Consider the following 172,580-nt stretch of genomic DNA (forward strand, 5'->3'; position numbering starts at 1 on the left):
GGCGGCCTGGTGTGCCACCTGCTGCCCCAGGACGGAAAGGCGCAGCTCTCCATCCCTCTGGCCGCTCCCCACTGCGGGCGGCTGGTGTGCGACGTGACCCAGGCCAGGGTGTGGGACCTGCTGGGTCTGTTTCCCCTGCCCATTCCCGGCAAGGCCCAGGGCGCCCTGCTGTCCCTGCCCCTGCCCACGGAGGTCCTCCCGCCGGAGGAGCTGGAGGCCCCCCGCTCCGGCGGCGTGGTGCTGCGTCCCCGGCCCGGCGGCGGCCCCGGCGAGGACTACGACCTGCGGGAGTACCGGGCGGGCGACTCCCTGCGGTCCATCCACTGGAAGCTGTCCTCCAAAAAGGACGAGCTGGTGGTGCGGGAGACCCTGGAGCCCCGCCAGGCGGAGGTCATCCTCACCTACGACCACTTCGGCACGCCGGAGGAGCTGGACCGGACCTTTGACGAGCTGGCCGCCCTCTCCCGGCTGCTGCTGGACAAGGGCAGGGCCCACCATATCCAGTGGGCCGCCCCGGCCAGCGGCCAGGTGGAGGACCGGACGGTGGACGGCGAGCAGGCCCTGACGGCCTGCCTGGACCTGGCCTTCTCCCTGAACGCGCCCTCTGAGGGCCGGTCCATTCTGGACGAGGGGCTGCGGCTGTCTCCCTCCGCCGGACCACCCCTCCACTTCCACGTGTCCCCCCGGGACGGGAAAGGAGGCCGGACATGAAGCGCCGCAAAAATCGGCCCAAGCGGCCGCCCTTCCGGCCCACCCCCGCCTCCGTCGTGGGGGACGGCATTCTGCTTTTCCTGGCCCTGTTCGGGGTCTCCTTCACCTTCCTCACCGCCTTCTCCGCAGGGGTAGACGCCCCTCTGGTGCTGGCGGGCTGCGGAGTGTGCACGGCGGTGAGCCTGCTCACTTGGTCCCTGCCCCGCCGCTGGTGGATCCTCCCTCTGGCGGGCACCGCCGCCCTGTGGGGCTGGGGACTGTGGAAGCTGTGGGATTACCTGGTGCTGGGTGAGATCACCCTGCGGTGCGCGGTGGTCAACACCTTCTGCACCAGCCTGAGCCTGGACGACTACATCCAGCCCATCGCCCAGCTGCCCGACGAGACCTGGGCCCTGTGCGCCGCTCTGCTGGTGCTGGTGGCCCTGCTCCCCCTGAGCCTGCTGCTGGGCCTCACCATCCAGCGGGCCCGCTCCTTCTGGCTCACCTTCTGGGTGACCCTCCCCTTCCCGCTGGCTCCCGTCTGCATTTCCGTCACTCCCGGCTGGCTGCCTCTGATGGCGCTGGTGCTGGTGTGGTGCACCATGGGCCTCACCTCCCTGGTAAGGCGGCAGGATGCCAGGGGCGCCGCCCGGCTTACCCTGGCGGTCCTCCCCGCCGGTGCCCTGCTGCTGGCCGGGCTCACCGCCGCCATGCCCCAGGAGGACTACCAGCGGCCCCGGTGGGCGGACACCGCCCTCAACGACATCACCAATTGGGCCGCCCGGCAGGATTTCGCCCTGTTTCAGGGCAGCGGCCCCTTCGGCCTGTTCGGCAGCGGCGGCTCCCTGTCCAGCGCCAACGGAGAGGTGGACCTGTCCCACGCAGGACCTCTGGGCTTCTCCGGACGGACGGTGCTGGAGGTGGAGACCGACCTGCGGGGCCGCATCTACCTGCGGGGCTTTTCCTGCGCCGCGTATAACGGCGGCAGCTGGGCGCCTTTGGATCAGGATATCTACGACTCGGAGATCCAGTGGGGTGGGGACGACCTGTCCGGCGCTGTATCCTCCCTTTACCGCCCTTCCCTGCACGGCTACCAGCCCATGAACTTCCCCGCCCTGGCCGACCGGGAGGAGTTCCCCGATAAGGAATACGCCAAGGTCACCGTCCGCAACGTGGGCGCCGACCCCGGGTATGTGTACGTCCCCTACCAGATCCTGTCCCAGCCTGACGAGCTGGGAGGCGCGGCCTTTGTGAACGACTCCTACATCGCCCGGATGGAGGACGTGTGGACCCACACGGTGTACGTCCAGCCCGACTGCGACCCCATGGACGAGGCGGAGCTGCCCGGAGACGCGGAGGGTCCGGAGAAAAATTACCGCATCTTCGTGCAGCGGAACTATCTGGACATTCCGGAGGAGAGCATGGACGCCCTGGCTCTGGCCATGCAGGAGATCGCTTTGGAAACATATTACGGCTCGGACAAACCCGCCTATCAGGAATATCGGGATCTGGTGGAGAAGGGCTATGTCATCGGTATGGATTTCACCCGGGCCCTCCCTCTGGCGCTGGCCAACGTGGTAGCCGCCTACCTGGAGGATGCGGCGGAATACAATCCCGACACCCCCGTCACCCCGGAGGGAGAGGATTTTGTCTCCTACTTCCTCACCGAGAGCCACGAGGGCTACTGCATGCACTTCGCCTCCGCCGCCACCCTGTTGCTGCGGTACCTGGGCATTCCCGCCCGGTACGTGGTGGGCTACGTGGCGGACGTACCCGCCTCCGGCAAGGTGAAGGTCCCCGACTCCGCCGCCCACGCCTGGGTGGAGATCTACCTGGACGGCTACGGCTGGGAGCCCATCGAGGTCACTCCCGCCTACTCCGGCGGCACCCCGGGCCAGAGCTCCACGGCGGCGGCCGCGCCTACCCCTACCGCTACTCCCACGCCCACTGCCACCGCCGCACCCACGGCCAGCGCCGCGCCCACCCCCACGCCCAGTCAGGGTCCCGGAACCGCTTCGGAGGACGGAGCGGCTCTGGACCTGCGGGTGGTGGTCATCCCCCTGATCGTGGTGCTGGTCATCCTGGCACTCCCCGCCAACCGGGCCTTTGGCCGGTCCCGGCGGGAGAAGAAATTCAAACAGGAGAACACCAACCGGGCGGTCATCGCCGCCTACCTCCAGCTCAAGCGGCTGGAGAAGTGGGGCGGTGAGGTACCGGAGGAGATCTTCGAGCTGGCCAAGAAGGCCAAATTCAGTCCCCACACTCTGACGGAGGAGGAGCGGGAACAGGCGGTGTCCGCCGCCCGTACCGCCGCCGCCCAGGTGGACAAGGCCCTGCCCTGGCACAGGAAATTCTGGTGCCGGTACATTCTGGGTCTTATCTGATCAAAAAAGAAGCTCCCGGAGCGCTGATGCGCTCCGGGAGCTTTTTTGTTATTCCGCTCTGCTCTCGCAGAACCGCTGGAGGAGGGCTGCCACCTCCGAGCGGGTGGCGGTGCCGGTGGGATCCAGCAGGCCGCCGTTCTTACCGGAAATCAGGCCTGTGCTTACTGCCCAGGTCATGCTTTCCACCGCCCAGTCAGAGGTCTGGGCTCCATCCGGATAGCCGGACAGGTCGCCCTCAGCCTTGGTGGTATCGCCCAGATAGCGGGCGTAGCGGTACAGGATCGCCGCCAGCTGCTCTCTGGTGATGTCGTCCTCCGGCCCAAACATTCCGTTTCCGTAGCCTTCCACGATGCCCTGAGCAGCCGCCCAGCGCACCGCCTGGGCATACCAGGCGTCCTCAGCCACGTCGGTAAAGACGGTGCCCGTGCCGGCGGGAGAGCCCTCCAGCCGCCAAAGGACGGTGGTGATCATGCCGCGGGTCAGGTGCTGATCCGGCGCGAACAGGGTATCGCTGATACCGGTCATCAGTTCCCGGACATAGACGTAGGAAACAGAGTCGTAGAACCAATCCTCCTCGCCTACATCGGTGAAGGGAAGCTCCACCGGCACAGGCGCAAAGCTGACCGCCACGGTCACCTTGCCCTCCGGCATGGTAAAGCGGTAGGTGTCGCCCTCCGCCGTCAGGTTCAGGCGCTTGCCGCTGCCGTCAGTGACGGTGATGGCGTCCAGGGTGTAGCCCTGGTCGGGCTTGACGGTAAGGGTGACGGTCTGACCCGCCTCCGCCGTGGTGGAGTCCGCTGTGATGGTGCCGTTCTCCACAGTCTCGGGCAGCTCCACGGGGTACTTCTTCGTGACCACGCCGCCGCCACCGCCGCCGCTGGGTCCGGTGGGTTCGCCGCCGGTGGCCGGGATCACCCGGTACACGGTCTCGTGGCACTGTTCACATACGGCCATCTCCAGGCCGTCCTCCGTCTCGGTGGCAGGTGTCACCACGGTGAACTGGCCCAGGATATGATCGCACAGCTCCATGACCACGTAGGTGGAGCAGTGGTTGGTGGTGAAGCTCACCTGGCCGTCCTGGTACTGGCAGGGGCCGACCCACATCTTTCCGTCAGGACCGGCCCAGCAGGCCTGGAAGCTGCTGTGCTCCCACTTCCGGGTGTACGGCAGCGTAACCTGGATGCTGCCCACGCTGTTGCGCTCCTCCGGCAGCAGGTCGCCGCCCAATTCATCCCGGATGGTGATGTCCACGACGATGGAGGTGTCGTCCTCCACATAGTCCCGGACCAGCTCCGCCACCGCTTCATCCAGACTGCTGCCGCTCAGCTGGGCCTCGGAATCCAGAATGGCGATGTTGATTCGGATCTCGGCGTCCAGCTGCTCATCCAGACCGGCCAGGATGTCCTTGATGGCCGCAGCGTCAATGTGCATACTGGCGGAACCGTTGTCGATGGTCACTTCCTGCTCTTCCTTGGGCTCCTCCACCCAGGTCTCCGACCGGGCGGCATCGCAGTACAGACAGTGGTAGACCCGGGTGGTCACACCGTCCGCAGTGGTCTCCTCAGGCTCGTCGCTGAAGGTATGGCCGGTGGCCGGGACCCAGCTGTCCACATAGCTGTCGCCGCAGGCCGCGCAGATGTGGGTGGTATAGCCCTTGGCGGTACAGGTGGGATCGGTCACCTGCTCTTCATAGGTGTGGCCGGTGGCGGGCACCGTCTCCTGCTTCACAAGGATCGCGCCGCAGGCCGAGCAGTGGCTGCCGGCCGTCAGGCCCTCCGTGGTGCAGTCTGCCGCCACCGCCGGATCCTCCACAACGGTGTGTCCGACGGCTTCGCCCACCGCCATGGAGTAGCTGTCGCCGCAGCGGGAGCAGGTGTAGATATCCAGCTGGGAGTTCTCACAGCCGGCCTCAATGGTGTCGGTCAGCTGATAGTCGTGGCCCAAAGCCGGGATGGAGCGCTCCTCCACCAGCAGGCCGCAGGCGCTGCACTTGCGGGCCTGGGTACCGGCGCCGGTGCAGGAGGCCTCCTGGATGGTGATCCACTCGCCCAGCTCGGTGTGGCCGGTAGCGGGGATCAGCTCGGTCTTGGTGGCGCCGCAGCTCCGGCAGGTATACACCCGGCTGCCGGCGGTCACACAGGTGGCCTTCTCGTCTGTAACGCCCTCGTCCCACTCGTGGGTGTGGATCACGGGGACATCCTTGCTCCAGCGGGCGGTCAGGACCAGATCCTCCGCCGGCATGGTGGCCGGAAGCTCGGGATACCAGCCGTTGAACATATAACCGGTCCGCGTGGGAGCGGCGGGGGCCTGAATGGCCGCGCCGTAGTCGGCGGTAATGGGCTCCACAGTGGTGGCGCCCTCGCCGGTCACGAAGGTGATGGTATACTGCTTCACTGTCCACTTGGCGTACAGCGTGAAGCTTCCGGCAGGCATGGTGGTGAACACGTAGGGCTCGCCGGTGCAGGCGGCGTCAGTGTACCAGCCGCCGAAGGTGTACCCTGTGCGGGTAGGCTCCGCGGGGGCGGACACCGGCTGGCCGTAGTCGGCTGCGATGCTCTCCACCGCGCTGCCGCCCTGGCTGTCAAACTGAATGGTGTACTGGCCCGCCTGCCACTTGGCGTACAGCGTCAGGTTCTCCGCAGGCATGGTGGTAAAGGTGTAGGGCGTGCCGCTGTAATCCGGCTCAGCATACCAGCCCACGAAGGCGTACCCCTCCCGGGCGGGAGCGGCGGGAGCCTGAACGGCCGCGCCGTAGTCGGCGGTAATGGGCTCCACAGCGGTGGCGCCCTCGCCGGTCACGAAGGTGATGGTGTACTGCTTTACCGTCCACTTGGCGTACAGCTCCAGGTCGGTCTCCGGCACAACGGTGAACACATAGGGCTCGCCGGTGCAGCTCTCCTCGGTGTACCAGCCGCCGAATTCAAAGCCGGTGCGGGTGGGCTCGGCAGGGGCGGACAGGCTGTCGCCCGCCAGGCCCTGAAGCACGGTGGAATTGCCGCTGCCGTCGTTCCAGTGGCAGGTCACGGAGATCACCTGGGCAGTCAGGGGCAGGGTGGCGGCAGTGTCGTCGCTTCCATCCGTCAGCGTGCTGCCGGCGGGGACCTCCAGGTAGCCGTCCTCAACCTGGGAGGCGGCCATCACCTTATCACAGAAGGTCCCGGTGGTATCGGCCTGCCAATCGCCCAGGACCAGCAGGCGGTTGCCGTCCAGCTCCACCAGCATGTCGTCGAACTGCTTCAGGATGTCCTTGAGCTGCGCCAGCTTCTCGTCGTACCCGGAAACCAGGCTGTTGGAGATGATCAGGCTGTACATCATCGGGTCGGAGGCGTTCTGATACAGCTTGTCCGCCTGGGTGTAGATCTCACCCACCACGGTCCGGATGCCGCCGTAGCTGCTGCACAGGAAGGCCAACTGCTCGGCTTCCCCTGCAACAGGCGCAAACTGGTCGTGGTACGCCTCCAGCTGGCCGATCAGGCCAGTGTCGCCGCTGCCGGTGACATAGCTGCCGCCCATGGCGGCGATGGCGTCCTTCATGTTGGTGATGATCGGGCCAACACCAAAGAGGCTGATGAGCAGCGCGTTGTTGGGATCGCTCTCCAGCGCCACGATCTGCTCATAAGTATCCCGCAGCAGGTTCTTGGCCGTCTGGCTCTGCCCATACAGCTGGCTCTCCAGATCGGCAAACTGCCGGACCTGGGCCAGCGTGCCCTGAGCCACGGCCAGAGGCAGATTGACGATCTGCTCCATCTCCCGGCCGCTGAAGCTCAGCTGACCCTGGAACCGGATGGTGCAGTTCTGCGCACCGCCGTCAGCGGGCAGGGCGGCACGGAAGGTGCCGTCGGCCTGCTGGGTAAATTCGGCGGACTGGCTGCCGTTTTCCAGCAGGACGGGGACCCAGCGGCTGGCAAAGGCCAGCTCCGCCATCTCAGGCACCGTGACGGTGACTTCCAGCATTCCGTCGCGGAAGGCATAGCTGGTCTCCACCTGGCTGCTCTGGAATTTGGGGATCACGATCCGCTCGCGGCGGACGGTGAGCATCTGACCCAGCTCTTCCACAGCCTCAGGCAGATCGCCCTCCCGCAGCTGGGCGGAGAAGTCCTGCTCCGGCAGCGTCAGGCTGGTGCCGGGCACCAGCAGCGTATCGTCGCTGTACAGGTCGTTGGCCAGGCCCAGGAGCACGGCGGAGTGAAGCTGGATCTGACCGCCGCCCAGCTGGCTGCCGCGGGAACCGTTGTTGATGCCGTAGATACCGGCCAGCACACTGTCGTACACGGTCAGGTTGCCGTTGTTGTGCACATCGGCGCCGCTGCCGTTGTAGATCACCGTGCCGTTTTTCTCCACACTGTCGCCCCGGCAGAGCATGTTGCGCAGCACCGTGGTGCCGCCGTCCACCAGCAGGGCGGGCTGGCCCTGATCGGAGCCGGCCGTCAGCGTGCCGTTTTGGATGGTAACGGTCTGGCCCGCCCCCGGCATGCTGGTGATCACCGGCTCACCGGCCAAGCCGGTGATCACGGCGCCGCCCAGATCCAGGGTGATGGGCTTGTCGATGACAACGGAGGTGGTAAAGTCTCCCCCTGTCCAGGTGACGGTGCTGCCGGCCTCGGCTTCGTCGATCAGCTTCTGAAGGGCAGAATCCTTCACCCAAACCGCCGTCAGCACCAGGTTGGTGTCGGGCATCGGCGTGCTGAAGTCGTAAGGCTGACCGTCCAGCGTCCAGCCCTGGAAGAAGTAGCCGCTCTTGACCGGAGCCTGGGGCTCAGGCACCAGGGTGCCGTAGTCCACCATCAGGTCCGCAAGCTCTGTGCCGCCGTCGGTCTCGAAGCTCACCCGGTACTGGTTGAGCACCCACTTGGCATACAGATCCAGGTTCTCCGCCGGCATGGTCTCAAAGACGTACCGCTCGCCGGACAGGTCCTCCTGGGTAAACCAGCCCAGGAAGGAGTGTCCCTTCAGGACGGGATAGTCCGGCTCCTTCACAGCCGTGCCGAACGCGCCGGAAATGGGCTCCACCGCGCTGCCGCCGTTGCTGTGGAAGGTAATGGTGACGCTGTTGACGGTCCACTTGGCGTACAAAGTGACGTTCCCGGCAGGCATCGTGGTAAAGGTATAGAGGTTCTCACAGGCTTCCTCGGTGTACCAGCCGGCGAAGGTGTAGCCGGCCCGGGTGGGCTCGTCGGGGGCGGACACCGCACTGCCGTAGTCGGCAACGATGGGCTCCACCGCGCTGCCCTCGCCGGTCACGAAGGTGATGGTATACTGGTTGACCGTCCACTTGGCATACAGGGTGGCGCTCTCCGCCGGCATGGCGGTCAGCTCCACTGCCTCGCCGGTGCAGTCCGGCTCCCTGTACCAGCCGCCGAAGGTGTAGCCGGTCTTTTCCGGGGCGGGCAGGGTGACGGGACTGCCGTAGCTGCCGGTAATGGGCTCCACGGCCGGTCCGCCAGCGCCGGTATCAAAGGTGAGGGTAACGCTGTTGGCCGTCCATTTGGCGTACAGCGTCAAGCCGTCCAGGGGCATGGTGGTAAAGACGTAGGGTTCCCCGGTGCAGTCCGGGTCGGTATACCAGCCGCCGAAGGTGCAGCCGGCCCGGGTGGGCTCGTCGGGGGCGGACACCGCGCTGCCGTAGTCGGCGGTGATGGGCTCCACCGCGCTGCCCTCGCCGGTCTCAAAGGTAATGGTGTAGCGGTTGGCTGTCCACTTGGCATAGAGGGTCAGGTTTTCCGCCGGCATGGTGGTGAATTCCACCGGCTGGCCGGACAATCCGCTGTCCCGATACCAGCCGCCGAAGGTATAGCCCGCGCGGGTCACGGTGGGCAGGGTGATGGGCGCGCCGTAGTCAGCCACGATGGAGGCAGCGTCGCTGCCGCCGTTGCTGTTGAATTGCAGGGTGTACTGGCCCGCCTGCCAGCCGGCATACAGGGTCAGGTCCTCCGCCGGCATGGTGGTGAAGGTATACACATTCTGGCAAGCCTCGTCGGTGAACCAGCCGGTGAAGGTGTAGCCCTCCCGGGTGGGATCGTCAGGCTTAGTCACGGCGGTGCCGTACTCCTGGGTGATGGGCGCGACCTGGGTGGCGCCCTCGCCGGTCACAAAGGTGATGGTAGATTGCTGCACCGTCCACTTGGGATAGACGGTAAGGGCCTGGGCGGGCATCACGGCATCCTCGCCCACCGCAGTCTCCAGGGTCTCGTCCAGATACCAGCCGCCGAAGGTGTAGCCCTCCTTCACGGGGGTGAAGGTGTTCAGCGTCTCCATCAGGGAGGCACCGAAGAGCACCTGCGCCGTATCCTCGCCGGCAGTCAGGGTAAACGCGGCCCGGTCGAAGTAGACCTTCAGCACGGTGGTGCTGTCGCCCGTCACTGTGGCGGTGAGCACGTTGTCCGCATGGTCCGCATCAAACAGGAAGCCGCTCAGATCAGGCATTCCCTCCGCCTCGGGCAGGGTCAGCTGTCCCTCCTGGACCAGCTGGATCTCCTGCCCGGCGTAGGCGGGCACGGTGACGGTGCCCAGGGAGGTGTAGGTGCCGCCGGTCAGGTCCGCGCCATAGAGCTCCAAGGTGTAGCTCACGGAGCCGGCCTCCCACACAGCGGTAAGCGCCGCGCCTTCCGCAGGCACAGTGTAGAGGTCCTTCAGGTCGTAGACATGCTCCCCGTCCGTCCAGCCGGTGTGGGTCCAGCCCGACGCCGTCAGGGTGGGCAGCGTGATCTGGGCCCCGGCGGGATAGCAGAGCGTCTGAACAGCCGGCTGGCCGTGGTCGCTGGTGAGCTCCACAGCGGCGTAGGTCATCTGACCGCTGCCCTGGGCGGACAGATACTGCTTGCCGTCCGCCTCATGGAGGGCATAGACCGCAGACGCATTGGCGGCAATGCCGGCCAGCAGGTTCTCCGCATAGGTCTTGCCGTTGTCCTGGGTCTTGTTCTGCTGGGCCAGGTTGACCTTACGCTGGGTGTTGGTGACGCTGAAGAAGCCGTTGACGGCCTGGAGCGCGGAATACAGCTCGTTGCCGTCGCTCTTCAGCACACTCATGGCGTCGTTCACGGCGCTGCCGTCAGCGGCGGTGACGCCGTCGCCGTCCAGGAACTCCCACAGGTACCGGCCGCTCTTGTTGAAGATGTACTTTCCGCTCAGGTAGTAGATGCTGGTCACGCTGTCCCAGGCGGCGGAGCTGGAGTAGGTGTACTCTCCGTTTCCGTTGTCCGCCTTGATGGCTTTCTGCACGGTGGTGGCGGTGTCCAGCAGGCTTTCGCCATTGGCGCCCCACCAGGCCTGCAGTTCCGCCAGTCCCGCGCCGGAATCGCACAGGCGCTTCAGCTCGGACACCTTGGCCTGGGCGGAGGTCACGATCGTCAGGTCCGCCGTCAGATGGTTATACCGGTCTTTGACGTACTTCTCCGCATAGGCATAATAGCCCGTTTTGGAGGCGGCCCCGTCCGTGGTAGAGGACTTGGCCCAGTAGAAGCCGTAATTGTCATGGGCGCCCTGGAACTTGACGCCGTTTTCGTCGCCGGTCAGCTTTTCCGCTTCGGCGGCGTAGCTGGTGTAGTTCTCATTAAAGCCCGCCAGGGAAAGGGGCGAATCCACATGCTCCGCATCCCGCTGGGTAAACGCCGCCTTCACCATCGAGGGCTCCAAATTGGCTTTCAGGGTGCTGATGGCAGACACCGCGGCATCCAGGTCCAGCATGCTGCACAGGGTGGTGAGGTAGCTCCGCATGTCGGCGGCCGCCTTGGTGCTGTACTCCGGGTCCTTCAGCCGGTCCAGCTTCTCCTGCCGCAGCGCGCTGGCGGCAACCTCCGCCGCCCAGTTCACAGACAGGGTATAGGCTCCCTCCGGCAGGTCGAGGACCGCTGTGCCGTCGGTAAATTCCGCCGTCTGAGCCTCCCCCTCCGCCGGAGTCATGGTAACGCTGACGGGGATCCAGCGGTAGCCGAAGGCCTTGTCCCCGCCCACGGTGACAGGCTCCGGCGCAGTGACCGTAAGCTGTCCGTCCGCCTGGGCGGTAACCAGCTCCGCGGCCGTCTCCAGGGCGGACTGATTCACCACGGTCAGCGCCTTGGTGCTGGTGTTAATCTTGAGCTGGGTATAGTTCGCGGCATCATCCGCGCTCCGGAAGGCGCCAATGCCGTCCAGGGTCATATTCTCCGTAGCGGGGATGCCGATCCGGATCTGGGTCACCGTGCCGGATACGCTTCCCGATCCCACGGCATTGTTGTAGGTGGCCAGGTTGGTGACGTACTTCCAGGCGCCGCCCACATTGACGTAAGCACTATGGGCGCTGTAGCTGCTGGCCGCCACCATGTTGTACGCCTTCCAGTTGGTGGTGCCGGAAATGCTCACGGGGGTGTCCAGCGTGCGGATGATATTCCCGGTCCCGGTGGAGGTCACCTTCATCTTGCCGTTTTCATAGGAAATGGTAATATTGTCCGGGTTGTCCGTGGACCATTTCGCCACCTCTTCCGGGTCACTCAGGTCAAAGTAGAAGTAAGGCGTGGCGGACTGCTCGAAAAAGTTTCCGGTAAAGCTCAGGTCGTTGACCGCCGTACCGTCGGACAGAGCCTGGGTATAGATTGCATCGCTGTCCATGGCCACGGCGTGCTCCTCCAGGCCCACCACGGTGTCGGCGTCCTGGAAGTCCTTCACGCTGGCTACATCGCCGGACAGGTAGCCGTCCTCCGCGGTAATGGTGCCGCCAGGCATGCTGCCGGTCACCTTGTTGTTGACAGCATACTCGCCGTACAGCTCACTGCTCCGGATGGTCAGGTCGGCCCCGTCGATCAGGTCCACGGCGCTGGACACATAGGTCTCCAGAGCCTGGCCGGTAAGCGCCGCGCCCTCCACCAGCACGCTGTCCAGAGTCACGCTGCCGCCCTCCGCCCGGACAGCGGCGGGATATTCGCCCTCCAGCGTGGTGAGCAGACCGGTGCCGCTGGTGGGCAGGTCGTCCGCGCTGGAGCTGATGGTGCCGTTGCAGATGGTCACATTGCCGCCCTGCACGTTGATGGCAGGCTGTCCGCCCACGGCAGTCAATGCGGCTCCGCCCAGGTCCAGCGTCAGGTCCTTATCAATGATCACGCTGTCCGTCAGATCTCCGCCGGTCCAGTACACCGTGCCGCCGGGCTGGGCCTCGTCGATCTCTTTTTGCAGCAGGTAGGGCAACACGGTAACTGTGAGGCGCTTCTCATAGTTCTGGTTCACCCCGGCCCGGAGGATCACATCCACCTTTTTGGCCTGGGTCAGACCATCCACCGTGCTGGCCGTGGCGGTAATGGTACCGTCTCCGTTATCGGTCACACGCAGCAGGTCGGGATCGGAGCTGGTAACCGTATAGTTCTTGCCGCCGGGGACGCTGCTGTTTTCCAGCCAATGGGAGTACGCCTGCGTGATCCCCGTGGTGTAATTCAGCGTCATGGACTGGCCCTGGTTCACGGTGCTCCGGCCGGAAGTGAGGGAGAATTGGCTGATAAAATGGTAGTAATACGCGGTGTCATTTCCCGTCAGGTCGCTGATCACCGCGCCAATGGTCCAGATGTTATAGGCGCTGTCCCACAGGTTGGGGAAGTCAAAGGTGATCCGGCCGCCGTTGCCCACCATGCGCTCCGGCACCTCGTCGCCGCCATAGCCCATCAGCTCACCCATGGTGAAGAAGTTGCCTTCCTCCCCTTCGTTCCGGGTGCCATAGAGCTGCAGCTGCACCGAACCCACAAAGTCGGGATCGTCAATGTCCACATAAGTACCGACGGGATCGGTGGTGAAGCCCATCTCGGTGACCTTGGCAGGGGTAATGTGGATCACGACCGGGAAATAGAAGCTGCTGCGCTGGTTGCCGCTTTCATCGTCTCCCGTACCCAGGCTGGCGGTGAGCTTGCCGATGACCATGGTGCCGTCGGCAAGCAGCGCGCCGCTGCTGTCGGTGCCGTCCCAGTAGAAGCGATAGGACAGATAGTCGCTGTGATCGCGCATAACGCTGGAGCCGCTGTCATAGTAGGACTTGTTGTAGTTTTCGCCGGTAATGGTGTTGTACACCGTGCCGGTGTCCACATACTGCTCCAGATTCTGATAGTCGTCCAGATTCTCCTTCGTGGTGCCCTCTTTCACGCCGTAGATGGTCATGGTCAGGTCCTTGGCGTTTCTCAGCAGGGACACGTCACAGAACAGGTCCTTATATACGCTCTCCTCCGCAGGATTGAACAGGTTCAGAGAGGGACGATAGTCATATGCGTACTCCGCCAGCTCCCTCTGATCCGCTTCGGTGTTGCTCGGCATGCCCAGAGGATCGGCCATCTCCATAATAATGAAATCATCCACAAGATCCCGCTTGGCGGTGGAAAAACCGTTGGAGGGATAAATGGGATTGTCCTCCAGCACGTCCATCCAGGTGCCTTCGTCCAGAATGGGAGCCTGCTCCCAGTCCCCGTAGAAGGCCAGGAAGGGGATGCTCAGGTCGGCGCCGTCGTCGCCGTCGGCGTCCAGCATCTGCACAAAGCCGTCCACATAGATGCCGTTGGGGTACTGCTCCAGGTAGCTCCGGTCGGCGTCGCCCAGGGTCAGGGTGACGGTAACAGTGGTGCTGCCGTTGGCAGGAACCGTAACGGTCCCATCGGCCACGTCATTGCCGGCATAGGACACGGTAACGCCGGTGAGCTCATAGGGCTCGTTGGACATGAAGTCCTCGGTGATGGTCTCAGTGGTGTACTTCTGCTGGGCCTCGTCCCAGTGGTAGGTCTGGTACTCCACCTGCTGATCCTTCAGGATCTTCTCCGTCAGGGCCGTGGTATCCAGGGTGTAGTGCTCGGCCTCACCGCTCAGGCTGTTGATGGTGAAGGTCATGGTATACACGCCGGTCTTACCGTCGTCGTCGCCCAGATCCAGCTTGGCAGAGTGGGCGCCCTCCACGGTGAGGAAGGCCTCGCCGGCAACAGCATTGGCAATGCTGGCCAGGCCCGCGCCCTGCTTCCGGGGCGAGTAGAAGGTGTCGTTGTTGGGGTCGGTGATGGGAGAGGCAGTGCTCATCATCAGGTTGGTGATCAGGTCGCTGAGCTTGCCGGGGTCCACCTGGCCGTCGGTGTTGATGTAGGCGGCAAACTTCTCCTGATTTTCATTGATGTACTGCTTTGCCAGAGCGGCCAGGCCGGCCATGTTGGGGGAGGCCATGGAGGTACCGCTCATATTGCCGTAGGTGCCGTTGTCCCGGGTGGAATAAATGTTGCCGCCGGGGGTGGTGATCTCCGGCTTCAGCTTCAGATCGCTGGTGACGCCCCAGGACGAGAAATCGGACATCTGGCCCGCACCCACGTTGGCCTCAGTGGAAATGGCCTTGGAAATGGTGATCGTGCCGGTTTTCTGGCTCTCCAGGAAATCACCGTCGGCTTTGGAAATGAACACGGAGGGGATCTTTACATCCAGATTTTCCGCCATGTTGGACAGAGAGCCCTCGGAATGGTCGGCCACGATCAGGCCGATGGCCCCCGCGTCCTGGGCCCGCTGAACGGTCTCGGTAAAGGTCTCGCCCCGGCGGACCACCACGAACTTGCCGGCGATGCCGCTGCTCTCGGCATACTGCTCAAAGTCGCCGGCGGTACCTGTGAGCATGGAGGTGCCGTCGGTGAGAATGGCGAACTGCTGATCCACCTCTTCCTGTCCCTCGGGGATCAGCTTCAGAATATTGCGGCTGTCCACGCTGGCATTGTTGGTAAAGGCGATCTTGCGGTCCCCCACCCACAGGAACTGGCCGCTGTAAGTGGTGTTAGCCACAGAGGCCACCGCCAGGGATTCATCGTAGCTGGCGGGAGAACCCACGATGCCGTTGTCCGGGTTGGAAGCCAGGCTCATGTCCCCATAGCGGTTGCCGTAGGCGGCGGTATACTCGTTGCCGGCAGAAGCGCACACCACCACACCGGCGGCGGAAAGGGTGGCAAACACCTCCGCCGTATTCTGCTCGGCGGCGGAGCTGCTGCTGGAGAAGCCGGCGGGAGAGCCCAGGCTCAGGTTGATCACATCGGCGCCCAGCAGAGCGGCGTCCTCCATAGCGGCCAGAATGTCAGACCACTGACCGGCCCGGTCCTTGCCGAAGGCCTTCATGATGATCAGCTGGGCTGCGGGAGCGGCGCCGGAGAAGGTGACCTTCCCCTCACCGTCCACCATGTAGCCGGCGGCAATGCCCGCCACATGGGTGCCGTGGTCGCCCTGGCTGTCGCCGGTATGGTCCGCAGGGAGCTTGCCGTCGTCGGCATAGTTGAAGGCAAACGGCACCTTCAGGCTCTTGTAGACGCTGTTTGCATCGGCGCCGGTCAGGCCGTTGATGCTCAGATTCTGCATGATGCCGGCCAGCACGGCTTTGGTGAGCCCGGCATTCTCCTCCGTCACCAGGCCGCCGGCATTCTGGAAGGCCTCGTGATCCAGGTCCAGGCCGGTGTCGATGACGGCGATGACGGTCCCCTCGCCCTTGTACTGGCTGCTGACGGCATTGACGCCGGTGGTCTCGTTGGAGCCGGACATGTTGGGACTTACCTCAGGGGCGTTGGTGGGGACCAGCTCATACGTCGGATCGATATAGACGCTGGCCACTCCATCCGCCTGGGCAATGGCATCCATGTCCAGGTAGTTGACCTCCGCGGCAATGCCGTTGAAGGCCAGATCATAGGTGTATTTTACATCCAGGTCCACCCCGGTCTCCGCGGCAATGGACTGGGCGGCAATCTGCTGCTCGTCCTCAGCGGAGAGAAGACCCAGTCCCGACTCGGCCGCTTCCTGAATGAGCGTTAGGCTGGACGGGTCGGCCTCCAAAGCCGACTGGCCTTCCAGCTCAATGATCACTCTGACCTTGGGATTGGTCTCTTCCAGCAGGTCCTCCAGCTTCACTTCGCCGGAGCGGAGCTGGCTTTTTTCCTCCTCAGTGAGCTGGTCTCCATAGCGGGCGATGTAGTTCTCCACCCGCTCCTGGTAGGGCAGCTCCTCTTCCTCTGTCGAGGCCGGCGACGCGCCCCCAGGCAAACTGACATCTGCGGCCCACGCAGTGGCCGGCAGCATGCCGGTCAGGATGCACAGCATCAGCAGCAGGGAAAGCGCGCGTCTCCACGTTTTGCTCATATGCGTGTTCTCCTTCTTTCCTCTGTAAAAAAGCGGCCAGGCCCGCTGCCCGCAGAATGTGGACAGCAGGCCTGGCCTTATAAATATCCGGTGGCCTTACGATCGGCCAACTGCTTTCATTACGGAGCGGTGTTCTCCAGCTCCAGGATCAGGGTAAAGGCGAAGTTGGTCCCGGCGCTTCCCAGGGTAATCTTGGGTGCAGTGGCCTCGTCGCTGAAGGTGCTCAGGCTCAGCTCGCCCAGGCCGTTGTCAAGAATGAAATCCGCCAGGGCCTGGCACAGTTCAGCGTTACCGGTGGCAGCGGTCAGGCCGCTCAGAGAATCCTTGTTCAGGGTGGCGCTGCCGATCTGAACGGTGGCACCCGCGGGGATACGGTCGATCACTGCCTTCATGGCGCTGCGCAGCTGCGCAATATACTGGTTGTCGTCGTAGTTGCTCACCAGCTCCAGCAGGGTGGGATTGGTGAGCGCGGTGGCCGCGTTGGACAGCTTAACGTCCCAGATGCCCTCCAGCGTCTTGGCCTTGGACACCTTTTCCAGCATGCCGGTCATGCTGTTGCCGGTCAGGACGCCGTCGATCTGCCCGTCGATGGCAGCCTGCATGGCGGCTTCCGCTTCGGCCTTGAACTCAGTGGGCTTGCTGCCCTGGGCACGCAGATAGTCGCAGATGGCGGCCAGCGCATAGCCCTGGATGGGATCGGCAGGATCCAGCTCCACGCCGATGTCGGCGCCGCTGGCCTCGATCAGACTCACAAAGTTCTCCGGATTCACATTGTTGCAGATGCCGGTCTCTCCGTCGCCGAACAGGATCAGCTTCACATAGCCTTCCGCATCATAGATGCCGGCTGCCTCAAGGGCCTTCTTCTGGTCCTCAGACATGTCATCATACATGGCGGCCAGCTGTGCGCGCAGAGTGTCGTCGGCAAACACACCGGCGTCATCGCCGATGACCGCGATCAGAGCGTACAGGTCGCTGTTGTCGGGGGCAGCGGCGGTATCCTCTTCCCAGTAGCGCTGGAACAGGAAGCTGTCCCGGATGGCCGCGCCGGAGAGGTTGTTGGTGGTGACCCAGCTGTCCACGGCACCCTCCAGCATGGCGCTGGCCTCGTCCTCGGTCTTGCCCAGCTGAGTGAGCAGGCTCTTATAGCTGTCCAGGCTGACGCCGGCCAGAGCCTCGTTCAGAAGGGTATCCAGCCGGGTCTGAACGGCGGGATTGTCCAGGGCGGCGTTCACCAGGTCATCAACAGACTGGGTGTATGCGTCCTGCATCTCGGAGGAGATGGTGGCCTTCAGATAGTAGCCATTGTCCGGATCCAGCTTGTAGGAGAGGTAGTCGCTCTGAGCGTCCAGCACAAACTTCACCGTGTAATCGGTGGGGAAGGCGCCCTCGCCGGTATAAGAAGCCTCAATGCCGGCCACCGGTGCAAAGGCGGCCTTCACACTGGTCTGGGCATCAAAGTGGTTGGTGTAGTCCGCGCTGTCGGCAGAGTTGAGCAGGTTGCGGGCGATCTGGGCCGCCGCCTGCATTGCGTCGTTTTTGGTGATGGCGCCCACGTTCAGGGGCATGCTGCTGCCGTTTTCAAAGGTGAGGGTCAGGCCGGTAATGCAGTCGCCGCCGTTGTAGTTGCGGAAGGTCTCCTTGAACTCCTGCATGGCCTGAGCCAGGTAGGACTGCGCGGCCTCCTGGATCTCACCCACCATCTGGTCCAGCTGATCCGTGGTCAGCTCAATGCCCAGCTGCTCGGCCACAGCCTTGATGATCTCCTTCAGATCCGTGGGCGTGACATCGCCGCTCAACACAGGGGTGACCAGGGACACAGAGTAGCGCACCACGTTGAGCACGGTGTTCTCCGTCAGGTCGGCCTGAGCGGTCAGGGTAACGGTGCGGGCTCCCTCCTCCATGGAGGTCATGTTTTCCGTCGTCAGGGAGATGTTCAGGGTGTCCTCAATGGCCAGCCCCGCGCCCTCAGCGGTATCCTTCGCGCTCCCCAGCACGGAGTTGACGGTGTCCACATACCCATTGGCCCAATCGGCCGCCGCGGTCACCGCACGGACGATGTAATCCTCGTTCATGCTCCACTGGGCGTATACGGTCATGTTGGAGGACACGGTCAGCGCATAGTCGGCAGCATAGGAAGTGCCGCTGCCGTCCGCCGCGGTGTTCCAGCCGGTAAAGTTATAGCCAGGACGGGTGAGGCCGCTCAGCTTGTAGGTGCTGCCGCTGGACACTTTTACTTGCACCACAGAGGCGCCCTCATAGTTGGGGTCCATGGTCAGGGTGTATTGGGTGGCCCCGCCGCCGCCGGTGCTGCCACCACCGCCGCCGGTGTTGCCGCCGGTTTCCTCGGTGGTCAGCAGGGACAGACGATAGATCACAGCGGCCACTTCCGCACGGCTGGCGTAGTCCTTGGGCTTGAAGCTGCCGTCCCCGGTGCCCTGCACCAGGCCATAGGCCACACAGCGCTCCACAGCCTCCTTGGCATAGCTGCTGATCTGGTCTGCGTCGGGGAACTCGATGGGATCAGCGTCCTTCTTAAAGGTCTTCTTCTCGCTGGTCTCCAGGTAGCTGATAAACCGGGCCATGGTCACGCACATGTCCTCCCGGGTGATCTCCTTCTCCGGGCTGAACTTGTTGCCGCCAACGCCGTTTACTATGCCGTTCTCCACAGCCCAGTCCACCGCAGCGGTGTACCAGGTGTTGGCCGGCACGTCATCAAAAGGCGCCTTCTCCCCATCCCCAGTCTTGCCCGCTACCCGCGATACGGCGGTCACGAACATGGCACGGGTCATGGTAAGCTCCGGGGAAAAAGTCGTCCCGCTGGTGCCCTGGAAATATTCCTTTTCCGCGACATAGTCCACGTAGGAATAGTACCAGCTGTCTGCCTTGACATCGTCAAACTGCTCTGCGCCTGCGGCGAAAGCACTGATCGGCAGCAAGGTAAACAGCATGGTGAGCGTCAGCATCAGGCTAAGCACCCGAGCTTTCATTGTTCGCATCTCTTCACATCCTTTTCATTTTCTCTGCCGGAACCGCGGCGGCAAATCGGAATTCAAATACAGGCGGAGACGCGCTCACCACCCGCTCCTTGCCCCCCGCAAATCCCTTAGTACGTAATGTTGTAGCACTAAGCATTATGAGTTTCAACATTTTCCAACCCAATAAAAAGATGTAATTTATGGTGGTTAAAAAAGGAAACGGCGCCAAATATACGGCGCCGTTTCCTTTTGGGCTTATTTTATTGTGCTAAACTGAAAAAGTCCTCAATTCGGTTGGATTTATCAAAGATATTGTTGTACAGCAGGATCTGGTAGCCGGAGATGGCCTCCGCCAGATCGGCGGGCAGAGCCTCGTTCTCCCCGTACCAGTTGCCGTCGGCATCCCGCACGCCCACGGTGTTGATGACCGGGGCCACCTCCCACAGGTCCAGCAGGTATTTCTGATAGCCGGTCATGGGCAGGTTGGCGGTATCCATCAGCAGAGCGGACAGGTAGTTGAGGGAGAGCTCCACGCCCTCCGCCTCCGGGATGTCGTAGTTGGCCCACAGCAGGAAGGGGGTCATCTGCTTTTTCTGGGCCAGGCCGGTGGGCGGGTCGATGCCCAGCACGTCGGTGTAGAAGTTGGTGGCCACCTGAGGCTGGTGGTCGCCGAACATCAGGATCATGGTGGGCTCATCCACCTGGGAGAAGTAGGCGATCAACTCTTCAAAGGCCTGGTCGCTCTGGTAGACTAGGGATAAGTACTGATTCACCGTCTGGAACCGGCCCTCCAGCTCCCCGGTGAGCCACACCTCCCGGGGCAGGTTGTCCCAGGACATCTGGTAGCCGGAGTGGTTCTGCATGGTGACGTTGAAGAGGAACAGGGGCGTCCCCTCCTCCTTCTCCTCATACATGCGGATCAGGTTTTCATAGTTGCACCGGTCGGTGACGTATCCCGTCTTGGAGTCCCCCCGCATGTACTCCCGGTCCTGGAAGTCGCTCTCGAAGTACACCTCGTCAAAGCCGAAGTTGCTGTACACCGACGGCCGGTTCCAGCCGGAGGAGCGGTAGGGGTGGGCGGCGATGGTGTGATAGCCCAGATCGGACATCTGGCTCACCAGAGTGGGGTCCCCGTCGGAGACGTACATCTGATAGGGCACCGTGCCGGCGGGGAGATAGGCGGTGGTGTTGCCGGTGAGGAACTCATACTCCGAGTTGGCGGTGGTGCCGCCGAACACGGAGGAGTAGGCGTAGCCCTTGATGGTGTTCTCGGTGAGGGAGCGGATGAAGGGCATGGCGTCCTGGTTGGTCTCCACGTCCGGCAGGACGGAGAGGTCGGAGAAGGACTCGTTCATGATGACAATGACATTCACCGGGCGGGTGGTGCCGTCCGGGTCCACCACTGTGACGGAGGTCCCATCGGAGGAAGTGCCCTCCGTCAGGTGCTCCAGGCTCTCCTGGGAGTAGCCCTCCGGTTTCTCCACCCGCATGTACTTGAGGCACACGGTGAAGTTGAGGGCCAGGCCGTTGCCTCTCGTGGTCCACATGGAGGGCTCAATGCCCTGGTTTTCCACAAAGCCGGTGCCGAAGAACACCGCCAGCACCACCCCGGCCACCCCCACCGTCGGCAGAAACCGCCGCCAGGTGAAGGGGATGCGGTCCTCCTTGGGCAGCAGGGACATGGCCAGCAGGGCCAGCAGCAGAATGAGCAGAGAGGTGAGCTGCATCTGGTCCAGGGAGTAGTCGTAGTTCCCCGCCACATTCACCGCCGTACCCAGGGTGAGGAAGTCCCCGGGAAATAGGGTACGGCCCCGGAAGGAGATCAGGTAGTGGTTGGCCAGGCCGAAGCCCCAGGCGATGCCCAGAGCCCACTTGGCCGCCGACACCCGGCGGCCCCGGGCGAAGTAGAAGATGGCCTCCAGCAGATAGTACCAGATCAGGTTGAGGCCGATCTGCACCGCGGAAAAGTCGTGCCAGGGGTCGTTATAGTTCAGGTACTCCACCAGGGTGAAGGCCAGCAGGGGTGCCACCACCAGCAGTCCCCGGCCCACCCAGCGGTATTTCGTCTCCGACAAAGCCAGCTTGGGCCAGCGGAGCCTGCGTTTTTCCTTTGCCTCAATGAAATTTGCCATGTTCTTACGCTGCCTTTACGGAAAGTTGATGATTGCTATTTTAACACAAAAGTAGGAAAACGCAATGCGTTTTCCTACTTTTAATGAAATCTTCAGATGGAATGTACCGAAAGAGGCGGGCCGTCCAGGGCGATGACCCGGTCACACAGGTCCACCACTTCCCTCTCGTGGCTGGACAGCAGCACCGGCACGCCCAGCTCCCGGATGCGCGCCAGCATGCGCCCGGCCCGGGGTGCGTCCACACCGGTGAAGGGCTCGTCCAGCAGCAGCAGGCCGCCTCCCAGGGCCAGGGCACGGGCCAGAGCCAGCCGCCGTCCCATGCCGCCGGACAGGGCGGCGGGGTAGCTGTTCTCCTCCCCCTCCAGCTCCGCCAGAGCCAGCCAGCGGGCCACCTCTCCCCGGCGGTCCCTGGGGAGCACGTCGGAGATATGCTCTCCCACTGTCCGCCAGGGCAGCAGCCGGTCCTCCTGGAAGAGGATCACCGGATTGGGCGGCACATGTACCGTCCCCCCTTCCACACCCTGAAGCCCGGCCAGCACCCGCAGCAGGGTGGTCTTGCCGCAGCCGGAGGGACCGGACAGAGCGGTGAGGCCGCTGTCCGGTATGTTCAGGGAGAACCGGTCCAGCACCAGCTTGTCCCCAAAACGGACGGTAATATCTTGCACGGATATCACGGTTCTCCCCCTCCCATCCGCCGGAACAGGCTCCCCAGAGCCCGCTCCAGCACGAAGCTGAGGACCACCACCGTCACCGTCCAGGCGAACAGGTCAGGGGTCTCCATGGTGATCTTGGCCCGGTACAGCCGGGTGCCGATGGCCAGCTTGGGCAGGCAGAGCACCTCGGCGGCCACCCCCGCCTTCCAGGCCAGACCCAGGGCGGTGGCGCAGCCGCTGGCGAAGTAGGGCAGCACCGAGGGGACGTAAATGAGCCGGAGGGTTTTCCACCGGCCGAACCGATAAGCCCCAGCCATTTCCAGCAGTTTGGGGTCGGTTTGAGAAATACCCTTGCCCACGTTGCCCCACAGCACGGGGAGCACCATAAGGCCGGAGACGATGGCGGGCACCGACCCGGTGGTGGGGGCCCACAGCAGCACCAGCACGATGAAGGAGGCCACCGGCACCGCCCGCACCACCTTGACGGCAGGGGTGAGCACCCAGTCCGCCGGGGCAAAGGCGGCGGTAGCCACCGCCGCCGCGGTGCCGATGACGGCGCCCAGGGCGAACCCGGCAAAGATGCGGCCCAGGCTCATGGCCGCCGCCTGCCAGAAGGCGGGCTCAGCCGCCAGAGCCGCCAGCCGCCCGGCCACCTCCCCGGGACCGGGGAGAAGCAGGGAGCCGTAGCCCTGGGTGCGCCAGTCCATGAAAACCGCCCCAAGCTGCCAAACCCCCAGCCAGAAGGCCAGGGGTATGACAACACGCAGGATTTTGTTTTTATTCCGCGATGTAGTAGAAGGCGTCATCGGGGATGGAACCTCCAATGGAAGCGGGGTCGGCGGCGAAGAGCACCTCGTAGTAGCTGGAGATGGACTTCATTTCCTCACCCGCGGTGAAGATCATGTTGGCCTGGGGAATGGCAGCCTGGGCGATGGCGGCCTTGGGCACGATGCCGTACTGCTCAATGAGGGCGGCGCCCTCCTCGGGGTTCTCCTTAATATAGTTGATGGAGGCCTCATACTCGCTGAGGAAGGCCTTGACCGCCTCGGGGTTCTCCTGGGCAAACTCAGTGCGCACCACCACACAGCCCATGGTGAAGGTGCCGCTGGCTCCGGACTCGGTCCAGGCGTCGCTCAGGTCGATGGCGTCCCGCACGTCGGCGTTCTGCATCAGCACGGTGGTGGCGGCGGGGACGGGGAGCATGCACAGGTCGATCTCACCGGAGGCCATGAGGGAGGTGACCTCCTCGCTGGTCTTCCACTGGATGTCCACGTCGTTATCCGGGTCCAGGCCGTTCTGAGTCAGCAGGTAGTCCAGCACATACTCGGTGTTGGTGCCCTGGTTGATGGCGTAGATGGTCTTGCCCGCCAGGTCGGCCATGGAGTTGACGGTGTCGCCGTTCTCCAGGATGTGGAGCACGCCCAGGGTGTTCAGGGCCAGCAGCTGCACCTTGCCGGTCTTGTTGTACAGGTTGGCGGCCACGTTGGTGGGCAGGGCGGCGATATCCAGCTCCCCGTTGTTCAGCTTGGGCAGGATGTCGTTGGCCGGGTCGGAGCCCAGGGTGACGGTGTACTGGTTGACGGTCTCGCCGGCCTCATTGTCGGCCAGCAGCTTGGCGGCGCCCATGCCGGTGGGGCCGTTGAGCAGGCCCAGGTTGATGGCGGTGCCCTCCAGGTCGGGCGTCTCCGTCTCGGGAGCCTGGCTCTCGGCCACGGGAGTGGTCTCGGCAGGCGGCGCGCTCTCCTCCACATTCTCCTTGGGGCCGCAGGCGGTGAGGCCCAGGGCCAGCGCCAGGGCCAGAGTGAGAGAAAACAGCTTCTTCATGGTATCCTTCTTCCTTTCTACAGGTGTTCCAGGATCTTCTGATCCAAAATGTGAATGGTCCGTCCCCGGTGGGAGATGGCGCCCTGGTCCCGGAGCTCGTCCAGAGCCCGGTAGAGGGAAGCCCGGCTGACACCCAGCCGTCCGGCCAGGCCGGTGACCGAGCAGTCCAGCTTCACCCCGCCGTCCTCCTCATGGGCCAGCAGGTACTGGGCCAGCTTCCGCCCGGCGGTGCCGGCGGTGAGGGCGTCGATCTTGCCGGAGAGAAACCAGATCCGCTGGGAGAGATAGGTCACATAGTTGCGCCCCACCTGAGGCCAGCGCTCCATCCACTCCTCAATGAGCTCCTGGGGCAGCAGCAGCAGGCTGCACCGGCTGCGGGCCGTCAGGGTGGTGGCGTAGTCGGGCCGCTGGTGGAAGAGGGCCGCCGCGCCGAACAGGTCACCCTGCCGCAGCACGCTCATAATGAGAGTCCCCTTGTTCACCTGCACCGTCCCCTCCAGCACCACCCCCAGGCAGCGCCGGAAGTGGCTGGGGTCGTAGATGACCTCTCCCTTCTCCGCCTGCTGCCGGATGGCCCGGCTGTCGGACAGCACGGCCTCCGCCGCCTCCTCCGGTACGTCCCGGAACAGGAAGGTCCGGGCCAGCAGACCCGTCAGGGCCGCCCTGTCCTCCGTCATGGTCTCCCTCCGTCTCTCATTTTTGTCTCAGATGATACAGTTAGTCTACCATGGTTTTGGAAAAAGTCAAGCGCCATTTTCCAGTCTCCTCCATACAATGAAGGTAAAAGGAGGTGACCATCCATGTCAAATCGCTGCTGTGACCGGGAGCAGGCGCTGATCCGTGCCCGCCGGAGAGCGGAGGAGCTGCTGGGCCGGGACCTGGAGGAGGATCTGCCCCAGTGTGAGGAGCCCATGAAGCGGTACATACATCCCATTCCCTGCTGCTGCCCGCCCTGCCCTCCCGCCGGACCGGCGGACCTGGACGGAGTGCTGGAGGCACTGGCCCGTCAGAACCAGCTGCTGCTGGACATTCTCAGCTCGGTAAACGCCCTGAGCGCCGCCGTGCTCAGCATCCAGTCCCGCATGTGAGAAAAGCCCGCGGCTGCCGCGGGCTTTTTTCTGACATTCTTCTGAAGATAAGCAACTTTCTCTTGTCAGGTGGCGTCTAATTGGGTATACTGGGAACTGACTGTTGACATAACAATTTCCCGCAGATATGAGAAGAGAAAGGGGCGCCTCCCATGGCCCAGAGAGGGAGAACAACCAGAAGCACCGGCAGCCGGGTGGCCGGCTCTGCCAGAAGACCTGCCCGGAAGAAAAAGCGTGCCCGCTCCCCGCTGGGGCGGCTGGCCCGCATCCTGTACTGCATGCTGGTGGCGCTGTCCGCCGTCATTGTGGTGACCTACGCCGGGGTGCGCATCGCCGCCCGGCCGCCTGAGATCAAGGACGACCCGCCCGCCGCCGCGGACAACTCGCCGTCGGGTGACCAGGAGACGGAGGATTCTCCCGCCATTTCGGAGGACCCGGGTCCCCAGCGGAAGGAGTACACCTACACCTTCCTGCTGGTGGCCACCGACCAGTCCAGCGGCAACACCGACACCATGATGGTGCTCACCTATGACACGGTGAACCAGAAGGCCGGTCTGGTCTCTCTCCCCCGTGACACCATGATCAACGGGGTGAAGGAGTCCGACGGCAGCCACTTCTACAAGCTGAACAGCACCTACGCCTACAACGGCATCGAGGGTCTGAAGAAAGAGGTATCCCAGATCCTGGGCATCCCCATCGACTTCTATGTAAAGGTGAACACCCGGGGCTTTGTAAAGCTGGTGGACGCCATCGGCGGCGTGGACTTCAACGTGCCGGTGAACATGAACTACGAGGACCCCACCCAGGACCTGTATATCCACTTCAACAAGGGAATGCAGTGGCTGTCCGGCTCCGACGCGCTGAAGGTGGCCCGCTGCCGCCAGAACTCCTATTATGACGAAGCTTCCGGCAAGTGGAAGACCTACGACGCCTACTCCAACGCCGACATCGGCCGGACGGAGACCCAGCGGAACCTGCTGACGGCGGTGCTGAAAAAAGCCCTGTCCCAGCCCCAGAACTTTGCCACCTACTATGATATCTTTTTGGAGAACGTCCAGACCGACCTGGTCATGAGCGACCTGCTCTTTTTTGCGGAAAAGGCCCTGTACTTCGACTTCTCCAACGGCCTTTCCACCGCGGTGCTGCCCGGTGACGGCACGGTGACCTACCACGGCTGGACCTACTGCTATCAGCTCTATCCCGACCAGGTGCTGGAGCTGGTGAACACCCAGGGCATCAACCCCTACACCACCGACCTCACCGCCGACATGCTGAACATCGCCCAAAAATATTGACAGAGCAAGAGCCCTGACGCCTGGCGTCAGGGCTCTCAGCGTGTCGAGAAAACTCGACACGCTTCTCAAAAATGCAAGCATTTTTTCGAGGGGATACAGCCCGCTGCGTCGCACGCGCAAAGCGCGTACGCTTGCGGGCTGAGAAGTGTTTTTTCCGAGGCACATGTCCCCGGAAAAAACAGATTTTTATTCTATTCCGCCGCCTGCGGGCGGCGGAACTCTGCCGAGGTCTTTGTCCGATGCAAGAGCGGAGCCCTCTCTTGCGTTGCGTTTGCCTTTTTCGACAGCCTGCTCTTTTCACGGATATGCGTTCCAGTAGCTCTTCCCCGCCTCCAGGGAGATGCCCCGGGCGGCAAAGAGCTCTTCGATGGTGCAGAAATAATATCCCTGCTCATGGAGGGTGTCCACAATGGCCAGAGCGGCCTCCACCGATTCGGGAAAAATGTCGTGCATCAGGATGATGCCGCCGTCCCTGGCGCTGCTCACCACCTCCTGGATCACCCGCTCCGTGTTCTGGTCCTTCCAGTCCTCCGGGTCGATGGACCAGAGGATGATGGGACACCCCGCCCAGGCCTTCACGCTGTCGTCCAGGATGCCGTAGGGCGGCCGGAGGAGGAAGTCGTTGTGGTCCAGGGTGGCCTTGAGCACCTGCCGGGTCTTTTCCACCTGGGCGTCGAAGTCCGCCCGGTTCAGGTCGGTGAGCTGGACGTGGTCGTAGGTGTGGATGCCGATCTGGTGTCCCTCCCGGTCCATCCGCCGCACCACATCCCGGTTGTCCTCCACCTGGGCGCCAATGAGAAAGAAGGTGGCTTTCACCCCCCGCTCCGCCAGACCGTCCAGCAGGGCGGTGGTGGTGGACCGCCGGGGTCCGTCGTCAAAGGTGAGGGCAATGAGCTTCTGCCCGCCGCTCTCCATCTCCTCCACCTCACCTACCAGGGGCGCGTCCGCCGTTATGCTGCCGTCATCCCGCCCGTACCAGGCCAGAGCCGTCGCCCCGGCCAGAGCAAAAAGCAGCAGCAGGGTCCAGCCGGACCACCGCTGCCGCCTCCAGTTTCCGTTCATATCCCGCCCGCCGCCTTTCCGGAGGTTTTTCGCCTCCTCAGTATGCGTTCCGGGCGGGTTTTTTATTCTCCCCGCGGGTCGGGGTCGCCCTCCAGCAGCTCCATATACTGGTAATAGGGCAGCAAAAATTCATAATCGGCCACCAGGGCGTCCGCCAGGTCGTGGGACCACAGCAGGTCGCAGTGCTCCTCCTCATGGCTGAGGGAAAAGCTCTTTTTGGCGTACCAGGGAGCCAGCAGCGGAGAGGGCGCCGCCTTGGGCCGCTTGTACTCCGGACCCTCCAGCACGAACCGGTCCTGCCGGTTCAGGCGCCGGGTCAGCTTCTCCATGGGAGCCGGGTCCCGGTCCATTCTGGCCCGGAACTTGGCCATGGTCAGGGGCGGCGCCTGCCAGAAGCCCATGCCGCAGGACCAGCTGTCCGGGGTGAGCTCGAACCAGAACACCGGGGCGAAGGCGCCGTCCTCATGGGGGCGGTGGAGGCTCAGCCACAAATGGTCCTTGTAGGGTCCCCGGCCGAAGAGCCGGCGGGCGTCCCGGTAGATGCGGGACACCTTGCACACCATAGGCAGGTCGGGGTGCTTGTCGTGAAAGCGGTCGTACACCTCGGCGCTGAGGGCTTTCATGGGGGCCAGCAGGTGGGTCCGATACTCCTCCTTGTGGGCCTCGAACCAGGACCGCTCGTTGTTGAACCGGATGCCCCACAGAAAATCCACCGTGGCGCCGGAAAAACCTTGAAACATTATCTTTTTCTCCTTTGTCAAAGCTATGCCCCCCGGCCAAGCCGGGGGGCATAGGGCTGGGTGTTGTCAGGCCGCCGGGCTCTCCTCCACCGGCTCCATGCCCGGTCCGGCGGTAGCGGTGGGCGCGGGAGTGGGAGTGGCACTGGGCTCAGCGCTGGGTGTAGTCGTAGGCGTGGCAGTGGGTGTGGCCGACGGCGTCGCCGAGGGGGTGGCAGAAGGCGTGGCCGTAGGCGTGGGGCTGGGCGTGGGCGTCACCGGGGTCTCGGTCATCAGACCGGTCTCGGGATTGATGCCCAGCCGGGCGGCGTCGGCGGGGTTATAGTAGTACACCGCGTTGGAAGCCTTGTAGGTGTTGCGGTAGAGGAAGATGGTGTCCACCGTCTTGCCGTTTTTGTCCACCAGCTTCTGGTACACGTCCACGGTATAGCCGTTGTAGCGGTTGTAGTTGGGGTCACGCTGGGGCGCGCTGCCCACGGGGATGCTCTCGTCGGGCTTATAGGTGTTCTTGTAGGCCACCTTGGAGACCACCACGCTGTAAGGCTCGCCGTGGATGCCGGTGGTGTCGGTGCCGTAGATGGTCACATGGAGGTTGTGGCTCTTGTCCTGATAGGCCTCGATCTTGATGGGGTAGTCGGTGTTGTTCTTGAAGCGGAAGTCCAGCTGATCGCTCCACACGGTGGCGTCGGTGCCGATGACCGGCATATAGCCGCCGTTGAAGGCGTGCTTGTTCCGCTCCACGATCTCCAGATTGGCCTTCAGGGTCACCCAGTACAGGGTGGAGGACAGCTGGCAGATGCCGCCGGCGGTGGCGTCCACGCTCTGGCCGTTCTGGTAGGTGCCCGCCTTCTTGTAGCCGCTGGACAGGGTGTAGGGCCCGCAGTGGTCGTTGTAGGAGAACACCTCACCGGGCAGCAGAATGGTGCCGTTGACCCGGCTGGCGGCCAGGTCGATGTTGTACCAGCGCTCGGCAGGGCTGGAGCACTTGGTGGAGCCGGAGCCCAGCACGTCCTTGAACAGGCTGTTCTTCAGGTCCTCCGTGGAGATCTTGGGCTCGGTGAGGGTGACGGGCACGGTCACGTCGGTCCCCTCCTCCGCCTCGTTCACCAGGCGGCGGGCCTCCTCCACGTCAAAGTCCACTCCGGTGACGGAGGGGACGATCTCATAGGTGTCGGCGTCCAGATAGGCGTCGGCCGCCGGCACGCAGATCTCGCTCTGAATGGCGGCAAAGTCGGGCTCCACCGGCGGAGCGGTGGTGACCTGGGCCTCCACAGGGCCATAGGCCGCAGGCTCGTCATTGGACAGCAGATGTCCCATCCGCTCCTCCAGAGCGGCGGTAAGTGCCTCGGTGTCAATGGTGCGGCCGGTAACGCCCTTATGGAACACCAGCTCGTTGTTTTCAAAGGTCCAGGTGGTCTGGGACTCCTGGTCGGCGCACTCCTGGATGGCCTGCTCCACCGCCCTGGGAGTGCCGTTGAGACCGACAGAGACGGAATAGCGGGCTCCGGAGGTCAGCGCGGCCAGATACCGTCCGCCCCGCAGGAAAAAGCTGCCGCTCTGGTCGGAAGCGGCGGCGCCCACCGCGTCCTCGGTATGGACGGTAAAGTCGGTGCCGGGCACGGTGTAGGTCCGGCCCTCACAGGTGAACTCCACCGACTGTCCGGCCAGGGTCTCCGCCATGCCTTTCTCTATGGTGTCTACCGCCTGCTCCCGGGTCTGGCCGCCCACATCGACACCGCCGATGGTGGTATTGGGCCAGAACGTTCCGCCCCCGGCATAGGCGCACAGGCCCGCATAGCCCGCCAGCAGCGCCAGCAGGACCACGATGACCACAATCAAAACGACCTTGCCCTTGCCCGGCTTTCCTCCGCCGGAGGGCTGTACGCGTTTACCTTCTACATATCCCATGATTCTCACTCCAACGATCTCCCCTGCCCGGCAGGAGAGACGATCTATCTTCAGGGGTCGAAACCACCCCTTTCATGTCTCAACATTATAGTAACTCCCAAGGGGAAATGCAATTACAGAACGGTTACACCGGGAAACCGCTTTACAGTCCGGGTGTTTCGCAGTATCATAAAGTCACGTTCATCTTTCATCTTTTTTAAAGAAGTTATCCAGCGAATCTTTAACACTTCTGTGATACAATAGCAATCGTTAAATCATTTGGGAATGTGAGGGACATGGCCCATGGCAAATTATCAAAATCGAAATACGCCCAATTCCCAGGACCTGGTGTACTGGATCATCACCGCGCTCCTGCTGGTTACCATCTGGCCCATCGGCCTGTTTCTGCTGCTGCGCAAGGTGCTGGGCGGGAAAAAACGGCGGCAGTATAACGCCTGGCAGCCGCCCCGGCAGGCGGCTCCCGGCACCCAGGGGATGCCCGGCATGAACCGGAACCGGCAGGGCAAGCCCATCGACCTGAACAAGGGCAAGGGCATGATGGTGGCCGGCATCGTCCTGGCGGCCATTTTCGGCATCACCCTGATCAGCGGCTTCCCCACCGTGGCGCTGGGCACCAGTCTGGTGAATGCCCTGGCGGCCATGTCGCCGGTCATCGGCCTCTTCCTGGGCAGTCTGGCCCTGGCCTGGGCGGGCGGCCGGCGGAACAAGCAGGCCAAGCGGTTCCGCAAATATGTAGCCCTTATTGGCAAGCGGGAGAGCGTCTCCATCACCACTCTGGCTCAGGCCATGCCCACCACCTTCCGCAAGGCTTGTGCCGATCTTCAGGATATGCTGGACGACGGCATTTTAGAAACAGGCTATCTGGACATGTCCACCGGCCGGCTGATCCTCAGCGACGAGGGGCTCCAGGACAAGCCGGAGCCGCCCAAGCAGGAGCAGGAGGAGGCCAAGCCGGAGGAGGCTCCCCTGGACATGAACGACGACAACGCGGTACTCAGCGAGATCAAGCGCCTCAACGACGACATCGACGACGAGGTCATGAGCCGGAAGATCGACCGCATCGGGGAGATCACCGGCAAGATCTTCGCCTATCAGAAGCAGCATCCCAACCGTGCCGGGCAGCTGCGCAGCTTTTTGAACTACTACCTCCCCACCACCCTGAAGATCCTCAAGGCCTACGCCCGGATGGAGGAGCAGGGCATTGAGGGAGAGAACATCCGCTCGGCCAAGGAACGCATCGAGGGCATGATGGACAAGGTGGTGGACGGGTTTGAGAAGCAGCTGGATAAGCTCTTCCAGGACGACGCCATGGATATCGCCACCGACGTGCAGGTGCTGGAGCAGATGCTGGAAAAGGACGGCCTGTCGGGAGACGGCGGCATGACCCTGGGCGGCTGAGCCCAGGGCCATGGTTCACAATTCGTTTACATAACCTTTAAATTCTATCCACCCTTTCCCAGCGAAAGGGTGGTATCTTATAGTCACAGCCAAGCTGAACGAAATAAAAGCGGGCGCCGGGAACGTGCGGAAGGAGAAATGCCATCCGTGGCGCGTTCAGAACACCGGGCAGCTTTTGTGACTGCCCCCCGGCTGTGGGGGCAGACCAGAAACAACACGGGGCCACGTGTTACAATATAAATCAAAAGGGTCCGGGACTTTGAGAAGTCCCGGACCCTTTTCCTTGTTCAATAATCTTAGCCCTTGACGATGGCGGCGGTATCCATGGCGATCATGAGCTCCTCGTCGGTGGGGATGAGCAGCACCTTCACCTTGGAATCGGGAGCGGAGATGACGGTCTCCTTGCCCCGGACCTTGTTGGCCTCGGCGTCCATCTTCACGCCCATGAACTCCAGGCCGGAGGCGGCGTTGTAGCGGGTGATGGCGTCGTTCTCGCCCACGCCGGCGGTGAACACGATGGCGTCCACACCGCCCATGGCGGCGGCGTAAGCGCCGATGAGCTTCTTCACGCTGTACTGGAAGGCCTCCAGAGCCAGGGAAGCGCGCTGATTGCCGTCGTTGCCGGCGTTCTCAACGTCGCGGAAGTCGGAGGACACGCCGGAGATGCCCAGCACGCCGGACTTCTTGTTGAGGATGTTCATCATTTCCTTCATGTCGTACCCGTGCTTGTTCATCAGGTACTCCAGGATGCCGGCGTCCAGGTCGCCGGAGCGGGTGCCCATGGGCAGACCGGCCAGGGGGGTGAAGCCCATGGAGGTGTCCACGCTCTTGCCGCAGTCCACGGCGGCCACGGAGGAGCCGTTGCCCAGGTGGCAGGTGATGATCTTCAGCTCTTCAATGGGCTTGCCCAGCATAGCGGCGGCACGGGCGGACACATAGCGGTGAGAGGTGCCGTGGAAGCCGTAGCGGCGGACCTTGTCCTGCTCATAGTACTCGTAGGGCAGAGCGTAGATATAGCTCTTGGCGGGCATGGTCTGATGGAAGGCGGTGTCGAACACAGCCACCATGGGCACGCCGGGCATGACCTGCTGGCAGGCCTTGATGCCGGTGATGTTGGCGGGGTTGTGGAGAGGAGCCAGGGGGATGCACTCCTCGATGGCGGCCATGACCTCGTCGGTGATCAGCACGGAGGAGGCAAACTTCTCGCCGCCGTGGACCACGCGGTGACCCACCGCGTCGATCTCGGAGGCGCTCTTGATCACGCCGTGCTCGCTGTCCAGCAGGGCGTTCAGCACGGACTGAATGGCCTCAGCATGGGTGGGCATGGGGATCTCAAACTCATACTTGGCGTCCTTAGCGGGGATCTTGTGGGTCAGGCGGCCGTCGATGCCGATCCGCTCGCACAGGCCCTTGGCCAGCACTTCCCGGGTCTCGGGGTCCATCAGCTGATATTTCAGGGAAGAACTGCCGGCGTTGATGACCAGAACTTTCATTGGGTCCATCTCTCCTTACTTGTTACTTGTTAACCGTCGCTTGTGCGTTCTTTCGTTGTGTAGTAAAATAAACTCGCATGTCTATCTTATTCTATCCCTTTTTTCCAGAAAGGACAACCCGCATTTTGTTAGAAAGCAGGATTTTTTTCCTCTTTCTGTTTGGAGGAACGGCTATGAGGGTCGCCGGTATCGTGGCGGAGTACAATCCATTTCATCTGGGGCACGCCTGGCACCTGTCCCGCACCCGGGCGCTTCTGGGTCCGGACAGTGCGGCAGTGTGCGTCATGAGCGGTCACTGGGTCCAGCGGGGCGACTGCGCCATAGCGGACAAGTGGGCCAGGACCGCCCTGGCTCTGGCGGGGGGCGCCGACCTGGTGATCGAGCTGCCCACCCCCTGGGCCATGGCCTCGGCGGAGTCCTTTGCCCGGGGTGCGGTGGGCCTGCTGGCCGCCACGGGAGTGGTGGATACCCTGTCCTTCGGCAGTGAGGACGGGGACCTCTCCCCGCTCCAGGCCGCCGCCGCCGCGCTGGACGCCCCCGACTACCCCCAAAAGCTGAGAGCCGCCCTGGACCGTGGCCTCTCCTTCCCCGCCGCCCGGCAGGAGGCGGCAGGCTTCCTCTGCCTGTCCACCCCCAACAACAACCTGGGGGTGGAATACCTGCGCTCTCTCAACGCCCTGGGCAGCTCCATCACCCCCATGACGGTGGAGCGCCGGGGTGCAGGCCACGACAGCACGGGGCATCTGGACGGCTTCGCCTCCGCCTCCCATATCCGCGCTCTGCTGCGGGATGACAGCACGGCGGAGGCCGCTCCCCTTTTGCCCGCCGGCTCCCTGGATATTTTGGGAGAGCCCGCTTCCCTCGTCTGGGCGGAGCGGGCGGTGCTGGCCCGGCTGCGCACCATGTGGGAGGGCGACTGGGCTGCGCTCCCGGACAGCGGAGCGGCGGAGGGGCTCCCCGCCCGGCTGGTGCGGGCGGCAAGAGAAGCCACCACCCTGGAGGCGTTCTACACCCTGGCCAAAACCAAACGCTACACCCACGCCCGGCTGCGGCGGCTGGCGGTGGGCGCTTTTCTGGGGCTGAAAAAAGAGGACCGCCCAACGGCGGTCCCCTATGTGCGGGTGCTGGGTCTCAATGAACGAGGTCAGGGTCTGTTAAAGCAGATGAAGAAAAGCTGTTCCCTTCCCATCCTGACCAAGCCCGCCCAGGCCAGGGACCTGGACGGTCCGGCCCGGGCGCTCTTTGAGGCGGAGATCCAGTACACCGACCTCTTTGGCCTGTGCTTCCCCACCCCCAGGCCCTGCGGTCTGGAGTACACCACCAGCCCGGTGTTCAGCGCTTCCGCTGACGGCGGACAAAGATCCCGAAGGCCGCAATGAGGACGATCAGCAGGAGCAGAGGCCACAGGATGACCAGGGCGTACCGGATGTTCTGGACCCACACGTTGGCCCGGTCCAGCAGGGTGATGGAGGGTCTGGAATAGAGGGTGAATTCCAGCTCTCCCTCCGGCAGGCCGTCAAAGCGGGCGGTGTAGCTTCTCTCTCCCGCCTCCTCCAGGTGGAGGGTGGAATCGATGATGTAGGGGGACTTCTCCGGCGTGGAGATCTCCACATCCAGGGTGCCGAAGTGGGCCCAGTGCTGAGCCGGGGAGAGCAGATAGGTAAAGGTGTGGGTCCAATCGGTGGTGCCGTCCCGGACGCTGTAGCTGAGGCTGGGGTAGCTCACCGCCACCTCCCGGCTCCCGCCGGCGGGGAACTCCACCGTGTACACCAGGGCGGTGCGCGCCCGATCCGGGTCGTCGGTCTCAACCGCCTGCTGGGTGAAGGTCAGGCTCTGGCCGTCGGCGGTGACGGAGACCTCATTCGGATCCAGGCCCTCTCCCACCTGGCCTTTCCGCTCCTCCAGGTAGAAGGCCATGGGCACGGTGAGGGCTTCACCCGTGGGGTTTTCCATCTGGTAGACGGCGGTGACCTGAGCGGCCAGCTGTCCGTAGTCCCCCTCCCCGTCGATGCGGAAGGTGAGGGTCTCGGCGGACACGGTAACGGGGCAGTTCTCGTCCACCTCCAGGGCGGAGCCCCCCACCCCGTCCAGTCGGGTGGGCGCGGAGTTGGCGGCGGCGGGCGTGAGCAGCGCCAGCAGCAGCGCCAAAGTGCAAAAGACAGTGCGTTTCATCGGGCATCCTCCTTTCCTTTTGGTCCTTTTATTATATCAAAGGTTGGGAAAGGGAAAAACAACAGAGCAGTTACAAAAACGGCGGACGCCTGTGGGCGTCCGCCGTTTTCTCATTCGATATGCACGTGGTTGTGGATGTGCTCCGAGCAGTAGCAGTAGTAGCCGTTGCACTTGGAGCAGTAACGGAACTCCTCGTCGGGGTAGTCGGTGTCGGTCTTGCCGCAGACGGCGCACTTGTGGATGTAGCCCTTCTGCTGCTGGGCCTGCTTGGTGGCCTTCTTGAAGTTGATGGTCTGGGCTGAGTGCCGGTACTGCACCCGGCCGAAGCGGGCCATGATGTCCGACCAGAAGAAGAGCAGATAGTTGACCACCGCCACCAGGGGCAGCAGGCAGAGGAACCAGGCGCCGCCGGCGATATACCGGGCACTCTGGATGATATACAGCGCCGCGTCCAGCCAGGCCAGCCACTTCACCTTCACCGGGATGACGAAGAAGAACAGCACCTGCAGGTCGGGGTACAGGGTGGCGAAGGCGAAGAACATGGACATATTCACATAGAACATGTCGATGGCGTAGCCCACACCCCAGAGGTCCAGCACAAAGCCGGAGGCCAGGGTGAGCAGGAAGCCCATGGCGTAAAAGACGGTGAACTTGGTGGTGCCCCACTCCCGCTCCAGGGTGCTGCCGATGAACCAGTAGAAGTACAGGGAAAGCAGGAAAAAGATGGCGTTGCCGGAATCCAGGGGGAGGGCCACGAAGGTGATCAGCCGCCACACCTGACCCTGGAGGATGCCATGGGTGGAGAACATCAGCAGCAGGGACAGATAGCCGTTGCTGAAGATATCCAGCAGGTAGACCACCGCCTGAAGGATGACAATATATTTCATCAGTCCCGGGATACCCAGCCTGGGATGCTTGTAGCAGAAGCGGTCCAGCCAGGTGTCAACAGATCGTCTCAAACAGAATTACCTCCCGATCCAACACAGTGTTTGTTATCATATCAGCTTTTCGGCAAGAATTTCCGAATAAATTGTAAACTTTAAATTTATTTCAGGATTTTCCGCAGCTTCTCCTTCATGCCGGGGGTGAGGACCTTGGCCGCCGCCCGATAGTGGAGGGGCGGGAGGGCCAGGAACTTTTTTTCCACCGCCGGGAAGGGCAATGTGGAAAAAGCGGCGAAGAAGGCGCCCCGCTTGGGGTTGGCCTTCAGGGGGCTCTTGAGCCGGGGATTGCCGGTCACCGCCTCCTCCAGAGGCCGGTCGGTCTGACCGAACCGGGCGGACAGGGCGTCGTACACCACCTGGCCTCTGGCGCTGTTCACCAGCACCATGGACACGCCCTTGTCCCGCTCCACCGGCAGCTCCAGCTTGGGGTCCAGACCCCAGTAGTCGGCCAGGGTGAAGTCAGCGGGGCGGCTGACGGAGGTATACTTGCACAGGGCGCAGGCCGGCCGCAGGAAGAGCTGCATGCCGAAGCCCCGGCCGTAGGGGGTGCGGTTGAAGTCCTCGGTATAGACCTCCCCGCTGGCAAAGGTCACCGTCAGCCAGGGGTGGGACCAGCCGTGGGACTTGTCCTTAAAGCGCACCGAAGTGACCTTGGAGCCGTGATCTGCCTCCAGGCTGTCCAGCCAGGCCCGGAACACCGCCGGGGAGGGCACCCCGTGGCACACCAGGTCGCAGGTCAGCAGGTTCTCATAGTTCTTGCCCAAAAAGTGCTTCAGGCCGTCCACCTGGCAGGGCACGCCGGAGAAGAGCACCGGCGTACCGGCGTCCAGCAGCTCCTTCACCTGATGGAAGCTGTCTCCCAGGTCGCTCTGGACGTACTTGGAGCCCCGCATGGGCGCCAGCTCCTCCTCGGTCCGGGCGCAGACGTGGCGGGCGGTCATATCCTCGTCCAGCACCGTGCCGAACACGGCGCCGCCCTGCTCCAGCACATGATGGGCCAGCAGGGAGAAGAAGCCGCCGGAGGAGCTCTTCACCCGCTCGTCCTCGTCGGAGTTCCACACCGCGTGGGCGCAGGCGGGGGCGGGGCCGGGCACCGGGGGATGGAGCATGGGACAGGTGGCCTCGCACTTGCGGCAGAGGATGCAGCTCTCCCCCACCACCGGCCGCAGGAAGCCCTCGTGGTCGGCTTTCATCTCAATGGCGTGTACCGGACAGACGGCGGCGCAGGCGGTACAGCCCGTGCAGTCCTCCGCCTTGCACAGCACCGGTCCCACGGGGGCGGCGGAGACTTCCTCCTCCGCCGGCAGGGCGGTCCCCTCCAGGGCGGCCTTCAGGTAGGCCAGGGAGTCCGCCCGGGCCTCCTCCAGGCGGGCATACACCTGGCCGTAGTCCATCTCCGCCTCCAGAGGCGCGGTGGTGTCCAGGCCGATGATCCGGTCAGCGCACCCCAGCCGGGACAGCAGGCTGTAAATGCGGGAGAAGGTGGGCTCGCTGCGCTCCTTGGGGGACATGGAGGTAAAGAAGTTCTTCTTGAATTGCAGGGAGAAGGCGGCGCCGTGGAAGGAGTTGGTCACCACCGCGGCGGCGTCCCGGAATAGGGCCAGGAACTCCCGGGGACCCGCGTCAAAGACCAGCTCAGAGGCCCCGTCGATCTTCCGCCGGGCGCCTGCCAGCTGGACGATGGGCCAGCCGGTCTTCTGGGACAGGGCCAGGGCGTAGGGGGCGGCCTCTCCGGGGTCGGAGACGAAGTAGCACAGAATATAGGGATTCTTCCGCCGGTCGGGGTTGGCCAGCTTGCCCCAGTCCTCCCCGTTCAGCAGCAGGGTGGGGTCCAGCACCACCCGGGCGTCCCGCCCCGCCGCCTCCTGCAGCACCACCTGTCCCCGCTTCTCCCGGACGGAGAGGGCGGAAAAGGGTGCCAGGAAGCGCCTGAGCTCAGCGGCCTTGTCCTCCGGCAGACGGGGCACCCCCAGGCTGGGAGCGTAGGCGATCCGCCGGCCTTCCCCGCCGAAGTCCAGCAGGAAGGCCGGGTCGAACTGCTTGTCCGCAAAGATGAAGGGGTTCCAGATCTGGTCGCTGCCCGCCACATACACATCATACCGGGGCGGTTCAGCCCGCAGCTGGTCCACACTGGTGTACCGCCGGGCGGAGAGAGCCATCTCCTCCGCCACAAAGGCCTCGAACCGGTCGAAGCGGCGCTTGAAGGCGGCGTAGTGGAGGGCGGTATGGGCGTCGGAGGCCATGCCCCGCACGGAGCCGCTCTTTTTAAAGAGCTGGTTGGTGCGGGTGGTGTGGGGCAGACGGTAATCGATGATCTCACAGTCGTGGCCCAGGCTCTGAATGGCCTTCATGGTGGCCAGTGCCTGGAGCTGTGCCCCATAGTGATGGGCAAAATGGAAGGTAATAAGTCCGGCGCGCATACGATTCACTCCCAAAACGTACAAATCAATCCAAGTTAGTATATCCCGGGCCGCTTCCTCTTGTCAATGCCGGGGAGCTCCAGACACCCTAGACACTCCTCCTCTTTTGTCGGAAAACTGAACAGCTCCCGTAATTTGTCTATGGTGTTGCAGGGCCGACCACTGTATGATAGAATTAATTTACTGTGAACTTCATTCTCTCCGGGAAAGGAGCGAATATGCCGATGAGCATACCGGCCCGACTGCGGGCTTTTGGGATCACCAAGGCGCTGGACTGCCTGGAACGGGACCCGGACAGCAATCTGCCCAGGCTGATGGAATGGGTGGATAAGTATGCGGGGGAAAAGCTCTCCCCACCCTACCGCGACCTGCTCCACCGGGCCATGACCGACCCAGACAACAACTGGAATCAGCTGATCCGCAGCTTGTATACCGATGTGGACAGCCAGGTGCTGAAAAAGATCTTCGAGAACTTTATTATCCACGGCGGCCTGCTGGACTGGCCCCGCAGGAATCGGGAGGAGCCCTTCGGTCCGGAAGGGGCTCCCTGGTCGGTGATCATCGACCCCTCCTTCCCCTGCGCCATGGACTGCGCCGGCTGCGGCGCCTCCATCTTCGGGGTGCGTCCCTCCATGGAGTTCGACAGTCTGGACGAGGAGATCGACGCCCGCAAGGCCAAGGGCTGTCACCTGTTCATCTTCAGCGGCGGCGACCCCCTGGCCCGCCAGGAGGAGAGCATCGCCCTGTGCAACAAGCACACCGACTGCGTCTTTGCCGCCTTTACGCCCCCCGCGGCCATCACCCCCGACCTGTGCGCCGACCTGCTGCGGGTTGGCAACCTCTTCCCCGCTATCCAGGTGGATGTGGATCCCCAGGACGCACAGCGGGCCGCCGAACTGCTGCGGGCTTCCCGGCTTCCCTTCGGCGTGGCCTGCCGGTGCACGGCGGAAAACTGGCAGCGGGTGGCCACTGAAGAATATTATGACCGCATCATCGACGCGGGCGCCAAATTCTGCTGGTTCTTCACCTGCCCGGCCTACGGCGGTCCCGCCTCTCCCACCCAGGAGCAGCTGCTGGACCTCCACAACCGGATCCAGGCGTTCCGCAAGACCAAGCCCCTGCTAACTTTGGATTTCTGGGACGGGCCCAGTCCTTCTGAGGCCGCTCCCCAAGGAGGAACAATATGAGTATCGTAAAAGACATGTCTCTGGCCCCGTCCGGCCGCCGCAAGATCAGCTGGGTGCGGGACTTCATGCCCGCCCTGGGCGGCATCGAGGCCCGCTTTGAGCAGGAGAAGCCTTTCGCCGGTCTGCGGGTGGCGGTGTCCGTCCACCTGGAGGCCAAGACCGCCAATCTGGGCTATGTGCTGGCCAAGGGCGGCGCGGAGGTGCGGCTCACCGGCTCCAACCCCCTGTCCACTCAGGACGACGTGGCCGCCGGCCTGGCCGACCTGGGCGTGGAGACCTTCGGCATCCACGGCGCCTTCGGCGAGGACTATGAGAACCTGCTGATCGAGACTCTGAAATTCAAGCCCCACCTGGTGGTGGACGACGGCGGCGACCTGATCCACCTGCTGGGCGGCAAGTGCGCCGACCTGGGCGAGAACCTCATCGGCGGCTGTGAGGAGACCACCACCGGCATCCTGCGGCTGAAGGCCCGGGAGCGGGAGGGCATCCTGCCCTGCGCCATGATGGCGGTAAACGACGCCAAGGCCAAGCACTACTATGACAACAAGTACGGCACCGGCCAGAGCGTGTGGGACGCCATCATGCACACCTCCAACCTGGTGGTGGCGGGCAAGACGGTTGTGGTGGCCGGCTACGGCTGGTGCGGCAAGGGCGTGGCTATGCGTGCCGCCGGCATGGGCGCCAACGTCATCGTCACCGAGATCGACCCCTTCAAGGCTCTGGACGCCACCATGAACGGCTTCCGGGTCATGCCCATGGACGAGGCCGCCAAGTACGGCGACATCTTCGTCACCGTCACCGGCTGCAAGGACGTCATTACCCCCCGCCACTTCGCGGTGATGAAAAACAACGCCATCCTCACCAACGCCGGCCACTTCGACTGCGAGGTGGACGTGAAGGGTCTGGCTGAGATGGCCGTCAAGCGTGAGCTCCGCCGGGACAACATCGAGGGCTTCACCCTGCCTGACGGCCGGGTGCTCAACGTCATCGGCGAGGGCCGCCTGGTCAACCTGGCCGCCGGCAACGGCCACCCCGCCGAGATCATGGACATGTCCTTCTCCGTCCAGGCCCTGGCTCTGGAGTGGCTGGTCAAGCACAAGGACAGCCTGGAGAAGAAGCTCTACCAGGTGCCCGCCGAGATCGACGACGAGATCGGCCGGGTAAAGCTGGCCGCCATGGGTCTGGCTATCGACACCCTCACCCCCGATCAGGTGAACTACCTCAACGGCTGGAAGGCCTGATAGAATAGGTTTTTCTAACTCTATACAAATTCGTCTATTTGTCTATTGAAAAAGTGGGAAAAATCCATTAGAATAGCCACAGTCAATTGAATATGCCTTATCGAGAGCGGTGGAGGGAACGGCCCGATGAAACCCGGCAACCTGCAGGTGCTGCAAGGTGCCAAATCCGGCGAGGTAATCGAAAGATGAGGATGGATGAGCTTTACGCGCTCCGCCGTCCGGCGGAGCGCGTTTTTGCTCCAGTTTAGAAAGGAAGGTATAACTATGGCACACCGTCTGTTCACCTCGGAGTCCGTTACCGAGGGTCATCCCGACAAAGTATGCGACCAGATCTCTGACGCCGTCCTGGACGACATCCTGGCCGCCGACCCCACGGCCCACGTGGCCTGCGAGACCTTCACCACCACCGGCATCGTGACGGTGATGGGTGAGATCACCACCAAGCACTACACCGACATTCCCGCCATCGTCCGCCGCACCGTGCAGCGCATCGGCTACACCGATCCCGCCTACGGCTTCGACTACCGCTCCTGCGCCGTCATGACCGCCATTGACGAGCAGTCCCCCGACATCGCCATGGGCGTCAACCAGTCCTTCGAGCACCAGGAGGGCGGCACCGACGAGGCCGACCTCATCGGCGCCGGCGACCAGGGCATGATGTTCGGCTACGCCTGCGACGAGACCGCCGAGCTGATGCCCGCTCCCATCTCCATGGCCCACAAGCTGTCCCGCCAGCTCACCGACGTGCGCAAGGCCGGCAAGCTGAAGTGGCTCCGCCCCGACGGCAAGAGCCAGGTCACCGTGGAGTATGACGACGACGGCAAGGTGCTCTCCTGCCCCGCCATCGTGGTGTCCACCCAGCACGACCCCGACATCGCCCTGAAGGACCTGCGTGAGGCCGTGGTGGAGGAGATCATCAAGCCCATCATCCCCGCCCAGTACATCACCAAGGATACCAAGTTCTACGTCAACCCCACCGGCCGCTTCGTGGTGGGCGGCCCTGTGGGCGACACCGGCCTCACCGGCCGTAAGATCATCGTGGACACCTACGGCGGCTCTGCCGCTCACGGCGGCGGCTGCTTCTCCGGCAAGGACCCCACCAAGGTGGACCGCTCCGCCGCCTACATGGCCCGCTACATCGCCAAGAACCTGGTGGCCGCCGGCCTGTGCCGCAAGTGCCAGATCGAGCTGGCCTACGCCATCGGCGTGGCTCACCCCGTCAGCGTGCTGGTGGACACCTACGGCACCGGCGTCCTCAGCGAGGAGAAGCTGTCCGAGATCGTCAACAAGCACTTCGACATGCGTCCCGCCAAGATTATTGAGAAGCTGGACCTGCGCCGTCCCATCTACGAGCAGACCGCCGCTTACGGTCACTTCGGCCGCACCGACATCGATCTGCCCTGGGAGCACACCGACATGGTGGACACCCTCAAGAGAAATCTGAAACAGCAAAAAAACAGCCCCAGAAAAACCGGCGCCTGTTTTGAAATGAAAATGCTTGGCCGTGTGCCGCTTCCAGCGGCACGGCCCATATGCGCATAAACTTCATGCGCCACAAGCCTTTGCCTGTTTTCGTGGTGCACTCTTGGCGCATGAAGTTTTTTGCCCGAACAGATAGAAATGTTCATATTTCCATGGTACATTGATAAAAAACCATGGGAGGTCTGCCATGATGCGAGGGAAAAAAATCGCCGTTCTGTGCACCAGCCTGCTGGTGTTCTGTCTGGCAGGCGCCGCTGTTTTGGGTTTCTCCAAACCGCTGGATGACCAGATCACAGTGGGTGGGCTGTCCGGTGCCGCCGCAGGCTGTGAATACATCCTGGTAAAGGCAGAAAATTCCTATTATGAATTGCAGGGCACGGACGCTTTCGCGGAGCTGTTCGATTTTGACGCCTGGCAGCAGCAGGATAAGGCGCCCTCGGAAGAGCCGATCCTAACCCTTCGGTTTGCCGAATCATGGATCCTCGAATTTGCTTCCGACGGAACCGCAGCGGCCTACAACGGCTACGCTTCCGCCCAGGAGCAGTCGGAAGCCTATTACTCCGTCCCGCCACAGACCGCGGAGGAACTGCTGGCCTATATCCAACAGTATGGGGAGCCCCATGAACTTGGGGATGGCACCATCAGTTCCTCCACGTTCCATGATTGAGCGGGATATGAATCAAAAACGGGCAGGCAGGTACTGCACAGTACCTGTCTGCCCGTCTCTTTTATCTCCGCAGCAGCAGAGGCTGGAGCTGCTCCCCACGGAGGGCGGCGTCGATGGTGTCGCACACCTGGGAGAAGTCGGCCACCAGGGAGGTGGGCTTCTCCGCCGGGTCGTCCTGGCCGAAGGGGACGAAGTAGACGTGCTTCTTGTCCAGCAGGGTACCGATGTTTTTGGCGGAGGCCGCCAGGCCGTCATTGGTGGCCATGCAGATCACCACCGGAGCGCCGTTGCGCAGGTGGGCCTTGGCCGCCATGGTCACCGTGGTGTCGGTGATGCCGTTTGCCAGCTTAGCCAGGGTATTGCCGGTGCAGGGACAGATGACCAGCACATCCAGCAGGTGCTTGGGGCCGATGGGCTCGGCCTTGGGGATGGAGTCAATGACCCGCTTGTCGCAGATGCGCTCCATCTCCCGCATGTACTCATGGGCCGGTCCGAACCGGCTGTCGGTGGCGGCACTGGTCTCGGAAACAATGGGGGTCACGTCCCCATAGCGGGCGTGGACCTTTTCCAGGGCCGTCATAGCCTGATGATACGTACAAAAGGACCCGCAGAAGGCGAATCCCACCCGAATGGGTTCCATAGCTACACTCCCAACTCATTCAAAATATGACAAATGGTATTGCGCAGGTAGGCCGCCGCCGTGGCCGGAGCCACCTTGCCGGGGAGAGACAGGGCCTGGATGGCCTTCACCCCCAGAGCTTTGGCGGCGGCAAAATCCACACCGCCGGGAAGGGAGGCCAGGTCGATGACCACGCACTCCGGCTTGAGCTCCTTCAGCTCCTCTTCTCCCAGCACCTGCACAGGCACGGTGTTGACCACCAGGTCGTACCCGCACAGCCAGCCCTTCAGCTCCCCGGTGTGCTCGGTGCCGAACCCGAAGCCCTCCGCCCAGGTCAGGTCGGCGTACTTCCGGGCGGCCACACTGACCTTGGCCCCCAGCCCCGCCAGCCGGGGCGCCAGGGCTCTGCCCAGCCGTCCGTAGCCGATGACCAGAGCCCGGCTGCCGTGGAGGGTGACGGGCATCTCCTCCAGGGCGATCTGGATGGCCCCTTCGGCGGTGGGCACCGCGTTGGCCACCGCCAGCTCCTCCCGGGCAAAATAGTCGTGGAGGACCAGTCCCCGGTCCCGGGCCATGGCCTGGGTGCCCGGGTCCACCCGGCCGGCGCAGATCACCTGGCCCGGCCGCAGGGCGGCAAAGACCCCCTCCAGGGGGATCTCCTGTTCCGCCAGAGGGGCGTTCAGCTTTCCGCTCGAAGCCGCCACCGGCAGAGGGAGCACCACGCAGTCGGCCAGCGCCGCCCCGGAAAGCTCCCGCTCCTCCTTCACGCCCTCAACCGCCGGACCCAGGCCCAGGGTATGTACGGTGTGTCCGTCCTCCGCCAGCAGGCCCGCCAGCCGCGCCTGCCGCCGGTCCCCGCCGATGATCCAGATATCCAATTCATGCCGCACGGTATCCGCCTCCTTTCCTGCCGCATCCCATCTTATGTAAGTCCGGGGAAAGGGTGAAACGAGAAAGTGACGGTTGACTTTTCGGAAAACGTACCATATACTGAGGTTGGAAATAAACCCATAAGTTCATATGGTCGGATGACGGGACCGGGAGAGCGCGGCACAGGCCGCCGCCGAAGGGGCAGCGCAGTGATCTCTCAGGCAGAAGGACCGGTCCCTGACGAGACTCTGGAAAGCGGGCTGCGGCCCGCGCCGACGGGGGCAAAACTCTCAGGTACCAGGACAGAGGCGCATGGCGTAATTGCCATGCGCTTTTTTGCTGTTCAAAAAGGAGGTAATGGAGATGGAACAGAAGACCCCGCTTTACGACCGCCATGTGGCGGCGGGAGGCAAGATCGTCCCCTTCGCCGGGTGGCTGCTGCCGGTGCAGTACTCCGGCGTCATCGCCGAGCACAAGGCGGTGCGCTCCGCCTGCGGCCTGTTCGACGTGTCCCACATGGGAGAGCTGGTGCTCCGGGGAACCGACGCCCTGGCTAACGTGAACCATCTGATGACCAACGACTTTTCCGGCATGTACGAGGGTCAGGCCCGCTACTCCCCCATGTGCTATGACGATGGCGGCGTGGTGGACGACCTGATCGTGTACAAGGTGAGCGACACGGTGTACTTCATTGTGGTCAACGCCGCCAACAAGGACAAGGACGCCGCCTGGATTTCCGAACATCTCACCGGGGACTGCACCATGGAGGATTGGTCGGACAGGGTGGCCCAGCTGGCCCTCCAGGGTCCCAGGGCGGAGGAGATCCTCCGCACCCTGACATCCGATATCCCGGAAAAAAACTACTCCGCCGTGCTGAAGGGCACCGTAAAGGGCTTCCCCTGCATGGTCTCCCGGACGGGCTACACCGGAGAGGACGGCTTCGAGCTGTACTGCGCCCCGGTGGACGCCCCCGCCCTGTGGGACGCCCTGCTGGAGGCGGGTCAGCCCTTCGGCCTGGTCCCCTGCGGTCTGGGCGCCCGGGACACCCTGCGGCTGGAGGCCGCCATGCCCCTCTACGGCCACGAGCTCTCCCCCACCATCAACCCCTACGAGGCGGTGCTGGGTATTTTCGTCAAGCTGGATAAGCCCGACTTCATCGGCAAGGCCGCCCTGGAGAACGCCCGTCCCGTGTCCCGCCGCCGGGTGGGGCTGAAGATCACCGGCCGGGGCATCGCCCGGGAGGAGTGCCCGGTGTACGACGGAGAGAAGCAGATCGGCGTAGTCACCTCGGGCACCCACTGCCCCTGGCTGGGCCAGGCGGTAGCCATGGCCAGGGTGGACGTGGCTTACAAGGAGCCGGGCACCGTGGTGCAGGTGGACGTCCGGGGCCGGAGGATCGAGGCAGAGGTCATCAAAACCCCGTTCTATAAGAGAGGGTAAACTTCTTTCATTACAATACAGGAGGTAATCGTTATGAACATCCCCAATGAACTGCAGTATACCAGATCTCACGAGTGGCTGCTGACCGAGGACGGCGTGGCCACCGTCGGCCTCACCGACTTTGCCCAGGACGCTCTGGGCGACATCGTGTTCGTCAACCTGCCCCAGCCCGGGGACGAGGTGAACGCCGGGGAGGCCTTTGGTGACGTGGAGTCCGTGAAGGCGGTGTCCGACGTGATCTCTCCGGTATCCGGCGTGGTGATGGAGGTCAACGAGGAGCTGGTGGACAATCCCGCCCTGGTGAACGAGGACCCCTACGGTGCCTGGCTCATTAAGGTGGAGCAGATCACCGGCGAGGAGGAGCTGCTGGACGCCGGGGCCTATGAGGCCCACTGCGCCGAGGAGGGATGACCATGGGCGGCTACCTGCCTGCCGCCCCGGAGGAGCGGAGGCGGCAGTATGAGGCCCTGGGGCTGTCCGGCCCCCGGGACCTGTATCGGGACGTGCCCGACGAAGTGTACATCGACTGCCCTCTGGACCTGCCGGAGCCCAAAAGCGAGCTGGAGGTCCGCCGGGCTCTGGAGACCCTGGCGGCCCAGAACGTCCGTTTTTCCACCATTCTCCGGGGTGCCGGGGCCTATGACCACTATATCCCCGCCGCGGTGAGCCGCATCGCCTCCAAGGAGGAGTTCGTCACCGCCTACACCCCCTATCAGGCGGAGATCAGCCAGGGCGTGCTGCAATCCATCTTCGAGTTCCAGACCATGATCTGCGAACTCACCGGCATGGACGCATCCAACGCCTCGGTGTATGACGGGGCCTCCGCCGCGGCGGAAGGCGTGGCTATGTGCCGGGACCGGAAGCGGACCAAGGCTATCGTGTCCGGCGCCGCCCATCCCGACGTCATCGCCACCATCAAAACCTACTGCTTCGGCGCGGGCACCGAGGTGGTGGTGGCCCCTGTGAAGGACGGCCGCACCGACCTCACCGGTCTGGTGGATGACCAGACCGCCTGCGTGTACATCCAGCAGCCCAACTTCTACGGCCTGCTGGAGGACGGGGCCGCCCTGGCCCAGATAGCCCACGAGGGCGGAGCCAAGCTCATTGCCGGGGTGAATCCCATCACCCTGGGCGTGCTGGAGCCTCCCGCCGCCTGGGGCGCCGACATCGCCGTGGGCGAAGGCCAGCCTCTCGGTCTGCCCCTGTCCTGGGGCGGACCCTACCTGGGCTTTATGGCCACCACCCATGCCATGATGCGCAAGCTGCCCGGCCGCATCGTGGGCGAGACCACCGATAAGGACGGCAACCGGGCTTTCGTGCTCACCATGCAGGCCAGAGAGCAGCACATCCGCCGGGAGAAGGCCTCCTCCAACATCTGCTCCAACGAGGCCCTGTGCGCCCTCACCGCCTCGGTGTATCTGTCCATGATGGGACCCAATGGCCTGCGCCAGGTGGGCGAGCAGTGCTACGCCAAGGCCCACTATCTGGCCGACGAGCTGTGTAAGCTGCCCGGCGTACGCCTCCGCTTCCCCGGTCCCTTCTTCCATGAGTTCGTCACCGACCTGCCCAACCCCAACGGGGTGCTCTCCGGCCTGGAGGCCAAGGGCATCCTGGGCGGCCTGCCCCTGAAGGACGGGCTGCTGTGGTGCGTCACGGAGAAGCAGACCAAGGCAGAGCTGGATCAGACGGTAGCCATCGTAAAGGAGGTGCTGGGCATATGGAACTGATCTTTGAGCGCAGCCGCCCCGGCCGGGGCACCGACCTGCTGCCCCCTCTGGACGTGCCGGAGTGCCCGGTGCCGGAGGAATTCGCCCGGAAGAAAGCCCCACGCCTGCCGGAGATCGGGGAGAGCGACCTCTCCCGCCACTATCAGGCCCTGGCCCGCCGGGCCTTCGGCGTGTGCGACGGCTTCTATCCCCTGGGCTCCTGCACCATGAAGTATAACCCCAAGCTGGGTGAGGACATGGCCGCCCTCCCCGGCTTTACCGGCGTCCATCCCCTCCAGCCCGCCCACACCATCAAGGGCTGCCAGCTGGTGATGGCTCAGACGGAATACGCCCTGGCCCACATCACCGGCATGGATCGGGTGACCCTCCAGCCCGCCGCCGGCGCCCACGGAGAGTTTACCGGATTGCTGCTCATTAAGGCCTACCACGTCCACCGTGGGGATACGGCCCGCACCGTGATCCTGGTGCCCGACTCCGCCCACGGCACCAACCCGGCCTCCGCCGCCATGGCGGGCTTTACCGTCCGCAACATCCCCTCCACGGCGGAGGGTCTGGTGGATCTGGAGGCTCTACGGACCGCCTGCGGTCCGGACACGGCGGGTCTCATGCTCACCAATCCCAACACCGTGGGTCTCTTTGAGCGGGACATTTTGGAGATCACCAAGATCGTCCATGAGGCCGGCGGTCTGGTGTACTACGACGGCGCCAACCTGAACGCCATCATGGGCGTGGCCCGGCCGGGCGACATGGGCTTCGACGTATGCCACCTGAACCTGCACAAGACCTTCGCCACTCCCCACGGCGGCGGCGGTCCTGGCAGCGGTCCGGTGGGCTGCAAGGAATTTTTGGCTCCCTTCATGCCCGGCTCCGCCCTGTGCGGCAACGGCGGGGAGCACTCCATCGGCCAGGTCCGCGCCTTCCACGCCAACTTCCTGGTGGTGGTGAAGGCCCTGGCCTACCTGATGCGGCTGGGCAATTCCCGGGTGGCGGAGGCCGCTCAGGGCGCCGTGCTCAACGCCAACTACCTCAAGCACAAGCTGGAGGAGGCGGGCTACACCGCCGCCTTCCCCGGGCTGTGCATGCATGAATTCGTGCTCACCCTGGAGGGGCTGAAGAAGGAGACGGGGGTATCCGCCCTGGACGTGGCCAAGGCCATGCTGGACGACGGCATCCATCCGCCCACCATGTACTTCCCCTTGATCGTCCATGAGGCGCTGATGTTTGAGCCCACCGAGACTGAGGCACCCGAGACCCTGGACCGGGCGGCAGAGGTGCTGGCCGACATTCTCCGCCGGGCCAAGGAGGACCCGGAGGCCCTCCACGCCGCTCCCCACTCCACTGTGGTGGGCCGCCCGGACGAGACCGCCGCCGCCCGCCATCCGGTGGTGCGGTATGCTTTCCCGGAGGGCTGAGCATGCACGATTTACTGATTATCGGAGGAGGGCCCGGCGGCTGCGCCGCGGCCCCCCGGGCCGCTAAGGGCGGTCTGTCCGTGGCTCTGTTTGAGCCCCGTCAGGTGGGCGGCACCTGCCTGAACCGGGGGTGCATCCCCACCAAGGCCCTGCTCCACGGAGCGGGGCCGGGCTGCGACTGGGCCAGGCTGGCGGAGGAAAAGGAAACGGTGGTAAATACCCTCCGCTCCGGCATGGAAAAGCAGCTGAAAGCCGCCAAGGTAGAGGTCGTTCCCGCCCAAGCTGTCATCACCGGCCCCAACACCGTCAGGACCCCGGACGGCACGGTGTGGGAGGGCAGGTCCATCCTGGTTGCCGTGGGCTCCTTCCCTGCCCCCCTCCCCATTCCTGGGGTGGACCTGCCCGGCATAGTGAACAGCGACGGCTTACTGGACGATATCCGCCCCCGGGACCACCTGCTGATCATCGGCGGCGGCGTCATCGGGGTGGAGCTGGCCTGGGTGTGGGCCAGTGCCGGGTGCAGGGTCACCATTGTGGAGGCTCTGGACCGGCTGATCGCCAATCTGGACCGGGAGCTGTCCCAGAGCCTGACCATGGAGCTGAAAAAGGCGGGGGTGACGGTGTACACCGGGGCTTCCGTGTCTGAGATCACCCCCGGCCCCGCCGTCCGCTTTACCCACAAGGGGGCGGAGCAGACTGTGGAGGCCGACACGGTGCTGTTGGCCGCCGGGCGGAAACCCGCCACCAACGGCCTGTTCGAGGGGATCTCCCCCGCCATGGACCGGGGCTTTTTGAAGGTAGACGACCGGTTCCGCACCTCCATTCCCTCCATTTACGCCATCGGGGACGCCATCGGCGGGGCCATGCTGGCCCACAAGGCGGAAGCGGAGGGAGACTGTGTGGCCGACCTGCTGCTGGGCAAAACGCCCCGCCGGGGCACCTCCCCCATCCCCTCCTGCGTGTACACCGACCCGGAGCTGGCCCAGGTGGGTCTGACCCTGGACGAGGCCAAGGCCCAGGGCATCCCGGCGGTAAGCGGCAAGTGCGTCATGGGTGCCAACGGCCGCACCCTCATTGAGGGGGGCAAGCGGGGCTTCATCAAGCTGGTATTCCACAAGGAGAGCCACGCCCTGCTGGGCGCGCAGCTGTGCTGCTACCGGGCCTCCGACCTGATTGCCGAGCTCACCCTGGCGGTCACCCTGGGCCTGACGGCGGAGCAGCTCCTGCTGCCGGTGCGGCCCCACCCCACCTTTGCCGAGGTAATTACGGCGGCGGCGGAGGCCGGGCTGGAAGCGCTGGAACGATAAGTGCAATTTGTAAGTTTTTTGCAAATTATTTTCTTTCGTTTTTATTAAATTTGCACAATTCATCGACAGAAATCTCCAACTATGGTATGATGACACTGCCTGAAAAAAAGGAAAGGAGCTGTACGTATGCACAAGCAAAAGTTCGGCAAGTTCCTGTCCGTGGTGCTGAGTATCGCCATGGTGCTCTCCCTGTCCGTCACCGCTCTGGCGGCAGAGGGAGAGACCCATCTGACCATCATCGGCACTTCGGACACCCACGGCAACATCTGGGGCTACTCCTATGAGGATATGAAGGAGAGCACCGGAGACGGCCTGGCCCGGGTGGCCACCTATGTCAGCCAGGTGCGTGCTGAGAACCCCAACACCATCCTGGTGGACGCGGGCGACACCATCCAGGGCACCATCATGACCGACGACCTGTACTCCAAGGACACCAAGGACCATCCGGTGCCCGCGGCCCTGAACTACATGGGGTATGACGCCTGGGTGCTGGGCAACCATGAGTTCAACTTCGGGGTGGACACTCTGAAGTCCATCATCGCCCAGGCCGACATGCCGGTGCTGGCCGCCAACATCAAGAATGCCGACGGCAGCTACTTCACCGGCGCGGGCTACACCATCGTGGAGCGGGGCGGCGTGAAGGTGGCCATCATCGGTGTGGACACCCCCAACATTCCCCGGTGGGACGGCACCAAGCAGGGCGTGTCTGATCTGACCTTTGAGCCCATGGCCGACGCCGTGGCCGCCTGCATCAAGGAGATCGGCGACAAGGCCGACGTCATCATGGTCTCCGCTCACGCCGGTCTGTCCGCCGAGTACTCCACCGACGGCGCCGACGCCGCCCAGACCATTCTGGACAAGTGCCCCGAGGTGGACGTGCTCCAGCTGGGCCACACCCACACCACCTACATCAACAACGACGGCGCTATCCCCGTGGGCGAGACCAAGAACAACGCCGGCGAGGTGGTGCGTTATGACCTGACCCTCAATACCGACAAGGAGATCACCGCCGCCACGGTGGAGACCGTCTCCATGAAGGACGTGGAGCCCGACCAGGGTCTGCGGGACGTGGCCGCCATCAAGGCCGCCCAGGAAAAGACCGTGTCCTTCATCCAGGACAACGTGCTGGGCCATGCCGCCGCCGACTTCCAGCCCGTCAATGAGATCAATGGCCTGCCCGAAGGCCGTCTCCAGGACACCGCCGTCATCGACCTGATCGGCACCGTCCAGCTGGAGAATTCCGGCGCCGACGTCACCGCCGTGGCCCTGTTCAAGGACACCAGCGACCTGAAGAAGGGCGATCTCAACTACGGCAACATGTTCGACATCTACAAGTATCCCAACGTGCTGTACACCGTGAAGGTGACCGGCGCGGAGATGAAGGCCTACATGGAGTGGGCCGCCGAGTGCTGGAACCAGTGGCAGCCCGGCGATATCAACATCTCCTTCAACCCGGACAAGGCGGGCTATCTCCACGACCACTTTATCGGCCTGAACTACGAGGTCAACCTGTCCAAGCCCGCCGGTCAGCGGATCGAGAATGTGACCTTCAAGGGTCAGCCTCTCACCGACGACATGACCCTCACCCTGTGCGTCAACGACTACCGCTACACCGGCCTGAAGAACGAGGGCATCATCTCCGGCGAGAAGGAGTGGGAGTCCTCCGCCTCGGTCCGGGACATGCTGGTGGCCTATCTGGCTGAGCACGATCCCCTGGAGCCCAAGGTGGACAACAACTGGAAGATCACCGGCGTGGACCTGCAGAAGGACAACCCGGAGCGGGCCGCCTACATCGAGAAGATCAACTCCGGTGAGCTGGCCACCCCCTACAACAAGAGCATCAACCTGAATGAGGCCAACAACGTGGTGGTCAACGGCGTGCTGTACTCCGCCGACAGCGCGGTGAGCAGCGGCCTGGGCGACACGGTGTTCTACCGCCTGCGCGACCTGGCCGTGGCCTTCAAGGGCACCACCGCCGCCTTCAACGCGGAGTGGAAGGACGGCGTGGTCCTCACCAAGGGCGGTGAATACACCGCCGCGCCTCTGGCTCCCCGGGCCGACGGCACCGCCATCGACTACGCCACCCTGACCGTTATGGTGGACGGCGCGCCGGTGGAGGTCTCCGGCCTGCTCATCGGCGGCAACTACTATTTCTCCGCCGAGACCATCAACACCCTGCTGGGCATCAGCGCCGTTGAGACCGACGGCGTGCTCACCCTCACCGCCGACAAGGCCGACGCCGGAAACGGCAACGCCGGCTGAGACCGGACACCAATTGCACAGATCGCCGGGCGGCGGGGGATTTTCCCCCGCCGCGCCTTTTCTTACCAAGTCTTTACCCCGCCTTTATTCCGCTCCTACCTTCCCATGGTATATTGAATACCGTTCTATTCTCTTTGAAAGAAACGATTGGAAGGAGTCTGTTCACACCCATGGGAAACCGAAACCGTTGTAAACTCTTGTCCGCGGCCCTGGCCGCGGCCCTTACGCTCTCTCTGTCCTCCGCGGCTCTGGCGGCGGAACCGGCGGAGAAGCATGTCAGCATCCTGGCCACCTCAGACCTGCACAGCAACATCTGGGGCTACTCTTACGAGGACAATGCCGAAACCACCAACAATGGCATGGCCCGCATTTACACCTATGTCCAGCAGGTGCGGGCGGAGGAGGGCGTCACCTCCTTCCTGGTGGACGGAGGCGACACCATTCAGGGCACCATCCTCTCCGACGACCTGTACAACAAGGAGGAGGGTGAGCACCCCGTTATCACCGCCATGAACTTTATGGGCTATGACGCTATGACCCTGGGCAACCACGAGTTCAATTTCGGTCTGGAGCTGGTGGACCGCATCCAATCCCAGGCCGACTTCCCCCTGCTGGCCGCCAACGTGACGGTGAAGGACACCGGCGAGCAGTTCGTGGGGGACTACACCATTGTGGAGCGGGACGGCATCAAGCTGGCCATCATCGGCGTCACCAACCCCAACATCCCCATCTGGGACGACGAGAAGGTGGCCAGCCTGGATTTTGAGGCTCTGTCCGACGCGGTGGGCCGCTGCATCGACCAGATCGGCGATCAGGCGGACATCATCATGGTCTCCTGCCACACCGGCCTGGTGGCGGAGTTTGACGAGGAAAACGGCACCGACGCCGCCCAGACCATCCTGGACGACCACCCGGAGGTGGACGTGCTCCAGGTGGGCCACTTCCACACCGTGGTCAACCAGAAGCAGGGTGACGCCGTGGTAGGCGGCGTGCGCAACGGCGGCCGGGACGTGGCCCGGTTCGACGTGACCCTGGACGGGGACAACAACGTGGTGGATACCGCCGTCACCATCGTGGACATGGCGGATTACCAGCCCTCCGCCCAGCTCCGGGAGCTGCCCATCGTGGCTCAGGCCCATCAGCGCACCATCGACTTCATCAACGGCGGCGGCAGCGGGGACGAGAACCAGGGCGGCGGCGTCCTGGGCTCCACCACCGCCAAGTTCCAGCCTGAGGATGAGATCAGCGGCCTGCCCGCCGGCCGTCTGATGGATACCGCCGTGATGGACCTGATCAACAAGGTCCAGCTGGAGAATTCCGGGGCCGACGTGTCCGCCGCCGCCCTGTTCAAGAACACCAGCGACCTGCCTCAGGGCGAGATCAACTACGGCAACATCTTCAATATCTATAAATTCGACAACACCCTCTACCGGGTCACCGTTACCGGCGCGGAGCTGAAGGCCTACATGGAGTGGTCCGCCGCCTGCTACAACCAGTGGCAGCCCGGGGACATCAACATCTCCTTTGACCCGGAGTACCCCGACTACCTCTACGACATGTTCGCCGGCGTGGACTACGAGATCGACCTGAGCCAGCCCAAAGGCCAGCGCATCCGCAACGTCATGTTCCACGGCCAGCCCCTCCAGGACGACCAGGAGCTCACCCTGGCTGTAAACAACTACCGCTATTCCTCCGCCCTGAAAAGCGAAAATATCATCTCCGGCACCCGGGACTGGGAATCCCCCAACTCCATCCGTGATATGCTGGTGGCCTACTTCGCCGAGCACTCCCCCGTGGCTCCCGAGGTGGACAACAACTGGAAGATCGTAGGCGTGGACCTGAGCGAAAGCGATCCCCGCCGCCAGGAGATCATCGACCTGGTGAACGCCGGCCGTCTGGACACCCCCTATGACAAGAGCTATAACCTGAATGACTACGAGGCCATTCTGGCCTCCGCCCGTCCCGCCGGCAACGTCAGCGTCAACGGCACCCTGTCTCAGGCCGACAGCGCGGTGAGCGGCGGCACCACCTTCTACCGCCTGCGCGACCTGGCCGTGGCCTTCAAGGGCACTACCGCCGCCTTCAACGCGGAGTGGAAGGACGGCGTGGTCCTCACCAAGGGCGGTACATACACCGCCGAACCTCTGGCTCCCCGGGCCGACGGCACCGCCATCGACTACGCCACCCTGACCGTTATGGTGGACGGCGCGCCGGTGGAGGTCTCCGGCCTGCTCATCGGCGGCAACTACTATTTCTCCGCCGAGACCATCAACACCCTGCTGGGCATCAGCGCCGTTGAGACCGACGGTGTGCTTACCCTCACCGCCGACAAGGCCGACCCCGGCAACGGCAACGCCGGCTGATCCAAACCCACAGCAGAAAAGACCAGCTCCTCACGGAGCTGGTCTTTTTTATTTTCCCTCTTGACAAGTTTCCTTGTCAATGCTATCCTACATTTGACAAGGATAATTGTCATTCTGACAGAGATAGTTGTCAAGCAGGAGGCGATAGCATGCCACTCTATAACCGGCTGAAAGAGCACCGGGCCCGGCTTGGGGTCAACCAGCAGGAGCTGGGCCGCATGGCGGGGGTATCCCGGCAGACCATCAGCCAGATCGAGCGGGGAGACTACTCCCCCTCTGTCACCCTGGCCCTGAAGCTGGCGAAGCTGTGCGGCGTCACCGTGGAGGATATTTTCTGCTATGAGGAGGATGAATGAGATGAAGGATCAGGTTGCCCGGGAAAACCGCAAGGCTCTGCCCAGGTTTTTTGGTACCCTGCTGCTCTTTGCTCTGCTGGGCGGCATCGGCGGCTTTTTCGTCAGTATCGCCGGGTTCTCCGGCCTGGCCGGCTGGGCGGCGGAGGGTCTGACGGGAGTGCTGGGGGCGGTGGTGCCCTGGGGCATTCCGATATGCTCGGTGATCCTGCTGGGCATCGGCCTGGGGCTGTACCGCTCCGCCAAAGGCCGGTATGAACGGTGGGACGGCGAGGATGAAGCTCTGGCGGAGGGCATTGAGGTCACCCTCAGCTATGTGCTCCTTTTCACCACCCTGGCCACCGTGGCGGACTTTTTCTTTCTGTCGGCGGTCTTTCTCTGCGACGCCGTCATGGTGACCACCGTTCTGTTCCTGGTCTCCATCGTCCTGATCGTCCTGCTCCAGCAGAAGGCCATCGACCTGACCCGGCGGATGAACCCGGAGAAACAGGGCAGCGTGTACGACGTCAAATTCCAGAAAAAGTGGATGGACAGCTGCGACGAGGCGGAAAAAGCCCAGATGGGCCAGGCGGCCTATCAGGCCTTCCGGATAGCTACCGGCACCTGTCTGGTGCTGTGGGTGGTACTCACGGTGCTGAATTTCTCCTTTGACATCGGCCTGCTCCCCGTCCTGATGGTGCTGATCCTCTTCGGGGTGCTCCAGGTCACCTACTGCCTGACCTGCATCAAGCTCAGCCGCTCCAAATAAAAAAACGGCCGGTCCCTTTTGGGACCGGCCGTTTTCTCTCATTATACCCGATAGCGCTTCTGCTTGATGTAGGTGCAGTGGAGCAGCTCGTGGGCCTTGTGGCCGCCGGGCTGACCCAGGTAGGAGTGATACACCGTCTGGACCACAGGGTTCTTGTGGCTGCGGCGGTACTCCATCCCCTCGTCCTGCTTGTACAGGGCGGCAGCGCGGAGGGCCTTGATGTCGGTAAAGTTACGCACGTCGGCGTGCTGGATGGGCTGGCCGCCGCCGTTGATGCAGCCGCCGGGGCAGGCCATGAACTCCACAAAGTCATAGTGGAGGGAGCCGTCCCGGATGCCGTCCAGCACCAGCTTCACGTTGTGCAGGCCGGAGGCCACGCACACCCGCACGGTGCGGTCGGGCAGCTCATAGCTGGCCTCCTTGACGCCTTCCATGCCGCGGACCTCATGGTACTCCAGAGGCGCCATGCCGTCGCCGGTGAGCTCCTCCACCACGGTGCGCAGGGCGGCCTCCATCACGCCGCCGGAGGCGCCGAAGATGGTGGCGGCACCGGTGGAGATGCCCAGCATCTCGTCAAACTCCCCGTCGGGCAGGTGGTCAAACAGCATGCCCGCCTGGGTGATCATGCGGCCCAGCTCACGGGTGGTGAGGGACACGTCCACCGGCATGCAGCCGTTAGGCAGCCGCTGCTCCTCACGGCGGACCTCGTACTTCTTGGCGGTACAGGGCATGATGGACACCACAAAGATGTCGTCAGGGTCAATGCCCATGGTCTCGGCGTAGTAGGTCTTGACCAGGGAGCCGAACATCTGCTGGGGAGACTTGCAGGTGGAGACGTTGGCGATCATGTCGGGAGCGTGCTGCTCCATGTACCGGATCCAGCCGGGAGAGCAGGAGGTAATGAGGGGCAGCTTGCCGCCGCCGTTCAGGCGGCTGAGGAACTCGGTGCCCTCCTCCATGATGGTGAAGTCGGCGGCGGTGTCCACGTCGAACACCTTGTCAAAGCCCAGGCGGCGGAGGGCGGTGACCATCTTGCCCTCCACGTTGGTGCCGATGGGCATACCGAAGCACTCACCCAGGGTAACCCGGATGGAGGGAGCAGGACCCACCACCACGTGCTTCTTGGGATCGGCCAGGGCGGCCAGTACCTTGCCGGTATCGTCCTTCTCGCTGAGGGCGCCGGTGGGGCAGGCCACGATGCACTGGCCGCAGGAGACGCAGTCCACCTCGTTCAGGTCACGGTCAAAGGCGCAGCCGATGTGGGTGGCAAAGCCGCGGTCGTTGCAGCCGATGACGCCCACCTCCTGGGTGGCACGGCACACGGCGGTGCAGCGGCGGCAGAGGACACACTTGGAGTTGTCCCGCACCAGGTGGGGCGCAGAGTCCTCGATCTGGGGGTACATGTTGTCGCTGGCGTAGCGCACGGCGTCGATGCCCAGGTCGCTGGCCAGCTGACGCAGCTCACACTGGCTGTTGCGGGCGCAGGTGAGGCAGTCCATCCGGTGGTTGGACAGAATGAGCTCCAGGGTGAGCTGGCGGGACTTGCGGACCCGCTCGGTATTGGTGAATACCTCCATGCCCTCGGCCACGGGGTAGACGCAGGAGGCCACCAGGCTCTTGGCGCCCTTCACCTCCACCACGCAGATACGGCAGGCGCCGATCTCGTTGATGCCCTTAAGGAAGCACAGGGACGGGATATTGAAGCCCGCGGAGCGAGCCGCCTCCAGCACCGTGGTCCCGGCGGGAACGGTGACGGGGATGTTGTTGATGCGCAGAGATACCATCTTTTCGTCCATGTCCGTTCCCTCCCTTACTGCTTGCTGATGGCGTCAAAGCGGCAGTGGTCCATACAGGCGCCGCACTTGATGCACTTGGACTGGTTGATGATATGGGGAGCACGCACCGCGCCGGAGATAGCGCCGGTGGGACAGCCCTGGGCGCAGCGGGTGCAGCCCTTACACTTGGTGGGATCCACCACGTACTGAATGAGGGCCTTACACACACCGGCGGGGCAGCGCTTCTCATACACATGAGCCTCATACTCGTCCCGGAAGTGCTTCAGGGTGGAGAGCACCGGGTTGGGGGCGGTCTGGCCCAGGCCGCACAGGGCGGACTGCTTGATGTGGTTGCACAGCTCCTCGATGGTGTCCAGGTCCTCCGGCTCGCCGTTGCCCTCGGTGATCTTGGTCAGCAGGCCCAGCAGCCGCTTGGTGCCGATGCGGCAGGGGGCGCACTTGCCGCAGGACTCGTCCACGATGAACTCCAGGAAGAACTTGGCGATGTCCACCATGCAGTTGTCCTCGTCCATGACAATGAGGCCGCCGGAGCCCATCATGGAGCCAATGGCGCCCAGGGACTCGTAGTCGATGGGGGTGTCAATGAGGCTGGCGGGGATGCAGCCGCCGGAGGGACCGCCGGTCTGGGCGGCCTTGAACTTCTTGCCGCCGGGGACGCCGCCGCCGATGTCCTCCACCACGGTGCGCAGGGTGGTGCCCATGGGGATCTCCACCAGGCCGGTGTTGGTGATCTTGCCGCCCAGAGCGAACACCTTGGTGCCCTTGGACTTCTCGGTGCCGATGGCGGCGAACTTGTCGGCGCCGTTGTTGAAGATCCAGGTGATGTTGGCGTAGGTCTCCACGTTGTTGAGCAGGGTGGGCCGGTCAAACAGGCCCTTCACCGCCGGGAAGGGCGGGCGGTTCTTGGGCTCGCCCCGGTGACCTTCGATGGAACGCATGAGGGCGGTCTCCTCGCCGCAGACGAAGGCGCCGGCGCCCAGCCGCAGTTCCAGGTCGAAGTCGAAGCCGGACTCGAAGATGTTCTTGCCCAGCAGGCCGTACTCCTTGGCCTGGCCGATGGCGGTCTCCAGCCGCTTGACGGCGATGGGGTACTCCGCCCGGACGTAGATGTAGCCCTGGTGGGCGCCCACGGCGTAACCGGCAATGGTCATGGCCTCAATGACGCTGAAGGGGTCGCCCTCCAGCACGGAGCGGTCCATGAAGGCGCCGGGGTCGCCCTCGTCGGCGTTGCAGCAGACGTACTTGATGCCGTCGGGGCTCACCGCGTCGGCGGTGAACTGCCACTTCATGCCGGTGGGGAAGCCGGCGCCGCCGCGGCCCCGGAGGCCGGAGGCCTTCACGGTGTCGATGACCTGCTGGGGCGCAACGCCCTCGGTGAGGATGGTGCCCAGGGCCTCGTAGCCGCCCACGCCGATGTACTCGTCAATGCTCTCGGGGTTGATGATACCGCAGTTGCGCAGGGCAATGCGGAACTGATGCTTATAGAAGTTGGTCTCCGCCAGGGAGGTGGCGGGGCCCTGGCCGCCGCCGTTCTTGTTCAGCAGGCGCTGAACGATGCGGCCCTTGACGATGTGCTCGGAGACGATCTCCTCCACGTCGTCCACGGTGACATGGGTGTAGCAGGCACCCTCGGGGTAGATAGTGACGATGGGTCCCAGGGCGCACAGGCCGAAGCACCCGGTGCGTACCACCTTGGCCTCCTTGTCCATGCCCTGGGCCACCAGCTGCTTCTCAAATTCCTCAATGATCTTGGGGCTCTCCGAGGAGGAGCAGCCGGTGCCGGTACACACCAGAATGTGGGAACGAACCAAGCTCATCTCACTGCCCTCCCCTTATTCCGCCGCGCCGATGGTGTACTCTTCCACCACCCGGCCGTTCACCAGATGCTCGCTGACGATGGAGGCTACCTTGTCGGGGGTCATCTTCACGTAGGTGACCTTCTCCTGACCGGGCACATAGACCTCCACGATGGGCTCCAGCCGGCACACGCCGATACAGCCGGTCTGGGATACCGTTACGTTCTTCAGCTCCCGCTTGTTGACTTCCTCCAAGAAGGCGTTGAGCACCGGACGGGCGCCCGCCGCGATGCCGCAGGTGGCCATACCCACCACTACCCGGATGCGGTCGTCGCCGGAGTCACGCAAATCGATCTGCTTCTCCATCCGCTCCCGGATGGCACGCAGTTCCGCCAGACTTTTCATGCTTTCATCCCCTTATTATCTCGTAACAGCGCTTCCTGTTCCTGTAAGTAATCCCGGACCCAGAGGATCACCTCCGGCTCCGCCAGAGAGATGCCGTCTCCCAGCTCCTCCCGCAGCTGCCTGGTGGCCAGCCCGATCTGGGCCGCTCCCACCCGATGGGTGTAGTTCAGTTCCACCTCCGGCGCGCCCTGGAGCAGCAGGGTGATGCTCCCCGGCATATCCCCCACCGGGGGACAGTCGATGTGGTCCGCCCGAAAGACGGCCTTCACCGTGGTGCCCACACCCAGGGTGCTCTCAATGGACAGCGTCCCGCCGGTCTGCTCCGCCGCCATGCGCAGCAGAGGCAGCCCCAGCCCCATTTTCCGGGTGGTGCGGGTGGTGGTGAAGGGGTCGCTCACCCGGGCCAGCAGCTCGGGGCTCATGCCCTTTCCGTCGTCGGTGATGGTGAGGGTGATATTTCCCTCCTCCTCTACCAGCTCCACGCCCAGATGCTTTGCCTGGGCGGTGATGGAGTTCTGGGCAATATCCAGGGTATAGAGGGCAATCTCCTTCATAAGTTCACCTTATTTGTACATATCGAGGATCGGACCCACCTGATCGGGGGTGAGCCGGCCATAGACATCGTTATTGACCATCATGACCGGAGCCAGTCCGCAGGCGCCCACGCAGCGGCAGGAGTCCAGAGAGAACTTGCCGTCGGGGGTGATGGCGCCGGGGGCGATGCCCAGCTTCTGCTCCACGGCGTTGAGGATGGCCGCCGCGCCCTTGACGTAGCAGGCAGTACCCAGACAGATGGAGATCTGATACTTTCCCTTGGGGTTCAGGGTAAACTGGGCGTAGAACGAAGCCACTCCGTACACCTCGGACAGGGGAATGTCCAGACCCTGAGCCACCATGATCTGTACTTCCTCCGGCAGATAGCCAAAAATCTCCTGGGCGGCCTGAAGCACCGGCATGGTGGCGCCGGGCTGTCCCTTGTGCTCGGCGATCACCTTCTGCAGGCGCTCCTCCTGCTCAGGCGTGCCCCGGTAGGGAACGACGGTCTTGCAGTTTGGCATGGATGCGTCCTTCCTTTCTGAACTTTATCGTTTACTAATCAAACTTTTTCTTCTTACAATATCTGCTGCATCGGCCACAGGGCCGATGCAGCAGAAGTTGTCTGTTCCATTTGTGAGGATTCTCTTTCCTGCACCTAAATGAGACTGGATGTTCTAACATTTTAGTTGCCTAAAGTATATCATTTTCCCTTTTCCTTGTAAAGAAAAACTTAGTCTATTAAACTGTTTTTACTTTCTCCCGGACAGCCAGGCCAGCACAGCTTCCGGGGTGGGTTCGGGCAGGTCCATGCTGTGCTCAGCCCCCCACACCTGCTCCAGATAATGGGCGTCGGAGTTGGTAACAAAGCGCAGGCCGGCCAGGTCGGGCCGCTGGGTAAAATCCGGCGGACAGCGGTGGGACAGCTCGGCCAGAGGGAACCCCAGAGACGGGTCCCACAGACCCAGCACCCCCAGCAGGGAAAAGGACGGCCGGTCGATATGGGCGGGGAAGGCGAAGCCGCCGTAGGATGCCACCAGGGCGGGCACCTCCTCCAGGGAGATGTCGGTGCTGGCCGCCAGCATCCGCTCCTCCTCTCCCAGGATAGTATCCTCCGCGTCCATGTAGATCTGCCGGCCGAAGATCTCCGGATCGTTGGAAAAAGGCGGCAGGTGCTCAGCCACACAGGCGCTGAACTGCTCCGCGTGCTCCGGGTTGGGAAACAGGCAGACCACATGGATATCCTCCTGGGTGCACAGCTCCATCCCCGCCAGAGCCAGCAGACCCCGCTCCCTGGCTGCCTGACAGAAGGCGGCACAGTTGCCGCAGGTGTTGTGGTCGGTAAGGGCTACGATATCCAGCCCCGCCAGGGCGCACATGGCCGCCAGGTCGGCAGGGGTCATCTCGTCGCTGCCGCAGGGCGACAGGCAGGAATGGAGGTGGAGATCATAATAAAACTTCACAGATACCGCCCCTCCTTTCCGGTCAGTCCGGTCATTTCAGGCAGCCTCCCAGGCGGCAGGCGGCGGTATAGGTGTCCTCTCCGGTGCCCAGCAGGGTCACTTCCTTCTCCTCCGCCCGGCGGAGCAGATCGGCGTCGGGCTCCACCCCTTCGGTGAGCACCACACAGGCCACGTCGGCCATCAGGGCCACCGCCGCCACGTTCTGGTTGGACATAATCGTCAGCCAGGCGCAGTCCTGGCCGGCCCGGCCCATCACCCAGCTCAGCAGGTCCCCGGCGTAGCCCCCCGTCACCGGTCGGTCCGGGTCCGCCATGTGGAAAACCTTCCAGCCCAGCGCGTCCTTCAGCTGTGTTACCGTCATGTTCCGTTCCTCCTCTTATGGTATGAAACAGGCCGCCATGACACGTCTCCGGTCAGGCGGCCTGTGGCTTATCTTCTGGATGTATCGGTCTGGCACCGCCGGAAGGGTGGCGGCAGATAGTCGTCCGCCTCTTCCTTGCCCGCCATGGTGCGCATCCGCTCCCGGACCTTGAAGATGCAGTCGTCCACGGACGCCCGGCCCAGCACCACGTCCTCCGCAAAGGCGTGGCAGGAGGGCGCTCCGCAGGAGCCGCAGTGGAGCCCCGGCAGGTGGGACTCTAGCTCCTGGATCCGCCGCTGCTTGCTGATGGCCATCTCCCGATCGTGGTCCAGCACGAAGGTGGGCAGGTATTGCAGCTGCTTATCCCGCCGGACAATGTCCCGTTCGGCTCCCTCCAGGGTGAACCGGTTGCGGGACACGGGCTGACCCTTCATCAGGCCCTTCATCCGCATCTTGGCGCCGTAGGGGTTTTCTACCGTGAAGCAGCCCCCCACGCACCCCTGGGTGCAGGCGGACAGCTCCAGAAAGTCGGCCTCGGGCAGGCGGCCGTCCTCGATCTCCTCCAGCATCTGGATCACGTTCTCGATGCCGTCCACCGCTACGCAGCGCTCGCCCAGACGGGCGGTGCTCTCACCGCCGCAGGAGGCCCAGCCCAGGCCCATGATGCCGGCGGAGGCCATGGGCTCCACCTCCTCCAGCTCCCGCATGGGACCCAGCAGCCGCAGGTAGATATCCCGGATGGCAAAGGCCCCGTCCAGCACCGGCTGGCTCAGGCCCTCGGACACCCGGGCGGCGGTCACCTTGGAGGAGCAGGGCACGATGGCGAACACGCCGATGCGCTCCGGAGGCAGGCCGGTCTCCTCCGCCGCCTCCCGACGGGCCAGGATGGCCGCCAGCTCCATGGGCAGGATGGTGTCCGCCACATGGTCCATCAGCTTGGGGAAGCGCATGCGGATGAGCCGCAGCACCGTGGGGCAGGAGGACGAGATCCGGGGCGTCACCGCCGGAGGTCCCTGCTTGATGGACTGCCGCTCGTAGTCGGAGAGCATCTCGGCGGCCTTGGCCACCTCATACACCTTGTCAAAGCCGATCTTCAGCAGGGCGTTGAGCACCACGTCCACGTTGTCCAGGTGGTGGAACTGGCCGTACAGCGCCGGCTCCGGCAGAGCCACGCAGTATTCGTACTCCTTCAGAATGTCCATGCTGTCGCCCACCGACTTGATGGCCTTGTGGGGACAGACCCGAATGCAGTTGCCGCAGTCGATGCAGCGGTCGGGCAGAATGGTGGCCTTGCGGCCCCGGACCCGGATGGCCTCGGTGGGACAGCACTTGATGCAGGAGGTACAGCCCCGGCAGCGCTTATGATCCATGACCACGGAATGTCTCATTGCCATGTGCCGCACCTCCCTTCCTTGCCTGAATATGCGCTCACTGCGGAATCTTGATACGCACCGTTACGGTGGTTCCCTTCCCCAGTTCGGTCTCAATGGTCATTTCATCAGAATAGCGCTTGATATTGGGCAGGCCCATACCGGCGCCGAAGCCCAGCTCCCGGGCGGTCTGCCCGGCGGTGGAAAAGCCCTCCTGCATGGCCTGGGCCACGTCGGGGATACCGGGACCGGTATCCTGCATGCGGATCACGATCTGATCGGTATCCACCTCCACCTCGGCCTGACCGCCGTCGGCGTGGATGACCATGTTGATCTCGCCTTCATACATGCAGATAGACGCCCGGCGGATCACATCCTGAGGCAGTCCCAGCTTCTTCAGGGTCAGCTTCATCTTGCTGGAAGCCTCTCCCGCTTCGATGAGGTCGCCGCCCTCCACAGGGTATACCAGTTTAATCGTCTCCATCGCAGTTCCCTCGCAATCCATTGTAGTAAAGCAGGCCGCAGGCCTCGTACATCCGCTTGGGGCTGGTCATCACCACGATGTCCCGCTCCCTGGCCAGATCCACGATGCTCTGCCCGGGCACCTTGCCCCGGACGAAGATGATGCACTTCATCTCCAGCATGTCCGCCGTGCGGACCACCTGGGGGTTCACCAGTCCCGTCAGCAGCAGCGCCTGATTCTTCACATAGGCCAGCACATCGCTCATAAAGTCGCTGCCGCAGGCGGAGATTACCTCCCGGTCCAGGTGCTCCTCCCCCCATAAAACCTCGGCGTTCAAAATTCGTTTGATTTCGGACAGCCGCATCAGTCTCTCTCCTCTCCCCCCATGGGGAAACTAAACTCTCAATTCAAAAGCATTGTATCATAAATGTCCTTTCAGTGCAAAGGGTTCGTTGAAACATTCACAAAGTTTTTCCCCCACAGCCTCCGCTTTTGGTCATTCCACGCTATTGACAGTTCTATACTTTGTTGGCTATAATGGTCTTTATCCAAGTAAAGTGTGTTCGTCCCACGTGGATACACAAAATAGAAACGAGGAGGCCATCATCATGGGAACCCAGCGCGTGTACAATTTTTCCGCAGGTCCGTCTATGCTCCCCCTGGAGGTTCTGGAGCGTGCCGGTGCAGAGATCACCAACTATCAGGGATCCGGCATGTCCGTTATGGAGATGAGCCATCGATCTAAAGTGTTCCAGAAGATCTTTGACGACACCCAGGCCAAGTTCCGCAAGCTGCTGAACGTGCCTGAAGGATATAAGGTCCTCTTCCTGCAGGGCGGCGCCTCCACCCAGTTCTCCATGGCGCCCCTGAACCTCATCGGCAAGACCGGCAAGGCCGACTACGTCGTCACCGGCAACTTCTCCAACATCGCCTACAAGGAGGCCAAGAAGTACGGCCAGATCAACCTGGCCGCCTCTTCCGCCGACAAGAACCACACCTACATCCCCACCCAGGATCAGATCACCCTGGATCCTGAGGCCAGCTATTTCTACTACTGCGCCAACAACACCATCTACGGCACCGAGTGGCAGTATGTGCCTGAGACCAACGGCGTGCCCATCGTGTGCGACATGTCCTCCGACATCCTGTCCCGCCCGGTGGACGTGAGCAAGTACGGCATCATCTTCGCCGGCGCCCAGAAGAACATGGCGCCCGCCGGCCTCACCGTGGTCATCATCAAGGAGGAGCTGGCCGGCAACGAGCTGCCCTACACTCCGCTGATGATGAACTACAAGACCATGATCGACAAGGATTCCATGTACAACACCCCGCCCTGCTGGTGCATCTACATGCTGGGTCTGGTGCTGGACTGGCTGGAAGAGCAGGGCGGCATTCCGGGCATGGAGGCCATCAAGCACGGCAAGGCCCAGATGCTGTATGATGTCATTGACAATTCCAAGCTGTTCACCTGCGCCGTGGAGCCCGGCTCCCGGTCCGACATGAACGTGGTCTTCCGCACCGGTAATGACGAGCTGGACGCCAAGTTCGTCAAGGAGAGCGTGGAGGCCGGCTTTACCAATCTGAAGGGCCACCGCTCCGTGGGCGGCATGCGCGCCTCCATCTACAACGCCATGCCCACCGAGGGCGTGGAGAAGCTGTGCGACTTCATCAAGGCTTTCGATAAGAACAACTAACAATACGCAACTGCCGGCTGACCCCCGGGGCCCCGCAAAGCGGGGCGCGGCTTATGCCGCGTACAAGCATTTTGGCCCTTGGCCAAAATCTTGCCGCAGGGCGGATTCACTCCGCCCAAGGAAGTCAAATCCGGGGCCCCCGCAAAAGGCCTGCCTTTTGTGGGGCAAAGCTGTGCGACTTCATCAAGGCTTTCGATAAGAACAATTAAATATCGGGGTCCCCGGCAAAGCCCAGTGAAACGGGTTTGCCGGGGAGAGGACGAGTACCGGAATGATTGAGTTTTCGCCGCCAGGCGGAAACGAAAGATATGGAGGTTACGAGGACGATGTTTCGTATCAAAACTCTGAATAAAATTTCCCCTGCGGGACTGTCCGTGCTGGACCAGACCCGCTATTCCATCAGCAGCGACGTGGAGAACGAGGACGGCATTCTGGTCCGCTCCGCCGACATGCATGAGTATCAGTTCCCCGACGCCCTGCGGGCCATCGCCCGGGCGGGCGCGGGCACCAACAATATCCCCACCGACCGCTGCTCCGAGGCTGGCATCGTGGTGTTCAACACCCCCGGCGCCAACGCCAACGCGGTAAAGGAGCTGGCGGTGTGCGGCCTGCTGCTGGCCTCCCGGAAGATCACCGAGGGCAACGCCTGGGTCAAGGCCCAGCTGGCCGAGGGCGCCGATGTGGAGAAAGTGGTGGAAAAGGGCAAGAGCCAGTTCGTAGGCCCGGAGCTGTCCGGCAAGATGCTGGGCGTCATCGGCCTGGGCGCCATCGGCGTGCAGGTGGCCAACATCGCCACCAAGCTGGGCATGACCGTGTTCGGCTACGATCCCTTCCTCAGCGTGGACGCCGCTCTGTCCCTGTCCCGCCTGGTGCACCGGGCCATGGACCTGGACACCATCTATAAGAACTGCGACTACATCACCATTCACGTACCCCAGACCCCCGAGACCAAGGGTATGATCAACGAGGGCGCCATCCACATGATGAAGGGCGGCGTACGCATCCTGAACCTGGCCCGCGGCGGCCTGGTGAACGACGACGACATGCTGGCCGCTCTGGAGTCCGGCAAGGTGGCCGCCTACGTCACCGACTTCCCCAACAACAAGATCCTCCAGGGCAAGAACGTCATCGCCATCCCCCACCTGGGCGCCTCCACCCCCGAGAGCGAGGAGAACTGCGCCGTTATGGCCGCTCAGCAGCTGCGTGACTACCTGGAGAACGGCAACATCAAGAACTCCGTCAACCTGCCCACCCTGGTGCAGGAGTGGAGCGGCGTGTCCCGGCTGTGCATCATCCACCGGAACGTGCCCGGCGCCATCGCCAACATCACCGGCATTCTGTCCAAGGACGGGGTCAACGTGGAGAACATGACCAACAAGTCCAAGAAGGACTACGCCTACACCATCGTGGATGTGGGCAGCCGGGTAGGCGACAACGTGGCCGACGAGATCCGTGCCCTGGACGGCGTGCTCCGCGTCCGCCTGCTGAATCATTAAACCAAAACAAATTAAAAAGGGACGCCGCTTATGCGGCGTCCCTTTTGTTATGCGGTTGATTACGCAGCAGCGGGAAGCTGCTCGGCCAGGAACCCATCGAAGTTCATCAGCAGCTGGGCGAACTCAGCGCGGCTCAGCTGGCTGGTGGGCATCAGCTCATGGTTCTGGTTGCCGGTCATCAGCCCGGCGTAGTAGCAGAAGGTCATGCCCATCAGGTCGGGCTCGGGGATCTTGTCGTAGTCGGGCACCTTGTCCTTCATGGAGCCGTCGTCGGCGGGAGCCTCAATGCCCTTCCAGGCGGAGTAGTCGGCAAAGATGCGGGCCACCTCGGAACGGGTAGCGGCACGGTCGCCCTCGAAGGTGCTGCCGGCCACATACAGGCCCTGCTCAGCAGCCCAGTTGATGCAGTCAGCGTACCACTGACCCTCGGTACCGGCAACGGTGGTCTCCTTCACGGCGGGCTTGCCCTCCATGTTGTAGAGCATCTGGTACACGCTGGCCACGGTGACGTTGGCGGCGGGGCTGAAGCTGGAGCCGTTGGTGGTGCTCATCAGGCCCTCGGCGGTGACGTAGCGGACAGCCTCGGCATACCAGGCGTTGAAGTCGGTGTCGGCGTATAGCACCTTGATGCGGCCGGCGGGAGCGGCGTAGCCGGTGACCTCGCCGTTCTCAAAGGACTGGACATAGTTGGCCAGGACCATGTAGTCCTCCATCACGTAGTCCAGCACGTTGACGGCGCCGTCAAACATAGCGAAGCCGTCGCCCAGGTCCCGCAGGGTGTAGTTGTAGCCCGCCAGGTTGTAGGAAGCGGTCAGATCCAGAGCCTCATACTCGCCGGTCTCGTTGTTGAGCACCTGCACGTCCTTCACACGGTACTCGCCGGTGGGGCCGCCGGTCCACACGCCCTTTTCGTCCTTCTGGACGGTGGAGGGGATGGAGGTGTCAATGGTGTACTTCAGGCCGGAGACGTGGAGGAAGCCGCCGTTTTCAGCGGGAGCGTCCTTGGCGCCCCACTCCAGGGCATCCAGGATCTGCTGGCCGGTAACGGTCTGCAGGCAGGCCACGTTGCCGAAGGTGTGGATCTGCTTGCAGGTCAGGTAGGAGATATCGCCGGTGATGGCCTCGTTGCGCACGCCGCCGCCGTTCATGATGGCCACGTCCACATCCAGGTCCATGTTGTCAAACAGGTAGTACAGAGCGTCGGCGGCAAAGTCGCCGGTGTTGGTCTCCTGGCTGCGCACCAGACGGGTGCCGTCGGCAGCGTAGTTGTCCAGGGTGTCGGAGATGTGGCCGATGACCTCGCCCAGCTGGTTGTCCACCTCGGTGACCCAGGCGTCCTCAATGGCCTTCACATCCGCGTCGGGGGTGAGGTCCGCCAGGTCCTCGCCGGTGAGCAGCTCGGTGGTGATGGTGCCGTCAGCGGCAATGGTCATCTTGCCCACAGCGTTCAGATAGGAGCCGGTCTGGCTCAGCACCACGGTATCGCCGGACTTGTCGGTCACTTCCTTCATCTCCACGGTGGAGTGGGAGTGGCCGTCGATAAAGGCGTCCAGGCCGGTGGTGTTGGCGATCACTTCTTCAGAGGTCCAGGGCTCGGAAGCGGGGTCGTCGCCCAGGTGGCCCAGACCGATCACATAGTCGGCCTCCTTGGAGGCGGCGTCAATGGCCTTCTGCACCGCGGCATACAGGGCGGAACCGTCTTCGCCGCCGGCGATGCCGTAGATGTAGTCGCCGTTTTCATCCTGGAAATAGGCAGGAGTGGACTTGGTGAAGGACTCAGGAGTGGTGACGCCCACAAAAGCCACCTTCACACCATCCACCTCAAAGACCTTGTAGCTGTCCAGCACCGGATCGCCGGCCACGCCGTCCTTCTCATGATAGAAGTTGCAGGACAGATAGGGGAACTCAGCCCACTCGATGGCCTGCATGCACCCCGCCATGCCGTAGTCAAACTCATGGTTGCCCAGAGTGGCCGCGTCATAGCCGGCGGCGTTCATCAGCTTCAGGATGGTCTCGCCCTTGTCCAGGGAGCCGTAGGCCGTGCCCTGGATATGGTCGCCGGCATCCACCAGCAGAGCGTTGTCATAGCTGTCCTTCAGGGCAGCCACCTTGGAATAGGTCAGGCCGTTCTCATTGCCCTCCCCCACGTTGTTGTCGATGTAAGTATGTACGTCATTGGTATACAGAACCACGACGCCGTCTTCGTTCCCGGTCTCCTCAGCCGCGGAAGCGGGCAGCGCCAGAGCGCACACCATCGCTGCTGCCAGCAGCAGAGACAGGAACTTGCCTGCCTTTTTCTTCATCCTTCATACCGCCTTTCCTTAGCATATTTTGGGTCTGATTGACTCGTGTTAATGGTAACAAATTGTAACCAAAATTACAAGCGCTTCCAAAGAAAAGATGGTGTAAATTTGTATAGATTCTGCAAAGAAAAACAGAGGGAGCCGCCTATTTTTGTAGCGGCTCCCTCACATTTCCAGATTTTATTTTTCCGCCCAGTTTCCGGTGGCCTCCGCCTTCAGGTAGGCGTTGATGAACCCGTCCAGATCGCCGTCCATGACGCCGTTGACGTTGCTGGTCTCATAGCCGGTCCGGTTGTCCTTCACCAGCTGGTAGGGCATGAACACGTAAGAGCGGATCTGGCTGCCCCACTCGATCTTCAGCTGCACGCCCTTGATGTCGGAGATCTTCTCCGCGTGCTGCTGCATCTTCAGCTCCACCAGCTTGGCCCGCAGCATCCGCAGACAGGTGTCCTTGTTCTGGAACTGGCTGCGCTCGGTCTGGCAGGACACCACGATGCCGGTGGCGTGGTGGATCAGTCGGACGGCGGAGGAGGTCTTGTTGATGTGCTGACCGCCGGCGCCGGAGGAACGGAACACCTGCATCTCGTAGTCCTCGGGCCGGATCTCCACGTCGGCGTCCTCGGGCAGGTCGGGCATGACCTCGATGGCGGCAAAGGAGGTCTGCCGCCGGGCGTTGGCGTCAAAGGGAGACACACGCACCAGCCGGTGCACGCCGTGCTCGCTGCGCAGATGGCCGTAAGCGTTCTCACCTTCAATGAGGATGGTGGCGCTCTTCAGGCCGGCCTCGTCCCCGTCCAGATAGTCCAGGGTCTTGCAGGTAAAGCCGTGGCGCTCCGCCCAGCGGGTGTACATCCGGAAGAGCATCTGGGCCCAGTCCTGAGCCTCGGTGCCGCCGGCGCCGGCGTGGAAGGTCAGAATGGCGTTGGAGTTGTCATACTCCCCGGTAAAGAGCGTGGACAGCTTGGCCTCTTCAATGGCGGACTCCAGCTTGGCAAAGCCCTCTTCCACCTCGGGCACCAAACTCTCGTCCTCCATCTCGTTGCCCAGCTCGCACAGGGTCATCAGATCCTCCCACTGGGTCTTGCGCTTCTCCTGGCCCTCGATCTTGTCCCGCAGGTTCTTCACCCGCTGCTGGACCTTCTGGGCCTTCTCCAGGTTGTCCCAGAAGCCGTCGGAGGCGCTCTCCGACTCCAGCATCTCAGCCTCCTGACGGGCAGCGTCCAGGCCCAGGGCCTGATCCAGATCGTCCAGCTCCGGCCGCAGGTTATTGAGCTTCACCTTATATTCGTCGAACTGTAACATGTATTTCCACACTCATTTCCATAAAATAGCCCTACTATTATATCCAACAGCGGCAGGAATGTAAAGTGCGGGCATCAAAAAACCGCCGGTCGGCGGCGGTTTTTTATCGGTCGCTGGCTGACCAGCTCTGGTCGGCACAGAAGATCAGATCATCCACGTCTCCCTTGGGGTCGGTATGGGGAACCGTTTCGTCATAATGGCAGCCTCTCATAGGGGGTCCTCCTTCCTGCGTGATGTACACATCAGTATATGTCAACGCCCCCGGGAGATGTGCACGATTCCCGTCGCTGAAAAAATGAAAATTTTATCTTGACAAGAGCAGCCCTATGTGGTATTCTAGTTGAGCACTTACGAGACTGGATGCCCTCCACGCCGGAGTGGCGGAATTGGCAGACGCCCGGGACTTAAAATCCCGTGGGAGTAATCCCGTGCCGGTTCGATCCCGGTCTCCGGCACCATATCGCGGGATAGAGCAGCTTGGTAGCTCGTCGGGCTCATAACCCGGAGGTCGGAGGTTCAAATCCTCCTCCCGCAACCATAACTGGACACCAATTTTGATACAATGGGTATCGAAGCGGGTGTCCAGTTTCTTTTTGTAAAAGCCCCTGTTTGCAAGGGTTTTCCTATACGATTTAACGAAAGCAGGCTCTACGGTAACCGAGAAATGGTCACCGTGGAGCCTTTTCAGTTTTCCCCCGCTAAATCTTTTAACGAAAGGTCTGTGGGGTGTGCACTTTGAGCCAAGGGGTGTGCACTTTTTCATTATCCCTTCAGTTTCTTTTTTCTTCAAATCAAGAACAATCCGTCAGTAACAATTAACTCCGGATTCTTGAAAAAATGAGGATGTTCGCATATAATATATTATATATGGTTATGTCGAACAGAACGACGCAGCGTATGAAAGGTCAGCTCTCTATACGGGAAGCTTCCTGCAAATAGGGCATATCAGAGCGCCGCGTCAATTAGTATATATCGCAGGGGTGCGTTCCGGGAACAGAACGCTTCGGGCGCTCCCGGGCAATTCCTGAGGATGCGAAAAAGCCGTCCGTCCCGCGAGTAAAATAAGCCGGAGGTGAACACCATGCCAAAATAGAAATGGAATCTGAACACCATCTACATATCCGAGCGCTTGCAGGAGAGTCTGCGGCCCATCTCCCGCTGTGCCCTGACTGCGGTGATCGCGTCCATGGGCTACGGCAAGACCACGGCGGTAAACTGGTATTTGGAAGAGCGAGCCAGAGCAGAAGCGCCGCAGATCATCCGTGTCAGCGTGTACTCCGACAACCTCGCTATCTTCTGGAAGAGTGTGCAGGACGCTTTTGCCCGGGCGGGCTTTGACTTCCTGCGGGACTACGCCTGTCCCACGGATACTGCCGGAGGGGGACTGCTGGCAGACGATCTCTGCCGCGAGCTGGCGGGGGAAACACCCTGCTACCTGTTCATCGACGATTTCCACCTGCTGACGGACAATCGCGTCTCTCGTTTTCTCTGCACCCTTGCAAACCGCCTGCCCGGCAATGTGCATCTGATCGTTGCCAGCCGGGATCGTTTCCTGCCCGCCGCGGAGGTCGTCCGGTTGGGAAACAGGGTATATCAAATCGGCACGGAGCAGCTGCGGCTGAACCACACGGAGCTTGCCATTTATGCCCACCGCTGCGGAGTCGGCCTCTCCGATGCACAGGTGGATTCTCTGCTCTATTCCAGTGAGGGCTGGTTTTCTGCTGTCTATCTGAATCTTCGGACGCTTTCCGAGCGCGGTGCGCTGCCCGACCGTAACTCCGACATTTACGCCACCTTCACCGCCGCCATGATCGACCCGCTGCCGGAAAAGCAGCGGGAATTTCTGGCAGTCATGGGTCTTGCCGATGAATTCACTGTGGAGATGGCCCGTTTTGTCACCGAGGACGCTGACGCGGAAAAACTGTTGGCGGTGCTGACCGCCAAGAACGCCTTCGTAACCTGCCTGCCGGACGGCGTGACCTATCGCTTTCACCACATGATGAAGGAGTGTGCCGAGCGCACCTTCCTGACACTGACGAAAGAGAAGCAGGTGCGCTGCCGTGAATGTTTCGGCGCATGGTATGAGGAGCATCAGCAGTACATACGAGCCTTGACCGCCTATCGGAAAAGCGGGGATTACGACTCCCTGCTGCGTGTTGTGGAAAAGGACGCAGGCATTCTGCTTTCCTCGCTGAACCCGCAGACGGTACTTGACACCATTGCGGAGTGTCCCGTTTACACCCTGAAAGCGCATCCTCTGGCGCTCCTTGTGCTGATGCGCAGCATGTTCAACTGGCGGAATATCCCCAAAATGCTGGAATTGAAGGAGCTTTTGCTGACCGCCATACGGGAGCAGCCCGAGATGTCCCCACAGGAGCGGGGCAACCTGCTGGGCGAGTGCGACCTGATCATGAGCTTCCTCTGCTACAACGACATCAGCGCCATGAGCCGTCTGCACCGCAGCGCCAGCAGCCAGATGTCCCGCCTTGCCATCAGCATACAGAAAAGCGGCGGCTGGACCTTTAACTCGCCGTCAGTTTTGATGATGTACTATCGCGCGCCCGGCGAGCTGCAAAGCGAGCTTGCAGAGATGGACGAGTGTATGCCCCATTACTATAAGATCACCGATGGCCACGGACAGGGTGCGGAAACCATCATGCGGGCAGAGGCATCCTTCATGCAGGGCCGTTTCACGGACGCGCATATCGAGCTGGAAAGCGCCTATGCCCAGATCGAGGGCAACGGGCAGGAGAACATGGCCCTGTGCTGTGATTTTCTGGCACGGCGGCTCTCCCTGCATATGGATATGGAGCAGCGCTATTCCTTCGAGGAACGCCGCGCGGCTCTGCTGGGCAAGCACAATGCCACATGGCTGAACATCTGGAGCGCCACAAGCGCCTATTATCACGCTCTGCTGGGCGAAACGGATAAAATTCCTTCTGTTTTTGCGGAGCATCAGCTCTCCACAATACATTTTCTGGCGCCGGGCAAGCCTATGATGGAACTGATCGAAAATCAGGTGTACCTCACGCAGGGTTCTTACGCCAAGGTCATCGGCCGCAGCGAGGGTCAGCTGGCCGTGTGCGAAGCTATGCACTACGCGTTGGTGGCACTGCACGTCCGCATTCAGGTGGCTGCGGCATACGAGTTGCTGGGCAAGCACCGGGAGGCCCGCGATCTGCTGGCCCAAGCTCTTGCCGACGGGTCGCCGGACGGTTTTGTCATGCCTTTCGTGGAAAATTACCGCTATCTGAAGCCCCTGCTCACGCAGGAAATGCAGGGCGGCCTTGTGCAAAAGATCGTGGAACTGGGTGAAGCAGCGGAACAGCGCAAAAACCACACTGGCCGGCCCATGGCTTTCGCCGCCCTGACGGAGCGGGAATATGAGCTCGTGCTTCTGATGGCGGAGCGCCTGACGAACCGCGAGATCGCGGGAAAGCTGTTTCTCTCCGAGGGCAGCGTCAAGCAGTACATCAACCAGATCTACTCCAAGCTGCATATCGAGGGCGATGCCCGAAGCAAAAGAGCGCGGCTGCTGGCGCTCCTTTCGCAAAAAACCTAACCTTTGGTTAATATTTTTTTCTTAACATCCACCATACAATCATTGTATGGTGGATGTTTTTATCTATGGAACCACTGAGGAAGGAGGGATACATTTGGGCCGAAGGTATCTTACAGCCGTCGCGCCGCTGCCGGACTACATTTTACAGGTGGATTTCGTGTCTGGGGCTCGTCTGCTGCTGGACATGAAGCCGTATCTCGATAAGATTCGGTTTCTCCCGCTTGCTGACCCGAAGGTTTGGGCCAGCGCTGTTACAAACGGCATCTTCGTCCGCTTCGGCAATGTGGAGCTGAGCCATGACGAGCTTCTCTCTATGGCGGAGCGGGAACACACCACCGAATAAATAGCCTCTCGGAATCTTGAGCAGCATTCCCGGCGAACCCAGAGGCGGACTATGGGAGGAGGCGGTCAGGCACAAAAAGCAAGGCGGCAGCCAAAATGGGCAATGTCCAACAGCACATCCGGCAGTCCTGCCGGATCGTCATAGTGGCTGCGCAGCTGCTCAACCACGATATTCTGGCAGGCCGCATGGCCGCCCGGATAAATCGGTAACGTTGAAATCGACCCCGTTCGCAAAAGTCATTTGGGCGTGAAACGCCTCACGTTTGAGGCCCTTTATCAAGTGCTTTTTGCGAAAAAAACGGGTGCTTTCAACAAAAACGGAACCTCCAAACCCAGTGTTTTCAATGGGTCGGAGATTTCGAAAGGCTATCATATAAAAAAGGAGGAACACCATGAAAAAACGAATATTCAGCAGCCTGCTTGCTCTCGTTATGGTACTGAGCCTGCTGCCCGCAACGGCCCTTGCGGTCGATGCCCGCTGTACCATCTGCGGGAAGGATGACGGCACGCACACGGCAACCTGCCGCTTCAACTGCCCCAATAGCTGCGACGTGAGCTACAACGGCACAGCGTATACCCACAGCAACACAAACTGCCCCTATAACGACAGCGATCTGTACTGCACGGAGTGCGGCTATTTGACGTACAACGCGGAGGAAGATGATTATTTCCACGCAGACGGATGCACCATCGGCTATCCGGATGAGAAGGAGGAGACCGGGGAAGACAATCCGCCCGCTCCCATTGCTCAGCGGTACATCGTCGACGGCGTTACATATTTCGGAGCGGACAGTAAGTACTTTGATAACAGCACCAGGCTGTTTATCCAGGATATGTTGTCCGCGAAAAACGATGTACTGGACGGAAAGTCTACGGCAGCGCTGTGGCAGTATCTGGCCTACTGCATCCAGGATGTCCAGGGCAGAGGCACAAACACCGGGAAATTCAAAACCCAGTTCGACAACGTGATTCCCTACGGACTGGCCTATAATACTGGCAGCACCGGCACTTATTCCGCCAATAGATCCAATGGAGACAACAGCTATAATGTCCGCTCCAGCGGACTTGTCTACGCGAACTCCATGTCCGCGGCGGCAGATGCCATGGAAGATCGGATGTTCTCCTGGTATCGGAATTCCGGCGGCGGCAGAAAAGACAAATATCGTGATAATCCCAGTGATGGCGCCATCAGGAAAAATGAGACGCTGTGGGACGACACCGAGCAAGGCGACGTCTACTGGATGGTGACCGGTGCGTACAAGACCAGCGGCACCAATAAAAAGGGCCACTATCAGGCGCTCGGTGCACTGTTCAGCGATTTTTCCGTCACCACGATCCTGCCAGAGGATAGCGGCGAATTCTATCAGTCTACCGAAATCGAGGATACGCCGGACAGTACCACCTACGCCTCCAGCGTGAAAAACATGACCGATGCACAGGTCAGCGCCCAGCAGGAGATCTCGAACACCACCTCCTCGACAGCCACCAGCGAGATCAACGGCAGCAAATCCTATGGCTTTGAGGAGAGCATCAATCTGGGCTACGAGGTCACGGCGCTGAACAGCAAGTTTAGTGTCGGGATCGGCTTTACCGCTTCCCAGACGATCGAAAACGGCTGGTCGGAGGAAAAGTCCTGCTCCGATGAGCAGACCACTACCTATAATGTGTCTGTGGAGCTTCCCCCCTACACCAATGTCATGATGAAGCAGACCTCCGGCAAGACGACTACGACCACGAACTACAACTGCCCCGTGGCGCTGAACTTCACCGTGACCATCGTGGAGTATACCCTGGATCCCAGCAGCAACAACGCAGCCTGCCAGACCCAGGTGCTGGCCACCTTCGGGGCCAACGCAAGGAAGGATCTCAATCAGCGCGGCGTGATCGAGTACACGCTGACCGATCCTAACGGCATCCGTTGGAGCGATCTGTACAATGCCCATAGTGAGTTGTGGAGCCTCGTTGAAAACAAGCTGACGGCCACCGCCCCCATGGCCTCTACCGGCGCGAAATTTACGGCCGTGTATAAGACCGTGAACAATGAAGTCAGCGGTCTTGCGCCGATCTACGCCCTCAGCACCGTCAAAACCGCAAAGGACATCATGGAGTACAATCTCTCCTCCGGCGAGTATCTGTATGTGGATCCCATCGAGCTGGAAGGTCTGAACGCCAAGAATGCGGCCTATTACGGCTTCAACCAGGATAAAGGCCACTGGACTCTGGTAGATGAGAACGGGGACCCGCTGACGGACAGTTCTGTCGCCAAGCTGGAGACCAATCCTGTGTCGGGTCATACCAAATTGATCGCCGGAGAGACTTCCGGTACCGTCTATTTGAAGTACATGATCAATGAGGATTGTTACGCAACGGCGGAACGTCCTACGGCCTGTACGAGAAATAGAGATTTGGCTTCCACAGCCACGATCGAGGTCAATGTCTCGGAGATTCCGTTTGACAAGGGAAGCATCCGGGTCAGCGGCACACTGAGCGGCATCGTCGGCGATCCTGCGAAGGCCATTGAGGGTACCGATGGTCTGACGGTCACCGTGGAAGACGGCACCGGTAAAGAAATCAGCCGCCCCGTTGTGTGGGAGGCCAAGGAACTGGCATCCAAGGGAATCAAGGTTGAGGACAACCAGATCTCCTTCACCAAGGAAGGCACCTTCCACGTCCGGGCAAAGACGGGAACTGTCTACTCTGAGTGGGTTGAAGTCACTGCATTGCCCGCCCGGGAACTGACTACGATCCAGATCCCGGAAACAGCCACCCTTGACTATAAGATTGCGACGATGCTGAACCTGGCTGATCTGACGATCAGCTATAAGGATCAGTACGGTGCGGACTGGGCTTCCATCCCCACCTTGACTTGGACCTGCAATGACGAAGGCGCTGCTATTGACGACAATGGTGTGCTTACGGTACCTTCCGCCGGTGTCTATACGGTAACCGCATCGGCCGAGGATATCACTTCCAATACCTTGACCATCACTGTTACGGACAGCAGCGCGACGATCGAATCCATGACCCCCACCACCAAGAGCCTCACCGCTTCCGGCGGCGATGTGGAATTTACGATCACGGGTACAAACCTGTCTGACGGTATTGTTGTAAAAGCAACGGACGAGATTACTGCTACCACGAGCGGAACCGACACGGAGCAAAAGGCCGTGCTGACTTTCCCCACCAACGATAGCACGACTGACGCTGTCACCTATACTGTCACCAACAGTCTGGATGATACCGTGACCGCGAGCGTAACGGTTGCCAAAAAGTCTTCTGGCAGCAGCAGTAGCGGCGGCGGCGGTTCCTCCGGCGGTGGCAGCGGTGTCAGCACCTATGCCATCACCATCGCAGAGACTGAGAACGGCAACATGACCGCTTCTGCCAGGACTGCAGCCAAGGACGATACCGTCACCCTGACGGTCACCCCCGACAAGGGCTACACCCTGGAGACCATCACTGTCACCGACAAGAACGGCAACAAGCTGAAGCTCACTGAGAAGGACGGCAAGTACACCTTCACCATGCCCGCCTCCAAGGTCACCGTGAAGGCCACCTTCATGGAGGACAACTCCATGCTGAACTTCTTCGTGGATGTCCCCGCCGACGCCTACTACTATGACGCGGTGCTGTGGGCTGCTGAAAAGGGCATTACCGGCGGCGTCGATGCTACCCATTTCGCACCCAACGCCACCTGCACCCGTGCCCAGGCCGTCACCTTCCTGTGGCGTGCTGCCGGCAGCCCCGCTCCCAAGAGCAGTGTGAATCCCTTCACCGATGTGGCTGAGGGCAGCTACTACTACGATGCGGTCCTGTGGGCCGTTGAGAATGGCATCACCAAGGGCACCAGCGACACCACCTTTACCCCCAACGCGAAATGCACCCGCGCTCAGATCGTCACCTTCCTGTGGCGTTCTCAGAAGTCTCCCGCCTCTGACAGCGTGAATCCCTTCACCGATGTGGCGGCTGACGCCTACTACAACACCGCAGTTCTGTGGGCTGCTGAAAACGGCATCACCGGCGGCACCAGTGCTACCACCTTCAGCCCCAACAACGACTGCACCCGCGCCCAGATCGTGACCTTCCTCTGGAGGGCGCTGACTGAGTAATCAAGGGCAATAAATAAGCAACACACCAACAAGGCGGTGGAAGAAATCAAATTCTTCCACCGCCTTGCTATATTTGGCATTCACTGCTTCAGAGCGTAGTTTTGATTTCCGTGCCGTTCTGGAAAACAAATGTGATTTGTCCATCCTTGTGAACGATGGCCTTTTCAACCATCACCGTCCAGATGGTGTCGTTCCAGTCGTGCATCACTTCCGGCTGTTTCTTGAGGGTGCGGATATAAAGTGCCATTTTCTTGTCCTGGTGACTTCGGGCAGTGCGTAGGCTTTGCAACCGCTCCAGTTCCGCAGCCGCCGTCTCATACCGTTTGACGAGAGCTTCGTACTTTTTGAGGTAGGCTTCCTGGGACTGCGCCGTGGATGCGTTTTCCTTGACTGCCGCCTTGACCAGTTCGGCAACCACCTGGGTTTCTTCAAGCTGCCGTTCAATGTCGGCATCCAGTGTTCCGAAATCCATCAGCCGCTCACGCCATGCTTCGCATTGCTTTATGATCTGCACCCGATCCTGCATCATCAGATTATAGGCTTTTATGAAAAGCCGTTGTATGGTTTCGGTGTCCAGTGCGGGGGTGTGGCAGCGTTCCTCGTTTGCGAATTTGCCATTGCACTGCCAAATAGTGCGGCGGTACTGGTCGGTGGAGTGCCAGACCTTGGGGCCGAAAAAGGCGCCGCAGTCCTCGCAGACCAGTTTGGCTGAAAAAACGCTCTTTCCACTGTAGGCTTTGCCCAGGGTCTTCCGTCTGGCGAACTCTGCCTGCACCTGCTCCCATTCGTCCGGCTCAATGATGGCGGGATGGCTACCCGTCACATAATACTGCGGAACTTCACCCTCGTTGGGCTTCATTTTCTTTTCCAGAAAATCCACCGTAAACTTCTTCTGGAGCAGTGCATCACCCTTGTATTTTTCGTTCTGAAGGATACTGGTGACCGTAGTCTTGCTCCATTTTGCTTTGCCACCCGGTGACGGGATGCCCAACTCCTCCAGGTACTTGCAAATGCCCGCCTGGGTCTTGCCCTCAAGGAACAGCCCATAAATCAGCTTTACGACCCTTGCTTCGCTCTCAACGACCGCAGGCCGTCCGTCTTCGCCCTTTTCATAGCCGAGGAAACGTTTGTACGGCAGATGCACTTTGCCATCGGAAAAGCTCTTGCGCTGTCCCCAGGTGATGTTTTCGGAAATGCTGCGGCTTTCTTCCTGTGCCAGAGAGGACATGATGGTGATGAGCAGTTCGCCCTTGCCGTCAAAGGTGTAGATGCCCTCTTTTTCAAAGTAGCACTCTACGCCGTTTTCTTTCAGCTTTCGGATTGTGACCAGGCTGTCAACCGTGTTTCTCGCAAATCGGCTGACCGACTTGGTAACGATGAGGTCGATCTGTCCGTCAAGGGCATCAGCGATCATCTCTTTGAACCCTTCACGGCGCTTGGTGTTAGTGCCGGAAATGCCCTCGTCCGTATAGACTTTTACGAACTCCCATTCCGGCTTGGATTGTATAAACTTGGTGTAATAATCAACCTGGGCTTCATAACTGGAGAACTGCTCATCGCTGTCGGTGGAAACACGGGCGTATCCGGCGACACGTCTTTTCCGTGTAGCCACCGAAGGCAGGTGCGTCAGTGGGTTTATGGTTGCGGGTATCATTGTAACTTTAGGCATTCTGGTTCCTTCTTTCCAGGGCTTTCTGACGGGCGGCTGCCTTCATCTCGTCCGTCCAACTTTGGCTGCGTGAGCGATCTTTCCATTTCCGTGTGACTTCCGAACCGTCATAAAAGCGGAAAATCAACACATTTTCATTGCAGACCAGAATGCTCTTTATCAGCCTGCGGAGTAATTCCTCTGGAAAATCCACCTGCCCAAGCACTTCTGCGGTCACTGCCTGCAGGGTTTCTTCGGGGATCTGCTTGGAAGCACAGGCAGCTTTGCCCATTGAATTGAATGTACCGCAGACCCAGACGGGACCCGTTTTCGTGACCTTGCGGCGATAATTCTTACCGCAGCCCTCGCAAACCAGAAGGCTTGTGAACGGGTATGTTTTCTTGGGTGTTGGCTTCTTGATGAACCGAGCTGCCCGTTGTGCTTTTTCTGCCTGCACCGCCTGAAAGGTCTCCATGTCGATAATGGCATCGTGGGCGTCCTCTGCGTGGTACTTCGGAAGTTCACCGTTATTGATGATGGTCTTTTTGGCAATGTGGTTCTCACGAAAGGTTTTCTGTAAAATCAGATTTCCCGTATAGGTGTAATTGCTGAGTATCTTGGAAATCACTGATTGACCCCATTGCTTTCCGAAGCGTGATGGAATGCCGTCCTCATTCAGCCGTTTGGCAATGGTAAGGTAGCCATCGCCGGAAAGGTACTCATCGTAAATGCGGCGCACAATGTCGGCTTCCTCTGGGATGATCTCGTACCGACCGTTCTTCAGCCGATATCCGAGCATGGCCCCGTTCCACGGCATCCCTTCCTCGAAGTTTCGCTTGATGCGCCATTTCTGGTTCTCACTGGCGGAGCGGCTTTCTTCCTGTGCGTAGGATGCCAGGATGGTCATCATCAGTTCGCCGTCGGAGCTCTGTGTGTGGATATTCTGCTCCTCAAAGAAAATGTCCACCCCCCAAGCTTTGAAGTCACGGACGGTCTGTAGAAGCGTGACCGTGTTTCGTGTAAAGCGGGAGATGGACTTTGTAATCACCATATCTATTTTTCCGGCACGGCAGTCAGCGATCAGTCTCTGAAAATCTGCTCTGGATTCTTTTGTGCCGGTCTTGGCTTCATCAGCATACACGCCGACATAGAGCCAGTCATCGTGATTCTGGATGAGGTCGCTGTAATAGCTGACCTGTGCAGACAGCGAGTGGAGCATTGCATCCTTGCCGCTCGACACACGGGCGTAGGCTGCGACTCGCTTTTTCTGTTCCAGTTTCGGTGGTTTTGGTACAATGGTTATTGTTCTGGGCATTTTGTCACCTCCTCGTAGTGTGACATATTACCTCTGAAACCATCGTATATCAAGTCAATCCCGCGATATAAACTACACGAAGATATTCCAAATTCCTCACGCTGCATTGTATCAATTATGGCGTAATCTTCCGGGGTTATAATCCCCAACGACAGCATCCGTTTTGCCTGGAGCATGGTTGCCAGGTAGTCTTCCAGTCTGGCACGATAGGCATCAGTCACAGCAGCCACACTCCTCTCCGAAGCGGTCGGCAATGTAGCACTCATGGCTGCAATATTTACGCCCTTTATTACCATACGCAGTGAACGGCTTACCGCAGTGAGCGCAGGTGTACTCATAAACCGCTTTCCGATCCACGCAGTCTGGGTGGCTGTTCCACCAGGCAGTCCGGCAAGCGTCCGAGCAGAACTTTCGGGGTTTCTGCTTGGGGATGATTTTTATCAGCTTTCCGCATTGCTTGCAAGCAACCGTATTCTTTGCCGTATCGCCCAGACCATTTCGGCGGCAGAATGAGCGTACTGTATTATCTGAAATACCGATCATCTCACCGATTTTTACATAGCCGATGCCCTGTAAACGCAAGGTTTTGATTTGTTTCCTCTGCAAATCCGTCATAGTGGGTTCCTCCAATCCGAGGGGGTTCCTCACTACCCACTGGAGGTGAACATGGCATTTGAACAGAAAAATTGCAAAAAAATAAGCCCACCGAAGAGAAATCATCTCCTCGATGGGCTTCGTGGTTAGTTAGGGATTTTCAGTTTCCAACCGCTGTAGATGACATTGGATGTCAGACCGTTCAGTTTCTTGATTTCCGGGTATCTGCTGCCTTTGCCAAGGTACAGAGCGGCAATATCCCAGAGGGTGTCACCCTTGACCACGGTGTGGACGCGGTAGTCAGCATCATCGGACTCGATGGCACCATCCACAGGATAGATAGCAACACCATCATTGGTGAATACATAGGTACCGGGGTTCTTGTCCGCTGCCGCCTTTGCATTGGCGAGAACACGGTAAGCGCCCACCTGGGACTTGCTGTCCTTCCAGGCTTTACGCACACGGTAATAGCCGGAAGTCAGCTTTTCAGGATAGGTCACCACAGGCTCGGAAGTGTCCTCTGTATCCTCTTTGACATCAGCGGTAAGCAGAGCCTTGACCTCGGCACGGAAGGTATCAAGAATTCCTCCGATCCGCTCTTTGCTATCCAGGACATAGACCCGAAATCCCAACCTCCGCAAGAGTGCGTGGCGGGAGGTCTGCAATGCCCGTGGCTTTTTCCCTGGGGCCTTTACTTCCACAAAAGCCATACAGCCACCGGGCAAAAGGACGATTCTGTCCGGCATCCCATCAAATCCAGGAGAAACGAACTTCGGACAGATGCCGCCCTGCTTTTTTACCATCAGCGTTAATTTTTGCTCGATTGCTTTTTCTCTCATAATGCTTTCTCCATTCGATTTTCTTAACTTGGGGTAGCGGTCTGTAATGGTCATTTACTAAAAGCGGTGTCATTGTCACCATACTTTTTGATGACGCGACCGGCAAAGCGGGACATGGTAGCATTACGGCTTCCTTCGGGAATGACCTGTGTGCCACCGTGAGAACCACCGGGCATATCCGCGTCAAAATACTCTGCGGACAGATACTCACTTAAGGTCATATCACCAGGGTACAGTTCGACCTCTGGGTTCACCGTTCCGAAAAAGAAACGGGCAGCATCCAGGGCTTTGGTATCGAAATACGGAAAAATGGTATTGACCAGTTTCTTCATTTCGCTGTATGCGGCGGCGTCCGTCATATACTCAATGGGAAACAGGACATGGAACTTGGGGCGAGCGGGTTTGCCGTTTTTCTCACGCATATTGAAGCGACTGTAGTGAACGGCAAAGGTAATGCCGGGGAAAGCCGCCTGAACATCAGCCGAAGTGACCCAATCGGCAGGGTTCTCGGAGTGGTCGTTGTCGCAGTCCACGGGCAGACAGTCCGAGCCGAGGAAATTATCACCGTTGCGGTAATTGTTCATGTACTCGGCGCAGACATAGTCGCGGCTGACCGCTTCCGCAAAACTGGCAGGATCGGTTACCTCGACTTTGTGGGGATAGGAGCAGTTGCTTGGGGCATTGATGAAATCTGCACTATACAGCGTGAACATCAGTCATGCACCTCCTTGGCACCGTCCTCCAGGGCTTTTGTGATAAACTTGAGCGCACGGATCATGGTCTCCAGTTCACAGTCGCCGCCGAGGAATAGTTCAAAACCCTCATCACCGTCTCGCCCCAAGGGATTAACACGGATATCGGTAGAACCCATATCCTCAATGCGGATGTAGGCTCGGCTGCCGTGACCACTGTCGCCACCCTGGAATCCATTGGTGCCTGCTTCGACTTCCAGGACATTGGCGCTGTAAATTTCTCTGGTGTAGGTGGTGATTTCTTATCGCTGAATTTGTCATACCACTTGACGGCAAATTCGCGGATTTGCTTCATATCTGCCACTGCAGCACACCTTCTTTCTCTATAGATGCAGTTCCTGTATCCAGGTCGGCACTGCGGTCCAGGGTCATGGGCAGGGCGGTCATGGACTCAATACCACCGGCCACCACGCAGTCCGCCTGGCCCGCCTCGATCTGCCAGGCGGCCAGGGCTATCGCCTGGAGGGAGGAGGAACAGAAACGGTCCACGGTGAGGCCGCAGGCAGTATAGGGCAGGCCGGCCCGGGCAGCCACCAGTCGAGCAGGGTTAAGGCCCTGCTTAGACTCAGGAATTGCGCAGCCCAGGAGCACATCCTCTACCAGGGCGGGATCCAGCTGAGGCAGTTTCTCCATCACACCCTTGAGGACCAGTCCTCCCATGTCGATGGGGTGCATCTCCCGCAGGGCACCTTTCTTTCCGGATTTTGCCACGGCAGAGCGGCCATAGGCCACCACTACCGTCTTACTCAGAGGTTTTGACATCTCACTCTTCCTCCATTTCAATGAGATTGGGGGCCACCAGAAGGGCAGGCTCCACCGCTGCCTGGATTTCCTCCACGGTATGGCCCCTACGGATCTCCGACAGGAGCAGCCCCTCCTTTCTTACATCAATGACGCATCGTTCTGTCACGATATGGTTTACACAGGCCAGGGCAGTGAGGGGGAAAGTACACTGGTTGACCACCTTGGGCACACCGTCCTTGCTCACCAGCTCCATGGCCACGATCACCTTCTGGGCGCCATTGCACAAATCCATGGCGCCTCCCATGCCGAAGGCACGGCCGGGAGAGGCCCAATTGGCCAGATCGCCTCTGGCGGACACCTGGAGGGCACCCAGCACAGTGGCAGCCAGCCGACCGGAGCGAATGACGCCAAAGGACATGGCCACATCAAAATCGCTGGCACCAGGAACGGGGATAAAGGGTACCCCGCCGGCATTGACAAAGCGCTCATTTTTCATCAGGCCCTCGCTCACGGTGGGGCCAATGCCGATGACACCGTTCTCTCCTTGAAAGAGCACCCCGTCGGCGGCATAGCTGCCGCAGAGGCTGGGGATACCGATGCCCAGATTGACCACGTCGCCAGGCTTAAAATAGGCGGCGGCCCGCTTAGCGATAAAGTTTCTGTTGTCCATGCGTCTGCCTCCTTACACCAGGATCATATCCACAAACACGCCGGGCACCTTTACCTCATCGGGGCCAATCTCCCCCAAGTCGCAGAAGTGATCACACTCCACGATAGACAGGTCGGCACAGGTAGCGATGATCGGATGCGAGGCATGACCGCTGCTTCCCCGGTAGGTAAGGTTGCCCAGGGGATCAGCCCGACGGCAGCGGGTAATGGCAACATCGGCGTGGAGGGCAGTCTCCAGTAAAAACTGTCTGCCGTCCACCTCAATGATCTGCTTGCCCTCCTCCACCACAGTACCCAGGCCAGTCCGAGTGAGGACGCCTCCCAGTCCCATACCGCCGCAGCGGAGCCGCTCAATGAAGGTCCCCATGGGGATCAGCTCTGCCTTCAGAGTACCGCTCTGGATACGGGCGTTGGTCAGGGGATTTGTGCCCACATGGGTGGTAATGATCCGGTCCACCCGTCCGGCTTCAATGAGGCGGCTGACCCCCATGTTGGGGTCGCTGGAATCAATAGAGTACACCGTCAAATGGCGGGCTCCGCTGTCCAGCACGCACTGGATCAGACGCTCGGGCATATATTGGTTGGTCTGGCCACCCACGGCGACGGTCTGGCCATCGCGAAAGCTGGCCACAATCTGTTCAATGGTACGCACTTTACTCAGTTCCATGTCATTCTCCTTTGCACGCCACGGATCTCAGGAAACGGGAGAGAACCAGTCCCACCACCGCCAGCACAGCGGCAGTGACATAAGCTCCGGTGTAGCTGCCTCCGCCCACGGCTTTGAAGCTGGTGGCCAGGCTGGGCCCGATCAGGCTAGCCAGCCCGAAGACCAGGTACATGACGCCATAATTTTCCGTAATATATTTTGCTCCGAACATGCGGGCAGTGAGGGGCGTGAGAATCGAGGCCAGGCCACCGTAGCAGGAGGCGGCGATCCCCATCAGGATCAGCACCAGCAGCTCCGCGCCTGTCAGGGCCAGGCCGACCATGGACAGAATGCACAGCAGGAACACCGCTCCGGCGGTATTGACCAGACCCAGCCTGTCGGACAGGCTGCCCCACAGAAAGCGGCCGGCCATGTTGCAGGCAGAGAACACACTGACAAAGAGGGCAGCTTGGCTGGAGGTATAGCTGAGGGTCTGCTGCAAGATGGGAGAAGCCTGACTGATGACGATGACACCAGCCACCAAGCCGCAGGTAAAAATGATCAGCATCTGATAAAAAGCACCCGTGCGTACCATTTGCCCACGGCGGAGGTCATGGCCGCTCCCTGTCGTCCCCTGGGCGGCGGGAGCCATCGCCTCCTGAAAGCCCTCCGGCGGGTCAGCGAGGAAGATGGAACCGACCAGGATCACGGCCAGAAACAGAATTCCCAGCACCTGGAAGGTCCTGTTCATGCCCATACCCTCCATCAGGGCAGTGGCTGTGGGTGCCCACAGGATGGCACCGGAACCGTAAGCCGCGGTACCCAGACCGGAGGCCATGCCCGACCGGTCAGGAAACAGCCGCACCACATAGGCCATCATGCTGGGGTAGATAAAGCCTACTCCCAGGCCGGAGATCACGCCGTAAAACAGGTAAAGCTGCCAAAGCTGGCTCATCCTTCCGGTGAGGAAGAGTCCTACGCCGAAGAGAACCGCTCCCACAACCACGCCAAGACGGGTAGACAGCCGGCGGATCACTCCGGCGAAAAACAGTGGGGCCATGGTGGAACAGAGCACTGTGATGGTGTAAGCCAGAGCCACGCCGGAATCCGCCCACCCGAACTGAGTGACGATGGGATTCTGAAGCACGCTCCAGGCGTAACCGAAGCCAGCGCACATACAGATCACCATGCTGGCAATCAGGCAGACCCAGCGTTGTTTCTGAAATCTATTCATTAGAGTTTCTTGTGCAGCTTCAGCACTTCGATAAGCGCCTGGTCACGATAGGCCACGCACTGAGCCGCGTTGTGGCCCACCCAGTCGGGCAAGGAGGCCAGCTCCTCCTGGACGCCCTCATTGAAGTCACTCCAATCTTCCGGCAACGTGGTCCAGTTGGCCATGCCGGGCAGCATGGCGTTACCGTTGGCCTGGAGCATGTTCATCATACCCATGAAGCCCTTGGCGTTGCCGATCTCCATGAGCATGAAATGTCCCAGGAAGGCCCAGCGCAGACCGGGTCCGTAAACCAGGGCCTTGTCCGCATCCTTAACAGAGCACACACCGCGCTGAACCAGATCCACCATCTCCCGGTACAGGGCCAGCTGCAGCCGGTTGGAGATGAAGCCGGGGCACTCCTTCTTCAGAAGCACAGCCTCCTTCCCCACGGACTGATAGAAGGCGTAGACCAGGTCCACGGTCTCCTGCGTAGTCTTTTCGCCGCGGGTAAGCTCCACCAGGGGAATCAGGTGGGGCGGATTGTAGGGATGGGCACCCACGCAGCGTTCCGGATGGGCCGCCACAGACGCAATGTCGGTGATGGACAGGCCGGAGGTGCTGCTGGCATATATGGCGTCAGGCGCCAGGAACTGCTCCGCCTCTTTGAGGATGGACTGCTTGACGTCCAGCCGCTCCGGACCATTTTCCTGCACCAGCTGGACATCCTTTACCGCCTCTTCCACACTGGTGGTCAGCTTGACGGCGGCCAGAATTTCCGCCTTCCGCTGGGAGGTGATAGCTTTGGCCTCCTCCAGGGTGTCCAGGCTCTTGTGCATCTGGTCCATGCTCTTCTGCAGCTGCTCGTCATTGATATCACGGATAACTACTTCCATCCCGTGCATGGCGAACTGGATGGCCCAGCTAGAGCCAATGATGCCGCCGCCCAAACAGGCGACTTTCTTGATATCGGAAACCTGCATTTTTATCTTCCTCCTTACCGCACCAGGGGCTTGATCCCCAGGATCTCCCGCGCCTCAGCGGGAGTGGCAGGGGTATTGCCGAACACCTTCACGGCATCCACAGCACGCTGGACCAGCATCTGGTTGGTTGCCATGATTTTCTTGCCCTCATTGTCAAAGCCGTAGACCACATTGTCCTCCATGCCTACGCGGATGTGCCCGCCCAGGGCCAGCGCAGCATACAGGATCGGAAGGTGACCCTTGCCCACGCCGAACGCGGACCAGGTGGAGCCTGCAGGAATGTGCTTTACCAGGTAGAGCAGGTTTTCCACCGTAGCAGGCATGCCACCCAGTACGCCCAGGCAGAACTGATAGTGGCACGGAGTAGGAAGGTGTCCCTTCTTCACAAAGTAGTCGGCCACGCCCAGCATGCCCGCGTCAAAGATCTCCAGCTCGGGCTTGATGCCCTTCTCCATGTAGACATCGCCCAGCTTCTCCAGGAACTGGGGAGAATTGATGAAGACACCGCCGGGCATCCAGTTGAAAGAGCCCGCGTCGTAAGAACCCATCTCAATGCCCGGAACGATCTTGTGGTGCAGGTAGCGCTCCTCATCGGTGGCAGGATGCTGGGGAGAAGCACCGGAGGAAGTGCAGTTAATGATCACGTCACAGTCCTCATGGGCACGGATGCGCTGTACGATCTCAGCGAAGGCTTCGGTGTTCATGGCGCCCAATCCATCTGCCGCGCGGGTGTGGATGTGCACCACGGCGGCGCCCAGCTTCCAGCACTCATAGGCGGTATCGGCGATATCCTTCGGAGTTTCGGGAATATTGTAGCCAGCGGGGGTAACCGCGCCGGTCAGTGCAGCAGTGATAATAGTCTTGGCCATGGTTTTTTATTCTCCTTTCAGATCAGTCTCAGCAAACGCCCAGAGAAGCCAGGACGCAGGCAAAGGCGGTAACAGCGATCGGGATGACGGTATTCAGCCAGAACACGTGCATATAGCCCTCTTTATGGCTGAGCTGGGCCACGCCAAGGGCGGAAGCGGTGCCGCTGGAGTGGGGCAGCGTGTCCAGTCCGCCGGAAGCCATGACCGAAATACGGTGGATAATGTCGGGAGAGATTCCCATCGCCAGGAACTTGTCGGCAAACATGCCCAGTCCGATGCCCAGTGCGGAGGAAGCGGAGCCAGCCACACCGGCAGCGATGTTGACCGCGATAAACAGCTGGAAGATGGGAGGGCCGGGGATATAGTCCAGAGCGGACATAATGGCGGTATAGCCCGCGGTGGAGGAAACCACACTGCCGAAGCCCACGATCACGCACACGTTGAGCAGCACCATAATGGCGTTGCGGATGCCGTCCGCGAAGCAGTTGGCGATGTTCACTTTCTCCTTCACAAGGTTGCGGCCAAAGAGGAGCAGAGCCACGACCACCGCCACCACCAGGGAGACGACCGCATTCAGCTTAAAGCCGTTCAGAGCCACCAAAAGGGCAATGGAGGGAATCAGGCAGACCAGGAGGGGGATGTTGGGGGTCTCACCGCTCTCCTCGCCAACAGAGGCTGCCGCCACCTTGGCGCCGGTAGGCAGGAAGTGCTCCCCGCGCTTCTCCGTCTTGGTCAGCGCGTACTTGACATAGAGCACGCTGAGCGCGATGCAGAGCACGGTAGAGATAATGCCCAGCACCGGGGCAGCGGTGGCCTGGGTGCCCAGGACCTCCATGGGGATCAGGTTCTGAATTGCAGGGGTTCCGGGGATCATGCTCATGGTAAAGGAGCCGGAGCCCAGAGAACTGGTCATGTAGAGGTGCCAGGGGATGTCGAACTCTTCAAACAGGTCCTTGCCGATAGACACCAGCACAAACACGCAGCAGTACAGGTTGATGCCGCCGACAGTCAGGACCGCGGTCATGATACCCACAGAAAGTACCGCCAGCAGGCGCTGATATTTCGCAGGAGCTTTCCGCACCAGAGCCGCTACCTTCAGGGCAATGATCTTTGCGGCACCGGAATCGCTCATAATTTTCGCAAAAATAGAGCTCAGGGCAAACATCAGGAAATAGCTTTGCATGAAAGTGGCAAACCCGGACATATAAGTCTCAGTCATCGCAGTCAGAATATTCCCGCCTGCAAAAATCGCCACCACCAGGGCTGCCAGCGGCGCCAAAACGTACAGGGAGACTCCCTTCAGCGCAAAAACGATCAGAATCGCCAGGCCCAGCAGAATGCCGATGATACTCAGTACTTCGGGACTCATCAGAATTGTGCCTCCTCTTTATTCACTGATTTCCTGGGCGCCGCTCCGGATCGCCGCCCGTTGTCTAATAGAAAAGCAAAGGCTGTGCCAATTTTACAGAAAGCAGTCAAATGCATTGGGGCTGTAGCAAAATCGGTGTCGGCAAAAAAAGAGGCGGCGGGAAAACCGATGCAATTTAGCATCAATTTCCCCGCCGTCTGTCCGATGCGTTCCTGCATCAGATGCATTTTCGCATCGTTTTCATACCGTCGCGTTCAAAGCCCGTATTTCTGTTTTTTCCGGACAATGGTGGATTGATCCATTTTGAGGAATTTCGCAGCCTTATGTGTGCTTCCACACGTTTTCAGAACCTCCGAAAGGACTTTTTTCTCACAGTCCTCCAGATACCGCTTCAGGGAAAAGCCATCTGAATCAAGCAGGGATGTACTGCGCCAGTCGGGGACCTCCGGCTCCATACGGGTCTCTTCCGGCGAATGAGCTTCCGTTAGGAGAAACTCAGGTATCTGATCGATCTCCGTCACTCCGCTGGCGCTGGTAACAACCAGGCGCTCCATGGCATTTTTCAATTCCCGTACATTTCCCGGCCAGTCGTACTGCCGGAGCTGCTCCATAGCCCGGCGGGTGAGTGTTTTGAGCCGACCGTATTTCTGGCAGTACAGCTCCAGGAAATAAAGAGCCAGGGGGATGATATCCTCCCTCCGGTCCCGCAGCCGCGGGATCTCCAGCGGGACCACATTAATCCGATAATAGAGATCGGAGCGGAAGGTTCCATTCTCCACACAGAGCTTCAGGTCCTGGTTGGTGGCGGCCAGCAGGCGGAAGTCAATTTTACGTTCCTTCACCGCACCAAGGCGCTTACTTTTCCGGCTCTCCAGTACACGCAGCAGTTTGCCTTGGATGGACATGGGCATGGAATTGATTTCATCCAGGAAGAGGATCCCTCCATCGGCAGCTTCGATAAGCCCCTCCTTACCTGTGCTCAGGGCGCCGGTAAAGGCGCCCTTTTCATAGCCGAAGATCTCCATCTCCAGCAGGTTCTCCGGCAGGGCGGCACAGTTGACTTCCACTAAAGGTCGGCTGGCACGGCTGCTGTGCTCGTGGATATAGTGGGCAAGCACCTCCTTGCCTGTACCGGTATCCCCCAGAAGCAGCACCGTGGAATCGGTCGCCGCCACTTGAGCCGCCATCTCCAGTACACGGACCATAGGCACACTCTCGGCAATCACGCACTCTTTCTGGTTTTCCGGCTTGGCATCCGGGTCTATAACCACAATTGTGTTCTCGTTCTCCTGAAGAATGGCCTGCTGATAGCGGCGGCGGAATAAGTCCAGGCGCACCATCTCCACCAGCATATAGACAATCTCACCCTGACCGTCAAAGATGGGGGTGGCCGTGGCCAACTGCCGGTAGTGGTATCCCTTGGGCGTAACCACGTTGTTGATGATGGTCAACCGCTTCTTCTGCTCAAATGCCTGCACCGCTACACTGGAGGATACCTGCCCCTCCGGAATCAGCTGAAACGCGTTGAGGCTCAAGGCCTCCCCCCTTGTGGCGCCGACCATTTTCAGAAAGGCCTGGTTGCAGTAGATATAATCTCCCTGCCGGTTCAGGATGTAAACTCCCTCGTTGATATGATCAAAAATGTCATTTTTTAAGGGTAAATTATCCATTTTTCTCATTTCCTATTTATTACATTGTACTTTATCGAGAATTTATGTTTACTTTACCCATTTATATGGGGTTTGTCAAGGGATACACCTGCTTCCCCAGCGCGACGGAGGAAATCCGCTCGATTGTGGCCCTTTATTCCGACCCGCACGGGAGCTTGGCGGGGTCAGGGCTGAAGCCCGCCGGTTGGCGGCGGCAAAAATTACCCCTGCAGAAAATCTGCCCGGAAGGGGCGGAGCTTCTGCAGGGGTGTTCGGCATCGTGCGCCTTTTATCCAGATCCGGGCGTACGACGTATCATTTGTCCAAGGACTTAAAACAAATCAAACCGGTTGGGATCAAAGCCGGCGGCGGCGGGCACATCCGTCTTGCCATCCACAATGAGATCACTCACCAGCTTTCCGGTGACGGGGGACAGGCAGATGCCGTCGCCCTCATGGCCTGCCGCCAGGAAAAAGCCCGGCACGCCCTGAACGAAGCCGATCAGGGGTTTGCTGTCGGGGGAGTGGGGACGGACGCCGCCCATGGTGCGGATAATATTGAGGTCTTTCAGCCCTGGAATGATGCGAGTGGCATTTTTGATCAATTCCCGCAGGCATTCATAGGTGTTGGAGGTGTCGTACCCCACAAATTCACGGCTGTTTCCGAACTCCACATTGCCCTTGCGGGACTGCACCAGAGAAATGGCGATTCCCATTCGGGCCTTCGGTGAGTGGTCATTCTTCAGCAGCTCCGGATGATGCTTGCCCACGATGTAACGGGCGTTATTGATGAGCTTATGGACGAAGGGAGGAACCGCCTCGGTGATCACCGTCTGACCCCGGCGAGGTTTGATGGGGATATTCAATCCCACCATTTTGCCTACGATGGGCGCCCAGGCGCCGGCTGCATTGATGACGATGGGGGCATAATAGGTGTTGCGGTTGGTTTTGACTCCGGCTACCGCGCCGTTGTGCAGCAGGATCTCCTGGACGCCTTCATGGGTAAAGGTCTGGGCGCCCAGCGCAGCAGCCCGGTCCGCAAATGCGAGGTTGAGGCAGAAGGGGTTGACATCGGCATCAACCTCACTGTACGACGCGCCCACGATGGCGTCCCGATTCAGGCCGGGCTGAAGCCGGAGGGTTTCCTCAGCGCTGATCAGCCGGGAATGGAGACCCAGACTGTTTTGCTTTTTGATGATTCCCTCCATGATGTTCAGCTCCTCCTGATTCTCAATGAGAAGCAGGGAGCCTTTCTGTTCATACTCGATGTCCCGACCCAGCTCGGCAGACAGGGTTTTATAGAGCTCGACACTGTACAAAGCCAGCTGAAGGTGCTCGTTGGGCTCTTTGGTATTGGGGGAGATCATGGTGTCGCAGGAACCGCTGGCGCCGCTGTTGAAGTAGTCGCGCTCCAGCTGTATGACGCGCTTTCCGCGCTTGGAAAGGTAATAGGTGATGGAGCTGCCGATGACGCCACCGCCGATTACGATTACATCCGCTGTCAAGGACATGCTTACTCTCCCTCCTCCTCGTTGGTGATGGCGGTCAGATCATTCACGTTCAGCAGCCGCACGGGAAAACGCTGATGGGTACAGCAGACGTCCAGATCGATCTTGGCCTCCCGCAGCATGCGTTCGATGTTCTTGCGGCAGGTCATGCCCTGACATACGCCCATGCCTGCATTTGTACGTACTTTGATATCCCGGACGCTCCGGGCGCCTGCCGCAATGGCACGCTTGATGTCGCCCACAGTAACTTCCTCACAGCGGCAGACATAGATCTCGTCCTCGTTGGGAACCATCACTGCCCCCCCTTTCTCTGGATACCGCGCACATCCATCAGATACTCCTTCGGGATCTCAACCGTAACAATGGCGGTATGGTCAAAAGCCGGCGCGGTACGCACGCTGTTTACTACGCCGTCGCAGACAAAGGCGCCGTCTCTGCTGGAGCAGCGCACCGACGCGCCCTGCTCGGGCAGGGGCACATACTCGTAGGGAAAACTCACCAGCGCGGTGGTGTCGGTATAGTGCTTGTGCAGCCGGAAAATGGCCAGGCCGGGGCAGCGGGTGATGCAGATCCCGCAGCCGTTGCACCGGTCCCCGTCCAGTCTGGGCAAGGCGGTGATCTCAGCGCCCACGGTAATGGCATTCTGAGGACAGGCGGCCTCGCAGGGATTGCAGGGGATGCACTGGACGCACTCAATACAGGCGACCGGGCCCTGCTCCAGCCGCTCCGGGGTAGGTATTCCAGGGGTTCTTTCCATCACTGTTTTCCTCCCTGATGAAAATAATTCACGATCTGCTCCTTGGCGTCGGCACGCTTCTGACCAAAATCACCGGAACGCAGGGTGTTCAGCCGTGTGCGGATCGCGTCCTTCTCCTGAGCTGCGCACTCGGTGGTGAGGTAGCCCAGGGCTTCAGCGGCAGCGATTCCGGCAAGACGGCCCTCTTCCATTGCGGTGCTGGCCTCCTCCACACCGGAGATATCGCCGGCGATATAGACATTGGGATTGGTGGTGCGCATATCTTCGTCGTGGAGCGGAAGCACGCCGCCAAGGCTGGGGATCTCCACCATCTGGCACCCGGCCATACGAGCCAGCTCCACCATGGGCGTCAGGCCGACCGCCATACACACCGTGTCGGCGTCCAGGATGGTTTCGGTTCCGGGGACGGGCTGGAAGTGATCCAACTCCACCAGCTCTACCTGCTGCACGCCGCCTTCGCCCATGATCCGGTTGATGGTATGGGAGAGATAGAAGGGAACGCCGGCCCGGCGGAGCTTGTTGGCATGGACCCCGTAGCCGCCGATGGAGGGAGCGGCCTCCACCACGGCGACCACATCAATGCCCGCCTGGAGCATCTGATAGGAGACGATAAGGCCCACGTTTCCGGAGCCCACCATTACCACCCGGGAGCCGGGCTGAACATGGTGGAGGTTTACCATGGTCTGAGCGGCGCCGGCGGTCATGACCCCCGGCAGAGTCGAACCTTGGATGCACAGGTTGTTTTCATTGGCTCCGGTGGCCAGGATCAGCTTCTTGGCCTTTACGCTCTGCACGCCGTTGGCGCTGCCGTACAGAGCCAGATTATCGTCAAAAATTCCGTAGACGGGATACCCGAGAAGCACCTCCACCTGAAGGGCCTCCGTCTCCTCCAGCAGCTTCTCGCCGATGCGGAATCCCCGCACGCCGGCGTTGTGCTCCCTGGAGCCGAAGAACTTGTGGATCTGCTTGAAAAGCTGACCGCCGGGCTTGCGGTTTTCATCGATTACCAGCACCTTGGCGCCGTGTTTGGCTGCGGCAATGCCGGCGGAGAGGCCGGCAGGACCCGCTCCGACAATCAAAATATCAGTTTCTTTCACTGCCGCTCCTCCTTTTCACCCAGACCATATTGCGTTTCCACTCTCATGCCGGTCTCTACGGGAGTCACACAGGTTCTGGTATTGGGCACGCCGTTGACCACCATCTTGCAGTCATTGCAGCGGCCGATCCCACAAAAGATACTGCGTCCCGTATGGTTTTTTGCTGTGTAACGCAGTGTACGGACCCCCGCGGCGATCAGCGCCGCCGCAATGGGCTCCCCGGTTACGGCAGGGATCCGCTCCCCATTGTAGAAGATATAGGTGTCCGGTTCCCGGCAATCCTCTAAGATAGGGTGCTGTTTGACTCTCATAAAAACCCTCCTTATGCTCCAAACATCATGTTTCATGTACATTATTTGTGCAAAAAAAGAATGCAGTGACGAATGGGCCGTCCTTTGGACAGGCACAATCATACACTGCATTTTGGGCCGCTGTCGAGCAGCCAGAAACATATTACACAAATATAAGATGTAAACGTCTTTACAATTATAGCATGTTGCTGAATTATGCGTGGGGAAAATGGTCACTTTAACGAGCCGGTCACTCGTCCAGGCTGACCCGTGCGTTGATTTGTATATTCCTGTTCAGCATACGGATAAAGCCCTCGTCACACAATTCGCCCAGCAGCTTAGACACCGTGATGCGCGAACTGCCAATGATCGTGCTCATATCGCTCTGGGTATAGCGTATTTGCTGGTTATACCACTGACCGTCGATCAATTTCGTGCGGTCAGCCGCCACGTAGAAGAGCTTCAGCAGACGCTCCTTGTACGATTTGAAGGTGATGCTCTCAATTTCATGGCGCATGATGAGCATCTTTTTTGCGTTATCCAGCAAAATCGCGCTGCGGAAAAAGGATGATTCGTCGATCAGGCGCTTAAACGTGTGCTGGTCCAGCTTATAGAGGACCGTGGCGCTGTCCGTCTTGGAAATGACCGTGCTGGGCTCGTGCAGAAAATTGATGGATTCCCCAAAGAACCATCCGGTGGACAGCGTGTAGAGAAGCTTTTCGCCCCCGTCCCGGCCAAGAATATAATGGCTGGTCCTTCCCTGCGCGATATAGTAGATACCCTTGATCTCCTCCCCGATCTTTCCGAAAACTGTCTTTGGCGGCAGTTGGATCACTGTGCTGTATTCTTTCAAAAACTGCTCCAGCTCAGCGGCGTTTTCACTGGGAAGAGTATAGCTGGAATAGGCAAACACCATGTTATCAGTCTCCTCGTGGGCCAATGGTCTGCGAACCATTATCCGTGCCAGTCAGACAAAATAGCGTCAGCTGCTTTTGCAGCCAAACGCTACTCTGCATCAAGTATGATCGGATGAATGTACGTCAGGACCGGGACATGTATTGATTATACTGCTGAATATTCAGCTGGATTTTCCGGTTGACCATGCGGATGAATCCTTCGTTGCACAACTCGCTCAGCTGGCGGCTGATGGTCACCCGCGCGCCGCCTACGATTTCTCCCAGTTCACTGTGGGTATAATGAATCTGCAAGTTATACCATTTGTATTCAACCGGGTGTTCCACGTCGGCCGCGGAGCAGAGCAGCCGCTTCAATCTGTTTTTGCAGGAGTTAAAGGCCAGGTTTGCAACCTCATACCTCAGAATCAGCATTTTATGCGCAAAACACCGGCATAAGGTCGTGCAGAACAATTCACTTTCCCGCATCAGCATATATACCTTCTCCGGAGGGATCAGGTATACCTCTGTCTCCACCTCAGCCTGAGAATACAAACTGGTTTTATGCTGCAAAAACATCATCGTTTCGCCGAAAAACCAGCCGGGAGACAGGTTATAAAGTATCTTACAGTATCCTTCGTTGTTGTCCATATAATGTCTGGTGCGCCCGCGTTTGATGTAGTAAATTCCGTCTATGGAATCTTCCGGCATCTGGAAAATCTCCTTTGCCGGATACACAAAAGATCTTGAAACAGGGGCGATCAGACGATCCAGTTCCTCGTTGTAAAGCGAGGGTGTTACCAACGTCGTATGATCTCTAATCTCCATGCTATTCCCTCCTGAAGTCGCATCTCCAGACCCTTTGCTTTCGCATGCTGATTGCTGATATCTATACTGCGTCGTTCACTAAAATATAGATGTATCCATTGTAACATTATCCGCAAAATCTTTCAAGTGGATGGCTCTGCAATTCCCGGCGCTCAGCTCCGGTCCGGAACGGGGCCATAGAGATGGGACAAATAATCGGTTGCTTCCATCAGAAACAGGCGCATTTCACGGGCAATGAATTTCTCCGCATGGTAGAAGATCTGCAGCTGCAGCTGCAGGGACAGGTCGGGCACGGGAAGGCTCACCAGCGAGCCGCTGTCCAGCGCATCCTGGATCAAAAATTGGGGCAATACGGAATATCCCATTCCGTGGGTGAGCAGCTGGATGATGAGCCCCGTGTCGTCCGATTCCAGAATGGGAGAGATCTGCCGCTGGTGCTCTGCCAGGGCGTGCTCCAGCGTCCGGCGGTAGCTGGCGTCCTTTTCCGTCAGAATACAGGGATAGGACAGCAATTCATCCAGGGATATGTTCCGCCCGGTACACAGCGGGTGATCCGGGGCGGCGCAAAACACCACCTGCATGGGAAGCTGAAGAACGGTTGCAAATTCCGCCCGGCACACCGGCTCGTCCAATACCATCACGATATCCAGATCATTGCAGATCAGCTGATCGTACAGATTGACGGGGGTGTTGCTGGCCACGGAGATGCACACCTCCGGGTATTTCTGGTGGAACCGGCGGAGCAGCGACGGCAGAAGGCCGAGGCACAGGGAGTGGATGGTACCGATGCGCAGACGCCCGCCGGGCAGAGAGGTGTCCGGACACAAAGCCGCCGTGGTTTCCTCACAGAGACACAGCAGCTTCTGGGCATAGCCGTACAGCCTGTGCCCGTCGTTGGTCAAAAATATTTTTTTCCCGATCCTGTCAAACAGGCAGGTACCCAGCTCTTGCTCCAGCTGCTGGATCTGCACCGTGATGGTGGCCGGAGAATAGTTCAGCAGCTGTGCAGCCCGGGCAAAGCTTCCCGTTTCGGCAATGGTAAGGAAGGAGTGGAGCTTTTTCAAATCCAGATACTTCGCCATAACGTTTAAAAATCCTAAATACTTTGTTGAAATAATTTAGCTTCACAAAACGATATCGATAGTATATACTTCCACACATACAAATGCAAGGGTGGTTTACAGCCCCTGCCTGTGTGAGGAGGAATACATATGGAGAAAACGGACAAGCGGTATCAGGCGTATGTGGATATCTTGCGGCAGGAGCTGGTTCCGGCCATGGGCTGCACGGAGCCTATCGCCCTTGCTTATGCCGCCGCAATCGCCCGGGATACGCTGGGAGCGATGCCGGACCGGGTGCGGATCCAGGCCAGCCCCAGCTTTATCAAGAATGTAAAAAGTGTAATCGTCCCCAACACAGGCAATCTGAAAGGAATGCCCGCCGCCGCGGCAGCGGGTATTGTGGCAGGCGCAGCGGAAAAAAAGCTGGAAGTCATCTCTGAGGTCACGCCCCAGCAGCGGGAGGAGATGCAGGTATTTCTGGAGCAGACGGCTTTCGAGCAGGAGATGCTGGATACAGAGCACGCGTTTGAGGTCGTGGTCACGCTTTTCCGCGGCGAGGATTCCGCCATGGTCCATCTGCTGGATCACCACACCAACCTGGTGCGCATCGAGAAAAATGGTCAGGTGGTAATGGAAGGCGGCGGCAATTGTGCCGATACCCAGGTGCCGGAATATGACCGCTCCCTCCTCAACATGGAAGATATCTACGACTTTATCACCACCATGGACGTGGAGGATGTCCGCGCCATTCTGGATCAGCAGATCGCGTGCAACACCGCCATTTCCGATGAGGGTCTGCGCCATTCGTACGGCGCCAATGTAGGAAAGGTCCTGCTGAACGCCTACGGCAACGATGTGAGAAACCGGGCCAAGGCACGGGCGGCGGCTGGCTCTGATGCGCGTATGAGCGGCTGCGAGATGCCGGTCGTGATCAATTCCGGCAGCGGCAATCAGGGCATCACCTGCTCGATCCCCGTAATAGAATATGCCCACGAGCTGAATGCCTCCCAGGAGCAGCTGTATCGGGCGCTGGCGCTGTCCAACCTGACCGCCATTCACCTGAAGACCGGCATTGGCACGCTCTCCGCCTACTGCGGCGCGGTAAGCGCCGGAGCATCGGCCGGCGCAGGCATCGCCTATCTGACGGAGGGCAGCTTTGACGTGGTGAAGCACACCGTGGTCAATGCCCTGGCCGTGGTGTCCGGTATCCTGTGCGATGGCGCCAAGCCCTCCTGCGCAGCTAAAATCGCGGCGTCAGTGGACGGAGCGATTCTGGCCCTGGATCTGTACCGTCAGGGGCAGCAGTTCTACAACGGGGACGGCATTGTCCTGAAGAACATTGAAGAAACCATCAACGGAGTGGGCCTGATCGGCAAGTATGGCATGCGCTCCACCAATGAGGAGATCATCAACCTCATGCTGGGCGGATCCTGCCCAAACTGACAGCGGAATCGTGAAGCATAAAACGCCGGGAGTTCAGATGAACTCCCGGCGTTTTTATGTGTCCGAAAGGCCATTGCGCGCCCTGTCTCACGGGAATGTCGGACCCTGTCGCAAATTCCCGTGAGCGCATAAAAATTACACCGCGATTTTTGTGGATTAAGTACAAATGAGCCCTGATTTTGAGGCCGTTTTTGATCCGCAACTCAGCCGAAGAAATACTTTTTTGTTTATAATCAACAAATTTCGGATGTCAAGTTCTAAAAAATAGTAAAAATGTATCAGTCGATACACTGTTTTTATGATGACTGATTTGCTTGTTCACAATCTGTTAAAATAACGGCACAGAGGAAACTCCGGATTTGAAATTTATATTTATGAGGTGATTGAGCATGATTAAACTGACTGGCTCTTGGGTCGCGATGCCCACCCCCTTTGACAAGGACAACAAGGTGGACTTCGGCGCCTTCAAGCTGCTGATCGACCGTCAGATCAAGTACGGCACTTCCGAGCTGTTTGTTCTCGGCTCCGCCGGCGAAGTGACCCTGCTGACCCTTGAGGAGAAGAAGACCATCATCCACGAAGTCATCAAGATGACCAAGGGCCGCATCCCCGTCTTCTTCAGCTGCGCCTCCATGACCACTGACGACAGCATCGCGCTCGCCAAGTACTGCGAGGCCGAGGGCGCCGACGGTGTGGTCTTTACCGTTCCCCCCTATGTGCTGGTTTCCCAGCCCGCCGCCTATGCGCACCTGGACGCCTGCATGAGCGCCACCCAGCTGCCCTGCGGCATCTACAACAACCCCTCCCGTCTGGGCGTGCAGGTGATGCCCGAGACCATCAAGAAGCTCAGCGACGACCACCCCAACTTCGTGGTGGACAAGGAAGCCATGGGCAGCGTGGAGCAGCTGGTGCAGGTCAAGCGCCTGTGCGGCGACAAGGTGAACATCATGTGCTGCGACTTCCCCAAGTACTCCATCGTGATCCCCACCCTGGCCGTTGGCGGTACCGGTACTGCAAACATCGGCGGCAACATCATCCCCGAGGAGGCTGCCAAGTACTCCCGTCCCTGGACCAGCATGGAGATTATGCAGGAGTGCCGCGAGGAGTACTTCAAGTGGTTCCCCCTGCTCAAGGAGCTCTACCACCTCTCCAACCCCGTGGTCATCAAGGCCGCTCTCAACATTCTGGGTCTGCCCGGCGGCTCTCTGCGGAAGCCCTATCAGGACTACAGCGGAAAGCACTATGAGGCCCTGAAGGATCTGATGACCGAGATGGGCGTTGTGGCCAAGTACAGCGTAAAGTAAACGAGAAAAACTGAAGGAGTACATTATGGGAGAGCGTCTTGTTGTTATCGGCGGAACCGCTGCCGGGCTGAGCGCCGCGTCCAAGGCCAAGCGGCTGAAGCCCGACATGGACATCACAGTTTATGAGCGGTCCGGATATGTGAGCTACGGCGCATGCGGCCTGCCCTATTATGTGGGCGGAATGATCGAGGAGGCCGACGATCTGGTTTCCCTGGATGTGAACACGCTGACAAATAAGCGCGGCATTCCGACCTTCATCCATCATGAGGTCACCAAGATCGACAGGCAGGCAAAGACCGTGGCCGTGCGGGACCTGGATACAGGCAAGGAATTTGAGCAGGGCTACGACAAGCTGGTGATCGCCACAGGCGCGACTCCCATTGTCCCGGAAATCCCCGGTGCGCGGGCGGAAGGTGTTCACTGCCTGCGCACTGTGGAGGACGGAATCGCCCTGAAGAGCCGGGTGGCACAGGGCGCCTCCAAGGCCGTGATCATCGGCGGCGGCTTTATCGGACTGGAAACCGCCGAGGAGCTGACACAGGCCGGTATGAAGGTCACCGTGGTGGAGGCGATGCCCAGACTGCTGCCGTTCCTGACGGAGGAGTACGCCGCCGCCATTCAGAACGAGCTGGAAAAGCATGGCGTGGAGGTTTGCCTGAACGCCACCGCCGCTGAGATCCTCTGCCAGGACCAGCGGGCCGCCGGGGTCAAAACCTCCGACGGGCGCTGCTTTGAGGCGGACATGGTCCTCTTTTCCATCGGTGTGCGTCCCGCTTCTCAGCTGGCCGCGGCGTGCGGCCTGGAGCTGGGCCTGAAGGACGCCATCGTGGTGGACGAGCATCAAAGAACCAGCGACGACAGCATTTATGCCTGCGGCGACTGCGTGCAGATGAAGCATTTGGTGACCGGTGAGGCGTGCTACGTGCCCCTTGGTACCACCGCAAACAAGCAGGGCCGGATCGCCGGCGAGAACATCGGCGGCGGCAACGGCACCTTCAAGGGCGTGCTTGGTTCCCAGGTGACGAAGATCTTCGATCTCTATGCCGCCTCCACCGGCCTGACCGAACAGCAGGCTGTCCGCGCGGGATATGATGCCGTCTCCAGCTCCATCACCAAGGGCGACCGGGCTTCCTACTACCCGGGCGGCGGTCAGAATCAGCTGACCCTGATTCTGGATCGCAAGAGCGGCAAGCTGCTTGGCGCTCAAGGCATTGGAACAGAGACTATCGCCGGTCGTATGAACGTGCTTGCGACAGCGATCACTGCCGGGATGACCGTCATGGAAGTGAATGAACTGGACCTGGTATATTCTCCCTCCGTGGCGCCTGTATACGATCCCATTTTGATTGCTGCAAGTCAAGCATTGAAACATGTTAAGTAAAGGTATATGCTGATGGCTATGGTGCATGAACTTATCATAGGTAAAGGGCAGGACATTAAGTCCGCCATCGAAGCTTTCGTTCTGGAAAAGAAATGGGAGAATGTGTATATCAGCGGTGCCATTGGCTCGGTCATTGACACCAAGTTTACCACCCCTGTGGATGACAGCTTTCCTCCAAAGGTAAGCGTTGTCGGGACAGGCAATCAACCCGGTGAGATGCTCTCCTTTACCGGCGAGATTATGGCGCGGGAAAGAATGGATCCTGCGCTGAAGGAAATCTACAAAGGGGACGGCCCGCTGTTTATCCACATTCACGCATCGGTCGCCGTGGCGGGAAGCCATGTATACGGCGGCGGTTTATCCAGCGGCAAGGCATTCCGTGCGCTGAAAGTGTATTTGCAGCCCATTGATGGCTAGAAAAGAATAAGGAGGATAACTTAAAATGAAACGTGTGATTGCATTGGGTATGGCTCTGTGTCTCGCTCTCGGCACTGCCTCTTGCGGATCCGGAAATCCCACTGGTGACGCGAACAACGACGCTTCCCCCGCCAATTCTCCTGTGATCAGCACAGAAGAATTCGACACCGGTGACATCACTCCCCCCTCTTCTCCCAACCGTTACTCCATGGCCTCCGGCTCCGTGGGCGGCAACTTCTATCTGGTTGGCGGCGGCATCTCCCAGATCATCAACTCCGGCCTGCCTGATTTCTTCAACTTCACCACTGAGACCACCGGCGGCGGTACCGCCAACCTGGGTATGATCCAGCGCGGCGACGCTGAGCTGGGCATCGCCATGACCAGCTCCATCCAGGAAGCTGTGGACGGCTCCGCCGACTGGACCAACGGTCAGGTCCATGACAAGCTCCGCGTTGCGGCGGCTCTGTATCCCTCCTGGCTCACCATCTATACCCTGAAGGACTCCGATATCAACTCCTTCTCCGATCTGGAAGGCAAGATCGTCGGCCTGGGCTCCAAGGGCGCCGCTATGGACAGCGTGTTCCGCAAGATGTTTGAGGACCTGGGCATCACTCCCGCTCAGATCCACAATGACGGCCACAGCGCTACCGCCACCGCCCTGGGCAACGGCGTAATCGACGCGGCCATCCTGTTCAGCTATCCTCCCTTCTCCGCCATCAGCGAGCTGGAGAGCACCAAGGACCTGAAGTTCATTCCTCTGAATGAAGAGGAGCAGGAGTACCTGACCACCACCTATGACTTCTATGTTGCCGACGCCATGCCCGGCGGCTTCTACAAGGGCGCTCCCGAAGATGTTGCCGGCGTCAGCGAGTGGAACATGCTGGTGACCAGCAGCGACGTGCCCGAGGAAGAGATCTATCTGATCACCAAGCTGCTCTTTGAGAGCACCGACGATCTGCGGATCATCCACGACAGCCTGCAGTACTGCACCGCCGAAGACACGCTGAATTCCAACACCTATCTCCACGCCGGTACCGTGCGCTGCCTGGAGGAGTACGGCGTTGATGTTCCCGAGGAGCTGATTCCCCCGGAGTATCAGGGATAACAATATCTGTTGACGCCGGATATCCCCTGTGTCTTCTGACACAGGGGATACCTTAAAAGGGAGGAAAAGCCATTGAAGAAACTGTCGTATGATCAGTTCAAAAAATATATTGTGATCGTACTCTCTATCTTGACTGGGTTTATCCACATCGGACAGTTTACGTTCATGCCCATGGAGAGCATCAAGTTCTATTCCTGGCACTTAGTATTGGGACTGATCCTGGTCTTTCTGTACAAGCCGTTCAGCAAGAAGAACCCGAAAAAATTTCTCGTCATTGATTGGATCTGCATTATACTGACCGCCGTTTCCGGTTTCTATGTGATTGCGAACTACGACACGTATGTTGTGATCATGCAGACCGGCCGGCTGACCACCGGACTGTATGTGTTCGGCGTGATCATCACGATACTGACCATTGAGGCCACCCGCCGCTGCCTGGGCTGGATCCTGCCCATCATCGCAATGGCCACCATGGTATACGCGCTGTTCGGCAGCAATCTCCCCGGCATCCTGGGCCACCGCGGGTACGACTTCCAGCGTGTGGTGTCCACCGTCTTCAGCGATCAGGGCGTGCTGGGCACCGCCATCGGCGTGTCGGCCTCCAACGTGTTCCTGTTCCTGCTGTTCGCGGCCTTCCTCAGTGTCTCCGGCGCGGACAAGATTTTCCAGGACATCTCCATCGCCCTGACCGGTAAGCGCCGCGGCGGCCCCGCCAAGATGGCGGTTGTGGCCAGCTGCCTGTTCGGTTCCATCTCCGGCAGCGCCGTGGCCAACGTGGTGAGCACGGGCGCCTTTACCATTCCTCTGATGAAGCGCCAGGGCTATCAGCACCGCTTTGCGGGCGCTGTGGAAGCGGTCGCCTCCACCGGCGGCCAGATCATGCCTCCTATCATGGGCGCCGCCGCCTTCGTGCTGGCCGACGTCTCCGGCACCCCCTACAGCACCGTCTGCCTGGCTGCGCTGCTGCCCGCTCTCATGTACTATCTGACCCTCTTCAAGATGGTGGACCTGGAATCCGTCAAGTACGGCCTGCAGGGCGTCCCTGAGGATGAGCTGCCCGACCTGAAGGAATCCGTGTCCAGAGGCTTTAAGCTCTTCATCCCCCTGGCAGTCCTGCTGTTCCTGCTGCTGGTGATCCAGACCACTCCCATGCTGGCCGCCATCTACTCCATGATCGCGATCGTCATCTGCGGCTTCCTGGACAAGCGGGATCGGCTGACCATCAAGGACATCATCAACGGCTTCGTAGAAGGCTCCAAGAGCCTGCCCAGCGTGGTCTCTGCCTGCGCCTGCGCGGGCATCGTTACCGGCATGTTCGCCCTTACCGGCCTGGGTCTGAAGTTCTCCGACTTCATCGTGAGCATGGGCGGCACCAACATTATCCTCAGCCTGGTCCTGTCCATGGTCGTGTGCATCATCCTCGGCATGGGCCTGCCCACTACCGCTTCCTACATCATCTGCGCTACCGCAATTGCTCCCGCTCTGATTCAGATCGGTGTTCCGGGCCTTGCCGCTCACATGTTCCTCCTCTACTTCGCCTGCATCTCCGCCATTACGCCTCCTGTGGCTGTGGCCTCCTATGCCGCTGCCGGTATCGCGGAGGAGAACCCCATGCGGGTGGGCTTTACAGCAGTCAAGCTCGGTATCGCAGGCTTCGTCCTTCCCTTCGTCTTTACGATCAATACAGATTACCTGCACATGGGCTTTGATTTGCTCACGCTGTTTACCTGGGTTTCCGCCTTCGTGGTGTGCTATGCGGCCGCCTGCGCGATCCAGGGCTATGTGGAGCAGAAAATCACCATCTTCGAGCGAATCGGCTACATCGTTGTTATCTGCACTGCCATCCAGTCCAGCTACGTGATTTCCCTGATCGGCTGGGCGCTGTTTGCGGTGCTGTACGGCAGCCGTCTGCTGCAGCACAAGAAAAAGCTGCGTGCGGGTGTGGCATAAGGTGAATGCGGAATGATCAATGTCGGTTTGCTGGGCTGCGGCCGTCTGGGGCGGATCGTTGCAAAGGGCCTGCATGAAGGGGCCGTGGACAATTGCAGACTGGTGGGTGTCTGCGGCCGCACAATGGAGCGGTCACAGACCATCGCGGAGGCCTGCGGATGTACTGCCTGCCGGGATGTGCAGCAGCTGCTGTCCCTCTCCCCGCAGTATATCATCGACGCCTCCACAGAAGACGCGCTGGCGGAACATGCCGTGGAGATCCTTTCCGCAGGCTGTCACCTGATTTGCCTGTCCTCCAGCGCATTCCAGGACCCCGTCTTTTCAGATGCGGTTCGCCAGGCGGCATTGAAGCATGGCACTCAGGTACACCTGGTACCTGGCGCCATCGGCGGCTTCGACTTTTTGACAGCCGCCAGGCTGATGGGGCCGGTGCAGGTTTCCCTGACGCAGCGCAAATATCCGCCGGAGTCAGACAAGTGCCCCCCAGGCTTTAAGCGTCTGCCTGCGGTATACCGGGCAAATGCAAAAGAAGCTGTGGCAAACTATCCGGAGCGGCTGAATATCGCGGCCGCGCTGGGTGTTGCCTGCCAGGACTGGGAAGGCGTGGAGGTTCGTCTGGAACCAATACCGGATGACGAAGCCATGAGCTTTCAGGTCGATCTCCAGGGAAAATTCGGAGCAGCCAGATTTTATATGCAGCAGGGCACGCCGGAGTGCCCGGTCAATGGCCCGGATATTGCCGCCTGGAGCACGCTGGCCGCACTGCAAAGACTTACAGCACCGATCACCTTTTGACCTTGCTGACTGTATTTCCAACTGAAAAAAGCAGAACGGGCAGCTGGAGCGCATTGCGTCGTGCAATGACCTCCAGCTGCCCTTGATCTTACCTTATTATTATTCAGCGTGTCAGTTTCGACGCGCAGGATCGCGTTGTCAAAAAGCTGCCGGCATGATATATTGTTGATAAAATGTGAGAATACGGCTAAATTCAAACTTTACGTTTGGCGTGCAGAGTATGCAGCATCCTGACGCGGAGGTGAGCGTATGAGTGTCACGGTGGAACAGCTTCTGAAGCTGCCCTCCCTCAGCCGGGCAAAGGTGGTAGGGGGACGGGGCGGACTTTCCAAGGTGGTGTCCAGCATTTCCGTTCTGGAGTCCACCGACCCCGGCGCGCTGGTGGACGAGGTCTTTCCCCAGGGCGAGTTCTTCGGCAGCGAGATCGTCATCACAGGCTTCCTCAACAGTGTGGACAACGTGCCCCTGCAGCTGGCCAATATCCGCCGCCTGGCCCAGGGAGGAGAGGTGGGACTCATCCTCTTTTATGTGGGGGTCTACCTCCCCCGCATCGACCCCCAGCTCATCGCCCTGGCCGACGAGCTTGATTTTGTCCTCATTGTCATGCCGGAGGGAGAGGCCACCCTCCGCTACGGCGAGGTCATCAATGACGTCATGGCCTGCATCTATCGGGACCGGGCCCAGAGCAGTTCCATTGTCCTGGACATTCTGGCCAACATCTCAGCCCTGCCCAAGCACCTACAGACCGTCAACACCGCCCTAAAAATCCTCAGTGACCGGATCTCGGCCTCCGTGCTGCTGTGCGACGCTTCCTTTCATATCCTCAACCTGGTGGCCTGGCCCCGGGGCATCGAGGCCAGCGTGGCCGGCGGCTTCAGGCGGATGCAGAGCTATCCGCCTCCCGGCGGCAGCCAGACCTGTCCCTTTGTGCCGGACGCCCGCATTTACCGCATGAGCCTGGGGGTGGACGGCGGCCAGCAGATGGAACTGCTGCTGATCAAGGCCGGCCTGCCCTTCGATCCGGCCACCCTGGGCCAGGTGATGGACGCCACCCGCATCTGCATCAACATCTGGGGCAGACGCCACGGTGAGATCGCCATCCACGAGCTGATCCGCGCCATTTTGCAGGATGAGCCGTTGAAAATGCGCCGGTTGGCTGAAATTTTTCACGTGGACGTGGCCTCACTCCATGAGATGTGGATCGCTCAATCCGGCTGTGAGGATGGGAAGGAAGAATTTCAGGCCCTTTTGCCCGGAGTGCGGGAATGCTTTGTGGGCTTTTCCGGCTCCCTCATCATGGATGTATACGGCGGGCGGCTGCTCATTTTCCTGGGTACCCCACAGACACAGCAGGAGGCCGAACGCCTGAGCGCTTCGGTCCTGGACACCGTGTCTGCCCGGCTGCCTGACGCGGTGCTCTGCCGCTGCTCCGGCCTCCAGAACACCGCCGACGTGCGGACCGCCTACCTTGCCTTCCGCGAGAACCTGACGGATGCCGTGGACGTCTACCCCACGCGTCGGCTCTATACCTCTGGCGACATCTGCTTCTCCAAAAGCTGCCGTCAGGTCATTCAGGAGGGAGAGGCCGCGCTTGACGCCTGTCTGGAGGTGATCGTCCCTGTTCAAAAGGACAGCGAAAATCTGGATCTGGCAGAGACGCTGAGTGTCTATTTGTTGGACGGTGGAATGAGCGTCACACTCACCGCGGAGCTGCTGCACTTCCACAAAAACACGGTAAAATATCGGCTTCGCCGCATTTCCGACCTATTGGGCTATCGGGTGGATAAGATGCCGGAACTGCTGGCGCTCTATAAAGCCTGCGCTGTGAGACGCCTGATGCTGAGTCAGGGCCATCAGTAAAGAGCAGCTTGTTGTCCGTTTGGACAACAAACTGCTCTCTGTTTTTTGCCTCCGCGACAGTATCCCTCTGACACACTAAAGTGTTATACTGCTGAAAACGGCGGAAGCATCGCCCCGTTGGGGTGATTCGCCGGACACTTTGGACACGGGATGTGAGCAACCATGCAGGAAAAACTGAGCGGATTTGAAGTGCAGGAAAACCAGCGTCAGAGCTGGCTGTCCATCGCCGCGGTGTGGGCCGGCGGTATGATTTGCGTGCCCTGTCTGATGATCGGCGGCGTTCTCACCAGCGGCGGGCTGTCGCTGTCTGAAATCATCATCTCCATACTGATCGGCTACGGCCTTATCTGCCTCTATATGATCTTCATCGGCATGCAGGCCTGCGACACCGGCCTGCCGGTATCGGTCATGGCCTCCGGGGCGCTGGGCGAAAAGGGCGCCCGGTATGTCATCAGCACCCTGATCGCCATCGCCTGCATCGGCTGGTTCGGCATCCAGTCCGCCACCTGCGGCCAGGCCTTTGCCGCCATGGTAGCTCCCCTGCTGGGCATGGAATCCAGCCCGGCCTTTGTGTCGGTGAGCTCCATAATCTGGGGCGTCATCATGCTGGCCACCGCCTGTGCCGGCTTCAAGGGTCTGAAATGGCTCAACTACATCGCGGTGCCCCTGCTGGTGATCGTCTGCCTCTACGGCCTCATCGCGGGCATCACCACCCACAACGGCGGAGCGGCTATCTCCGCCTACGCGCCTGAAAACTCCGCCGGGCTGGTATACGGCATCTCTATGGTGGTGGCTTCCTTCGCCCTGGGCGGCGTCATCTCTGCAGACTACTGCCGCTTTGCCAGAAGTCGGGCCGACGTGGTCAAGAGCTCCATTGTGGGCGTCATGCCCGCCGGGCTGTTCATGCTGCTCACCGGCGCGCTCATGAGCATTGTCACAGGTCAGTATGACATCTCGGCCATTCTGGTCTCCCTGGGGGTGCCTGTCCTGGGCCTTATCGCCCTGGTGCTGGCCACCTGGACCACCAATGTCACCAACGCCTATTCCGGCGGTCTGGCCCTGAGCAACCTGCTGGGCTTTACCGAAAGCAAATTCGCCGTTACCACCGGCGTGGCGGGAGGCATCGGCACCCTGCTGGCCGCCTTCGGCCTGCTCAACGCCTTTCAGGGCTTTCTGTCCCTGATGAGCGCCCTGATCCCGCCGCTGGCCGGCGTCATCATCGCCGCCTACTGGATTACCGGCAACGGGAAGCGGGAGAACTTCACCTTCAGCCCCGGCTTCTCCGCCCCTGGCCTCATCGCCTTCCTGGCGGGCGCTCTGGTGGCCTGTATCACCGGCGGCACCTTTGCCAGCTTCTCCGGCCTGATCGCAGCAGTTCCCTTCCTCAATACCCCCTTCTTTGTGGGACCGGTGAACGGCATCGTGGTCTCCCTGGTGCTGTATGTGATCCTGGCGGCCATTTTCCCGAAGAAGGGCGTTTGAATCACTGTTAAAAACACAAAAAGGAGTTGTTTTCATTGCGCAAGATCGGGATACCTGAAATTGAGGATATTGCCACCGGCGCCGCGCTGCTTGGCGCGGGGGGCGGCGGCGACCCCTATGTGGGCAAGCTGGTGGCGATCGGCGCCATCCGGGACTGCGGACCGGTCACCTTGCTGGACCCGGATGAAGTGCCGGACGATGCCCTGGTGGTGCCCATCGCCATGATGGGCGCCCCCACCGTCCTGGCGGAGAAGGCCATCGGCGGCCGGGAGTACCAGCAGCTCTATGATATGGTCTCCCGGTTTTTCGGGAAAAAAATCTACGCCTTTATGCCCATCGAGGCCGGCGGCGTGAACTCCATGCTGCCCATCGCTGCGGCGGCCCGGCTGGGCCTGCCCCTGGTGGATGTGGACGGTATGGGCCGGGCCTTCCCCGAGCTGCAGATGGTCACCTTTACCATCGGCGGCATCAGCGCCACCCCCATGGCCCTCACCGACGAAAAGGGCAACAGCGTCATTTTTGAGACCATCACCAACAAGTGGACGGAGGAACTGGCCCGGGCGGTGACCATGAGCTGCGGCGGCTCGGTCTCGGTCTCCCTCTACCCCATGAGCGGAGCTCAGATGAAGCAGTACGGCGTCCGCGGCATCGTCACCCGCAGCCAGCAGCTGGGAGCGGCCATCCGCACCGTCAAGTCCGCTGAAAACCCGGAGGGACACTTCCTGGAATTCACCGAGGGCTACAAGCTCTTCAAAGGCAAGATCGCCGACGTGCTGCGGGAAACCCGGGACGGCTTCAACTTCGGACGGGTGCTGCTGGAGGGCATTGGGGAGTGCAAGGGCCGCTCCGCCGCGGTGGAGTTCCAGAACGAAAATCTCACCGCCGAGGTGGACGGCAAAATCGTGGCCACGGTACCCGATCTGATCTGTCTGGTGGACACCGAAACCTTCTCCCCCGTTACCACCGACGCCCTCAAGTACGGTAAGCGGGTGCTGGTGGTGGGCCTGAAGTGTTTTGAGATGTGGCGCTGCCCTGCCGGCATTGAACTGGTGGGTCCCCGCTACTTCGGGGTGGACACCGACTATATTCCTCTGGAGGAGCGCTGCAAGGAGGTGTGTCAGCATGTATAAGCTGGGCATAGACGTGGGCGGCACCAATACCGACGCCGTACTCATTGACGAAAACCGAAACGTCATCGCGGACATCAAGTGTCCCACCTCCGGTGACATCTATGACGGCATTCTGGCCGCCCTGCGCACCGTTTTGTCCGTATCCGGCGTGGACAAGAGCCAGATCCGCCAGGCCATGCTGGGCACCACCCAGTGCACCAACGCCATCGTGGAGCGCAGGAACCTGGCGCCCATCGGCATTCTCCGTCTGGGTGCCCCGGCCACTCTGGGCATCCCGCCCATGGTGGACTGGTCCGACGATATCCGGCAGATCTGCGCCGGCAGCGCCGTCATCGGCGGCGGCTTCGAGTACGATGGTAAGGAGCTGGCCCCTCTGGACCGGGAGGCCGCCCGGGCCTTCTTCCTGGAGATGAAGGCCAAAGGAGTGCAATCCATCGCCATCTCCGGCGTGTTCTCCACCGTCCGCAATGACCACGAGCTGGAGGCGGCGGCCCTCTGCCGGGAGGTAATGGGCGAGGACGTACATATCTCCATCTCCAGCGAGATCGGCTCCATGGGCCTCATTGAGCGGGAGAACGCCACCATCCTCAACGCCGCCCTGTGGAAGGTGGCCCAGCGCTTTACCGAAGGCTTCGCCCAGAGCCTGGCCGACGAGGGCATCACCAACGCCGACGTGTACCTGAGCCAGAACGACGGCACCCTGATGACCATGGAGCACGCCCGGCGCTATCCCATCCTCACCGTGGCCTGCGGACCCACCAACTCCATCCGGGGGGCCAGCTACCTGAGCAGCCTGCGCAACGCCATCGTCATCGACGTGGGCGGCACCACCACCGATTTCGGCGTCATCCAGAACGGCTTTCCCCGGGAGTCCAGCGTAGCGGTGACCATCGGCGGGGTACGCACCAATTTCCGCATGCCCGACGTGGTGTCCATCGGACTGGGCGGCGGCTCTATCGTCCGCCAGAAGCCTGACGGTACCGTTACCGTTGGCCCCGACAGCGTGGGCTACGAGATCACGAAACGAGCTCTGGTCTTCGGCGGAGACACCCTGACCGCTACGGATATCGCCGTGCGGCTGGGTATGTACCGCCTGGGAGATCCCGCCAAGGTGGCCCATATTCCGGAGGAGCTGGCAAAAAAGGCCCTTTCAGCCATCGGAACCATGGTGGAGGATGCCATCGATTCCATGAAGGTGTCCAGCGCGGACAGCGACGTCATTCTGGTGGGAGGCGGCTCCATTATCCTGCCGGAGAAGCTGGCCGGCGCCGCTCAGGTGATAAAGCCCCAGCACTTCGGCTGTGCCAACGCCATTGGCTCGGCCATCTCCAAGGTAAGCGGCACCTTTGAAAAGCTGATCAACTATGACGAGCTCCCCCGGGACAAGGCGCTGGAGCAGGCAAAGAGCGAGGCCGTGGAGCTGGCTGTCGCCGCCGGAGCCATCCGGGACACGGTGGAGATCATTGAGGTGGAGGACGTGCCTTTGGCTTACTACCCCGGCAGCACCAACCGGGTAAAGATCAAAGCCGCCGGCGACCTGGCAAACTGAAGCGATTCCGCACTGCGGAACAGGCAGAGTGCAGCAGCACCTGTATTCTGAACGGAAAGGCGCCTGATTTCTTAAGAAATCAGGCGCCTTTCCTGTTCAAAACGGGATGTCCCCTCAATTTTACCGCAGATACGCAGGATAACCTCCGCACCCTTCCTCAGCGCATCTTGAGCCAGAGGAAGCCATAGCCGGGAAGGGTAAGGGTGCCGCCCTCCACCTGCTCTCCGCTCACCAGATCGGTCCGCTTCCCCGCCGGGCAGAGGACGGTCTGGGGATGCTCGGAGAAGTTGAAGAGGGCGATGAGCCCCTCCCCGCCATACCGGCGGCTGACGGCCAGCACAGAGCTGTTGCCGGGGTCCGGCAGCGTGACCTCGGCATCGGACCGGAACACCTGCTCCTCCCCACGGATGGTCTCCAGACGGCGGAGGGTCTGGAAGATACGGCCGGGGACGGTGCTCTCGTCCCGGCGCAGCTCCGCCTGGTCCCACTGGAAATTACCCCGGTGGACATAGCGGCTGTCGTCAAATTTGTCCGGCTCTCCGTGGTAATCGTAGTCGTTCAGACGCCCCAGCTCGTCCCCGCTGTACAGCACGGGGATGCCGCTCTGGGTAAGCATCCAGGCGTGGAGCATGATATCGCAACTGATGCCCCGCTCCAGAGCCTCCCGGTCGCCGCTGCGCAGGGCGCTCTCCACGCCGCAGAGGGAGGCGGTGGTGCCGCACAGCCGGGCGTCGCCCAGCCGGGGATCGTCGTTGTACAGCTCGCCACGGGACCAGCTGCCCGGCCACCGGCCGGTGAACCAGTCGTTGAGGTATTTCTTGTGGGGGACCTCCTTCTGCCCCTGCTGCCGGAACAGCCAGGGATAGTCCAGACCCCAGCCGATATCGTCGTGGCAGCGGAGGTAGTTCTGGAACAGATAAGTACGGGGCAGGGCGCACACCTGCTCCATCTGGTGGCGGAGCAGACCCACGTCCCGGGTGGCCACCGTGTTCCAGGTGGTGCACATGGTAGTCACGTTATAGAGCATGTCGCACTCGGGCCGCTCCGGCGTACCGAAGTAGGGCGCCACCTTGGAGGGCTCCATGACCACCTCGCCCAGCAGCAGCACCCCGGGGCAGACCACCTGGCAGGCCAGGCGGATCAGCCGCACCAGAGTGTGGACCTGGGGCAGATTGCGGCAGCTGGTACCCAGCTGCTTCCAGATGTAAGGCACCGCGTCCAGCCGGATCACGTCCATGCCACGGTTGGCCAGATAGAGCAGGTTCCCCGTCATGTCGTTGAGAACCATGGGATTGCCGTAGTTCAGATCCCACTGGAAGGGATAGAAGGAGGTCATCACATACTGGTTGCAGTCCCGGAGGTAGGTAAAGTTCCCCGGAGCAGTGGTGGGAAACACCTGGGGAACCGTCTGCTCAAACTGGGCGGGAATGTCCCAGTTATCATAGAAAAAGTAGCGGCTCCGGGCCACCGGGTCACCCGCCCGGGCGGCTTTGGCCCAGGGGTGCTCCTCACTGGTGTGGTTCACCACAAAGTCCAGGCACAGGGCGATATCCTTCTCCCGGCAGGCGTCGGCCAGGGCCTCCAGGTCCTCCATGGTGCCCAGGTCGGGGCGCACCTTTCGGAAATCGGACACGGCGTAGCCGCCGTCGCTCTTCCCCGCGGGAGAGTCCAGCAGGGGCATCAGATGGAGATAGTTGATGCCGCAGTCCTTCAGGTAGGGCAGCTTTTCCTTCACCCCGTTCAGGGTCCCGGCAAAGCAGGAGGGGTAGAGCATCATACCCAGCATCCTGCTGGACCGGCACCAGTCCGGGTCCGCCAGCCGCTTTTCGTCCACCTGCCGCAGGGCGGGCTTCCGCTGGGTCAGCGCCTCCTCCAGCATGCCCAGGAAATAGGAAAACGCCTCCTCATTTTCCCCATAGAGTGAGACATAGAGCTCCTTCATTTCATCCAGGCAGGGTATGAGCCGTTCCTCAAACAACGCTTCTTGCTTCACTGTGCAGTCTCTTCCTTTCCGAAGCTTCTGTGGCTGAATTCAGATCTTAAGAATTGGTATCGGAGTCCTCTTCCTCCGGCTCCGGAGCAGGGCAGTAGTCCCGCAGCAGGGTGCGCAGAAAGAAGTTGGAAAGCAGGCAGGGCACCGAAAAGCCCAGCAGCAGGACATAGATCAGGCTGATGGGCAGCTCCAGAATCCCGAAAAGCAGCAGGCCGTACCCCACCACCGCCGCCACGATGGGCCGCAGGGGCTTGCCCACCCCCAGGGCCAGGGCCAGCCGGAGGGCGGACCGCACCTCCATCCCCGCGCCCAGGGCGCCGTAGAGCAGCCCCGAGGAGAGCAGGGTCACCAGCAAAATAGTGGAGCACACCAGAAACGGCACGAAAAACACCAGGTTTTCCGCCGCCCGCAGCACATAGAACCAGGCGCCGAAGCCCGCCGCCGCCATAGGAAGGGCGGTGAGGAAAAAGGCGGCGTAGCCCCGCTTCCAGCCCGTGCGGAAGGCGGTGCGGTAGTCGTAAAAGCACAGCACAGGCTGGTCCAGCATCATCTTGCGGATCACCTTGTTCATGGCAAAAATGGCCGGAGGGATGGTGACTACCGGGATACAGGAGACCACAAACAGCAGGTTCAGAAGGAAAATAGTGCCCGCCTCCAGCTGGACAATCTGCAGCAGCCGGGCTGGGCCGGTCTTCTCCGGCTCGTCCTTGCGGATGCCCGGGCCGGGCACATTATAATCTTTGCGGAAAAACACCAGGATCCCTTCCTTCCTCATCCTTATCAGCGTGAACATATCATACCATACCAGGCAATTCAATAGCAATAAACTGACAGCGGAGGTAATTTGATGACATACCTCCTTCAAAGGACCATTTTGTCATCTTTTTACCGAAGCCATCATCAATTTGCTATTGCGAACAGCGGTACACCCGTGCTATCCTAGGTCCCAAAGAGGACAGCTCCCAATTTCTCCGGCTGAGCACCGGAAAACGCAATCAACAAATTACCCATTCGGTCATATGAAAAAATGGAGGTCAAGGAACCATGGCAAGCATTACGTTTAAGCACGTCAATAAAACCTACCCCGGCAATGTGACCGTCGTCCCCGATCTGAACCTGGAGATTCAGGACAAGGAATTCGTCATTCTGGTAGGCCCCTCCGGCTGCGGCAAGTCCACCACCCTGCGGATGATCGCCGGTCTGGAGGATATCACCAGCGGCGAGCTGTACATCGGCGACCGGCTGGTGAACGATGTGGCGCCCAAGGACCGTGACATCGCCATGGTGTTCCAGAACTACGCCCTCTATCCCCACATGACGGTGTACAAGAACATCGCCTTCGGCCTGATCCAGAAGAAGGTGCCCAAGGACGAGATCGACCGCCGGGTCCACGAGGCCGCCCGGGCTCTGGATCTGGAGCACCTGCTCAACCGCAAGCCCAAGGCTCTGTCCGGCGGCCAGCGCCAGCGCGTCTCCCTGGGCCGCGCCATGGTGCGCAACCCCGCCGTGTTCCTGCTGGACGAGCCCCTGTCCAACCTGGACGCCAAGCTGCGTACCGCCATGCGCTCTGAGATCAGCCGCCTGCACAAGCGGCTCCAGACCACCTTCGTCTACGTCACCCACGACCAGACCGAGGCCATGACCATGGGCGACCGCATCGTGGTGATGAAGGACGGCATCATCCAGCAGAATGACGCTCCCCAGGTGCTCTACGACTACCCCTGCAACCTGTTCGTGGCCGGCTTCATCGGCTCTCCCCAGATGAACTTCCTGGACGCCGTCATCGTCAAGCAGGGCAGCGGGTACGCCGCCCAGGTGTGCGGCTCCGTGGTAGCGCTGCCCGCCCGGATGAACGAGGCGGTGGCTCCCTATGAGGGCAAGACCGTGGTGCTGGGCATCCGTCCCGAGGACGTGGTGGCCGCCGACGCCGGTCAGGCTGCCGGCCCGGAGAGCATGACCTCCACCGTGGAGATCGCCGAGCTCATGGGCGCCGAGATCAGCCTGCACGTGGACTGCCAGGGCAACCGGATGGTGATCCGCACCGAGCCCACCTTCAAGGGCCGTGAGGGCGACACCGCCATCCTGACCTTCAAAAATGAAAAGATCCACCTCTTTGACAAGGAGACCGAGCGGGCCATCGCCCACTAAGCGCAAAAGAGGACCATCGGCCAAAGGGACAGGAGGCGGCTTTCATCCGCTCCTGTCCCTTTTTTGGAGGAACACGACATGATTTCCAACCCAGCCAAAGCGCGGGAGATCCGTCCCGCGTCCCACGCCCCGACTCTGGACGGTCTGCTGACCCTCTCCTCCGCCCGGGTGCTGACCCTGCCCTCCGGCGGCAGCCACACAGGCTACGCCGGGGATCTGTGCTGCTGTGTTCTGACCCCGGTCCAGGGCACCCTGACGGTCTCCTCCTACGCCCGCAGCGACGTATTGTCCCAGGGCCAGGCGCTGGCCCTCTGGCAGTGTGGGGAGTTCTCCGCCCAGTCGGTGGGAGACGGGGTATACATGCTGGTCCAGCTCCGGGGCGAGCTGCCTGGCCGGCTGCTGGCGGGCCGGCTCACCGACGGTGCCGCCCTGTTCCCCAAAGGCGGGGCAGCGGTGCGGGAAGCGGTGCTCTCCCTCTGCGTGCTGGAGGACGAGCATCCTCCGGTGAGCGGGACCTCCGCATCCGCCTACGCCTACACCATGCTCACCAACCTCATTGCCGGTCCCTCCGCCGCCGCGGACAAGGCGGCGGAAGCGCCACTCTCCCCTCTGGTGGAGGCGGCGGTGGGCATTATTCAGGAGGAATTTCCCTTCCTGGAGGGGCTGGACGAGCTGGCGGAGCGGCTGGAGGTATCCAAGCCCCACCTCATCCGCACCTTTACCAAGCAGACCGGTGTATCCCCCGGGCGGTACATCACCCACCTGCGGATCGAATATGCCAAGCTGCTGCTCCGGGGAGAGGACCCCTCCATCACCTATGTGGCGGAGGCCTCCGGCTTTGCCAACGCCAATTACTTCGCCAAGGTATTCCGCCGGGAGACCGGCATGTCCCCCAGCGAATACACCGAAACGGCGCCTCACCAGGAGCGGAAGGGACCTCCGAAGCGGGACCCCTTCCTGTGGTAGGCGGCCATACACAGCACATTATGATATATTGAATCCATGAGTTTTTTTATTTTTCCGCCGCGGCTCTTGGAGCCAATTATTACATCTTCCTAATAGATTCCAGCACTTTTCGGCCTATTGCACAAAAAACTACCCTTCATAATCAATATTTTAACGAAAATGTTTCAAATATACCCAAATGTCGTTTCATATGCGCACAAGGCGCTTTGTCCGACACTTGGGTATATTTTAACGGTACACTTTCATTTACAGTTTAGACATATTTATTATACTATGAATACAATTCCACGGCGCCCAGTTCCGGCGCCGCCGCAAGTGCCAACGATCAGAAGAGGAGGAGAGATGTCATGAAAAAAGCAGCGCGCGTGTTGGCCCTGCTGCTCACAGCAGTGCTGATGCTGCCGCTCTCCGGATGTGGCTCGTCAGACGGAAAGACCCATCTGACGTTCCAGATCTGGGACGTGGCCCAGCGAGACGGCATGCAGGCCATGTGTGATGCGTATACCCAAAACGTGAACCCCGATGTGGTCATCGAGGTCCAGGTCACCAGCTGGAGCGAGTACTGGACCAAGCTGGAGGCCGCCGCCGAGAGCAACACCCTGCCGGATCTGTTCTGGATGCACACCGACCAGATCCTGTACTACTCCGAATTCGGGATGCTGGCCGATGTCACCGACCTGTTCCCCTATGAGGAGCATTACAGCGAGATCTCCATCAGCAATGCTCAGGGCTCCGACGGCCGGATGTACGGCGTGCCCAAGGACAAGGACAACATCTGCCTGATCTACAACAAGGAGATGTTTGACGCCGCCGGGGTGGCCTACCCTGACGAGACCTGGACCTGGGACGACCTGATTTCCGCCTCCCAGGCCATCTACGACGCCACCGGGAACTACGGCTACATGGCCTACAACGACGAGCAGCTGGGCTACCACAACTTCGTCTATCAGAACGGCGGCTGCATCCTCACCGAGGACAAGACCAAGGGCGGCTTTGACCAGGAGGCCACCCGGGAGGCCGTGAAATTCTACGTAAACCTGCAGAGCTACGACTGGTGCCCCGACCAGGCCTACTTCGCCGAGACCACCCCCGGTACCGCCTTCTTCTCCGAAAAGGGCGCCATGTTCCTGGAGGGCAGCTGGAACCTGCTGGCCCAGATGGGCAACTATCCCGACATGGTGGGCAAGTGGGACGTAGCCGTGCTGCCTACCGCCCCCAACCCCGTCAGCGGTGACGGCCGGGCCACCATCTCCAACGGTCTGACCTACGCCACCGGCGCCCACGGCAAGAACCTGGAGATCGCCCTGGACGTTCTGAAATACTTTGCCGGCGAGGAGGCCCAGCGGATCCAGGGCGAGTCCGGCGCCGCCATTCCCGCCTACGAGGGACTGGAGGACACCTGGATCAGTGCCTTTGACAAGTTCGACTACAAGCTGAACCTGGAAGAGGCCATCATGAGCCAGTTCGATTACTGCGTACAGTACGTCAACAACTCCGCCCGTCCCAAGTGGAAGAGCGGCGTGGTGGATATCATGACCAGCATCTACAACGGCTCGGTGGACATTGATACCGGCCTGGACCAGATCCAGAACCTGATCAACACCGAGACCGCCAAAAAGCTGGCCGATTCCTGAGAGGAGGGGTGACACGTGGGAAAAAAGGCAATGCGCCTGTCCGCCGCCGCACGGCGGGAACAGAACTGGGGCTACATTATGATCGCCCCTACCATCATCGGCCTGATCGTGCTCAACCTGTGGCCGTTTGTGCAGACCATCTACACCAGCTTCTGTGAGCACCTGGGCTTCGGTCACTACAAGTTCATCGGCATCGGCAACTACGTAGAAATGTTCCAGAGCCCTGAGGTCTGGCGGGCCACCTGGAATACCATCCTGTTCTGCATCCTCACCGTGCCTGTGGGACTGTTCCTGTCCCTGCTGGTGGCCATGATGCTCAACGCCAAGATCCGCGGCAAGGGCATTTTCCGCACCATCTTCTTCCTGCCCATGGTGTGCGCCCCCGCCGCCATCACCATGGTGTGGCGCTGGATCTTCAACAGCGACTACGGCATCCTCAACCAGCTGCTGGGCACCAACATCAACTGGATCACCGATTCCAGATTCGTCATGATCGCCTGCGCCATCGTGGCCATCTGGAGCAACATCGGCTACGACGCGGTGCTGCTGCTGGCCGGCCTGCAGAACATCTCCAAGAGCTACTATGAGGCCGCCGAGATCGACGGCACCAGCAAGATCAACCAGTTCCTGCAGATCACCCTGCCCATGGTCTCCCCCACCCTGTTCGTGGTGATGATCATGCGGCTCATGTCCTCCATCAAGGTGTACGATCTGATTTATATGATGGTGGAGGATACCAACCCGGCATTGACATCGGTGCAAAGCCTGATGTACCTGTTCTACCGTGAGACCTTCGTGGCCGGCAGCCGCGGCTACGGCGCCGCTATCGTGGTGTGGACCGTGGTCCTCATCGGCGCCATCACCGTCATCCAGTTCATCGGCCAGAAAAAGTGGGTCAACTACGACGTGTAAGGGAGGGGAATACCGATGAAACAGAGTTCTATGCGCAATATGAAGCGGCTGACCACCACCCTTACTTACGTGTTCCTGATCCTGGGCGCCATCATCATGATCTTCCCCTTCGTGTGGATGATCCTCACCAGCTTCAAGACCCAGACGGAGAGCATGCAGATCCCTCCCGTCATTTTCCCCTCCCAGTGGAATCTGGACAACTTCGTTGACGCCATCGCATCCCTGCCCTTCGTCAACATGTACGTCAACACCGCGCTGATGATCCTCTTCCGTGTCATCTGCGCCGTGGTGTTCAGCTCCATGGCGGGCTACGCCTTCGCCAAGCTGAATTTCCGGGGCAAAAACATCCTGTTCGGCCTGATCCTGGTCCAGATGTCCCTGCCCTCCCAGATCTTCATCCTGCCCCAGTATCAGATGGTGGCCAAGATGGGCATGGCCAACACCGTGTTCGCCCTGGTGTTCCCCGGCATCGTCTCCGCCTTCGGCACCTTCTTCCTGCGGCAGACCTACATGGGCATCCCCACCGAGATCGGCGAGGCCGCCTGCCTGGATGGGTGCAACCAGTTCGAGACCTTCGTCAAGGTCATGTTCCCCCTGACCGGCACCTCGGTGGCCGCCCTGACTATCTTTACCGCCGTGTTCGCTTACGGCGACCTGATGTGGCCTCTGGTGGTCAACTCCGACCTGAAGATGATGACCCTGTCCTCCGGTCTCGCCACCCTCCGCGGCCAGTTCTCCACCAACTTCCCCGTCCTGATGGCGGGCAGCCTGCTGGCCATGCTGCCCATGGTGATCCTGTACATGATCTTCCAGCGCCAGTTCATCGAAGGCATCGCCAACACAGGCGGAAAATAATCTGTCCGCTCCCGTTTTGCGGCAGCCTCTGCACTGGTTCCTCACCGTCCTGCCGGGGCTGCCGCACTTTCTTGCAAAATTTTCGGAGCGCTCTTGCATCTCACCAGAATATCGCTTAGAATGGTTGGGCTGTATTCCACATAGATCTTTCTTTGCGAGGAGTTTTCTATGATTATCCAAGATAATAAAGCCCGGGTCTTTACTCTTCAGACCCGTCATACTACTTATCAGCTTAAGGCGGATGAGAACGGCGTCCTGCTCCACACCTATTATGGACCCAAGGTCCGGGGCGGCGATCTCTCCCGGCTGATCCGCTGCGCCGACCGGGGCTTTTCTCCCAACCCCAGCGAGGTGGGAAACGACCGCACCTACTCCCTGGACACCCTGCCGCAGGAGTATTCCGGCTCGGGAGCCGGTGACTTCCGCCTGCCCTCCCTGGAGCTGGAGCTGCCCGACGGCAGCCGGGTGGCCGACCTGCGGTACGTGGACGCAAAGGTGCAGAGCGGAAAATACAATCTGGAGGGCATGCCCGCCTTCTTCGGCGCCGCCGAGGACGCGGACACCCTGACGGTCACCCTGGAGGACCAGACCGCCCATGTCCGGGTGGAGCTGCTCTACGGCGTATTTGAGGAACTGGATCTGATCACCCGGGCCGCCCGGGTGGTGAACTGCGGAGAGACGCCGGTCCGGCTGTACCGGGCTGCCTCCCTGTGCCTGGACTTCCCCAGCGCCGACCTGGACTTCATCACCTTTGACGGCGGCCACGTAAAGGAGCGGAGCCTCCACCGCACCCGGCTGCGCCCCGGCATCCAGTCTGTGGGCAGCATCCGGGGCATCTCCAGCCACCAGCACAACCCCTTCGTGATGCTGTGCGAGCCTGACGCCGACGAGGACCACGGCACCTGCTACGGAGCCGCCCTGCTGTACAGCGGCAACTTTGAGGCCGCCGCGGAGCGCTGCCAGTTTGAGGACGCCCGGCTGACCCTGGGCATCCACCCCTTCCACTTCTGCTGGACGCTGGAGCCCGGCCAAGCCTTTACCACTCCGGAGGCCGCCCTGATCTGCTCTCCCAACGGCTTTGGCCAGATGAGCCGGCAGTTCCACCGCGCCGTCCGGGCCCATCTGCTGCGGGACGTGTGGCAAAACCGGCGTAAGCCGGTCATGGTCAACAGCTGGGAGGCCTTCTACTTTGATTACGACCACGAGCGCCTGATCCGGTTCGCCAAGGAATCCGCCGCTCTGGGCATCGAGCTCTTCGTCCTGGACGACGGCTGGTTCGGCCACCGGAACGACGACTGCAGCAGCCTGGGCGACTGGTGGGTCAATGAGAAAAAGCTGCCCGGCGGCCTGGGCGCCCTGTCCCGGGAGATCAACGCCCTGGGCATGGAATTCGGCCTGTGGATCGAGCCGGAAATGGTGTCCGAGGACAGCCAGCTCTATCAGGAGCATCCCGACTGGGTCCTCAATCCCACCGGCCGGCCCTACACCCGGGGCCGCTACCAGCTGGTGCTGGACTATACCCGGGAAGAGGTCCGGGAATATATCTTCCAGTCCCTGCAAAAACTGATGGACGACGCCAACATCGCCTATCTGAAGTGGGACATGAACCGGGTGCTGGCCCAGGTGTGGTCCGCCGGCCTGCCCGGCGACCGGCAGGGCGAGATCTACCACCGCTACGTGCTGGGCGTCTACGACCTGCTGGAGCGGATCCGGCAGGCCAACCCCAACACCCTCATTGAGGGCTGTTCCGGCGGCGGCGGCCGGTTCGACATGGGCATGCTGTACTACACCCCCCAGATCTGGTGCAGCGACAACACCGACGCCATCGACCGGCTGTCCATCCAGTACGGCACCTCCTTCGCCTATCCCCCCGCCACCATGGGAGCTCACGTCTCCGCCGTGCCCAACGAGCAGACCGGCCGCAGCGTGCCGCTGGAGACCCGGGGCACCGTGGCCCTGTCGGGCACCTTCGGCTATGAGATGGACATGGGCACCCTGTCCGAGGAGGAGAAGGCCCTGGTGCTCCGGCAGATCCGGGATTATCAGGAGAGCTATGATCTGATCCAGACCGGCGATTACTACCGGCTGTCCGCCCCCTCTGCCGACGGGGCGCCTACCGCCTGGCTCCACGCGGCCTCCGACAAGCGCACCGCGCTGCTGTGCGTGGTGTCCGGCCAGGTCCACGCCGGCCCGCCCTTCCGTCGGGTGAAGCTGCGGGGTCTGGACCCCGACCTCCAGTACCGGGTGACCGGCGACGATACCCCGTGGCCCGGTGACGTACTGATGCAGGCGGGCTACCCCCTTCCCATGCTGGGAGAATATCAGAGCCTCCGTCTCTGGCTGAAGGCAGAATAAGCAGAAGAGAGCTGGCCACAACTCCGCGGCCAGCTCTCTGTTTTTCCATGAACTTGTTCAGGCGTGGTGCTTTCTGTTCTGGGCCCGCCACTTCTGGGGCGGAACGCCGTAGTGCTTCTTGAAGGCCCGGGAGAAGTGGAACTGGTTGGAATATCCGCAGCGGACGGCGATCTCACTGATGGGAGCGTTGCTGCTGCACATCAGCTCCGCCGCCTTGGCCAGACGCACCCGGATCAGAAATTCCTGGGGCGGACAGCCCACGTTATCCTTAAACAGCTTGCTGAAATAGCTGCGGTTGAGGCGGCAGGCGTCGGCCACCTCCTCCACCGTCAGGTTCCGCTGATAGTTCTGCTCGATGTAGTTGACCGCCTCCTGGATGTAGAAGTCCTTGAGCTGATTCTCCTGGGCGCTCACCCGGGTGGAGGAGGACTGCATCAGCGCATCCACAAACAGGCACAGGTAGCCGATCAAATGGAGGGCGGAGGCATCGGAGTGCTCGGCGATATAGAGCATCAGGTCCCGGACCTGGGCGCTCTGGGCCTCGTCGTCCGCCCGGTAGATGGGCTGGGCGGCGGTCAGTCCGGCGTAGCGCAGGGATTCCGAGGCCCGCAGGCCGTCGAATTCCACCCAGACATACTTCCAGGGATCGTGCTCGTCAGCAAAATAGGTGTTGATCAGGCCGGGACAGATCAGAAAGCCCTGGCCCGCCTGGATCTCATACCGGCGGGTGGTGACGCCGTCCTCGGCGGTGGCGTCCAGGGAGCCCCGCCCGGAAATGACATAGTGGAACAGATAGTGGTTCCGGATGAAGGGGCCGAAGGACTGCAGGGGAGCGCACTGCTCATAGCCGTACTGATAGATCCGCAGGTCCAGAAAGTTTTCATTCGGAAAGATGGAAAAAGAGAAATCTCCCATCGCTCTCCCTCCGTTCTATCAGAATTTGTCTTCAGTATAACACAGATAGAGCAGAAAGGCACCTGATTTTCTCAGCAGAGCATACAGGAAAGGAGGGCTTTCATGCCCAAGTTTTACTATAAAGAGGCCCAGCGCCGCGCCCAGAAGGAGTTCCGCGCCTGTACCTCCCGGGGCGAATACCCCTACCTTCCCGTTCTGGACGACTTCGTGTCCCGGGACCAGCTGAACCGTGGGCTCAACCTGGGCATACTCCAGATCCCCCTGGAGTTCGTGGTGGGCACCTGCACCGATACCCGGACCAACGCCTTCGCCCGGAATTTTATGCCGCTGCTGGATGAGGATTCGGAGTTCGCCGTCAAGTGGCAGGCTCTCTGCCAGGCCCACGTGGAGGAGGGCATCCGGGACCCCATCAAGGTCTACGAGTATATGAACCGCTATTACGTCCAGGAGGGCAACAAGCGGGTCAGCGTGCTGAAATTTTTTGACGGCGACATGGTCAGCGCGTCGGTGACCTGCATCCTGCCCGAGCACAACGGGACCCCGGACGTGGAGCTCTACTACGAGCTGCTGGGCTTCCGCCAGCTCAGTCACATTACCTACCTGGAGTTCTCCAAGCCGGGCAGCTACCTGAAGCTGCAGCAGCTGATGGGAAAGGCGGCAGACCAGCCCTGGAGCGAGGATGAGCGCCGGGACTTCTCCGCGGCCTATTACTCCTTCCGCCAGGCCTACGAGGCTCACGGCGGCAGCCATCTGTCCTCCACAGTTGGGGACGCCATGCTGGCGGTGCTCCAGGTCTACGGCTATCCCGCCCTCCACGGCAAGACCCCCTCGGAGATCTTTGGGCTGGTGTCCAGTGTCTGGGAGGAGATCGTCCTCCAGCAGGAGGAGGACCCCATCGACGTGAAGCTGGCGCCGGAGGAGAAAAAGCCCGGCCTGCTGTCCAAGGTGTTCTCCGGCGGTGACCGGGGCACCATGCGGGTGGCCTTTATCCACGACAAGACCCCCGCGGAGTCGGGCTGGACCAACAGCCACGAGCAGGGCCGGCTCTATGTACAGCGGGTATTCGGAGACGCCATCCAGACCACCCCCTACTTCAACGCCCTGGATTCCGACCCTCTGGCCGTCATCCAGCAGGCCATTGACGACGGCAACACCGTCATCTTCACCACCTCTCCCCGGCTGCTGCCCGCCTCCCTCCGGGCGGCGGTGGAGCAGCCCAAGGTCACCATTCTCAACTGTTCCCTGAACAAATCCCACCGCTATATCCGCACCTATTACGCCCGGATGTATGAGGCCAAGTTCATCATCGGTGCCATCGCCGGCAGCCTGGCCGGGGTGGACAGCGTGGGCTACCTGTGCGACTACCCCATCTACGGCCAGATCGCCGGCATCAACGCCTTCGCCCTGGGGGTGCAGATGGTGAACCCCCGCACCAAGGTCTACCTGGAGTGGTCCACGGTGGGCGGCGCGGAAGCCGCCATCCGCAGGCTCACGGACCGGAACATCCGGCTCATCTCCTCCCGGGACCTGACCCGGAAGGGGGACCGGAGCTGGACCAGCTTCGGCCTGTCCCTGATCTCCGGGGAGGACCGGGTGATCCTGGCGGCACCCGTCTGGCGGTGGGGCGTGTACTACGAGGCCATGCTCCGCCGGATCCAGGACCGGTCCTTCCAGACCGAGTACGAGGAGAGCGGAAAGGCCCTGAACTACTACTGGGGCATGCCCTCCGGCGTGGTGGATCTCCACTGCACCGACAAGGTGCCTCCCAGCACCCAGAAGCTGGCTCAGCTGCTGCAGAACTGCATCCAGGCCGACCTGTACTACCCCTTCCGAGGCAAGCTCTACGCCCAGGGCGGAAAGGTGCTGGACGGGGATCTGACCCCGGAGCAGATCATCGGCATGGACTGGCTGGCGGAAAATATCGTGGGCTCCATCCCGAAATATGACCAGCTCAACGACGTGGCCAAGGCCACGGTGGACCTGGTGGGCGTGGAGGCCGTTTCAAAAGAGAAACGGGGATAATATGAAGATCTTGGCTATCGCTGATGTGACGGCGAAATATTACTTCGACTACTACACCCCGGGCAAGCTGGACGGGTTTGACCTGATCGTCTCCTGCGGCGACCTGCACCGGGAGTACCTGGAGTTTTTGGTCACCATGTCCAATCTGCCGGTGCTCTACGTCCACGGCAACCACGACGACTGCTACGACCAGTTCCCGCCGGAGGGCTGCACCTGCATTGACGACATGATCTACGTCCACCAGGGCATCCGCATCCTGGGTCTGGGGGGCTCCCACCGCTACCGGGACGGAAAGTATATGTACACCGAGGCCCAGATGCGCCGGCGCATCCGCCGGCTGTGGTTCCAGCTGCACAAGTACGGCGGCTTCGATATCCTGGTCACCCACGCCCCGGCCTTCCACATCAATGATTTTGACAGCATCTCCCACCGGGGCTTCTCCTGCTTCGTGGACCTGCTGGAGAAATATCAGCCGAAATACTTTCTCCACGGCCACATCCACCAGAACTACGGCATCCACATCCCTCAAAAGACCATCCGGGGAGAGACCACTATCATCAACAGCTACGACCACTGTGAGTTTACCTTCTGAGCCGCCGTCCGAAATGAATGCCATGTATATTATTCTTGCATAAAAAGCCAGATGCATCTGCTTTTTATTTTTGTTCTGCAATACAAAACAATTTGAATTTCATTTTTCTGCTTGACATCCAGCATCTTTGCCGCTATACTGCCCATATAGTCGAGGACAAAGAAGTTCCCGCCAAACGGCCGGAATTTCTTTGTCCTTTTTTATTTGAAGCCACGAGAGGAGTTGCTTACCATGTCGTATACCAAGGAAGATATCATCCGCAAGGTCAAGGAGGAGGACATCGAGTTCATCCGCCTGCAGTTCACCGATATTTTCGGCCAGCTGAAAAATGTGGCCATCACCGCATCCCAGATCGAGAAGGCGGTGAACAACCAGATCATGTTCGACGGCTCCTCCATCGAGGGTTTTGTCCGCATCGACGAGTCTGACCAGTACCTCTACCCCGATCTGGATTCCTTCGCCGTGTTCCCCTGGCGGCCCAGCCACGGCAAGGTGGCCCGGCTGATCTGCGACGTATATAACCCCGACGGCACCCCCTTCGTGGGCGACCCGAGAAACGTGCTCAAGCGGGTGCTCAAGAAGGCGGAGAGCATGGGCTACGACGCCTTCAACGTGGGCCCTGAGGCGGAGTTCTTCCTGTTCCAGACCGACGACGAGGGCAAGCCCACCATCAAAACCAATGACGAGGCGGGTTACTTTGACCTTGGCCCTCTGGACCACGGCGAGGGCACCCGGCGGGAGATCTGCATGGCCCTGGAGCAGATGGGCTTTGAGATCGAGGCTTCCCACCACGAGGTGGCCCAGGGCCAGCACGAGATCGACTTCAAGTACGCCGACGCCCTCCACACCGCCGACAACATCATGACCTTCAAGCTGGCGGTGAAGACCCTGGCCCAGAAGAACGGTCTCCACGCCACCTTCATGCCCAAGCCCATTTTCGGCATCAACGGCTCCGGCATGCACACCAACATGTCCCTGTTCCGGGGCGGCAAGAACGTGTTCTATGACGCCGAGGGCGAAAAGGGCCTGTCCCACGAGGCTTACAGCTTTATCGCCGGTCTCTTGGCCCACGTGAAGGGCATGGCGGCGGTGACCAACCCCCTGGTCAACTCCTACAAGCGTCTGGTGCCCGGCTATGAGGCGCCCTGTTACCTGGCCTGGTCCGCCTCCAACCGCTCCGCTCTGATCCGCATCCCGGCGGCCCGGGGCCAGTCCACCCGTGTGGAGCTGCGCTCCCCCGACCCGGCCTGCAACCCCTATCTGGAGCTGGCGGTGTGCCTGGCCGCCGGTCTGGACGGCATTGAGAAGGGTCTGACGCCTCCCGCCGAGGTCACCGAGAACATCTTCGCCATGGACGCCGCCGCCCGGAAGGCCCACGGCATCGACGCCCTGCCCGGCTCTCTGGATGAGGCCATCGCCGCTCTGGAGGCCGATCCTCTTATCATGGATACCCTGGGCGAGCACGTGGCGGCCAACTATATCGAGGGCAAGAAGAAAGAGTGGGACGAATTCCGCACCCGGGTTTCCTCCTGGGAGCGTGAGAAGTATATCATCAACTACTAAGAAACCTCAGTCCGTCCCACAGCAGGGAGTGAATGGAAATGGAACAGGTGATCGTCGCCTTTGAAAGCACCAAAAGCGCCCTCCGGGTCAAGGAGATCCTGGAGTCCGGCGGCACCGCCTCCTGCATCCTGTGTTCCTCCGCCGGCCAGGTGCGCCGCACCGTCCACAAGCTCCATATCACCGCCGTGGTGTGCGGCTTCAAGCTGCCCGACCAGCCGGCGGAGGTGCTCTTCGGCGACCTGCCGCCCTCCTGCGCCATGCTGGTGCTGGCCCCTCAGAACCTGCTGGACCTGCTGCAGGAGGAGGACATCTTCCGACTGGCCGCCCCGGTGTCCCGGGGGGACCTGACGGCGTCGGTACGGATGCTGCTGCAGATGGGCCGGCGGCTGGAGCGCATCCTGCGGCCCCGCCGCTCGGAGGAGGAGCAGGCGGTCATCCAGCAGGCCAAGGCGGTGCTCATGGACCGCAACGGCATGACGGAGGAGGAGGCCCACCGGTTTTTGCAGAAAACCAGCATGGATCACGGCAGCAAGCTGATCCAGACCGCTCAGATGGTTTTGGACAGCGCGGATTGGGAATCATAGAGAGAGACAACGCGGTCTCACGGCGGCAGTCCGGAGGCAGGGACTGCCGCCTTTTTTCTTTCATCACCAGGAAGGGGGAACAAACATGAAGACAGAACGCGGCCTGTACCGGCCCTGCTTTGAGCATGACGCCTGCGGCATCGGCGCGGTGGTGGATATCCACGGCAGGCCCAGCCACCGGACGGTGGACGACGCGCTGAAGATCGTGGAGAAGCTGGAGCACCGGGCGGGCAAGGACGCCAAGGGCGAGACCGGCGACGGTGTGGGCATCCTGGTGCAGATCTCCCACGGCTTCTTTGCCCGGGCGGCAGGCCTTTCCCTGCCCGGTCCCCGGGACTACGGGGTGGGCATGTTCTTCCTTCCCCAGGAGCCGCTGAAGCGCCGCCAGGCCAAAAAGCTCTTTGAACTGATCGTGGAGAAGGAGGGCATGGCCTTCCTGGGCTGGCGGGAGGTTCCCATCAAGCCGGAGATCCTGGGTCAGCGGGCCAGGGAGAAGATGCCCGCCATCTGGCAGGGCTTCGTCCGCCGTCCGGATGGGGTGGCTCAGGGCCTGGACTTTGACCGGAAGCTGTACGTGGCCCGGCGTGTGTTTGAGCAGTCCTGCGGCGGGGACACCTATGTGGTCTCTCTGTCCAGCCGCACCGTGGTCTACAAGGGCATGTTCCTGGTGAACCAGCTGCGGGCCTTCTACCCCGATCTGGACGATCCGGACTACCAGTCCGCCCTGGCTCTGGTCCACTCCCGGTTCTCCACCAACACCAACCCGGCCTGGGAGCGGGCGCACCCCTACCGCCTGCTGGCTCACAACGGCGAGATCAACACCATCCGGGGCAATGCCGACCGGATGCTGGCCCGGGAGGAGACCATGCACTCCCAGGTGCTGGGGGACGAGATGGACAAGGTGCTGCCGGTGGTCAACGCCGCCGGCTCCGACTCCGCCATGCTGGACAACACCCTGGAATTCCTGATGATGGCGGGGATGGACCTGCCTCTGGCGGTGATGGCCTGCATCCCGGAGCCCTGGCGGGGGGACGAGTCCGTCTCCCGGTCCCGGCGGGACCTGTATCAGTATTACGCCACCCTGATGGAGCCCTGGGACGGCCCGGCGGCGGTGCTCTTCACCGACGGCGACATGGTGGGGGCAGTGCTGGACCGCAACGGCCTGCGCCCGGCCCGGTACTATGTCACGTCGGATGACCGGCTGATTTTGGCCTCCGAGGTGGGTGTGCTGGACATCCCGCCGGAGGATATTCTCCGCAAGGACCGGCTGCGCCCCGGCCGGATGCTGTTGGTGGACCTGAAGAAAGGCCGCATCGTGGAGGACGGGGAGCTGAAGGAGTCCTACGCCGCCCGGCAGCCCTACGGCGAGTGGTTGGACCAGAACCTGCTCCGCCTGGCCGACCTGCCCATCCCCAACAAGCGGGTGGAGCGCCGCAGCCGGGAGGAGCTCCACCGGCTGCAAAAGGCCTTCGGCTACCGGTATGAGGACGTCCATGACACTATCCTGCCCATGGCCCGCACCGGTGCGGAGGCCACTGCCGCCATGGGCACCGATATTCCCCTGGCGGTGCTGGACGATGTGGACCGGCCCCTGTTCCACTACTTCCACCAGCTGTTCGCCCAGGTGACCAACCCGCCCATGGACGCCATCCGGGAGGAGATCGTCACCGACACCACAGTGTATGTGGGCGACGACGGCAACCTGCTGGAGGAGGGGCCGGAAAACTGCCGGGTCCTCCAGATCCACAACCCCATCCTCACCTCCACCGACCTGATGAAGATCCGGGCCATGGACCAGCCCGGCTTCCACGTGGCCACCGTGTCCCTGCTGTACTATGAGAACACCTCTCTGGAACGGGCGGTGGAAAAGCTGGCGGTGGCGGTGGACAAGGCCTGGCGGGCGGGCGCCAACGTGATCATCCTCTCCGACCGTGGAGTGGACGAAAACCATGTGGCTATTCCCTCTCTGCTGGCGGTGTCCGCCATGGAGCAGCATCTCATCCGCACCAAGAAGCGGACGGCGGTGTCCATCATCCTGGAGTCCGCCGAGCCCCGGGACGTCCACCACTTCGCCGCCCTGCTGGGCTACGGCGCCCGGGCGGTGAACCCCTACCTGGCGGAGGAAACCATCGTGGAGCTCATTGAGGAGGGCCTGCTGGACAAGGACTTCCACACGGCGGTGAAGGATTACACCGAGGCCGTCCTCCACGGCATCGTGAAGATCGCCGCCAAGATGGGCATTTCCACCCTCCAGTCCTACCAGTCCGCCCAGATCTTTGAGGCGGTGGGCATCCGGCAGGACGTCATCGACCGCTACTTTACCAACACCGTCTCCCGGGTGGGCGGCATCGGCCTGGAGGAGATGGGCGCGGCGGTGGAGCGCAACCACGCCAAGGCCTTTGACCCCCTGGGCCTGGAGGTGGACCTGGAGCTGGACAGCCTGGGCGCCCACAAGGCCCGCTCGGGCGGCGAGGACCATCTGTATGATCCCCAGACCATCCACCTGCTCCAGCTGGCCGCCCGTCGGGGTGACTATGAGCTGTTCAAGCAGTACACCGCCCGGGTGGACGACGAGCGCCGTCCCCACACCCTCCGGGGCCTGCTGGACATGAAGTACGCAGACACTCCCATCCCCCTGGATGAGGTGGAGAGCGTGGACTCCATCGTCAAGCGGTTCAAGACCGGAGCCATGAGCTACGGCTCTATCTCGCAGGAGGCCCACGAGTGTCTGGCCCGGGCCATGAACCTGCTGGGCGGCAAGTCCAACTCCGGCGAGGGCGGCGAGGAGCCCGACCGGCTGAACGATCCCGCACGGAACTCCGCCATCAAGCAGGTGGCCTCTGGCCGCTTCGGCGTGACCAGCGAATATCTGGTCAGCGCCAAGGAGATTCAGATCAAGCTGGCCCAGGGCGCCAAGCCCGGCGAGGGCGGCCACCTGCCGGCAGGTAAGGTGTATCCCTGGATCGCCAAGTGCCGCCACGCCACCCCCGGCGTCAGCCTCATTTCTCCTCCGCCCCACCATGATATCTACTCCATCGAGGACCTGGCTCAGCTGATCTACGACCTGAAGTGCGCCAACCGGAACGCCCGCATTTCCGTCAAACTGGTCAGCGAGGCTGGTGTGGGTACCATCGCCGCCGGCGTGGCCAAGGCAGGAGCCCAGGTGGTGCTGATCTCCGGCTTTGACGGCGGCACCGGCGCGGCGCCCCGCACCTCCATCCACCACGCCGGCCTGCCCTGGGAGCTGGGCCTGGCGGAGACCCACCAGACCTTGATGCAGAACGGTCTGCGCTCCCGTGTGGTGGTGGAGACCGACGGCAAGCTGATGAGCGGCCGGGACGTGGCCATCGCCTGCATGCTGGGCGCCGAGGAGTTCGGCTTCGCCACCGCTCCCCTGGTGACCCTGGGGTGCGTGATGATGCGGGTGTGCAACCTGGACACCTGCCCGGTGGGCGTGGCCACCCAGAACCCGGAGCTGAGAAAGCGCTTCTGCGGCAAGCCGGAGTATGTGGTCAACTTCATGCGCTTTGTGGCTCAGGACCTGCGGGAGCATATGGCAAAGCTGGGGGTGCGCACGGTGGATGAGCTGGTAGGCCGCACCGACCTGCTCTCCGTCCGCTCCCCCGCCGTCAATGAGCGGGCGGCGTCGGTAGACCTGTCCTCCATCCTGAACAACCCCTGGGCGGGTCAGGCCAAGACCCACTTCGACCCGGCGGACGTATACGACTTCAAGCTGGAAGACACGGTAGACCTGAAGGAACTGGAGCCCCGGCTGGGGGCAGCCCTGGCCGAGGGCAGGCCCGGACGGCTGACTTTGCAGGTGTCCTCCACCGACCGGGCGGTGGGCACCATTCTGGGCTCCGACGTCACCCGGCTCCACGGGAAGGACCTGCCCGACGGCACCTTTACCGTCAAGTGTACCGGCGGCGGCGGACAGTCCTTCGGCGCCTTTCTGCCCCAGGGTGTCACCCTGGAGCTGGAGGGAGACGCCAACGACTACCTGGGTAAGGGTCTGTCCGGCGGCACCATCGTGGTCTATCCCCCCAAGGAGAGCCCCTTCGATCCGGCGGAAAACATCCTGGTGGGCAACGTGGCCCTCTACGGCGCCACCAGCGGCAGAGCCTTCCTCTGCGGCGCGGCGGGAGAGCGGTTCTGCGTCCGCAACTCCGGCGCCACGGCGGTGGTGGAGGGCGTGGGCGACCACGGCTGTGAGTATATGACCGGCGGCGTGGCGGTGGTGCTGGGCCCCACCGGCAAGAACTTTGCCGCCGGTATGAGCGGCGGCGTGGCCTACGTGCTGGACGAAAAGCGGGATTTGTACCTGCGGCTGAACAAGGCCCTGGTGTCCATGTCCACGGTGAGCGAGCCGGAGGATGTCGCCCGGCTGCGGGACCTGATCCAGGCCCATGCCGACGCCACCGGTTCCGCCAAAGCGAAAACCATTCTGGAGCATTTTGACGATTATCTGCCCCTGTTCAAAAAGATCCTGCCCCACGACTACGACCGGATGCTGCGCACCATCGCCGCCTTCCGGGCCCAGGGCATGGCAGAGGACGAGGCCCGGGTGGAGGCCTTCTATGCCAACACCAGAAAGGGAGGGGAATGACCATGGGAAAACCCACCGGATTTTTAGACTATCAGCGCCAGGGGAATCCTTCCCAGGCTCCGCTGGAGCGCATCCGGCACTTTGACGAGTTCCACCCGCCTCTGGACCGGGAGGAGCGGCGGCGGCAGGGCGGCCGGTGCATGGCCTGCGGCGTGCCCTTCTGCCAGTCGGGTGCGGTGCTGAACGGCATGGTGTCCGGCTGCCCCCTCCACAACCTGGTGCCCGAGTGGAACGACCTGCTGTGGCGGGGCCATCCCGGCCACGCCGCCGCCCGGCTGTTAAAGACCAACAACTTCCCGGAGTTCACCGGCCGGGTCTGCCCCGCCCTGTGCGAGGCGGCCTGCACCTGCGGCCTGAACGGAGATCCGGTCACCGTCAAGGAAAACGAGCTGTCCATTATTGAGGACGCCTGGGCCGCCGGGCTGATGGAGCCCCGGCCTCCCAAGGTGCGCACCGGCAAGCGGGTGGCGGTGGTGGGCTCCGGCCCCGCCGGACTGGCCTGCGCCGACCAGCTCAACCGCCGGGGCCACACCGTCACCGTTTTTGAGCGCTCCGACCGGCCGGGCGGCCTTTTGATGTACGGCATCCCCAACATGAAGCTGGACAAAGCCATCGTCCGGCGGCGGCTGGACAAGATGGCCGCCGAGGGGATCGATTTCCGCACCGGCGTGGACGTGGGCAAGGACGTGACGGCGGAGGAGCTGCGGGCGGACTTTGACGCCGTGGTACTGTGCTGCGGCTCCGCCCAGCCCCGGGACCTGGCGGTCCCCGGCCGGAAGTCCGGTGGAGTGTGGTTCGCCGTGGATTTCCTCACCCAGACCACCCGGGCGCTGCTGGACGGCGCTCCCTTCTCTCCCACCGCCAAGGGCAAGCAGGTGGTGGTGGTTGGCGGCGGCGACACCGGCAACGACTGCGTGGGCACCTGCATCCGCCAGGGCTGCGCCGGGGTGGTGCAGCTGGAGATGATGCCCAAGCTACCCGACGCCCGGAACGAAAACAACCCCTGGCCGGAGTGGCCCCGGGTGTGCAAGACCGACTACGGCCAGGAGGAGGCCATCGCGGTATTCGGCCATGACCCCCGGCTCTATCAGACCACGGTGACCGCCCTGAAAGCCGACGGGAAGGGCCAATTGGAGGCGGTGAAGACGGTGGAGCTGGACCGTGACCTGAAGCCGGTACCCGGCACGGAGCGCACCCTCCCCTGTCAGCTGCTGCTCATCGCCGCCGGCTTCCTGGGCGCCCAGCGCTATGTGCCGGAGGCCTTTGGCCTGGAGCTCACCCCCCGCTCCTGCGTAAAGACCCCGGAGGGGAGTTATCAGACCGGCGTGCCCGGCGTCTTTGCCGCCGGCGACATGCGGCGGGGCCAGTCCCTGGTGGTATGGGCCATCGCCGAGGGCCGTCAGGCCGCCCGGGAGGCTGACGCCTGGCTGATGGGCCAGGGCGGCTGAGCCTTTTTTCGTCCACTTTTTGCAGCGCCTCACACCCGAATTGGTGTGAGGCGCTTTTTTACGTTCTTTCTTTCCAAAACCAAAAAGCCCTTGACAAAGGGGCTTATCCAGGTATATACTCCATTCATCAAAAAATTTTGATGTGAGGTGTGGCCATGGACGGGGTCTATCAGGAACAGGCAAAGGTCTTCAAGGCGCTGTGCGACCCCAAGCGTCTGGCCATTCTGGAGCAGCTGCGGGGCGGAGAAAAGTGTGCCTGTGTGCTGCTGGAGCCCATGGATCTCACCCAATCCGGCCTGTCCTACCACATGAAGATCCTCTGCGACTCCGGTCTGGTAGACAGCCGGCAGGAAGGCAAGTGGACCCACTACCGCCTGAGCCCCTCCGGCCAGGCCCGGGCCCTGGCGCTGCTGAAGGCCCTTACCACACCGGACGGTGAGGAACAGGGCTGCTGCTGCGGACAGGAATGAGCGCCATCCGGCGGGATGGCGTTTTTTCTCCCCTTATATATCAAAATTTTTTGATGTATTTTTTGTGTAGACAGGAGGTCTTTTATGGACATCTGGCAGCTGATCCAAAACCAGGTGCTGGGCATGCGTTGGCTGGACGATCTGATCGGCGCAGGGCTCTCCGCCCTGGGGGTGGATACCGGCAGCCGCATCGGCGGCAGCGTGCGCTTTTTCCTTTACGACACGATCAAAATTACCATTCTGCTGTGCGTGCTGATCTTCGTCATTTCCTACATTCAGAGCTACTTCCCGCCTGAGCGGAGCCGCCGGATCCTGGGCCGCTTCCGGGGAATCCGGGCCAATCTGGTGTCCGCCCTGCTGGGTACTGTGACTCCCTTCTGCTCCTGCTCCTCCATCCCGCTGTTCATGGGCTTCACCAGCGCGGGGCTGCCGGTGGGGGTGACCTTTTCCTTCCTGATCTCCTCCCCTATGGTGGATCTGGGCAGCCTGGTGCTGCTGACGGGCATTTTCGGCGCCAGGGTAGCGGCGGTCTATGTGCTCCTGGGTCTGATCGTGGCGGTAGTGGGCGGCAGCATCATAGAAAAGCTCCGCATGGAGCGGTATGTGGAGGATTTTGTCCGCACGGCTCCCTATGCGGAGGGCGAGGTTCAAGTCCTGACCCAGAAGGACCGGCTGCTCTGGGCCAGGGATCAGGCGGCAGGTACTCTGCGGAAGGTGTTCCCCTACATTCTGGTGGGAGTGGGCGTCGGCGCCCTGATCCACAATTGGATCCCCGAGGCCTGGGTCCAGACCGCCCTGGGCAGCCGGAATCCCTTCGGCGTGGTGCTGGCGGTGCTGGTTGGTACGCCCATGTACGCCGACATCTTCGGCACCATTCCGGCGGCGGAAGCCCTTTTGTCCAAGGGCGCTCAGCTGGGTACGGTGCTGGCCTTCATGATGGCCGTCACCACCCTGTCTCTCCCCTCTCTGATCCTGCTGCGGAAGGCAGTCAAACCCCGGCTGCTGGCTCTCTTCGTGGGGATATGTGTGTGCGGGATCATCCTGGTGGGCTATCTCTTTAATGTTTTTCAATTTTTTCTGATCTGAGGAGGCTGTTGTTATGAAACTGTTTGGGCGAAAAGAAACCGGGGCGCGGAACACCCCCACATCTCAGGAGGAAGCGAGGGTCCTGGTGCTGGGCTCCGGCTGCGCCAAGTGTAACGCGCTGGAGGAGACCGTGCGGGCCGCCCTGGCGGAGCTGGGCAGTGACGCCGCCGTGGGCCACGTGACGGATTTCAGCCGGATCGCCGCCTACGGCGTCATGTCCACCCCCGCCCTGGTGGTGGACGGCAAGGTCTTATCCAGCGGCAGATTGCTGAAAAAGGAGGAGGCAGCGGAGCTGATACGCAAGGCCTGGGGATCCCGCTGAGCCCTCTACCCGCGGAGGCTATTCCTTGAAATTTTTGGTTTCTTTCTTGCAATTTTCAAAAAATTTGGTAAGCTAAAGGGGAAGGAAACGAAGCGCGCGGACGCTCCGGCAGAACATGCCGGAGTTTTCGCGTTTACAGGAATGAGCAGGTGAGCCTATGCAACCGCGATATTTTTCCCAGACGCTGCGGGAAAAGCTCTCCCATATCTCAGAGGTGCCGCTGACCATTGTGGAGGCACCGGCAGGCTATGGGAAAACAACAGCCGTCCGCTCGGCGCTGGACAGCTTGGATCAGGAACAGGTATTTTGGTACACCGCCGTGGAGAGTGTCCAGGACGGCAGCTTCCGCTGGCTGTGCCGGCAGCTGGAGCGGGTGGACCCGGAGGCCTCCGCCAGTCTGCTGTCCCTGGGCTTCCTCAACCGCAGCAACGCCAATCGGGTGGCAGAGCTTCTGCTGGAGCTGCGGGCGGAACAGCCCTTGTATCTGGTCATCGACAACTTCCAGTTCGTACTGGGCAACTGGCAGCCTCAGATCTTTACCGCCCTGGCGGGCAGGCGGGACGGAAACCTGCATGTGATCTTTATCTCCCAGAGCTTCTGGCGGCTCCGCGTCCTGCTGGATGACACCCCATCCACGGCCCGCATCAATGCCCGGGACCTGCTGCTGGGCGTGGCAGACATCCGGGACTTCGCCTCGGAGCTGGACCTGACGGTCTCCGACATCCAGGCGCGGGAGATCCATACCAAAACCGAGGGCTGGGCAGTGGCCGTGGCCCTCTATCTGCAAAACCTGAAGAAGGGAAACGACGTGGCCGCAGTCCGCGACACGGATACCCTGCTCTATGAGCTCTTCTGGAAAAAAGCGCCCGAGGAACTGCAAAAGGTCATGCTCCGCCTGTGCCTGTTTCAGGAGCTGACGGTGGAGCAGATCCGGGATGTGCTGGGCACCTCCACCAGTCAGCAGCAGGACCTGCCCTACAATTTGTGGGAAAGCATTCCGCTGCTGGCCTACTTCCCCCAGCGGCAGAAATATTTCCCTCACGAGATCCTGCTGTCCTTCCTGCGCCGCCAGCTGGAGCAGACGGACCTGTCGTTCCGCCTGGAGTGCTGCCAGGCCGCCGGCAGATGGTACCGGGATCACGACATGGGCAAAGAGGCTGTCAGCCTGTTTTTCGCCGTGAAGGATTATGAGGGGGTGCTCTCCTGCCCCCTGACCGGCCTGCTGATGGAGCAGTTCTGGGGGAAGTCCTACACCGAGGTGGCCCGGACGGTGCTGCGGGAATGCCCGGAGGAGATCCAGATGCGGTATCCCATCTCGGTACTGCGGCTGTGCTATGCCCTGTTCGCCGGTGCCGACTTTGCCACCTTCCAGACGATGATGGAGCAGACCCGCCGCCGGCTGGAGGCCCAGGACGACAAGAGCCTGCTGGGCGAATGGCATATGGTGGCCGCTCTGCTGGAATTCCCCGATGTGGCGCGGATGAAGGCCCACTACCTCCAGGCGGAGGAGCTGCTCCAGGGCGTGTGCAGGGTCTTTACCTATCAGGAGCCCTACCTCTGCGGCTGCACCTCCATGTGGTACTTATTTTACAGCAAGCCGGGAGAGATGATGGCCACCGCCGACCGGCTGGAGGATATGATGGCCCTCTACAACCGCCTCACCGACAATCACGGCGCCGGCGCGGCGGAGCTGTACCGGGGCGAAGCCCTGTGCGTCCAGGGCCGGTATGACGAGGCGGAGATCTTTGCCCACCGGGCGGCCATGCTGTCCGAAGAGGGGCAGAACGCCAGCGTCACCTACGGCGCCGCCCTTCTGCTGGGCATCAACGCCATTTACCAGACGGATATGCTGGCTTTGCAGAAGGCGCTGGAGTATCTGGAAGAAAAAGCCCAGGGCTACCCCTTCCTCCAGGGCACGGCCATCAACCGCTGCATGGTGGAAACGGTGCGCGGCTACCTGCTGGCCCTGATGATGGAGACCGACCGGTCCGCCCAGTGGACCCAGGGCGAGGCAGACCGGCTGGGAGACCTGACCTTTACCAATTTCATGGTCAAGACCACCCGCATCACCGACCTGATTCTGAACAAGGACTACAAGCGGGCCATCGCCAGTGTGGAGGCCTCTCTGTCCCTGGACCCCAGGCTGGTCACGCTGGCTACTCAGAACTTCATGCATGTGGGCCTGACCCTGTGCTATCTGGCCATCGGAAAGCTGAAAAAGGCGGCCGAGCATCTGGATATCTCCCTCACCCTGTCGGAGCAGGACCGGAATTTCACCTTCCTGGCCAGTTTCCGCAAATATTTGGCCGTCCTGTTCCTGGTCCCCTCCATCGCCTCCCGCCACGGCACAGCCATCCGGGAGATCCGCAAGATGGAGATCCACTACGTCAAGGCGGAGGAGAGCCGGATCTTCGCTATGCTGGAGGAGGAGGAAGAGGAGGCTCTGGCCGCCCTCAGCGGCCGGGAGCGGGACGTGGCCCGGCTGGCGGCCCAGGGCATGCGCAACCGGGAGATCGCCGCCCAGCTCCACGTCTCGGAGGAGACAGTGAAGGCCCACCTCAAGTCCATCTTCCAAAAACTGAACATCGACCGGCGCAGCCGCCTGGTGGAGCTGCTGAAGTAAAAATTCCCCATAAATCCCCCAAATGGGGGATGTGGAAATCGGGAGCGTATTCTATACTATTAACATAGGATACGCTCCCGATTTTTGTGTGTGAAGGTCAACGGAGAAAGGAGGATCGAGCTATGTGGACATCGGTGGCATCTGTTCAGGCACTGCCGGAATACCGGCTGCGGATTTGTTTTTGCAATGGGAGCGAGGCCATCATCAACATGGAGCGGCGCATTCGCGCCATTCGCTTCCACAAGCTGGCAGACCCCAACCTGTTTCGGACTGCTATGGCGCAAGGAGACGCCGTAGTCTGGAGCCAGAACAATGAATCCATCCGTGCAACGGTAGGCGAGCTTTTGGATTCCATGATGATGTAAGCCGAGGAATTGGAAGGAGGAAAGGAACGTATGAGTACCAAACGATGGAGCGCCATGTGGAAGCGTCTGCTTTCCGCCGGGCTGGCCATTCTGATCCTGTTCCAGGTATCAGGCAGCGCACTGGCCTATGTGGTGGCAGGCGAATCCACCGCTCCCACATTCCTTACTTATACAGACGCGGAGGGAAACACCCAGACAGTGGACGAGAACTGGGCGGAATCCTTCCCCTACGGCGCATTTGCCTTTGAGACGTCCGGTCTGGCTGTCAAGGAAGGCGAGAGCGGCGTGATCAAGGTCTACCGCCTGGGCGGCACCACCGGCCGGGCCACGGCCTACCTGTCCTATGAGCCCATTCTGATCCAGGGCGAGGACGGCGAGGCCGTTTACGACTACGCCATCAGCGCCGACGACGTGAACATCCAGGTGGAGGACCCCCTGCCTCGGGCCCAGTATGACCCGGTAGGCATGCCCCCCGCCCCTCAGGTGGGCAACGCCTCGGTGAGCGCCGACCCGGACGAGCAGGGCTATATCCTGCGTCTGTCCCAGGCCGCGGACGCTTACCAGTGGCAGATTCTCTATGAGGACACCTGGCAGGATATCGACGAGGCCACCACCGCGGAGGTCCCGGCGGACCTGGAGTTCATTGACAGCGGCAGCTACGACTACCGCTGCGTCTACACCGTGGACGGCGTGGACTATTGCTCGGTGTCCCTGCTGGGTGAGGCCTACGAGCGGCCAGAGGAAGAGGTCGTTCCCGAGGCTCCCGCGGACCTGGATCTGAACGCCGAGCCCACTTACACCGCCCTGGACCTGCAGGGCGAGGACGACCCTTACAGCGGCTGGGCCTTTGAGCTGATCTTCGCCGAGGGCGAGTGGGTGAAGGAGATCCATGTGGACGCCCTTCCCGACGAGCTGGCCGAGGCGGAGGAGACCGCCGCTCTCACCATCTGGGGCTGCGAAGGCGGCCAGGTGCTGGAGGGCGCCGACACCCTGCTGCTGCGGGTGGAGGACATCAACGAGCCTGAGCCCAGCACCCTGGGCTTTATCGTCTCCGACGTTACTGTGGACAAGGCCGACGGCACCGCTGAGGTCACCATCCAGCGGGTGGGCGGCACCCAGACCCCGGTGACGGTGCAGTACGCCACCGCCGACGGCACCGCTCTGGCCGGGCAGGACTATGCCGCCACCAGCGGCACCCTCATGTTCTACGCCGGGGTGACCAGCCTGCCGGTGACGGTGGAGCTGATCGACGACGGCGTGGCCACCGACGAGCAGGTGTGGTTCGACATCAACCTGTCTGAGCTGCTGGGCGACGATGACTGCCAGCTCACCCAGAGCACCGTGCGGGTCAACCTCTTCAACTCCGGCACGGGTACCGGGGACAACCTGGCCACCCAGCTCTATGACCCGGAGGCGGTAGACGTGTCCTCCGGCGTGGTGGAGAGCGGTACCGCCGCCAACTCGGGCAGCAGCGCCGTCTCCGGCATCCAGCAGGCTGGGGAGGAACCGGAATCGGTGTACTCCACCCTGGTGGACCCGGGCAGCGACGGGGATCTCTCCCTGCAGTCCTACGCCCCTTCCCTGAAGGTCATCAGCTTTGCCAACCCCTCCAACGCCTGGGGCGGCACGGTGGACGCCGCCCAGAAGGGCTATTGGGAGATCACTGATGATCCCGGCAGCGATACCTCTCTCAACCAGAAGGGTGATGAAATCAGCGGCGTAGGCAAGGACTACAACGGCGCAGTGAAAGTAACCCTGGACAAGGGCATCGCCCTGTTCAGCCGGCGGGACGCCACCGCCAAGCTAAAGGCCAGCGGCTGGGAGGCTATGGGCGGTTCGGCCGACATCTCCGGGCAGCTGTTCAGCGGATACAACGCCTCCATTGAGACCCGGATGGGCCATGACACCGCCTCTTTGAGCGGGCTCTCATATCTGTATTCCTACACCATGCCCCGCTTCATCCTCTCCCAGGGGAGCTGGAACCTGATCTACAACCCCCGGTACATCAACCGGTACGGCAGCGGACCCTGGGACAAGGACTGGACCATCCGGGCTTCGGATGACAACCAGAATTTCAAAAATCCCTTCAGCGGCAGCTATTCCGGCTCCTTCAGCTTTTCCGGCAAGCTGGACATGGTCATCGACATGCCCTTCCAGTCCTACAGCAGTGGTGAAACAGATACCCTGAACGACAAGAGCATGGTCTGGCTGAAGAAACTGGACCTGACCCGCCGGACCTTTGCCTCCAATGCGTTCTACACCGAGGTATCCACCCCCAACGACGCCAACACCGCCCCTGACAGCTGCGCCGTGCTCACCGACTCCAATTACAGCGGCTTCCAGCCCAAGGTGGAGATCGTCAGCGGCGAGGGCGGCGTAGACGGCTCCAACCGGCTCTACGTGGGCTCCACCATCAAGGTCACCGCCGGCACCGTCCCCGCAGGCTACCAGCCGGAGAACGTGGTGGTGTACCAGAGCACCGACGGCGGCGCCACCTGGAACCGGTTCACCAAGTTCGGCAACGGCTCCTATGACGCGGCCTCCAAGTCCTACACCTTTACGCTGGTGGGCAGCGCCTCCAACCCGCTGAACCAGGCTGATCTGAACGCTCAGTACAAGTTCCGGGTGTGCTACTCCCGCACCGCCACTGTCACGGTGGACTTCTCCCCCTCCATTCCCCGGGCGGAGGATGGCCAGACCATCGACACCACCAAGTACAGCTACCCCCTCAACGGCTACAACGGCGGAAGTGATCACGGCTTTACCACCGGCGTAAATGCTAACATTACTTACGGTTACAGCACCTTCGACTCCAACACCGGTGATTTCAGCACCACCACCACCAGCACCTCCACCGCCAAGCCCACCAGTCTGAACGATACCACCTGGTCCTTCAGCGGCAAAAACCTTCAGTGGGTGGAGTTCAATCTGGATCCCGACGACCTGTTGCTGATCAACGGCAAGGTATATCCCGGCAACCAGCGGATCTACCTGCGGGAGAGCGACCTGGCCGGCAACCTGAGCGTGATCTACTATCACGAGGATTATCAGACCGGCCAGAGCGCCATGACCACTGCCATCTCCTGGATGGCCGTCTACTGGGACGGCAACGGCAACGGCAAGATCGACGGCAGCTACAACGAGACCAACTCCAGCTTTACGCTGGACGAGACCAGCGGCGACCAGTTCTGCGGCTACATCGAGGCCGGCTCCATCAATGAGACCCTCCTTGCCCCCAGGAAAAACGACGCCGGGCAGTACTGCCAGTATTTTATTAAGGTGTGCTACACCATGACTCCCCGCAGTCTGGTGCTGCCCGAAGGGGCCAGCGACAGCGACCGGGCTCAGGTCCTGCCCGCCTTTACCACCTCCCTGAACCGGGACAGCGCCGCCTACTCTCAGCTCACCGACGAGCAGAAGGGCTACCGCTACATCGTCAGCGGCAAGACCAAGCAGAGCTCCAGCGCGGCTGAGGACTACTCCTCCGACAACCATGTGATGTACGGCGAGGCGGCCAACGCCCGCACCACCCTGGACATCCCCCTGGGCGGCGATTACAGCCCGCCTGAGCTGAAAACGGAGAATGGCGAGACTGTCTACACCTGGTCCCCCAACTTCCAGGGCAAGATCCTCTACACCATCTCCAACCCGGAGCCCATCACCATCGAGAACAGCGTGGCCGGTCCTACCGAGGTGACCTCGGCCTACACCATGACCCGGGACGACTACGGCGCGCTCAGCGGCTATACCTACACCGCCGATGGCCTGAACAAGATGAACGGCTACCTGAGCTCCTTCACCGGCGCCACCACCTTCGCTCTGGTGAGCCAGGAGCAGGAATTCACCACGGATCAGATCCTGCAGAACCCCTCCGGCAGCTCCGCCGTTCCCGACAGCGTCACCCTCAGCGGCTACTCCACCTTCCCCGACGCGGAGTACCTCAAGCAGATGAGCAACGGTGACTCCCCCGACGTGGGCGGGATCGACATGGACGAGTCCGGCAGCTCAATGCCTGAGTTCAACCTGGATCTGGGCATCGACCTGGGCTCCACGCAGATCGCGGCCACCGACTATGTGACCATTCTGATGAACGGCAATCAGGTGGGCTTCGCCATCGGCCTGCCTCTGGGCTCCGTGGGCAAGGACGGCGCCGGTTTTGCCGATACCAACAAGGAAGCGTGGACCCAGTTCCAGACCTTCTTCAAGCAGAGCCAGTTCCGGGGCGACGAGAGCTATAAGAAGGCTCAGACGGAGTACAACCGGACGCACCCCTCTCCCGCCCCGTCTGCGGCCACGGGTACGCCCACCACGCCTCCCAGCGGCGGCTCTACCACACCGCCCGCCACCTCCGCCGCGCCTCAGCCCTCCGCCTCCCCCATGGACAAGAGCAAGTTCCGGTCCATGAGCTTCAGCGTGGGCTTTGCGGTGGGCATGGCCTTCCTCTTTGAGTACAATCCCCTGGACAACGACTACTACTTTGAGGGAATGACCATCTCCTGCTCCGCCTCCCTCAGCTTCCGGCTCCAGTTCCGTCTGACCGTCTGCCCCATCGTGTATGTCTACTTCCAGGTCAACGCGGGCATCGAGGCAGTCACCGGTCTGGGCGTCATCCGGGATTCCGTGGAGGTGGATACCCCCAGAATAAACGCCAAGAACGCCGCCACCGTGGACAATCAGGTCAAGCTGACCTACATGACCAGGCCCTCGGCCACCGGCGCGGTGATCACCCAGGCGGACTACGACAAGCTCAGCGGTGAGCAGAAGCAGAACTACTCTCCCCTGGGCGTAGACGGCTACTACTATGACAGCGCCACCTATACTTCCGCCGACAGCGCCAGAGAAGTCTATCTGGAGACCAAGGCGTACTTCCTCACCGGTACCCAGTACGGCGTGCTTACCGACTCCGAAAAGGAGAGCTATACCGCCGCCCAGGTATCCGGCGGCCAGGTAGGGTACTTCTACAACAGCAGAAACTACAACTCCTATGACGAGGCCATGGCCGCCTATGACGAGGCCACCAGCTGGTCCTTCATCACAGACTACAAGGCCTTCAACATCCGCTTCGACGGCAAGATCTCCATCGAGGTCTATCAGAAGGACGGCGACGACTGGGTGCCCTCTGAGCGGACAGAGATCGTGCCCGGTTCCGGCATCTACTCTTCCGAATATCTCAGCGGCTTCCTCACCTCCGACGGCAAGAGCGACACCCAGGTGGTGCTCAAGACCCAGGACGGCATGAAGCTGGACGAAGAGGTCAAGGTGGTCATCCGCGCCCTGGACTACGATGAAGAGAACACCATGGACGTGAGCACCATCTCCTACCTGTCTGAGATCCAGGACATCCGCAACGAGGTGTACTGGAAGGGCATCTCCATCACTCCCTCCCTGGCGCTGGAGATCGGCGCCGGTCTGGGCGTGGAGCTGCTGAAGCTGGAGCTGTACGCCAAGGCCAGCCTGGACGCCACCTTCCTGCTGGGCGTGTACAACGAAAACTACGATCCCTACGATGAGGACAGGTCGAACGACAACAAGTATGAGCCCGCCTCGGTGGACAGCTTTAACTTCTCCATCGGCCTGGGCCTGCGGGTGGTACTGCTCTTCTTCACCTTCGAGCTGGACGCCATCTCCTACAACATCTCGTATGAGGATGGCGAGTGGACCAAAAGCACCTCCGCCATGAACAGCAGCATCCAGAGCCTGTCGGAGGACGGGTATGAGGGTGTCACCATCCGCCTGCCTCAGGGCACCGAGCAGAAGCTCTACACGCCTCAGGACAACGCCCAGCCCGAGCTGAGCACCCAGGCCTATGATCCCACCGATCCCAACGTGCCCTTCCAGCTCTCCGGTTACGGCAGCAGCGTGGATGCGGCCAACCTGGGCACTGACATGCTCTCCGGCGGAGATTACAAGGTTGTCACCGCCGGCGACCGGAACTTCATCGTCTACACCATCTCCCGCAGCAACGCCACCGGCGTTGATGTGCCCCAGCTGGTGATGAGCGAGCTGACCCGGGTCAACACGGGCACCAGCGAGGCGCCCGCCTACAAGTACGGCCTGGCCAACCCCTACGACAACAGCAACACCAATCAGCTGTACATCGTGCTGGACGACGACGCCACCGGCGATCTGGACTTCGATGTGTGGGTAGAGGAGAGCACCAGCGGCTCCACCACCACCTACACCATCCACACCGCCTGGGTGAGCTATGCCGACCAGGCTCCGACAGAGCCCTCCAAGCCCTCCGGAGATCCTTACGGCGGCATGGACGGGGACAACTATCAGGCCATTGCCAAGCCTGAAGCTGGTTCCTACTACACCACCACAGGCACGACATACGACAAAGCGGCCTATGACGGCCTGACCGACGAACAGAAGGGCTGGTGTGAGGAGACCACTCCGGGCACCACATGGACGGAGTACAAGAGCGGCTCCGCCGGCACCTACGGCAGTCTGGCAGATGCCAAGGCGGCCTACACCGCGGACTTGAACTCCTACAACGAGTGGTTTGCCTATTATCAATCTCTGGCAAACTACAACGCCTATCTCCAGAATCAGCTGAAGACGGCCGCCCAGAACACCGTGCTCAAGACCGCGTCGTGGAAGTACACCAGCACACCCACCTCCACGGAAGGCGACAGCGAGCCCGCTATCAGCAATGACTCCGGCTTCAGCACCCCCGTACGGGCAGGCGGCGACGGCAACGGAGCTTCCGACAGCATCGGCTATGTATTCTCCCCCGCCTCTCTGGGCGACGGCAGCGTGATGTTCTTCGGCAGCACCCTGACCCAGGACGACGGCACGGCATACAAGGCCTACACCGACTTCCTGGACAACAGCTCCATGGCCGACGAAGATTATCTGGACTACCTGAAAACGGTCAAAAAGTCCTCTCTGGACACCCTGGGCACCCAGTCCAACCTGAATCTGGCCTATCAGACCAGCAGCGGCTGGATGACGGAGTCCGTGGCGCTGGCCGATAACCAGACCCTGAGCAATGTGGAGTTCACCCAGCTGGATGGCGCCTATTATCTGGCCTACACCACCCAGCAGGACACCTACGCCGACGGCGACCACATTACCGTGAACCGTCTGTTCCTGCGCAAGGTGACAATGACCTCTGACGACAGCGGCGCAGTCACCATCGACTGGGGCACCCCCTACCTGCTGCGGACCACCCGGGACTATGACCTGGACAAGGGCACCGACGGCGTCTACAACAACAGCGGCCTTGTCACCGCGCACGACAGCCCCTATTTCTCCAACCTGAGCTTCCTCACCGCTCAGATCGACGCCGACATGCTCACCGGCACGGAGGAGAGCTTCACCACCCAGGCCGTGGCAGAGCACACCTTCCTGCTCTTCGAGATGAATGGCGCCACCTACATCATTCTGGATGACAGTCTGGAGAGCATCACCACCTCCGGTACCGGCACCATCCACCCCTTCTTCACCGGCCAGATGCTGGAGAACGAGGACGGCAGCAAGACTCAGGACGCCTCCGGCAAGCTGGAGGTCACCATCGGCGCCGATCAGGACGGCAATCTGTTTGCGGTATATGTGGGCAGCGTACCCAACACCACCAACAACGCCCTGTACCTGTCGGCCTACGACGCCAACACCAACACCTGGGGCGACGGCGTCATGCTGGCCATGCGGAACATGGATACCTATGAGGCCTCCATCCGCTACGGCTGGGGCGACCGCACCACCCAGGCGGCCTATTACAACCTCACCGAGGATGAGGTGAAGCAGCTCTATCCCGACTACGCCGACGACATCATCGACAACCTGAAGGCCTATCCCGATGACCTGGGCGACAAGAGCAGCCTGACCTTCTCCAACATCCAGGCCATCCAGGGTGTCAACGGCGAGCTGCTGGTGGTCACCCAGGGCGCCCTCAGCGAACTGGAGGTGGCCAGCTACACCAGCGGCGGCGAGACCAAGTACACCGTCATGCCCAAATACGATGCAAACGGTATGAACAGCTCCCTGGGCATGTACGCCATCAGCTACAGCAAGGGTTCCCAGAAGCTGGGCGAGGGCGATATCTCCTTCGGCCAGGCCGACTTCGGCGTGGGCAGTGAGCTCTATGTGTCCCTCAGCGTGGTCAACACCGGCGACACCGCCTTCCGGGGCAGCGAGAACCAGCCCATCACCGCCACCCTCTCTGTGGCCGGCAAGGACATCGCAGCCTGGACCATCCAGGATAACATCCGCTCCGGCCAGACCCTGATGCTGGACGGCGACTGTCTCCCTCTGCCTCGGGATCTGCAGACAGGCGACAAATTCACCCTGACCCTGACGGAGGACCAGTCCTACGCCGGCGGCTCCCCGGTGACCATCGACCTGTTCACCGTGGAGGAGCTTCCCGACCTGGGTGTGGAGGATCTGAAGGTCTCCGTGGCTGAGCTGTCGACAGACGGTACCACCACCACGCTGAACGTGGAATTCACCGCCGCCAACCGGGGCTCCGCGGACGCCAAGGGCGTCTATGCCCAGTTCGCCTACGCCACCGGCACCGACGCCAACGGTGAGACCACCTACGCTGTGCTTCCTCTGACGAACAACAATCTGACCGTGGATCAGCAGGTGCCGCTGACCACCCAGGACGCCAGCACGGATGCGGACCTGGCCAACGGCATCCTCAGGCTCTACAACGCGACCGACGGCAGCGACGATCTGAGTACCGGCTACGGCCGGAAGGTACACGGCACCATCCAGGTACCCTCCTCGGTATTCACCATGGGCGAGTCGGAGCATTTCGAGCTGAAGATCGAGCTGTTCAGCGCGGCTGACTCCACCAGCTCCAACGTGGGTCTGCTCTCCGCTGAGCACAAGGAGTACAACTCCGCCAACAACGCCCAGACCGCCGTGGTCCAGGCTCTGACCAACTACACCGCGCCTCCGTCCCTCATTATCCCCATGGGTACCACTACCCTGATCCCCGTGTCGGCTGTCAGCAGCCGGGGCACCAATCCCGCCCTCAGCGTCACGGAGATCGGCGACGAGGACGGCATGAACATCGGCATCCTCAACTACCGGCAGAGCTCTGCCAACGCCGGAGCCACCGAAGGCGTGCTGTCCATCACTCCGTCCAAGGCGGGCACCGGCGTGATCCACCTGTACGACGCCGACACCGAAAGCGAATACGCCGTGGCCTTTACCGTGACGGACGCCATGGAGGGCATCGACATCTACAATGATAACGGCGCCTTCACCTTCAAAAACGTCGACGGCTCGGTTTATGACGAAAACGGTCTGAACCAGAACTGGAAGTTCCAGAACATGCCCAGCTGGGGCGAAGGCAGCAACAAGGAAACTCCGCTGCGGGGCAACCTGTCCTACGGCGAGACCGGCGCCACCTTCACCTTCCGCACTGTGGCTGAGTCCTTCGACCTCTATTTCGACGGCACGGTGGAAATCACCAGCCCGGATTACCCCGGCTTCCGGGGCGGCACCTACACCGGCACCGCCGGCAGCACGCCCACCCGCATCGAGCTGGGCACTAACCCGGACAACACCCCCTACACCATTACGGTGAAGGTCACCAGCGCGTATGCCTGGTTCGACCGGCTGGTGGAGCAGTACTCCGGCGGCACGGTTCCTGTTCCGGACTATGACGGGGTCAACCCGCTCTTTATCTGGAGCCGCAGCTTCCCTGCCACCGCCTCCATCGACAGCAGCTCTGGCACTACCATCCCCCTGTCGGTCTATGTGCTGGACAACAACGGTCTGTCCTACCTCAGCATCAACGGCACCCGGTATGACGCCAACTCCGCCGGCGTGACCGTGCTGGATACGGGCAGCGAGGACAGCCTGCTCTGGAGGTACGACTTTGGTGAGATCAGCGCCAACGGGAACTATGAGATCACCGCGGCAGACATCTCGGGCAATACCACCAGCACCACCCTCATCGTGGACTGGTTCAACACCAGCGTCAGCGGCGATCCCGACACGGTGAGCGTACCCCAGTACGACGCGGACTTCTATCTGGATGCCGACAAGTGGACCGGCACCCCCATCGGTAAGAATGACATCAACAAGCTGAACATCACCTTTACCGAGGAGAGCGGCAACACGAAGACGGAGAGCAACACCCATGAGGTCTACTCCTTCGACGGCAGCGACTTTACAAAGATGCTGCCTCAGGAGGATGGCGGAGCCGTGTTCAAGATCAGCGGCAACGGCATCTACTGGACCCGCACCGTAAACAACGACAACACCTGGACCGCCAAGGTGGTGTACATGGGTCAGGTGGACGGGGACCTGCCCGGCTTGGAGCTGACCTTCAATGAGAACACCAAGGCTCTGCTGTGGGGCGCCTACAAGGAGGGCGCCACCGCCTCGAACATCACCAACGTCACCATCAACGGCTACAAGGTAAACACCCAGGAGGGCAAGAACCTCTACGGCTCCCTGCCCATCTCCTACAACGGCGCCTATACGCTGACCGCCACAGACGCCGGCGGAAACGAGAACCAGCTCTCCATCACCGTGAGCAGCATAAAGCTGGATCTCACCGGCTGCACCGCCACACCCACCGGCTCCTGGGATCAGGACCGGACCAACGGCAAGGTGGATGTGGACCTGAGCACCGCCACCGGCGGCACCTACAACGAAGGTGATTCCAACAAGGCGGACAACAGCTATCTGGCCCGCTACGAGGCCGTCATCGTACCCGCCGACTATGATCTCAGCGGCCTTGCCGGCGACACTCAGCTGGTCTGGACCGCGGTCAACAAGGACAACGGCTTTAAGTACACCTTTGAAAACCTGAAGCCCGGCGACTACCTGGTGGTGGTGCGGGACGCGGTGGACACCGCCAACGTGAACACCCTGCCGGTGACTGTGGCCGACGACGCCATCACGGTAAGCGGCGCCACCCTGCCCGCCTCCAACCACTCGGCAAAGGACGGACAGGCGGTTGCCACCATTACCGGCGGCAACTCCAGAGCGTATGAATTCGCCATCGTGCCCGCTCCCAAATATGAGCCCGCCATTGATGACGAAAGCGGCGAGCCTCTGGATCCCACCCTGGCAGACTTCCTGGCGCTGGATACTCCCGAGAGCAGCGTGGACGACATCGTGTGGCATCCGGCCAGCGATGCGGCCGCTACCCTGAAGGCCACCACCTTCACCGCTCTGCAGGCAAACCAGTATATGATCGCGGTACGCGGCGTCTACGGAGTGGACGACGCTGTGATCGACGAGCTGGTGGCCGCAGGCGAGACGCTGAACGCCGCCAAGGAAGCTCTGGCCGCCGCAGAGGAAGAGAGCAAGAATCCCGTGGAGGGACAGGAGCCTCCCACCGAGGAGGAGCTGGAGCAGCTGCGCGAGGCTGTGGAAACCGCTCAGGCCGCGTATGATCTCAAGGCAAAGGCCGTTTCGGACGCCTCCGCGCCGGCCTACGCGGATCCGGCAAGCGATTACTGGAACGGTGTGGACGTGATCCTGGTGACCGTCGAATCCTCCTATATCGATTCCGGAACCTACTCCAACCTGGACCGGCTGGCCGCCGACCATAACGGCGCGGTGGTCTACCACATCAAGTCCGTGAAGGACGACCTGACCAGCGCGGACTGCGCCACGGTGGTGCAGGCTAACCAGAAGGTGGATGTTGTGCTCACCGGCGACGGCCTGAGCCTCTTCATCCCCAAGGGCACTCTGACCACCGGCTTCGATGTGAACCGGCTGATCGTGCAGCCCAGTCAGGCAAAGGACGGCCTGGTGGTACAGTACACCGACCTGGACGGCAACGTGTCCATCCTGCCCTGGTGCCTGGTCTCCGACGGCAGCGTCCAGTACATCGTGGTGGGCATGGGTGACTACACCCTGGTTCCCGGCAGCGTGGACTTCGACGACATCGCCGGACTGTGGGGCACCGACTACATCGACTTCACCTCCCGCAGAGAGCTCTTCCAGGGCACCGGCGAGAACCTGTTCTCCCCCGACATGCCCATGTCCCGGGCCATGTTCGTCACCGTGCTGTGGCGCATGGCGGGCAGCCCGGCGGCGGAAGGCGAGGTCACCTTCACCGACCTGACCGACGACTGGTACCGCGACGCGGTGCAGTGGGCCGTGGCCAACGGCATTGCCGAGGGCTACAACGCCCAGACCTTCGGTCCCAACGACCTGGTGAACCGGGAGCAGATGTGCGTGTTCCTGGGCCGGTTCCTGGATTACCTGGGCTGGACCCTGAACGAGAGCTCCGAGAGCATCGACTTTGCTGACAGCGACAGCATCAGCCCCTGGGCAACGGAAGATGTGGACTACTGCACCCGGACCGGCCTTGTAGAGGGCGTGGGCGAAAACACCTTCGCTCCCCTGCAGAGCGCCAGCCGTATGGAGGTCAGTACCCTCCTGGCCCGCTTCGTGACGAAGCTGGTTGAAAATTACTGCGACATATGAGACAATGAAGTCTGCGGGGACCGCTGCGCGGTCCCCGCAGACTATCCTGGAGGAAGGTGTGCCGGTTGAGACGTTTTCTTGCTTTGATCCTGACGATTCTAACCGCTGTCTCGCTTGCTGTTCCTCTCCCTGTACTGGCGGCGGAAGAACCGGCGGCAGACTTTGACGGCTACCTGGTACGCCTGAATGAAACGGGAGAGGCAGACAGTCTGACCCTGCTGGGCACAGACAGCTGCTCGGAGGTGTCTGAGGGGCTCTGCCTGGTGGAGGACCTGGACACCGTCCAGGCCATGGACCAGCTGGGGCTGGTGGAGTATTACGAGCCCAATTACCGGCTGGAGCTGCTGGACGCAGGCGAATATACCCCCACCCAGTGGAACCTGCTGGCGACGAATGCCCAGGCCGCCTGGGAACACACCGATGCCGGCGGACGCTTCGATGCCCGGGGCGACGGAGTGACGGTAGCCATCATTGACTCGGGCGTCTGGGCTGAGCACACAGACTTTGACCAGGCGAACATCCTGCCTTATTTTGATGTGGCGGGCACCGCCAGCGGCGTGGACGGCTGGCACGGCACCTTTGTGGCCGGGGTCATTGCCGCCCAGGTGGGCAACGGCATGGGCGTGGACGGGGTGACCCCCGATGTGACCATCCTGCCCATCTGCGTGACCAAAAACGGAAACGCCACAGTCGCCCATCTGGTATCGGCCATCGATTACGCCGTGGAGCAGGGTGTGGACGTGATCAACCTGAGCATCGGCGGCAACAATGCCGCCCAGGCTATGGAGGAGGCCTGCCGCCGGGCGCTGGATGCCGGGATCATCCTGGTGGCCGCCGCCGGAAATTACAAAGCGGGCCAGACCCAGAGCAGCAGCATCTACATGTATCCCGCATCCTTCGACGGCGTGGTCAGCGTGTCCGCCTGCAGGCAGGACGGACAGCAGGTGGTGTTCGACGACAGCTACTCCTATTTCAACGACCAGGTCACCGTTTCCGCCCCGGGCACAGACATCCAGTCTCTCTACCCGGACGGCGGCGTGGCCACCAGGGAGGGAACCTCCTTTGCCGCCCCCATGGTGACCGCCATGGCCGCCATGGCCAAGCAGCGCTGTCCGGACATCACCCCGGAGGCCTTTATGCAGCTGCTCTGCGCCTCCGCCACCGACCTGGGTGAGCCGGGCTACGACATCTACTACGGTCACGGCCTGGTGGATATCGCCGCCTTCCTGGAGGCTCTGGATGAGAGCTTCCCCGCCGCCCCGGAGATCTGTTACTTCGCCCAGTATGCCGCCAACGGCCAAATGCTGACGGTGACGCAGCTGCCCGGCGGAGAGGCAGACCTGGAAACGGTGGAGATCGTGGATGGCGCCGTGCTGGGTAAGCTGTTCCGGCTGGACGACACCGGCGCTCCTCTGAGTGAGGCACAGATCATCACTCTGGACCCGTCTAACTAAACAAAAGCGCACAGAATACGCCGGGGGCTGCAAAAAAGACAGCCCCCGGCGTAAAATTTTTCATGGTCCTGCCGCCCTCGCGGGTGTATAATGGCATTTATGAGACACGCCGCCCCTCCGGGCGGGAGAAAGAGAGGTTCAGCGGATGGAATATCGGATCGAGCACGATACTATGGGCGAAGTGCGGGTGCCCGCAGACCGCTACTGGGGTGCCCAGACCCAGCGCAGCTATGAGAATTTCAAGATCGGTACGGAGAAGATGCCGGCAGAGATCATCCGTGCCTTTGCCATATTGAAGCAGGCCGCCGCCACGGCCAACCACAGCCTGGGAAAGCTGGACGACCGCCGGTATGAGCTGATCTGTCAGGTGTGCCGGGAGATCCTGGACGGCAAGCTGGAGGGGCACTTCCCCCTGGCGGTATGGCAGACGGGCAGCGGCACCCAGTCCAACATGAACGTCAACGAGGTCATCGCCAACCGGGGCAACGAGCTGGCGGGTGAGAAGCTGCTCCACCCCAACGACCACGTGAACATGTCCCAGTCCTCCAACGACACCTTCCCCACCGCCATGCACATCGCCGCGGCTGTGGGGCTGGAGGACAGGCTCTTCCCCGCCCTGGACGCTCTCACCGACGTGCTGAAGCGGCTGGAGGCGGAAAATGCCGACGTGGTGAAGAGCGGCCGCACCCACCTTCAGGACGCGGTGCCCATCACCCTGGCCCAGGAGATCAGCGGCTGGCGGTCCAGCCTGGAGCAGGATAAGGCTCTGCTGGAGCTGGCTCTCCCGCCCCTGCGGCAGCTGGCCCTGGGCGGCACCGCCGTGGGTACCGGGCTCAACGCCCCCAAGGGCTTCGATACCGCGGTGGCCCAGGCGGCGGCAGAGCTGACGGGGAAGGCCTTCGTCACCGCCCCCAACAAGTTCCACGCCCTCACCAGCAAGGATGAGCTGGTCTTTGCCCACGGCGGGTTGAAGGCCCTGGCCGCCGACCTGATGAAGATCGCCAACGACGTGCGCTGGCTCTCCTCCGGTCCCCGGTGCGGGCTGGGTGAGATCCACATCCCGGAGAACGAGCCCGGCTCCTCCATCATGCCCGGCAAGGTCAACCCCACCCAGTGTGAGGCGGTGACCATGGTGGCCGTCCAGGTGATGGCCAACGACGTGGCGGTAGGCATGGCGGCCTCCCAGGGCAATTTTGAGCTCAACGTGTTCATGCCGGTGTGCATCTACAACTTCCTGCAATCGGTGCGCCTGCTGACCGACTGCATGGACTCCTTCCGGGTCCACTGCGCGGAGGGCATCACCGCCAACCGGGACAAGTGCCGGGAGAACCTGCACAACTCCCTGATGCTGGTCACCGCCCTCAACCCCTACATCGGCTATGAAAACGCCGCCAAAACAGCAAAAAAAGCCCACGCTGAGGGCATCTCCCTGCGGGAGGCCTGCATCAGCCTGGGCTTCCTGACCCCAGAGCGCTTCGACGAGGTCTTTCACCCGGAAGCGATGGTCTAAGCTTAGAAAGAAGGAATCAAAATGGATGTAAATCAGCAATCCCTGGAGCTGCACCGGCAGCTGGCAGGAAAGATCGAAGTGGTGGCCCGCAAGCATGTGGAGACCCGGGAGGACCTGTCCCTGCTGTACACCCCCGGCGTGGCCGAGCCCTGCCGGGCCATCGTCAAGGACTATGAGGAATCCTTCCGGCTCACCCGCCGGGGCAATCTGGTGGCTGTCATCACCGACGGCTCCGCCGTGCTGGGTCTGGGGGATATCGGCCCCGCCGCCGGCATGCCGGTGATGGAGGGCAAGTGCGCTCTGTTCAAAGAATTCGCCGGAGTGGACGCCTTCCCCATCTGCGTGGACACCAAGGACGTGGACAAGCTGGTGGAGACCATCTATCTGATCTCCAAGAGCTTCGGCGGCATCAATCTGGAGGACATCGCCGCCCCCCGGTGCTTTGAGGTGGAGCGGCGGCTGAAGGAGCTGTGCGACATCCCCGTGTTCCACGACGATCAGCACGGCACCGCCATCGTAGTGGCCGCCGCCATGCTCAACGCCGCCAAGGTCACCGGCAAGCAGCTGGGACAGATGAAGATCGTCATCAACGGAGCCGGGGCCGCCGGCATCGTCATCGGCAAGTTGCTCATTTCCATGGGCTTCGGCAATGTGGTCATGTGCGATTTGGGCGGCATCATCTGCGAAGGGGATTCCGGCCTCAACCCCGGTCAGGAGGAGATCTCCCACATTTCCAATCTGGACCACGAGCACGGCACTCTGGCCGACGCCCTGAAGGGAGCCGACGCCTTTGTGGGCGTGTCCCGGCCCAACCTGGTCACCGCCGAAATGGTATCCACCATGAAGCAGGGTATCGTGTTTGCCATGGCCAACCCCACCCCGGAGATCATGCCCGACCAGGCCAAACAGGGCGGCGCCGCCGTCATCGGCACCGGCCGGTCCGATTTCCCCAATCAGATCAACAACGTGCTGGTCTTCCCCGGCATCTTCAAGGGTGCCCTGGCCGTCCGGGCCAAGGAGATCACCGAGGAGATGAAGGTGGCCGCCGCCAAGGCTCTGGCCGGACTGGTGCCCGCCCATCAGCTGAGTGCGGAATATATCCTCCCCTCCGCCCTGGACAAGAGCCTGGCAGACGCCGTGGCACAGGCGGTGGCAGACACCGCCCGCGCCACAGGAGTCGCCCGGCTGTGACCCTCCGTCAGAGGGTCTTTGCCTGATAGCTTACGGTGCGGCTCTCGCCGGGAGCCAGGGTGATGCAGAAGGCCTTGTCCGCCAGCTCCGGGCCCTCACCGGCCACGGCGGAGCAGCCGTGCCAGGGCTCGATGCACAGATAGGGCGCCTGCTTATGGGGCATGGTCCAGAAGGCCAGCATGGGCCAGCCGGGGAAGGATACCTCCACCCCATGGCCGCTCTTCCGGCTCACCAGGCGCACCGACTCCGACTTCAGGCCCTTGAAGATCAGGGTGTCCAGCTGGTCGAACCAGTGGTAGTCCAGCGGCAGGGTATCGGTGTCCTCCAGGCAGGGCAGGGTGCGGTTCCAGTCCATCCCCTCCCCGTCGGGCACCAGGGTCTTGCAGGTCTCCCTCTGGGGGAATTTGATCTCATAATCGGTAAAGGACTCCCCCTCGTCCAGCGGGCATCGGAAGCCGGTGTGAGCGCCCACGCAGAAGGGCATGGGCTCGTCCCCGGTGTTGGCCACCGTCACGCTGGTGACAAAGCCGTCATCGGTGAGCTGCTGACGGACCGTCAGCTTGAAGGACCAGGGATAGAGGGCCAGCGTGGCCTCATTCTGCTCCAGAGTGAGCTCCGCCCAGTCCTCGCCCTGAGCGGCCACGGTAAACTCCTGCCGGCGGGCAAAGCCGTGGCGCTCCATGGACACCTCTTTGCCCTTCACGTGGATCTTGCCGTCCTTCAGGCCCCCCACGATGGGGAAGAGCAGAGGGTTGCGGCCCGGCCAGTAGGCGGGGTCCCCGTTCCAGATGTACTCCCGGCCGGTCCCGTCCCGGTAGGACACCAGCTCGGCCCCCAGAGTCTCCACCCGGGCAGTGCGGTCACCATGCTTCAGTTCCAGTTCCATACTGTACGCCTCCTTGTTGTTCTTACCTGCATTATAGCCGCCTGTACCAGTCTTTGCAAGGTGGGAAGCGTTTGACATCCATGGCGTTCCGGGATAAAATAGAACCATTCTGATATAGGAAGGAGCAGCCTATCATGCTGTTTGCACCATATGAGCGGATCCAGTACGCCCGCTCCCCCCTGGTGGAGGTCATCTGCCAGCTCCGTTTCCCCACCATCCTGTCCATCGGCGCCAATGAGCCCGCCGCCTTCCAGGAGGCGGTCCGCCGGGATTTCCCCCGGTATATGGCCCGGCAGGAGCAGCTGCCGCCCAAGGTGGTGAAGAAGGGGAACGCCACCGCGCTGGAGCCCCAGAAGCCCGTCACCAACTACCACTTCGTCTCGGAGGACGGCCGGTGGAAGCTGAACCTGACCCAGAACTTTATCGCCCTGTCCACCCTGAGCTATCAGCGGTGGGAGGACTTTGCCGCCCGGCTGGATCAGCCTCTGGCCCAGTTCATCCAGATCTATCAGCCCGCTTTCTTTGAGCGCATCGGTCTGCGGTACGTCAACGCCATCTCCCGCAAGCGGCTGGGCCTGGAGGATCAGCTGTGGGACGATCTGATCCGGGACCAGTACCTGGGCATCCTGGGCCAGCCCGACGTGGAGGAATCTGAGATCACCAAGTGCGCGCTGGACGTGGAGACCCCCCTGGTGGGCGGCTACAAGATGAAGTTCCACGCCGGTCCCGGTTTGGTGGGCGGCAACCAGGGCGACAAGGAGGTCAAGTTCATCCTGGACGGGGACTTCTCCGCCGCCGGTCAGCTGACCGCCGACTCGGTGCCCGCCAAGCTGGAGGACATGCACCGCTTCGCCCTGTGCTTCTTCCGGGGCGCCGTCACCGACGAGCTGCACCAGGCCATGGGCCCCACCCCCCTGGCGGAGTGAGGAAGATGGCCGATATCGTGATCCGCCCCGCCCGGGCTGAGGATCTGGACGCCATCTGGCCCATGGTAAGCCGGGCGGTGGTCCACATGAACCAGCTGGGCAACCCCCAGTGGGGAGAGGACTACCCTACCCGGGACTTTTACGCCGGCGACATCAGCCGGGGTGAGCTGTACGCCGCCCTGGTGGACGGCGCTCTGGCCGGGGTGGCCTGCTTCAACACCAGCGAATCCCCCGAGTATGACCCCCTGCCCTGGACTACCCCCCGCCCGGCCATGGTCATCCACCGGATGGCAGTGGACCCCGTCTGCCAGCGCAGCGGCGTGGGAGCGGCCTTCTTCCGCTTTGCGGAAGAGCTGGCCCTCCAGCAGGGGCTCAAGGCCATGCGCATCGACACCTATTCCCTCAATGACCGGATGCAGGCCCTGATCCGGAAGATGGGCTTCACCCAGGTGGGGACCATCCATCTCCACGGACGGCCCCTACCCTACCCCTGTTTTGAGAAAAGCCTTGCAATTGGGGAAACAAGGGAATAGAATAGACAGGTGTCTTGACAGAAAGGACGGTACCTGCCCATGAAGAAGCTGCTGCTGGTGGTGGACTACCAAAAGGATTTTGTGGACGGCGCTCTGGGCTTTCCCGGCGCGGAAAAGCTGGACGGGCCCATTGCGGAAAAGATTGCCGCCTATCGCTCCGCCGGGGACGACGTGGCCTTCACCCTGGACACCCACCAGGAAACCTACCTGGACACCCAGGAGGGCAGAAAGCTGCCGGTGCCCCACTGCCTGATGAACACCGAGGGCTGGCAGCTCTACGGCAAAACCGGACAGGCTTTGGACAAGAGCCGGGATACGGTCATCTGCAAACCCACCTTCCCCTCCCTGTGGCTGGGAGACTGGCTGAAGGGGCAGGGCTATGACCGCATTGAGCTGGTGGGCCTGGTGTCCTATATGTGTGTGCTGTCCAACGCCATCGTGGCCAAGGCCGCGCTGCCGGAGGCCGAGCTGGTGGTGGACGCTTCCTGCACCGCCGGGCCCGACCCCAGGCTCCACGCCAACGCCCTGGAGCTGATGGAGACGCTCCAAATCACCGTCGTCAACCGGGAGGTTTGAACGCCATGAAGGAACATATGAATTACACCCTGCTCTGCGATTTCTACGAGCTGACCATGGGCAACGGCTACTTCCAGACGGAGGGATACGCCAACCAGATCTGCTACTTTGATATTTTCTTCCGCAACGTCCCCGACGGGGGCGGCTTTGCCATCGCCGCCGGCCTGGAACAGGTCATCGACTACGTGGAGCGGCTCCACTTCGACGAGGAGGATATTTCCTACCTGCGGAACAAGGGCTGCTTCTGCGAAGGCTTTTTGGAGTACCTGAAGACCTTCCGCTTCACCGGCGACATCTGGGCGGTGCCCGAGGGCACCCCCATTTTCCCCCGGGAGCCGATCCTCACTGTCCGCGCACCTGCCATTGAGGCTCAGTTTATCGAGACCTTCCTGCTGCTCACCCTGAACCACCAGTCTCTCATCGCCACCAAGACCAACCGCATCGTGCGGGCGGCGGACGGACGGCCGGTGAGCGAGTTCGGTTCCCGCCGGGCACAGGGTCCCGACGCGGCCCTGCTGGGTGCGAGAGCCTCCTATATCGCCGGGTGCGCCGGTACCGCCTGCACCCTGGCTGACGAGATGTACGGCTCCCCCGCCGGAGGCACCATGGCCCACTCCTGGGTCCAGATGTTCCCCGACGAGTACACCGCCTTCAAGACCTACTGCCAGCTCTATCCCCACTCCGCCACCCTGCTGGTGGACACCTATAACGTGCTCAAGTCCGGCGTTCCCAACGCCATCCGCGCGTTCAAGGAAGTGCTGCTGCCTCAGGGCATCACCAGCTGCGCCATCCGGCTGGACAGCGGCGATCTGACCTACCTGTCCCGGAAAGCCAGAAAAATGCTGGACGCGGCGGGACTCACCGAGTGCAAGATCGTGGCCTCCAACTCCCTGGACGAGTATATCATCCGGGATCTGCTGCTCCAGGGCGCCAAGATCGACTCCTTCGGCGTGGGTGAGCGGCTGATCACCTCCAAGAGCGAGCCGGTGTTCGGCGGGGTGTACAAGCTGGCGGCTGTGGAGGACAAGGAAGGGAACATCATCCCCAAGATCAAGATCAGCGCCAATCCGGACAAGATCACCAATCCTCACTTCAAGAAGGTGTACCGGCTCTTCGACAACGAGACCGGAAAGGCCTTTGCCGACCTGATCACCCTCCACGACGAGGTGGTGGACGACACCCGGCCTCTGGAGCTCTTTGATCCCGACGCCACCTGGAAGCGGAGCGTATTCACCAACTTCACCGCCAAGGAGCTGCTGGTGCCCATCTTCCGGGGCGGCAAGCGGGTATACCAGTCTCCTCCCATCGCCGAGATGCGAGCCTGGTGCGCCGGGCAGATTGACCTGCTGTGGGACGAGGTCAAGCGCTTCGAGAACCCCCACAATTACTACGTGGATCTGTCCCAGCGGCTATGGGACATCAAACAGAATCTGCTCAAGCAGCAGGGATAAACAAAAAATCTGCGCGTTCCAAGGATGGAACGCGCAGATTTTTTATACGCGCCGGACAAAAAGCGGCGGATGGATGCCCATCCGCCGCTTTCGACGTGCAATTTATTTGGCCGCTCAGAAATACTTCTTGATGCCCTCAGTGGCCAGAGAAGCGTCGGCGCTGATGGTGACGGTGAACTTGATGTTGTTCTTCTCGGAGAAGCTGTTCAGCCAGTCCAGGAAGTCCTCAACAGCGTGATCGGTGGCCTCGGAGCCCACGATCTTGGTCAGGCTGTCGATGAAAATATGGGTAATGTCGTAGTTGCCGGCATACAGGCCGCTGATGAAGCCCTTCAGGAAATCATAGCTGCCCATGTCGTAGTGGCTGGCCTCGACCAGACGGATCTTATAGTGAATATCATAAGTCAGCTTGGGCCCGCGCTCAATGCAGACAACATTACCGTTCTCGCTGTGCACAGCGGAATTAATGAGCTCGATCATTTGCTTGGTCTTACCGGTGCCCTTGACGCCCATGATCACTCTCACCATAGTTATCACTCCTTCTTAGTACGCCGGGACTCGCCCCCGGCCTGGTGCATTTATGTTACCATTTTTGCCGTTGGATTGCAACTGATTTGCTGAAGTTCACAAAAAATTCCGAAGTAGACCGCTCAGCCCAGGCGAGCCTCCAGCTCCGCCTTCTTATCCTCGTAGCCGGGCTTGCCCAGCAGAGCATACATGTTATTCTTGTAGGCCTCCACGCCGGGCTGGTCGAAGGGGTTGATCTCCAGCAGGTAGCCGGACAGGCCGCAGGCGTACTCAAAGAAATAGATCAGCGCGCCTACGCTCTTGGCGCAGCGGTCGGGAACGGTGACCATCAGGTTGGGCACGCCGCCGTCCACATGGGCCAGCAGAGTGCCCCGCATGGCCTGCTCGGCCACGAAGGACAGGTCCTTGCCTGCCAGGAAGTTCAGGCCGTCCACGTTGTCCGGGTCGTGGGGGATCGCCACCGTGCCGCGGCTCTTCTCAAAGCGCACCACGGTCTCCAGCATGAGCCGCTCGCCCTGCTGGATGTACTGGCCCATGGAGTGCAGGTCGGCGGTGAATTCCACGCTGGCGGGGAAGAGCGCCTTGCCGTCCTTGCCCTCGGTCTCGCCGAAGAGCTGCTTCCACCACTCGCCGAAGAAGCGGAAGGAGGGCTCATACCCCACCAGGATCTCCACCTTCTTGCCGGCGGTGTACAGGGCGTGACGGGCGGCGGCGTACTGCCAGGCGGGGTTGTCCGCGCCGGGCACGGCCAGGGCCTCCATGGCCTCCTGAGCACCGGCCATCAGCTCCACGATATCCACGCCGGCGCAGGCGATGGGCAGCAGGCCCACGGCGGTGAGCACGGAGTAGCGGCCGCCCACGTTGTCAGGCACCACGAACTCCTCGTAGCCCTCGGCGTCGGCCAGGCCCTTCAGGGCGCCCTTCTTGGCGTCGGTGGTGGCATAAATGCGCTTGCGGGCCTCCTCCTTGCCGTACTTTTCCTCCAGCAGGTTCTTGAAAATACGGAAAGCCACGGCGGGCTCGGTGGTGGTGCCCGACTTGGAGATCACGTTGATGGACCAGTCCTTATCCTTAATGAGGTCGATGACCTCCAGCATGGCGTCGGCAGACAGGCCGTTGCCGGCAAAGTAGATGTCGGGACCGTCCTTGTGGGTCAGGTTGAAGTTGGGGGAATTCACCAGCTCCACCACGGCACGGGCGCCCAGGTAGGAACCGCCGATACCGATGACCACCAGGGCCTGGGAGTTCTTGCGGATGCGCTCCGCCGCCGCCTGGATGCGGACGAATTCTTCTTTATCATAGTCCCGGGGCAGGTGCACCCAGCCGGTATAGTCGCCGCCCAGACCGCTGCCGTCTTCCAGCTTGGTCCGGCCGCTCTCCAGGGCATCCATCCGGCTGGTCAGCCAGTCCTGGGGCAGAAACGGGATCGCGTTGGAGGTGTCAAATTTGATCATCATAGTGACGTCACTCCTTATCTTTTTGCAGTGGGAATGGTATATGCTTATCATACACCGCTCAGGAAGATTTGACCAGAGAAAAAAGGCGCGTCCAACGGAAATTTTTTCAAGTCACGCCCGGCGGATCAGCACCGTGTTGTCGTTCATGGTGGTGGCCTCGCCCAGGTCGCTGAGCCGGGGGTGGGTCAGGCAATTGACGGTGTTTTTGCCGGGATAGACCCCCTCGGCCACCACCGTGCCGGGAGCCACTTTCCGGTCCAGAAGCACCGGACAGGTCATCTCCCCCAGCTCATTGGACAGCACCGCCCGGTCCCCGTGGGACAGGCCCAGGGCGGCGGCGTCTCCGCTGTTCATCCGCACCGCCATCTCTCCCCGCAGGGCGGTCAGCGCCCCGCTCTCATTGAAGGAGGAGTTGAGGGTATGGACCGCCGGAGCGCACACCAGCCGGAAAGGCTCTTCCCCGCCGTGGGGGGGATACCAGGTGATGGGGGCGGGGTCGGCCAGATGGATTTTCCCGTCCGCCGTCTCCACTGGCAGAGGGAAGGGGGCGTCCAGCACCACCGGCTCCCCCGCCAACACCTGTTTCTTCTGCTCCTTCGTCAGATAGGGACAGCCCTCCACCATCTCCCGGCACAGCTCCCCGACACTTCTCTGAAAGTGAGAGTCCTTTACACCCAAAACCCGGGCCAGCAGGGAGAACACCTGCCAGTTGCCCTTCACCTCTCCCGGCGGGTCGATCACCGGGCGCACGTACTGAATCTGCCGGTAGCCGTAGGGGGTGTACAAGTCCTCGGTCTCCACCATGTAGGGGGCAGGCAGGAGGATGTCGGCGTATTTGGCCGTATCGGTCATGTATCGCTCATGGACAATGGTAAACAGGTCCTCCCGCTCCAGGCCACGGAGGACGGCGTTCTGGTCGGAGGTCACCGCCGCCGGGTTGGCGTGGTAGACATACAGGCTGTGGATGGGGGTGCGGACCCCCTCACCAGCCAAAGCGGGTCCCAGCTGGTTGATGTTCACCCGCTGCGTGCCGGGCTTGGCCAGCCGGGGCAGCTTCACCAGGGACTTATCCACCAGGCTGGGGGAAGAGCACACCCCATAGGTGCCGCCGCCCCGTTTGGCCCAGGCGCCCACAGCGGCGGGGAGGGCGGCGATCGCCCGGGTGGCCTCGCCGCCGTTGCCGCTGCGGGAGAAACCGCTGCCCAGCACGATGCAGGGGGCTTTGGCCCTCCCGTAGGCCCGGGCCAGGGTGCGGACAGTCTCCGGCTCCAGACCGGTGATGGCCTGGGTGGCCTCCGGCGTCCAGCGGTCCAGGGTGGCCTTCAGCGACCCCCAGCCGGTGGTGTGGGCGGCGAGATACTGCTCGTCGGTGAGGCCCTCCGCCGCCAGTACCTGGAGGATGGACAGGGCCAGAGCACCGTCGCTCCCCGGCTTGACCAGAATGCTTTCGTCCGCCAGGACGGCGGATGGATTTTCATACACGTCAATGAGGATGACCCTGGCTCCTTTGGTCTTTGCCTGCCGGATGATGGGAGCCAGGTGGGCCCGGGTGGCGGGCACATTGGTGGACCACAGCAGGATGTAATCGCTCTCCGCCACATCCCAGGGGGACAGGTCGCAGGACTTCCCCATCACACTTTCCCAACCAGCGGACTTGCCCGAGCTGCACAGGGTGCGCACCAGCTCACTGGCTCCCAGGGCGTGGAAGAAGCCCTCGCCGCAGTTGCGGTGGACGGCTCCCATGGTACCGGCGTAGGAGTAGGGCAGAATGGTCTCCGCCCCATATCGGGCAATGAGCTCCTTCCAGCGTCCGGCGATCTCCTCCGCCGCCTCCTGCCAGGAGATGGGGGCAAACTTACCCTCCCCCTTTTTCCCCGTCCGGCGGAGGGGGGTGAGGATGCGCTCCGGGCTGTGGATGGACTGGGGCAGGTCCCGCAGCTTGGCGCACACCCAGCCGTTGGTATAGGGGTTGGCCGGGTCGCCGGTGATGGCGGTGATCCGGTCCCCGTCGGTCTCCACCAGCAGGGAGCAGCCCTCAGGGCAGTCGTAGGGACAGGCGGAACGATAGGTAGGCATAAGAAATCCTCCTTTTGAAAAAAAGGCCGCCGATCGGCGGCCTTTTTTCTATTAGTTTTTCAGGCTCTGCAGCGGCGCGGGGATCCGGCCATCCCAGGCGGGCAAGCCCGCCTGGGTCCCCAAAGGCAATCTTACTTGCTCGGGCCAAATGAATTGGCCCTGCGCCAAGGTTTTGCGCCTCCAGCGCAAAACGCTTGTACGGCGCAAAGCGCCGCCCCATCTGCGATGGGTCCCCGGGGCGGCCGTTTTTAATTCTTCAGGCTCTGCAGCGGTGCAGGGATACGGCCGCCGCGGGCAATGAACGCCTCGGCGCTCTGGGGATGGACGGGCATGACGGGGGCGGAGCCCAGCAGGCCGCCGAACTCCACGGTGTCACCCACCACCTTGCCGGGAGCGGGGATGATACGCACGGCGGTGGTCTTGGAGTTGACCATGCCGATGGCAGCCTCGTCGGCGATGATGGCGGAGATGGTGGCGGCGGAGGTGTCGCCGGGGACGGCGATCATGTCCAGTCCCACAGAGCAGACGCAGGTCATGGCCTCCAGCTTGTCCAGGTGGAGCACGCCGGAGCGGGCGGCGGCGATCATACCTTCGTCCTCACTGACGGGGATGAAGGCGCCGGACAGGCCGCCCACGTGGGAAGAGGCCATAACGCCGCCCTTCTTCACCGCGTCGTTGAGCAGGGCCAGAGCGGCGGTGGTGCCGTGAGTGCCGCAGGTCTCCAGGCCCATCTCCTCCAGGATACGGGCCACGGAGTCCCCGATGGCGGGGGTGGGAGCCAGGGACAGGTCCACAATGCCGAAGGGTACGCCCAGACGGCGGCTGGCCTCCTGGGCCACCAGCTGACCCATACGGGTCACCCGGAAGGCGGTCTTCTTGATGGTCTCAGCCACCACGTCGAAGGGCATGCCCTTCACCGCCTTCAGGGCGTGGTGTACCACGCCGGGGCCGGAGACACCCACGTTGATGACGCAGTCGCCCTCGCCGGGGCCGTGGAAGGCGCCGGCCATGAAGGGGTTATCCTCCACGGCGTTGCAGAAGACCACCAGCTTGGCGCAGCCGAAGCCGCCCTGATCGGCGGTCATCTCGGCGCACTCCTTGATGACACGGCCCATGACGCCCACGGCGTTCATGTTGATGCCCGCCCGGGTGGAGCCCACGTTGACGGAGGAGCACACCAGATCGGTGCGGGCCAGGGCCTCGGGAATGGAGCCGATAAGCTTCCGGTCGGCCTGGGTAGCACCCTTCTGCACCAGGGCAGAGAAGCCGCCGATGAAGTTGACCCCTACCGCCTTGGCGGCGCTGTCCAGCGCCACGGCGAAGGGAACGTAGTTATTGGTCTCGGAGGCGCCGGCCACCAGTGCGATGGGGGTTACCGAGATCCGCTTGTTGACGATGGGGATGCCGAATTCCGCCTCAATGGCCTCGCCGGTCGCCACCAGGCGCTCTGCCCGGCGGGTGATCTTGTCGTAGATCTTGCGGCAGGCCACATTGGGGTCGGGATCGGCGCAGTCCAGCAGGGAGATGCCCATGGTGATGGTGCGCACGTCCAGATGCTGCTGGTCGATCATGTTAATGGTATCCAGAATTTCGTTGGTGTTAATCATAAAATGATGTACTCCTTATGGTCCGCGTACCTGCGGGCTTCTCGTTGTCACGCTGCGCACGCCTCACGGCCGGGCCGCCTTCCCTCCGTCTCGGGCTGGTCTGCGGGCCACTTTGCGGCCCTCCGCTCGCCCTCGCTCCGGTCCAGGCTCCCCTGCTCGGCGGCTCCGCGCTTCTCAAATCCGGTGCATGGCGTTGAAAATGTCCTCACGCTGGGCGCGGATGGACAGATCCCGCTCTTTGCCCTCCTGCTCCAGCAGGGCGGCCAGCTCGGCGAAGGGCAGATCGCACTGGTTGGCGTCCACCAGCATGACCATGGTGAAGTAGTCCTGCAGAATGGTCTGGCTGATGTCCAGGATATTGACGTTGTGCTGGGCCAGCAGGGCGCACACCATGGACATAATGCCCACCCGGTCCTTGCCCAGAACGGTGACGATGGCTCTCATATACAGACTTCCTTTCTCTCTTTGCTTCATCCCAACTCATCCAAAGTAAGCCCGAAGGCCGGGAGAAAACGCTCCATGAAGTAGTCCACCTCCGGCAGGCCGTAAGCCTTCAGGGCCTCCAGGGTCTGCTCGGCGGCCTGGCGGAACTCGTTGTTGCCCGCCTTCAGCTCCTCCACACACTTGATGTAGGCGGAGAGCTTGTCGGCCGCCTTCACCAGAGCGCGGGTGTCCGGGTCATACTCCTCCCGCACCAGAGGCTCATAGGCACCCCGCAGCTCCGGGGGCAGCATGTCCAGCAGCTTGCCGGCGGACACCTGCTCCACCTGCTTGTAGGCGTCCCGGATGTCGGGGCTGTAATACTTGATGGGGGTGGGCAGATCCCCGGTGAGGATCTCCGGCGCATCGTGGTACAGGGCCGCCGCCGCTGCCAGGCCCGGGTCCGCCGGCTTGCCCAGCACGTCCCGCCGGATCACCGCCAGGGTGTGGGCCAGCACCGCCACCATGTGGGAATGCTCCTGGATATTTTCCTGAAAGGTATTGCGCATCAGCCCCCAGCGGTTGATGTACCGCATCCGGGAGAGATAGGCGAAAAATGAAAACTGCCGCTCCATACCGCGCCCCCCTCAAAAACATGTTATTTTACCATAGCAAGCCAGGACTTGTAAACCCGCATGACAAAAAAGCGCCCCTTAGGGGCGCTTTTTCCAAAGCCGGGTCAGCTTACTCCGGCATCTTGACTTCAAAGGCGGCCACGCTCTGCTCAAAGGCCTCCCGCTCGCTGTCGGAGCCGTGGACCTCCACCCGCACCGGCTGGGACAGGTCCAGGGAGAACAAGCCCATAATGGACTTGGCGTCGACCACATACCGGCCGGACAGCACATCCACCTCACAGGGGCAGCAGGTGGCTGCGTTGACAAACTGCCTGACGTCCTCAATGGAGGAAAGCGACACATAAAATGCACTCATAGCGGAGCACCTCCTGAAATCCTCTGTACAAGGGACCCGCCCTTGCTTTATAATATAGTTTACCCTTATTATAGACTGTGTGAGGGAAACATTTCAATGCAAATGTCCTGTCCGGGCACAATTTCTGTCTTTTTCACAAAGCACCGTGACAGAGTGAAAGGAATTGCCATGCGAGTTGCCATTTATACCCTGGGCTGCAAGGTCAACCAGTATGAGACCCAGGCCATGGAGGCTGAGCTCACCCGCCGGGGCCACACTTTGGTCCCCTTTGACGGGGAGGCGGAGGCCTATATCATCAATACCTGCACCGTGACGGCGGTGAGCGACAAGAAGTCCCGCCAGACCATCCGGCAGGCCAGAAAGCGGGCTCCCCACGCCATCGTGGCGGTGTGCGGCTGCTACGCCCAGACCGATCCGGAGGCGGTGGAGGCTCTGGACGTGGATCTGGTCATGGGCTCAGCCCACCGGATGGAGTTTCTGGACCGGCTGGAGGCCCTGAGTCCCGATGGAGGCCAGGTGGTGGACGTGGACGACGCTCTCCGCCGCCGGACCTACGAGCATCTCCCCGCCGGCGGGCTGGAGGGGCGCACCCGTGCCATGCTGAAGGTGGAGGACGGCTGCGTCAACTTCTGCACCTACTGCATCATCCCCTACGCCCGGGGACCCATCCGCTCCCTGCCTCTGGAGCAGGCTGCCGCTGAGGCCGCCAGGCTGGCGGCGGACGGCTACAAGGAGCTGGTACTCACCGGCATCGAGATTTCCTCCTGGGGCCGGGACCTGGAGGGCAAGCCCCACCCCATCGAACTCATCGAGGCGGTATGCACGGCCGCCCCTGGCTGCCGGGTACGGCTGGGCTCTCTGGAGCCCCGCACCATCACCGAGGAATTCTGCCGCCGGGGCGCCGCCCTACCCAATCTGTGCCCCCACTTCCACCTGTCTATGCAGTCGGGCTGCGACAGTGTTTTACAGCGGATGAACCGAAAATATGATACCGCTCGGTATTATGAGAGCGTCAGATTACTGAGAGAATACTTTGATCGGCCCGGAATCACCACAGACCTCATTGTGGGCTTCCCCGGAGAGACCGAGGAGGAGTTTGCTCAGACCCTGGATTTCATCCAGAAGTGCGCCTTCTCCGCCATGCACATCTTCCCCTACTCCCGCCGCTCCGGCACCCCCGCCGCCGCCATGCCCGGACAGGTACCCAACGCGGTGAAGGAGGACCGGGCCCATCGGGCGGGCGCCGTGGCCCGGGATATGCACCGCTCCTGGCTGGAGAGCTGGGTGGGTCAGACCCTGCCGGTGCTCTTCGAGGAGGAAAAGGACGGTCTGTGGCGGGGCCACGCCCCCAACTACACCGAGGTGTTCGTCTCCGGCCAGGGATTACACAACGTGATCTGTGACGTAAAAATAACAGGCCTTCATAACGAAGGCCTGCTTGGAACACTCAGTCTGTAAGTTCTTTTTTGCCGAATTTGGCTTTGAACGCCTCCTGCCAGGCGTCCAGCCGCTCCCGGGGAAGCAGCCAGTTGATGAACAGGGACATCAGCACACCCACGCCGGTGTCCAGCATGCGGTTGAGGGAGTAGGAGACGTAGTTGTCCGGTCCGATGGAGAACAGCAGCAGACAGAGCACCACGCCGCCGGGCTGCACCGCACCCACCCAGAAGATCTGGGCCAGGATGATGAGGATGACCACACCCACAAACAGGAGGGGCACCAGCAGCAGGTGGCCGTCCCCCTCCGGGTAGAAGATCAGATAGAACCGGTAGAGGGCAATCCCCAGGAATCCGCCGATGATGGTACCGAACAGGCGGTTTCCTCCGTGGAGCTTGGAGTGGTCCATATTGGCGCCCATACCGAAGATGGCGCCGATGCAGGCAAAGGCGGGATTTCTTTGCCCCAGAAAATAATAGATCAGGGCGCAGAGGGAGGCAGAAAGGGCGGTCTTGAGGTTGCGCAGTCCGATATGGATCGCGGGCTTCTGGGCGGCTTCTTTCACAATGATCACGCTCCTGGGCGTCAATACTGATAAGTATAAGATATCACAAAATTCCTGCCGTTTCCAGCTCAAAAAACGAAACGGCATATCAGAAAAACAGGAGGACTGACATGAGCCGCGCCGACGAACTGTTTATCCAGAACTGCAAAGAGATTTTAGCCCACGGGGTGTGGGACACCGACCAGCAGGTGCGTCCCCGCTGGGAGGACGGGACCCCCGCCCATACGGTGAAAAAATTCGGCATCATCAACCGCTACGACCTGCGGGAGGAGTTCCCGGTGCAGACCATCCGAAAGATGGCCTTCAAGAGCGCGGTGGACGAGCTTTTGTGGATCTGGCAAAAAAAGTCCAACAATATCCACGACCTGAACAGCCACATCTGGGACGCCTGGGCCGATGAGAGCGGCTCCATCGGCAAGGCCTACGGCTACCAGCTTGGCGTGAAGCACATCTATCCCGAGGGGGAATTCGACCAGGTGGACCGGGTGCTGTATGACCTGAAGCACAATCCCGCCTCTCGGCGGATCATGACCAACCTGTACAACCACCACGACCTCCACGAGATGGCCCTCTACCCCTGCGCCTACTCCATGACCTTCAACGTCAGCGGGCATACCCTCAACGCCATCCTCAACCAGCGGTCCCAGGACATGCTCACCGCCAACGGCTGGAATGTGATGCAGTACGCCGCCCTGGTCCACATGCTGGCCCAGGTGTCCGGCCTGGAGGCCGGGGAGCTGGTCCACGTCATTGCCGACGCCCACATCTATGACCGCCACGTACCGGTGGTGGAGAAGATCATCTCCCGCACCCCCTACGAGGCTCCCAAGCTGTGGATGGACCCGTCCGTCACCGATTTCTACGCCTTCACCAAGGACAGCGTCAAGCTGGAGGGCTACCAGTTCCACACTCTGGACCAGCCCATCCCGGTGGCGGTATAAAAGGAGGGCGTTTCTATGAATGTGATCGCGGCCGTGGATCAAAACTGGGCCATCGGCAAGGACGGGGACCAGCTGTGCTACATCCCCGCTGACCTGAAGCGGTTCCAGGCCCTCACCTCCGGCCATACCGTCATCCTGGGCCGGAAGACCCTGGCCACCTTCCCCGGCGGCCGTCCCCTGAAGAACCGGCGGAACCTGATCCTGTCCCGGGACCTCTCCTTCGCCCCCGAGGGCGCGGAGGTATTCCGGGACCTGGACAGCCTCCGCACCGCCGCCCCGGCGGATGCCTTCGTCATCGGCGGCGCCAGCGTATACCAGGCCCTGCTGCCCTTCTGTGACAAGGCCTATCTCACTAAAATCGACCACGCCTGGCCCGCCGACGTGTTCTTCCCCGACCTGGACGCCGACCCGGCCTGGAAAATCGTTGAGGAAAGCGAGCCTCTGGAGCATGAGGGGCTGTTCTTCCGCTATGTGACCTACGAGAGGGTGTAAGCGATGTATATCGATGACATTGCCGCCTATGTGCCTCAGACGGAGCAGGAGGCGGCAGACAAGGAACTGATCCTGGACTACATCCGGCGGTTCCCGGACAATATCCTCACCCGGGAGAACAAGATCGCCCACATGACCAGTTCCGGCTTTGTAGTAAATGCCGACTGCTCCAAGGTACTGATGGCCCATCACAACATCTACAAGGTGTGGGCCTGGACCGGCGGCCACGCCGACGGGGACGCCGATCTGCTGGCGGTGGCTCTGCGGGAGGCCCGTGAGGAGACGGGAGTGACCCACATCAAGCCTCTGAGCACCTCCATCGCCTCCCTGGATATTCTGCCGGTATGGGGTCATGTAAAGCGGGGACAGTGGGTGTCCTCCCACCAGCACCTGAACGTGACCTACCTGCTGACGGCGGAGGAGGGAGATATGCTCCACTTCCGGGAGGGAGAAAACACCGGCGTAGCCTGGCTGCCGGCGGACCGGCTGCTGGAGCTGACCAACGAATGGGAAATGGACGAGGTATACACCAAGCTGCTGGCACGGGCCAGAGCTCTGCTCTGAATAGAAAGAGGCGGGGGGGGGGGGGGGGGGTGGGGGGG

126 protein-coding genes, 2 tRNA genes, 2 pseudogenes and 2 riboswitches (1 of these 132 cut by a window edge) are annotated in these 172,580 nt (G+C 61.4%); of the genes and pseudogenes, 66 read left to right on the forward strand and 64 right to left on the reverse strand.

The window, feature by feature from the left end; translation table 11 throughout:
- Both ACTNB1_RS05575 and ACTNB1_RS05580 read left to right on the forward strand, forming a co-directional pair.
- Window positions 1-711, forward strand: partial view of a DUF58 domain-containing protein gene (locus tag ACTNB1_RS05575; RefSeq protein WP_441168273.1) — the 3' portion only. The gene continues 297 nt to the left of window position 1, outside the view; the window shows 711 of its 1,008 coding nt (coding positions 298-1,008); the start codon falls outside the window, past its left edge; it ends in the stop codon at window positions 709-711.
- Window positions 708-3,074 (forward strand): transglutaminase-like domain-containing protein, encoded by a 2,367-nt coding sequence (locus ACTNB1_RS05580; protein WP_441168274.1) that lies wholly within the window; start codon window positions 708-710, stop codon window positions 3,072-3,074. The genes ACTNB1_RS05575 and ACTNB1_RS05580 overlap by 4 nt, the downstream gene beginning before the upstream one ends.
- 48 nt (window positions 3,075-3,122) lie before the next feature.
- On the opposite strand, the gene ACTNB1_RS05585 is transcribed toward ACTNB1_RS05580, so the two are convergent.
- From ACTNB1_RS05585 to ACTNB1_RS05615, 7 genes are all read right to left on the reverse strand, one after another.
- The gene (locus ACTNB1_RS05585) at window positions 3,123-16,160 is read right to left on the reverse strand and encodes an InlB B-repeat-containing protein (protein ID WP_441168275.1); all 13,038 of its coding nucleotides are present in this window, start codon (window positions 16,158-16,160) and stop codon (window positions 3,123-3,125) included.
- A gap of 119 nt (window positions 16,161-16,279) precedes the next feature.
- The gene (locus tag ACTNB1_RS05590) at window positions 16,280-19,156 is read right to left on the reverse strand and encodes an S-layer homology domain-containing protein (RefSeq protein WP_441168276.1); all 2,877 of its coding nucleotides are present in this window, start codon (window positions 19,154-19,156) and stop codon (window positions 16,280-16,282) included.
- Between the two features lie 239 nt (window positions 19,157-19,395).
- Window positions 19,396-21,267, reverse strand: coding sequence for an LTA synthase family protein (locus ACTNB1_RS05595; RefSeq protein ID WP_441168277.1), 1,872 nt, complete (start codon window positions 21,265-21,267; stop codon window positions 19,396-19,398).
- A gap of 92 nt (window positions 21,268-21,359) precedes the next feature.
- The gene (locus ACTNB1_RS05600; protein WP_441168278.1) at window positions 21,360-21,941 is read right to left on the reverse strand and encodes an ATP-binding cassette domain-containing protein; all 582 of its coding nucleotides are present in this window, start codon (window positions 21,939-21,941) and stop codon (window positions 21,360-21,362) included.
- Complete coding sequence (locus ACTNB1_RS05605; RefSeq protein WP_441168279.1) at window positions 21,938-22,627, reverse strand: ABC transporter permease; 690 nt, start codon at window positions 22,625-22,627, stop codon at window positions 21,938-21,940. Before ACTNB1_RS05605 ends, ACTNB1_RS05600 begins: the two co-directional genes overlap by 4 nt.
- A gap of 70 nt (window positions 22,628-22,697) precedes the next feature.
- Window positions 22,698-23,744, reverse strand: a complete 1,047-nt coding sequence (locus ACTNB1_RS05610; protein WP_441168280.1) for an ABC transporter substrate-binding protein — start codon at window positions 23,742-23,744, stop codon at window positions 22,698-22,700.
- A gap of 17 nt (window positions 23,745-23,761) precedes the next feature.
- The gene (locus tag ACTNB1_RS05615) at window positions 23,762-24,421 is read right to left on the reverse strand and encodes a Crp/Fnr family transcriptional regulator (protein ID WP_441168281.1); all 660 of its coding nucleotides are present in this window, start codon (window positions 24,419-24,421) and stop codon (window positions 23,762-23,764) included.
- Window positions 24,422-24,544: 123 nt separating this feature from the next.
- Here ACTNB1_RS05615 and ACTNB1_RS05620 point away from each other — a divergent pair, with 123 nt between their 5' ends.
- Complete coding sequence (locus ACTNB1_RS05620) at window positions 24,545-24,832, forward strand: hypothetical protein (protein WP_441168282.1); 288 nt, start codon at window positions 24,545-24,547, stop codon at window positions 24,830-24,832.
- A gap of 152 nt (window positions 24,833-24,984) precedes the next feature.
- Window positions 24,985-26,127, forward strand: coding sequence for an LCP family protein (locus tag ACTNB1_RS05625; RefSeq protein WP_441168283.1), 1,143 nt, complete (start codon window positions 24,985-24,987; stop codon window positions 26,125-26,127).
- Between the two features lie 297 nt (window positions 26,128-26,424).
- Here the strand turns inward: ACTNB1_RS05625 and ACTNB1_RS05630 are convergent, their stop codons facing one another.
- The 3 genes from ACTNB1_RS05630 to ACTNB1_RS05640 form a co-directional block, all read right to left on the reverse strand.
- Window positions 26,425-27,189, reverse strand: a complete 765-nt coding sequence (locus ACTNB1_RS05630; RefSeq protein WP_441168284.1) for a polysaccharide deacetylase family protein — start codon at window positions 27,187-27,189, stop codon at window positions 26,425-26,427.
- Window positions 27,190-27,251: 62 nt separating this feature from the next.
- Window positions 27,252-27,929 carry a DUF2461 domain-containing protein gene (locus tag ACTNB1_RS05635; RefSeq protein ID WP_441168285.1) on the reverse strand — a complete coding sequence of 226 codons (678 nt, stop codon included), beginning with the start codon at window positions 27,927-27,929 and terminating at the stop codon, window positions 27,252-27,254.
- A gap of 66 nt (window positions 27,930-27,995) precedes the next feature.
- Window positions 27,996-29,834: a VanW family protein gene (locus tag ACTNB1_RS05640; protein WP_441168286.1), complete on the reverse strand. Its 1,839-nt coding sequence runs from the start codon at window positions 29,832-29,834 to the stop codon at window positions 27,996-27,998.
- A gap of 282 nt (window positions 29,835-30,116) precedes the next feature.
- On the opposite strand from ACTNB1_RS05640, the gene ACTNB1_RS05645 reads away from it, so the two are divergent.
- Window positions 30,117-31,232 carry a 5-bromo-4-chloroindolyl phosphate hydrolysis family protein gene (locus ACTNB1_RS05645; RefSeq protein WP_441168287.1) on the forward strand — a complete coding sequence of 372 codons (1,116 nt, stop codon included), beginning with the start codon at window positions 30,117-30,119 and terminating at the stop codon, window positions 31,230-31,232.
- Window positions 31,233-31,528: 296 nt separating this feature from the next.
- Here ACTNB1_RS05645 and ACTNB1_RS05650 read toward each other — a convergent pair whose 3' ends face one another.
- Window positions 31,529-32,725, reverse strand: coding sequence for an acetate/propionate family kinase (locus ACTNB1_RS05650; RefSeq protein ID WP_441168288.1), 1,197 nt, complete (start codon window positions 32,723-32,725; stop codon window positions 31,529-31,531).
- Window positions 32,726-32,898: 173 nt separating this feature from the next.
- On the opposite strand from ACTNB1_RS05650, the gene ACTNB1_RS05655 reads away from it, so the two are divergent.
- Window positions 32,899-34,104 carry a tRNA(Met) cytidine acetate ligase gene (locus tag ACTNB1_RS05655; protein WP_441168289.1) on the forward strand — a complete coding sequence of 402 codons (1,206 nt, stop codon included), beginning with the start codon at window positions 32,899-32,901 and terminating at the stop codon, window positions 34,102-34,104.
- Here ACTNB1_RS05655 and ACTNB1_RS05660 read toward each other — a convergent pair.
- The 3 genes from ACTNB1_RS05660 to ACTNB1_RS05670 all read right to left on the reverse strand — a co-directional run bounded on the left by ACTNB1_RS05660 (window position 34,058) and on the right by ACTNB1_RS05670 (window position 38,261).
- Window positions 34,058-34,897, reverse strand: a complete 840-nt coding sequence (locus tag ACTNB1_RS05660) for a hypothetical protein (RefSeq protein ID WP_441168290.1) — start codon at window positions 34,895-34,897, stop codon at window positions 34,058-34,060. The genes ACTNB1_RS05655 and ACTNB1_RS05660 overlap by 47 nt on opposite strands.
- A gap of 110 nt (window positions 34,898-35,007) precedes the next feature.
- Entirely contained in the window at window positions 35,008-35,856 is an 849-nt protein-coding gene (locus ACTNB1_RS05665) for a rhomboid family intramembrane serine protease (RefSeq protein WP_441168291.1), read from the reverse strand.
- An 86-nt stretch (window positions 35,857-35,942) separates the two neighbouring features.
- The gene (locus ACTNB1_RS05670) at window positions 35,943-38,261 is read right to left on the reverse strand and encodes a polysaccharide pyruvyl transferase family protein (RefSeq protein WP_441168292.1); all 2,319 of its coding nucleotides are present in this window, start codon (window positions 38,259-38,261) and stop codon (window positions 35,943-35,945) included.
- Between the two features lie 218 nt (window positions 38,262-38,479).
- On the opposite strand from ACTNB1_RS05670, the gene ACTNB1_RS05675 reads away from it, so the two are divergent.
- The 4 genes and pseudogenes from ACTNB1_RS05675 (at window position 38,480) to ACTNB1_RS05690 (ending at window position 42,838) form a co-directional block, all read left to right on the forward strand.
- Window positions 38,480-39,448: a radical SAM protein gene (locus tag ACTNB1_RS05675; RefSeq protein ID WP_441168293.1), complete on the forward strand. Its 969-nt coding sequence runs from the start codon at window positions 38,480-38,482 to the stop codon at window positions 39,446-39,448.
- A complete protein-coding gene (locus ACTNB1_RS05680) occupies window positions 39,445-40,689 on the forward strand; it encodes an adenosylhomocysteinase (RefSeq protein WP_441168294.1) in 1,245 nt (414 codons plus the stop codon). Before ACTNB1_RS05675 ends, ACTNB1_RS05680 begins: the two co-directional genes overlap by 4 nt.
- A 94-nt stretch (window positions 40,690-40,783) precedes the next feature.
- Window positions 40,784-40,881, forward strand: a riboswitch (SAM riboswitch).
- Between the two features lie 72 nt (window positions 40,882-40,953).
- Window positions 40,954-42,126 (forward strand): annotated as a pseudogene (metK, locus tag ACTNB1_RS05685) (methionine adenosyltransferase); the annotation flags it as partial.
- A gap of 235 nt (window positions 42,127-42,361) precedes the next feature.
- A complete protein-coding gene (locus ACTNB1_RS05690; protein ID WP_441168295.1) occupies window positions 42,362-42,838 on the forward strand; it encodes a hypothetical protein in 477 nt (158 codons plus the stop codon).
- A gap of 61 nt (window positions 42,839-42,899) precedes the next feature.
- Here ACTNB1_RS05690 and ACTNB1_RS05695 read toward each other — a convergent pair whose 3' ends face one another.
- Window positions 42,900-43,478 (reverse strand): dipicolinate synthase subunit B, encoded by a 579-nt coding sequence (locus tag ACTNB1_RS05695; protein WP_441168296.1) that lies wholly within the window; start codon window positions 43,476-43,478, stop codon window positions 42,900-42,902.
- 2 nt (window positions 43,479-43,480) lie between these two features.
- On the reverse strand, window positions 43,481-44,347 hold the full coding sequence (dpsA, locus tag ACTNB1_RS05700; protein WP_441168297.1) for a dipicolinate synthase subunit DpsA: 867 nt from the start codon (window positions 44,345-44,347) through the stop codon (window positions 43,481-43,483).
- Window positions 44,348-44,485: 138 nt separating this feature from the next.
- Window positions 44,486-44,570: riboswitch (glycine riboswitch) on the forward strand.
- A gap of 120 nt (window positions 44,571-44,690) precedes the next feature.
- Here dpsA and gcvT point away from each other — a divergent pair.
- From gcvT to ACTNB1_RS05745, 9 genes are all read left to right on the forward strand, one after another.
- Window positions 44,691-45,767, forward strand: coding sequence for a glycine cleavage system aminomethyltransferase GcvT (gene gcvT, locus ACTNB1_RS05705; protein ID WP_441168298.1), 1,077 nt, complete (start codon window positions 44,691-44,693; stop codon window positions 45,765-45,767).
- A gap of 33 nt (window positions 45,768-45,800) precedes the next feature.
- On the forward strand, window positions 45,801-46,178 hold the full coding sequence (gene gcvH, locus ACTNB1_RS05710; RefSeq protein WP_441168299.1) for a glycine cleavage system protein GcvH: 378 nt from the start codon (window positions 45,801-45,803) through the stop codon (window positions 46,176-46,178).
- Window positions 46,179-46,180: 2 nt separating this feature from the next.
- Window positions 46,181-47,494 (forward strand): aminomethyl-transferring glycine dehydrogenase subunit GcvPA, encoded by a 1,314-nt coding sequence (gene gcvPA, locus ACTNB1_RS05715; protein ID WP_441168300.1) that lies wholly within the window; start codon window positions 46,181-46,183, stop codon window positions 47,492-47,494.
- A complete protein-coding gene (gene gcvPB / locus ACTNB1_RS05720) occupies window positions 47,485-48,906 on the forward strand; it encodes an aminomethyl-transferring glycine dehydrogenase subunit GcvPB (protein WP_441168301.1) in 1,422 nt (473 codons plus the stop codon). Before gcvPA ends, gcvPB begins: the two co-directional genes overlap by 10 nt.
- Window positions 48,907-48,908: 2 nt before the next feature.
- On the forward strand, window positions 48,909-50,213 hold the full coding sequence (locus ACTNB1_RS05725) for a dihydrolipoyl dehydrogenase family protein (protein WP_441168302.1): 1,305 nt from the start codon (window positions 48,909-48,911) through the stop codon (window positions 50,211-50,213).
- 126 nt (window positions 50,214-50,339) lie between these two features.
- Window positions 50,340-52,475: a bifunctional metallophosphatase/5'-nucleotidase gene (locus ACTNB1_RS05730; protein ID WP_441168303.1), complete on the forward strand. Its 2,136-nt coding sequence runs from the start codon at window positions 50,340-50,342 to the stop codon at window positions 52,473-52,475.
- Window positions 52,476-52,645: 170 nt separating this feature from the next.
- A complete protein-coding gene (locus ACTNB1_RS05735) occupies window positions 52,646-54,838 on the forward strand; it encodes a bifunctional metallophosphatase/5'-nucleotidase (RefSeq protein WP_441168304.1) in 2,193 nt (730 codons plus the stop codon).
- Window positions 54,839-54,987: 149 nt separating this feature from the next.
- A complete protein-coding gene (locus ACTNB1_RS05740) occupies window positions 54,988-55,194 on the forward strand; it encodes a helix-turn-helix transcriptional regulator (protein ID WP_441168305.1) in 207 nt (68 codons plus the stop codon).
- Between the two features lies 1 nt (window position 55,195).
- A complete protein-coding gene (locus ACTNB1_RS05745) occupies window positions 55,196-55,939 on the forward strand; it encodes a DUF3169 family protein (RefSeq protein ID WP_441168306.1) in 744 nt (247 codons plus the stop codon).
- Between the two features lie 41 nt (window positions 55,940-55,980).
- Here ACTNB1_RS05745 and ACTNB1_RS05750 read toward each other — a convergent pair whose 3' ends face one another.
- The 10 genes from ACTNB1_RS05750 to ACTNB1_RS05795 all read right to left on the reverse strand — a co-directional run bounded on the left by ACTNB1_RS05750 (window position 55,981) and on the right by ACTNB1_RS05795 (window position 64,491).
- Window positions 55,981-57,735 carry an NADH-dependent [FeFe] hydrogenase, group A6 gene (locus tag ACTNB1_RS05750; RefSeq protein WP_441168307.1) on the reverse strand — a complete coding sequence of 585 codons (1,755 nt, stop codon included), beginning with the start codon at window positions 57,733-57,735 and terminating at the stop codon, window positions 55,981-55,983.
- Window positions 57,736-57,749: 14 nt separating this feature from the next.
- Entirely contained in the window at window positions 57,750-59,552 is a 1,803-nt protein-coding gene (locus tag ACTNB1_RS05755) for an NADH-ubiquinone oxidoreductase-F iron-sulfur binding region domain-containing protein (RefSeq protein WP_441168308.1), read from the reverse strand.
- A 15-nt stretch (window positions 59,553-59,567) separates the two neighbouring features.
- Window positions 59,568-59,936: a (2Fe-2S) ferredoxin domain-containing protein gene (locus tag ACTNB1_RS05760; RefSeq protein ID WP_441168309.1), complete on the reverse strand. Its 369-nt coding sequence runs from the start codon at window positions 59,934-59,936 to the stop codon at window positions 59,568-59,570.
- Complete coding sequence (locus ACTNB1_RS05765) at window positions 59,933-60,490, reverse strand: ATP-binding protein (RefSeq protein WP_441168310.1); 558 nt, start codon at window positions 60,488-60,490, stop codon at window positions 59,933-59,935. The genes ACTNB1_RS05760 and ACTNB1_RS05765 overlap by 4 nt, the downstream gene beginning before the upstream one ends.
- Before the next feature lie 9 nt (window positions 60,491-60,499).
- Entirely contained in the window at window positions 60,500-60,994 is a 495-nt protein-coding gene (gene nuoE / locus ACTNB1_RS05770) for an NADH-quinone oxidoreductase subunit NuoE (RefSeq protein ID WP_441168311.1), read from the reverse strand.
- Between the two features lie 228 nt (window positions 60,995-61,222).
- Window positions 61,223-61,933, reverse strand: coding sequence for a PHP domain-containing protein (locus tag ACTNB1_RS05775; protein WP_441168312.1), 711 nt, complete (start codon window positions 61,931-61,933; stop codon window positions 61,223-61,225).
- A gap of 31 nt (window positions 61,934-61,964) precedes the next feature.
- The gene (locus ACTNB1_RS05780; RefSeq protein WP_441168313.1) at window positions 61,965-62,294 is read right to left on the reverse strand and encodes a DRTGG domain-containing protein; all 330 of its coding nucleotides are present in this window, start codon (window positions 62,292-62,294) and stop codon (window positions 61,965-61,967) included.
- Window positions 62,295-62,362: 68 nt separating this feature from the next.
- Complete coding sequence (locus tag ACTNB1_RS05785; RefSeq protein WP_441168314.1) at window positions 62,363-63,688, reverse strand: [Fe-Fe] hydrogenase large subunit C-terminal domain-containing protein; 1,326 nt, start codon at window positions 63,686-63,688, stop codon at window positions 62,363-62,365.
- Window positions 63,689-63,722: 34 nt separating this feature from the next.
- Window positions 63,723-64,148, reverse strand: a complete 426-nt coding sequence (locus ACTNB1_RS05790; RefSeq protein WP_441168315.1) for an ATP-binding protein — start codon at window positions 64,146-64,148, stop codon at window positions 63,723-63,725.
- The gene (locus ACTNB1_RS05795; protein WP_441168316.1) at window positions 64,135-64,491 is read right to left on the reverse strand and encodes a DRTGG domain-containing protein; all 357 of its coding nucleotides are present in this window, start codon (window positions 64,489-64,491) and stop codon (window positions 64,135-64,137) included. The genes ACTNB1_RS05790 and ACTNB1_RS05795 overlap by 14 nt, the downstream gene beginning before the upstream one ends.
- A 244-nt stretch (window positions 64,492-64,735) precedes the next feature.
- On the opposite strand from ACTNB1_RS05795, the gene serC reads away from it, so the two are divergent.
- Window positions 64,736-65,821: a 3-phosphoserine/phosphohydroxythreonine transaminase gene (gene serC / locus ACTNB1_RS05800; protein WP_441168317.1), complete on the forward strand. Its 1,086-nt coding sequence runs from the start codon at window positions 64,736-64,738 to the stop codon at window positions 65,819-65,821.
- Window positions 65,822-66,147: 326 nt separating this feature from the next.
- Window positions 66,148-67,317 carry a phosphoglycerate dehydrogenase gene (locus ACTNB1_RS05805; RefSeq protein WP_441168318.1) on the forward strand — a complete coding sequence of 390 codons (1,170 nt, stop codon included), beginning with the start codon at window positions 66,148-66,150 and terminating at the stop codon, window positions 67,315-67,317.
- 59 nt (window positions 67,318-67,376) lie between these two features.
- On the opposite strand, the gene ACTNB1_RS05810 is transcribed toward ACTNB1_RS05805, so the two are convergent.
- On the reverse strand, window positions 67,377-69,620 hold the full coding sequence (locus ACTNB1_RS05810) for a 5'-nucleotidase C-terminal domain-containing protein (protein ID WP_441168319.1): 2,244 nt from the start codon (window positions 69,618-69,620) through the stop codon (window positions 67,377-67,379).
- A gap of 180 nt (window positions 69,621-69,800) precedes the next feature.
- Complete coding sequence (gene prfB, locus ACTNB1_RS05815; RefSeq protein WP_441168320.1) at window positions 69,801-70,922, reverse strand: peptide chain release factor 2; 1,122 nt, start codon at window positions 70,920-70,922, stop codon at window positions 69,801-69,803.
- A gap of 371 nt (window positions 70,923-71,293) precedes the next feature.
- On the opposite strand from prfB, the gene ACTNB1_RS05820 reads away from it, so the two are divergent.
- From ACTNB1_RS05820 to ACTNB1_RS05840, 5 genes are all read left to right on the forward strand, one after another.
- Window positions 71,294-71,380 (forward strand) — tRNA-Leu (locus tag ACTNB1_RS05820).
- A 3-nt stretch (window positions 71,381-71,383) separates the two neighbouring features.
- Window positions 71,384-71,460, forward strand: a tRNA-Met gene (locus ACTNB1_RS05825).
- Window positions 71,461-72,051: 591 nt separating this feature from the next.
- Window positions 72,052-74,484 carry a LuxR C-terminal-related transcriptional regulator gene (locus ACTNB1_RS05830; RefSeq protein WP_441168321.1) on the forward strand — a complete coding sequence of 811 codons (2,433 nt, stop codon included), beginning with the start codon at window positions 72,052-72,054 and terminating at the stop codon, window positions 74,482-74,484.
- Between the two features lie 94 nt (window positions 74,485-74,578).
- Entirely contained in the window at window positions 74,579-74,827 is a 249-nt protein-coding gene (locus ACTNB1_RS05835; protein WP_441168322.1) for a hypothetical protein, read from the forward strand.
- 391 nt (window positions 74,828-75,218) lie between these two features.
- A complete protein-coding gene (locus tag ACTNB1_RS05840) occupies window positions 75,219-78,935 on the forward strand; it encodes an S-layer homology domain-containing protein (RefSeq protein WP_441168323.1) in 3,717 nt (1,238 codons plus the stop codon).
- Between the two features lie 88 nt (window positions 78,936-79,023).
- Here the strand turns inward: ACTNB1_RS05840 and ACTNB1_RS05845 are convergent, their stop codons facing one another.
- The 24 genes and pseudogenes from ACTNB1_RS05845 to ACTNB1_RS05960 all read right to left on the reverse strand — a co-directional run bounded on the left by ACTNB1_RS05845 (window position 79,024) and on the right by ACTNB1_RS05960 (window position 98,676).
- Window positions 79,024-80,604 (reverse strand): recombinase family protein, encoded by a 1,581-nt coding sequence (locus tag ACTNB1_RS05845; RefSeq protein ID WP_441168324.1) that lies wholly within the window; start codon window positions 80,602-80,604, stop codon window positions 79,024-79,026.
- Complete coding sequence (locus tag ACTNB1_RS05850; protein ID WP_441168325.1) at window positions 80,597-81,898, reverse strand: recombinase family protein; 1,302 nt, start codon at window positions 81,896-81,898, stop codon at window positions 80,597-80,599. The genes ACTNB1_RS05845 and ACTNB1_RS05850 overlap by 8 nt, the downstream gene beginning before the upstream one ends.
- Window positions 81,883-82,194 carry an SHOCT domain-containing protein gene (locus tag ACTNB1_RS05855; RefSeq protein ID WP_441168326.1) on the reverse strand — a complete coding sequence of 104 codons (312 nt, stop codon included), beginning with the start codon at window positions 82,192-82,194 and terminating at the stop codon, window positions 81,883-81,885. The genes ACTNB1_RS05850 and ACTNB1_RS05855 overlap by 16 nt, the downstream gene beginning before the upstream one ends.
- Window positions 82,112-82,513 carry an RNA polymerase subunit sigma-70 gene (locus ACTNB1_RS05860; RefSeq protein ID WP_441168327.1) on the reverse strand — a complete coding sequence of 134 codons (402 nt, stop codon included), beginning with the start codon at window positions 82,511-82,513 and terminating at the stop codon, window positions 82,112-82,114. Before ACTNB1_RS05860 ends, ACTNB1_RS05855 begins: the two co-directional genes overlap by 83 nt.
- Window positions 82,514-83,058: 545 nt before the next feature.
- Window positions 83,059-83,331, reverse strand: a pseudogene (locus ACTNB1_RS05865) (VRR-NUC domain-containing protein); the annotation flags it as partial.
- Window positions 83,332-83,381: 50 nt separating this feature from the next.
- Complete coding sequence (locus ACTNB1_RS05870) at window positions 83,382-84,044, reverse strand: hypothetical protein (RefSeq protein ID WP_441168328.1); 663 nt, start codon at window positions 84,042-84,044, stop codon at window positions 83,382-83,384.
- Complete coding sequence (locus ACTNB1_RS05875; protein WP_441168329.1) at window positions 84,044-84,202, reverse strand: hypothetical protein; 159 nt, start codon at window positions 84,200-84,202, stop codon at window positions 84,044-84,046. The genes ACTNB1_RS05870 and ACTNB1_RS05875 overlap by 1 nt, the downstream gene beginning before the upstream one ends.
- Window positions 84,203-84,374: 172 nt before the next feature.
- Window positions 84,375-84,845 (reverse strand): beta-ketoacyl synthase N-terminal-like domain-containing protein, encoded by a 471-nt coding sequence (locus ACTNB1_RS05880; RefSeq protein WP_441168330.1) that lies wholly within the window; start codon window positions 84,843-84,845, stop codon window positions 84,375-84,377.
- 1 nt (window position 84,846) lies between these two features.
- Window positions 84,847-85,497, reverse strand: coding sequence for a CoA-transferase (locus ACTNB1_RS05885; RefSeq protein WP_441168331.1), 651 nt, complete (start codon window positions 85,495-85,497; stop codon window positions 84,847-84,849).
- Window positions 85,498-85,509: 12 nt separating this feature from the next.
- On the reverse strand, window positions 85,510-86,163 hold the full coding sequence (locus tag ACTNB1_RS05890; protein ID WP_441168332.1) for a CoA transferase subunit A: 654 nt from the start codon (window positions 86,161-86,163) through the stop codon (window positions 85,510-85,512).
- 1 nt (window position 86,164) lies between these two features.
- Entirely contained in the window at window positions 86,165-87,376 is a 1,212-nt protein-coding gene (locus tag ACTNB1_RS05895; RefSeq protein ID WP_441168333.1) for an L-lactate MFS transporter, read from the reverse strand.
- The gene (locus ACTNB1_RS05900) at window positions 87,376-88,335 is read right to left on the reverse strand and encodes a 3-hydroxyacyl-CoA dehydrogenase family protein (protein WP_441168334.1); all 960 of its coding nucleotides are present in this window, start codon (window positions 88,333-88,335) and stop codon (window positions 87,376-87,378) included. The genes ACTNB1_RS05895 and ACTNB1_RS05900 overlap by 1 nt, the downstream gene beginning before the upstream one ends.
- Window positions 88,336-88,349: 14 nt before the next feature.
- Entirely contained in the window at window positions 88,350-89,204 is an 855-nt protein-coding gene (locus ACTNB1_RS05905) for a 3-keto-5-aminohexanoate cleavage protein (protein WP_441168335.1), read from the reverse strand.
- 28 nt (window positions 89,205-89,232) lie between these two features.
- A complete protein-coding gene (locus ACTNB1_RS05910) occupies window positions 89,233-90,573 on the reverse strand; it encodes a GntP family permease (RefSeq protein WP_441168336.1) in 1,341 nt (446 codons plus the stop codon).
- Window positions 90,573-90,791 (reverse strand): hypothetical protein, encoded by a 219-nt coding sequence (locus tag ACTNB1_RS05915; RefSeq protein ID WP_441168337.1) that lies wholly within the window; start codon window positions 90,789-90,791, stop codon window positions 90,573-90,575. The genes ACTNB1_RS05910 and ACTNB1_RS05915 overlap by 1 nt, the downstream gene beginning before the upstream one ends.
- Before the next feature lie 36 nt (window positions 90,792-90,827).
- Window positions 90,828-92,243 (reverse strand): sigma-54 interaction domain-containing protein, encoded by a 1,416-nt coding sequence (locus tag ACTNB1_RS05920; RefSeq protein WP_441168338.1) that lies wholly within the window; start codon window positions 92,241-92,243, stop codon window positions 90,828-90,830.
- Window positions 92,244-92,553: 310 nt separating this feature from the next.
- Window positions 92,554-93,732: an NAD(P)/FAD-dependent oxidoreductase gene (locus ACTNB1_RS05925; RefSeq protein WP_441168339.1), complete on the reverse strand. Its 1,179-nt coding sequence runs from the start codon at window positions 93,730-93,732 to the stop codon at window positions 92,554-92,556.
- A 2-nt stretch (window positions 93,733-93,734) separates the two neighbouring features.
- Entirely contained in the window at window positions 93,735-94,022 is a 288-nt protein-coding gene (locus ACTNB1_RS05930; protein WP_441168340.1) for a (2Fe-2S)-binding protein, read from the reverse strand.
- Entirely contained in the window at window positions 94,022-94,486 is a 465-nt protein-coding gene (locus ACTNB1_RS05935; RefSeq protein WP_441168341.1) for a 4Fe-4S dicluster domain-containing protein, read from the reverse strand. The genes ACTNB1_RS05930 and ACTNB1_RS05935 overlap by 1 nt, the downstream gene beginning before the upstream one ends.
- On the reverse strand, window positions 94,486-95,583 hold the full coding sequence (locus ACTNB1_RS05940) for an NAD(P)/FAD-dependent oxidoreductase (protein ID WP_441168342.1): 1,098 nt from the start codon (window positions 95,581-95,583) through the stop codon (window positions 94,486-94,488). The genes ACTNB1_RS05935 and ACTNB1_RS05940 overlap by 1 nt, the downstream gene beginning before the upstream one ends.
- A complete protein-coding gene (locus ACTNB1_RS05945) occupies window positions 95,580-95,894 on the reverse strand; it encodes a (2Fe-2S)-binding protein (RefSeq protein WP_441168343.1) in 315 nt (104 codons plus the stop codon). The genes ACTNB1_RS05940 and ACTNB1_RS05945 overlap by 4 nt, the downstream gene beginning before the upstream one ends.
- A gap of 229 nt (window positions 95,895-96,123) precedes the next feature.
- Window positions 96,124-96,789, reverse strand: a complete 666-nt coding sequence (locus ACTNB1_RS05950; RefSeq protein ID WP_441168344.1) for a Crp/Fnr family transcriptional regulator — start codon at window positions 96,787-96,789, stop codon at window positions 96,124-96,126.
- A gap of 124 nt (window positions 96,790-96,913) precedes the next feature.
- Window positions 96,914-97,594: a Crp/Fnr family transcriptional regulator gene (locus ACTNB1_RS05955; RefSeq protein ID WP_441168345.1), complete on the reverse strand. Its 681-nt coding sequence runs from the start codon at window positions 97,592-97,594 to the stop codon at window positions 96,914-96,916.
- A 152-nt stretch (window positions 97,595-97,746) separates the two neighbouring features.
- Complete coding sequence (locus ACTNB1_RS05960) at window positions 97,747-98,676, reverse strand: LysR family transcriptional regulator (RefSeq protein WP_441168346.1); 930 nt, start codon at window positions 98,674-98,676, stop codon at window positions 97,747-97,749.
- Between the two features lie 123 nt (window positions 98,677-98,799).
- Between ACTNB1_RS05960 and ACTNB1_RS05965 the strand changes: the two genes are divergently transcribed.
- The 11 genes from ACTNB1_RS05965 to ACTNB1_RS06015 all read left to right on the forward strand — a co-directional run bounded on the left by ACTNB1_RS05965 (window position 98,800) and on the right by ACTNB1_RS06015 (window position 113,071).
- Window positions 98,800-100,098 (forward strand): L-cysteine desulfidase family protein, encoded by a 1,299-nt coding sequence (locus ACTNB1_RS05965; protein ID WP_441168397.1) that lies wholly within the window; start codon window positions 98,800-98,802, stop codon window positions 100,096-100,098.
- A gap of 389 nt (window positions 100,099-100,487) precedes the next feature.
- Entirely contained in the window at window positions 100,488-101,402 is a 915-nt protein-coding gene (locus tag ACTNB1_RS05970) for a dihydrodipicolinate synthase family protein (protein WP_441168347.1), read from the forward strand.
- A 25-nt stretch (window positions 101,403-101,427) separates the two neighbouring features.
- The gene (locus tag ACTNB1_RS05975; RefSeq protein ID WP_441168348.1) at window positions 101,428-102,783 is read left to right on the forward strand and encodes an FAD-dependent oxidoreductase; all 1,356 of its coding nucleotides are present in this window, start codon (window positions 101,428-101,430) and stop codon (window positions 102,781-102,783) included.
- A gap of 12 nt (window positions 102,784-102,795) precedes the next feature.
- Window positions 102,796-103,200: a PPC domain-containing DNA-binding protein gene (locus ACTNB1_RS05980; protein WP_441168349.1), complete on the forward strand. Its 405-nt coding sequence runs from the start codon at window positions 102,796-102,798 to the stop codon at window positions 103,198-103,200.
- 25 nt (window positions 103,201-103,225) lie between these two features.
- Complete coding sequence (locus ACTNB1_RS05985; RefSeq protein WP_441168350.1) at window positions 103,226-104,305, forward strand: TAXI family TRAP transporter solute-binding subunit; 1,080 nt, start codon at window positions 103,226-103,228, stop codon at window positions 104,303-104,305.
- Between the two features lie 72 nt (window positions 104,306-104,377).
- Window positions 104,378-106,255 (forward strand): TRAP transporter permease, encoded by a 1,878-nt coding sequence (locus tag ACTNB1_RS05990; RefSeq protein ID WP_441168351.1) that lies wholly within the window; start codon window positions 104,378-104,380, stop codon window positions 106,253-106,255.
- A gap of 12 nt (window positions 106,256-106,267) precedes the next feature.
- Window positions 106,268-107,050 carry an aspartate dehydrogenase domain-containing protein gene (locus ACTNB1_RS05995; RefSeq protein ID WP_441168352.1) on the forward strand — a complete coding sequence of 261 codons (783 nt, stop codon included), beginning with the start codon at window positions 106,268-106,270 and terminating at the stop codon, window positions 107,048-107,050.
- Window positions 107,051-107,299: 249 nt separating this feature from the next.
- Window positions 107,300-108,910 carry a PucR family transcriptional regulator gene (locus ACTNB1_RS06000; RefSeq protein WP_441168353.1) on the forward strand — a complete coding sequence of 537 codons (1,611 nt, stop codon included), beginning with the start codon at window positions 107,300-107,302 and terminating at the stop codon, window positions 108,908-108,910.
- Window positions 108,911-109,072: 162 nt separating this feature from the next.
- On the forward strand, window positions 109,073-110,392 hold the full coding sequence (locus ACTNB1_RS06005) for a cytosine permease (protein ID WP_441168354.1): 1,320 nt from the start codon (window positions 109,073-109,075) through the stop codon (window positions 110,390-110,392).
- Window positions 110,393-110,427: 35 nt separating this feature from the next.
- The gene (locus tag ACTNB1_RS06010) at window positions 110,428-111,522 is read left to right on the forward strand and encodes a DUF917 domain-containing protein (RefSeq protein WP_441168355.1); all 1,095 of its coding nucleotides are present in this window, start codon (window positions 110,428-110,430) and stop codon (window positions 111,520-111,522) included.
- Window positions 111,515-113,071, forward strand: a complete 1,557-nt coding sequence (locus tag ACTNB1_RS06015; protein ID WP_441168356.1) for a hydantoinase/oxoprolinase N-terminal domain-containing protein — start codon at window positions 111,515-111,517, stop codon at window positions 113,069-113,071. The genes ACTNB1_RS06010 and ACTNB1_RS06015 overlap by 8 nt, the downstream gene beginning before the upstream one ends.
- Window positions 113,072-113,228: 157 nt before the next feature.
- Here ACTNB1_RS06015 and ACTNB1_RS06020 read toward each other — a convergent pair whose 3' ends face one another.
- Together ACTNB1_RS06020 and ACTNB1_RS06025 are read right to left on the reverse strand one after the other, a co-directional pair.
- Window positions 113,229-115,064 (reverse strand): alpha-amylase family glycosyl hydrolase, encoded by a 1,836-nt coding sequence (locus ACTNB1_RS06020; protein ID WP_441168357.1) that lies wholly within the window; start codon window positions 115,062-115,064, stop codon window positions 113,229-113,231.
- Window positions 115,065-115,110: 46 nt separating this feature from the next.
- Window positions 115,111-115,818: a DUF624 domain-containing protein gene (locus tag ACTNB1_RS06025; RefSeq protein ID WP_441168358.1), complete on the reverse strand. Its 708-nt coding sequence runs from the start codon at window positions 115,816-115,818 to the stop codon at window positions 115,111-115,113.
- Between the two features lie 290 nt (window positions 115,819-116,108).
- Here ACTNB1_RS06025 and ACTNB1_RS06030 point away from each other — a divergent pair, with 290 nt between their 5' ends.
- The 6 genes from ACTNB1_RS06030 to ACTNB1_RS06055 all read left to right on the forward strand — a co-directional run bounded on the left by ACTNB1_RS06030 (window position 116,109) and on the right by ACTNB1_RS06055 (window position 123,934).
- Entirely contained in the window at window positions 116,109-117,212 is a 1,104-nt protein-coding gene (locus ACTNB1_RS06030; RefSeq protein WP_441168359.1) for an ABC transporter ATP-binding protein, read from the forward strand.
- Window positions 117,213-117,290: 78 nt separating this feature from the next.
- Window positions 117,291-118,178: a helix-turn-helix transcriptional regulator gene (locus ACTNB1_RS06035; RefSeq protein ID WP_441168360.1), complete on the forward strand. Its 888-nt coding sequence runs from the start codon at window positions 117,291-117,293 to the stop codon at window positions 118,176-118,178.
- Window positions 118,179-118,525: 347 nt separating this feature from the next.
- Window positions 118,526-119,812, forward strand: a complete 1,287-nt coding sequence (locus tag ACTNB1_RS06040; protein WP_441168361.1) for an ABC transporter substrate-binding protein — start codon at window positions 118,526-118,528, stop codon at window positions 119,810-119,812.
- 15 nt (window positions 119,813-119,827) lie between these two features.
- Window positions 119,828-120,724 (forward strand): carbohydrate ABC transporter permease, encoded by an 897-nt coding sequence (locus tag ACTNB1_RS06045; RefSeq protein ID WP_441168362.1) that lies wholly within the window; start codon window positions 119,828-119,830, stop codon window positions 120,722-120,724.
- 15 nt (window positions 120,725-120,739) lie between these two features.
- Window positions 120,740-121,579 carry a carbohydrate ABC transporter permease gene (locus ACTNB1_RS06050; protein WP_441168363.1) on the forward strand — a complete coding sequence of 280 codons (840 nt, stop codon included), beginning with the start codon at window positions 120,740-120,742 and terminating at the stop codon, window positions 121,577-121,579.
- Between the two features lie 168 nt (window positions 121,580-121,747).
- Window positions 121,748-123,934, forward strand: a complete 2,187-nt coding sequence (locus tag ACTNB1_RS06055; RefSeq protein ID WP_441168364.1) for an alpha-galactosidase — start codon at window positions 121,748-121,750, stop codon at window positions 123,932-123,934.
- Window positions 123,935-123,991: 57 nt separating this feature from the next.
- Here the strand turns inward: ACTNB1_RS06055 and ACTNB1_RS06060 are convergent, their stop codons facing one another.
- Complete coding sequence (locus tag ACTNB1_RS06060) at window positions 123,992-124,849, reverse strand: AraC family transcriptional regulator (RefSeq protein WP_441168365.1); 858 nt, start codon at window positions 124,847-124,849, stop codon at window positions 123,992-123,994.
- Window positions 124,850-124,951: 102 nt separating this feature from the next.
- On the opposite strand from ACTNB1_RS06060, the gene ACTNB1_RS06065 reads away from it, so the two are divergent.
- The 15 genes from ACTNB1_RS06065 (at window position 124,952) to ACTNB1_RS06135 (ending at window position 157,093) form a co-directional block, all read left to right on the forward strand.
- Window positions 124,952-126,871: a BMP family ABC transporter substrate-binding protein gene (locus ACTNB1_RS06065; RefSeq protein ID WP_441168366.1), complete on the forward strand. Its 1,920-nt coding sequence runs from the start codon at window positions 124,952-124,954 to the stop codon at window positions 126,869-126,871.
- Between the two features lies 1 nt (window position 126,872).
- The gene (locus tag ACTNB1_RS06070; RefSeq protein WP_441168367.1) at window positions 126,873-127,463 is read left to right on the forward strand and encodes a metallophosphoesterase family protein; all 591 of its coding nucleotides are present in this window, start codon (window positions 126,873-126,875) and stop codon (window positions 127,461-127,463) included.
- Between the two features lie 231 nt (window positions 127,464-127,694).
- On the forward strand, window positions 127,695-129,026 hold the full coding sequence (gene glnA, locus ACTNB1_RS06075; RefSeq protein WP_441168368.1) for a type I glutamate--ammonia ligase: 1,332 nt from the start codon (window positions 127,695-127,697) through the stop codon (window positions 129,024-129,026).
- A gap of 32 nt (window positions 129,027-129,058) precedes the next feature.
- A complete protein-coding gene (locus ACTNB1_RS06080; protein ID WP_441168369.1) occupies window positions 129,059-129,610 on the forward strand; it encodes an ANTAR domain-containing response regulator in 552 nt (183 codons plus the stop codon).
- Between the two features lie 85 nt (window positions 129,611-129,695).
- Entirely contained in the window at window positions 129,696-134,216 is a 4,521-nt protein-coding gene (gene gltB / locus ACTNB1_RS06085; protein ID WP_441168370.1) for a glutamate synthase large subunit, read from the forward strand.
- Window positions 134,217-134,218: 2 nt separating this feature from the next.
- Window positions 134,219-135,664, forward strand: coding sequence for a glutamate synthase subunit beta (locus tag ACTNB1_RS06090; protein ID WP_441168371.1), 1,446 nt, complete (start codon window positions 134,219-134,221; stop codon window positions 135,662-135,664).
- A 155-nt stretch (window positions 135,665-135,819) separates the two neighbouring features.
- Window positions 135,820-136,134 carry an ArsR/SmtB family transcription factor gene (locus ACTNB1_RS06095; RefSeq protein ID WP_441168372.1) on the forward strand — a complete coding sequence of 105 codons (315 nt, stop codon included), beginning with the start codon at window positions 135,820-135,822 and terminating at the stop codon, window positions 136,132-136,134.
- 84 nt (window positions 136,135-136,218) lie between these two features.
- Window positions 136,219-137,220 carry a permease gene (locus tag ACTNB1_RS06100; RefSeq protein ID WP_441168373.1) on the forward strand — a complete coding sequence of 334 codons (1,002 nt, stop codon included), beginning with the start codon at window positions 136,219-136,221 and terminating at the stop codon, window positions 137,218-137,220.
- A gap of 13 nt (window positions 137,221-137,233) precedes the next feature.
- A complete protein-coding gene (locus ACTNB1_RS06105; RefSeq protein ID WP_441168374.1) occupies window positions 137,234-137,542 on the forward strand; it encodes a thioredoxin family protein in 309 nt (102 codons plus the stop codon).
- Window positions 137,543-137,699: 157 nt separating this feature from the next.
- A complete protein-coding gene (locus ACTNB1_RS06110; RefSeq protein WP_441168375.1) occupies window positions 137,700-140,165 on the forward strand; it encodes a LuxR C-terminal-related transcriptional regulator in 2,466 nt (821 codons plus the stop codon).
- Between the two features lie 122 nt (window positions 140,166-140,287).
- Window positions 140,288-140,530: a hypothetical protein gene (locus ACTNB1_RS06115; RefSeq protein ID WP_441168376.1), complete on the forward strand. Its 243-nt coding sequence runs from the start codon at window positions 140,288-140,290 to the stop codon at window positions 140,528-140,530.
- A gap of 30 nt (window positions 140,531-140,560) precedes the next feature.
- Window positions 140,561-152,938, forward strand: coding sequence for an S-layer homology domain-containing protein (locus tag ACTNB1_RS06120; RefSeq protein ID WP_441168377.1), 12,378 nt, complete (start codon window positions 140,561-140,563; stop codon window positions 152,936-152,938).
- 65 nt (window positions 152,939-153,003) lie between these two features.
- A complete protein-coding gene (locus ACTNB1_RS06125; RefSeq protein WP_441168378.1) occupies window positions 153,004-154,392 on the forward strand; it encodes a S8 family peptidase in 1,389 nt (462 codons plus the stop codon).
- A gap of 145 nt (window positions 154,393-154,537) precedes the next feature.
- Window positions 154,538-155,902, forward strand: coding sequence for a class II fumarate hydratase (gene fumC, locus ACTNB1_RS06130; RefSeq protein ID WP_441168379.1), 1,365 nt, complete (start codon window positions 154,538-154,540; stop codon window positions 155,900-155,902).
- Between the two features lie 21 nt (window positions 155,903-155,923).
- On the forward strand, window positions 155,924-157,093 hold the full coding sequence (locus tag ACTNB1_RS06135; protein WP_441168380.1) for an NAD(P)-dependent malic enzyme: 1,170 nt from the start codon (window positions 155,924-155,926) through the stop codon (window positions 157,091-157,093).
- A 7-nt stretch (window positions 157,094-157,100) separates the two neighbouring features.
- Here ACTNB1_RS06135 and ACTNB1_RS06140 read toward each other — a convergent pair whose 3' ends face one another.
- Window positions 157,101-157,979, reverse strand: a complete 879-nt coding sequence (locus tag ACTNB1_RS06140; RefSeq protein ID WP_441168381.1) for an aldose 1-epimerase family protein — start codon at window positions 157,977-157,979, stop codon at window positions 157,101-157,103.
- 134 nt (window positions 157,980-158,113) lie between these two features.
- Here ACTNB1_RS06140 and ACTNB1_RS06145 point away from each other — a divergent pair, with 134 nt between their 5' ends.
- From ACTNB1_RS06145 to ACTNB1_RS06160, 4 genes are read left to right on the forward strand one after another with little or no spacing between them, the layout of a single operon-like run.
- Complete coding sequence (locus tag ACTNB1_RS06145; protein ID WP_441168382.1) at window positions 158,114-158,905, forward strand: TIGR04255 family protein; 792 nt, start codon at window positions 158,114-158,116, stop codon at window positions 158,903-158,905.
- A 5-nt stretch (window positions 158,906-158,910) separates the two neighbouring features.
- Window positions 158,911-159,438 carry an N-acetyltransferase family protein gene (locus tag ACTNB1_RS06150; protein ID WP_441168383.1) on the forward strand — a complete coding sequence of 176 codons (528 nt, stop codon included), beginning with the start codon at window positions 158,911-158,913 and terminating at the stop codon, window positions 159,436-159,438.
- A 39-nt stretch (window positions 159,439-159,477) separates the two neighbouring features.
- A complete protein-coding gene (locus ACTNB1_RS06155) occupies window positions 159,478-160,014 on the forward strand; it encodes a cysteine hydrolase family protein (RefSeq protein ID WP_441168384.1) in 537 nt (178 codons plus the stop codon).
- A 5-nt stretch (window positions 160,015-160,019) separates the two neighbouring features.
- Entirely contained in the window at window positions 160,020-161,465 is a 1,446-nt protein-coding gene (locus tag ACTNB1_RS06160; protein WP_441168385.1) for a nicotinate phosphoribosyltransferase, read from the forward strand.
- Between the two features lie 114 nt (window positions 161,466-161,579).
- On the opposite strand, the gene ACTNB1_RS06165 is transcribed toward ACTNB1_RS06160, so the two are convergent.
- From ACTNB1_RS06165 to ACTNB1_RS06195, 7 genes are all read right to left on the reverse strand, one after another.
- Entirely contained in the window at window positions 161,580-161,993 is a 414-nt protein-coding gene (locus ACTNB1_RS06165) for a hypothetical protein (protein ID WP_441168386.1), read from the reverse strand.
- 122 nt (window positions 161,994-162,115) lie between these two features.
- Window positions 162,116-163,447 (reverse strand): glucose-6-phosphate isomerase, encoded by a 1,332-nt coding sequence (locus tag ACTNB1_RS06170; protein ID WP_441168398.1) that lies wholly within the window; start codon window positions 163,445-163,447, stop codon window positions 162,116-162,118.
- 114 nt (window positions 163,448-163,561) lie between these two features.
- Window positions 163,562-165,526: a molybdopterin-containing oxidoreductase family protein gene (locus tag ACTNB1_RS06175; protein ID WP_441168387.1), complete on the reverse strand. Its 1,965-nt coding sequence runs from the start codon at window positions 165,524-165,526 to the stop codon at window positions 163,562-163,564.
- A gap of 248 nt (window positions 165,527-165,774) precedes the next feature.
- Window positions 165,775-167,133, reverse strand: coding sequence for a PFL family protein (locus ACTNB1_RS06180; protein ID WP_441168388.1), 1,359 nt, complete (start codon window positions 167,131-167,133; stop codon window positions 165,775-165,777).
- Between the two features lie 174 nt (window positions 167,134-167,307).
- Window positions 167,308-167,577 (reverse strand): ACT domain-containing protein, encoded by a 270-nt coding sequence (locus tag ACTNB1_RS06185; RefSeq protein WP_441168389.1) that lies wholly within the window; start codon window positions 167,575-167,577, stop codon window positions 167,308-167,310.
- A gap of 26 nt (window positions 167,578-167,603) precedes the next feature.
- Entirely contained in the window at window positions 167,604-168,188 is a 585-nt protein-coding gene (yfbR, locus tag ACTNB1_RS06190; RefSeq protein WP_441168390.1) for a 5'-deoxynucleotidase, read from the reverse strand.
- Between the two features lie 109 nt (window positions 168,189-168,297).
- Complete coding sequence (locus tag ACTNB1_RS06195; protein WP_441168391.1) at window positions 168,298-168,543, reverse strand: HPr family phosphocarrier protein; 246 nt, start codon at window positions 168,541-168,543, stop codon at window positions 168,298-168,300.
- Window positions 168,544-168,711: 168 nt separating this feature from the next.
- On the opposite strand from ACTNB1_RS06195, the gene mtaB reads away from it, so the two are divergent.
- A complete protein-coding gene (gene mtaB, locus ACTNB1_RS06200; RefSeq protein WP_441168392.1) occupies window positions 168,712-170,001 on the forward strand; it encodes a tRNA (N(6)-L-threonylcarbamoyladenosine(37)-C(2))-methylthiotransferase MtaB in 1,290 nt (429 codons plus the stop codon).
- Here the strand turns inward: mtaB and ACTNB1_RS06205 are convergent.
- A complete protein-coding gene (locus ACTNB1_RS06205) occupies window positions 169,991-170,545 on the reverse strand; it encodes an FUSC family protein (protein WP_441168393.1) in 555 nt (184 codons plus the stop codon). The genes mtaB and ACTNB1_RS06205 overlap by 11 nt on opposite strands.
- 110 nt (window positions 170,546-170,655) lie before the next feature.
- Here ACTNB1_RS06205 and thyA point away from each other — a divergent pair, with 110 nt between their 5' ends.
- The 3 genes from thyA to ACTNB1_RS06220 are packed head-to-tail and all read left to right on the forward strand — an operon-like array spanning window position 170,656 to window position 172,542.
- Complete coding sequence (gene thyA, locus ACTNB1_RS06210) at window positions 170,656-171,486, forward strand: thymidylate synthase (protein ID WP_441168394.1); 831 nt, start codon at window positions 170,656-170,658, stop codon at window positions 171,484-171,486.
- Between the two features lie 15 nt (window positions 171,487-171,501).
- The gene (locus ACTNB1_RS06215; RefSeq protein ID WP_441168395.1) at window positions 171,502-171,978 is read left to right on the forward strand and encodes a dihydrofolate reductase; all 477 of its coding nucleotides are present in this window, start codon (window positions 171,502-171,504) and stop codon (window positions 171,976-171,978) included.
- Window positions 171,979-171,981: 3 nt separating this feature from the next.
- Entirely contained in the window at window positions 171,982-172,542 is a 561-nt protein-coding gene (locus ACTNB1_RS06220; protein WP_441168396.1) for an NUDIX hydrolase, read from the forward strand.
- The last annotated feature ends 38 nt before the right edge of the window (window positions 172,543-172,580 follow it).

The sequence above is a fragment of the Flavonifractor sp. HCP28S3_F3 genome (assembly GCF_052065355.1).
In the GTDB taxonomy this organism is placed as follows: domain Bacteria; phylum Bacillota; class Clostridia; order Oscillospirales; family Oscillospiraceae; genus Flavonifractor.

Bases quoted from the DNA above. Each gene is read 5' to 3' on its own strand.
- ACTNB1_RS05580 (WP_441168274.1), top strand. From the start codon at position 708: ATGAAGCGCCGCAAAAATCGGCCCAAGCGGCCGCCCTTCCGGCCCACC.
- ACTNB1_RS05585 (WP_441168275.1), bottom strand. From the start codon at position 16,160: ATGAGCAAAACGTGGAGACGCGCGCTTTCCCTGCTGCTGATGCTGTGC.
- ACTNB1_RS05590 (WP_441168276.1), bottom strand. From the start codon at position 19,156: ATGCGAACAATGAAAGCTCGGGTGCTTAGCCTGATGCTGACGCTCACC.
- ACTNB1_RS05595 (WP_441168277.1), bottom strand. From the start codon at position 21,267: ATGGCAAATTTCATTGAGGCAAAGGAAAAACGCAGGCTCCGCTGGCCC.
- ACTNB1_RS05605 (WP_441168279.1), bottom strand. From the start codon at position 22,627: ATGGACTGGCGCACCCAGGGCTACGGCTCCCTGCTTCTCCCCGGTCCC.
- ACTNB1_RS05610 (WP_441168280.1), bottom strand. From the start codon at position 23,744: ATGAAGAAGCTGTTTTCTCTCACTCTGGCCCTGGCGCTGGCCCTGGGC.
- ACTNB1_RS05615 (WP_441168281.1), bottom strand. From the start codon at position 24,421: ATGACGGAGGACAGGGCGGCCCTGACGGGTCTGCTGGCCCGGACCTTC.
- ACTNB1_RS05620 (WP_441168282.1), top strand. From the start codon at position 24,545: ATGTCAAATCGCTGCTGTGACCGGGAGCAGGCGCTGATCCGTGCCCGC.
- ACTNB1_RS05625 (WP_441168283.1), top strand. From the start codon at position 24,985: ATGGCCCAGAGAGGGAGAACAACCAGAAGCACCGGCAGCCGGGTGGCC.
- ACTNB1_RS05630 (WP_441168284.1), bottom strand. From the start codon at position 27,189: ATGAACGGAAACTGGAGGCGGCAGCGGTGGTCCGGCTGGACCCTGCTG.
- ACTNB1_RS05635 (WP_441168285.1), bottom strand. From the start codon at position 27,929: ATGTTTCAAGGTTTTTCCGGCGCCACGGTGGATTTTCTGTGGGGCATC.
- ACTNB1_RS05640 (WP_441168286.1), bottom strand. From the start codon at position 29,834: ATGGGATATGTAGAAGGTAAACGCGTACAGCCCTCCGGCGGAGGAAAG.
- ACTNB1_RS05645 (WP_441168287.1), top strand. From the start codon at position 30,117: ATGGCAAATTATCAAAATCGAAATACGCCCAATTCCCAGGACCTGGTG.
- ACTNB1_RS05650 (WP_441168288.1), bottom strand. From the start codon at position 32,725: ATGAAAGTTCTGGTCATCAACGCCGGCAGTTCTTCCCTGAAATATCAG.
- ACTNB1_RS05655 (WP_441168289.1), top strand. From the start codon at position 32,899: ATGAGGGTCGCCGGTATCGTGGCGGAGTACAATCCATTTCATCTGGGG.
- ACTNB1_RS05660 (WP_441168290.1), bottom strand. From the start codon at position 34,897: ATGAAACGCACTGTCTTTTGCACTTTGGCGCTGCTGCTGGCGCTGCTC.
- ACTNB1_RS05670 (WP_441168292.1), bottom strand. From the start codon at position 38,261: ATGCGCGCCGGACTTATTACCTTCCATTTTGCCCATCACTATGGGGCA.
- ACTNB1_RS05675 (WP_441168293.1), top strand. From the start codon at position 38,480: ATGCCGATGAGCATACCGGCCCGACTGCGGGCTTTTGGGATCACCAAG.
- ACTNB1_RS05680 (WP_441168294.1), top strand. From the start codon at position 39,445: ATGAGTATCGTAAAAGACATGTCTCTGGCCCCGTCCGGCCGCCGCAAG.
- ACTNB1_RS05690 (WP_441168295.1), top strand. From the start codon at position 42,362: ATGCGAGGGAAAAAAATCGCCGTTCTGTGCACCAGCCTGCTGGTGTTC.
- ACTNB1_RS05695 (WP_441168296.1), bottom strand. From the start codon at position 43,478: ATGGAACCCATTCGGGTGGGATTCGCCTTCTGCGGGTCCTTTTGTACG.
- gcvT (WP_441168298.1), top strand. From the start codon at position 44,691: ATGGAACAGAAGACCCCGCTTTACGACCGCCATGTGGCGGCGGGAGGC.
- gcvH (WP_441168299.1), top strand. From the start codon at position 45,801: ATGAACATCCCCAATGAACTGCAGTATACCAGATCTCACGAGTGGCTG.
- gcvPA (WP_441168300.1), top strand. From the start codon at position 46,181: ATGGGCGGCTACCTGCCTGCCGCCCCGGAGGAGCGGAGGCGGCAGTAT.
- gcvPB (WP_441168301.1), top strand. From the start codon at position 47,485: ATGGAACTGATCTTTGAGCGCAGCCGCCCCGGCCGGGGCACCGACCTG.
- ACTNB1_RS05725 (WP_441168302.1), top strand. From the start codon at position 48,909: ATGCACGATTTACTGATTATCGGAGGAGGGCCCGGCGGCTGCGCCGCG.
- ACTNB1_RS05730 (WP_441168303.1), top strand. From the start codon at position 50,340: ATGCACAAGCAAAAGTTCGGCAAGTTCCTGTCCGTGGTGCTGAGTATC.
- ACTNB1_RS05735 (WP_441168304.1), top strand. From the start codon at position 52,646: ATGGGAAACCGAAACCGTTGTAAACTCTTGTCCGCGGCCCTGGCCGCG.
- ACTNB1_RS05740 (WP_441168305.1), top strand. From the start codon at position 54,988: ATGCCACTCTATAACCGGCTGAAAGAGCACCGGGCCCGGCTTGGGGTC.
- ACTNB1_RS05745 (WP_441168306.1), top strand. From the start codon at position 55,196: ATGAAGGATCAGGTTGCCCGGGAAAACCGCAAGGCTCTGCCCAGGTTT.
- ACTNB1_RS05750 (WP_441168307.1), bottom strand. From the start codon at position 57,735: ATGGACGAAAAGATGGTATCTCTGCGCATCAACAACATCCCCGTCACC.
- ACTNB1_RS05755 (WP_441168308.1), bottom strand. From the start codon at position 59,552: ATGAGCTTGGTTCGTTCCCACATTCTGGTGTGTACCGGCACCGGCTGC.
- ACTNB1_RS05760 (WP_441168309.1), bottom strand. From the start codon at position 59,936: ATGAAAAGTCTGGCGGAACTGCGTGCCATCCGGGAGCGGATGGAGAAG.
- ACTNB1_RS05765 (WP_441168310.1), bottom strand. From the start codon at position 60,490: ATGAAGGAGATTGCCCTCTATACCCTGGATATTGCCCAGAACTCCATC.
- nuoE (WP_441168311.1), bottom strand. From the start codon at position 60,994: ATGCCAAACTGCAAGACCGTCGTTCCCTACCGGGGCACGCCTGAGCAG.
- ACTNB1_RS05780 (WP_441168313.1), bottom strand. From the start codon at position 62,294: ATGACGGTAACACAGCTGAAGGACGCGCTGGGCTGGAAGGTTTTCCAC.
- ACTNB1_RS05785 (WP_441168314.1), bottom strand. From the start codon at position 63,688: ATGGCAATGAGACATTCCGTGGTCATGGATCATAAGCGCTGCCGGGGC.
- ACTNB1_RS05790 (WP_441168315.1), bottom strand. From the start codon at position 64,148: ATGGAGACGATTAAACTGGTATACCCTGTGGAGGGCGGCGACCTCATC.
- ACTNB1_RS05795 (WP_441168316.1), bottom strand. From the start codon at position 64,491: ATGCGGCTGTCCGAAATCAAACGAATTTTGAACGCCGAGGTTTTATGG.
- serC (WP_441168317.1), top strand. From the start codon at position 64,736: ATGGGAACCCAGCGCGTGTACAATTTTTCCGCAGGTCCGTCTATGCTC.
- ACTNB1_RS05805 (WP_441168318.1), top strand. From the start codon at position 66,148: ATGTTTCGTATCAAAACTCTGAATAAAATTTCCCCTGCGGGACTGTCC.
- ACTNB1_RS05810 (WP_441168319.1), bottom strand. From the start codon at position 69,620: ATGAAGAAAAAGGCAGGCAAGTTCCTGTCTCTGCTGCTGGCAGCAGCG.
- prfB (WP_441168320.1), bottom strand. From the start codon at position 70,922: ATGTTACAGTTCGACGAATATAAGGTGAAGCTCAATAACCTGCGGCCG.
- ACTNB1_RS05840 (WP_441168323.1), top strand. From the start codon at position 75,219: ATGAAAAAACGAATATTCAGCAGCCTGCTTGCTCTCGTTATGGTACTG.
- ACTNB1_RS05845 (WP_441168324.1), bottom strand. From the start codon at position 80,604: ATGCCTAAAGTTACAATGATACCCGCAACCATAAACCCACTGACGCAC.
- ACTNB1_RS05850 (WP_441168325.1), bottom strand. From the start codon at position 81,898: ATGCCCAGAACAATAACCATTGTACCAAAACCACCGAAACTGGAACAG.
- ACTNB1_RS05855 (WP_441168326.1), bottom strand. From the start codon at position 82,194: ATGGTAATAAAGGGCGTAAATATTGCAGCCATGAGTGCTACATTGCCG.
- ACTNB1_RS05860 (WP_441168327.1), bottom strand. From the start codon at position 82,513: ATGACGGATTTGCAGAGGAAACAAATCAAAACCTTGCGTTTACAGGGC.
- ACTNB1_RS05870 (WP_441168328.1), bottom strand. From the start codon at position 84,044: ATGTTCACGCTGTATAGTGCAGATTTCATCAATGCCCCAAGCAACTGC.
- ACTNB1_RS05875 (WP_441168329.1), bottom strand. From the start codon at position 84,202: ATGGGTTCTACCGATATCCGTGTTAATCCCTTGGGGCGAGACGGTGAT.
- ACTNB1_RS05880 (WP_441168330.1), bottom strand. From the start codon at position 84,845: ATGTCAAAACCTCTGAGTAAGACGGTAGTGGTGGCCTATGGCCGCTCT.
- ACTNB1_RS05885 (WP_441168331.1), bottom strand. From the start codon at position 85,497: ATGGACAACAGAAACTTTATCGCTAAGCGGGCCGCCGCCTATTTTAAG.
- ACTNB1_RS05890 (WP_441168332.1), bottom strand. From the start codon at position 86,163: ATGGAACTGAGTAAAGTGCGTACCATTGAACAGATTGTGGCCAGCTTT.
- ACTNB1_RS05895 (WP_441168333.1), bottom strand. From the start codon at position 87,376: ATGAATAGATTTCAGAAACAACGCTGGGTCTGCCTGATTGCCAGCATG.
- ACTNB1_RS05900 (WP_441168334.1), bottom strand. From the start codon at position 88,335: ATGCAGGTTTCCGATATCAAGAAAGTCGCCTGTTTGGGCGGCGGCATC.
- ACTNB1_RS05905 (WP_441168335.1), bottom strand. From the start codon at position 89,204: ATGGCCAAGACTATTATCACTGCTGCACTGACCGGCGCGGTTACCCCC.
- ACTNB1_RS05910 (WP_441168336.1), bottom strand. From the start codon at position 90,573: ATGAGTCCCGAAGTACTGAGTATCATCGGCATTCTGCTGGGCCTGGCG.
- ACTNB1_RS05915 (WP_441168337.1), bottom strand. From the start codon at position 90,791: ATGCAGGAACGCATCGGACAGACGGCGGGGAAATTGATGCTAAATTGC.
- ACTNB1_RS05920 (WP_441168338.1), bottom strand. From the start codon at position 92,243: ATGGATAATTTACCCTTAAAAAATGACATTTTTGATCATATCAACGAG.
- ACTNB1_RS05925 (WP_441168339.1), bottom strand. From the start codon at position 93,732: ATGTCCTTGACAGCGGATGTAATCGTAATCGGCGGTGGCGTCATCGGC.
- ACTNB1_RS05930 (WP_441168340.1), bottom strand. From the start codon at position 94,022: ATGGTTCCCAACGAGGACGAGATCTATGTCTGCCGCTGTGAGGAAGTT.
- ACTNB1_RS05935 (WP_441168341.1), bottom strand. From the start codon at position 94,486: ATGGAAAGAACCCCTGGAATACCTACCCCGGAGCGGCTGGAGCAGGGC.
- ACTNB1_RS05945 (WP_441168343.1), bottom strand. From the start codon at position 95,894: ATGAGAGTCAAACAGCACCCTATCTTAGAGGATTGCCGGGAACCGGAC.
- ACTNB1_RS05950 (WP_441168344.1), bottom strand. From the start codon at position 96,789: ATGGTGTTTGCCTATTCCAGCTATACTCTTCCCAGTGAAAACGCCGCT.
- ACTNB1_RS05955 (WP_441168345.1), bottom strand. From the start codon at position 97,594: ATGGAGATTAGAGATCATACGACGTTGGTAACACCCTCGCTTTACAAC.
- ACTNB1_RS05960 (WP_441168346.1), bottom strand. From the start codon at position 98,676: ATGGCGAAGTATCTGGATTTGAAAAAGCTCCACTCCTTCCTTACCATT.
- ACTNB1_RS05970 (WP_441168347.1), top strand. From the start codon at position 100,488: ATGATTAAACTGACTGGCTCTTGGGTCGCGATGCCCACCCCCTTTGAC.
- ACTNB1_RS05975 (WP_441168348.1), top strand. From the start codon at position 101,428: ATGGGAGAGCGTCTTGTTGTTATCGGCGGAACCGCTGCCGGGCTGAGC.
- ACTNB1_RS05980 (WP_441168349.1), top strand. From the start codon at position 102,796: ATGGCTATGGTGCATGAACTTATCATAGGTAAAGGGCAGGACATTAAG.
- ACTNB1_RS05985 (WP_441168350.1), top strand. From the start codon at position 103,226: ATGAAACGTGTGATTGCATTGGGTATGGCTCTGTGTCTCGCTCTCGGC.
- ACTNB1_RS05995 (WP_441168352.1), top strand. From the start codon at position 106,268: ATGATCAATGTCGGTTTGCTGGGCTGCGGCCGTCTGGGGCGGATCGTT.
- ACTNB1_RS06000 (WP_441168353.1), top strand. From the start codon at position 107,300: ATGAGTGTCACGGTGGAACAGCTTCTGAAGCTGCCCTCCCTCAGCCGG.
- ACTNB1_RS06005 (WP_441168354.1), top strand. From the start codon at position 109,073: ATGCAGGAAAAACTGAGCGGATTTGAAGTGCAGGAAAACCAGCGTCAG.
- ACTNB1_RS06015 (WP_441168356.1), top strand. From the start codon at position 111,515: ATGTATAAGCTGGGCATAGACGTGGGCGGCACCAATACCGACGCCGTA.
- ACTNB1_RS06030 (WP_441168359.1), top strand. From the start codon at position 116,109: ATGGCAAGCATTACGTTTAAGCACGTCAATAAAACCTACCCCGGCAAT.
- ACTNB1_RS06035 (WP_441168360.1), top strand. From the start codon at position 117,291: ATGATTTCCAACCCAGCCAAAGCGCGGGAGATCCGTCCCGCGTCCCAC.
- ACTNB1_RS06040 (WP_441168361.1), top strand. From the start codon at position 118,526: ATGAAAAAAGCAGCGCGCGTGTTGGCCCTGCTGCTCACAGCAGTGCTG.
- ACTNB1_RS06050 (WP_441168363.1), top strand. From the start codon at position 120,740: ATGAAACAGAGTTCTATGCGCAATATGAAGCGGCTGACCACCACCCTT.
- ACTNB1_RS06055 (WP_441168364.1), top strand. From the start codon at position 121,748: ATGATTATCCAAGATAATAAAGCCCGGGTCTTTACTCTTCAGACCCGT.
- ACTNB1_RS06060 (WP_441168365.1), bottom strand. From the start codon at position 124,849: ATGGGAGATTTCTCTTTTTCCATCTTTCCGAATGAAAACTTTCTGGAC.
- ACTNB1_RS06065 (WP_441168366.1), top strand. From the start codon at position 124,952: ATGCCCAAGTTTTACTATAAAGAGGCCCAGCGCCGCGCCCAGAAGGAG.
- ACTNB1_RS06070 (WP_441168367.1), top strand. From the start codon at position 126,873: ATGAAGATCTTGGCTATCGCTGATGTGACGGCGAAATATTACTTCGAC.
- glnA (WP_441168368.1), top strand. From the start codon at position 127,695: ATGTCGTATACCAAGGAAGATATCATCCGCAAGGTCAAGGAGGAGGAC.
- ACTNB1_RS06080 (WP_441168369.1), top strand. From the start codon at position 129,059: ATGGAAATGGAACAGGTGATCGTCGCCTTTGAAAGCACCAAAAGCGCC.
- gltB (WP_441168370.1), top strand. From the start codon at position 129,696: ATGAAGACAGAACGCGGCCTGTACCGGCCCTGCTTTGAGCATGACGCC.
- ACTNB1_RS06090 (WP_441168371.1), top strand. From the start codon at position 134,219: ATGGGAAAACCCACCGGATTTTTAGACTATCAGCGCCAGGGGAATCCT.
- ACTNB1_RS06095 (WP_441168372.1), top strand. From the start codon at position 135,820: ATGGACGGGGTCTATCAGGAACAGGCAAAGGTCTTCAAGGCGCTGTGC.
- ACTNB1_RS06100 (WP_441168373.1), top strand. From the start codon at position 136,219: ATGGACATCTGGCAGCTGATCCAAAACCAGGTGCTGGGCATGCGTTGG.
- ACTNB1_RS06105 (WP_441168374.1), top strand. From the start codon at position 137,234: ATGAAACTGTTTGGGCGAAAAGAAACCGGGGCGCGGAACACCCCCACA.
- ACTNB1_RS06110 (WP_441168375.1), top strand. From the start codon at position 137,700: ATGCAACCGCGATATTTTTCCCAGACGCTGCGGGAAAAGCTCTCCCAT.
- ACTNB1_RS06115 (WP_441168376.1), top strand. From the start codon at position 140,288: ATGTGGACATCGGTGGCATCTGTTCAGGCACTGCCGGAATACCGGCTG.
- ACTNB1_RS06120 (WP_441168377.1), top strand. From the start codon at position 140,561: ATGAGTACCAAACGATGGAGCGCCATGTGGAAGCGTCTGCTTTCCGCC.
- fumC (WP_441168379.1), top strand. From the start codon at position 154,538: ATGGAATATCGGATCGAGCACGATACTATGGGCGAAGTGCGGGTGCCC.
- ACTNB1_RS06135 (WP_441168380.1), top strand. From the start codon at position 155,924: ATGGATGTAAATCAGCAATCCCTGGAGCTGCACCGGCAGCTGGCAGGA.
- ACTNB1_RS06140 (WP_441168381.1), bottom strand. From the start codon at position 157,979: ATGGAACTGGAACTGAAGCATGGTGACCGCACTGCCCGGGTGGAGACT.
- ACTNB1_RS06145 (WP_441168382.1), top strand. From the start codon at position 158,114: ATGCTGTTTGCACCATATGAGCGGATCCAGTACGCCCGCTCCCCCCTG.
- ACTNB1_RS06150 (WP_441168383.1), top strand. From the start codon at position 158,911: ATGGCCGATATCGTGATCCGCCCCGCCCGGGCTGAGGATCTGGACGCC.
- ACTNB1_RS06155 (WP_441168384.1), top strand. From the start codon at position 159,478: ATGAAGAAGCTGCTGCTGGTGGTGGACTACCAAAAGGATTTTGTGGAC.
- ACTNB1_RS06160 (WP_441168385.1), top strand. From the start codon at position 160,020: ATGAAGGAACATATGAATTACACCCTGCTCTGCGATTTCTACGAGCTG.
- ACTNB1_RS06165 (WP_441168386.1), bottom strand. From the start codon at position 161,993: ATGGTGAGAGTGATCATGGGCGTCAAGGGCACCGGTAAGACCAAGCAA.
- ACTNB1_RS06170 (WP_441168398.1), bottom strand. From the start codon at position 163,447: ATGATCAAATTTGACACCTCCAACGCGATCCCGTTTCTGCCCCAGGAC.
- ACTNB1_RS06175 (WP_441168387.1), bottom strand. From the start codon at position 165,526: ATGCCTACCTATCGTTCCGCCTGTCCCTACGACTGCCCTGAGGGCTGC.
- ACTNB1_RS06180 (WP_441168388.1), bottom strand. From the start codon at position 167,133: ATGATTAACACCAACGAAATTCTGGATACCATTAACATGATCGACCAG.
- ACTNB1_RS06185 (WP_441168389.1), bottom strand. From the start codon at position 167,577: ATGAGAGCCATCGTCACCGTTCTGGGCAAGGACCGGGTGGGCATTATG.
- yfbR (WP_441168390.1), bottom strand. From the start codon at position 168,188: ATGGAGCGGCAGTTTTCATTTTTCGCCTATCTCTCCCGGATGCGGTAC.
- ACTNB1_RS06195 (WP_441168391.1), bottom strand. From the start codon at position 168,543: ATGAGTGCATTTTATGTGTCGCTTTCCTCCATTGAGGACGTCAGGCAG.
- mtaB (WP_441168392.1), top strand. From the start codon at position 168,712: ATGCGAGTTGCCATTTATACCCTGGGCTGCAAGGTCAACCAGTATGAG.
- thyA (WP_441168394.1), top strand. From the start codon at position 170,656: ATGAGCCGCGCCGACGAACTGTTTATCCAGAACTGCAAAGAGATTTTA.
- ACTNB1_RS06215 (WP_441168395.1), top strand. From the start codon at position 171,502: ATGAATGTGATCGCGGCCGTGGATCAAAACTGGGCCATCGGCAAGGAC.
- ACTNB1_RS06220 (WP_441168396.1), top strand. From the start codon at position 171,982: ATGTATATCGATGACATTGCCGCCTATGTGCCTCAGACGGAGCAGGAG.